This is a genomic window from Stutzerimonas urumqiensis (assembly GCF_003640395.1).
Taxonomy (GTDB): domain Bacteria; phylum Pseudomonadota; class Gammaproteobacteria; order Pseudomonadales; family Pseudomonadaceae; genus Stutzerimonas; species Stutzerimonas urumqiensis.
The window spans coordinates 496846-693943 of the sequence record NZ_RBZQ01000001.1; the positions used below are offsets into that span (position 1 = coordinate 496846).

Here is a 197098-nt window from a genome sequence, read left to right on the forward strand (position 1 = left end):
GCCGTGGCCGAACGCCTGGGCGACCACAACCTGCTTTACCTCACCATCGAGGGCGTGCCGGACATGATCACGCTCAGCAGCGACGGCAACCGCCGCGTCGCCGAGGGCGAGACCTACCGGGCCGGGCTTCTGGCCAACAAGTGCCACCTGTTCCGCGCCGACGGCGCGGCCTGCCCCCGTCATTACCGCGAGCCGGCGATCTACGGCTAGCACCGGGTTTCCCGCCGCGACCGCGGTCATCGTCAGAGCCGGCGTAGGGGCTGGGTTCAGGGCGGTGATCGCGGTCGTGGCGGGATCTTTATGGCGCCTTGTTCATTCCCGCTCCGCTCCGCTGCCTGCCATGGTGACGCGTAGGGTGGGCTTCAGCCCACCGGGTTTCGTCGCCCCGGCTGGAAATGGTGGGCTGAAGCCCCACCCTCCCGATTACATTTATGAGCGCTTCACAAGGGTCGGACTGTCGGTGGCTACCAACCGATCGCCAGCAAGCTGGCTCTTGCAGGCGACGGAGCGCGCTTCAGACGATGCGCCGAGCCACGAGGCTTTTTTGTAGGAGCCAGCTTGCTGGCGAAGCTTTTCAAGGCCACCGACCTCCGCCCGCAGGGTGCGTTCGCGAAGCCATGCACCGGTGTTTTCGCCGTGGGTCCGGGCTTCTTGCAAGGCCTCGAGCCCATCGAAGCGTTGCATGCCCCTGGCGGATTGTTCGCTGCGCTCCTGAATCCGCCCTACGTCGGGCAGCCGCCTGCACTGTGGACCCCTTCGGTTTCGAGCGGGCAAACAACCCTGGGCTGCACTACAGTTATCCGCCTGGTCATTTCTTCGGCTGCTGGATAGGGAGGCTGTCATGGCGGATTCGGCGTTTTGGGTCGTGTTCTTCTCGGCGGCGCTGGCGCTCAACCTGTCACCAGGTCCCGATATCTTTTATGTCCTGACCCGCACGCTCTCGGGCGGGCGGCGGATCGGTGTCATCGCCTCGCTGGGAGTATGCAGCGGTGCGCTGGTGCATGTGTTGGCGGCGGCGCTGGGCATTTCCGCGATCCTCGCAACCTCGGCGCTGGCCTTCACGGTGGTCAAGTACGTGGGGGCGGCCTACCTGCTGTATCTCGGCATTCAGGCGCTTCGCTCCGCGGGTGGCCATTCGGCGCTGGATGTGGAGCCCGCACGCGAGCCGGTCAGCGCCTGGCAGGCGTATCGGCAAGGTGTGCTGGTCGATCTGCTCAATCCCAAGGCGGCGATTTTCTTCATGGCCTTCCTGCCGCAGTTCGTGCGGCCTGATCACGGCGCGGTACCGCTTCAACTGATGATCCTCGGCGCGTTGGTGGTGCTGGTCGCGATCATCGTCGAGTGCGTGCTGGTGCTGCTGGCGGCCCGGACCCGGCAGGCCCTCAAGGGCAACCCGCGCATCGCGCAGTGGCTCGACCGAACCCTGGGCTCGCTGCTCATCGCGATGGGCATCCGGCTGGGGTTGAGCGAGCGACTCTGACCGCGCGAGCGATCATTCCGCCGTTCGGCCTGTCCCACGGTAGACGCGAACGGCCAACGAGGACCCGCCATGACCACGCTGAGCAAGCACACCCGCGCCAACCTGATTCCCTGCCTGCTGTACCGCGACCCGGAGGTGGCCATCGAGTGGCTGGCGCGCGCGTTCGGCTTCGAGGCGCAGCAGGTCGTGCGTGACCCGCAGCAGGGCGTCGTTCATGCACAGCTCGTCTTCGGTAGCGGCATGCTGATGCTCGGGCCGGTTCGGGATTCGGACTACGGCCGGCAGATGGTCCAGCCGGGCGATGTCGGCGGGCGCTCGACACAGAGCACCTACGTGGTGGTGAACAGCGCCGATGCGCTCTACACCCAGGCGAAAGCCGCCGGTGCCGATATCGTCATCGAGCTGAAGAACGAGGATTACGGCGGCCGTGGTTTCAGCTGTCGCGACCTCGAAGGGCACCTGTGGACGTTCGGCACCTACGACCCCTGGGACACGACCGCCGCGGAGGACGTCTGATGCGTACCCTGCGCTTGACCGACGGCACCGAGGTGCCTGCCATCGGGCAGGGCACCTGGCACATGGGCGAACGGCCCTCCGAAACGGCTCGCGAAGTGGCGGCGCTACAACTCGGTATCGAGCTGGGCATGACCCTGATCGACACCGCCGAGATGTACGCCGAAGGTGGCGCCGAAACGGTCGTCGGCAAGGCGCTGCCGGGGCGGCGCGAGCGTGTCTTCCTGGTCAGCAAGGTCTACCCGCACAACGCCAGCCGCAACGGGGTGGCGGCGGCGTGCGAGCGCAGCCTGCGCCGACTGGGCACCGACCGTCTCGACCTCTACCTGTTGCACTGGCGCGGGCAATATCCGCTCGAGGAGACGGTCGAGGCGTTCGAGCGGCTGAAGGCGCAGGGTAAGATCCTGCGCTGGGGCGTGTCGAACTTCGACGTCGATGATATGGAGGCACTGCCTCGGGTTGACGATTGCGCGACCAACCAGGTGCTGTACAACCCGTCCGAGCGCGGCATCGAGTTCGATCTGCTGCCCTGGTGTCAGGCGCGGGCCATGCCGGTGATGGCGTACTGTCCGGTGGGTGAGGGCGGTCGCCTGCTTCGGCATCCGGCCCTGCTGGACGTGGCGCGGCGCCTGGGAGCCTCGCCGGCGCAGGTAGCCCTGGCATGGGAGCTGCGCCAGCCGGGCGTCATCGCCATTCCCAAGGCGGTCGAACACGAGCACCTGCGAGCCAACGCCGCGGCGGCGGAGCTGTCGCTGAGCGAAGAAGAGCTGGCGATCATCGACACGGCCTTCGCGCCACCTGCCCGCAAGCAACCCTTGCACATGGTCTAGCCGTCGGTGGCCGTGGTCATCGCGTCGGGCTTGGCCGCAGGATCGCGAGCAAGCTCGCTCCTACGAAGAACACGGCGAAACGCCGACGCCGTAGGGCGGATTCCGGAGCGCAGCGAACAATCCGCCGGGCGTTGCGCCACGGCGCATTGCTTTGCGAATGCATCCCTACCGCCCCGATAACGTGCTGGCTTTACACATCTAGCGGTCGGTGGCCGTGGCCATTGTGTCGGGCTTGGCCGCAGGATCATCGCGAGCAAGCTCGCTCTTACGAAGAACACGGCGAAACGCCGAGGCCGTAGGGCGGATTCCGGAGCGCAGCGAACAATCCGCCGGGCGTTGCGCCACGGCGAAACCGGTGCATTGCTTCGCGGATGCATCCTACCGCCCGTCACCGGTGCGGGTGTTCCAGCCTGTAGGAGCCATGCTGGCGATCGGGAGGGGCGATAGCCAGGTTCACCATTCACGAAGAGCTTTGCCACCCGGTACGGGCGTTCACCGACCTGTAAGAGCCAGCTTGCTGGCGATGGGGGTGGGCACGACGAAGATCGGAGGGGACGGGCCGCCGGCGGAGGCCGACGGCCCGCAAGGGCTTAGTAGCCCTGGGTGACGGTTGCGAGGTTGCCGGTGCCGTCCTGCATGATCGAAGCCTGGTTGGCCATCATGTCGTTCTGGGTGACGGTCGCGAGGTTGTCGTAGCCCAGCTGTGTGACTTCGGCGTACTGATTGGCGCCTTGCTGGTCGAGCGCGATCTCGTTGTCCATGCCCAACTGGCCGACCAGCGCAGTATGGCCATCGCCCAACTGGGACAGCTCGGCGAGGTTATCGACGCCGATCGAGCCGCCGATGATCAGGTTGCCGTCGCCTTCCTGGCTGGCGGTCAGTTCGTTGCCGCTGACGCCCTGGCCGAACAGGGTGGTGTTGCCGTCGCCCTGTTGGGAAATGGTCGCCGTGTTGAGCTCGCCGCCCTGGATGAGCTGGACGTTCGAGTTGGTCGACTCGTACTGGGTGACTTCGGCCTGGTTGTCATAACCGAGCTGCGCGACGCCTACGTCGTTGCTGGCGTTGATGCCGCTCGGGGAGGTTTGCGCGACCGTGGCGGCGTTGTTGTCGCCGTATTGCGCGATCGAGGCGCTGCTGCCGTCTTCGCCGTACTGGTCGATGAGCGCGTAGTTGTTCGAACCGCTCTGGTACTGGCTGGCCGACACGCTGGTGGAGTGTTGCTGGCTGACTTCGCCGTAATTGCCCGAGCCTGCGGTCTGCTCCTGCTGCGAGAAGCTGCTGCCGGCCGTGGCGAACTGCTTGGCATACAGGGTGCTGTCGCTCGAGGAGTCGGTCTGGGTCTGGGTGGCTTCGGCGTAGGAGTCGGTTTCCTGGTAGATCTCGACGGTGCCGCCGAAGCCGGCCTGGTCCTGTTCGGCCAGGTTGTAGCCGGTGTTGTATAGGCCGTTGGACTGGGTGACGGTGGCGACGTTCTGGTCACCGGTCTGGGTCTGGATCGAGGTGTCGTTGTCGGCGAAGGCTTGGGCCGACAGGAGGGTCAGGATGGCGGCAGCGAGGGGTTTGAACGTGAACATGGTCACTCTCCGTGGATGGTTCATGCAGTCGTTTGCGTTTCTTCCTTACCGGTGCAGTCAATCGCACCGTCATGCTCTGGCCGGTCTCGGTCGCACGACTCGTTACGCTGCCGGGGCGCCAGCAGTCGGGCCGGTGCGGTACACCGGTGACTGTGGATGAGCGAGGAGAGGGCTCGCCCGCCAGGCGAGGGGAGGCGCCCGGCGGGTCGGGCGCGTTGCGCGTCCTTACGCTCGATCCATGCTGGCATCGTGCCCAAGGTCGGTTGGCCGCAAATCCATCGAAGGATTGAAACGGAGCGACTATTCGCGATTTTTCGCCAGGCCGTTTTGCAGTGCCTCAGTGCAGCGGCTCGGCAGTCAGAAACTTGCCCAGCGAGGTCTGCTCCAGCGCGATGCCTTCGGCCGGTTGCCAGAGGCGGCGCTCGATGCCCTGGGCGATGAGGTGGCCGACGGCCGACTCGATGGCGGCGAGCACGCAAAGCTGGGCGGGTTCGTTGGTGGTGTAGCCGGCCTCGGCCTCGAGCAACTCCTTGAACTCGATGAACTTGTAGACGTTGGCGCTGATGCCGTTGGAGTAGATGGTCTTGCTGGTCATCACGTTGGCCAGCACCTGGCCGCTGCGCACATCGACCGCGCGCAGGTTCACGGTGACCTGGTCGACGCGGTACTCCTGCGATGCGCCGATGCCGAGGTAGCGCGCCCCGAGCCCGCCGCTGCGGATGTTGGTGTCGTAGGCGACGATGGCGCCTTCCATGATCAGGTTGGCGGCCATCAGCGAGGGCAGGTCGCTGGCGATGTTCGGCGCCACGTCCGGCTTGGCCTGCGAAGCGCGGATGATCTTGCGCTCGGTCAGCACGTTCTGCAGGCCCTCGCGCTCGAGCACGATGAACCAGCCGCTGGCCTGCATGGCATCGACCAGCATGCTCGCCGCGCCCTGGGTCACGGCGGTGGAGAAGGAGCTGGCGGGGTTGGGCTTGTACTGCCCGGTCTGATCGCGAAAGCCGTAGACCGCCGCCACCAGCCGGCCTCTGGGCTCGGGCAGTTGCAGCAGATCGACATAGGTCGAGGTGCGTGGCGTGAGGGTGGGCTGCTGCTCGTCGGCCGGCATCGGTGCCTTGATGGCACAGCCCTGCAGGCCAGCCAGAAGCGCGGCGGCCAGGAAGATCCGTTTCATGTGCGTGTCCTTATTGAACGTCCAGACCGTTGACGATGATTTCCGAAACCTCGCCGGTGAGGCGGTCGGTGATCTGCACGGTGAGGTGCCCCGAGTCGTTGATGATGTTCACGATGAAATCGTCGGTGGTCAGCGTGCCGGTGTTCGGATCGGTCAACAGCTCGGACAGCAGGCGCGATTCGAGCTGGCTGGTGAAACGATCGAGCGCCGAGGTGCCGGTCAGCGAGGAGCGGTCCAGCGCGTCCGGGTCCTTGAAATCGTTCTGCGCCTGGGCGCTGCCGAGCAGCCAGGCGCCGTTGAGCGGGCTGCCGCCGAAGGACGGATTGACCGGCGTGTACACCAGTTCGGTCGCCGTGGCGCTGGTGCTCACGAGGAGCGCCAGCAGGGTTGTAGTTGTTCTCATAACTCATCCTTGGCGAGGTCGAGGTTGTCTTGGAAAAGCGCCTGGAGCTTTTGTTGTTCGATCTGCGCGACCACCGTCTCGGCGGCGGCTTCGGCGATCGGCTGCATGTCCGAGACGCTGGGTTGGAGAAAGCGGCGAAACAGCGGTCGGTCCTCGTACTCGACCCACACCAGCACGCCCCAGCGAGCGGAAGGCCGCTCCTTGACCGCGAGGTTGAAATCGATCGGGCCACGGGCGTTGAGCTGCTCGCAGAAGGTGCGATAGAAGGCCTGGCCGGCCTGGGTGATGGTGCCGTTTGTGATCAGCCCGTCGATCTCCGCCTCGTCGGCGTTGGCCGAACCGGCCAGAAGCAGCATCGCCAGGGCGAGGGGCGTGCGGGTCATGCCGGCGCTCCGGTGGCCGGCACACCGGCCCCGAGCACGATGGCCGCGCCCTGGGCACGGTTGGAGGCGCCGAGCTTGTGCAGGGCGTTGTGCACGTGGCTTTTGACGGTGTGGGTGCTCAGGTGCAGCTCGGCGGCGATGGCGGCGTTGGACAGGCCCTTGCCGGCGAGTTGCATGATCTCCAGTTCGCGTGCGGAGAGCTGCCCGAGCGCGCCGTGGCTCTGGCTGAGTTGCCGGTAGCGACGCACCAGTTTCTCCATCAATGAGCGCGGCAGCCAGTCGCCTCCGGCGAGGACTTCCTTCAGGCCCTTGGTGAAGTTGTGCGGCGCAGTCGAGGGGTAGAACACTCCCTTGATCGACGGGCGAGCCTCCACCAGCCGCCAGGCGCGCTCGGGTGCGGCGTTGATCAGCGCGACCGTTTGGTGGTGCAGGCTGCGCAGGTGCCCGAGGCATTCATCGAGGGCATAGCTGCCGGCATCGAGCAGCACCAGATCGACCGCGTCGGTCATCGCATGGCAGCTGCCCTGCAGGACGACCGAGCAGTGGGGAATCGATTGCAGGTGCTGGCGGACGGCCTTGCCGAGGATTTCACTCCTCGACAGCAGCACCAGCCGGGTGCTGGCAAACGGTAGAGCTGACGCGACGTCATTCATGGCGCAAGGTCCCTTTGCGGGTGAAGGAAGCGTTCAAAAAGTGTTTTGCAGGCTAGTTCACATTTTGTTACCTGCGACGCCGTGGCACGAACGGCGGCTGCTTTGGCCGATCAGGCCGTGATTTCGGCGCGCAGAGGTGAGTTCTTTGTTCAGGTGTTTCGTCACGCCTTGCCAAACGGACGATGGCGTACGGAGCCGGCGCCTATGCGATAGCTGGCAGTTCCGGGCACGCGGTGGAGCGAAAGGGCCGAGCGGCTCTGTTCGGGAACAGGCGCAAACGAGGGAGCGCACGAGGGACAGGTGTGCGCATTGGGCGTGAAGAAGGTGCCGGCGAGCGCCGGCACCCGGTGACGCTTAGTTCTGCGTGACGGTTGCCAGGTTGGCGGTGCCGCTCTGCATGATGACGGCGGTGTCGCCCATGCCCATCTGCGACACGACCGCCTCGTTGGACATGCCGGCCTGGGTCACGTCGGCCAGGTTGGAATCGCCCACTTGGCCGATGACCACCTCGTTGCCGGTGCCGGACAGCTGATCGACCAGGGCGACGTTGAGGTTGCCTTCCTGGACGATGTCGACCATCTGCTGGTCGCCGACCGAGGTGCCCTCGATGACGTTGTCGCTGCCGTTCTGGTAGGCGGTCAGCAGGTTGGCTGTGCCGTCCTGCAGGTAGGTCAGCTCGTTGGCGGTGCCGACCTGGGCGACATAGGCTTCGTTGTCGCTGCCGTACTGGACGACGGTGGCGGCATGCTCGGTGCCGTCCTGGTCGAGGCTGGCGTAGTTGAAGGTGCCGTCCTGCTCGACTTCACCGATGTGGCCTTCGCCCATCTGGAAGACGTCGGCGATGTTGTCGTCGCCCACCTGGTACACCGACGCATAGTGGTCGCTGCCCATCTGCTCGACGTAGCCTTCGTTGTCGTTGCCCTCGGCCGTGACGGTGGCGGTCATGTAGTTACCGTCGTGCTGGTCGATGGAGCCGACGTTACGGTCGCCGGTCTGGTTGATCTGGGCGGACGAGAACCCGGCGTATTCCTGGTAGACCTCGGCGCTGTTGTCGTTGCCGTTCTGGTCGACGCCGGCGGTGTTGGCGCTGCTGAAGCCCTGGCTGATCACCGAGTCGTTGTTGTCGCCGTTCTGCACGTGACGAGCGACGCTGGTGTCGCTCCAGACCTGCATGGTGGAGCTGTAGTTGCCGTTGCCGTTCTGGTCGCTGTAGGCGGCATCGCCGTTGGAGAGCGACTGCTGGACGTCGGAGACGTTCTCGGTGCCGGTCTGGTTCTGCTCGCTGGTGGACTGGTACGTGCTGACCTGGCGCGCGTTGGCGTCGTTGTTCGCGCCGCTCTGGTATTGGGTCACGCTGCTGGCTTCGGCGAAGCTCTGGTAGGCCGTGGCGGTGTTGAAGTTGGCCAGCTGGGTCTGGCTGATGGTGCTGCCGGTGGAGTCGTCCAGCTGGTCGGCACGTGCGTTGTTGGTGTTGCCGGCCTGGTTCTGCGTGACTTCGTTGAGGTCCCCGCCGGTCTGCACGACGGTGGCGATGTTCGATACGCCGAGCTGGTCCTGGGTCGAGGTGTTGTCAGCGAAGGCCTGGGTGGCCAACACACTGAGAATGGCTGCGGCGAGCGGTTTGCACTTGAACATGAAGCGTCTCCACTGGATGGGTTTCAGGTTTACTGCCGTTCACATCTGTCAGCGATATTGGCGAACCAGCACCGCCATGCCCTGGCCGTGCTGGGTCACGCTGCTGTCGAGGCCAGAGCCGAACTGTTCGATCAGCGCGACGTTGTCGGAGCCGGTCTGGGTGATCGTCGCCTCGTTGTAGGCGCCCTGCTGGACGATGCTCGCCAGGTTGTTGATGCCGTTCTGGTCGATGCTGGCCTGGTTGGCGTAGCCGCTCTGCAGGATGTACGCCTCGTTGGCGGAGCCGCTCTGGACGACGCCGGCGAGCAGGCCGTCGCCTTGCTGCCCGATCACGGCGAGGCTGCTCTGACCCGATGCCGTCAGGCCGTCGGCCAGGTGAGGGGCACTGCTGCCGAGGTCGAGCTCGCCCGGAGCGAGGTCGGGGGTACCGCCGGCGAAGGCTGCCGGGGCGAGCGCCAGCAGGCTGGCCAGCAGCAGGGCGGGAAGGGTCCGGTCCGTGGCATTCATTGATCGTGTCCCGGTGAATCGATGTGGCCCATCCTGCCCAATGCCCGCCCTCGAAAAATCCATCGAACGATTGAAAGTCGGATTCACGTGGCGTCCTCGTCAGCGGTCGGTGGGGGCAGCGGCTCGGCAGTCAGGAACTTGCCCAGCGAGGTCTGCTCCAGGGCGATGCCCTCGGCCGGTTGCCAGAGACGGCGCTCGATGCCCTGGGCGATGAGGTGGCCGACGGCCGATTCGATGGCGGCGAGCACGCAAAGCTGGGCGGGCTCGTTGGTGGTGTAGCCGGCCTCGGCTTCGAGCAGTTCCTTGAACTCGATGAACTTGTAGACGTTGGCGCTGATGCCGTTGGAGTAGATGGTCTTGCTGGTCATCACGTTGGCCAGCACCTGGCCGCTGCGCACATCGACCGCGCGCAGGTTCACGGTGACCTGGTCGACGCGGTACTCCTGCGATGCGCCGATGCCGAGGTAGCGCGCCCCGAGCCCGCCGCTGCGGATGTTGGTGTCGTAGGCGACGATGGCGCCTTCCATGATCAGGTTGGCGGCCATCAGCGAGGGCAGGTCGCTGGCGATGTTCGGCGCCACGTCCGGCTTGGCCTGCGAAGCGCGGATGATCTTGCGCTCGGTCAGCACGTTCTGCAGGCCCTCGCGCTCGAGCACGATGAACCAGCCGCTGGCCTGCATGGCATCGACCAGCATGCTCGCCGCGCCCTGGGTCACGGCGGTGGAGAAGGAGCTGGCGGGGTTGGGCTTGTACTGCCCGGTCTGATCGCGAAAGCCGTAGACCGCCGCCACCAGCCGGCCTCTGGGCTCGGGCAGTTGCAGCAGATCGACATAGGTCGAGGTGCGTGGCGTGAGGGTGGGCTGCTGCTCGTCGGCCGGCATCGGTGCCTTGATGGCACAGCCCTGCAGGCCAGCCAGAAGCGCGGCGGCCAGGAAGATCCGTTTCATGTGCGTGTCCTTATTGAACGTCCAGACCGTTGACGATGATTTCCGAAACCTCGCCGGTGAGGCGGTCGGTGATCTGCACGGTGAGGTGCCCCGAGTCGTTGATGATGTTCACGATGAAATCGTCGGTGGTCAGCGTGCCGGTGTTCGGATCGGTCAACAGCTCGGACAGCAGGCGCGATTCGAGCTGGCTGGTGAAACGATCGAGCGCCGAGGTGCCGGTCAGCGAGGAGCGGTCCAGCGCGTCCGGGTCCTTGAAATCGTTCTGCGCCTGGGCGCTGCCGAGCAGCCAGGCGCCGTTGAGCGGGCTGCCGCCGAAGGACGGATTGACCGGCGTGTACACCAGTTCGGTCGCCGTGGCGCTGGTGCTCACGAGGAGCGCCAGCAGGGTTGTAGTTGTTCTCATAACTCATCCTTGGCGAGGTCGAGGTTGTCTTGGAAAAGCGCCTGGAGCTTTTGTTGTTCGATCTGCGCGACCACCGTCTCGGCGGCGGCTTCGGCGATCGGCTGCATGTCCGAGACGCTGGGTTGGAGAAAGCGGCGAAACAGCGGTCGGTCGTCGTATTCGACCCAGACCAGCACGCCCCAGCGGGCGGAGGGCCGCTCCTTGACTGCGAGGTTGAAATCGATCGGCCCACGGGCGTTGAGCTGCTCGCAGAAGGTGCGATAGAAGGCCTGGCCGGCCTGGGTGATGGTGCCGTTGAGGATCAGCCCGTCGATCTCCGCCTCGTCGGCGCTGGCCGATCCGGCCAGGAGCAGCATCGCCAGGGCGAAGGGCGTGCGGGTCATGCCGACGCTCCGGCCCCGAGCACGATGGCCGCGCCCTGGGCACGGTTGGAGGCGCCGAGCTTGTGCAGCGCGTTGTGCACGTGGCTTTTGACGGTGTGGGTGCTCAGGTGCAACTCGGCGGCGATGGCGGCGTTGGACAGGCCCTTGCCGGCGAGTTGCATGATCTGCCGCTCGCGCAGGGTCAGCGCTTCGATGGCCTGGCTGGTGCGGGTCAGCTGGCGATAGCGATGGATGAGCTTCTCCATCAGCGGACGTGGCAGCCAGTCGCCGCCGGCGATCAAGGTCCGCACGCCGCGTACGAAGGTCGCGCGCGACGTCGCCGGCCGGAAGACACCGCGGATGGACGGCCGCAGCTCGAGCAACCGGCGCGCCTTGTCGTCGGAGGCATTGATCAAGCCGACCGGAACGTCCCCAAGCTGGCGAATCAGGTCGAGGCACTCGTCCTGTCCGTAACTGCCCGCGTCGACCAGCGCAAGGTCGACCTCGCCGACGTTGCCACGCAAGTGGCCGCTGCGGTGCATACGGTAGGCGGGTTGGTCACCCAGATGATGGCGCAAGGCGCTGTCGAGCAATTCGCTGCGCGACAGCAACATCACCTGGTGCGTGATGGCGGGTAAGGCGGAGGCGACATCGTTCATTGGCAAATCCCTGCGTGGACGAATACCGCAAACCCCCCGGGTCCGTGGGGCTTGCACTAGACTTTCGTCCGGCAGGGTAGTTCACTGGTGTGACTAAAAAACGACAGGCAGCGCCATCTGCGCCAGGAAACCGGCGCCGGGTTCAGTCGATCACGAACAGCCGGGCGCCGGTGTCGGTCGAGGAGCGATGCCCAAGCGTGTCATCCGCGACCTGGTAGCTCATGCCGGGCTGCAAGGTGACCCGGCCTCCATCGGCCAGCTCGGTGTGAAGCTCGCCGTCCAGGCACAGCAGGATGTGCCCTTTGAGGCACCAGTGGTCGGCCAGGTAGCCGGCGCTGTACTCGACCATCCGCACGCGGATATCGCCGAAATGACAGGTCCGCCATAGCGCGTGGCCTCGCTCGCCCTCGTGGCGGGAGGGCTCGATGGTCGCCCAGTCTGTGACGCCGAACGGAATATTGGAGAGCTTCATGCGCGGGCCTCGTCTTGTTCCGTCGCGTGGGGTCGATCGTGACGGTAGCGTTCCAGGATCCACTGCCCGGCCGGGCGCTCGCGGATGCGGTCGAGCACCTCGCGTGCCGGTGCGCTGAAGCCGCCGATGTTGGCCCAGGGCGTGTCGGGCGGCGATAGCAGCGGTGCGTATAGGGCGGCTGCGCTGATGTCGGCCAGGCTCAGGTGATCGCCAACCAGGTAGCGTGAGGGATCGTTGTGGATGCGCTTTTCCAGCGCATCCAACCCATCGAGCAGCTCCACCTCGGATTTTGCGACCCGCTCGGGCGTCACCCCGTACAGCGTTCGCAGGCCCTTGACCAGCATCGGCTTGGCGCGATCGCGCAGGCCGAACAAGGGCCGATGCACGCGCAACATCGCATCGGTCACCGACGCCCAGTCTTCGATCTGTCCGTAGAGCCAGCGCCGCACATGCACGCCGAGCCGATCGTGGCGATCCTCCAGGGCCAGGATTTCTTCGCGCAGCGGGCCGGCTGAGGGCAACAGCGGCGCCTGCGGATAGGTGGCTTCGAGGTAGAGGGCGATGTCGGTGGAGTCGGCAACCACCTGCGCGCCGTCACGCAGGATCGGCAGGCTGGTGGTGCCGGCCATGCGCCGCGTCTTGAGGCGATGAAGGCCGGGGAACAGGTGTTCGACCCGATAGGCCAGGCCCTTGTGATCCAGCTGCCAGCGGGTCTTTTCGCAATAGTGGGAGATCGAAAACTGGTACAGGGTGCGCATGCTCGGCTCCGTCCGCAAAGCTCGAGTGTACGGGGCGAGGGAGCCAATCCCCAGCGCGATCGCCAAGCCCGCTCGGCGGAGCGCGGGAATCGGCGGGGGACGGCGTGGTCAGGTGCTCAGGTAGCGCACTCACCCAGGAGATTCTCATGACCGAACGCAAACTCGACGGCGCGCTCGTCGTCATCACCGGTGCATCCAGTGGTATCGGCCGCGCGGCCGCGGAGGCTTTCGCGGGCCGCGGTGCCCGGCTGGTCCTGGCTGCGCGAGACGGCGCGGCCCTCGACGATGTGGTCGAGGCCTGCGGTCGGCTGGGCGCGGCGGCGCTCGCGGTGCCCACCGATGTGACGCATGGCGAGGCGCTGGAGCAGCTGGCCGCGAAGGCCGTCGAGTTCGGTGGCGGGCGGATCGACGTCTGGATCAACAACGCCGGCGTCGGGGCCATCGGCGCCTTCGACGAAACCCCGCTCGATGCGCACGAGCAGGTGGTCCAGACGAACCTGCTCGGTTATTTGCGTGGCGCTCATGCCGTGCTGCCGTATTTCAAGCAGCAGCACGCGGGCGTTCTGATCAACACGCTGTCGGTCGGCAGCTGGGTGGCGCAGCCTTACGCCGTGGCCTATTCGGCGAGCAAGTTCGGACTGCGCGGTTTCTCCGCTGCCTTGCGCGGCGAGCTGGGGCAATGGTCGGGCATCCATGTGTGCGATGTCTACCCGGCGGTGATGGACACGCCCGGCTTTCGCGATGCCGGCAATTACGCCGGGCGGTCGCTGCAACCGCCGCCGCCGGTCTACGATCCGCGCCGCGTGGCCGAGGCGATGGTCAGCCTCGCGCGGCATCCGCGGCATACCACCTCGGTCGGTGCGGTCGCGACGCTGCTGCGGCTGACCTACTTCCTGACGCCGGGATTCGATCGGCTCAACGGCCTGCTGGCAGGCATGGCGCTGGGGCGCGCCGAGCGCACGCCGGCCTCGTCCGGCAATCTATTTCATCCGCCCGGCGGTCAACGGCGCATCGACGGCGGCTGGCAACCGGTCTCGAACGAGCCGGCGATCCGTCTTGCCGTGGGGGCGGTCGCTGTGGGGGTGGCCGGCTGGTGCCTGGCTCGCCTGGTGGCCCGGCGCGACTAGCGCGTGCGGGCCGCGCTGACGCCTTCGAGCGTGGCGAAGGAGGTGTCCTTGGCGGTGAGCAGGAAGTCGCGCATGAATGGCGAGTCGAGCATGTCGGTGCGAATGGCCGCATGCAGCGTCGCGTACAGTCCCTTCTCGCCAAGTCGGCGTGCCGTTACGTAGCCGCGCGCGCTGTATTCATGCAGGGCCCAGTTAGGCAGCGAGCAAACGCCCCGACCGGAGGCGACCAGCTGCATCATCATCACGGTCAGTTCGGACGTCCGGACCTGCGCCGGCTCGACATCGGCCGGCTCCAGGAACTGATTGAAGATGTCCAGTCGATCCCGTTCGATCGGGTAGGTGATCAGCGTCTCGCTGGCCAGGTCCTCGGGCCGGACGAAGGGACGGCTGGCCAGCGGGTGCTGGTTCGCCACGGCCAGCAAAGCTTCGTAGGTGAACAGGGGCACGTAGGTGATGCCCGCCAGGTCGACCGGATCGGAGGTCACCACCAGATCCAGGTCGCCGCGGGCCAGCGCAGGCAACGGCGCGAAAGAAAAGCCAGAGGCCAGGTCCAGCTCGACCTCCGGCCAGGCATCGCGGAACTGGTCGATGGTCGGCATCAGCCACTGGAAGCAGCTGTGGCATTCGATCGCCATGTGCAGGCGCCCGGCCGTGCCGCCGGCCAGTCGCGCGAGGTCCCGTTCGGCGCTGCGCAATTGCGGCACCACGGCATCGGCCAACTGCAGCAGGCGCAGACCCGCGCTGGTGAAGCGCACCGGTTTGGTCTTGCGCACGAAGAGCTGCAAGCCGAGCCGCTCTTCCAGCTCCTTGAACTGGTGCGACAGCGCCGATTGCGTCAGGTGCAGGCGTTCGGCGGCCTCGACCAGGCTGTCGGTTTCGCGCAGGGCATGAAGCGTCTTGAGGTGGCGGATTTCCAGCATGGGCCTGATTCCCTCGGCGGTGGCGTCCCGGCGTTTCGTGGTTGGTACATGAGCGAAGCTCATGCGCGGCGCAGTTTCGCGCAGCCGCGCGGGGCTGTCGAGCGATGGCCGTCCAGTTCGCTTCATCCAGCCGTCAGAGAAAGCCGAGGAGGGGGCAGTCGCGTTCCATGAGTTCTTCTAATGTTTGTCGCGAGCAAAATGAGTTTTTCTGAATCACGGGCGATGGCCAGAATGCTCGCCACAACCTGCTGGAGACATTCATGGCCATTGCCCACTCACTCGGATTCCCCCGCATCGGGGCGCAACGTGAACTGAAGACCGCGCTCGAAGCGCACTGGAAAGGCGAGCTCGGCGAGACCGAGCTGCTGGACGTGGGGCGCCGGCTGCGCGCCGCTCACTGGCGCCTCCAGCATGACGCCGGGCTCGACCTGCTGCCGGTAGGCGACTTCGCCTGGTACGACCAGGTGCTGACCCATTCGCTGATGTTTGGCGTCGTGCCTGAGCGCTTCCGCACCCACGGCGACGCGCCGACCCTGACGACGCTGTTCGCCATGGCGCGCGGCGTGTCGACCTGCTGCGGTGCGCGTCATGGCGAGGCGCAGGTGGCGAGCGAGCTGACGAAATGGTTCGACACCAACTATCACTACCTCGTCCCCGAATTCGAACGTGACCAGACCTTCGCCCTGGGCTGGACACAGCTGTTCGATGAGTTGGCCGAAGCGCGCGAGCTGGGCTACTCGGCCAAGCCGGTGCTGATCGGCCCGCTGACCTACCTCTGGCTCGGCAAGGCGCAGGGCGAGGGCTTCGACAAGCTGGAACTGCTCGACCGCCTGCTGCCGGTCTACGGCGAAGTGCTCGACCGTCTGGCGGCGCTCGGCGCCGAGTGGGTGCAGATCGACGAGCCCATCCTGGCCCTGGACCTGCCGCAGGACTGGAAGAACGCCTTCGAGCGGGCTTACAACCTGCTGCACCGGGCACCGCTGAAAAAGCTGGTCGCGACCTACTTCGGCGGGCTGGAAGACAACCTCGGGCTGGCCGCCAACCTGCCGGTCGATGGGCTGCATATCGATCTGGTGCGGGCGCCGGATCAGTTCCCGACCATCCTTGACCGCATCCCGGCCTACAAGGTGCTGTCGCTGGGGCTGGTCAACGGCCGCAACGTATGGCGCTGCGATCTGGAAAAGGCCCTGGCGGTCGTGCGCGAAGCCGCGGCCCGACTGGGCGATCGGCTATGGATCGCGCCCTCCTGCTCGCTGCTGCACTGCCCGGTCGACCTCGCCGCGGAAACCGAGCTCGATGCCGAGACGCGCACTTGGCTGGCCTTCGCCGTGCAGAAGTGCGAGGAAGTCGCGCTGCTGGCCCGCGCGGCGACCGAGCCGGATGCGCCGGCCGTGATCGCGGGCCTGGCCGTCAGCCGTGCGGTACAGGCGAGCCGGGCGGCGTCCCCGCGCATCCACAAGCCGGCCGTGCGCGAGCGCCTGGCCGCAGTGGGCGATGACCAGCTGCGCCGCGCGACGCCGTTCGCCGAGCGGATCGAGGCCCAGCGGGCGCGTCTCGCCTTGCCGGCCTATCCGACCACGACCATAGGCTCGTTCCCGCAGACGCCCGCCATCCGACTCGCGCGGCAGGCCTTTCGCCAGGGCAAGCTGTCGGCCGCCGACTACACCGAAGCGATGCAGGCCGAGATTCGCCACGCCGTTCGGATCCAGGAGCAGCTGGGACTCGATGTCCTGGTGCACGGCGAGGCGGAGCGCAACGACATGGTCGAGTACTTCGCCGAACAGCTCGACGGCTACGCCTTCACGCGCAATGGCTGGGTCCAGAGCTACGGCTCACGCTGCGTGAAGCCGGCGGTGATCGTCGGCGACATCAGCCGCCCCGGGCCGATGACCGTGGACTGGATCCGCTACGCCCAGCAGCAGACCGACAAGCCCATGAAAGGCATGCTGACCGGACCGGTGACCATGCTGATGTGGTCGTTCGCCCGCGAGGATGTCGACCGCGCGACCCAGGCCTGGCAGCTGGCGCTGGCCATCCGCGATGAAGTGAGCGACCTGGAAGCGGCGGGGACCGGCATCATCCAGATCGACGAAGCCGCCTTCCGCGAGGGCCTGCCACTGCGCCGCTCCGGCTGGGCCGGCTACCTGAAATGGGCGGTCGAGGCCTTCCGTCTGTGCAGCTCGGGGGTCGACGACGCGACCCAGATTCACACCCACATGTGCTACAGCGAGTTCAATGAAGTGATCGACGCCATCGCCGCGATGGACGCCGATGTGATCACCATCGAGACGTCCCGCTCGCGCATGGAGCTGCTCGAGGCCTTCCGCGCGTTCGATTACCCGAACGACATCGGGCCGGGGGTCTACGACATCCACTCGCCGCGCATCCCGACGCCGGAGGAGATGATCCTGCTGCTCGAAAAGGCCGCCGTCCGCATCCCCGCCGAGCGGCTCTGGGTCAACCCCGATTGTGGCCTGAAGACCCGTGGCTGGCCGGAAACCGAAGCGGCGCTGGCCAACATGGTGGCGGCGGCGCGCCATCTGCGACGAGGCCGACAGGTCGCCGCCTGACGGCGGGCGAGGGCAGCGCCAGGCCCCTTCTGGCGCTGCCGGGCCGCTGCTAAGGTAGGCAGCCCGAACGACCTGACCGACCTGATCCGACCATGACCCCTGCCATCGATCTTCTGAGAAAAGCCAAGGCCGAGTTCCGTATCCATAGTTACGAGCACGATCCCAAGTCTGCTTCGTATGGTCTGGAGGCGGCGGACAAGCTCGGACTCGACCCGGCGCAGGTATTCAAGACGTTGCTGGCGTGCACCGAGAAGAACGAACTGCTGGTCGCCATCGTGCCGGTCACCGGCAGCCTCGACCTGAAAGCCCTGGCGCAGGCGGCTGGCGCGAAGAAGGCCGAGATGGCCGATCCGGCGGTGGCGCAGCGGGCGACCGGCTACCTGGTCGGCGGGATCAGCCCATTGGGGCAGAAGAAGCGCCTGCGGACCTTCATCGACGCGTCGGCCCAGGCGCTGCCGTCGATGTACGTCAGCGCCGGTCGGCGTGGTCTGGAGGTGGAGTTGGCGCCGGCCGTGTTGGCGACGCACACGAGTGGAATCTTCGCGCCGATCGGTCGCTGAGCAGGGCGCCCGGCCTCTGGGTCAGAGCGGCGGCAGGTTGTCGTCCAGATCCGCTTCGGTGATGCCCGGCAGGTGCAGGTCGCTGCGGGCCAGGCGGGTGCCTTCCATCTGCGGCTGGGTCACCCAGGTGAGGATGTCGTAGTAGCGACGGATGTTCGCCACGAAATGCACCGGCTCGCCGCCACGGGCGTAGCCATAGCGGGTCTTGCTGTACCACTGCTTTTGCGACAGCCGCGGCAGCATCTGCTTCACGTCGAGCCACTTGTTCGGGTTCAGCCCCTCGGCCTTGGCCAGGCGGCGTGCGTCTTCCAGATGGCCGGCGCCGACGTTGTACGCGGCCAGCGCGAACCAGGTGCGATCCGGCTCCTCGATGCTGTCCGGCAGGGCCTCATGCACCTTCACGAAATACTTGCCGCCGCCCTGGATGCTCTGCTTCGGGTCCAGCCGGTTGGTGACGCCCATCGCCTTGGCGGTGCGCTGCGTCAGCATCATCAGGCCGCGCACGCCGGTCTTGGACGTCGCCTCGGGTTGCCAGTGCGACTCCTGATAACCGATCGCGGCGAGCAGGCGCCAGTCGATGCCGTATTTCTTCGCCGTCTCGCGGAAGGTGCGCTCGTAGCGCGGCAGGCGCTCCTGGAGATGGCGGGCGAACGCATAGGCGCCCACATAGCCGAGGAAGTCCACATGGCCGTAGTAGCGCTCGCGCAGCCGCTGCAGGGTGCCGTTTTCCTGCGCCTTGGCGAGGAAGGCGTTGGCCGCCTGGAGCAGGCTGTCGTCCTCGCCCTGCGGCAAGGCCCAGGCGACGCTGTTGCTCCCTTCGAGATCGAACGCCGTGCGGATATTGGTGAAGTAGAGCTGGTTCATCGCCAGTTCGTTGGATTGCACCAGCGTCGCATCGATCTGGCCTTCGTCGACCATGCGCAGCAGATCGACGACCTCGACCGCATCGGAGCGCTGGAAATTCAAGCCCGGCAGTTCGGCTTGCAGTGCTTCGAGTTCGGCGACGTGGTGGCTGCCCTCGAGCACCATGATGCGTTTGCCGACCAGATCCTCCGGGCGGGTGGGGCGGCGTTGGCCCTTGCGGTAGACGACCTGGGTCGCCACGTCGAGGTAGGGCACGGTGAAGCGAACGCGCTGGCCACGCGCGTCGCTGGCAACGAGGCCCGCCGCGGCGAGATGCGGACCGCCCGGCCGACCGAGACGATCGAAGGCCTGCTCGATGGAGTCGGCCGTCTCGATCTTCAGCTTCACGCCCAGGTGGTCGGCGAAGCGCTTGGCCAGCTCGTATTCGAAACCGGCCGGACCGTTGCGGTCCTGGAAATAGGTGGAGGGGCTGTTGCGGGTGATCACGCGCAGTACGCCTTCCTCCTGAATTCGCTCGAGCTGGCTGGGCGGTTCCGCGCAGCTGCCGAGCATCAGGAAGAGTGCGGTCGCCAGAAGCCAGGCGGCATAGCGCAAACGCAACGGTGTGTGGGCAAACATGCGCGGCAGTATACGCAAAGGCGAACCGCCACCATATCTCGACAGCTCGACCCCGCTCTGTTAGGCGAGCCGGTCTGGAACGACGGTCGCAACGCCGCTAGGCTTTGCCGGCCTGACCGTCGAGTGACCCTGTGACCGCCCCCTCCAAGCCCTGGTACGTCTACCTGATCCGCGCCGCCAACGGTGCGCTCTACTGCGGGATCACCGATGACGTCGAACGCCGTTTCGCCGCGCATCGCACCGGGCGTGGCGCGCGTTTCTTTCGGTCCAGCCCGGCATTGGCGGTGGCCTATGTCGAATCCTGCGCCGATCGCCGTGAAGCGCTGCGCCGGGAATACGCGATCAAGCGCCTGTCCAAGGCCAGCAAGGAGGCCTTGGCCGCGACCCAGCTGCCGGCGTGAATGACGCATCAATCGCGCGAATGGCTGGCCGGTCAGCAGGGGCAGGGCTACGCTGCCCATTCCTTGTCCCTGGCGGAGCCCGACATGCACGAGCTGATCCTGCACCACTACCCAACCTCTCCCTTTGCCGAAAAAGCGCGGCTCATGCTTGGTTTCAAGCAGCTGTCCTGGCGGTCGGTGACCATTCCCCCGGTCATGCCCAAGCCGGACCTGACGGCCTTGACCGGCGGCTACCGACGCACGCCGGTGCTCCAGGTCGGGGCGGACATTTACTGCGATACCGCGCTGATCGGCCGCCGCCTGGAAGCCGAGAAGGCGATGCCGGCGCTGTTCCCGGAAGGCCGCGAATTCGCCGCGGCGACCTTGGCGCAATGGGCCGACTCGGTGCTGTTTCTGCATGCCGTGGCGCTCATGTTCCAGCCCGAGTCGCTGGCGGTACGTTTCGCCAAGGCGCCACCGGAGTTCGTTCAGGCCTTCAGCAAGGACCGTGCGGCCCTGTTCAGCGGTGGGTCGGTCTCGCGCATTCCGACCGAGCTGGCCAAGCACCAATGGCCGACCCTGATGGCGCGGCTGGAGCGTCAGCTGGCCCGCGAAGACGACGAATTCCTGCTCGGCGCGGTGCCCTGCATCGCCGATTTCGCGGTCGCGCATTGCCTGTGGTTCCTGCGCGCCACGGAAGTCACCTCGCCGCTGGTCGACGGCTACCCGCGCATCAAGGCTTGGCTCGACAAGGTGCTGGCGGTCGGCCACGGCTCGTTCACCGAGCTCGACGGGGCACAAGCGGTTGAAATCGCCCGTGCAGCCGAGCCGGCGGCGCTACCGGAGGCGGGGTTCGAAGACCCGAACGGTTTCCGGCTTGGCCAACCGGTTGCGATCGCGGCGGCTGACTATGGGGTCGAGCCGGTGGAGGGTGAGTTGGTGCATGCCGATGCCGAAACGCTCGTGCTGCGTCGCGAAGACCCGCGTGCCGGCCTCGTGCACGTGCATTTCCCGCGCTTCGGTTTCCGCATCGAGTCGCGCTGAGGCGCGACAGCCATCTCAGCGGACCGCTCCGGTGCGATCCGGCTCAAGACGACGTTTGGAGGCCAGATGTGCTGGCCTCCGCTCGTTGCGGATCAGTCCTTGTTGCGCTTGAGCTGATCCTTGAGCTGCGTCGGGAGCTGACGAATGATCAGCGTGTCCTGCGCTTCGTCGTATTCGATGCGCGAGCCCAGCAGGTGCGCTTCGAAGCTGATCGACAGGCCCTCGGCCCGGCCGGTGAAGCGGCGAAACTGATTCAGCGTGCGCTTGTCCGGCGGGATTTCCGGCGAGAGGCCGTAGTCCTTGTTGCGGATGTGGTCGTAGAAAGCCTTGGGGCGGTCCTCGTCGATCAGCCCGGACAACTCTTCGAGCGTGATGGCTTCGCCCAGGCGCGCCTGGCTGCTGGCGTAATCGACGAGGGCGCTGGTCTTGGTGCGGGTTTCGTCTTCGCTGAGGTCTTCGCTTTCGACGAAATCGCTGAAGGCCTTGAGCAGGGTGCGCGTCTCGCCGGGCGCGTCGACGCCCTCCTGGCAGCCGATGAAGTCGCGGAAGTAATCCGAGACCTTCTTGCCGTTCTTGCCCTTGATGAACGAGATGTACTGGCGCGACTGCTTGTTGTTGCGCCATTCGGACAGGTTGATGCGCGCGGCCAGGTGCAACTGGCCGAGGTCCAGGTGCTTGGCTGGCGTGACGTCCAGCGAGTCGGTCACCGCGACGCCTTCGCTGTGGTGCAGCAGTGCGATGGCGAGGTACTCGGTCATGCCCTGCTGGTAATGGGCGAAGAGCACGTGGCCGCCGGTCGAGAGATTCGACTCTTCCATCAGCTTCTGCAGGTGCTCGACCGCCTGCCGGCTGAACGCGGTGAAGTCCTGCGCCTCGTCAAGGTATTGCGTCAGCCAGCCACTGAAGGGAAAGGCCCCGGATTCGTCGTGAAAGTAGCCCCAGGCCTTGCCCTGCTTGGCGTTGTAGCTTTCGTTGAGGTCGGCCAGCAGGTTCTCGATGGCCTGCGATTCGGCGAGTTCGGTGTCCCGTGCATGGAGCACGGCGGGCGTGCCGTCGGGCTTTTTCTCGATGAGATGAACGATGCAGTGGCGAATAGGCATTCGGGACCCTTTGATGGCTGGGCGGCAGATCGAAAAGGGCGCCAGTCTAAAGCAGGGCACGCCATGGCGCAGCGTCGTGATTCATGCCGAAGCGACCAGCCGGTCATCCACCGGAGCAGGCGCCAGGTTGCTTGCTGGGGAATCATTCGGGTCTTGGCTGGCTCCAAGCTAGCGAAGCGGTCCAGTCAGGGAACGGAAGTGTCGTCGGTTCCTGTCGCAGAACCGTAACCAATCCTCTGTAAAAAGCTGCCGCACGCAGTTTTGGAGTTACCGACATGTCCACCCTTACCGAACTCGCCCAACAGATCGCTCAGCTGTATCCGCTCCGTGACAAGCAGGCCGGCAAGCGCTATCGAGTGGTCGGCGAACTGGCCGGAATGACGGAGCTGGAGGAGATCAACGGCGAGCCCCGGTACATCCGTACGCTGGCCCTGAAGGATCACCGTGTATGGGAATCGGGCACGGACTCGGCCGTCGCCTGAGCGCTTGCGTCACCGGCTATGCGCCTGGGCGCATCAGGCCTTCGCGTCGCCGCGGTAGGACCAGGCGACGAAACGGCTGCGCTTCTGCCCCTGCGCCATGTCGATCGTCCTGATCTGCCGGACGCCCATTCGCTTGAGCCGTGCCACCAGCCCTTCGACGTTGGCGCCCTTGGATACCAGGGTGCTGAACCAGACCACCTGTTCGGCGAACTCGGCGCTTTCCTGGGCCAGACGGGCGATGAAGCCTGCCTCGCCACCTTCGCACCAGAGCTCAGCCGCCTGCCCGCCGAAATTCAGGACCGGCAGCTTGCGCTTCGGATCGAGCCGTCCGAGGTTGCGCCACTTGCGCTGGCTGCCACGGGTCGCTTCCTCGGCCGAGGCGTGAAACGGCGGGTTGCAGAGCGTCAGATCGAAGCGGTCGTCGGGGCGAATCAGGCCATGAAAGATATGCCGAGGCTGCGCTTGGCGACGTAGTTCGATGTGATCGGTCAGCCGGTTGGCCTCGATCAGCGTGCGAGCGCAGGCGAGGGCGGTGCCATCGATGTCGCTGCCGACGAAGCGCCAGCCGTATTCACGCTGGCCGAGCAATGGATAGATGCAGTTGGCCCCCGTGCCGATGTCCAGCACGCGCACCTTGTTGCCGCGTGGAACTTCGTCGTCAGGGCCGGCCAGCAGGTCGGCGGCGCCATGCAGGTAGTCGGCGCGCCCGGGAATGGGCGGGCAGAGGTAGCCGGCCGGTATGTCCCAGTGCTCGATGCGGTAGTGATGCTTGAGCAGCGCCCGGTTGAAGACCTTGACGGCTTCGGGGTCGGCGAAGTCGATGCTGGGCTTGCCGTACGGGTTGGTGATGACGAACCGGCCGAGCGGCGGATGGCTTGCGATCAGTTCGGCGAAGTCATAACGGCCCTGATGGCGGTTGCGCGGATGCAGGGCCGGCGGCTGGGTGGCGTCGAGCGGTGGTTTCGATCGGGCTGGCATGGAAGCTGAGAGGGCGAAGAAGGGGCCGGCATTGTCCCACAGCGGCGCGCCGCCGCGCCGCTCGCTCATCCGTGCCGCGGCACCGCCAGCATCCAGGCCAGGCCCCAGGCGAGCGCACCGGCGCCAAACCAGAAGGCATCCTGCAGGCTGCCGCCTGCCGACATCCAGAGGCTGGTCAACCAGGGGCCGGCGAGCTGGGTCAACCCGTAAAGCGCGATGAGGGCGGCCGACAGACGCGGCCCCTGGTGCGGATGCAGCGTTCGCGCCAGGCGCTGGGTCAGCAGCACGGTGCCGAGAAAGGCCGAACCCACCAGCACCCCGCACGCCGGAAGACCAAGCATGGGCGGTAGCGTGAGCACCGCGAGCACGCCAGCCAGCTGCACCGCGTAACTGAGTTTGAGCGCCTGGTCGTCACCGATCCGCGCGCCCAGGCGGTTCCACAGCCAGGGGGAGGGCAGGGCGGCGAGGGCGACGATCAGCCAACTCGCGTCGACCAGCCAGCCGCCGCCCTGGCTCTGCAGGCTGGCCAGCATGGGCAGGAAGGTCATCGGCAGGATGTAGCCGAGCCCGGCCCCCGCATAGGCGAGAAACAGCGGTGTGCTGTTCCGATCGAACAGTCGCTGGCGATGCACCGGGCCGGTTCCGGCCGTCTGCACGGGGGCGATCTCGAGCCGCGCGAGCCGCTGCCAGCCCCAAATGGCGAGGGGAACCGAGAGTATCGCCGCCGGCCACCAGAGCGCGGCACCGGTCAGCCAGTCATCGGTGAGGCTGACCAGCAGGCTCGACATCAGCAGCCCGAGGCAGACGCCGAGATACACCAGGCCGCTGCGCGCTACCTGGCCCTGGCATGCCAGCCATTCCAGCACCAGCGCGGGCGCCTGGACGAACACCAGGCCGTTGGCGATGCCGTTGGCCAGCCGCAGGCCGGCCAGGACATCCGCCTGCTCGGCCTGGGTCTGCATGAAGGTGGTGAGGACATGGGCGCCAAGCGCCCAGGGGAGCGAGCGATGGATCTGTTCGACCCGGTGCCAGCGCAGCGCCAGCAGCGCGCCGAGCAGGTAGCCGAGGTAGTTCCAGGTGGCGATGTTGGCGCCCTGGGCCACGGTGATCACGCCATCCTCGACCAGCCCCGGCAACAGCGGCGTGTAGACGAAACGACCAAGGCCATGAACCACCAGCAGCAGGGTGCCGCCAGCGAGCAGGACGGGTACGAGGGACAGGGGCTTGGACATGGCATTGCACCTTGGCGTAGGCGTCGAGTGGACGTGCTCGTCAGCGATTCCAGGCGGGCGGTCAGGGATAGCCGAGCGTGTTCTTGATCGGGTCCAGGTGGCGCTCGACCCAGCTCCGGTCGATCGCGCCCCAGTCGAGGATTCGGTAGGCACCGGCGTTGTGCTGGTCTTCGGCGTCCTGCTCGAAGACGCAGACGATGTCCAGTTCGGCCAGCGCGGCGAGGGTGTCCTGCGCGGTCCGGCGCGGCATGCCGGTCGCGGTCATGAGCGCCGGAACGCTGGTGGCGGTGCCGCTGTCGATCAGCCAGGCGACATACAGCCGCCGGTAGAAGCTTGTCCGCGTTTTGCTTGGGACGTGTGGGCTGTTCATCTGATCTCCATCGCACTGACGGCTGTGGGCTGCCGATGGCAAAAAGAAGGCCGACTCGCTGGTCGGCCTTCCGCTTCACAGGGTGGCGATGCGCCCCCGCTGTTCTTGCAGCTTGGCGACCGCCTGCTCGGCTTCGGCGAGCTTGGTGCGTTCCTTCTCGATGACCTCCGGCGGGGCCTTGTCGACGAAGCCGGCATTGGCCAGCTTGCCGCCGACCCGCTTGACCTCGCCCTCGAGCCGCGCGATTTCCTTATCGAGCCGCGCCAGCTCGGCGTCCTTGTCGATCAGGCCCGCCATCGGCACCAGCACCTCCATGTCATGCACCAGGGCAACGGCGGCCAGCGGTGCCTCTTCGCCGGCATCGAGCAGGCGAACGCTCTCGAGCTTGGCGAGCTTCATCAGCAGCGGCTGGTTTTCCGCCAGGCGTCGGCGATCGGTATCGGACGCATGACGGAGCACCACGTCGATGCGCCGGGCCATGGAGATGTTCATCTCGCCGCGGATCTGGCGAATGCCGAGCATCAGCGCCTTGACCCACTCGATGTCGTCTTCCGCGGCGCTGTCGATGCGCGATTCATCGGCCACCGGCCAGGGCTGCAGCATCAGGGTCGGGCCTTGCTTGCCCGCCAGCGGCGCGACGCGCTGCCAGATCTCTTCGGTGATGAACGGCATGAAGGGGTGCGCGAGGCGCAGGGCTGTTTCCAGCACGCGGACCAGCGTCCGGCGGGTGCCGCGCTGGCGCTCGATGCTGGCGGTCTCGTCCCAGAGCACCGGCTTGACCAGCTCGAGGTACCAGGCGCAGTACTCGTCCCAGATGAACTCGTAGAGCGCCTGGGCCGCCAGGTCGAAGCGGAAGGCGTCGAGCTGGCGGGTCACTTCCATTTCGGTGCGCTGCAGGGCGGAGATGATCCAGCGATCGACCGATGACAGCTCGACCGGCTCGCCATTCACGCCGGTGTCCTTGCCCTCGGTGTTTTCGAAGACGAAGTTGGCGGCGTTCCAGATCTTGTTGCAGAAGTTGCGGAAGCCCTCGACACGGCCCATATCGAACTTGATGTCACGCCCGGTGGAGGCCAGCGAACAGAAGGTGAAGCGCAGTGCGTCGGTGCCGTAGCTGGCGATGCCTTCGGGGAACTCGGCGCGGGTCTGCTTGGCGATCTTCTCGGCCAGCTTGGGTTGCATCATGCCGCTGGTGCGCTTGGCCAGCAGGGTCTCGAGGTCGATGCCGTCGACGATGTCCAGCGGGTCGAGCACGTTGCCCTTGGACTTGGACATCTTCTGGCCCTGGCCATCGCGTACCAGGCCGTGGACGTAGACGGTCTTGAACGGAATCTGTCCGGTCAGATGGGTCGACAGCATGATCATCCGCGCGACCCAGAAGAAGATGATGTCGAACCCGGTGACCAGGACGTCGGTGGGGTGGAACGTCTTGAGGTAGTCGGTCTGTTCCGGCCAGCCCAGCGTGGAGAATGTCCAGAGGCCGGAGCTGAACCAGGTATCCAGCACGTCTTCATCCTGGCGCAGCTCGACGTCGTTGCACAGGTTGTACTTGGTGCGCACCTCGGTCTCATCGCGGCCGACATAGACGTTGCCGGCCTCGTCGTACCAGGCCGGAATGCGGTGGCCCCACCACAGCTGGCGGCTGATGCACCAGTCCTGGATGTCGCGCATCCAGCTGAAGTACATGTTTTCGTACTGCTTGGGGACGAATTCGATCTCGCCGCTTTCGACCGCGGCGATGGCCTTTTCCGCCAACGGCTTGGTGGAGACGTACCACTGGTCCGTCAGCCAGGGCTCGATGATGGTGCCGGAGCGGTCGCCGCGCGGGACCTTGAGGGCGTGGTCGTCGATCTTTTCCAGCAGGCTCATGGCCTCGAACTCGGCCACGATCGCCTTGCGCGCGTCGAAGCGATCCATGTGCGCGTAGCCGTCGGGGAGTGTCGGATCGACCTTGTCGTTCACCGAGCCGTCGAGGTTGAACACCTGGGCGCGGCCAAGGATCGCGGCGTTCTGGTCGAAGATGTTGATCAGCGGCAGGTTGTGCCGCTTGCCGACTTCGTAATCGTTGAAGTCGTGCGCCGGGGTGATCTTGACGCAGCCGGTACCGAATTCGCGGTCGACGTACTCGTCGGCGACGATGGGGATCAGGCGGTTCACCAGCGGCAGCATGATGTGACGACCGATCAGCGCCTTGTAGCGCTCGTCCTCCGGGTGCACCGCGACCGCGGCGTCGCCGAGCATGGTTTCCGGTCGGGTGGTGGCGACCACCAGGTAGGTCAGGCCATCGGCCGTGCGGGCGTCGTCGGCCAGCGGGTAACGCAGGTGCCAGAGGTGGCCCTTCTCGTCGTGGTTCTCCACTTCCAGGTCGGAAATGGCGGTGTGCAGCTTGGTGTCCCAGTTGACCAGGCGCTTGCCGCGGTAGATCAGGCCGTCCTCATGCAGGCGAACGAAGGCTTCCTTGACGGCGTTGGACAGCCCTTCGTCCATCGTGAAGCGCTCGCGGCTCCAGTCCACGGAGCTGCCCAGGCGGCGGATCTGCCGGGTGATGTTGCCGCCGGACTCGTGCTTCCATTCCCAGACCTTCTCCAGGAACCGCTCGCGTCCGACGTCATGCCGGCTGATGCCCTGTGCGGAAAGCTGGCGCTCGACCACCATCTGGGTGGCGATGCCGGCGTGGTCGGTGCCGGGCTGCCAGAGGGTGTTGCGGCCCTGCATGCGGCGAAAGCGGATCAAGGCATCCATGATCGCGTTGTTGAAGCCGTGCCCCATGTGCAGGCTGCCGGTCACGTTCGGCGGCGGGATCATGATGGTGTAGGGCTCGCCCGACCCTTGAGGCGCGAAGTAGTTGTTGGATTCCCAGGTCTGGTACCAGGAAGCCTCGATGGCATGCGGCTGATAGGTCTTGTCCATGCGGCGGGACCCTTAGAACGGCTTGACGGAAAGCCGGCGAGTATAGCGAGGATAGGCGCGAGGGGCGAAGGCTGGCGTGGGCACGCCAACTGACTCAGAACAGGTCGGGGCGCGACTGTTTGAGCAGGCGTTGCAGGCGACGTTTCAGTTCCGCCTCGATCTGCGGCACGAAATCGTCGATGACGTCCTGCAGGATCAATTCGGCGGCGGCACGGATTTCGCTGTCGAGCTGGCGGTCGGTGCGGCTGCGCGGCGATACGGCATCCGCGAGCGATTGCGACGGCAACTGCGACGGCGGCTGCGACGGCGGTTGAAGGGGACGGCCGGGTTCGACGATGTCTTCCAGCACGGGAATGGCATCCGGATCGATCGGCTCCGCGGTCGTTTCGCTGCCGAGGAGCGACCGGATGGCTTCGAGATCATCCAGCCACTGGTCTGGGCGGTTTGGCGTATTCGAGGACATTACGTGACCGGCTTCACAATTCGACCCGTTGCGGATCATAGCCGCGTTGGCGGTACTGGCGGAAGTTCTCCCGGCAGGCTGCGAGCAGGGCGGGGGACTGGTTGACGATCTCGATGACGCGGCTGTAGCGGTCGATGTCCATCGGCAGACGGGTGTTGAGGTTGATCAGCAGGCCGCTGCCGAATCCAGCTGGCGGTGTGTCGCTGCCGATCAGCACGGGCGCGGTGTCGTCATCGGTCAGGCGAGCGTGCGGAACGAAGCTTTCGGCCTTGAAGCGCCAGAGCAGCTCGTCGAGCTCGGCGCACTGGTCGTCGTGCTCGCCGCGCAGGAAGACGCCAAGCCCCTGGCGCCAGGCCTTGGCAGCCAGTTGGCAGGCCGCCCGCAGCCGGCCTTCGTCAGTGGAGGAGGGTAGGACGTAAAACTCGATGCGTGGCATGGATGACCGATTGGCGAGGCAATGCGGGGACAAGCCCCGCCAGAGAAAGGTCAGCGAACCTGATCGAGCAGGTACTGGGTGAGCAGCGGGACCGGGCGGCCGGTCGCGCCTTTCTCCTTGCCGCCGCTGATCCAGGCCGTGCCGGCGATGTCCAGGTGCGCCCAGCGATAGCTCTTGGTGAAGCGTGACAGGAAGCAGGCGGCGGTGATGGTGCCGGCCTTCGGCCCGCCGATGTTGGCGATGTCGGCGAAGGGGCTGTCGAGCTGTTCCTGGTATTCCTCGAACAGCGGCAACTGCCAGGCACGATCGTCCGCGCGCGTGCCAGCATCGAGCAGGGCATCAGCAAGCGCCTGGTCGTTGCCCATCAGGCCAGAGGTGTTGCTGCCAAGCGCGACGATGCAGGCGCCGGTCAGCGTCGCGATGTCGATCACCGACTCGGGTTTGAAGCGCTCGGCATAGGTCAGCGTGTCGCATAGCACGAGCCGGCCTTCGGCATCGGTATTGAGGATCTCGACGGTCTGCCCGCTCATGGTCGTGACGATGTCGCCAGGCCGTGTCGCATGGCCGCTCGGCATGTTCTCCGCGCAGGCCAGCAGGCCGACCAGGTTGATCGGCAGCTGCATGTCGAGCACGGCGCGGAAGGTGCCGAGCACGCTCGCCGCGCCGCACATGTCGTACTTCATTTCATCCATGTTTGCTGCCGGCTTGATGCTGATGCCGCCGGTGTCGAAGGTGATGCCCTTGCCGACCAGGACATGCGGCTTGGCGCCCTTCGGGCCGCCGTTGTATTGCAGCACGACCATGCGCGGTGGCTGGTCGCTACCCTGTGCGACCGCCAGGAAGGCGCCGGCGCCGAGCTCGCGCAGCTTGTTCTCGTCGAGTACCTCGACTTTCAGGCCCTTGTAGCCCTTGGCGAGCTGACGAGCCTGCTCGGCCATGTAGGTCGGCTGGCAGACATTGGGCGGCATGTTGCCCAGATCGCGGGTCAGTGCCATGCCGGAGGCGATCGCTGCGCCCTGGATGGCCGCGCGCTCGGCGTCGCCGCTCTGTGCCTTGTCGCAGACCAGAGTGATCTTCTTCAGCGCCCTGGGGTCGGCTTTCTTGCTCTTGAAGCGATCGAAGACGTAATGGCCGTCAGCCAGGGTTTCGACGAGCATCCGCGTGGTGGCGTAAAGGTCGCGTCCCTTGACCTGGACGTCCTGGAGGGCAACGGTCGCATCGCTGCCGCCGAGATTGCGCAGCGCGCCACCGATGGCTGAAGCGACCTTGCGCCACTGGCGGGGCTCGATCTCCTCATCCTTGCCAAGTCCCACCAGCAGCAGGCGCTCGGCCTTCAGGTTGGCCGGGTTGTGCAGAACGAGCACCTGGCCTGGCTTGCCGGTCAGGTCGCCACGCTTGAATGCCTGAGCGATGGCGCCGCCGGTTGCCAGGTCGATCGCCTGCGCCGCAGCGCCGAGTCGGCCCTCTTCGAAGACGGTTGCGATCAGGGTGGCGGTTTTCAGCGTGGCGGGTTTGGCACTTTTGACAACGAATTCCATTGGCAGGAGTCCCCAAGACAAAGAGTCGGGTTTGCAGGATAATGCCGGCCACTTTTTCCGGTGGCTCGTCTTCGCCGGGGTCGTCGAACAGGCGGTACTGCATCCGATGCGACAGCGTGCGAAGAAGGTTCATACCGCCGGGCCTTCCCGTTGCACCTGCTATCGATGCACCGCGCCATCCCGGCCTGTGGCTGGGTATCGACGACCCGTGGCGACGCGGGCCGGCTGCTTGGCGGCTAGTTTGAGCGCTGCCGCCAGAGCCTGACAACCCTGGAGTTCCGGTTTGATCGTCTTCCGCTATCTATCCCGTGAATTGCTGATCACGCTGAGCGCCGTGAGCGCCGTACTGCTGGTCATCATCATGAGCGGCCGTTTCATCAAGTACCTGGCTCAGGCCGCGCAGGGCGTGCTCGATCCGGGTGTCCTGTTCCTCATCATGGGGTTTCGTCTGCCAGGCTTTCTGCAGCTGATCCTGCCGCTGGGGCTCTTTCTCGGCATTCTCCTGGCATACGGCCGTTTGTACCTCGATAGCGAGATGACCGTGCTGTCGGCGACCGGCATGAGCCAGCGCCGGCTACTGGTCTATACGCTGGCACCCGCCGCGCTGGTGGCGCTGATCGTCGGGTGGTTGAGCCTAGGGCTTGCGCCGCAGGGCGTTTCGGCCGTCGCGCGCATCCTCAACGAGCAGGATTCGCTCACGGAACTCGATACCCTGGCGCCCGGCCGCTTCCAGACCCTGCGCGACGGCACGCGCGTCACCTATGCGCAGGAGCTGTCCGAGGATCGTACCGAGCTGGGCGGCGTGTTCATCTCCGAGACCACGGTGGCGGGCAAGGCTGCCAAGGGTGTTTCGGTACTTGTTGCCGAAACCGGCCGCCAGGAAATCCGTCCCGATGGCAGCCGCTATCTGATTCTGGAAGATGGATATCGGTACGACGGCAATCCGGGGCAGGCGGATTACCGGGAGATTCGGTTCGATACCTACGGCATCCTCTTGCCCAAGCCCGAAGTGAGCCTGGAAGTCAGCGAGCGGGAGGCCATCCCGACCGCCCAGCTTTGGGGGAGCGACAACTCCCGACTGCAATCGGAACTTCAGTGGCGCTTGTCGTTGCCGTTGCTGGTATTCGTCGTCACGGTGCTTGCGGTACCGCTCGCCAAGGTCAATCCCCGCCAGGGGCGCTTCCTCAAATTATTGCCGGCCATCCTGTTGTATATGACCTACCTCGCACTTCTGATCGCAACGCGCAGTGCCGTGGACAAGGGCGATATTCCGGGCGCACTCGGCATGTGGTGGGTGCACGCGGTGTTCCTCGCAATTGGCCTGCTGCTGATGGCATGGGAGCCGCTGTCGCTGCGTTGGTGGCGCCGTCGTGCTACGACCGGAGGGTCCGCCCATGCGTAAGCTGGACTGGTACATCGGCCGTTCCGTTTTCATTTCCATCGTCAGTGTTCTCGGCATCATCGTCGGGTTGGCACTGTTGTTTGCCTTCATCGATGAGTTGGGTGATGTCGAGGGGGGCTACGGAGCGCTCGATGCGCTGACGTTCGTTCTGCTCACCAGCCCCCGTCGTCTCTATGAAGTGTTGCCCATGAGCGCGCTGATCGGTTGCCTGATCGGCCTCGGTGCGCTTGCCAGCAACAGCGAACTGACGATCATTCGGGCCGCTGGCGTATCGCTGGGGCGCATCGTTTGGGCGGTCATGAAGCCATTGCTGGTGCTGCTGCTGATTGGCCTGGTGATCGGTGAGTACGTCGCGCCACGGTCGGAAGACGTCGCGCAGGCCAGGCGCTCCTTGGCGCAGGGCGGCGGCGAGGCGCAAAGCAGCAAGCATGGCGTCTGGCACCGGCAGGGCGATGAGTTCATTCACATCAACTCGGTCCAGCCCGGCGGCATGCTCCTCGGCGTCACGCGCTACCGATTCGGCGACGATCGCCAGCTGGATTCGGCGAGCTTCGCAAGGCGCGCGATCTACGAAAATGGCACTTGGCAATTGCTCGATGTCCAAACCACAGCGTTTCTCAGTGATCACACCGATGTTGAGCGAGCAGACCGTCAGCCTTGGGATGTCGAGCTGACCCCGCAGTTGCTGGGCACGGTCGCTCAGGAGCCCGAGGCCCTGTCCTTCACCGGGCTCTGGCGCTATATCGGCTACCTCGATGAGCAGGGGCTCAATAACAACCGTTACCGTCTGGCCTTCTGGACGAAGGTGCTTCAGCCGCTGGTCACTGTCTCGCTCGTGCTGCTGGCGATCTCGTTCGTCTTCGGCCCGCTGCGTTCAGTAACGTTGGGGCAGCGTATTTTTACGGGTGTGGTCGTCGGGTTCGTCTTCCGTATCGCGCAGGATCTGCTGGGCCCAGCCAGTCAGGTCTATGGCTTCTCACCGTTGCTGGCGGTCGCTTTGCCGGCGGCGCTTTGTGCGCTCCTAGGTGTTCTGCTGCTGCGGCGTGCCGGTTAGATCGCTACATGGCTACTTGCGATGGGCGCCCTTGGGCAGCTGCACGACCTGGCTCTCGGAGTAGATGTCCGACCAGGTCCGCCGTTGCTTGTCCTTGAGCATCCACAGAACGCCGATGCCGACGCAAAGCCAGGAAGGTATCGCGATGAGGAACCTGAGCAGCGCCTGCCAGAGATCGATTGCGCTGCCGTCTTTGTTTTGCACGCGGATTCCCCACACTTGCATGCCCAGCGTTTGGCCGTTGTGGGTCCAGAATTTCGCGAAGAAGGCGAAAAGGCTGATGAACAGGATGGTCGACAGCAAAGGGTCGATATCCAGGCCACCACTCTCGGCAAGCGCCTGCAGACCCTCGCTTCCATAGATCAATCGAAGTGCGACCTGCTGGTAGACCAACGTGACGACCATCATCAGGGCAATGGATAGCAGAAGGTCGTAGAAGAATGCGGCCAGGCGCTTGGCCAGGCCTGCAACCGGGAACTGGCCCTGAGGCTGTAGAAAGTGCGTCGGCATTGAAGCCTGCTCGTAGCAAAGGAGGCGCAATTCTACCGAAACGCAGGCAATAAAAAGCCCCTGATGTTGCCATCAGGGGCTTTCAGAGCGCAGGTAGCAGTAATGCTTAGCCCAGGATTTGTACCTGGTCAGCCTGCATGCCCTTTTGACCTTGCACAGCGACGAAGCTGACTTTCTGGCCTTCTTTCAGGCTCTTGAAGCCGTTGCCTTCGATCGCGCGGAAGTGCACGAACAGATCCGGACCGCTCTCAGGAGTGATGAAACCAAAACCTTTCTCGTCGTTAAACCACTTGACGGTGCCGTTCTGACGATTCGACATATCTTATTTCCTTGGAACTAAAGTTGATGACAGCCTCCCCGGTACGAGGATTGCTGAGAACTGTTGCAGAGAGTAAGAGAAGTCGAGCGGGATGTAGCGGATCGTAGGATCTACTGCACCAGGTCACGATTCAACAGCGACCCATGCAAACAGTGAGGCACACTCTACGCTAACTCTTGGAGATTTGCCAACCCTTCTTCGATCGAGAGAAGGTGAGAGACGCTTTCTCGTACGAGCCATTGCAGGAGTGGACCAGAATGATGCGCCAGCTGATCCTGCTGGGGAGCCTTCATGAATAGAAGGCTGAAGTGGTGCCTCGGGAGAGACTCGAACTCTCACTCTGTCGCCAGAAACGGATTTTGAATCCGCCGCGTCTACCGATTCCGCCACCGAGGCACGGTGGGCGCGAAGTATAGGGATGCGCTTGGTTGTGGTCAATGCACTGACGTGGCCGAAATGACATCTTTAGGCTAAGCTCGTCGACCCGCCGCTACAGCCTATGATCGATGCAAGTTTCCGATTTCTGGTTCGACCTTCCCGATTCGCTTATCGCTCGCCATCCGTTGGCGGAGCGAAGCGCGAGCCGCCTGTTGGTTCTGGATGGCCCGAGCGGTGAGCTGGCGCACCGTCAGTTCGCTGACTTGCCGAGCTTCCTTCGGCCGGGCGATCTCATGGTTTTCAACGATACCCGCGTCATCCCTGCTCGATTGCATGGCCACAAGGAGAGCGGGGGGCGAATTGAGATGCTGGTCGAGCGCCTGCTGGATGAGCGGCGCGTTCTGGCTCACGTTCGTAGCAGCAAATCTCCCAAAGTGGGTAGCCGGCTTCTTTTCGAGGAGGGATGCGAGGCGCGAATGATCGCCCGACAAGGCGCCCTCTTCGAACTCGAGTTCAGTGAGCCGGTGCTGCCTTTGCTGGAACGTGCCGGGCACATGCCCCTGCCTCCTTATATTGATAGGCCGGATGAATCATCCGATCGCGAGCGGTACCAGACCGTCTATGCACAGCGCGCAGGTGCCGTGGCCGCTCCGACTGCTGGCTTGCATTTCGACGAGAAGCTGCTTGAACAGCTTCGTCAGCAAGGGGTGGCGACCGCTTTCGTGACCCTGCATGTCGGTGCGGGCACGTTCCAGCCGGTGCGCGTCGATCGCATCGAGGATCACCACATGCACAGCGAATGGCTCGAGGTGGGCCAGGATGTCGTGGATGCGGTTGCCGCTTGCAGGGCGCGGGGTGGGCGGGTGATCGCGGTGGGTACGACCAGCGTCCGTTCGCTCGAGACCGCCGCCAGCAGCGGCACGCTTCGGGCATTCAGTGGGGATACCGACATCTTCATCTACCCGGGCCGGCCTTTTCATGTCGTGGATGCCTTGGTCACGAATTTTCATCTGCCCGAATCGACCTTGCTGATGCTGGTGTCGGCCTTTGCCGGCCATTGCGAAACCATGCGGGCATATCGCGCGGCTGTCGAACAGCAGTACCGCTTTTTCAGCTATGGCGACGCCATGTTCATTACGCGTAATCCCGCTGCATGCGGGCCAGAGGTTTCTTCATGAGTCGCAGTTGCCGCATGTCGTTCGAAGTCATCGCCTCCGAGGGCCGGGCTCGGCGCGGACGCCTGACCTTTCCGCGTGGAGTCGTCGATACGCCGGCCTTCATGCCGGTGGGCACGTACGGCACGGTAAAGGGGATGCTGCCGCGCGACATCGAGGCCATCGGCGCGCAAATCATCCTCGGCAACACCTTCCATTTGTGGCTAAGGCCCGGCACCGAGGTTATCCGGCAACATGGCGATCTGCATGACTTCATGCAATGGAAAGGGCCAATCCTCACGGACTCCGGTGGCTTCCAGGTATTCAGTCTCGGCGCCATGCGCAAGATCAAGGAAGAGGGCGTGTACTTCGCATCGCCAGTGGACGGGGCCAAGGTGTTCATGGGGCCGGAGGAGTCCATGCAGGTCCAGCGTGACCTGGGCTCCGATATCGTGATGATCTTCGATGAATGCACGCCCTATCCTGCCGACGAGGACGTCGCCCGACGCTCGATGGAGCTGTCCCTGCGATGGGCACTTCGCTCGAAGGTCGCGCATGACGAAAGCAGTGCGGCGCTATTCGGTATCGTTCAAGGGGGGATGCATGAATCGCTGCGTATGCGCTCGCTCGAGGGTTTGTGCGAGATCGGTTTCGACGGACTCGCCATCGGCGGGCTGTCGGTCGGCGAGCCGAAGTCGGAAATGCTCCGCGTGCTGGATTTCCTCCCGTCCCGGATGCCGGCCGACAAGCCGCGCTATCTGATGGGGGTAGGCAAGCCCGAGGACTTGGTCGAGGGCGTGCGGCGAGGTGTCGACATGTTCGACTGCGTCATGCCTACCCGTAACGGGCGTAACGGTCATCTATTCACCGAGACCGGCGTCGTGAAGATACGCAATGCATCGCACAAGCGCGACGAATCTCCCCTGGATCCAGCATGCGATTGCTACACCTGCAGGAACTTTTCACGCGCTTATCTGCATCATCTGGATAAATGCGGCGAAATGCTCGGAAGCATGCTCAATACGATACATAACTTGCGACATTATCAGCGTCTGATGGCTGGTTTGCGCGAGGCTATTCAACAGGGTAAATTGGCGGCCTTCGTCGATTCCTTCTATAGACGGCTGGGTCTGCCGACGCCGCCGTTGACCTAATAAATCTGATCTGCTGACAGGAGTGTTGCATGAGCTTTTTGATTCCCGCTGCCTATGCGCAAGAGGCTGCACCGGCGGCCGGACCGGCCGGAACCGGTTTCGAATGGGTTTTTCTGATCGGTTTTCTGGTCATTTTCTATCTGATGATCTGGCGTCCCCAGGCAAAGCGCGCCAAGGAACATAAGAACCTCATAGGCGGGCTGCAGAAGGGTGATGAAGTGGTGACCTCAGGCGGTATCGCCGGCAAGGTAGTCAAGGTTGCCGATGATTTCGTGGTCATCGAAGTGTCCGACACCGTCGAGTTGAAGATTCAGAAAGTCGCTATCGCCGCCACGCTCCCGAAGGGCACCTTGAAAGCGATTTGAGCCAACTCATCAAACCAGACGGGGCGCGCAAGGCGCCCCGCGTCTTAAGTGGGCCATCTGATGCTCAATAGATTTCCCGTTTGGAAGTACCTGCTGATCCTGGCGGTACTTGCGATCTCCTTCGTTTATTCGGTGCCGAACCTGTATCCGGACGATCCCGCGATCCAGATCACCGGCACCAGCACGGCGTTCGATGTCGAGCAGGCTGCGCTGGAAAAAGCGCGCACGGCGCTCGAAGAGGCCGGGATCGCGGTCAAGGCCGTTTCGCTCCAGGAGCAGGGCAGAGGGGGCTTGCTTCGTTTGGAGCGTGCAGGTGATCAGTTGCCGGCCAAGGATATCGTCCGTCGGACGCTGGGCGATGAGTACGTCGTCGCGCTCAACCTGGCGCCTACGACCCCTGAATGGCTACGCAGCATCGGTGCGACCCCGATGAAGCTCGGTCTCGATCTTTCCGGTGGCGTTCATTTCCTGCTTGAAGTCGATATGCAAAAGGCCGTGGAGACTCGGCTGAATGTCTATGAAGGCGAAATAAAGAGCCTGCTGCGCAAGGAACGTGTTCGCTATCGGTCCCTTCCGAAGCAGGAAACAGGCATCCAGCTGGGCTTCAATAGCGAGCAGGCGTTGGAGGAGGCTGCAGCGCTCGTTCGAGAGAATTTCAGCGATTTCCAGCTGACGACCCAAGAGCGCAATGGGCTGCAAGTCCTCCAGCTACAGCTGACGGAAGCGAAGCTGGCGGAGATTCGCGAGTATTCGATCAAGCAGAACCTCACCACGGTTCGTAATCGGGTGAACGAACTTGGTGTTGCCGAGCCGTTGGTGCAGCGCCAAGGGGCAAATCGCATCGTCGTGGAGCTTCCGGGCGTGCAGGACACCGCCGAAGCCAAGCGCATCCTCGGCAAGACTGCCAACCTCGAGTTTCGTCTGGCCGCCGAGCCAGGCGCGTCGCGTGCCACGACGGAGTTGTTCGAATTCCGCGAGCCCGGCCGGCCGCCGGTTCCGCTCGAGCGCAATCTGATCATCACCGGTGATCAGGTCACCGATGCCCAGGCGAGTTATGACGAGAATGGCCGTCCGCAGGTCAACATCCGCCTGGATGGTCACGGCGGCGACCTGATGAACCGTGCGACCCGTGACAATGTCGGGCGTAGCATGGCAGTGATCTTCATCGAGCAGCGCCCGACGACTCGCTATGTTCGGCAGGTGGTCGACGGGGTCGAAAAGGAAGTGCCGGTCCAGACCTTCGAGGAAGAGAAGAAGATCATCAGCCTGGCGACCATTCAGTCGCCGCTGGGCAGCCAGTTCCGGATCACCGGCCTCGATGGCCAAGGCGAGTCTTCCGAATTGGCGCTGCTTCTGCGTGCCGGTGGATTGGCGGCGCCGATGTACTTCGCCGAAGAGCGCACGATCGGGCCAAGCCTGGGGGCCGAGAATATCCAGCTCGGTGTCGAGGCGGCGCTGTGGGGCTTCCTGTTCGTGTCGATCTTCATGATCGCGATCTACAAGTTCTTCGGCGTGCTGGCGACTGTGGCGCTGTCGCTGAACCTGATCATGCTCGTCGCGCTCATGTCGGCGCTGGGTGCCACGCTGACCTTGCCAGGTATCGCTGGCATTGTCTTGACCATGGGTATGGCGGTCGATGCCAACGTGCTGATCTTTTCGCGTATACGGGAGGAAATCAGCAATGGTCTTTCCATCCAGCGATCAATCCATGAAGGCTTCGATCGTGCCTTCTCCGCCATTCTGGACGGCAACCTGACGACATTGCTGGTGGGGGGGATTCTGTTCGCGATGGGGACCGGGCCGATCAAAGGCTTCGCCGTAACCCTGTCGGTGGGGATTCTCACGTCGATGTTCACCGCGATATTCGTGACTCGCGCGATGGTCAATCTGCTGTTCGGCGGACGCGACCTCAAGAAGCTGTGGATTTGAGGTAACGACATGAAACGAGTCATCAACTTCATGGGTATCCGGAATATCGCGTTTGCGTGCACGGTTATCCTGACGGTCCTGTCGCTTGGCAGCCTCGCCATCAAGGGCTTGAACTTTGGCCTGGATTTCACGGGCGGTACGCTGATCGAGCTTAGCTACGAGTCGCCCGTCGAGCTCGAGGAAGTGCGGGAACGGCTGGCAGAGCAGGGTTATCCGGAGGCGGTCGTTCAGAGCTTTGGCGCGACGACCGACGTGCTCGTCCGTATGCCGAGCGACGATCCCCAGCTAGGGGTTCGTATAGCCGAGGCGCTGGATTCCGAAGACGCCGGCAATGCCGCGACGGTCAAACGTGTCGAATTCGTCGGCCCTGCGGTCGGTGAGGAGCTGCGCGACCAGGGTGGATTGGGCATGCTTCTTGCTTTGGGTGGCATCCTGGTCTACGTGGCGTTTCGCTTCCAGTGGAAGTTCGGGTTTGGCGCTGTGATCTCGCTGTTCCACGACGTGATCATCGCACTGGGCGTCTTTTCGTTTTTCCAGCTGACGTTCGATCTCACGGTGCTGGCGGCCGTCCTGGCCATCATTGGCTATTCGTTGAACGATACGATCGTGATCTTCGACCGAATTCGCGAAAACTTCCGCATGCTGCGCAAGGCCGATCTGATTGAGAACATCAATATATCGACGACTCAGACGCTGCTGCGGACCCTGGCCACCTCTATCTCGACGCTACTGGCGATCCTTGCGCTGATGGTATTCGGCGGGGAAAACCTCTGGGGCTTTTCGTTAGCGCTGTTCGTGGGTGTGCTGGCCGGCACCTATTCATCCGTTTATATCGCCAGCCCGATCCTGATTTGGCTGAAGCTGACCCGTGAAGACCTCATTCCACCGGTCACTGAAGAGGTGGATGAGCGTCCCTGAGGAAAACTCGCGACAACAAAAAACCCGCCAACCGGCGGGTTTTTTGTTGACTTGCCGTCACGCTTTGAATGACGGTCCAAGGTGTGGCTGGATCGCAGTGAGTACGGCTTTGAAGCATTTCGTGTTGCCGGCAACGATCTGGCCTTTTTCGAGGAATTCGTGGCCTCCGGTGAAGTCGCTGATCAATCCGCCGGCTTCCTGGATCAACAAGGCTCCGGCCGCCATGTCCCACTCGGAAAGGCCGAATTCCCAGAATGCGTCGTAGCGGCCAGCCGCGACGTAAGCCAGATCCAGGCTCGCGGCGCCAGCGCGGCGAATGCCGGCGGTCTGTCCGACGAGGCTACGGAACATGTTCAGGTAATTATCGAGATTGTTCAGTTGCCCATCGCGGAACGGGAAGCCGGTGCCGAGCAGGGCGCCCTCGAGGCTTTTACGGGCGCTGACGCGCATGCGGCGTCCGTTGAGTGCCGCACCGCGGCCTCGGCTGGCAGTGAATTCTTCCTGACGAATCGGGTCGACGACCACGGCGTGCTCAAGCCTTCCCTTGTATTTGCAGGCGATGCTCACTGCGTAATGGGGGACGCCTCGTAGAAAGTTGGTGGTCCCATCGAGCGGATCGATGATCCATACGTAGTCTGCGCCTTCACCGCTACCGGCAAGGCTGCCGCCTTCTTCTCCCAGGATTCCATGGTTGGGATAGGCCTTGCGCAAGACATTGATAATGGTCTGCTCCGCCGCACGATCCACTTCGGAAACGTAGTCCTTGGCTTCCTTCTCATTGACGGCGATGGCGTCAAGGCGCTCGGTTGAACGGATGATCAGCTCGCCTGCGCTACGGGCAGCGCGCAGCGCGATATTCAGCATAGGCTGCATTACGCAAATACCTGGTCGATACGAAAGCGCGAAATTCTAACAGGATTGAACCGCAGCACATATGCTCTCGACCGCTCGGCGATGGCATGTGCGAAAAGGGTTGGGTAAGCTTGCTAACCATTTTTTCGCGGTGGGCGTCAGATTTGCTAGACAAGATTCGGGTGGTCCTCGTCAACACCAGTCATCCGGGAAATATCGGTGGCGCCGCTCGAGCCATGAAGAACATGGGGCTCGGGCAGTTGGTGTTGGTGCAACCAGAGGATTTTCCAAGCTCCGAGGCGGTGGCCAGGGCGTCCGGCGCGCAGGACCTGCTCGACCAGGCGCGCGTCGTCGATTCACTCGAGGAGGCGATCGCCGGGTGTGCGCTGGTGTTGGGTACGAGTGCGCGGGACCGGCGAATTCCCTGGCCGTTGCTTGATCCGCGCGAATGCGCTGCGCATACGCTGCAGCAGGCCGAAGCGGGTGGCGAAGTCGCACTCGTCTTCGGTCGCGAATATGCAGGGCTGACTAATGAGGAACTTCAGCGCTGCCATTTCCATGTGCATATTCCGTCGGATCCCAGCTTTGGCTCGCTCAACCTGGCGGCGGCCGTCCAGGTGCTGGTCTACGAAGTGCGCATGGCGTGGCTCGCTGCCCAAGGGCAGCCGACCAAGCGGGAAAAGTTGGAGACCACGGCGATGCTCAATGCCCAGCTGGCAACCGCGGACGAGCTGGAGCGGTTTTACGAGCACCTCGAGCACACCCTGACCGACATCGGGTTTCTCAACCCGGAAAAGCCGAGGCACTTGATGGCAAGGCTTCGGCGCCTGTATGGGCGTGCGGCGCCGAGCAAGCTGGAAATGAACATACTCAGAGGCATCCTGACCGAGACCCAGAAGGCGGTCGGGCGTCCTTCGGACAAGCAGGGGAAGTCATAGATGCTCGCGCGTATACGTGAAGACATTCAGAGCGTATTTCACCGTGATCCCGCAGCACGGAACGCGTTCGAGGTTTTGACCTGCTACCCCGGGCTTCATGCGATCTGGCTGCACCGGATCGCTCACTGGCTCTGGTCGCGAGATCTCAAATGGCTGGCCAGGATGCTGTCGAATCTGGGGCGCTGGTTGACGGGTATCGAAATCCACCCTGGCGCCAGGATCGGGCGACGCTTTTTCATCGATCATGGCCTCGGAATCGTCATCGGCGAAACAGCCGAGATCGGTGACGACGTGACGCTTTACCAAGGTGTCACCTTGGGCGGGACCAGTTGGAATAAGGGTAAGCGCCACCCGACTTTGGAGGATGGCGTCGTTGTGGGCGCAGGCGCCAAGGTGCTGGGGCCGTTCACCGTGGGGGCGGGCGCCAAGATCGGCTCCAATGCGGTCGTTACCAAGGCGGTACCGGCCGAGGCCACAGCAGTCGGCATCCCGGGGCGAATAATCGTCAAGAGCGATGATGAGCAGGAAGCCCGAAGAAAAGCCATCGCGGAAAAGATCGGGTTCGATGCGTACGGCGTCAGCCATGACATGCCCGACCCGGTGGCGCGGGCGATAGGGCAGCTCCTGGATCATGTCCAGGCGGTCGAGGAGCGGCTCGAAGGGATGTGCGCGGCGCTCAAGGCGCTCGGCAGTGATTACTGCGCCAACGAGCTGCCTTCGCTGCGTGAGGAGGATTTCGCCGAGGTTAAAGGTGAGTCGTCGAGTGCTCGTCCTGAGGCGGTCGATCAGACGCGGGTGGGTGAGTAAAGCCTGACTGTTTTAATCGGGCTTATAGTTGATCTATTTACTCGGGAATAGCATAATCGCGCCATCTAAAAGCAGCTTTGGTGCGAACCGATGCGACTTACCACCAAGGGCCGTTACGCCGTCACTGCAATGCTGGATCTTGCGCTGCATGCTCAGCACGGTCCGGTGTCGCTGGCGGATATCTCCGAGCGGCAGGGCATATCGCTCTCTTATCTCGAGCAACTCTTCGCCAAGCTGCGCAGAGGCAGCCTTGTAACAAGCGTAAGGGGGCCCGGCGGCGGTTATCAGCTTTCGCGTGACATGAAAGGCATTCAGGTCGCGCAAGTGATCGATGCGGTCAACGAGTCTGTCGATGCGACGCGGTGCCAGGGGTTGGGCGACTGTCATTCCGGTGATACCTGCCTCACGCACCACTTATGGTGCGACCTGAGCGAGCAGATCCATGACTTCTTGAGCAGCATCAGCCTCGCTGATCTGGTCATGCGGCGGGAGGTCCAGGAGGTTGCCCTCCGCCAGGATCTACGGCGCGCCAAAGGGGCTTCCGTTCGCCCGCTTGAAAAAATCGAAGCGTCCGCCATCGAGTGAGCAGGACGCCGCCTGATAAAGGAGACAACCATGCAATTGCCGATTTACCTGGATTACTCCGCGACTACGCCCGTTGACCCGCGCGTGGCGCAGAAGATGATCGAATGCCTGACCATGGAGGGCAACTTCGGTAATGCCGCCTCGCGCTCGCACCTGTTTGGCTGGCGTGCCGAGGAAGCCGTCGAGAATGCCCGGCATCAGGTGGCCGATCTGGTCAATGCCGATCCGCGAGAGATCGTCTGGACCTCGGGGGCTACCGAGTCCGACAACCTGGCCCTCAAAGGCGTCGCGCATTTCTATGCCTCGAAGGGCAAGCACATCGTGACCACGAAGATCGAGCACAAGGCGGTTCTCGATACCGCTCGCCAGCTCGAACGCGAGGGCTTCGAGGTGACTTACCTGGAGCCGGGCGAAGACGGCCTCATCACACCGGCAATGGTCGAGGCGGCATTGCGTGACGACACGATCCTCGTGTCGGTCATGCATGTGAACAACGAGATCGGTACCATCAATGATATTGCGGGCATCGGTGAAATCACCCGGGCCCGCGGGATCCTGTTCCATGTCGATGCCGCGCAATCGGCTGGCAAGACCGAGATCGACCTCGAACGCATGAAGGTCGACCTGATGTCCTTCTCTGCGCACAAGGCTTACGGACCCAAGGGCGTGGGAGCGCTCTATGTACGTCGCAAGCCGCGTGTAAGGCTCGAGGCACAGATGCACGGCGGTGGACACGAGCGCGGCATGCGCTCAGGCACGCTGGCGACTCATCAGTTGGTCGGCATGGGTGAGGCGTTCCATCTCGCCAAGCAGGAAATGGCGAGCGAGAACGAGCGTATCAAGCGTCTGCGGGATCGTTTCTACAAGCAGGTCGAGCACCTGGAAGAGCTCTACGTCAATGGCAGCATGACGCAGCGCGTGCCGCACAACCTCAACCTGAGCTTCAACTACGTCGAGGGCGAGTCGCTGATCATGGCGCTGAAGGACCTCGCCGTCTCGTCCGGCTCGGCGTGCACGTCGGCATCGCTCGAGCCGTCCTATGTCCTGCGGGCCCTTGGGCGAAACGACGAGCTCGCGCACAGCTCCATCCGCTTCACGTTCGGTCGCTTCACGACCGAGGAAGAAGTCGATTATGCCGCGAGCAAGATCAGCGAGGCGGTGACCAAGCTGCGTGAGCTGTCGCCGCTCTGGGATATGTACAAGGACGGCGTCGATATTTCCAAGGTCGAGTGGCAGGCCCACTGACCGTTCGGTCGCCACGACTTCTGCCCGTTTCAAGAGGATTGCATCATGGCTTACAGCGACAAGGTCATTGACCACTACGAAAACCCGCGCAACGTCGGCAAGTTCGACGCGCAGGCCCCCGACATCGGCACCGGCATGGTGGGTGCGCCCGCGTGTGGCGACGTCATGCGCTTGCAGATCAAGGTCAACGAGCAGGGCATCATCGAAGACGCCAAGTTCAAGACCTACGGCTGCGGCTCGGCGATCGCCTCGAGCTCACTGGCGACCGAATGGATGAAGGGCAAGACGCTCGAAGAAGCCGAGACGATCAAGAACACCCAGCTCGCCGAAGAGCTGGCGCTGCCCCCGGTGAAGATCCATTGCTCGGTGTTGGCCGAGGATGCCATCAAGGCGGCGGTGCGCGACTATCGCGCCAAGAAAGGCCTGCTCTGAGGAGGAACCATGGCAATCAGCATGACGCCCGCGGCGGCCCAGCATGTCCGACGTTCGCTGGATGGTCGCGGCAAGGGTGAGGGCATTCGGCTCGGTGTGCGCACGACCGGCTGTTCCGGTCTGGCGTACGTGCTCGAGTTCGTCGATGAGGCGGCTAGCGAGGACATGGTTTTCGAAAGCCATGGCGTCAAGGTCATCATCGACCCGAAGAGCTTGGTGTACCTCGATGGCACTGAACTCGACTTCGTACGGGAAGGGCTGAACGAAGGTTTCAAGTTCAACAATCCGAACGTTCGCGGCGAGTGCGGTTGCGGCGAAAGCTTTAATATTTGAGGCCGCTCGTGGGTAAACCCTGCTATTTCGCGCTGTTCGATTTACAGCCGAGCTTTGAGCTCGACCGTGACCAGTTGGCGACGAAGTATCGCGAGCTTGCGCGCGAGACCCATCCTGACCGCTTCGCGGCTGAAAGCGACCAGCGCCAGCGTGAGGCCGTCGAGCGCTCCGCGGACCTGAACGAGGCGTACCAGACGCTGCGCAATCCAACCAGTCGAGCACGCTACCTGCTGAGCCTCGATGGTACGGAGTTGCCGCTCGAGGCGACTGTGCAGGACACCGAGTTCCTGTTTCAGCAGCTGCAATGGCGCGAGGAGCTCGAAGCACTGCAGGATGGCGCGGACATGGACGGCATCGCCTCGTTCAAGGCCCGCTTGACCCAGGCCCAGAACGAGTTGCACGACGCCTTCTCATCGGCGTGGGCCGACACGACCAGGCGCCCTGATACCGAGCGCCTGGTTCGACGCATGCAGTTTCTCGACAAGCTTGCGGCCCAGGTGCGGCAGCTCGAAGAGCGCCTCGACGACTAACCTAACGGCTGACGCGTATTCACATGGCATTACTTCAGATAGCCGAGCCCGGACAGAGCCCGAAACCGCATCAGCGCAGATTGGCTGTGGGCATCGACCTCGGAACAACCAACTCATTGGTCGCGGCCGTACGAAGCGGCGTGGCGGAAGCGCTGGCGGATGACTCCGGGGCGGTCATTCTACCCTCGGTGGTCCGCTATCTCGCCGAGCGCACGGAAGTGGGCGCGTCGGCCAAAGACGCCGCTTCGGCAGACCCGTTTAATACCATGACGTCGGTGAAGCGGCTGATGGGCCGGGGCATGGGCGACATTACCCGCATGGCTGGGCAGCTTCCGTATCGGTTCAGCGCGGGCGATTCCGGTATGCCCTTCATCGAGACGGCTCAAGGCCCCAAGAGCCCGGTCGAAGTCTCCGCCGATATCCTTAGAACCTTGCGCGAGCGGGCCGAGGCCACGCTTGGCGGAGAGCTCGTCGGTGCGGTCATCACCGTGCCGGCCTACTTCGACGATGCTCAGCGACAGGCCACCAAAGATGCGGCCCAGATCGCCGGGCTGAACGTTCTCCGGTTGCTCAACGAACCCACCGCCGCCGCCGTCGCCTATGGGCTGGATCGCGGCGCCGAGGGAATCGTGGCGATCTATGACTTGGGCGGTGGCACGTTCGATATTTCGATCCTGCGCCTCTCCAAGGGAGTCTTCGAGGTGCTGGCCACGGGTGGTGACACCGCGCTTGGCGGGGATGACTTCGACCACGCTGTAGCCGGCTGGATAGCCGCCCAGGCAGGCCTTGGTGAGCAGCTCGACGCCGGTCAGTGGCGCACGTTGATGCAGCAAGCCTGTGCCGCCAAGGAGCGGTTGAGTCGTGATGCCGAGGTCGTGATTCGCTTCGGGGACTGGCAAGGGTGCCTGACGCGACAGGTTCTCAACGAGCTGATCGGTCCGTTCGTCGCGCGCAGTCTCAAAGCCTGCCGGCGTGCGATGCGTGACGCCGAGGTGGACGCGCAAGAGATTTCGGCGGTCGTCATGGTGGGGGGCTCGACGCGCGTCCCGCATGTACGCGAGCAAGTGGCTTCGTTGTTCGGGCGCGAGCCGCTGACTGACATCGATCCGGATAAAGTGGTTGCCATCGGTGCGGCGATTCAGGCCGAGACGCTTGCGGGTAATAACCGCGACGGCGAGGAGCTGCTGCTGCTCGACGTCATCCCGCTCTCGCTCGGATTGGAGACGATGGGTGGTCTGATGGAAAAGGTCATTCCCCGCAATACCACCATTCCGGTCGCGCGCGCCCAGGAATTCACCACCTATAAAGATGGCCAGACGGCGATCATGATCCATGTCCTGCAGGGCGAACGAGAGCTGGTTGCCGATTGCCGATCCTTGGCGCGCTTCGAGCTGCGAGGTATCCCGCCGATGGTGGCCGGCGCGGCCAAGGTTCGGGTGACCTTTCAGGTCGACGCCGATGGACTGTTGCAGGTGTCGGCTCGGGAAGTCGCGTCGGGTGTCCAGGCCAGCGTTCAGGTCAAGCCATCCTATGGGCTGTCCGACGCGGAGATTGCCCGCATGCTCGAGGATTCCTTCCGCAGCGCCGACGTGGACAAGTCCGCCCGAGCCTTGCGTGAACAGCAAGTGGATGCTCGCCGTCTGATCGAGGCGGTCGAATCGGCGCTGGCTGCCGATGGGGATAGGCTCCTCGATCAGGAGGAGCGCGAAGCCATCGAAGATCAGCTCGATCGCCTGCGGGGGCTGCTCGATAGCTCGGATGCGATCGCGATCGAGCAGCAGGCCAAGACGGTCACCCAGATTACCGATGCGTTCGCCGCGCGACGCATGAACGCGACCGTCAGTGCCGCCTTGTCCGGGCGGCGGGTCAACGACATCGAGGATTGAACATGCCGCAACTTATTTTTCTCCCGCATGCCGAGCACTGCCCGGAAGGCGCTGTGCTGGAAGCCAACGAGGGGGAGACGGTACTCGATGCTGCGCTCCGTCATGGCATCGATATCGAGCATGCCTGCGAAAAGTCTTGCGCCTGCACGACCTGCCACGTCGTGATTCGGGAAGGCTTCGAGTCGCTCGAGTCCTCGGACGAGCTGGAAGACGACATGCTGGACAAGGCCTGGGGGCTGGAGCCGACGTCACGTCTATCGTGCCAGGCGGTCGTAAGCGATTCGGACCTCGTGATCGAAATACCGCGCTATACCATCAACCAGGTTTCGGAAGGGCACTGATGCAAGGGCTCAAATGGGGCGACGTCCAGGACATAGCGGTGGCGCTCGCCGACACTCATTCGACTGTCGATCCGCGGTATGTGAATTTCGTCGAGTTGCATCGGTGGATCATCGCGTTGCCGGAGTTCGCCGACGATCCGTCCCGCGGCGGCGAGAAGGTACTCGAGGCCATCCAGGCCGCCTGGATCGAAGAGATGGACTGATGTCTTGGGGCTTTTGCCCGATCGGAGTTTATGCAACCGCCAGGACCCGCGTATAATTCGCGGGTTTAATTTTTGCCAAATCCCAACTTTTGGAGTCGCTACATGGCTGTCGAACGTACCCTGTCCATCATCAAGCCCGATGCCGTTGCCAAGAATGTCGTCGGCGAAATCATCACCCGCTTCGAAAAGGCGGGCCTGCGGGTCGTTGCCGCCAAGATGGTTCAGCTGTCCGAGCGGGAAGCCGGTGGCTTTTACGCCGAGCACAAGGAGCGTCCGTTCTACAAGGATCTGGTTGCTTTCATGACCTCGGGCCCGGTGGTCGTGCAGGTTCTGGAAGGTGAGGATGCGATTGCCAAGAACCGCCAGCTGATGGGCGCAACCGATCCGAAGAAGGCCGACGCTGGCACGATTCGCGCCGATTTCGCGGTTTCCATCGACGAGAACGCCGTGCACGGTTCCGATTCCGAAGCGTCAGCTGCACGCGAGATCGCCTACTTCTTCGCCGCCACCGAAGTGTGCGCGCGCATTCGCTGATCAGCGAAGGTGAATCCATGAATGCATCGACCGGTAAGGTGAATCTGCTGGGGCTTACCCAGCCGCAGATGGAGAGTTTCTTCGAGCAGATCGGAGAGAAGCGCTTCCGTGCCGGGCAGGTCATGAAGTGGATTCACCATTTCGGCATCGATGATTTCGATGCCATGTCCAACATCGGCAAGGCGCTGCGCGAAAAGCTGAAGGCGAATGCCGAAGTTCGCGGTCCGGAAGTTGTCAGCGAGGACATCTCCGCCGATGGCACCCGCAAATGGGTGGTACGCGTCGCATCCGGCAGCTGTGTCGAGACCGTCTACATTCCCCAGGCGGGGCGCGGCACGCTCTGCGTGTCATCGCAGGCCGGCTGCGCGCTCGACTGCAGCTTCTGCTCGACCGGCAAGCAAGGTTTCAACAGCAACCTCACGGCCGCCGAGGTCATCGGGCAGGTGTGGATTGCCAATCGGTCGTTCGGCACCGTCCCGGCGAAGATCGACCGTGCCATCACCAACGTCGTGATGATGGGCATGGGCGAGCCGCTGCTGAACTTCGACAACGTCGTCTCGGCCATGCATATCATGATGGACGACCTGGGCTACGGTATTTCGAAGCGCAAGGTCACGCTGTCGACGTCTGGCGTCGTGCCGATGATCGAAGAGCTGGGCAAGGTAATCGACGTATCGCTGGCCCTTTCCCTGCATGCGCCCAATGATGCACTGCGCAATGAGCTGGTTCCGATCAACCGCAAGTACCCCTTGGCCATGCTGCTGGAAGCTTGCCAGCGCTACATCAGCGGCTTGGGTGAGAAGCGTGTGCTGACGATCGAATACACGCTGCTCAAAGGCGTGAACGATCAGCCGGAGCATGCCGAGCAGATGATCGAACTGCTGGCGAAGATTCCCTGCAAGATCAACCTGATTCCGTTCAACCCGTTTCCTCATTCGGGTTATGAACGTCCAAGCAACAATGCCATCCGACGTTTTCAGGACATGCTGCACAAGGCCGGACACAACGTTACGGTTCGTACGACTCGCGGTGACGATATCGATGCCGCCTGTGGACAGCTGGTCGGACAGGTGGCCGACCGGACCCGCAGAAGCGAACGGTACATTGCCGTTCGGCAACTACCGGCAGATGGTGCGCCAGCCGCCAGCCAGTCCTGATGATAGGAGTCTTCATGTCGTTGCGCGCTGCGCTTGCTCTTTCCGTTTTGGTGTCCTTGTCCGGCTGCGTTTCCAGCGGTCAGGTCGATCCGCTCAGTACCGAGTCCGGTCGCGAGGAGGCGCGTAGAGCCTACGTTCAGCTTGGCCTGGGCTACCTGAAGCAAGGCGATCCGGAACGGGCCAAGGCTCCATTGAGCAAGGCGCTCGAGCTGGATCCATCGAATGCCAATGCCCATGCGGCATTGGCACTCGTCTTCCAGACGCAAATGGAAGCGGAGCTGGCCGACAAGCACTATCGTGAAGCGCTCCAACGCAGCGATGACGCACGCATTCTGAACAATTACGGAAGCTTCCTGTTCGAACAGGGGCGCTACGAAGAAGCGCTCGCCCGGTTCGAGCAGGCCTCAAAGGATACGCTCTACGACGAGCGTTCCCACGTATTCGAAAACATGGGGCTCACGGCGCTGAAGCTCGGACGCAAGGAGCAGGCGCGCAAGTATTTCGCCCGTGCCGTGCGCCTCAACGCCAGGCAGCAGGGTGCATTGCTGGAACTTGCGTCCCTGGCTTACGAGAGCAAGGACTACGTGCCGGCCAAGGAGTATTACGACCGCTTCGTGCGGTTGGGGGAAGAGAATGCCAGAAGCCTGTTGCTCGGCATTCGCCTCGCAGACATCTTCCAAAAGCCGAGCGACGCCGCGAGCCTGGGGCTGCGGCTACAGCGCCTATACCCTTCCTCGGCTGAATATCGAACCTATCTGTCGGAGCAACGATGAAGCCATCGTTACCTGAAACTGCAACTGCGTCGGACACGGTCAACCCCGGCGATACGCTGCGCATGGCCCGGGAGGAAAAAGGCTGGTCGCTATCGGCGGTTTCGCTCCAGCTGAACCTGCCGGAACGTTCGCTGATCCAGATCGAAGCCGGTGATTTCTCCAAAATGCCCGGCCATACCTTTGCGCGTGGCTATGTCCGGGCCTATGCCAAATTGCTTGGATTGGATCAGAACCGCCTGGTCAACGAATTCGATCGCTATACCGGTACCGATGCCACCGGCAGCGACGTGCACAGTCTCGGGCGGATCGAAGAGCCGACGCGGCTGTCGCACAGCGTGCTGCGTTTCTTCAGCTTCGCCCTGCTGGTATTGCTGGCCGGGGCCGGGTTCCTGTGGTGGCAGGAACAGCCGAGCCGGGTGACGGACGATCCCGTGGCCATCGAGCATATCGAAGTGGACGGTGCGGACGGCACGACGCAGATCCATGCGCTCGATATGCCCGCCAGCACTGACTCTGCTCTGCCCGAAGGGCCCGTTGCAACCGCACCGCCGGCACCGAGCGAAGAAGCCTCGGCACCAGCGCCGGCGGTCGATCCGGCCACGAACGAGCCGGAGGAGGCTGCCGGTGAGGCAGCGGTCGAATCCGAACAAACGCCAGTGACCGACCGACCGGTTGAAGCCCAGGATGAGGCGGATGCAACAGCGAATACTGCTCCGACCGTTGACGAGCCGGAACCCGAGGCGGAGCTGGCCGAGGGCGAAGCGCGTCTTGCCCTGAACTTCACCGCCGATTGCTGGGTACGAATCGTCGACGCCCAGGGCGACGTACTGCTGAGTCAGCTCGTCAAGGCCGGTGCCGAGCGCATCGTGACCGGTGAGCCGCCCCTGAGCATTCGGCTCGGCTATGCGCGCGGAGTCGAGTTGGCTTACAACGGCGAAGCCGTCGACCTGGCCCCCTACATCCGTGGCGAAACCGCCAGCCTCAAGCTCGGACAGTGACCATGCATTCCGAATCTCCGATAAAACGACGCCACTCCCGGAAGATCTGGGTCGGCAAGGTGCCGGTTGGTGGCGATGCGCCCATCGCGGTGCAGAGCATGACCAATACCGAAACCTGTGACGTGGACGCGACCGTCGGCCAGATACGTCGGCTGGAAGCGGCCGGAGCGGACATCGTGCGGGTCTCGGTTCCATCGATGGAGGCGGCCGAGGCGTTCGGTCGCATCAAGCGGCAGGTCGAGGTGCCGCTGGTCGCTGACATCCACTTCGATTACCAGATCGCATTGCGCGTGGCCGAACTGGGTGTCGATTGCCTTCGCATCAACCCGGGCAACATCGGTCGCGAGGACCGGGTTCGCGCGGTGGTCGAGGCCGCGAGGGCGCGCGGGATTCCAATCCGCATTGGCGTCAACGCGGGTTCGCTCGAGAAGGACCTGCAGAAGAAATACGGCGAGCCGACGCCGCAGGCGCTGGTCGAGTCGGCGCTGCGGCATGTCGAGCACCTGGATCGCCTCGATTTCAAGGACTTCAAGGTCAGCGTCAAGGCCTCTGATGTGTTCATGGCGGTGGAGGCCTATCGGCTCCTGGCGCGCGAGATCGAGCAACCGCTGCACCTGGGTATTACCGAGGCCGGCGGCCTGCGGTCGGGCACGGTCAAATCCGCGGTAGGGCTGGGCATGCTGCTGGCCGACGGCATCGGCGACACCATCCGCATTTCGCTCGCGGCCGATCCGGTCGAGGAAATCAAGGTCGGCTTCGACATTCTCAAATCGCTGCGCCTGCGTTCGCGCGGCATCAATTTCATCGCCTGCCCAAGCTGTTCCCGGCAGAACTTCGATGTCGTCAAAACGATGAACGAGCTGGAGACCCGGCTCGATGATCTTCTGGTGCCGCTGGATGTTGCGGTCATCGGTTGCGTGGTCAACGGACCGGGAGAGGCCAAGGAGGCGCATATCGGCCTTACGGGCGGTACGCCGAACAATCTGGTTTTCATCGACGGCAAGCCGGCGCAGAAGCTGACCAACGAAAACCTCGTCAGCGAACTGGAACAGCTGATTCGTCGCAAGGCAGCCGAAAAGGCCGAGGCGGACGCGGCACTCATCGTCCGTAGCTGAGTTAAGGATTCCTCTTGAGCAAGACGCTGCAAGCCATCCGGGGCATGAACGACATCCTCCCGGGGCAAACGCCGATCTGGCGTTACCTGGAAAATACCTTTGCGCAATTGCTGAGCAGCTACGGTTATCAGGAGATCCGGCTGCCGATTCTCGAATTCACCGAGCTGTTCGCGCGCGGTATTGGCGAAGGCACCGATGTAGTCGACAAGGAGATGTACACCTTCCGCGACCGCAACGACGAGTCGCTTACCTTGCGTCCCGAAGGTACGGCTGGTTGCGTGCGTGCGGTGCTCGAGCATGGCCTTGCCGGCGGTGGGCAGGTGCAGAAGCTCTGGTACGCCGGTCCGATGTTTCGCTATGAGAAGCCTCAGAAGGGGCGGTATCGCCAGTTCCACCAGATCGGCGTCGAGGTGTTCAACCTGCCCGGGCCGGACATCGATGCCGAACTCATCGGGCTGACCGCTCGGCTATGGCGGCAGCTCGGTTTCGGCGAGTCGGTGCGCCTGGAGCTCAACAGCCTCGGCTCCCCAGAGGCGCGCGCCAATTATCGGGCGGCGCTGGTCGCTTATCTCGAACGGCACGTCGACCAACTGGATGAAGACAGCCAGCGGCGCCTGACGACCAACCCGCTGCGAATCCTCGACAGCAAGGTGGCCACGACACAGGCCGTGCTGGCGCAGGCACCGCTCCTGCAGGACTACCTGGACGATGAATCGCGTGCCCATTTCGATGGCTTGCGCGCGCGGCTCGATGCGATGGGCATCGCCTATGTGGTCAACCCCAAGCTGGTTCGTGGTCTGGATTACTACGGGCGTACGGTGTTCGAGTGGGTGACCGATCGCCTCGGTGCCCAGGGCACGGTCTGTGCCGGTGGGCGTTATGACGGGCTGGTCAGCCAGTTTGGCGGCAAGCCCACGCCCGGCGTCGGTTTCGCCATGGGTATCGAGCGCCTTGTCCTGCTGCTGGAAACGCTCCAGCAGGTGCCGGCCACGCTCGAAGCCTCGCCACATGCGTTCATCTGTGCCTTTGGCGACGCTGCCGAACTGGCCGCAGCCGGCCTGGCGGAGCGTCTGCGCGATGCGTTACCTGGCTTGCGCCTGTTGGTCAATGCCGGGGGCGGCAGCTTCAAGAGCCAGTTCAAGAAAGCGGACAAGAGCGGTGCCCGATTCGCGCTGATTCTGGGCGACGACGAACTGGGCGCGCGCGTGGTAGGTTGCAAACCGCTGCGGGACGACGGCGAGCAGCAATCGATCGCATGGGATGCCCTCGGGGATTACCTCGCCCCCTGGGTGGCCTCGGTCGACGACAAGAACGAAGGAAGACACGAATGAACATGACCGAAGACGAACAACTGGCCCAGATCAAGGATTGGTGGCAGCGCAACGGCAAGCCGCTGCTGATGGGCGTGGTGCTGGCGCTGGTGCTCGTGCTCGGCTGGCAGGCTTGGCGCAACCATCAGCAGCAGCAGGCACATGAGGCGTCCATGCTCTATCAGGAACTGCTCACCAAGGTACTGAGCGGAACCGATCTCGACCTAGCGGAAATAGCCCGCCTGGGTAACACCCTGAAGGAGCAGCACGGCGGGACGCACTATGCGCAGTTCGGCGCGCTGTTCCTGGCCAAGGTGGCGGTCGAATCGGGCGATCTCGACGAAGCGGCCTCCACGCTCGACGCACTGGTCAAGGAGCCCGCCGGCCCGACCATCGAAGAGCTGGCCAGGCAGCGCCTGGCCGCGGTGCTGGCGGCGCAAGGCAAGACCGAGGAAGGCCTGAAACTGCTCGATGGGCAGGCGCCAACGGCGTACCAGGCCAGCCGCGAGGAACTTAGGGGCGATCTGCTGGTTCAGCTCGGTCGTCTCGACGACGCGCATGCGGCCTATGTCAAGGCCAAGGCAGCCCTGTCCGAAGAAGCGGCGGTGGGCGGCTTGCAATTGAAACTCGACGATCTGGCTCGGGGAGAGGCATAACGTGAAGGGCTGGAAAGTAGCGGCACTGTTGTCCCTGGCTGCGATCGCCGCCGGCTGCAGCAGCAATAGCAGCAAGGAACCGGAGCCAAGCGAGCTGGTTGAGTTCGAGCACGAAGTTCAGCTCGATGAGCAGTGGAGCCGATCGATCGGTGAAGGACAGGGGGAAACCTACAACCGCCTGATGCCAGTGGTGTATGGCGACCAGCTGTACGTCACCGACGTGGAAGGGCTCGTCGTCTCGATCGACCGCGAGAGCGGCAAGGTCAACTGGAAAGTCGAACTGGATGAACCGGTGTCCGGCGGTGTCGGCGCCGGCTACGGCCTGGTGCTGGTCGGCACCATGAATGGGGACGTCATCGCGCTGGACGTCGCCGATGGCACGAAAAAGTGGCGGGCCTCGGTGGGCAGCGAGGTGCTGTCCGCACCGGCCATCAACGGCGACATCGTGCTGGTGCAGACCCAGGACGACACGCTGGTAGCGCTCGAGGCCGATAGCGGCGAGCGGCGCTGGAGCTATGAAAGCTCTCCCGCGGTTCTGACCCTGCGCGGTACCGGTGCGCCGCTGCTGACCAACCAGCTGGCCATCGCCGGGCTCTCGACGGGCAAGGTGATCGCACTCGATACCCGCCGCGGCCTGCCGGTCTGGGAGCAGCGCATCGCCATCCCGCAGGGCCGATCCGAACTCGAGCGCATCGTCGATATCGACGGGACCTTGCTGCAATCGGGTGGCAAGCTGTACGTCGTCACCTTCCAGGGGCGCGCCGCGGTTCTCGACCTAGAATCCGGTCGCATTCTGTGGCAGCGGGACGCATCCAGCGCGTCGGGCACGGCGCTTGGTTACGGCAGCGTGTATCTGAGCCTGGCCGACGGCACCGTACAGGGTATCGACGAGCGCTCGAACACCGTGCTGTGGTCCAACGATCAGCTGGCGCGGCGCCAGCTCTCCGGCCCGGAGGTTTTCTCCAGCTATGTGGTCGTGGGCGACAAGGAAGGTTACCTGCATCTGCTCAGCCAGGTGGATGGCCGTTTCGTCGGTCGGACGCGCGTCGACAGTTCGGGCATACGTGCCCGGGCGGTGGTGGAAGGTGACTGGCTCTACGTCTATGCCAATGACGGTTCGCTCGTCGCCTACACCCTTCGCTGACGCTCGGCTCGGGGCCGTGCGCCCGGAGCCTGTTGCAGTTGCTACCGGCCGCTGATCACAGCGGCCGTCTTCTTTTCGATTGCCTGATGTGGAGAGCCGTATGGTTCCCGTAATTGCCCTGGTCGGCCGCCCCAACGTGGGCAAGTCGACCCTGTTCAACCGCCTGACCAAAAGCCGTGACGCCATCGTGGCCGAATATGCCGGCCTCACGCGCGATCGCCAGTACGGTGAGGCCAAGTGGCAAGGGCGCACCTATATCGTCATCGACACGGGCGGTATCTCCGGCGACGAAGTGGGCATCGATGCGAAGATGGCCCAGCAGTCGTTGCAGGCGATCGAGGAAGCCGATGCCGTGCTGTTCATGGTGGATGCACGGGCGGGCATGACCGCGGCCGATCAGTCCATCGCCGAGCATCTGCGGCGGCGCAACAAGCGCTGCTTCCTGGTCGTCAACAAGGTCGATACGGTCGATCCCGAGCTTGCCCGCGCGGAGTTCAGCCCCCTCGGACTCGGAGATGCCTTGCCCATCGCGGCGGCCCACGGGCGTGGTATCAATCCGATGCTTCAGGAGGCGCTCGGTATATTCCCGAAGGACGCCGAGACGGTTCCGCAGGACGAGGTGCTCGACGGGGAGGTGCACGAAGGTGCAGAGGCGACGGAGCAAGGCGGGGCGCCCAGTCGTATTCCGGGGCCTAGCGAGCGTGACGGCATCAAGATCGCCATCATCGGTCGGCCGAACGTGGGCAAGTCGACCCTGGTGAACCGCATGCTGGGTGAAGAGCGCGTGATCGTCTTCGACCAGGCCGGCACTACGCGCGACAGCATCTACATTCCGTTCGAGCGTGACGAGGAGAAGTACACCCTCATCGATACCGCCGGTGTGCGTCGCCGGGGAAAGATATTCGAAGCGGTCGAGAAGTTCTCGGTGGTCAAGACGCTGCAGGCGATCCAGGACGCCAACGTCGTCGTGTTCGTCATGGATGCGCGCGAAGGCGTGGTCGAGCATGACCTCAATCTGCTCGGCTTCGTCCTCGAAACCGGCCGCGCGCTGGTCATCGCGCTGAACAAGTGGGACGGCATGGAGGCGTCCGAGCGTGACTACGTGAAGACCGAGCTGCAGCGGCGGCTGTTCTTCGTGGATTTCGCCGACATCCATTTCATTTCCGCGTTGCACGGTACCGGCGTCGGCCATCTGTACAAGTCGGTCCAGGATGCTTTCCGCTCGGCCGTGACCCGTTGGCCGACCAGCCGCCTGACGCAGATCCTCGAGGACGCCGTCCAGGATCACCAGCCGCCGATGGTCAACGGTCGCCGGATCAAGCTGCGCTACGCCCACCTGGGCGGTGCCAACCCGCCGCTGATCGTGATCCACGGCAACCAGGTCGATGCGGTGCCCAAGTCCTATACGCGCTACCTGGAAAACACCTTCCGCCGGGTGTTGAAGCTGGTCGGCACGCCGATCCGCATCGAATACAAGGGTGGCGAGAACCCGTACGAAGGCAAGAAGAACAAGCTCACCGAGCGGCAGGTCAACAAGAAGCGACGCCTGATGAGCCACCACAAGAAAGCGGAGAAGAAGCGCAAGGACAAACGCTAAGGCGGGTGATGCCCGTCGGTAGGCATTCAATCTTCGATCACTTTGCAGATGGCGACCGAGATGCTCGAGAGCAAGCTACCCACCGTCGGTACCACGATTTTCACCACCATGTCGCAATTGGCTGCCCAGGCCGGTGCGCTGAACCTGTCGCAGGGGTTCCCCGATTTCGATGGGCCAGAGGCCCTGCGCGAGGCGGTTTGCCGGCACCTGATGGCAGGCGGCAATCAGTACGCGCCGATGACCGGGCTGCCGGCGCTGCGCGAGCAGGTCGCGGTGAAGGTGGCGCGCTTCTATGGTCGCTCGGTGAGCGCGGACCAGGAAATCACCATCACGCCCGGAGCCACGCAGGCGATCTTCTGCGCCATCCAGGCGGTGCTGCGGCCGGGTGACGAAGCGATCGTCTTCGACCCGTGTTACGACAGCTACGAGCCTTCGATCCGTCTGGCCGGTGCCAGCTGCATCCACCAGGCGCTGACGCTTCCTGATTTCTCCATCGACTGGCAGCGCCTGGCCGATGCGATCAATCCGCGTACGCGGCTGATCGTGCTGAACACGCCGCACAACCCCAGCGGCGCCCTGTTGAGCACGGCAGACCTGGATCGCCTCGCCGATCTGGTGCGCGGGCGAGACCTGTACATCCTCAGCGACGAAGTCTACGAGCACCTGGTGTACGAGGGCGCCGAGCATGCCAGCGTGCTTCGCCACGCGGAGCTGTACGAGCGGGCCTTCGTGATCAGCTCGTTCGGCAAGACCTACCACGTCACCGGCTGGAAAACCGGTTATGTCGTGGCGCCGCCTGCGCTCACCGCCGAGTTGCGCAAGATTCACCAGTACGTGAGTTTCACCGCGGTCACGCCCTTGCAAGGCGGCCTGGCCGAGTTCATGGCCGCGCATCCCGAGCACCTGGACGAGCTGCCCGGTTTCTATCAGGCCAAGCGCGATCTGTTCTGCTCGTTGCTGGAGGGCTCACGCTTTTCGTTCCGACCGGCCGCCGGCACCTACTTTCAGCTCGCGGATTACTCGGCGATACGTCCCGACCTGGATGACGTCGCCATGGCCCGCTGGCTGACGCTGGAACATGGGGTGGCTTCGATCCCGATTTCAGTGTTCTACCAATCCCCTCCGGCCGAGGCCAGGCTGGTTCGCTTCTGTTTCGCCAAGCGCGAGGACACCTTGCGCGAAGCGGCTCGCAGGCTGTGTGCGATTTGAAGGAGAGCGTGGCATGAGCAAGCCGAATCTCGAGATTGCGCTGATCCAGACGACCCTGGCCTGGCATGACGCCGAGGCCAACCGTGAGCACTTCGCCGGGCTGCTGGATCACGCCACCGGTGCGGATCTGATCGTTCTGCCGGAAATGTTCAGCACCGGCTTCAGCATGGAGTCGAACGAGCTGGCCGAGGATGCGGGGGGACCGACCACCGGCTGGCTGCTCAAGCAGGCGGCACGGCTCGAAGCGGTAGTGACCGGAAGCATCATCGTCCGGGCGGCCGATGGGCGCTGTTTCAATCGCCTGTTGTGGGCGCGGCCGGACGGTAGCCTGGCTCACTACGACAAGCGCCATCTGTTCCGCATGGCGGGCGAGCACAAGCACTTCAGTGCCGGCGATCGGCAGGCACTGTTCGAGGTCAAGGGCTGGCGCGTGCGGCCGCTGGTTTGCTACGACTTGCGCTTCCCGGTCTGGAGTCGCGACCCGCACAACACCGATCTGCTGCTCTACACCGCGAACTGGCCGGCGGCGCGTCGCCAGCACTGGAATCGTCTGCTCCCGGCGCGCGCCATCGAAAACCTGTGCTACGTGGCGGCCGTCAACCGGGTGGGTACGGACGGCAACGGGCACGCCTATGCCGGCGACAGCCAGGTGCTCGATGCCGAAGGCGAATGCCTGCTACAGGCCGGCGCGGGCGATGGCGTGCACCGCGCGACCTTGTCGGCGCACGCGCTCGCGGACTACCGCGAACGCTTCCCGGCCTATCGCGACGCAGACGCCTTCAATCTGCTCTAGCGCGCCAATCGTCAGGCGTCGGCCTTCAGCGACGCCATGTCGATCACGAAGCGGTACTTCACGTCACTGCGCAGCATCCGCTCGTAGGCCTGGTTGATATCCCGGATGTCGATCATCTCGATATCCGCGACGATCCCGTGCTGGGCACAGAAATCCAGCATGTCCTGCGTCTCCTGAATGCCGCCGATCAGCGAGCCGGCAATGCGGCGCCGCTTGAAGATCAGGCCGAACACACTGGGCGAGGGATGCGGCGAGGCGGGGGCGCCGACCAGCGTCATGGTGCCGTCGCGCTTGAGCAGCGCGATGAAGGGGTCGAGGCTGTGCGGCGCCGCAACGGTGTTCAGGATGAAGTCCAGGCTGTTGGCGTGTGCCGCCATCTGCGCCTTGTCTTTCGACACCACGACCTCGGCGGCGCCGAGGCGCAGGGCATCTTCGGTCTTGTCCGGCGAGGTGGTGAACAGCACGACATGGGCGCCCATCGCCGCGGCGATCTTCACGGCCATGTGGCCCAGCCCGCCGAGGCCGACCACGCCGACCTTCTGGCCGGGGCCGACGTTCCACTGCCGCAGCGGCGAGTAGGTCGTGATGCCGGCACACAGCAGCGGCGCGACGGCTGCCAGGTTCTCCGTGTGGCTGACCCGCAGGACGTATTGCTCGTTGACGACGATATGGTCCGAATAACCGCCGAGGGTGTTCTCGCTGCCACCGAAGGCCGAGCCGTTGTAGGTCCCGATGAAGCCGTTCTCGCAGTATTGCTCGAGGCCTTCGCCGCAGGAGGCGCAGTGGCGGCAGCTGTCGACCAGACAGCCGACACCGGCGACATCGCCAACCTTGAACGCGCTGACGGCCGATCCCACCGCGCTGACGCGACCGACGATCTCGTGGCCCGGAACGGACGGGTAGAGCGTGTTGTTCCACTCGTTGCGGGCGGTGTGCAGGTCCGAATGGCAGACGCCGCAATAGAGGATCTGGATCTGCACGTCGTGCGGGCCGACATCGCGGCGCGAGAATGCGTAGGGGACGAGTGGCGAACTCGGGTCGTGGGCGGCGTAACCGATGGCGTTGCTCATGGCGGCTCCTTGATGGTCACTGGGAAAGACCGTCGATCATAGGAGCAGATTCGGCAGGACCGGTTGCACGATCCTGCCGACGCCTAGCGCGTTCCTGTCGGCGCGCGTCGACACGTGGCGAGGCCGCGCAAGGCCCCGCCGAGGGTTCAGGCGGCTTTCGCCTGCGCTTCGCGTACCGCGCGGTTCAGTGCGCTGAACAGGGCACGGATGCTGGCGGTGGTGATGTTTTCGTCGATTCCGATGCCGTGCAGCGGCCGCTCGCCCTCCAGGCGAATTTCGAGATAAGCCGCAGCCCGCGCCTGGGTACCCGAGCCGATCGAATGCTCGTGGTAATCCATGATTTCGACTTTCAGCGGCAAGCCGGCGACCAGCGCTTCCAGCGGACCTTTGCCGATGCCGCGCCAATGCTGGGGCTCGCCGTCGACGAGCACGTCCACTTCGACCGCCGAGGTCCCGTTCTCTTCCTGCAACCGGTGGCTCTTCAGGCCGTAGGGTGCGGTGGCGTGCAGGTACTCGCTTTCCAGCAAGCCGTAGATCTGCTGGGCGGTCATCTCCAGCCCGAGGCGATCGGTCTCCCGCTGCACGACCTGGCTGAATTCGATCTGCATGCGGCGCGGCAGGCTGATGCCGTATTCCTGCTCCAGCAGGTAGGTAATGCCGCCCTTGCCGGACTGGCTGTTGACGCGGATGACGGCCTCATAACTGCGGCCGATGTCCGCCGGGTCGATTGGCAGGTACGGCACTTCCCAGAGCGCATCGGCCTGCTGCTGGGCGAATCCCTTGCGAATCGCATCCTGGTGCGAACCGGAGAAGGCGGTGTGTACGAGGTCGCCGACATAGGGATGGCGCGGGTGCACCGGCAACTGGTTGCATTCCTCGACCACCTTGCGCACGGCATCGATGTCGGAGAAGTCCAGCTGCGGATCGATGCCCTGGGTGTAGAGGTTGAGCGCGACGGTCACCAGGTCGACGTTGCCGGTCCGCTCGCCATTGCCGAACAGGCAGCCTTCGACCCGGTCGGCGCCAGCCATCAGGCCCAGTTCCGTGGCGGCGACGCCAGTGCCGCGGTCGTTGTGGGTATGCAGGCTGATCAGCACCGAATCGCGCTTGTGGATGTGGCGGCCGAACCATTCGATCTGGTCGGCGTAGATGTTCGGCGTCGCGGCCTCGATGGTCGCCGGCAGGTTGAGAATCAGCTTTTGCGCTGGCGTCGGCTGGAAGACCTCGATCACCGCGTTGCAGACTTCGACGGCGAAGTCGGTCTCGGTGGAGCTGAACACTTCCGGCGAGTATTCGAACCGCCAGCTCGTTTCGGGGCGGGCGTCGGCCAGGCGCTTGATGACGCGGCCGGCTTCGACCGCGATCTGCTTCACGCCGGCCTTGTCCTGGTTGAACACGATCTTGCGGAAGCTCGGCGCGGTGGCGTTGTAGTAGTGAACGATCGCCTGACGTGCGCCCCTGAGCGATTCGAAGGTGCGTTCGATGAGATCCTCGCGGGCCTGCGTGAGCACCTGGATGGTGACGTCCTCGGGAATATGGCCGCCTTCGATCAGCTCGCGCACGAAATCGAAGTCGGTTTGCGAAGCCGAGGGGAAGCCGACTTCGATCTCCTTGAGGCCGACCTGCACCAGGGTCTTGAAGAAGCGCATCTTCTTCTCGGCATCCATCGGCTCGATCAACGACTGGTTGCCATCGCGCAGGTCCGAACTCAGCCAGATCGGTGCCTGGGTGATGGCCTTCGATGGCCAGGTGCGATCCGGGATAGCGATGGGAGCGAAGGCACGGTATTTGATCGAGGGGTCTTTGAGCATGGTCATGGCGATGTCCTGGGCTGGCGCTTAGGCTGCTTGCCGCATGAATCGCGGTGGAGCAAGCCGTGCAATGGGGTAAAGGTAGGGCGAGCCTCGGGTTGCTTGCAACACTGTGGATAAATTTGGAGGTTCGTTGCGCTGTTTGCTGGTTATCAGCAGAAAATTGCGGAATCGAGCTTTGCTTTAGCGTTGAATGCTCAGCCCGCATGGCGACCACGTGTCGCGTCGCGTTTGCCACCGTGCATGCCATCATGCGCCCACCTTATTGGACGTCTTCGTAGAAGGATCGCCGGTGACCCGCAGGCATCGTTCCGCTCTGAGCATCTGGCTTGGCCTGTTCGCCATGCTGATGATTCATGCCGGGCCGCTGATCTCTGCGTTCCAATTCCCGTCCGCTCGGCCTTCGTCGGTGACGGGCGAACATCACCACCACCCGATCGCGACGGGCGAGCGGGCCAGCGTTTCGATCGCGCACCATCCTGCCTCGGCATCCGTCGGCGGCCAGCCCGCTTGGCTGGAGGCCCTGGCGCTCTGCGGCTACTGCGAGTTGCTGACGCACAACCCGCCGCTGAGCCTCTCGCTCGATCTCACGGTGCCGCATTACCGGCCCGCATTTGCCCATTGGCTGCCGGTCGAGCCGTTGCCGCGCCTGCGCCTGTACATAGTCCGGCAGCCGCGCGCACCCCCTGCATTCCACGGTTGATAACCAGGGCCGCCTTCGCCGCGGCGATCGTCATCTTCGTGGAAACTACCCATGCACAGCCATTTCGCTTGCGGCATCACGCCGACTCGCCTTTTTGTTGCCCCTTTTATGCCCCATGCCAGCCGCTGCCGCTGGTCGTTCGCCCATCTCGCCTTCATCGGCTTGCTCGTCATCGGTCCGGTACTGGCCGACGAGGCGTCGCATCCGTCCCACCATTTGCCTGCGCCGGTGGTCCTTTCCCCGCTGGTGGTGACAGGCGTCGCGCCCGACTCCCCGCTCAAGGTGGTGACGGACCCCGGCTTGCCCCGTCAGCCGGTGCCGGCCAGCGATGGCGCCGATTACCTGAAGACCATTCCCGGCTTCTCGGCCGTGCGCAATGGCGGCGTGAACGGCGATCCCGTCTTTCGCGGCCTCTTCGGCTCGCGCCTCAAGCTCCTCAGCAACGGCAGCGAAATGCTCGGCGCCTGCCCCAACCGCATGGATTCGCCGGCGTCCTACATCAGTCCTGAAAATTTCGATCGGTTGGTCGTCATCAAAGGACCGCAAAGCGTGCTCTGGGGGCCGGGCGCATCCGCCGCGACGGTGCTGTTCGAACGCGAGCCGGAGCAGTTCGCCGAGCCCGACTGGCGCCTCGATGCGAGCCTGCTGACCGGTTCCAACGGGCGGCTCGACCGGATCATCGACGCCGCCGCCGGGAACGAGCAGGCCTATGCGCGCCTGATGGCCAACAGCTCGCAAGCGGACGATTACCAAGACGGCAATGGCGACACGGTGCCGTCACGTTTCGACAAATGGAACACGGACATCGCGCTTGGCTGGATGCCCGATGCCGACACGCTGATCGAGCTCACCGCCGGCCGGGGCGATGGCGAGGCGCGCTACGCCGGTCGCGGAATGGATGGTGCCCAGTTCACTCGGGAGAGCCTGGGGCTGCGCTTCGAAAAGACCGGCCTGGGCGACACCTTTCAGGGGCTGGAAGGGCAGCTGTACTACAACTACGCCGACCACATCATGGACAACTACAGTCTGCGCGACTTCGTCCCCAGCGCGATGATGCCGGTACCGGTGCTGTCGCGAGTCGATCGACGCACCCTCGGCGGGCGGTTGATCGGCACCTGGCAATGGTCCGACATCGAACTCAAGGGCGGGGTGGACGCCCAGCGCAGCGAGCACCGCAAGGCCATGAACCCGGCGCTCGCCGTCAACCAGATGACGCCCGCCGCCGGCAGCGACGCGCTGCCCTGGGTGCCCGATGCGGTACTGCACAGCTATGGGCTGTTCGGCGAGCTGGAGTGGACGCTCGACACCCATCGCTCGCTCATCGGCGGGCTGCGGCTGGACCTGGCCGAGGCGACCGACGAGCGCGATTTCTTCCGCAGCCAGCATCCGACGCTGAAAAACATGATGGGCATGCCGGTCAGCCAGGACTGGGCCAACCCCACCCATGGGCAGACTCGCCGTGAGCTGCTGCACAGCGGCTTCCTGCGCGTCGAAGAGCGGCTGGAGGATCTGCCGGCGAGCTGGTACCTGGGTGTCGGGCATGTCGAGCGCTTCCCTGACTACTGGGAGCTGTTCGTCTCCAACCCGGGGCCGGTCGGCACTGAGCAGCCGTTCGACTCGGTGCGCCCGGAAAAGACCACGCAGCTCGACGTCGGTCTGCAATACCGCCGCGGACTGCTGGATGCCTGGGTGTCGGCCTATGCCGGCGTGGTCGAGGATTACATCCTGTTCACCTATGTGCCCGGCGCGATGGCCAACAGCGTGCGTGCCGAGGTGAGCAACATCGACGCAACCATCGCCGGTGCCGAGATGGGCGCCAGCTATCGCTTCACCCGTCATTGGAAGGGCGATGCCAGCCTGGCCTACGCCTGGGGTGAAAACCGGAGCCAGGGCCGGGCATTGCCACAGATTCCGCCGCTGGAAGGGCGGCTCGGACTCGGTTACACGCGGGACGACTGGAGCGTCACCGGTCTCTGGCGTCTGGTGGCCGAGCAAGGGCGGATCGCCGAAGGCCAGGGCACCGTGGTCGGCAAGGATTTCGATGAAAGTGCCGGGTTCGGCGTGCTGTCGCTCAACGGCGCCTACCGTGCGAGCCAGACGGTCAAGCTCAGTGCCGGCGTCGACAACCTGCTGGACAAGACCTACAGCGAGCACCTCAACCTGGCCGGCAGCGCCGGGTTCGCCGATTACGGGCTGGACGTGACCCGGCGGATCAACGAGCCGGGCCGTACCTATTGGGCGCGGGTCGACCTGAGTTTTTGAAGGCAAGGGAGGGCGAGCCGCTGCGGCTCGCCCGTTCAGCGAATGAATTCGCGGCTGATGGTCCGGAACCGTTCGGTGCCGGCCCGCTCCAGCCATTCGAAGGCGACCATCTCGCGCGACACGATCACCGCACCCGCCTGCCGCATGCGGGCCAGCGCCAAGGCCTTGTCGGCGGGGCGGCGCGAGCCGACACCTTCCTCGACGACGAACACCTGGCGGCCTCGCCCGAGCAGGTCGAGGACGGTCTGCAACACGCAGACGTGCGCTTCGCAGCCGCAGACGATGAACTGCGCACGCTCGCCGCCTGGCCGCTCGAACAACGCATCGTCGCCTGCCGCGGAGAAGTCCAGCTTTTCCAGGATCGCCTGCTCGTCGACTCCGTCGCGCAGGGCCGGCACGGTCACACCCAGCCCCTTGCTGTATTGCTCGGTGAGCAGCACCGGGACATCCAGGTGCCGGGCGATCCGTTGCAGCCAATGGCTGTGTTCGATGACCGACTGCCCGTCCTCGATAACGGGCAGCAGGCGTGTCTGCAAATCGACGATCAGCAGGCTGGACTGTTCGGCTCGGATGCGCATGGTGCCTCGCGATCAGGGACGGTATTCGCCAATGAAAATGGACGGGTCGACGCGGGCGTCGTTCAGGCTGACGTTCCAGTGCAGGTGTGGGCCGGTCGCACGGCCGGTCGAGCCGACCTTGCCGATCACCTCGCCACGCTGCACGGCGTCACCTTCGGCGACGGCGATGCTGGACAGGTGGCAGAACATGCTGACCAGCCCCTGGCCATGATCGACGAACACCGTCTTGCCGTTGAAGAACAGGTTGTCGACGAGCGTGATCCGCCCATCCGCCGGCGCTTTCACCGGCGTGCCGGCCGGGACGGCGAAATCGAGCCCGGAGTGCGGGTTGCGTGGCTCGCCGTTGAAGAAGCGGCGCAGGCCAAAGGGCGACGACAAAGGCCCCTCGACCGGCTTGTCGAACAGCAGGTTGCTGGGCTGGTCCGGTCGAAAATTGCGATACGCCTCGGTCTGTTTCGCCAGTTCCCGCTCGATGCGCTCGAGGTCATCGGGGTTGGGATCGACCTGGCGCTGATTCTTCAGCGTGATGTGCTGGGCGCGGTACTCGCGCGGGCCGACCTCGAAACTGCGCGGCTCGCCGTCGACCTGTGCCAGCTCGCTGCCGGGCGTGACGTCGAGCGGTATGCCGATGATCGCGATCCAGCGCTTGCCGTCCTCGCGAACGACCAGCACCGGGCGGTCGTTGTAGGTCACCCGCGGCGCGTTCGCCCCTTCGCCGAGCTCCAGCACGGCCACGCCGCCGGGCACCGGCTTGTGCAACAGACGGGTGATGAAGCCCTCGGCGTGGAGCGGGGCGGCGATGACGAGCGTGACGAGCAGCAGGACAAGGGAACGGAGCATCGCAAGCATCCAGGCCGGGCTGCTCAGAGCAGCGGGAGGGTGATCGGGTCGGTGTGGTTGTCTTCGACCCGGACATGCAGGCGCCCGTCGCCCAGCCGCGCTTCCAGGCGTTGGCCGGGCTGGGTTTGCTCGGCGCGGCGGATCGCGTGGCCGCGCTCGTCGAGCAGGATGCTGTAGCCGCGGCCCAGCGTCGCCAGCGGGCTGACGATGTTCAAGGTCTGGCCGAGGCTTTGCAGGCGCTGGCGTTGTTGTCGCAGGTTGGCTTGCATGGCGCGTGGCAGGCGGGCATCGAGCGTGGCGAGGCGCTGGCGCAGCAGGTTCAGGCTGCGGCCCGGATGCTGCGCGGCGAGGCGGGTTTCGAGACGAGCGAGCCGTTCGTGACCCGCGCAGAGATGGCGGTCCAGGGCGCGTAGCAGCCGTTGCTCGAGGTCATCGATGCGCTGCGCCTGTTGCTGCAAGCGCTCACCGGGATGGCGCAGGCGACGCGCCAGGCCATCCAGCCTCAGGCCATCGCGCCGCAGCCGTTCCCGGGTGCAGTGCAGCAGGCGCCGGCGCAGCATTTCCAGTCGCTGCTCGAGATCGCCGGCATGGGGCGCCAGCAGTTCGGCGGCAGCACTCGGCGTGGGCGCACGGACATCGGCGACGAAATCGGCGATGGAAACGTCCGTCTCATGGCCGACGGCACTGACGAGCGGCGTGCGGCACCCGGCGACGGCGCGCGCCACCGCTTCCTCGTTGAAGCACCACAGGTCTTCGAGCGAGCCGCCGCCGCGCGCCAGGATGAGCGCATCGAAGCCTTGTGCGTCGGCAAGCGCGAGCGCCCGAACGATCTGCCTGGTCGCCTCGCGGCCCTGCACGGCGGTGGGGATCAGCGACAGCTCGACATGCGGCGCGCGCCGGCGGAACACGCTGATGATGTCGCGAATCACCGCGCCGGTCGGCGAGCTGATGATGCCGATCCGGCGCGGATGGGCGGGCAGGGCACGCTTGCGCTCGGTGGCGAACAGGCCTTCGGCGGCGAGCTTTTCCTTGAGGGCCTCGAAGGCCAGCCGCAAGGCGCCGTCTCCGGCGGGTTCGACGTTGTCGAGGATCAATTGATAGTCGCCGCGCCCTTCGAACAGCGAGACCTTGCCGCGCACGCGTACGGCGAGGCCATCGCGCAGCGCCTGGCGCACCCGCTGCGCGTTCTGGCGAAACAGGGCGCAACGCACCTGGGCGTTGCCGTCCTTCAGCGTGAAATAGACGTGGCCGGAGGCCGGTCGAGCGAGGTTGGACAGCTCGCCCTCGACCCACACCTGAGCGAACACGTCTTCCAGCAGCATGCGGGCGCGCCCGTTGAGCTGCGAGACGGTCAGGACTTCGCGATCGAGATTGAGGCGCTGGAAGGGGTCGGTAAGCATGCCGGCATCATAGCCGGGCCGGGCGGGTGGCCGAAACCGGCACACCCGCCTCTCGCGTCAGCGGTTGACCGTGCCCAGGCGCAGGAAGCGGGTTTCCCCGCTGGCATCCTCGACGCCGTCGTTATCGGTCACCACGTAGAGCTGGCCGCTCCGGTCGACCGCGGCGCCTTCGACTTTATCGACGACCCAGCCGCCCGTGTTCTTGAGCGCCGGCAGCAGGTCGCGCTCCAGGCGCTTGGTCACGACCGGAAAGGCGTGGCCCTCCGTGGCGGGCTGCAGGCCGCCCAGGTCGATGCGGTAAAGCCGCTTGACCTGCGCCTGCGGACCCTGACGGTTGTCTCGCTCGAGTACCAGGAATTCGCCATTGCCCAGCGCCGTCAACTCCGACAGGCCGACCCAGCCGCCGTCCGGCGCCGCCTCGAGCGGGTAATGGAAGAACGCCCAGTCGCCGGTGCGCGCGTCGAACACGCCGATGCGGGCCAAGCCGTCCGGGTCGTTCTTCCATTCGCGCTGGAAGGCGACATAAGCCCGTTCCTGCGACTCGTCGGGCGCGACGGCGACCCCTTCGAAGCCATTGCTGGTCTGTTGCGCGGCGACGGCGTCCGGCAACGGGTATTCCGCCAGCACCGTGCCGTCGCGACCGGTATGCACCAGCAGGTTGGGCCGATCCTTGCCGTTGCCTTCCGAGGCGAGCCAGAAGCTGCCGTCGCTGCGTTGGGCGATGCCCTCGAGATCGTAGTCGAGGGTCGCGCCGTTCTTGCGCAGTTCGATTTCGCCCTCGATCACCGCAGGCGTCGACTGGCTGTCGATGCGATAGATGCGCGAGGCGCGGTAGTAGCTATCCGGCACGGCATAGAGCTGACCGGCGGCGAGTGCGTCGGCCGTGAGACCGCTCAGCGCGCCCCACGGGATCAGTTGGTCCTCGCGCGAGCGGATCTCCGGATACGGCGCCCGCTCGGCGCTCAGCCGGTAGATCGACAGCGTGGAGCGATAGCCGTCGTCTGCCGAGTCTTCTTCGCTGCTGGCCACGAACAGGTTGCGGCCGGGGATGGGCAGCAAGCCCTCCGGCCCGACGCCGGCGGGCAACAGCTGATGCAGGCGGGGTGCCCAGGGGCGCGCGAGGTCGTAGACGGCCACGGCGTTGCCGCGCTCGCTGCCGACGAACAGATAGTGCTGGCGACCGTAACGTGCGCTGGCGACGCCCTCCGGTTCGATGCCCTTGTTCTCGGAGCGGCTCTCCGGGTAGTGGCCGGCCCGGATGAAGGCCTGCTCGAGCGACGAACCGGCCTCGTAGCGCAGGCCGCCCAGCGGATCGAACAGACTGAAGCTGCGACTGCCGCCTTCGATGCCGTCGGCATCCTCGTAGTCGCCTTCGTTGGCGGTCGCCAGCAGCGGGCCGGCCCAGGCGATGGCATCGGGCTCGCGACGCCGGTCCGACAGCACTTGCAGCGGCTGGATGCGATCGTCCTCCTCGGTGTCGACGCCGTTGAGCGAGACGGCACCGGCGCTGAAGTCGTTGATGAGCCGGCCGCGGCGCAGGTCGACCAGGGCGATGTGATTGTTTTCCTGCAGGGTGACCGCGGCGATGTCCAGGTCATTGATGCTGACGTACTCGGGCTCGGGATCGTTCGGCGCGATCTCGGACAGCCCGTCCAGCGAAACCTGGCGCGTTTTCCAGGTGCTCGGAGCGCCCTTGAGGTCGATCACGACGAGGTAGCCGCCGGGCAATTGCGGGATCAGGCCGTCGTTCAGGTCTTCGTCCCGCTCGTTTTCGATCGCCACCGCGGCGAACCGGCCGCTCGGTGCGACGGCGACCGAATCGGGCTGGCCGCCGAGGGGCAGGTCGGCGATGCGCTGCGGTGACGACGGATCGCGGATATCGAACACGGCCAGCACGCCGTCCGGCTGGCTGTGGCTCGTCGAGCGATTGATCGCGACCAGCGCGTAATGCCGGTGCACGGCGACCGAGGTCGGTTCGCCTTCGAGCGCGACGAAACCGAGCGGGCGAGGCGCCTCGGGGTGCGTGATATCGACCAAGCCGAGTCGCTCGGACGGGCTGTCGGTATAGAGAAGGGTTGTGCCGTCCTCGCTGGCCGCGGTGATTTCGGCCGCGGTCTGCCGACTCGGGTCTTCCTGGGCGGGCAGGTTGCGGTACACCGGAAAGGTCGCGATGCGTTCGAAGTAGCGCTCGACCGATGGTGCGGCGAGGGAAACGCCCCACGGCGTGGTCGAGAGTGCAAGCAGCAGTCCGAGAGCGATGGGGCGGCGGGCGAAGCGGGGAGCGGTCATACGAGCCTCTGTTCGGCGAAGGGAAGGGCTGGTGGCGTCAGGCTACCGACCGTCGCTTACAGGCAGATGACGCCCGCCGCGGTACCGCCGCCGAATCGGCCGTTATCCGCGAGTGGCTGCATTGAGCCGTCATCCTCCGGCCGGTATAATGCCGCGCTTCCTTTTTCCCGCCTGGGAGCCCCGCCATGCTGCGCATCAGCCAAGAAGCCCTGACCTTCGACGACGTCCTCCTAATACCGGGTTATTCCGAAGTCCTGCCCAAGGACGTGAGCCTCAAGACCCGCCTGACCCGCGGTATCGAGCTCAACATTCCGCTGGTCTCGGCCGCGATGGACACCGTCACCGAAGCGCGCCTGGCCATTGCGATGGCGCAGGAAGGCGGCATCGGCATCATCCACAAGAACATGGGCGTCGAGCAGCAGGCGGCCGAGGTGCGCAAGGTCAAGCGCCACGAAACGGCGATCGTGCACGACCCGGTGACCATTTCCCCGGATACCAAGATCAGCGAACTGCTGCGCAAGGCCAACGAGCTGGGCTTTTCGGGCTTCCCGGTGGTGGCCAATGGCGAGGTGGTCGGCATCGTGACCGGCCGCGACCTGCGCTTCACGCCGAATGCCGGCGATTCCGTGGCGGCGATCATGACCCCGCGGGACAAGCTGATCACCGTGCTCGAGGGCACCGGGCTCGAAGAGATCAAGGCCAAGCTGTACGAGCATCGGATCGAGAAGATGATCGTCGTGGACAAGAACTTCCACCTTCGCGGGCTGGTGACCTTCCGCGACATCGAAAAAGCCAAGACCTACCCGCTGGCCTCGAAGGATGGCCAGGGACGCCTGCGCGTCGGGGCGGCGGTCGGCACCGGCGCCGACACCAGTGAGCGCGTCGAGGCCCTGGCGGCGGCTGGCGTCGACGTGATCGTGGTCGACACCGCGCATGGTCATTCCCGCGGCGTGATCGAGCGGGTGCGCTGGGTGAAGGAGAACTTCCCGGACGTCCAGGTGATCGGCGGCAACATCGCTACCGCCGAAGCGGCGCTGGACCTGGTCAAGGCAGGCGCCGACGCCGTGAAGGTCGGCATCGGCCCGGGTTCGATCTGCACGACCCGCATCGTCGCCGGTGTCGGCGTGCCGCAGATTTCCGCGATCGCAAACGTTTCCGCCGCGCTGGAAGGTACGGGCGTGCCGATGATCGCCGATGGCGGCATCCGCTTCTCCGGCGACCTGTCCAAGGCCATCGTCGCGGGCGCCAACGCCGTGATGATGGGATCGATGTTCGCCGGTACCGAAGAAGCGCCGGGCGAGATCGAACTGTTCCAGGGCCGCTCCTACAAGGCTTACCGAGGAATGGGCTCGCTGGGCGCCATGTCCCAGGCCCAGGGCTCCTCGGATCGCTATTTCCAGGATTCGTCCGCCGGTGCGGAGAAGCTGGTGCCCGAGGGCATCGAGGGCCGTGTGCCGTACAAGGGCTCGCTGTCGGCGATCATCCATCAGCTGATGGGCGGCCTGCGCGCCTCGATGGGCTACACCGGCAGCGCGACCATCGACGAGATGCGCACCCGGCCGCAATTCGTGCGCATCACCGGCGCCGGCATGGCCGAGTCCCACGTGCATGACGTGCAGATCACCAAGGAAGCGCCGAACTACCGGGTCGGCTGATCCAACTCGATCGACAGGCGCTGGAAGCTGGAAGCTAGAAGCTTGAAGTCGCGACTTCGGGCCTCTGCTTCCAGCTTCTGGCTTTCAGCTTCAAGCTTTTTTCGAAGGAAAGCCCCATGTCTCACCCCGACATCCATGCCCACCGCATCCTGATTCTCGACTTCGGTTCGCAGTACACCCAGCTCATCGCCCGCCGCGTGCGGGAGCTGGGCGTCTACTGCGAGCTGCATCCGTTCGACATGGACGAAGAGGCGATTCGCGAATTCGCGCCGCGCGGCATCATCCTGGCCGGCGGGCCGGAGTCGGTGCACCAGGCGGGCAGCCCGCGCGCGCCGCAGGTGGTTTTCGATCTTGGCGTGCCGCTGTTCGGCATCTGCTACGGCATGCAGACCATGGCCGAGCAGATGGGGGGCAAGGTGGCCGGATCGGATGTTCGTGAGTTCGGCTATGCGCGCGTCGATCTGGTGGGTAAATCGAAGCTGTTCGACGGCATCGAAGACCATATGGACGACGATGGCGTGTTCGGTCTCGACGTCTGGATGAGCCACGGCGACAAGGTCAGCGCGCTGCCGGAAGGCTTCCACATCATCGCCAGCACGCCGAGCTGCGCGATCGCGGCGATGGGCGACGAGGCGCGCGCCTACTACGGCGTACAGTTCCACCCGGAAGTGACCCATACCAAGCAGGGCGGGCGCATCCTGTCGCGCTTCCTGCTCGAGATCTGTGGCTGCGAAGCGCTGTGGACGCCGTCGAACATCGTCGAGGACCTGGTCGCCCAGGTTCGCGCGCAGGTGGGCAATGCCAACGTGCTGCTCGGGTTGTCCGGCGGGGTCGACTCCTCGGTGGTCGCCGCGCTGCTGCACAAGGCGATCGGCGACCAGCTGACCTGCGTGTTCGTCGACAACGGCCTGCTGCGCCTGCACGAAGGCGACCAGGTGATGGCGATGTTCGCCGAGAACATGGGCGTGAAGGTGATTCGCGCCGATGCCGAGGCGCAGTTCCTGAACAACCTCGAAGGCGAGGCGGACCCGGAGAAGAAGCGCAAGATCATCGGCCGCACCTTCATCGACGTGTTCGATGCCGAGGCCAGCAAGCTGAACAACATCCAGTACCTCGCCCAGGGCACGATCTACCCGGACGTCATCGAATCGGCCGGCGCCAAGAGCGGCAAGGCGCACGTGATCAAGTCGCACCACAATGTCGGCGGCCTGCCCGAGGAGATGAACCTCAAGCTGGTCGAGCCGTTGCGCGAGCTGTTCAAGGACGAAGTGCGCAAGATCGGCCTCGAACTCGGCCTGCCATACGACATGGTCTACCGCCATCCCTTCCCGGGACCGGGGCTCGGTGTGCGCATCCTCGGCGAAGTGAAGAAGGAATACGCCGACCTGCTGCGCCGTGCCGACGACATCTTCATCAGCGAACTGCGCAAGGCCGACTGGTACCACAAGGTCAGCCAGGCGTTCGTCGTCTTCCAGCCGGTCAAGTCGGTCGGCGTGGTTGGCGATGGCCGCCGCTACGCCTGGGTCGTCGCGCTGCGCGCGGTGGAAACCATCGATTTCATGACGGCACGCTGGGCACACCTGCCTTACGAGCTGCTGGAAAAGGTCTCCAACCGCATCATCAACGAAATCGACGGCATTTCACGCGTGACCTACGACGTGTCGAGCAAGCCGCCGGCGACGATCGAGTGGGAATGATGATCGACCGCCGAGCGATACGAGCTTGTGTGCTCGTATCGCTCGTCAGCCTGCCGCCAGAGCAGGTGTTCACCAGAGCCTGATGGGCCGCCTTGCAGTTTCAGGAGACCCGAATGTCCATTACCCGTAGACAAGTACTCGCCGGCCTGGCCGGTCTGGGCGTGGTTGGCCTAGGTGCGACGGCCGGGGTGCGTTATTGGCTCGGTCGGCCGCTGTTCGCCGACACGCATGACTACGAGCTGATCGCCGCCCCGGCGGATCTTGAGCTGGTGCCGGGCCACCAGACGCCCGCCTGGACCTATGGCGGACAAGCGCCCGGACTGGAGTTGCGCTCGCGCCAGGGCGATTGGCTGCGGGTGCGCTTCATCAATCACCTGCCCGAGCCGACCACCATTCACTGGCACGGCATCCGCCTGCCGCTGGAGATGGACGGGGTGCCCTACGTCTCGCAGTTGCCCGTCCTGCCGGGCGAATACTTCGACTACCGTTTCCTCACGCAGGATGCCGGGACCTTCTGGTACCACCCGCATACCAGCAGTGCCGAGCAACTGGGGCGTGGGCTGGTGGGGCCGCTGATTGTCGAAGAGGCGCAACCGACCGGCTTCGAACATGAACGGACGCTTGGCCTGAAGACCTGGCACGTGGATGAGCAGGGCGCCTTCACCGATTTCAGCGTGCCGCGGCAGGCTGCCCGGGAGGGTACGCGCGGCCGCCTGACGACCATCAACGGCGAGCGTCTGCCGGTGTTGGAGCTGCCGGCCGGCCATGTGGTGCGCCTGCGGATCCTGAATCTGGACAACACGGTCACCTACCGACTGAACCTGTCCGAGGGCGACGCCCGGCTTTATGCCCTGGATGGCAACCCCATCGCGCCCCGTCCGCTGGGCAAGGAGTACTGGCTCGGTCCGGGGATGCGGATAGACCTGGCACTTCGCGCGCCGGACGACGGGCGGGAGATATCCCTGCGTAACGGCCCGCTGCGGCTGGCGACGCTTCGCGGCCTGGCAACGTCGCAACCTGCCGGCGACTGGCCCGCGCCGTTGCCGCCGAATCCGCTCTCCGAACCTGACCTGCAGACGGCCGAGACGCTGTCGTTCAATTTCGAGTGGGCCGGCGCGCTGTCCAGTCCGGTGAAGACAGGCGGATTCACCTTCTGGCAAATCAATGGGCAGGCCTGGGACATCAATGACAAAACCTGCGCCGATCGGCCGATCGCCCGCCTCAAGCTGGGCCAGAGTTACCTATTCGAGCTGCGCAACATGGCGCAGTACCAGCATCCGATTCACCTGCACGGCATGAGCTTCAAGGTGCTGGCTTCGAACCGGCGAAAGATCGAGCCCTATTTCACCGACACCTATCTGCTCGGCAAGAACGAGACGGCCAAGGTGGCGCTCGTGGCGGATAATCCAGGCGTGTGGATGTTCCATTGCCATGTCATCGATCACATGGAGACCGGCCTGATGGCCGCCATCGAAGTGGTCTGAATCGAGCCTTTCCGCAGGTACGCCAGCCCGCGGCAGGCGAAGGAATCGGATGAAAAAGCCCCTGATCATCGACCGATCGCGCGACGAGCATTTCATGCGACTTGCCTTGGAGCAGGCGCGCCTGGGTGCAGAGCAGGGCGAGGTGCCTGTGGGGGCCGTGCTGGTCGCCGAGGGGCAGGTCGTCGGGATTGGCTTCAACTGTCCGATCATGACGCGCGATGCCAGCGCTCATGCGGAAATGGTCGCCATTCGGCGAGCCTGCGCGGCCGTCGAGAACTACCGTCTACCCGGCAGTACGCTCTACGTGACGCTGGAACCGTGCAGCATGTGCGCCGGGTTGATCGTCCACGCGCGGGTGCAGCGTGTCGTGTTTGGGGCGGCCGAGCCTCGGGCCGGGATGGCGATCAGCCGCGGGCGATTCTTCGAGCAGGGCTTTCTCAATCACCGTGTTCTGGTGGAAGGCGGGTTGCTCGCCGAAGAGTGCGGACAGGTGCTGACGGAGTTCTTCCGCCGCCGCCGTTGAGTGCGCCGGCTCAGCCGGCGCTGTAACGACGCACGCCGCTTTGCGGGACGGCCTCGTGTGCGGCGATGCTGCCCTGGCTGTGGAAGCACACCAGGTGATCGGCCGCGACGCGGATGCCGACTTCCTCGCCGGGCACGCAGTCGGTGTGGCTCGGGAAGATCGCCTCCAGCTCGGTTCCGGTTGCCAGGCAAAGGCGGTAGAGCGTCGCTGCGCCGAGGAAGGTCTTGCCGATGATCCGCGCCTTCAGTGCGCTGTCGGGCGCGTAGACGATGTCGTCGGGACGCAGCAGGACGTCGACCGAACTACCGGTCGGCCAGCTATAGGCGCGGTTACCGCTGATCGGACCGAGTTCGGTACGGACGGTCTCGGGCGCGCAGAGCTCGCCGCGTATGAAATAACCCTGGCCGATGAAGCTGGCGACAAAGGGTGTCAGCGGCTCATGGTAGAGGTTGTAGGGCGTGTCCCACTGCTCGAGGCGACCATCCTTGAACACGCCGACGTGATCACTGACGGCAAAGGCTTCCTCCTGGTCGTGGGTGACCAGGATGGCGCTGGTGCCGCGTGCCTTGAGGATGTCGCGCACCTCATGGCTCAGCCGTCGACGCAGTTCGCCATCGAGGTTGGAGAAGGGCTCGTCCAACAACAGGAGTTGCGGCTCGGGTGCCAGCGCCCGCGCCAGCGCGACGCGCTGCTGTTGACCGCCGGAGAGTTCGTGTGGGTAACGGCTTGCCAGCGAGCCCAGGTGCACCAGGTCCAGCAATTCGCGGACCTTGGCGTCGCGTTCCGGGTGTCGTCGAATGCCGAAGCCGACGTTCTCGGCAACGGTGAGGTGCGGAAACAAGGCGTAATCCTGGAACACCATGCCTACGCGGCGCTTTTCGGGCGCAAGGGTGAACCCTTCCCGAGACAGCACCGTGCCCGCCAGTTCGATGCTTCCCTGATGCACGGGCTCGAAGCCGGCGATGGCTCGAAGCGTGGTCGTCTTGCCGCAGCCGGAGGGGCCGAGCAGGCAGCCGATATCGCCACGATTGAGGCGCAGGTTGAGGTTCGCCACGACGCGCTGAGCGCCGTAGCCACAAGCGACGTCGCGCAGGGTGAGGACCGTTTCGTGGGTCATGCGTGGTGATAGGCCGGTTCGATGAGCAATTCCAGCAGGGCCTTCTGCACATGGAGGCGGTTTTCGGCCTGCTCCCAGGCGATGGAGCGCGGGTCATCCAGCAGATCGCAGCTGACCTCTTCGCCACGGTGAGCCGGCAGGCAATGCATGAACAGCACCTCGGGCGACGCCAGGTCGAGTAGTGAGCAGTCGACTTGATACGGACGGAACCGCTCCAGCCGCGCCTCGGCCTCGCCTTCCTGCCCCATCGATGCCCAGACATCGGTGCAGACGAGGTGGGCGCCGGCCACGGCTTCACGAGGATCGCGCACGAGCCGCACACGGTCGCGCGCCTGCGCGAGGAAGCGAGCCTCGGGCTCGTAGCCCTCGGGGCAGGCAATCGACAGCTCGAAATCGAACTGCATGGCGGCTTCTATGTAGGTGTTGCACATGTTGTTGCCGTCTCCGACCCAGGCAACCTTCTTGCCGGCGATGTCGCCGCGGCTCTCATGGAAGGTCTGCATGTCGGCTAGCAACTGGCACGGGTGCAGATCGTCGGACAGGCCGTTGATCACAGGTACTTTCGAATGACGAGCGAACTCGACCAGCGTGTCGTGCGCGAAGGTGCGGATCATCACCGCATCGAGCATGCTGGACATCACGATGGCGGAGTCGGCCACCGGTTCGCCACGTCCGAGCTGGGTGTCGCGCGGGGACAGGAAGATCGCTTGTCCGCCGAGCTGGATCATGCCCGCTTCGAAGGACAGGCGCGTACGGGTCGAGGCTTTCTCGAAAATCATGCCGAGCACGCGGTTTTTCAGCGGCTCGAAGAGCACGCCTCGCTTGCGCAGGTCTTTCAGCTCGATGCCGCGACGAATCAGAGCTTTCAGCTCATCGGGCGTGCCATCCAGTAGAGAAAGAAAATGCCTTGCGCTCACGTCGACTACCTTCATTTCTGCGGTTCCCGGGCGGAAAGCCGACGGCGCTCACTGCCTGGGAGCGGTGGGCCGTGAAAACGGGAAAGGCGCGATCTTATCGACAAATCGCGAACAGGCGCAATGCAACCGGGCTGGGCACCCGGGGGATGCGATTTCTGCCCGTGCCGGGGCTAAAACCGAGCATTCCGCTCGGTTAAGCGACCGGGCATCGCTCGGTTTCGCGTGTGAGTTCCGCTACAATCGCCCCGGTCGTGAATAGCCGAGGTGCCCCATGGAAATCATCGAAACTATCAAAGAGCAGATCAGCAAGAATCCGGTGCTGCTTTATATGAAGGGCTCGCCGAACGCCCCGCAATGCGGATTTTCCGCCCGCGCCGCGCAGGTCGTCATGGGCTGCGGCGAGAAGTTCGCCTACGTCGATATCCTGCAAAACCCCGAAATCCGCGCGAACCTGCCGAAATATGCAAACTGGCCGACCTTCCCGCAATTGTGGGTGGATGGCGAGCTGGTCGGCGGTAGCGACATCATGCTGGAGCTTTATGAGAAGGGTGAGTTGCAACCCATGATCAAGAGCGCCGTCGAAAAGGCGAACGCCTGAACCAAAAAAGCCCCGTTTCCGGGGCTTTTTATTTTTCGATGGCTTATTCATCCATCTGCGATTGCAGGTAGTTCTCGAGGCCTACCTTGCCGATCAGGCCTAGCTGGGTTTCCAGCCAGTCGATGTGTTCTTCCTCGGATTCGAGAATGTCCTCGAGCAATTCGCGGCTGCCGTAGTCACCCACGCTCTCGCAATAGGCGATCGCCGCCTTGAGGTCCGGAATACCCTTTTGCTCGAGTCGCAGGTCGCATTCCAGCATCTCGCGCGTGTTCTCGCCGATCATGAGTTTGCCGAGTTCCTGAAGGTTGGGCAGGCCTTCGAGGAACAGGATGCGCTTGATGAGCTTGTCGGCGTGCTTCATCTCATCGATGGATTCTTCGTATTCATGCTTGCCCAGCCGGCCGAGGCCCCAGTCTTCATACATGCGTGCATGCAGGAAGTACTGGTTGATCGCTACCAGCTCATTGCCAAGAATCTTGTTGAGGTGCTGTATGACCAGCTTGTCGCCTTTCATGTCGGTATGCCTTGAAGCCGCGGACGTTGCCGAAAAGTCTGGCCACCGGCTCTGCGTCTGTCAAACCTAAGTCATTGAAAAGGCTGGCTTTAAAACCGAATAAGAATGTTTCGGTTCCGCACTTGGGCAGTAAAGCCTTGATAGCACTGGCGAAGTTTCGTTGCGAAGCTTCGCTTAGGCGTGGGTAAAACCCGGGTGTTGCGGAATCGCCGTTTGCGCGTTGTGCAGGTCGCTCAGCGTTTCCCGGACGATCTGCTTGGCCGTGCAGGCGCACTTGCCGCACTGAGTCGCTACGCCGAGCGTATCCCGGACTTCTCGGTAGCTGCAGCAACCTTCATAGATGGCTTCGCGAATCTGGCCATCGGTAACACCCTGGCAAAGACAGACGTACATCTACTACCACCCGAATGTGTGTGATGCGCTGATACTAATTAGAATGAGAATGAGTGTCAAAGATGCTTCGTCGGGCGCTGCGTTGTCGCCGGTTTTCCATGTGGTCGGGTTTCGGTGAGATGGTCGTGTTCGTTCTGCTAGACTGCCGGCCCTCTTTTGCAGGTCTATCCCCGTATGGCGCTACAAGCCACGCCCTACAAGGTCGAGTTGAACCTTACCGATCTTGACCGCGGCGTTTATGAAAACACGCGCTTCACCGTTGCCCGGCATCCGTCCGAAACCGAAGAGCGGCTGGCGGCGCGGCTGATTGCCCATGCGTTGTGGAGTGACGAACAACTGGCGTTCGGCCGAGGACTTTCGGACGTCGACGAGCCCGCGCTCTGGATCAGAAGCCTGGACGGTCGTGTGCTGCATTGGATCGAGGTCGGCCAGCCGGACGCGGATCGCTTGGTCTGGTGTTCGCGCCGGGCGGAGCGGGTCAGCCTGCTGGCCTATGGCAATACGCGCGTGTGGCAGAGCAAGGTGCTCGACTCCGTTCGGGCGGTGAAGAACCTGTCCGTCGCCGCGCTGGATCAGGACGCGCTCAGCGCGCTTTCCGACGGGCTGCCGCGCAGCGTCCAGTGGTCGGTGATGATCAGCGACGGAAGCCTGTTCGTCACTGACGAGCGCGGCCAGCACGAGATTCCACTTCAATGGCTCAAGGGCGAACGCTGATGCGGCGCCCCACGCTCAGGTAATCGAATGCGCATAGCGCCTCGTCCGTTACCGGAAACGCTGCCCGACCTCGGCGACCTGCCGCCGCTGCTGACCCGCGTCTATGCGGCGCGTGGTGTGCGTGTCTCATCCGAGCTCGACAAAGGCCTTGCCAGGCTGATTCCGTACGATCAGTTGAAGGGCATCGATCGGGCGGTCGAGCTGCTGGTGCAGGCGCTGGAAACCCGCCAGCGCATCCTGCTGGTAGGTGATTTCGATGCCGACGGCGCGACGGCCAGCACGGTCGGCGTCCTCGGATTGCGCCAGCTCGGTGCCGAGCACGTCGACTACCTGGTGCCCAACCGATTCACCTTCGGCTATGGGCTGACACCCGAGATCGTTGCGGTCGCCTGCGAGCGTCGGCCCGATCTTCTGATCACCGTCGACAACGGGATATCCAGCGTGGACGGCGTCCGTGCGGCGAAAGAGGCGGGGCTGACGGTGTTGGTCACCGACCATCATCTGCCGGGGCCGCAGCTGCCGCCCGCCGACGCCATCGTCAATCCGAATCAGCCCGAGTGCGCCTTTCCGAGCAAGTGCATTGCCGGGGTCGGGGTCATCTTCTACGTCTTGCTGGCCTTGCGAGCGCGGCTGCGGGCTCAGGGATGGTTCGCACGACGCGGCATCGCCGAGCCGAATCTTGGTGACCTGCTGGATCTGGTCGCCTTGGGCAGCGTCGCCGATGTCGTCCCGCTGGATGCCAATAACCGCATTCTCGTTCACCAGGGGCTGGCCAGGATCAGGGCGGGCCGCGCCCGGCCGGGGCTGAAGGCGATTCTCGAAGTGGCCGGGCGCGATCCGGCTCGCATCACCGCGACCGACCTTGGTTTCATTCTCGGGCCGCGTCTCAACGCCGCCGGCCGTCTGGACGATATGTCGCTCGGCATCGAGTGCCTGCTCTGCGAGGATGAGGCGAGCGCTCGGGACATGGCGGTACAGCTCGACCAGCTCAATCAGGATCGCAAGGCCATCGAACAATCGATGCAGCGCGAGGCGCTGGCGCAACTGAAGGAGCTGGCGGTCGACGACCTGCCGTTCGGGCTCTGCCTGTTCGACCCGGAATGGCATCAGGGCGTGATCGGTATCCTCGCCTCGAGGCTGAAGGAGCGCTACCACCGCCCGACCATCGCCTTTGCCGATGCCGGCGACGGGCTGCTCAAGGGGTCGGCCCGCTCGATTCCCGGCTTCCATATTCGCGATGCGATCGATGCGGTTGCAGCGCGCCATCCGGGCCTGATCAGCAAGTTCGGCGGCCATGCGATGGCGGCCGGTCTCTCCCTGGAACAGAAGAATCTCGGTGCCTTCGCCGCTGCGTTCGATGCCGAAGCGCGCCGCCAGCTCGGGGAGGGCGATCTCTCGGGTCAGCTGCTGACCGACGGCCAGCTTGGCCCTGAGGAGTTTCACCTCGAGCTTGCCCGCACCCTTCGCCAGGCCGGGCCGTGGGGCCAGCAGTTCCCCGAGCCGCTCTTTCACGGTGCGTTTCAACTGGTTCAGCAGCGGCTCGTTGGCGAGCGGCACCTGAAGCTGACGGTGAAAACCGAGTGCGGCACGCTGACGCTCGATGGGATCGCCTTCAACATCGATCGGGACGCCTGGCCCAATCCCAACGTGCGCTGGGTCGAGCTTGCCTACAAGCTGGACGTCAACGAATACCGCGGTCGCGAAAGCGTCCAGCTGCTCGTGAGCCATCTCGCGCCGCGCTGAGCGACCCTTCCGATCCATCATCTGAATGGTCGCCATTTACCGAGGGTCGGCCGATTGCGGCCCCTCATCTCACGGCCTAGATTGCTCCGGTCATAACAAGAACCGGGAGCGCCGCCATGAGCGAGACCACCCTGCATCACCGTGCCTGTCACCTGTGCGAAGCGATATGCGGCCTGAGTATCGTGACCGAGGGCGAGCGAATCGTTTCGATCAAGGGCGACCCTGACGACCCGTTCAGCCGTGGCCATATCTGCCCCAAGGCCGTCGCGCTGCAAGACATCCAGAACGACCCCGATCGCATCCGCCAGCCCCTGCGCCGGGTAGGCGAGACCTGGCAGCCGGTGGGTTGGGACGAGGCGTTCGCCGAGGTTGCAGAGCGTCTGGCCTCGGTGCGCGAGCGTCACGGTGCGAACGCCGTGGCGGTCTACCAGGGCAATCCCAGTGTTCATAACTACGGGCTGATGACCCACAGCAACTACTTCCTCGGGTTGCTGAAGACGCGCAACCGCTACTCGGCGACCTCGGTCGATCAGCTCCCGCATCACCTGGTTTCGCACCTGATGTACGGGCACGGGATGCTGCTGCCGGTACCGGACATCGATCAGACCCACTTCATGCTGGTACTCGGCGGCAACCCGCTGGCCTCCAACGGCAGCATCATGACCGTGCCGGACGTCGAGCGCAGGCTGAAGGCGCTGCAAGCGCGCGGCGGGCGTCTGGTGGTGGTCGACCCGCGGCGCACGGAGACGGCGGCGATCGCGGACGAGCATTTCTTCATCCGTCCGGGGCAGGATGCGGCCCTGTTGCTCGGGCTGCTCAACACACTCTTCGAGGAAGGGCTCGTCCGCCCCTCGCACCTTTCCGTGGCCGGCCTCGATGAGGTGCGTACCGCAATTGCCGCCTTCACGGCGGAGGCGATGAGCGTGCGGTGCGGCGTGCCGGCACCGGCCATCCGGCGCCTCGCGCGTGAGTTCGCTGCGGCCGAGCACGCCGTTTGCTACGGCCGGCTGGGCGTATCCACCCAGGCCTTTGGAACGCTCTGCCAGTGGCTGGTCCAGCTCATCAACCTGGTCACCGGCAACCTGGATCGACCCGGCGGCGCGCTCTGCACGGAGCCGGCGGTGGACCTGGTCGCGACGACCTCGCCCGGGCATTACGACCGCTGGCAGAGCCGCGTCTCCGGGTTGCCAGAATACGGCGGCGAGCTGCCGGTCGCGGCGCTGGCCGAAGAAATGCTCACGCCAGGCGAGGGGCAGGTGAGGGCGCTGGTCACGGTAGCGGGTAATCCGGTGCTGTCGACGCCGAACGGGTCGCGCCTGTCGGCGGCGCTCTCGGGCCTGGATTTCATGCTCAGCATCGACTTCTACCTCAACGAAACGACCCGTCATGCCGATCTGATTCTCCCGCCAACCGCGCCGCTGGAGCACGATCATTACGACGCCACCTTCAACTTGCTCGCCGTGCGTAACGTCACGCGCTTCAACGAGCCGGTGCTGGTGCCGCAGGAAGGTGCCCGGCATGACTGGGAGATATTCGTCGGCCTGGCCAGGGCCTACGCCGCACGAACGGGCGTGCCGCTCAAGCCGACGGTAGCGCCGCGCCAGCTGATCGATCTCGGCTTGCGCGCCGGTCCTCATGGCGATGGCTCGGCGCTCGGGCTCAGCGTCGATCGCCTGCGCGAGCACCCGCACGGACTGGATCTCGGCCCGTTGCGTCCCAACCTGGCGGCGCGGCTGAAGACCGCCGATGGCCGGGTGAATGCCGCGCCTGCGGTGCTCGTTGCCGACCTGGCCCGCTTCGCCAGCCAGCCGCTGCCGCGTGACGGCGAACTCCTGCTGATCGGGCGCCGCCATGTGCGCAGCAACAATTCCTGGATGCACAACTATCACCGGTTGGTGAAAGGCAAGCCGCGTCATCAGTTGCTGATGCACCCGGACGACCTGGCGCGCCGCGGATTGACCGACGGACAGCGCGTCCGGGTGCGCTCGCGGGTCGGTCTGATCGAGGTGGAGGTCGCGGCGAGCGACGACATGATGCCGGGTGTCGTCAGCCTCCCGCATGGCTGGGGCCATCGGCAGCCGGGTGTGCGCCTTTCGATCGCGAGCCTTCAGCCCGGCGCCAGCGCCAATGACCTGACCGACGAACAGCAACTCGATCGAGTGTCCGGTAACGCGGTGCTCAACGGCGTGCCGGTGGAAGTCGAGGCGGCGTAGCGGGCAGCTACGCGGCGGGGCCGGCTGCGTCTCTTCTCGCCGAGCGCGTCGGATCGGAAGAGATCCTGGCGGTCGAGCCGGAAACGGACAGCGTCTCGGAGGGTCCATACAGCATCGACCCGGCGATGAGGCGCTTATGAACCAGTTGTTCACACCGCTGACGTTGCGTCAGCTTCAGTTGCCGAATCGGATCGCCGTATCGCCGATGTGCCAGTACTCGGCCCGCGGCGGCATGGCGAACGATTGGCACCTCGTTCACCTTGGCAGCCGCGCCGTAGGCGGTGCCGGGCTCGTCATCATCGAAGCCACCGCCGTCACGCCGGAGGGCCGCATTTCGCCGGAGGACCTCGGCATCTGGTCGGACGAGCATGTCGAACCGTTGCGGCGGATCACGCGCTTCATCGAGGCCCAGGGTGCCTTCGCCGGCATCCAGCTCGCCCATGCCGGACGCAAGGCCAGCACCTGGCAGCCGTGGCTGGGCAAGCATGGCTCGGTGCCGGTCGCCGCGGGCGGTTGGACGCCGGTCGGCCCGTCGGCGATTGCCTTCGATCCTGAACATGCGGTGCCCACCGCGCTCGACGAGCCGGGCATCGAGGCGGTCATCGAGGCGTTCGTGGTGGCGGCCGAGCGGTCTCTCGCGGCCGGTTTCAAGGTCGCTGAAATCCATGCGGCACATGGCTATCTGCTTCATCAGTTCCTGTCGCCGCTCTCCAACCAGCGCCAGGACGCCTATGGCGGCTCGTTCGACAACCGCATCCGCCTGCTGCTGCGCGTTACCGAGGCGGTCCGTGCCGTCTGGCCTGACGAGTTGCCGCTGTTCGTGCGGCTTTCGGCGACTGATTGGGTACAGGATGGCTGGAACCCCGAAGATACGGTGGAGCTGGCGCGGCGATTGAAGGCCGTCGGCGTCGACCTCATCGATGTTTCATCGGGCGGGACCGCTGCCAACGCCGAGATTCCCGTCGGCCCGGGCTATCAGACAGGCTTCGCCGAGCAGGTCCGCCGGGGCGCGGACGTCGCGACCGGCACCGTCGGCATGATCACCGAGGCGGTGCAGGCCGAACACGTGCTCCGCACCGGGCAGGCGGATCTCATCCTGCTGGCCCGAGAGCTGCTGCGCGATCCCTACTGGCCGCTGCATGCTGCCGAGTACCTGAGAGACAAGTCGGTTCCGTGGCCGGCGCAGTACGTGCGCGCCGCATCGCGCGACACGCCGATCCGCAAGGTGCCCTGGCTGCCGGACTGATTTCACGTTCCCTCATTCCCCTTAAAGGAGACACCATGAAGACCCGTGGCCTGCTCGATCAGTTGCTCAAATCCGGCCAATCGGTCCTGCAACAACAAGCGCGTCCGGGATCGCATGGCGGCGGCCTGTCGGGCGGTTCCCTGTCCAGTCTGCTGTCCGGCAAGGGCGGCAATGCGCTCGCGGCGTCCGCGATGGGCATGCTGCTGGGCGGCCGCAAGACCAGCCGCCTCGGCGGCAAGGCCGCCAAGTATGGTGGGCTCGCGACGCTCGGGATGCTCGCCTACAAGGCCTATAGCGCCTGGCAGGCGCAGCAGGCCAGCGCACCTCAGGGAGCGCCGCAGACAGTGGATCGGGTATCGCCCGCCGACCAGGAGACGCACAGCCAGGCCGTACTCAAGGCGCTGGTGGCCGCGGCCAAGGCAGACGGGCATGTCGACGATCAGGAGCGGCAGCAGATCGAGGCGCAGATGGCAGGTCTGACGGACGAACCCGAGCTGCGCCGGTGGTTGCAGGCTGAGTTGAACAAACCGCTCGACCCGGCCGACGTCGCGGCCGCCGCGAAATCCCCCGAAATGGCGGCCGAAATGTACCTCGTCAGCCTCATGGCGACCGACGAGGATCAGTACATGGAGCGTGCCTATCTCGACGAACTGGCCCGCCAGCTCAGACTCGATCCGGCCCTCAAGCGCCAACTCGAGGATCAGGCCCGCAGCGCCTGATCGGCGACGCAACCCCAGCCGGCGGGCTGTCAGGCCCGGACGCCTGCGCTATACTCGCCGGCTTTTCGAACCGCCAGACCGAGAGTGCTGAAGCCATGGAAATCAACCCTATCCTCAACAGCATCAAGGACCTGTCCGACCGCACCCAGACCATTCGGGGGTATCTTTGACTACGATCAGAAGCGTGACCGCCTGACCGAGGTCGAGCGCGAACTCGAAGATCCGAACGTCTGGAACAAACCCGAATACGCCCAGAACCTGGGCCGCGAGCGCGCGCAGCTGGCGCAGATCGTCGATACGCTCGATGACCTGAGCGGTGGCCTGAGCGATTCGCGCGATCTGTTGGACATGGCCGTCGAGGAAAACGACAAAAGCGCCGTCGCTGACGTGGCTGCCGAGGTCGACCGGTTGCGCGGCATCCTCGAGAAACTCGAGTTCCGCCGCATGTTCAGCGGCGAGATGGACGCCAATAACTGCTACCTGGACATCCAGGCCGGCTCCGGCGGCACCGAGGCCCAGGACTGGGCCAACATGCTGCTCCGCATGTACCTGCGCTGGGCGGATCAGCGCGGCTTCGACGCCACCATCATGGAGCTGTCCGAAGGCGAGGTCGCCGGCATCAAGGGCGCCACCTTGCACATCAAGGGCGAATACGCCTTCGGCTGGCTGCGAACGGAAATCGGCGTGCACCGGCTGGTCCGCAAGAGCCCGTTCGACTCCGGCAACCGTCGGCATACCTCGTTCACCGCGGTGTTCGTCTCGCCGGAGATCGACGACAACATCGAGATCGAGATCAACCCGGCCGACCTGCGGATCGACACCTACCGGTCCTCGGGTGCCGGTGGCCAGCACGTCAACACGACCGATTCGGCGGTGCGGATTACCCACGTGCCGACCAATACCGTGGTCAGCTGCCAGAACGAGCGCTCCCAGCACGCCAACAAGGACACCGCCATGAAAATGCTGCGGGCCAAGTTGTACGAGCAGGAAATGCAGAAGCGTAACGCCGCTTCGCAGGCCCTCGAAGACAGCAAGTCGGATATCGGCTGGGGTCACCAGATCCGTTCCTATGTGCTCGACCAGTCGCGCATCAAGGATCTGCGTACCGGGGTCGAACGCAGCGACTGCGACAAGGTGCTCGATGGCGATATCGACGAGTATCTCGAGGCGAGCCTCAAACAGGGGCTTTGAACTGTCGGAGCCCGTAGGGTGGGCTTCAGCCCACCGAGAAGGCGCAGGCCCTGGTGGGCTGAAGCCCACCCTACGAGTCCAATCGCTCCCATGCTCCATTCATCCCATTTCGATTCATTCTTTTACGCGCCAGGCATTTGAAACCATGAGCGAACAACCGCTGAACCAGCACGCCCTGCAGGAAGAGGAAAACCAACTGATCGCGCTGCGCAAGGAAAAGCTTGCCGCAGAGCGCAGCAAGGGCGGCGCCTTCCCGAACGATTTCCGCCGCGACAGCTATGCAGATGACCTGCAGAAGCGGTACGCGGACAAGGGCAAGGACGAGCTGGAGGCGGCGGCGATTCCGGTCAAGGTGGCCGGACGCATCATGCTCAACCGCGGCGCCTTCATGGTCCTTCAGGACATGACCGGCCGCATCCAGGTGTATGTCGACCGCAAGGGCCTGCCGGCCGAGACGCTGGAGGCGATCAAGCACTGGGACCTGGGCGACATCATCGCCGCCGAGGGCACCCTGGCCCGCTCCGGCAAGGGCGACCTCTACGTGCACATGACCGGCGTGCGCCTGCTGACCAAGTCGCTGCGTCCGCTGCCGGACAAGCACCACGGCCTGACCGACACCGAACAGCGCTATCGCCAGCGCTACGTCGACCTGATCGTCAACGAGGAAACCCGTCACACCTTCCGCGTGCGCTCCCAGGTGATCGGGCACATCCGTCGCTTCCTCGCCGAGCGCGACTTCCTGGAAGTCGAGACGCCCATGCTGCAGACCATCCCCGGCGGCGCGGCGGCCAAGCCGTTCGAGACGCACCACAACGCGCTCGACCTGCCGATGTTCCTGCGCATTGCGCCCGAGCTGTACCTCAAGCGCCTGGTGGTCGGTGGCTTCGAGCGGGTGTTCGAGATCAACCGCAATTTCCGCAACGAAGGCGTCTCGACCCGGCACAACCCCGAGTTCACCATGCTCGAGTTCTACCAGGCCTACGCCGACTACGAAGACAACATGGACCTGACCGAGGAGCTGTTCCGCGAGCTGGCCATGGCGGTACTCGGCACCACCGACGTGCCCTATCAGGGCAAGGTCTTCCACTTCGGCGAGCCCTTCGCGCGGCTTTCGGTGTTCGATTCGATCCTCCAGTACAACCCCGACATCAGCGCCGATGACCTGAAGGACATCGACCGCGCGCGCGCCATCGCCAAGAAGGCCGGAGCGGATGTGAAAGGCTTCCAAGGGCTGGGCAAGCTGCAGACGATGATCTTCGAAGAGCTCGTCGAGCACCGGCTCGAGCAGCCGACCTTCATTACCCGTTATCCGTTCGAGGTGTCGCCCCTGGCGCGCCGCAGCGATGACGACCCGAGCGTGACCGACCGCTTCGAGCTGTTCATCGGTGGTCGCGAGATCGCCAACGCCTATTCCGAGCTCAACGACGCCGAAGACCAGGCCGAGCGCTTCATGCAGCAGGTCAAGGACAAGGACGCCGGCGATGACGAGGCCATGCACTTCGATGCCGATTTCGTCCGCGCGCTCGAATACGGCATGCCGCCGACCGCGGGTGAGGGCATCGGCATCGATCGCCTGGTGATGCTGCTGACCGACTCGCCATCCATCCGCGATGTGATTCTGTTCCCTCACATGCGTCCGCAGGCCTGAGACAGTCCGTTGAGCCCGTTGGCGGACGCGCCCCGGGCCTGAAGGCCGGGGCTGACTGGGGGAGGTAACGCGATGAACACCCGCAACAACCTGGACGAATACCAGAGCACGGTGCGTGCATTGTCCGACCGCATCGTCGAGGCACAGACGCCGGTGCGGGTGCTGGATGCGGTCAAGTGGGACGACACGGTTCGCCGTGGCTTCTTCGAAGCCGGCTGCAAGACGCTGCCGCCGGTCGATCGCGGCTATTACGAGAGCCGGCCGCTGTCGTTCGATTCGGCAGCCAAGAAGCAGGAATTCCAGGACATCGAGCGTGACATCACGCGGCAGCTTGGCCAGTTCAACCCGGTCGGGCAGATCATGCGGCGCATGTGCAAGGAATACCGCATGGTCATCCGCATGCTCGAGGCCCGTGGAACCGCGGACTTCGGCCTGATCTCCCAGGAGCTCTACGGCGCCGCCTCGGACGCCTTCCACGCCGGCGATCCGACCCTGGCCGACCTCGGCCTGATGCTGTCGGACTACCTGAACAACATTGCCGATCGCGGCGATCTGAAGGACGAGCCCAAGCAGCTCAATGCCAAGCAGGCGGTGGAGCTGCTGCAACGAAGGCTGGACCAGGTGTTCGGTGAAGGCGAGGGCGTCATCCGGGTTTTCGAGTCCGACGGGATTCTCGCCGATGCGGCGGCCGGCGCCGACTACATCAAGATCCGCAGCGACGCGCTGTTCAACGAGCGCGACGTGCGCGCGCTGGAAGTGCACGAAGGGCTGGTGCATGTCGGCACGACGTTGAACGGCCAGAACCAGCCGATCTGCACCTTCCTGGCCAAGGGGCCGCCGTCGTCCACCGTGACCCAGGAAGGCCTGGCGATCCTGATGGAAGTCATCGCGTTCGCATCCTACCCGACGCGCCTTCGCAAGCTGACCAACCGCACGCGGGCCATCCACATGGCCGAAGAGGGCGCCGATTTTCTGGATGTCTTTGCCTTCTTCCGCGAGCAGGGCTACGGCGACGACGAGTGCTACAGCAACGCCAGCCGGGTATTTCGCGGCTCGACACCCGCCGGCTTGCCCTTCACGAAGGACCTGTCGTATCTGAAGGGCTTCATCATGATCTACAACTACATCCAGCTCGCGGTGCGCAAGGGCAAGCTGGAGCAGATCCCGTTGCTGTTCTGCGGCAAGACCACCCTGGAAGACATGCGCGCGCTCCGTCAGTTGGTCGACGAAGGCATGGTGGTGCCGCCCAAATACCTGCCGCCGCAGTTCCAGGACCTCAACGCGCTATCGGCCTGGATGTGCTTTTCGAACTTCCTCAATCACTTGAGTCTCGACCGCATCGAAGCGGATTACGCCAACATCATCTGAGCGCGCCCGGAACGCGACGCGCTGCGACAGCGAAGGAGCTTTCCATGCCCAGTCATCAGCTCGACTACGACATCCTCGGTGGCGGCGCGCAAAGCGTCGAGATCATGCTCGACCCCGGCGAGACGGTGATCGCCGAGGCCGGCGCCATGAATTACATGACCGAAGGCGTACGCTTCGAGGCGCGCATGGGCGATGGCTCGTCCAGCGGCATGCTCGGCAAGCTGTGGGGCGTGGGCAAGCGGATGCTCACCGGCGAGTCGCTGTTCCTGACCCATTTCACCAACGAGGGTTCGGGGCGGGCGAGGGTGGCCTTCGCCGCGCCGTACCCCGGCATGGTGGTGCCGATCGATCTGGCCCAGGTTGGCGGCACGCTGACCTGCCAGAAGGACAGCTTCCTCTGTGCGGCCTACGGTACGCGCGTGGGCGTTGCCTTGAGCAAGCGCATCGGAGCGGGGTTCTTCGGCGGCGAGGGCTTCGTATTGCAGCGCCTGGAGGGTGATGGCCTGGCCTTCGTCCACGCCGGCGGCACGGTGATCCGCAAGGAGCTGAACAACGAAACGTTGCGGCTGGACACCGGCTGCCTGGTCGCCTTCACCCAGGGCATCGATTACGACATCCAGCTGGCGGGCGGCCTGCGCAGCATGCTGTTCGGTGGCGAAGGGCTGCTGCTGGCGACGCTCAAGGGCACCGGGAGCGTGTGGATTCAGAGTCTGCCGTTTTCCCGACTCGCCGAACGCGTCTACGAAGCGACCTATCAGGCCCGCGGCGAAACCCGCGCTGGCGGCCGCTGAGCGAACAGCCGGCCAACTGGCAGGCTCCCCGAACCGAGAGATCCCATGACCGAACGCAACCCGATTCCTCTGATCATCACCGCTGTGGCCAGCATCCTCGGCACGGTCGCGGTGCTTTCGTACTACGGCTACGTTCATTTCGCCAAGCCGCAGGACGCGCTGCTGCTCAACGACTACACCATGCTCAAGACCGTCCCTGGCGAGGACTACAAGGTCTCGCTGAAGCCCGCCACGCAAGTGGCGCAATGCATCGATGGCGTGCTGGTGCTGTTCGATACCGAGCAGAAGGGGCTGACCGGTGTGCTGGTCGACGATCGCAAGCGCGCCGTGCGCTGCATTGCCGAAGAACAGGGCCAAACGCCATGAACATCGAGGTCTGGCAGGGCGACATCACCCAACTGAGGGTCGATGCCATCGTCAACGCCGCCAACGAGTCGCTGCTCGGTGGCGGCGGCGTCGACGGCGCGATCCATCGGGCGGCCGGTCCCGAGTTGCTCGCCTACTGCCGTCGCCTTGGAGGGTGCCCGACGGGCGAGGCCAGGCTGACGCCCGGCTTCCGGTTGCCGGCACCCCATGTCATCCACACCGTCGGGCCGGTCTGGCGCGGCGGCGACCAAGGTGAGCCCGACCTGCTGGCGGCCTGTTATCGCAACAGCCTGGCGCTGGCCGAAGAGAACGGTCTGCGCAGCCTCGCGTTCCCGGCGATCAGTTGCGGCATCTACGGTTACCCGCCGGCGCAGGCGGCACGGGTCGCGGCGAGCCAGCTGCGTCATGCCGAAGCCGCTGGTTCGCCTCTCGAGCGCGTCGTGCTGGTGGCGTTTTCGGCCGACATGGCCGACCTGTATCGGGCTGCGCTGACGGCGGGCTGATACGTACGGAGAGCGGACAAAAAAAGGGGCGCCAAGCAGTCTGCTTGGCGCCCCTTTTTCTTTACCGCTTACATCGATGATCGCGGTGCGACCGGATTGTCGTCGTTGGAAATGGTGACTTCGACGCGGCGGTTCAGCGCGCGGTTGGTCGGCGTGTCGTTGCTGGCTACCGGGTACTGCTCGCCGTAGCCGCGCGAGACGATCCGCCGCGGGTCGACGCCCATGCGAACCAGCGCCGTGGTGACCGCATCGGCGCGGCGCTCGGACAGCCGCTGGTTGTAGGCCTCCGAACCCGTGCTGTCGGTGTAGCCCTCGACGATCACGTGACGCTCGGGATTTTCCTTCAGGAAGTCGGCCAGTGTCTGCACCGCGTGCATGCCGCTCGGCTTGAGCTCCGCGCGATCGAGCGCGAACAGCACGTCGCCGAAGGTCACCAGGGTGCCGCGTTCGGTCTGCTTGGTTTGCAGTTGCTCGCGCAGCTTGGCGATCTCGGCCTGTTGTTGCTGAAGCTGGATATTGCGCGCCGACAGCTTGGCCTCGGCCCGCATGGCTGCGGTTTTTTCCAGGTTCTGCTCGGCCAGGCGCAGGTCGATGGTTTCCTCGGCCAGATCGATCCGGCGCAACGTCAGGTAAGCGAGCTGGTTGACCTTTTCTTCGCTGGCGTCTTCGAGGAAGGCCTCGTTGGCCTTGTCGAGCATCTTGGAAGCGTCTTGCAGCTCCAGCGCGGCCAGTTGCTGGGCCTTCGGATTGCTCTGCAGTTCGCTGAACTCAGTGCGGGCCTGCTGCAGCTGATCGGTCGGTTGCGACGCGCATGCGGCCAGTCCGATGCTCAGCGCGAGGAGGGTTGGAAGCTTGACGAGTGTTCGCATGTCGAAGGGTCCTCGTATGAAATGGGCTGGATCGGCTTATTGCACGCTGCGCAGGCTTTCCTGGCGCAACTCTTCGATGGTTTCGCGAGCTTGCTCCACGGCTGCCTGGGCCTTCTCGGCCTGGGCCTTGCGCTCGGCGACGCGCGCGTCCCATTCGGCTTGCTCGGCCAGGCGGCGCGCTTTTTCGTAGTCTTCCTTCTGCATCGCCAGCTCGGCTTCGCGCCACTTTTCCTGCGCTGCACGCATTTCCACAGGCGCATACTCCGTGGCGCCTGCGCTGACCGCGCCGCGCACGGCCGATTCGGTCACGGCGAACTGCTCATTCGGTGGATTGCCCGCGCAGCCTGCCAGCAGCAGACCGCCGAATGCGAGGGCGGCCAGTTTGGGGGCGGCGGACAAAGAGCGCTCGGTTGTCAGTGTCTTGATCATTCTCGGTCTCCGGTAGAAAGCGTTGTGGACGTTCCTCTTCCGCGAGAGGCAAAGCCGACGAAAACCGGTACAACAAGGCCGGTCTATTGGCGTCAAGGCATATGGTTGTGAGGGTCGTGTCGCTGAATCGTTCCGTGCGTTCGGCGTCTGAGGGAACGGGCAACATGCCGCGTTAGACGGCTAGGCTTGTTAAACGGACGGCGATCGACCCTCGCTGTCCGGTCGACAGGAGAACGGAGCGATATGACCAAGATCGATGCGCACCTGCGAGAGAACGTGCATTTGCTCGGGGAATTGCTGGGCCAGACCATCCGGCAGGCACAGGGCGATGCCTTTCTCGACAAGGTCGAGCACATCCGCAAGAGCGCCAAGGCGGCGCGGCGCGGCTCGAACCCGGCGGCCGACGAGTTGCAGCGCACGCTAGATGGGCTCGCACCGGACGAGCTGCTGCCGATGGCACGCGCGTTCAATCAGTTTCTGAACCTGGCCAACATTGCCGAGCAGCAACACCGGGTGCGACGGCGCCGTGCCGAGGATGGGGAGCCGTTCGAGGACATCGCCTTCGACGATCTGCTGCAACGGCTGATCGAGGCCGGGCACGACGGCGCCGCGCTCGGCGAGCAGGTCGCGGGGCTGGACATCGAGCTGGTGCTGACGGCGCATCCGACGGAGGTTGCACGGCGGACCCTGATCCAGAAGTACGACGCCATCGCCGCCCAGCTGGCGGCGCGCGATCACGACGATCTCACGCCGCGTGAGCGAGAACGAACGGAACAGTCCCTGCACCGCCTGATCGCCGAGGCCTGGCATACCGAGGAAATCCGTCGTCAGCGCCCGACCCCGGTCGACGAGGCGAAGTGGGGTTTCGCCGTGATCGAGAATTCCCTCTGGCAGGCGCTGCCGAACCTGCTGCGGCGCGTCGACGACAGCCTGCGGCAACAGGCCGGTCAGCGGTTGCCGCTGGAGGCGGCGCCAATCCGCTTCGCTTCGTGGATGGGCGGCGACCGCGACGGCAACCCGAATGTGACGGCGCAGGTCACACGGCGTGTCCTGCTGCTGGCGCGCTGGATGGCGGCGGACCTTTACCTGCGCGAGCTGGAAGCGCTGATCGCGGCGCTGTCCATGCACCGCGCCACGCCCGAGCTGATCGAGCATGCCGGCAACGAGGGCGAACCCTATCGGGCAGTGCTCAAGCAGCTGCGGACTCGCCTGCGCGAGACGCGCGATTGGGCGCAGTCAGCGCTGGAGGAAGATGTCGCGCCGCCTGAAAACGCCGTGCTCGACCGGGCTGCGCTGCGCGAGCCCTTGGCGCTGTGCTACCGGTCGTTGCACGCCTGCGGCATGGGCACGATCGCCGACGGCGCCCTGCTGGATTGCCTGCGCCGTGTGGCCTGCTTCGGGACCAGCCTCGTGAGGCTGGATATCCGCCAGGACAGCGATCGTCATGCGAGCGCCCTGGCGGAGATCACCGGCTATCTGGGGCTGGGCGACTACCAGGCGTGGGACGAAGAGCGCCGGCTGTCCTTTCTCCAGGCCGAGCTGGCCAGCCCTCGGCCGCTCCTGCCGGGCGACTATCAGGCCGCCGCCGAGACGGCTGAGGTGCTGGCGACCTGCCGCGTCATCGCCCAGGCGCCTGCCGAGTCGCTCGGCTCCTACGTCATATCGATGGCGCACGGAGTATCGGACGTGTTGGCGGTCCTGTTGCTGCTCAAGGAGGCGGGCCTGCGCCGGCCGATGCGCGTGGTGCCGCTGTTCGAGACGCTCGATGACCTCGATCGCGCCGGGCCGGTCATCGAACGGTTGCTCGATCTGCCCGCGTACCGCGAGCGGCTGGGCGGAACGCAGGAGGTGATGATCGGCTATTCCGACTCGGCGAAAGATGCCGGCACCACCGCCGCCGCCTGGGCGCAGTACCGTGCGCAGGAACGGTTGGTCGAGGTGTGCCGCGCCCGCGATGTCGACCTGTTGCTCTTTCACGGTCGTGGCGGCACGGTCGGGCGGGGCGGCGGTCCGGCGCATGCGGCCATCCTGTCGCAGCCGCCGGGATCGGTCGGTGGACGTTTTCGCACCACCGAGCAGGGCGAGATGATCCGCTTCAAATTCGGTCTGCCCGATGTCGCCGAGCAGAACCTCAACCTTTATCTCGCGGCCGTGCTCGAGGCCACCCTGTTGCCGCCGCCCATGCCGGAGCCCGAGTGGCGCGCGCTCATGGACCGGTTGGCAGCCGATGGCGTCGAGGCCTACCGCGCCGTGGTGCGCGGCCATCCGCAGTTCGTCGACTACTTCCGCCAGGCCACGCCGGAGCGAGAGCTCGGTCGCCTGCCGCTCGGCAGCCGGCCCGCCCGCCGTCGCGAGGGAGGCATCGAGAGCTTGCGGGCGATTCCCTGGATCTTCGCCTGGACGCAGACCCGCCTCATGCTGCCGGCCTGGCTGGGCTGGGGCGAGGCCCTGGCCCGTGCGCTCGAGGCCGGTCACGGCGAGCTGCTGGCACGCATGCGCGCCGGCTGGCCGTTCTTTGCGACGCGCATCGACATGCTCGAGATGGTCCTGATCAAGGCTGACAATGGCATCGCTGAACGCTACGACCAGGCATTGGTCGAGCCGAGCCTGCAACCGCTGGGTGCGCAGCTGCGCGACCGATTGTCGCAGACGGTCGAGGTGGTGCTTCAGCTGACCGGCCAGCCACGGCTGTTGGCGAACAATCCGCAGACGCTGGAATCGTTCGGATTGCGCGACGCCTATCTCGATCCGCTGCACCTGTTGCAGATGGAGCTGCTGGCCCGTGCGCGCCAGGCCGACAGCCAGGCAGACAGCCCTCTGGAACAGGCACTTCTCGTCAGCGTGGCGGGTATCGCGGCGGGGTTGCGCAATACCGGCTGAGCCGCGAAAACGGTCCTGCCGATCGGTCACTCAGCGTCTGGAAATCTGTCTCGGCGAGGCGTCCAGACCGTCGTTCGAACCCCCCTTTGGTAGCGGGCGAGGGGCTACTTTGGATGGCTTGTCGGCATTCGGGGCGCTGTGTATGGTGATCAGCCTTTTGCCGAACAGTCGGCTACATAACAATTACCGAGATGCGCCGCAAAGTTTTGGCCATTCGGCAGGATTTCTTTCCAAACTGAAGGAGCGTATCGATGCGTGTGATTCTGCTGGGAGCGCCCGGTGCCGGGAAAGGTACCCAAGCCCGCTTCATTACCGAGAAATTCGGGATTCCGCAGATTTCCACCGGCGACATGTTGCGTGCGGCGGTCAAGGCTGGCAGTCCGCTGGGCCTGCAGGTCAAGAGCGTGATGGAGAGCGGCGGGCTGGTTTCCGACGACATCATCATTGCCCTGATCCAGGAACGCCTGACGCAGGCCGACTGCGCCAACGGCTTCCTGTTCGATGGGTTTCCGCGCACCATTCCTCAGGCCGAGGCGCTCAAGCAGGCCGGGGTCAAGCTGGATCACGTGCTCGAGATCGCGGTCGACGACGAGGAAATCGTCAGCCGGTTGTCCGGCCGTCGCGTGCACCCGGCATCCGGGCGCGTCTACCACACCGAGCACAACCCGCCGAAGGTTCCTGGCAAGGACGACGCCACCGGCGAAGACCTGGTCCAGCGTGAAGACGACAAGGAAGCGACCATTCGCCATCGCCTGTCCATCTACCACTCGCAGACCAAGCCGCTGGTGGCCTTCTACCAGAACCTCGCCGCCAGCGAAGGCACGCCGAAGTACAGCTGCGTCGAAGGGGTTGGCTCGGTCGACCAGATCACCGCCAAGGTACTCGCCGCACTCAGCTGAGCCGATTGGCCACGCTGCATGCCTGACGGCCCGCTTGCGGGCCGTTCTGCTTTCTGCAGGCGACGGGTTGCCCCTCAAGGTCCGCGGGCCTGCCGGCTGGGCTACAATCGCCGCCCCTCATCGATCGGACTCCATCATGCCCACGCTTCTGGCCCTGGATACCGCCACCGAAGCCTGCTCCGTCGCGCTGCTGCATGACGGCCAGGTCACCAGCCACTATGAGGTCATTCCACGCCTGCATGCCAAGCGCCTGCTGCCGATGGTTCAGGCCCTCCTGAGCGAGGCGGGCGTGACGACTGCCGCCCTGGATGGCATCGCGTTCGGTCGCGGGCCGGGGGCGTTCACCGGTGTGCGCATCGCCGTCGGCGTGGTGCAAGGGCTGGCCTTCGCGCTGGAGCGCCCGGTGCTGCCGATTTCCAACCTGGCGGCCCTCGCTCAGCGGGCCTGGCGGGAGCGGGGCGCCGAGCAGGTTGCCGCGGCCATCGACGCGCGGATGGATGAGGTCTACTGGGGGTGCTTCGTTCGTGATGGCGATGAAATGCGCCTGCACGGCACCGAGGCGGTGCTGCCGCCGGAGTACGCCGCGCTGCCGCCGGACGTGGCGGGCGACTGGTTCGGCGCCGGTACCGGCTGGGGCTATGCCGAGCGGATTCCGGTCGCGGTCCGGGGCACCGATGCCAGCCTGCTGCCCCATGCGCTCGACATCCTCGAACTCGGCCGGCACGCCTGGGCGCGCGGCGAGGCGGTCCCGGCGGATGAGGCCCAGCCGATCTACCTGCGCGACAACGTGGCAACGCCCAAGCGGGCCGTCTGAGCCGTTCGGCCGATGTCCCGCGCCGAACGTTGCCAAGGCATTGGCGTCACACTATTGTGTCGCCGGTTGACCAGTGGGTTGCATGATGCGCATCGACAGCCTTTCCAACAGCTATCCCCTCGAGCGTCCGGTTCGCCCCGGCAGCGCCGTTACGCCGTATCGCGAAAGCCAGCGCATCGTCGAGTCGCAGCGCCAGCCGGATACGGCGACGCCCTCGACCAGCCAGGGTCTCGAGCGTGAGCCGCAGGCGCGGCAGATCGAACCCACCGCCGCCGCCAGCGAGGCAGGTGGCGAGTTCTTCCCGGCCCGTTACGTGCAGCAGACCGCGACCGACCGTCCCCTGACCAGCCGTGCCGCCCAGGCGCTCGCCAGCTACACGACCACCGCCAGCCTCGTGGCCAGCTTCGATTCCACCGAGGTGCTGGGGCTCGATCTCTACGCCTGATGCCGGCGCGCAAGGCGTCGCATCCGCGCACAGGTCATGCCCGGTAACATTCGCTGGCCTGCAGCCAGGCAACCTCGTCGTGTTTCCGTTGCCTCACTGGCATGACGTTCGGTCGATTCCTCCTTCTCTGCCTACTGCTCGCTGGCGGGTTCGCCTACGCCGTCTGGCGTGGCATCGTCGACATACCCGATCGCTGGAACCCCTGGGCGCCGCTCGATGTGCGTCAGCCGCCGAACCTGCTCACGCCCTTCAAGCTGCGCGCGTTGCAGGATGACCGCGCGCTGTGCGAACAGGCGCTGGAAACCTCCGAACTCAACTACCGCCTCATGCCGGACAGCACGCCGGAGCCGAGTTGTCCGCTGCGCAATACGGTTCGCGTCGCAAATGCGGAGGTCGATTTCAGCAGCCCATTCCTGGCGACCTGTCCCGTGGTCGCGGCCTATGCGCTGTTCGAGCGGCATGGTCTGCAACCGGCTGCGCAGGAGGTCTTCGGCCAGCCGGTGACACGGGTCGATCATTTCGGCAGCTTCGCGTGCCGCAACATCGCTCGCAGCAACCGCCGCAGCCAGCACGCCAGCGCCAATGCGCTGGACCTGGCCGGCTTTCGGCTGGCGGACGGCACGCGCATCACGGTGGCACGGGACTGGGAAGGTGAGGGTGACAAGGCCCGCTTTCTGCGGCTGGTCCACCAGGCGGCGTGCAAGGCCTTCAACGTGACCCTCGGCCCCGAGTACAACGCGGCGCACCATGATCACTTCCATGTCGACATGGGAGGTTTCCAGACCTGCCGGTAGCGGGCCGCTCTGGCACAATGCCCGCCCGTTTTCCGCTTGGCCGGTCGCATGCTTACCATCGTCGAGTCCCTTGCCCCCGAATTCGAAACCGAGGCCCAGGCCTGGTCGACCCGGCTGGGTTTGCCGCGCGTGGGTGAAAAGCCAGCGTTCGCCTTGCAGGTCGGTCCGCAGGGGCTTCGATTGCTGGATCTTGGTGAAGAGGCCCCAGGCCCGATCCAGGCCGATTTCATCGGTGGCGCCGTGGCGCATCGTCGACAGTTCGGCGGTGGTGCGGGGCAGATGATCGCCAAGGCCGTGGGTGTGCAGCCAGGCATCCGGCCGATTGTGATGGATGCGACGGCCGGGCTCGGTCGCGATGCGTTCGTGCTGGCGACGCTGGGTTGCTCCGTCACCCTGATCGAGCGTAATCCGATCGTTGGCGCGCTGCTCGAGGACGGCCTTCGGCGCGCGTCGCTGGAACCGGCTGTGGCCCCGATCACGGCCCTGATGACGCTTCATCTCGGCGATGCCATCGACACCATGCGCAACTGGACGTCGGCACCGCCGGAAATCGTCTACCTCGATCCGATGTTTCCGCACCGCGACAAGAGCGCGCTGGTGAAGAAGGAAATGCGGCTGTTCCGGCCGTTCGTGGGGGATGACGATGACGCGCCGGAGCTACTGGCGGCAGCGCTCGCGTTGGCGACGCATCGGGTGGTGGTCAAGCGGCCGCGAAAGGCGCCGGTGATCGACGGCCCGACGCCAGGCTACAGCCTGGAGGGCAAATCGAGCCGCTACGACATCTATCCCAAGCGCAAACTGATGCCTCAGGGCCGATAGGCGCGAATGAACAGCGCCACCACGTCGGCGATGTGCTCGCGCAGCTGCGCTTCGTCCAGCGGGCCGGAGTGGCCGATCAGCTGGTGGAAGTGGTTGAGCCCCTTGACCAGCGAGCAGAAGTGCTCGGCGGCCTTCAGCGCATCGGTCACCTGCAACTGACCCCTTGAGGTCGCGACCTGCAGGAACTGCCGCGTGTCTTGCAGTACGCGCTGCGGGCCCGCTTCGTAGAACAGCCTGGACATGTCCGGATTCTGCGGCGCGACCGTGATCATCAGGCGATGCAGGCCGATCGATTCCGGGCTGCTGACCAGCGACCAGAAGGCCGTGGCCAATGCGCCGAGCGCCTGTTCGATCGGCAGCTCAGGGGCCGGATGAAACAGGCTCGACGGCAATCGCTGCTCGCAGGTCGCCTGGACCGCTGCGCAGAACAGCGCTTCCTTGTCCTTGAAATGGCTGTACAGCGTGAGCTTGGAAACCCCGGCTTCGGCCGCGATCGCCTCCATGCTGCTGCCCTCATAGCCATTGCCGAGAAACAATGTCTTGGCGGCGGCGAGGATGGCTTCCCGCTTGGCGGGATCCTTTGGGCGGCCGGGGCCTGCGGGCTGAGCGGTTTCTGACATATCGATGACGGTACTGGACTGCTGGAAGACGGCTTTTTACTATACCGGCCGGTATAAATATTCCAAACCATCTTTGCGCATGAGGAAGGCCGTCATGGTTCGTCGCCTGTTACCCGTTGTCGGTGTGATTGGAGGAGCGTTACTGCTGGCCGGTTGCGAGCCTTCGGAGGTTGCCGAGCCGCCGCCTCGTCCCGTGATGGTTGGACATCCACAGCCTGCGGGTGAAGCCTGGGCGACCTTTCCCGGCGAGGTCCGCGCGCGGCATGAGCCGGCGCTGGCGTTTCGCATCGGCGGCAAGGTCGTCGAGCGGCTGGTCGAGGCCGGCGAGCACGTGAGCGAAGGGCAGGTGCTGGCGCGCCTGGACGCCGCCGACGTTCGCTTCCAGCTCGAATCGGCCCGTGCCCAGCTGGCCGCCGCACAGGCCAACCTGCGTGTTGCCAAGGCGGAGCGGGAGCGCTACCGCACGCTCCTCGATCGCCAGCTGGTAAGCCGCTCGCAGTTCGACAATGCCGACAACCAGTTCCGTTCGGCCAGCGCCCGCGTCGAGCAGGCACAGGCCGACCTGAACACCGCGCGCAACCAGGTGGAGTACACCGAACTGCGCGCGCCGAGCGATGGCGTCATCGTCGAGCGCTCGGTCGAGGCGGGCCAGGTGGTGGGCGCGGGGCAAACCGTGATGGTCCTGGCGGTCGACGGGGAGCGTGAGGTAGCCATCGATCTGCCGGAGCAGCACCTGGGCGACTACCGCATCGGCCAGCCGGTCGAGCTCACGCTCTGGTCGCGGCCCGGCGAGCGCTTCAAGGGGCATGTCCGGGAGATATCGCCGGCGGCCGATCCGGTCACGCGAACCTACGCGGCGCGGGTGGCGTTCGATGACACCTCCGTTGGCGCAGAGCTCGGGCAGAGTGCGCAGGTCTTGGCGCCGCGCGACGAGCGCACTGCCACGCTTTCCGTCCCGCTGTCGGCGTTGACCGCGGAGGCCGAGCGGGCATTCGTCTGGCGCGTCTCGCCAGAGGGCGTGCTCGAGCGTGCCAGCGTGCGAGTCGGGGCCTATGGCGCCAAGCGCGTGCCGGTGTTCGAGGGGCTCGCCGCCGATGACTGGGTGGTGCTGGCCGGTGTGCACACGCTCCACGAAGGGCAGCAGGTCCGGGCGGTCGACCGGGACAACCGGCCCGTACTGACCGCGGCCGAGGGCGATCGCCCATGAACTTCAACCTTTCCGCCTGGGCGCTGCGCAATCGACAGATCGTGCTGTACGCCATGCTCCTGCTGGCGCTGGTCGGCGCGCGCTCCTACACCCAGCTCGGCCAGAGCGAAGATCCGCCATTCACCTTCAAGGCGATGGTCATCACGACCCAGTGGCCGGGCGCCTCGGCGGAAGAGGTGTCGCGCCAGGTCACCGAGCGCATCGAACAGACGCTGATGGAAACCGGGCAGTACGAGCGCATCGTGTCGTTTTCGCGGCCGGGCGAGTCGACCGTCACCTTCATGGCGGACGACGCGATGCACTCGGAGGAGATTCCCGAGCTGTGGTACCAGATTCGCAAGAAGGTCGGCGACATCCGCCATACGTTGCCGGCGGAAGTGCGGGGACCGTTCTTCAATGACGAGTTCGGGACGACGTTCGGCAATATCTACGCGTTGACGGGCGATGGCTTCGATTACGCGGTGCTCAAGGATTATGCCGACCGCATCCAGCTCCAGCTGCAACGGGTCGATAACGTCGGCAAGGTCGAACTGGTCGGCCTGCAGGACGAAAAGATCTGGATCGAACTCTCCAATGTGAAGCTCGCGACGCTCGGCATTCCGCTCGAGGCGGTGCGCCAGGCCCTGGTGGCGCAGAACGCGCTGGCACCGTCCGGGTTCGTGGAAACGCCGACCGACCGTGTGCAGCTACGGGTCACCGGCGAGTTCGAGTCGGTCGATGAAATCCGCGACTTCCCGATCCGGGCGGGCGAGGCGACCTTCCGTCTTGGCGATGTGGCGCGTGTCTACCGCGGCTTCGCCGACCCGCCGGCGCCGAGGATGCGCTTCATGGGCGAGCCGGCGATCGGCATCGCGGTGTCGATGAAGGAAGGCGGCGACATCCTCGCGCTCGGCTCGGCGCTGGAAGCCGAGTTCGCCCGCTTGCAGGCGGAATTGCCGGCCGGCATGTCGCTGGCCAAGGTGTCCGACCAGCCGGCCGCGGTGAAAACCAGCGTCGGCGAGTTCGTGCGAGTCCTGGTCGAGGCGCTGATCATCGTGCTGCTGGTCAGTTTCTTCTCGCTGGGCGTGCGGACCGGGCTGGTGGTGGCGCTGTCGATACCGCTGGTGCTGGCCATGACCTTCACGGCCATGAACTACCTCGATATCGGCCTGCACAAGATTTCGCTCGGCGCCCTCGTGCTGGCGCTGGGACTGCTTGTCGACGACGCGATCATCGCGGTGGAGATGATGGCGATCAAAATGGAACAGGGCTTCGATCGGTTGAAGGCGGCGAGCTACGCCTGGACCAGCACGGCGTTCCCGATGCTGACCGGAACGCTCATCACCGCGGCCGGCTTTCTGCCGATCGCCACGGCGCAGTCGAGCACCGGCGAGTACACGCGGTCGATCTTCCAGGTGGTCACCCTCGCGCTGCTGGCCTCGTGGATCGCTGCGGTGGTCTTCGTGCCGCTTCTCGGTGAGCGGCTGTTGCCCGACCTGGCCAAACGGCATGCCGCGCGCGGCAAGGAAACGCACGATCCCTATGACACGGCCTTTTACCGTCGGGTGCGGAGCCTGATCAGCTGGTGCGTGACGCGACGCAAGACCGTCATCCTGCTGACGATCGCCGCCTTCGTCGGCTCGATCCTGTTGTTCCGCTTCGTGCCGCAGCAGTTCTTTCCCGCCTCGGGACGGCTGGAGCTGATGGTCGACCTGAAGCTTGCCGAGGGCGCCTCGCTGAAGGCGACCGAAGACACGACGCTGCGCCTTGAAGCGTTGCTCAAGGGGCGCGAGGGCATCGATAACTACGTGGCCTACATCGGCTCGGGCTCGCCACGCTTCTACCTGCCGCTCGACCAGCAATTGCCGGCGACCAGCTTCGCGCAGTTCGTGGTGCTCGCCGAGAGCATCGAGGATCGCGAAGCGCTGCGAAGCTGGCTGATCGAGACGCTACGCGACGAATTCCCCGAAGTGCGGGGCCGGGTGACGCGCCTGGAGAACGGTCCTCCCGTCGGCTATCCGATCCAGTTCCGAGTGACCGGCGAGCACATCGACGTGGTGCGCGGGCTGGCGCGCCAGGTCGCCGACAAGGTGCGCGAGAACCCCTACGTCGCCAACGTCCACCTGGACTGGCAGGAGCCGAGCAAGGTCGTCTGGCTGGATGTCGACCAGGATCGGGCGCGGGCGCTGGGCATCAGCAGCGCCGAGCTGTCGAGCTTCCTGCAGCGCAGCTTCACCGGTGTCACGGTGAGCCAGTACCGCGAGGATGACGAACTGATCGAGGTGCTGCTACGCGGCCCGGAATCGGAGCGACTCGACCTCGCGGCGCTACCCAACCTGGCGGTCCCGGCGGAGGGTGGTCGCAGCGTGCCGTTGTCGCAGATCGCGACGCTCGAGTACGGTTTCGAGGAAGGCGTCATTTGGCACCGCAACCGGTTGCCGACCGTCACGGTGCGCGCCGACATCTATGGCGAGCAGCTGCCGGCGTCCCTGGTGGCGCAGATCCAGCCGACGCTCGAGCCGATCCGCGCGCAATTGCCCAGCGGCTACCTGCTGGAAGCCGGAGGCACCGTCGAGGATTCGGCGCGCGGCCAGGCCTCGGTCAATGCCGGCATTCCGCTGTTCGTGGTCGTGGTGCTGACGCTGCTGATGATCCAGCTGCGCAGCTTCTCGAGGACGCTGATGGTGTTCATCACCGCGCCGCTGGGGCTGATCGGCGTGACGCTGTTCCTGCTGATCCTGCGCCAGCCGTTCGGCTTCGTCGCCATGCTGGGCACCATCGCGCTGTCGGGCATGATCATGCGCAACTCGGTGATCCTGGTGGATCAGATCGAGCAGGACATCGGCGCGGGGCACGATCGTTTCAATGCCATCGTCGATGCGACCGTGCGGCGTTTCCGCCCGATCGTGCTCACGGCACTGGCCTCGGTACTGGCGATGATTCCGCTGTCGCGCAGCATCTTCTTCGGTCCGATGGCGGTTTCGATCATGGGCGGGCTGATCGTGGCGACCGCGCTGACGTTGTTGTTCCTCCCCGCACTGTATGCCGCCTGGTTCCGCGTCCGGGTCGAAGAGCGCGTCGATCAGCCGTGATGGACAAACGAACGGGCCCCGTTACACTCCGGGCCCGTTTTCATGCCCGGAGTTCCCCATGTCCGCCTTGCCTGACTGCCCCGAATGCGGTTCGTCCTACACCTACGAAGCGGCCGGCGTGCTGGCCTGTCCGGCGTGCGGTCACGAATGGCGGGTGGGTGATGAGGCTGCGCCAAGCGCCGCAGGCGAGGCGGGCGTACGTGATGCGGTCGGCAACCTGCTGGCCGACGGTGACACCGTCACGGTGATCAAGGACCTCAAGGTCAAGGGTTCGTCCCTGGTGGTCAAGGTCGGCACCAAGGTCCGGAACATCCGTCTGGTCGAAGGGGACCATGACATCGACTGCAAGATCGATGGCATCGGCGCGATGAAGCTGAAGTCGCAGTTCGTCCGCAAGGCCTGAGCCGCATCGAGCGACGCGGCGTGACACGGATCAGGCGGCGCTGGTGCGGCCCTTGGCATCGGCATTCGGGCCAAACGCCGCGAGCGCCGAGTGATCGTCGTGCATTTCGACGACTTCCGGCAGCTCATGCAGGTTGCTCGTGAAGGCGGCATCGGCGGCGGACTTGCTCATCCGCACGGCCCGCTCGAGGTCCTGCTCGGCAGCCAGGCCACCGATACGGCTGGCATGACGCGAGCGAATCTCATCGAGTTGGCGGATGCTGGCGCCCTGGTCGATCAGCCGCACCAGTTCCAGCGCAAAGGCCTCGGTATCACCGAGCTGGCCCAGCATTTCCAGCAACAGCAGGCGTAGCGTCATGCGCTCGGGCTCGGCCACCAGCGCCGATTCGAGAATGCGCTTGGCTTCGGCATAGCGGGCGGCGCTGATCAGCATGCTCGCCGCTTCCAGCGCGTTTAGCGCCAGGGGCGCGCTCTGGCGCCGCGCGCGGCTGCGGCTATTGGCGATGCGTGACGGCGTGAGCGGCGCCATCCGCGAGTCGCGGACGGCGGCCTCGTGCGGGTGTGCGGACGGCACGATCAGGTCGTCGATCGGGTCGCGCTGACGCCGCGGGCGATAGCTGGTCCACAGCGCAGCGCCTGCGGTGATGAATGCTAGGGCCGCGCCGATCAGCCAGAGATGGCTGGTCTGGTCGCTAGCGGCGACGACGCCTGACGGTGCGGGCGGCGCGACCTTGGCTACCGCCGGCTGCGCTGCCGGCGCCGTTTCGACGGCTCGGCTGGACAGCTGCGCTTCGAGCTCGGCCAGCTCGCCGCTGCGGCGTTCCAGGGCCAGCTGCATGTCGGTCACCCGCGCTTCAAGGGCGGCGATCTCGTCCACCAGCGGGTCGACGGTGGGCTCGGGCGCCGCCGGGGAGGCGGTGGTCGCGTCGGCAATCGCCTCCATGTCGGTCGCAGGTGTGTCGATTGCCGGCAGGCGGGTCGAGGCGTCAGCCGTGACGGTCTCTTGCGCGTCGACCGCAGCCGGATTGGCAAGGCGGCTGGCATCGATCGCGTCGGGCAACAGCAGCTCGGCACCGAGTTGCAGGCGGGATGCGTCGCCGCCGGCGAATGCCTCGGGGTTCAGGGCCATGATGTCGCGCATGAGCGTGCGGCCGCTCTGGTCGCCGTCGGCGAGGCGGCTCGCGATCAGCCACAGGCTGTCACCCGCGCGAACACGGTAGCGCTGCCCCGCGAGAGCGGCCGGGGCAGCCACCGGTTCGGGCACGTCCGTGGCAACGGTCGTCATCGCTTCGACTGCGGGAAGCGCTGCAACTGCCGGAACGATCGGCTGGCTCGGCAGCGGATCGAGCAACAGGGTGTACTCGCGTCGCAGCACGCCGTTGGGGCGCGCGAGGTCGACGATGAAGTCGAGGTAGGGCTCGCGAATGGGCGCGCTGGACGTCACTCGCACGCTGAGCTGGCCGTCGCGCATCTCCGGCAGGAAGCGGAGATCGGAAAGATGGGCGAAGCGCTCGATGCCCGCGCTCTGGAACGCGGCGTTCGTCGCCAGGGATACCTTGATGTCCTCCACCGACAGGCCGCTGGCGTCATGCAGTTCGATGCGCGCGTCCAGCGGCTGATTCAGAGCGGAGGCCAGCGTCATCTCGCCAAGGCCGAGGGCGGAAGCCATGCCGGTGTAGGAGAGCAGGGCGGTAGCGAGCGGAAGCACGTAGCGAGCCAAGGCGACGATCCTCTAAAACCCGCGCACTACGCTCTGCCGGAAACCCGGTGAGGAACCACGTGGCGGGAGAATGGGAATATTGGCGGGACGCCAATTGCCGTGCTGTATACGGCACTCGTCACACTTCTGCTAATTAGTTTTCTCGATTCGAGCCATGCGATCGCTTTTTTCCGACGCGAGGTTATTCCTCGCTAGCCGGGCGCTCGGTCGCCGGCTCCGTGTCGGCGTGCCGATCGAGCGCAACCTGGCGGATCGACAGGCGGATTTCGGCTGGCAGCACCCGCTTGGCGGCGCCTTCAGCCAGCTCGCCCAACAGCGGGTGATGGCTCAGGCGGCCGGTGTCGTCGCGTCGAAGTACACCCTGTTCGAGCAGCGTCGCGATGAAGTGACGGAACAGGCTCTTGTCGAAGAATTCCGGCGCGTTCAACCCGTGCAGGATCGACAGGCGCTGGGCCATGACCGTGCACAAGTCTTCGAGCGCCTCGGCGGTCAGGCTGTGCTGGCCGGCATTGAGCAACAGGGCGATCGCCATGTAGAACCGCTGCAGCGTCTGGACGATGGCGCGCGAAAGCAGTGTCAGCAGCACGAATTGCCGCGAACTGGGCGCCGGCCGCACGTAGACCTCGCCATCACGCTTGAGCAGCCCGTGCTCGACGAACGCCTCGAGCCAGCGATCGACGACGCCGTCGAGTTCGTCGATGTCCCAGCGAATGAACAGCTCGGCACGCAGGTACGGATACAGCGCCCTGGTGTAGCGCAGGATCTGCTCGCGGCTCATCCGCGCGCTGCTCTGGAAGAAACTCGCCAAGAGGCCGGGCAACGCGAGGATATGCAGCACGTTGTTGCGGTAGTAGGTCATCAGCACCGCGTTCTGCTCGTCGAGGTAGCAGATGTTGCCCAGGGCATCCTTCTGCTCGGCGACCAGTTCGAGCTCCTTGACGTAGGCGATGAGCTCGACCCCGTTGCCGTCGGGCAGCGTGGTGTGCGGCGAGTAAGGCACGCTGCGCAGCAGCGCGAGGTAAAGGTCGAGAATGCGCGCCAATGCCCGTTCATCCAGCGCCAGGCGACTGGTCGAGAGCAGGGCGAGCGCCACCAGGTTCACCGGGTTGACGGCGGTAGCGTCGTTCAGACGCTGCGCCACGCGCTGAGCCAGCCGGTTGGTGGTGTCGGTCAGCCAGGCGGGGCGGTAGTCAGGACCGAGACTCTGCTGACGCCAGCCGGGTTGCTCCTGGTCGAGAAAGCTGGCCAACGGCAGCGGCTCGCCGAAGTTGACCCAGACCTGGCCGAAGCGCTGCTTGAGTGCGCCGATCACCTTGAAGATGTCGAAGATCGACTCCTTTTTCTTCGCCGTGCCGCGCAGCTCCCCGAGGTAGGTGCGCCCTTCGAGCACCCGTTCGTAGCCGATGTACACCGGCACGAAGAGGATCGGCTGGCGCGAGGAGCGTAGAAAGCTGCGCACCGTGATCGCGAGCATGCCCGTCTTGGGTTGCAGCATGCGGCCGGTGCGCGAACGACCGCCTTCGACGAAGTACTCGACCGGAAAGCGGCGGCTGAACAGGGTGTGCAGGTACTCGTTGAAGACGGCCGTATAGAGCGGATTGCCCTTGAACGAACGGCGCATGAAGAAGGCGCCGCCGCGACGAAGCAGGCCGCCGACGATCGGCATGTTCAGGTTGATGCCGGCGGCGATATGGGGCGGCGTCAGGCCGCTGCGGAACAGCAGGTAGGACAGCAGCAGGTAATCGATATGGCTGCGGTGGCACGGCACGTAGATCACCTCGTGGCCGTGCACCGCTTCCTGGATACGGGGCAGGTGGTTGACGCGGATGCCGTCGTAGATCTTGTTCCAGAACCAGGAAAGCACCACTTCGAGAAAGCGGACCGCGGTATAGGTGTAGTCCGAGGCGATCTCGTTGCCATAGCGCAGGGCCTGCGCCTCGGCGCGCTGCACCGAAATGCCCTCGCGTTCGGCGGCGTCCTGGATGGCTTTGCGAACCGGCGCCGCATGGACGAGGCCCTTGACCAGGTTTCGCCGATGCGAAACGTCCGGGCCGATGACGGCGGTCTTCTGGTTGCGGAAGTGCACGCGCAGGATGCGGTGGATCATGCGCAGCGTACGCGCCGGCCCCTTGTCCATCGCCATCAGCTCGCGCAGATGGATCGGGCTGGAGAACTGTACGCGCGTCTTGCGGCCCAGAATGAGGATGCTGATCACCCGACGCAGCCGGCCGGTCACGGCCCAGCTATCGGCGAACAGAAGCTTCCACGGGCTGGTCTCGCGGGCGGGCGACTGGCCCCAGAACACACTGACCGGGACGATCTGGACATCCTGCGCCGGGTCGCGCTCCAGTGCCTGCAGCAACCTGACGAGCGCCGGGGCGGGCGTCAGCCGGGTCGGTCGCGCATTCCAGCTGGCCGCTGGCGAGAGAAAGAAGAAGGCGGCCGGTTCGAGGTCATCGCCAACCTGCACGGGCACGACGGGGCGGGGCAAGCCGGCCTTGCTGCACTCGGCATCGAGCACGGCCAGTTCGCTCAGCGACGGCTTCTGCATGACGTAGACGACCGGCTGGCTGCGATCGAGATTTACCGAGAAGGCCGACTGGTTGATCGATTCGGAGCGAACCCAGAGATACAGCACGCGACGAAGGATGCTGAACAACAGGCGGCGAACGGGTGAACGGCTCATGAGACTTCGTGCAGGCGCGATCATGCGGGGCGGCTAGTGTGCCCGATACACCTGGGTGCGGCAAAAGTGCCGAACGCAGTCACCGGCTGGTTTTTCGTCGCGTGCACAGCGTGCAGAGGTCTGTCGCCACCACGGCCTTGCCTGCCTCGCCCCGCTGTGCGATTGGTCCACCTGCAATGATGTGAAAGTGCCTGCAAGCCTTGCGGCACTAGGCGTCCAGCCCGAATAAAAAAGTGCTTTAAACGAAAAAGCGTTCATTTATACTCCGGGAGCGGTCGCTCTGAAACGCGGCTTTTTTCAAAGTCACTTCTGATCACTCGGCTTGCCGAATAACAAGAAGAACGTTTTTGCTGCGCCCGTCGACGATCCTCGTCAGAGGGCTAACAAAAAGCGAGTTGGAGATGTGGTAATGGCTGATCGCGAGATCGGAACCGTCAAATGGTTCAACGATGCCAAAGGCTATGGGTTCATTCAGCGCGATAGTGGTGCTGATGTGTTCGTTCACTATCGTGCCATCCGCGGCGAGGGTCATCGCTCACTGGTCGAAGGCCAGAAGGTCGAGTTTTCGGTGATTCAGGGCCAGAAAGGCCTGCAAGCCGAAGATGTAGCAGGCGCCTGAAACTAACAAGCCCGTCGAACAGGCTGTGTGAAAACTACTGCGCTCGATCATGCTGCGTTTCACACTGCCTGCTAAGACGGGCTTTTTAATGCTTGGCACCTCGGCATAGCAAATCAGCCTGTACGCCAAAGAATTTCCTTCTCGCCATGCTCGTCGACGCTTATCCAGCGATCGGCATCTTCCTCGCCCTGTGTTTCGTCCCAGCCACCTGGTGCGCAGCGTACCTGCACGCCCAGCGCGCGGTGTGCTGCGTGCGCGCATTGCAGATCGTCGGCCCAGGGTGTCGCGTCGCTCTCGAGCAGCAGGCAGTGCCATTTTCCGACCGCGTTCTCGAACCAGCTGACGGCGATATCTCCGGCTTCGCACTTGAATGTCTTGCCCTGGGTTCGCCAGGGCGTCGTCGCGCCGAAGACAGTCTCCAGCCAATGCCCGACGGCGTCCCGGTCCGCTTCCTTCAGGTAGATCTCGATATCAGGTTGGCGCATGGTGGCTCCCCTGGAGCAGCCTTGGTTAATGTCGTTCGATCCAGTCGAAGCGTACCGCGGCGCGAACCTTCAGCGGGCTGTCGATGACGGCCTTGCGTCGTTCGGCGTTGGCGCGCCAGCCATGTGGTGTCATGGCCAGCAGGTCGGCGCGGTCTTGCGGGTCTTCGAGATTCAGTTCGAATTCCAGCGTTTCGCTATGGCCCAGGCGCATGCCGTTCGGAATGAGCGTCAGGTGCTTGGTGTCATCGTAATCGCGGACTTCATCGTACAGCCGCTGGCGAAGCTCGAGCAGATGGTTGCGCGTGGGGCCCAGCCGCAGAACGCCGCCGCCGGAGGGCAGCAGACGAAGCGCCTCGGACCAGTCGAATGGGCTGAACACGCTGATCAACTGGGCCATGCTCGCCTCGGCGAGGGGAATGCGCGCCATGCTCGCCACCAGCCAGGTGACATGAGCGGTGCGGCGACAGGCGCGCTTGATCGCCTCGCGGGAGATGTCCAGGGCATAGCCTTCGCTGCCCGGTCGGGCGGTGGCGATCCGATCGGTGTAATAACCCTCGCCGCAACCGACGTCGAGCCAGCGTCCGGGTGTGCGCAGGCTGCTCAGCTCAGCCAGGCGGTCGGCAAGCGGTGCGTAATGCCCGGCTTCGAGGAAGCGTCGGCGTGCCTCGACCATCGCCTGGTTGTCTCCGGGGTCGCGACTTTTCTTGTGCTGCACGGGCAGCAGGTTGAAATAGCCCTGCCGGGCCCGGTCGAAGCGGTGCCGGTTCGCACAGGCGAGGCCCTGGTCGGCCGCGTCGAGCGGCAACTGGCAGATCGGGCAGATCAGCATGCCAGCAGACGTACGAGCGTCTGGTAGTAGACCTCGGTCAGCAGATCGAGATCGGAGGCGAGCACGCGCTCATCGACCTGGTGGATCGTCGCGTTGACGGGCCCGAGTTCCACGACCTGCGTGCCGAGCGTCGCGATGAAGCGGCCATCGGAGGTGCCGCCGCTGGTCGAGGGCGTGGTGTCGTGGCCTGTCACCTGGTGGATGCTGCGTGACACCGCATCGAGCAGCTCGCCCGGTTCGGTCAGGAAGGGGAGGCCCGAAAGCGCCCACTCGATCCGATACTCGAGCCCATGTGCCTGGAGGATGCGCTCGGTGCGTTCCTGCAGCGATTCGACGGTCGACTCGGTGGAGAAGCGGAAGTTGAACTGCGCGACGAGAGTGCCCGGAATGACGTTGGTGGCGCCCGTGCCGCTATTGAGGTTGGAAATCTGGAAGCTGGTCGGTGGGAAGAAGGCATTGCCATCGTCCCAGTGCTCGGCGGCCAGGCTGGCCAGCGCCGGGGCGGCAAGGTGGATCGGATTGCGGGCCAGGTGTGGATAGGCCACATGCCCCTGCTGCCCCATCACCGTCAGGGTCGCGCCGAGCGAGCCGCGGCGGCCATTCTTGACCACGTCGCCCAGTCGAGCCGTGCTGGAAGGCTCGCCGACGATGCACCAATCCAGACGTTGACCGCGTTCACGCAAGCGCTCGACCACCGCCTTGGTGCCATGTTCGGCCGGGCCTTCTTCGTCGCTCGTGATCAGGAAGGCGATCTGCCCGCGATGGTCCGGGTGATCGGTGACGAAACGCTCGACCGCGATCACCATCGCCGCCAGGCTGCCTTTCATGTCGGCCGCGCCGCGCCCGAGCAGCATGCCGTGCTCGTCGATGCGGGCCGCGAACGGTGGCTGCGCCCAGGCATCCTGCGGGCCGGTCGGCACCACGTCGGTATGGCCGGCGAAGCAGAGTACCGGGCCGCTCGAGCCACGCATCGCCCAGAAGTTGTCCACCTCGGCGATTCGCATCGGCTCGATGTCGAAGCCGCACGCGGACAGTCGCTCGATCATCAGCCCCTGGCAGCCTTCGTCCAGCGGCGTCACGGAGGGTCGCTCGATCAGCGCACAGGCCAGTTCGAGGGTAGGGGACAGGGTGATCATGCGCGCTCCACGGCTGGAAAAGGCGGCCATTCTAGCAGGCCGAGACGGGCGAGCAGATTGTCGTGGTGCCATCGGTCGATGCGCTCGGCCGGCGGGCGCTCGCTTATACTCGCCGATCGAAACGGAGGAGGCAGCATGGGGTTCGACGATCAACGGTTTGGCGGAATTGCCCGCCTGTACGGCACGCAGGGCGCCGAGCGGTTGGCCGCTGCGCATGTCGCGGTCGTCGGCATTGGCGGGGTCGGCTCCTGGGCGGCCGAGGCGTTGGCGCGCAGTGGCGTGGGTGAGCTGTCGCTGTTCGATCTCGACGATGTCTGCACCACCAACGTCAACCGTCAGGCCCACGCGCTCGACGGTACGGTCGGTCGTCCGAAGGTCGAAGTGATGGCCGAACGTATCCGGGCGATCAACCCGGCGTGCCGCGTGCATGCCACCGCCGACTTCGTGACCCGCGACACGATGGAGGCGTACATCACGCCGACGCTGGATTGCGTCATCGACTGCATCGACAGCGTGCCCGCCAAGGCCGCGCTGATCGCCTGGTGCAAGCGGCGCAAGATCCAGATCATCGCCACCGGCGGCGCTGGCGGGCAGGTCGATCCGACGCAGATCCAGGTCGCCGACCTCAACAAGACGTTCAACGATCCGCTGGCGGCCAAGGTGCGCTCGCTGCTGCGCCGGGACTACAACTTTTCCCGCACCGCGGGCCGGCATTACAGCGTGCCGTGCGTGTTTTCCACCGAGCAGCTGCGCTATCCGAAGCCCGATGGCGGCGTTTGCCAGCAGAAAAGCTTCGTCGGCGAAGGCGTCAAGCTGGACTGCGCCGGCGGGTTCGGCGCCGTGATGATGGTCACCGCCACGTTCGGGCTGGTGGCGGCTGCGCGCGCGGTGGACAAGCTCGTGGCCGGTGCGCGTCGGCCGTCGGAGCGAGGGTGACTCAGCGTGCAGCCAGCGCCTGCATGCGGCTCAGGACGGCATTGATGCCGTTGGCCCGGGACGGCGAAAGCTGACGACCGAGTCCGAGTCGGTTGAACCACTCGGCCACATCCACCGTTCGCAAGGCCTGTGCGTCGAGGCCGTCGACCCGCGCCAGCAGGACCGCGAGCAAACCGCGCAACAAGCGCGCCTCGCTGTCGGCGCGAAAGTGCCAGCGGCTGTCATGCTCGCTGGCGATCAGCCAGACCTGGCTTTCGCAGCCGCGCACCCGGTTTTCGTCGCTGCGCTCGCTGTCTGCCAGCGGCTCCAGCCGCTCGCCCCATTGCATCAATAGCCGCGCGCGCTGTTCCCAGCCGGCGGCGCCAGTGAAGGCATCGATCGCCTCCCGTGCGGCCGGCGGCAGAGTGGGTTCATTCATCGCAGCAACTCCAGGGCGCGATCGAGTGCGCAGAAAAACACCTCGAGGTCGGCGCCATCGTTGTAGAAGGCGAGCGATGCGCGAATCGCACCGCTGACACCGAGGCGTCCCATCAGCGGCATCGCGCAATGAGTGCCGCTGCGGACGGCGACGCCTTGCTCGGTGAGCAGATGCGACAGGTCGGCAGGGTGGACACCCTCGACCGTGAAGCTCGCCAGGGCGCAGTCCGGCCGTCCGAGCAGGCGAATGCCATCGCGCATGGCGAGTCCATCGACCAGCATGCGGTGCAGCCGGTGTTCATGCGCGGCGAGTGCGGCCTGATCCAGCCCGCCGAGGTAATCGAGCACCGCGCCGAGGCCGATGACGCCTGCAATGGGCGGCGTGCCGGCCTCGAACCCGAGGGGCGCGGGGCGGAATTGTGCGTGCTGGAACTCCGCGAGCTGCACCATCTCGCCGCCGAACTGCCAGTGGCGCAAGCGGGCTAGCGCCTCGCGCCGCCCGTACAGCACGCCGACGCCTTCCGGCCCGTAGAGCTTGTGGCTAGACAGTACATAGAAGTCACAGCCCAGCGAGCGCACGTCGGTCCGTTGGTGGACGATGCCCTGCGCGCCGTCGACGACGGTCAACGCGCCCTGGGCCTTGGCGAGTGGCAGCAATCGGTGCAGCGGCTGCTGCGTTCCGAGGACATTGGAAAGCTGGCTGGCAGCGAGCACACGGGTACGGGGACCGATGAGCTGCGTGGCTGCCTCCAGGTCGATGTGCCCCGCCTTGTCGAGCGGAAGCACCACCAGGTGCGCATTACGACGCTGTGCCAGCTGCTGCCAGGGGAGGAGGTTGGCGTGGTGTTCGAGCGCGGTGATGGCGATCTCGTCACCCGCGTCGATATGCGCTTCCATGCCGTAGGCCAGCAGGTTGAGCGCCTCGGTAGCGCCGCGGGTGAAGATGATTTCGGTCGGTTCTGCGGCGTTCAGCCAGCTGGCGAGCTTCGTCCGGGTGCCTTCGAAAGCGCGCGTGGCGCGCTCGGCGCTGGCGTGCTGGGCGCGGTGCACGTTCGCCGCGCCGCTGGTGTAGTAGCCGGTCAGCGCGCTGATAAGCGCCTGCGGTTTCTGAGCGGTCGCGGCACTGTCGAGGTAGACCTCGCCCTGCGCTTCCATGACGGCTAGCGCGGGAAAGTCGGAGCGCCAGGGAGACGAGAGCATGTGCGGTCTCGCGGTTTGCCGCCGGAGGAAGGTCGCTGTCAGCGACCGTCGCACCGGCGGGAGCACTCAGTTGTGCGCGTGAAGCGCTTCGTTCAGTTCGATTGCCGATTTGTGCGTCTTGCATTCGACCGCGCCCGTCAGCGAATTGCGGCGGAACAGCAGGTCCGCCTGGCCGGCCACCTCGCGCGCCTTCACCACCTTCACCAGCCGGTTCTGCTCGTCGAGCAGGTTCACCTTGGTGCCTGCGGTGATGTAGAGGCCGGCTTCGACGGTGCTGCGATCGCCCAGCGGGATGCCGATGCCGGCGTTGGCGCCGATCAGACAGCCCTCGCCAACCGAAATGACGATGTTGCCCCCGCCCGACAGGGTGCCCATCGTAGAACAGCCGCCGCCCAGGTCGGAGCCCTTGCCGACGAAGACGCCAGCCGAGACGCGGCCCTCGATCATTCCGGGGCCTTCGGTACCGGCGTTGAAGTTGACGAAGCCCTCGTGCATCACGGTGGTGCCTTCACCGATGTAGGCGCCGAGTCGGACGCGCGCGGCATCGGCGATGCGGACGCCGGCCGGCACGACGTAATCGGTCATCTTCGGGAACTTGTCGACCGAGAAGACTTCCAGCAGCTCGCCCTTGAGGCGTGCCTCGAGTTGCCGCTCGGCCAGTTCGGCCAGATCGACCGCACCCTGGTTGGTCCAGGCGACGTTCGGCAGCAATGGGAAGATGCCCGACAGGTTGACGCCATGCGGCTTGACCAGCCGATGCGACAGCAGGTGCAGCTTGAGATAGGCCTCCGGCGTGGAGGCCGGCGCTGCGTCGGTTTCCAGCAGGGTGACGACCAGCGGACGCTGGCTTTCGGCCAGGCGGGTAAGCAACGCGCATTGGCTGGGATCGAGCGGCTTCAGGGCGTCGGACAGGGTGGCCGCCTGCGCGGTGCTGATGGCGATCGCCTGGTTGCCGCCCTGATAGCCCAGCAGCGGCGAGATGGCGGCGATGATCTCGCCGGCCGGGTTGAGCAGGGGCTGCGCGTAGAAGACTTCCAGCCAGTTGCCCTGGCGATTCTGGGTGCCGACGCCAAAGGCGAGGCTGAAGAGGGAAGTAGGCATGTTCATGTTCCTTGTTCGGGTATCGGTGCTGCGCTTCAGCGCGCTTCGGTGAGCTCTCGCTCGTAGACCTCGGGCTTGAACCCGACCAGCGTGCGACCGCCGAGCTCGAGCACGGGGCGCTTGATCATCGAGGGCTGGGCCAGCATGAGGTCGATGGCACGGGCCTGGTTCAGGTCGGCTTTCTGTTCGTCCGCCAGTTTGCGAAAGGTCGTGCCGGCACGGTTGAGGATCGTCTGCCAGCCGTGCTCATCGCACCAGGCCTGCAGATGGGCGCGGTCGATGCCGGCGCTCTTGTAGTCATGAAAGTCATAGGCGATGCCATGATCGTCCAGCCAGGTGCGCGCCTTCTTCATCGTGTCGCACGCCTTGATGCCGAACAGCGCCAGGCGAGGAGGTCGCTCGGGCATGGTAGGTCTCCGCTTCGGGTCAGCGGGCGATTATGCCATGGGTGGGTGGCGACGACAGGCATGCCGCAGCCTGGAGTCGAGGGTCGCCGGGCTTTCTACCGCGAGGAGACGCATGGAAATCACCGAGCGGCAGGCGCGGCCCGTCGGGCGGGCCGATCGTTTGCGCGGCATGCGCTGTCCACAGAGAGACACCCAATCGAGGAGGACACCATGGCTCGCAAGCATTTCGAGCACTTCGAGGCGATCTCATCCGCGGTGCCGGACGGTGATGCCTTCGCCGCGGTCATCGCAGTGAAGCGGCGAGATACCGATGAGTCGGCCACGGTTCATCAGGTCGCCAACGGCAATCGATATGACCTTGCCTCGGAGGCGGACGTCGCGGCCGAAGCGGCGCTGACCAAGGTTACCGAAGTCACCGAAGAAGGGGATCTGATATGGGAACCGAACGCCGAATGACTCCGCAGGAGCCCTGCGCCCCAATCGACAAGCCCGATGAGGCCGACGCGCAGCCCGACATTCCCGAGCACATGAAGCCCGAAAATCTCGAGAAGCTGCGCGACTACGGCAAGGACATGATCCCGCCAGGCGTGGCCTGAACGAAGGTTACCCGCGCGACTGGACGAAGGTTCGTATGCGCTGCGCCGCCTCGACGCACTGCGCCAGGGGGGCGACCAGCGCCATGCGAACCCGATTTGCCCCCGGGTTATGTCCGTCGACGGCGCGGGACAGGTAGGAGCCTGGCACAACGGTCACGTGCTGTGTCGCGAACAGCTCACGGGTGAAGAGCGTGTCGTCGACCGGCGTCTTCGGCCAGAGGTAGAAGCCGCCATCGGGTCGCTGCACATCGAGCACATCGCCGAGGATGTCCAGCACGGCATCGAACTTTTCCCGGTACAACGACCTGTTGGTTTCCACGTGCCGCTCGTCTTCCCAGGCGGCGATGCTCGCCAATTGGGTCTGCACCGGCATCGCGCAGCCGTGGTACGTCCGGTAGTGCAGAAAGCCCTTGAGAATGTCTGCGTCTCCGGCGACGAAGCCGGAGCGAAGGCCGGGAAGGTTGGAGCGCTTCGACAGGCTGTGGAAAACAACGCAGCGCTTGAAATCCAGCCGTCCGAGCTGAGCGCAGGCTGTCAGCAGGCCGGGCGGCGGATTGCCTTCGTCGAAATACAGTTCGCTGTAGCACTCATCGGCGGCGATGACGAAGTCATGTTTATCGGCCAGTGCGATCAGGCGTTTCAGCGTCGGCAGCGGTACCAGGGCGCCGGTCGGGTTGCCCGGCGAGCACAGGAACAGCACGCTGCAACGCCGCCAGACCTCGTCCGGCACCGCCTCGAAATCCGGATTGAAGCCGTTTTCCGCGAGGCAGGGCAGGTAGTGCGGTGTCGCGCCGGCCAACAAGGCCGCGCCCTCATAGATTTGGTAGAAGGGATTGGGGCTCACGACAAGCGAATCGGCCGAGCGATCGACGACCGCCTGGGTGAAGGAAAACAGCGCCTCGCGCGTACCGTTCACCGGAATGACCTGGGTATCGGCGTCGACGCTGCCGGCGGGCACGGCGAATCGCCGCTCGCACCAGCGGGCGATCGCCTGGCGCAGTGCCGGCAGTCCCAAGGTGGTCGGATAGGTCGCAAGCTGGTGCAGGTTGTTCGCCAGTGCTTCGGCGACGAACGCCGGTGACGCATGCTTCGGCTCGCCAATCGACAGGGCGATCGGATCCTTGGCCGCTGGCGTCACGCCGTTCAGCAGGGCGCGCAATTTTTCGAAAGGGTATGGCTGGAGCAGCTCGAGGGCTTGGTTCATTGTCGTCGGCACGCAGGTCGATAAGGCCAGAGGCTCAAATGAGGATGCGGTCAGGGGACGGCGTCTGCTCGTTGCCCTGAGCCAGTTGTTTGATGAGGGCTTGTTGCAGGCGGCGGCACAGCTCCGGGTCCGAGAGCGGCTGGTTGTCTTCGCTCGTTACGAAGAAGACGTCTTCGACGCGCTCGCCGAGCGTGGCGATCTTGGCCTTTTGCACCGAGAGGTCGAAGTCCTGGAACAACTGTCCGATGCGCGCCAGAAGGCCGGGCCGGTCGGGCGCGATGACTTCGATGATGGTCTGCGGTCGCTGGGTGTCATTGAGGATGGTGACCTGCGGTGCAAAGGCGAAATGTTTCAGCTGGCGCGGCACCCGGCGCTGGATGATCGCGGGGTATTCGTCCGGGTTGCGCAGTGCATCGATCAGGCCTTCCTTGATTTCCCGTATGCGCTGCGGGTTGTCGCCGATCGGCGAACCGTCCGCATCGAGTACGACGTAGGTATCCAGTGTGAACTGGCTGGTCGAGGTGATGATGCGGGCATCGTGGATGCTGAGGTTCAGCTGATCCATCGCCGCCACGGTCACCGCGAAGAAGTCGTGCTGGTCGGGCGCATAGATGAATATCTGCGTCCCGCCTTCGAACTCCCGGTGGGTGGTTTCCTTGACCAGCACCAGGGGGCCGCCGTTGTCCGGGTGCTCGATGATCGCTTCGGTGTGCCATGCCACATCGCTTGCGGTATGCCGCAGGAAATAATCATCACCGAGCTGAGCCCAGAGCTGCTCGGCATCGTCCGGGTCGGTGCCGCTGCGCACCAGCTGGTCGAGTGCGGCTTGCTGGGTGCGGCGAATCTGTTCCTCGCGGTCGAGCGGGTTCTCCAGGCCGCGTTTGAGGGCGCGCTTGGTTTCGGTGTAGAGCTGGCGCAGCAGGCTGGCCCGCCACGAATTCCACAGGGTCGGGTTGGTCGCGTTGATGTCCGCGACGGTCAGTACGTACAGGTAGTCCAGGTGCGTTTCGTCACCGACCTGCTGCGCAAAGTCGTTGATCACCTGTGGATCGGAGAGGTCCTTGCGCTGGGCGGTCGTCGACATCACCAGGTGATTGGCGACCAGCCAGACGACGAGGCGGGTGTCCCAGGCGGGCAGTTGGTGGCGCACGCAGAAATGTTCGGCATCGACCGCCCCCAGTTCCGAGTGATCGCCGCCCCGGCCCTTGCCGATGTCGTGATACAGGCCGGCGAGGTAGATCAGTTCGGGCTTGGGAAGGCGATCCATGAGCTTGCTGGCCAGGGGGTACTTCTCCGCCAGCTCCGGACGCCTGAGTTTGCGCAGGTGTTTGATCAGGTTCAGCGTATGCGCGTCGACCGTGTAGATGTGAAAAAGATCGTGCTGCATCTGGCCGACGATATGGCCGAACTCGGGCAGATAACGGCCCAGAATCCCGTACCGGTTCATCCGCCGCAGATTGCGGTGTATGCCTTGCCGCGAGCGGAACAGCTCGATGAACAGGCTGGTGTTGCGGATATCGCTGCGGAAGTCGTCGTCGATCAGGTGGCGCTGGTCGCGCAGCAGGCGAATCGTGTCGGCCCGCACGCCCTGGATTTCAGGGTGCTGGGCCATCAGCACGAAGACCTCCATGATCGCGAACGGCGTGCGTTTGAACACGTTGGCGTGGGTGACTTCGATATAGCCATCGCGCAGCTGGAAGCGGCTGTTGATCGGCGTCGCAGGGCCCTGGCTGCCCTTGCGCAGAATCACTTCCTCGAAGTGCTGGACGATCAGGTCGCTGAGCTCGGCCACGCTCATGACGATCCGGTAGTACTTCTGCATGAACCGCTCGATGCCGAGCTTGCCGCCGCTGTCCTGATAGCCGAGCAGCTTGGCGAGCGAGCGCTGGTGATCGAACAGCAGGCGGTCTTCGGCTCTTCCGGCAAGCATGTGCAGGCCGTAGCGTACCCGCCAGAGAAACTCCTGGGCCGAGGCGAGAAGGGCGTTCTCGCTTTCAGTCAGAAAGCCGCCATTGACCATTGCGCGCAGGTTGAGCGTGCCGAATTCGCGACGCGCCACCCAGAGGATGGTCTGGATGTCCCGCAAGCCGCCCGGCGATCCCTTCACGTTGGGTTCGAGGTTGTATTCGGTGTCGTTGTACTTGGCGTGCCGGGCCAGCTGCTCCTTGCGCTTGGCGAGGAAGAAGTCCTTGCTGGGCCACATGTTGGTCGAACTGATCACGCCGGTCATCTGCTGGCGGAGGCGTTCGGGCCCGGCGATGGTGCGGCTTTCCATCAGGTTGGTGATGATGGTCAGGTCCGCTCGCGCCTCGTCGCCGCATTCCGCGATGGTGCGTACGCTCTGTCCGACTTCAAGGCCGATATCCCAGAGCAGGGTGAGGAAGCCTTCGATCGACGCGCGAAAGGGCGTCAGGTCGCTGTGCTCGAGCAGGATCAGCAGGTCGATGTCCGAATGGGGATGCAGCTCGCCGCGGCCGTAGCCGCCGACGGCGACGAGTGCGATCGACTGGTCATCGCTCCAGGCGAAACGCCCCCACGCGGCTCGAAGGATCTGGTCGACGAACCAGGCCCTGTCTTCGATGAGGCGGCGGACGTCCCGCCCGGAAACGAAGCGCTGATCGAGCACTTCGCCGGCTTGCCTGATTGCCTTCTTGAAGGCCTGGATAGGGCTGGCCTTGAGCGCCAGGTCAGCCTGGAACTGGCCGGGATCGAACAGTTCGGGATCCACCTGCGGCATGGTGCCTCCTGAACGCGAGCCGAGGGTCGCTTAAGGCGAGGTGCGCGCGATGCTCTCATCGCTGCGCAAGGTAAAGATCTCGTAGCCTTCGGCCGTGACCAGCACCGTGTGCTCCCATTGGGCGGAAAGCTTGCGGTCCTTGGTGATCGCGGTCCAGCCGTCGCCGAGCAGACGGGTCTCGGCACGTCCCTGATTGATCATCGGCTCGATGGTGAACGTCATGCCTTCCTTGAGCTCGAGGCCCGTGCCGGCCCGCCCGTAGTGGAGCACTTGCGGCTCTTCATGGAAGACCTTGCCGATGCCATGGCCACAGTATTCGCGAACCACCGAATAGCCGTTCTTCTCGGCGTGCTTCTGAATGACCTCGCCGATGTCGCCGAGCCGCGTGCCTGGACGGACCAGTTCGATGCCCTTGTACAGGCACTCCTGCGTCACGCGGCACAGCTTCGCGGCCCACTCGGGCACATCGCCGACGAGGAACATCATGCTGGTGTCGCCGTGATAGCCGTCCTTGATGACGGTGATATCGATGTTCAGGATGTCACCGCTCTTGAGCGGCTTGTCTGCCGGAATGCCATGGCAGACGACATGGTTGACCGATGTGCAGATGGACTTGGGAAAGCCCTTGTAGTTGAGCGGCGCCGGAATGGCGTCCTGCACGTTGACGATGTAGTCATGGCAAAGACGGTCGAGCGTATCGGTGGTTACGCCGGGCTTGACGTGTTCACCGATCATTTCCAGCACCTCGGCAGCCAGTCGGCCGGCGATGCGCATTTTTTCGATGTCTTCAGGGGTCTTGATGGTGACCGTCATGCGTTTCTCTCGGCACGGGCTTCAACGAAAGGGCCGGATTCTATCAGAAGACTCCGCCCGCCGCCGAATGTGCGGGGCGCCGTAACGAGAGAGGGGATGCCATGGCATCCCCTCTCTCGTTTACACAACAGCTCTTAGAGCTGCGGCTTGCGCGGCGGCTCGTCCACTTTCTCGCGGCCTTGCTCCTCCGGTGCGTCTGCGACTGACTGCTCCTGAAGCGGGGCTTGCTCCGGCTCCGGCTCAGCGGCGACCGGCTCGCTGGCGTCGCTGTCGCTTTTGGGCGCCGGCAGTTCGTTGGCCGGAGTCGGTTCGACCGTCTCTGCCTTCACCGGCTCCGATTCAGCGGCAGATGCCTGCTGGGCACCGCCTGCCACGATTTCGTTGCTGGCCAGCGGCTGCGCTTCTGCGATCTGTTCGACCGGTTGGGCCGGTTCGGCGATAACGGATTCCGTGACGGCGGGCGCTTCACTGGCCACCTTGCCTTCGCGCGCCAGGCGCTCGGCTTCACGCTGACGGCGACGAACTTCACGAGGATCGTTCGGCGCGCGACCGGCGGGGCGGGCCGGCTGGCTGGGTGCCGGCTGCTCGGGGGCGATGGTTGGCTCGCTCGCGGCAGGCTCGTTCACGACCTCGGCTGGTGCGGCAGCGGCGGGCTCGGAAGCAGAAACGACCTCAATGCTCGTCTCGGCAGCGGGGACCTCCATGGCAGGCTGTTCACGCTCAGCTTCGACAGGCTCGAGGATAGGCGTAGCCGGTTGCTCGGTTACATCGCTGTCGATCGAGGCGCCGACCGGTGCTGGCTCGGTATCTGCGGTATTGGCAGCGAGCGCGGCAGCCGTGGCGGCTATGGCCACGTCTTCCGACTTCACCGGTGCGTTGCTTTCATCGACCTCGGCGGTTTCGATCTCGTTACCGTTGGCATCGCGCTGGCGATCACGACGGTTGCTGCGGCGACGCTGACCGCGCGAGCGACGACGCGGACGCTCAAGCTCGTTGTCGTCTTCGCTGTCATCCTGAGCCTCCTGGCCGGTCGCTTCCTCGTCAACGACGACCGGTTGCTCGTCACGCGACTTGCGTTCTTCGCGGGGCGCACGGGGCGGGCGCTCACGCTCTACCCGTGGCTCCTCGGCGTTGACGGCTTCGTTATCTTCGAGAGCAGGCCGCAGTTCGCGCTTGCGCTCTTCACGCGGCGCGCGCTCCTCGCGAGCAGGACGCTCCTCCCGCTGCGGCCGCTCACGGCGCGTGGACGTGTTGCCGGCATCCGCCGTTTCGACCTGTTCACGTGGCTTGCGCTCTTCACGCGCTTCGCGTGGCGGACGCGGACGCTCTTCCCGTGCGGGACGCTCTTCGCGCGGCTTGCGTTCTTCGTCTCGCGCGCGGCCATCGCGCCGGCGGTTCTGCTGGCGGCCGTTGCGACGCTCGTCATTGCGGGGCTGGCGGCTGCGCTCCGGCTTGGTCTGCGCTTCGGCTGGCTTGGCTTCTTCCTTGCCGGCAAACAGGCTGACCAGTGACTTGACCAGTCCCTTGAACAGGCTGGGCTCGGGGGTCGAGACAGGCGCTTGTGGCGCTTCGGGCACCTGGGCCGGTGCGGTGCGCTGCGGCGCGGTCTTGACCGCGGCCTCCTGGCGAACCAGCGTGCGCGTTGCGCTTACCGGCTGAGCCTCTTCGACCTCGGCTGGCGCCATTTCGTAGCTTGCCTGGCCCGAAACCAACTCGGGGCTGTCGTCACGCAGACGCACGACTTCGAAGTGAGGCGTCTCGAGATGATCGTCAGGCAGGATGAAGATGCGCGCACGGGTGCGCAGTTCGATCTTGGTGATCGCGTTGCGCTTCTCATTGAGCAGGAAGGCGGCGACCTGGAAAGGCACGCGTGCACGCACTTCCGCGGTACGGTCCTTGAGAGCCTCTTCTTCGATCAGGCGAAGGATGGCCAGCGACAGAGACTCGACGTCCCGGATGATGCCTTGGCCGTTGCAGCGCGGGCATACGATGCCACTGGTTTCACCCAGCGAGGGACGCAGGCGCTGTCGAGACATTTCCAGAAGACCGAAGCGCGAGATGCGGCCGATCTGCACGCGCGCGCGGTCGGCTTCCAGCGCTTCGCGCATGCGGTCTTCGACGGCGCGCTGATTCTTCGCCGGGGTCATGTCGATGAAGTCGATGACGATCAGGCCGCCGATGTCGCGCAGGCGCAGCTGGCGAGCGATTTCCTCGGCCGCTTCGAGGTTGGTCTGGAGGGCAGTCTCTTCGATGTCCCCGCCTTTGGTGGCGCGGGCCGAGTTGATGTCGATCGAAACCAGTGCTTCGGTGGGGTCGATGACGATCGAGCCACCCGAGGGAAGCTTGACCTCGCGCTGGAAGGCCGTTTCGATCTGGCTTTCGATCTGGAACCGATTGAACAGCGGGACGCTGTCTTCGTAGAGCTTCACCTTGCTCGCATACTGCGGCATGACCTGGCGAATGAAGCTCAGTGCTTCTTCCTGGGCTTCGACGCTATCGATCAGGACCTCGCCGATGTCCTGGCGCAGATAGTCGCGGATGGCGCGAATGATGACGTTGGATTCCTGATAGATCAGGAAGGGGGCCGACCGGTCCTGCGAGGCTTCCTTGATGGCCGACCAGAGCTGCAGCAGGTAGTCCAGGTCCCACTGCAGTTCTTCGCTCGAACGACCGAGGCCGGCGGTCCGGACGATGAGTCCCATGTCGGTTGGGATGTTCAGTCCGTTGAGGGCCTCGCGCAGTTCGTTGCGCTCTTCGCCTTCGATACGACGGGAGATGCCGCCCGCACGCGGGTTGTTAGGCATCAGGACCAGGTATCGGCCTGCAAGGCTGATGAAGGTGGTCAGTGCGGCGCCTTTGTTGCCGCGCTCTTCTTTTTCGACCTGGACAATGACTTCCTGCCCTTCGGACAGGACATCCTTGATGTTGACTCGGCCCTCAGGGGCTTTCTTGAAGTATTCGCGAGAGATTTCCTTGAGAGGAAGAAAGCCGTGGCGTTCGGCTCCGAAATCGATGAAAGCCGCTTCGAGGCTGGGTTCGATTCGGGTGATGCGGCCCTTGTAGATGTTGGCTTTCTTCTGCTCACGGGCGCCGGACTCGATGTCCAGGTCGAACAGTCGCTGGCCATCCACCAGTGCGACGCGCAACTCTTCAGGCTGAGTTGCGTTTATTAGCATTCTTTTCATGTAGTACCGTCGGTTTCCGGGCTGCCGGAAACGGCGTTCGGCACACACGACTCTCTCGGTCGGTGTCAGGTGCGTCAGGAATGGTTGTCAGTCATCCCAGTGTCCAGCGATACGAGGCTTTTGCCGGTATCGCGACGACGTCTCCTGCTTGCTGTGTTAACAGGAAGCAATGGTTCGGGAGGAGGAATCGGTCAAGGATTGCGGACGGCATGGAGCGTCTTGAAGCTGTGCTACGCCAATCGTTAACCGTGCATCTCCACCCAACACGCATACTTTGATAATCGGGTGCCGCTCGCAGAATCCAGAGCGGTTGCATTGGGCGCGATTCCCCAGTTGGGGGCACGCAACGTGTCTTTCGAGGCTTGTTCCGATTTTCGCCATGGCGGAAATATCGTTGGATGGCCTCAGCATCCTTGAACAAATTGCGAGCCGGAACGGTTATATGGCAAACCTTCCTGGGCTGACCGCTTTTGGCGGCGTTCGCGACTATAGCAGCAATGACTAAGTGCTTCAATTGCATGAAGTTGCTATGATGCGCCGATGATTACGACCCCCTCCCAGACGTCCGGCGTTCAGTTGCTGGAGGTCTCGCCTGAGCTTGCGGGCCAGCGCATCGACAATTTTCTTCGCGCCCAGCTCAAGGGTGTGCCCAAGACGTTGATCTATCGCATCCTGCGCAAGGGCGAAGTCAGGGTCAACAAGGGGCGGATCAAGCCTGAATACAAACTGCAGGCCGGCGATGTCGTTCGCGTTCCGCCTTTGCGTCTGGCTGAGCGCGATGAGCCAGCACCGCTGTCGGCGTCGCTGCTCGAGCGACTCGAGGCCGCCATCGTCCATGAGGACAAGGGGCTGATCGTTCTCAACAAGCCTGCCGGCATCGCAGTGCATGGCGGTAGCGGCTTGAGTTTCGGGGTCATCGAGGCGCTTCGGCAGCTGCGCCCGGACGTCAAGGAACTCGAGCTGGTGCATCGGCTGGATCGTGATACGTCCGGGCTGCTCATGGTTGCGAAGAAGCGCAGCATGCTACGCCATCTTCATGAAGCGCTCCGCAGTGATGGCGTGGATAAGCGCTATCTGGCGCTCGTTCGCGGTCGCTGGGATGCCGGACGCAAGCAGGTGAGTGCGCCGCTGCAGAAGAACACGCTCCGATCAGGCGAGCGTATGGTCGAGGTCGACGAGGAGGGGAAGGAGGCGCTCACGCTGTTCCGTGTCCTGCGGCGATTTGGCGATTTCGCCACGCTCATCGAGGCCAAGCCTGTCACGGGTCGGACCCATCAAATTCGGGTGCATGCCCGACATGCGGGGCATGGCATCGCTGGCGACGCGAAGTACGGCGATGAGGCGTTCAGTCGGGAAATTCGCGAGCTGGGCGGTAAACGCCTGTTCCTGCATGCCTATGCGTTGCGGGTGCCGTTGCCGGATGGTGGGCTGCTCGAGCTCGAGGCGCCGGTCGATGAGATGTGGGAACTCACCCTAGGGCGCCTGGGTGCTTAAATACGACCTCCTGATCTTTGACTGGGACGGCACGCTGGTCGATTCGATCGAGCGGATCGTCGTCTGCATGCGCGAAGCGGCGCGAGGTTGCGGACTGCCGCAACGTGACGATTCGCAGATCAAGGGCATCATCGGGCTTGGCTTGCCTGACGCGATCGCTGTGCTTTATCCGGAAGTCGCCGGGACAGGCGTGGCTGACGATTTTCGTCGTCGATACAGCGATTGTTACCTGGGATACGAGGGGCAGCCGTCGCCGTTATTTCCAGGTGTCGCGCATTCATTGCAACGACTGCGCGCGGCTGGCTATCGCTTGGCGGTGGCGACCGGAAAGAGCCGGCGAGGTCTTGATCGGGCGCTGCGGGATCACGGGTGGGATGGTTATTTCGACATCACGCGCTGCGCGGACGAGACGGCGAGCAAGCCCGACCCGCTGATGTTGCGCGAGATACTTGCCTATTGCGATGTGTGCCCTGAGCGCGCCCTGATGATCGGTGATTCGTTGTTCGATCTGCAGATGGCGGCTCGTGCCGGCATGGACGCCGTCGCAGTTGCCTACGGTGCGCAATCAATGGCGTGTTTGCAGACGGCCGATCCGCTGCTGACGGTTGAATGTTTTGATGAGTTCGCTGCCTGGTTGGCAGCGTTTGAATCGTGTGGAGTCGATGAATATGTCGGATGAGTGGAAGGCGCCGTCGTCCTCGTCGGGTAACGACGATCAGAAGAGTTGGAAGTTGCTGGAGCGCACCTTGCAGGCCGGCATTCAAGAGCAGCGTCGTGCTCGGCGGTGGGGTATTTTCTTCAAGTTCCTCACCTTCACGTATCTGCTCGTTGTGCTGGCTGTTCTTTTTCCAGCGTTCGAGCTTGGCGACAGTGCCGTGGAGACCCGTCATACCGCGGTCATCGATGTGCGCGGTGTGATCGCCGATGAAGAAGCCGCGAGTGCGGACAATATCATCGGTGCGTTGCGTGAGGCGTTCGAGGACGAAGGGACGCGCGGCATCGTGTTGCGGATCAACAGTCCCGGCGGCAGTCCCGTTCAATCAGGCTATATATATGACGAAATCCGTCGCCTGCGCGGTGAATACCCGGACATCAAGGTGTATGCGGTCGTGACCGATCTTGGTGCCTCGGGCGCCTATTACATCGCTAGTGCTGCCGACGAGATTTACGCCAACAAATCGAGCCTCGTCGGTTCGATCGGTGTAACGGCAGCCACGTTCGGATTCGTCGAGGCGATGGATAAGCTGGGGGTCGAGCGCAGGGTCTACACCTCGGGCGAGCACAAGGCTTTCCTGGATCCTTTTCAACCTCAGAAGCCGGAGGAAACCCAGTTCTGGCAGAACGTCCTGGAGACGACTCATCGCCAATTCATCGAGGCGGTAAAGCAGGGTCGTGGCGAGCGCCTGCAATTCGAACAACATCCGGAACTGTTCTCGGGCCTTGTCTGGTCAGGCGAGCAGGCGCTCGAGTTGGGGTTGGTCGATGGTCTGGCGAGCACCGGGGAAGTCGCCCGGCGCATCATCGGAGCGCCCGAAACGGTCGATTTCACTATCAAGGGTTCGCCGCTCGAGCGCTTGAGCAAGGAGCTCGGGGCGAGCGTGGCTGATCGTCTCGCCATGTGGATGGGCTTGTCGGGGCCAACGCTCAAGTAAACCCTCAGGGAACTTCGACGCCTTCGTTTGCGAGCATGTCCACCAGGCGAATGAGCGGCAATCCGATCAGGCTGGTTACGTCTTCGCCTTCGGTTTTGCTGAACAGGCTGATGCCGAGTCCTTCCGCCTTGAAGCTGCCGGCGCAGTCGTAGGGGGTGTCACGGCGTAGATAACGCTCGATCTGGTTGTCGCTCAGGTCGCGAAAATGCACGGCGAATTGGGCGTGATCGACCTGCAGGCGCCCGCTGGCGGTATTGAGCAGCGCAATTCCTGTGAGGAAGTCGACTCGTCTGCCGCTGGCGGCCCGAAGTTGCTGGAATCCGTTGTCGAAGGTGTGGGGCTTGCCAAGTACCTCATTGCCGAGAACGGCGACCTGGTCCGAGCCTATGATCAGCCCCTGGTAACCGCAGGATAGTGCTTGTGCCTTTTGCATGGCGAGACGGCGGACCAGGTCGGTCGCTGGCTCGTGAGGGAGGCGTGTCTCGTCGATACTGGGCGACGCGTGGGTGAAGGCCAGGCCCAGGCGAGCCAGGAGTTGGCGACGGTAGGGAGAGCTGGATGCAAGTAGAAGCGGAAGCATGAGCGAGCCTGATGGTTGCCGAGGTGATGACGCTTATTGTGCAGCTGGACTGAATTCCTTTGACACCTGTAGAGGTCGTAAATAGAATGCCGCGCTTATGTTGAAAGGACCTATACCATCGCACGTTGAGCCACGCCAGTTGGCCGAGCGATCCGTCACCCTTGAGGGTGAGTTGCCGCTTGAAAGATTGGAAAGGCTCAGTGACTCCCTTGAGGATGATCAGGGTGCGGTGCGCACGAATCTTTCGTTCGAGCGGGACGAGCAGAGAACGGTTGTTATACGCAGTCGGCTCGATGTAGACGTCAAGATGATTTGCCAGCGTTGTCTGGAGCCGGTTGTTCTGCCGATCCATAGCGAATGCGTCTATGCGGTCGTGAATGAAGGCGCGAATACCCAGCATCTGCCCAAAGGGTATGACGTGCTGGAGGTGGGGGAGGATCCGCTGGATCTGCTGGCGCTCGTCGAAGACGAATTGCTGCTGGCGCTGCCTATTGTTCCACTCCACGACCCCGAAGTATGCCAGCCGCCGATGGCGCCAGATGAAGATGTGGCCGAATCGACGGAGAACGAGGTGAAGCGGTCCAACCCGTTCAGCGTGCTGGCTCAGTTGAAGCGTGACCCAAACGTTTAGGAGTTGATCCAAAATGGCTGTTCAGCAGAACAAAAAATCCCGTTCCGCGCGCGACATGCGTCGCTCGCATGACGCGCTCAAGGGCAATGCCCTGTCCATCGAGAAAAGCACCGGTGAAGTTCATCTGCGTCACCACGTGTCGCCGGATGGTTTCTACCGTGGTCGTAAAGTGATCGACAAGGGCGCTGACGAGTAAATCCTTGTCCGCCTCGGTCATTGCGATCGATGCAATGGGTGGGGATCACGGTCCCCACTGCATTGTTCCAGCAAGCTTGTCATGCCTTGCTGACACCCCCTCGCTTCACCTGATCCTGGTGGGTCAGCCCGCTGTATTGAATCCCTTGGTTTCTGCGTTTCCAGGCGTGGATCGTTCTCGCGTGAGCGTCGTTCAGGCGGACGAGTTCATCACCATGGACGAACGCCCCGCTCAGGCGCTTCGCGGCAAGCCGAATTCCTCCATGCGGCTCATGCTCGAGCTGGTGCGCGATGGAAAGGCCGACGCCGCGGTGAGTGCTGGTAATACCGGGGCGCTCATGGCGCTCTCCAAGTACATTCTCAAGACGTTGCCTGGTATCGATCGTCCGGCCATGTGCACGCTCGTTCCGACGCAGGCGGGTAGTTGCCTCTTGTTGGACATCGGGGCGAACGTCGACTGCGATGTCGAACATCTCCGCCAGTTCGCGGTGATGGGGTCGACCGTAATGCAGGCCCTTGGTAATGAGCGTCCCAGGGTGGCGTTGCTCAACGTCGGTGCGGAAGAGGTAAAGGGCAACCAGCAAGTCAAGCTTGCGGCCGATCTCTTGCGGCAGGCCCGCGATATTCATTTCACGGGATTCATCGAAGGGGATGGGCTCTATCGCGGCGAAGCGGACGTCGTCGTGTGCGATGGCTTCGTCGGCAATATCCTGCTCAAGTCCAGCGAAGGCCTTGCCGGGCTGATTTCCTCCCGGCTCGAGGCGAATTTTCGGCGATCGCCGCTCTCGCGGCTTGCCGGTATCGTTGCGCGACCCTTCCTGCGGCAGTTACAGGCTGAGTTGGCTCCTTCGACCTACAACGGTGCCAGTTTCCTTGGTCTGCAGGGCATCGTGGTCAAGAGTCATGGTGCGGCCGGCGAGGCTGGCTTCCAGGCGGCGATACGACATGCGCTGGCAGAGACCAGGCGCAACCTTCCCGGCAGATTGCGCGCTCGACTCGAGCGCCTATGTTGAAGGGTGTGACCGTACGGCACTGCCGATCATCCAAAAGCGATAGCGCGGGATTTGGTCGTTACGGCCTACCTTGAAAATCCTTATCAGAAAGCAAGAGATGCCCATGACAACTGCATTCGTCTTTCCCGGCCAAGGTTCCCAGTCCGTCGGGATGCTTGGTGAAATCGCAGCGCAACAGCGCTTGGTCGTCGATACCTTCGGCGAGGCTTCTGACGCGCTCGGGTACGATCTCTGGGCGTTGGTACAGCAGGGGCCTGAAGAACAACTGAATCGGACCGACAAGACGCAGCCCGCGATACTGACATCGTCGGTGGCCCTCTGGCGCCTGTGGCTGTCGGAGGGAGGCGCGCGTCCCGCTTACGTCGCGGGCCATAGCCTTGGCGAATATTCTGCACTCGTTGCGGCGGAAGCATTGACGCTGGTGCAAGCGGTGCGGTTGGTGGAATGCCGTGGCCAGCTCATGCAGCAGGCCGTGCCGGAGGGCGAGGGTGCTATGGCTGCGATCCTTGGACTCGACGATGCGGACGTCATTGGTGCCTGTGCTGAAGCGGCCGATGGCGATGTGGTGAGTGCGGTCAACTTCAATGCACCGGGGCAGGTGGTCATTGCCGGCTCGGCCGGAGCCGTGGCGCGGGCGATCGAGGTCTGCAAGGCGCGGGGTGCCAAGCGGGCCATGCCGCTGCCTGTGAGCGTGCCCTCGCATTGCGAATTGATGCGTCCGGCCGCGGAGCGCTTCGCCGATGCGGTGACGGAGATCGATTGGCGGATGCCGTCGATTCCGGTCGTCCAGAACGTCAGCGCGGCCGTGGCGCCGGAGCTTGAAACGCTCAAGCGCGATCTGCTTGCACAGCTCTATAACCCGGTGCGCTGGGTGGAATCGATGGAGTACCTCGCTCGGCAAGGTGCCACCGATCTCGTTGAATGCGGGCCGGGCAAGGTGCTGTCTGGCTTGAACAAGCGATGCGTCAAGGGTGTGGCGACCCACAATCTCGATACGACCGATTCTTTTGCGGCAGCACGTGCCGCTCTGGCTTGATAGGAGAAGCACGATGAATCTGCAAGGTAAGGTAGCGCTGGTTACCGGGGCGAGCCGTGGCATTGGTCAGGCGATTGCGTTGGAGCTGGGGCGTCAGGGAGCGATCGTCATCGGTACGGCGACATCCGAGGCGGGCGCGGAGCGGATTGGCGCCGTACTGCGCGAGGCAGGTCTGCAAGGTCAGGGCGAGGTGCTCGACGTCGGCAGCGACGAGTCGGTCGATGCGGTGCTCGAACGCATCCAGCAGGCGCATGGTCCGATCGCCATCCTGGTCAATAACGCCGGGATCACCCGTGACAACCTGATGTTGCGGATGAAAGACGACGAATGGCATGACGTCATCAATACCAACCTCACAAGCCTGTATCGGCTGACCAAAGGTGTCTTGCGTGGGATGACCAAGGCTCGCTGGGGACGGATCATCAACATCGGCTCGGTCGTTGGTGCGATGGGTAACGCCGGCCAGGTCAACTACGCAGCGGCCAAAGCCGGGCTGGAAGGTTTCGGGCGCGCCCTGGCGCGGGAAGTCGGATCGCGCGGCATCACCGTCAACTCGGTTGCGCCGGGCTTCATCGATACAGACATGACCCGTGAGCTTCCCGAGGCGCAGCGTGACGCCTTGCTGGGGCAGATTCCGCTGGGGCGGCTTGGACAGGCCGAAGAAATTGCCAAGGTCGTGGGTTTTCTCGCGTCCGAGGGCGCTGCCTATGTGACCGGTGCGACCGTGCCGGTGAACGGCGGGATGTACATGAGCTGACGAAAAGGGTGACCATTTGGTCATCCGATGTGTCGGCTGGACGACTAAGTGCTGCTTCCTTTATGGACATATGGTCGAAGCTGGCGGCATGCTGCCCCGCTTTTGGCTTGAAATGCTGAAAACCCTTTCTATAAACTACCGCGCAGGTTAGCTGCCTGGACTTTTCCATAGGAGTGAAAACAAGGTATGAGCACCATCGAAGAACGCGTCAAGAAAATCGTTGCCGAGCAACTTGGCGTCAAGGAAGAGGAAGTAACCAACAGCGCTTCCTTCGTCGAAGACTTGGGTGCCGACTCCCTTGACACTGTCGAGCTGGTGATGGCCCTGGAAGAAGAGTTCGAGACCGAGATTCCGGACGAGCAGGCTGAGAAGATCACCACCGTTCAGGAAGCGATCGACTACATCAACGCTCACGCTCAGTGACGCGTCGCACGTAGCTACTTGCTTCGAACTGGAAAGCCGCACTGCCTTGTTTAGGGCAGTGCGGCTTTTGTTTGTACATCGGAGTGGTAGCCGTCGCGCCTTGAATCGCTTCACGCCATCGCGCCGCGATGGTGCCTAGAGATACGTGTAAGGAGAATCGCAGTGTCGCGTAGACGCGTCGTAGTCACCGGGCTGGGCATGGTATCGCCACTGGGCAACGATGTGCCGAGCAGCTGGCAAGGCATTCTGGCCGGCCGTAGCGGTATAGGGCTGATCGAGCACATGGACCTTTCGGCGTATTCGACGCGCTTCGGAGGTTCGATCAAGGGCTTCGAAGTCGAGCAGTACTTGCCGGCGAAGGAGGCGCGCAAGCTGGATTTGTTCATCCAGTATGGCCTTGCAGCGAGCTTCCAGGCCTGGCGCGACTCGGGTCTCGAGGCGACCGATGAGAATCGCGACCGATTCGGCGTCGCCATCGGTTCCGGTATTGGCGGGCTCACCAATATCGAAAACAACTGCAAATCGCTCATCGAGCAGGGCCCGAGGCGCATTTCGCCCTTCTTCGTACCTGGCTCGATCATCAACATGGTGTCCGGGTTCCTGTCGATCCATCTCGGCCTGCAGGGGCCGAACTATTCGATCGCCACGGCCTGTACGACAGCTACCCATTGCATCGGGATGGCTGCGCGCAACATTGCGTACGGCGAGGCCGACGTCATGATCGCCGGCGGTGCGGAAATGGCCGCGAGCGGCCTGGGCATCGGTGGCTTCGCGGCCGCTCGGGCGCTTTCCACGCGCAATGACGATCCCGTCGCAGCCAGCCGTCCCTGGGACAAGGATCGCGATGGCTTCGTCCTGTCCGACGGAGCCGGTGCGCTCGTCCTGGAAGAGCTCGAGCACGCTCGTGCTCGCGGCGCGACGATCTATGCCGAGCTCATCGGATTCGGCATGAGCGGCGATGCCTTCCACATGACCTCGCCACCGGAAGATGGGGCGGGTGCGGCACGGTGCATGCGCAATGCGCTCAGGGACGCGGCCATCGGCGCCAGCGAGGTCCAGTACATCAATGCGCACGGCACATCGACGCCTGCCGGCGACAGGGCCGAAGCGGCTGCGATCAAGCAGGTCTTCGGTGAGCATGCCTATCGTCTCGCGGTGAGTTCGACCAAGTCGATGACCGGGCACCTGCTGGGTGCGGCGGGCGCGGTGGAGGCCATCTTCACGGTGCTTGCGCTTCGTGATCAGGTGGCGCCGCCGACGATCAACCTGGATGAGCCGGGCGAGGGCTGCGATCTGGATTTCGTGGCGCATCATGCACGGTCCGTGCCGATCGATGTGGCGCTGTCCAATTCCTTTGGCTTTGGTGGCACCAACGGCTCGCTGGTATTCCGTCGCTACGCCCAATGATTTGGGTGAACGGTTCGCCGGGCGACTCGGTCTCTCCGCTGGATCGCGGGCTGGCCTATGGCGATGGCCTGTTCGAGACCATCAGGGTCAAGGGTGGAATTGCTGTCCGGCTGTCACGTCATCTGGCCCGGTTGAGTGCGGGCTGCGAGCGGCTGGGCCTTGCCGTCGATCTCGACGAGGTACGCGACGAGATCGAGCGTTTCTCGGCTGGCCAGAATGGTGTGGTCAAGCTCATCGTGACCCGAGGGGTTGGGCAGCGGGGCTATCGTCCGTCGCCGATGGCTCGTGCCACTCGGGTGCTCGTGCAAGCGCCGGCACCGGATTACCCTGCAAGCCACGCGAGCGATGGCATCCGTCTGTATCCGTGCCAGACCCGGCTGGCCGAGCAGCCCCTGCTCGCAGGGCTCAAACATCTGAATCGCCTCGAGCAGGTGCTCGCCCGTGCGGAGTGGTCCAGCGAGGCCTTCGCGGAAGGGCTGATGCGAGATACGAGTGGGCGAGTCATCGAGGGCGTTTTCAGCAACCTCGTGATGATTCGAAAGGATCAGTTGATCACCGCTTCGCTCGTTCGCTGCGGCGTGGCGGGCATCATGCGCGCCGAGATCCTTTCGCTGGCACCATCCATGGGCCTATCGGTTGTCGAGGCCGACGTGACGATCGATGACTTCATTCGTTCGGATGAAATCTTCCTGTGCAACAGCCTGTACGGTATCTGGCCGGTTCGGGAATGGGCGGGCCATGACTGGCCGGTAGGCCCGGTGACTCGTAAACTGCAGGCCGTTCTGGCTGATGAGACGAGCGCTTCGTGATTCGTCGTTTATTCCGTGGGCTGATGGTCATCGTGCTGGCGAGCGTTTGTGCAGTCGCGTTCGTTGCCTGGAAGCAACACGCCGCCCTGGAGCAAGCGCTCGCTGTTCAGGAGCCGCAGCTGCTGCTCGTCCAGCCTGGCGATACGCCCAGCGGCTTGTTCCAGCGTCTCGAAGCGGACGGCATCATCGACGATGCGTTCTGGCTGAGGGTCTATTGGCGGCTGAAGCTGCAGGACGCGACGCTGCATAGCGGCGAGTACCAGCTGGTGCCTGGCACGACCGTGCGTGAGCTGCTCGGGGCATGGCAACGTGGCGATGTGGTGCGTTACAACCTGACCATCATCGAGGGTTGGACATTCAAGCAACTTCTCGCGGCCCTTGAAGCCGAGCCGAAGCTCGAGCACACCCTCAAGGGTCTGACTTCGGAACAGATAATGGAGCGTCTGGGCCATCCGTCGCTGCATCCCGAAGGCCGCTTCTATCCGGATACCTACAGCTTCACGCGGGGCACTGCCGACTTCGATATTCTTCGTCGCGCGTTCGAGCGACTCGAGTCGGTCCTTGCGGAGGAATGGGCACGGCGTGCCGAAGGCTTGCCTTATGACGACGCCTACCAGGCGCTGGTCATGGCCTCGATCATCGAAAAGGAGACGGGCGTTCCGCATGAGCGTTCGATGATCGCGGGGGTTTTCGTCCGGCGACTCGAGAAGGGGATGCTGCTGCAGACCGACCCCACGGTGATCTACGGGCTTGGTTCCAGCTATGACGGCACCCTCAACCGTGCGCAGCTCAGGCAGCCCACCCCCTACAACACCTACGTCAAACCGGGTTTGCCGCCGACACCGATTGCGCTGGTGGGGCGGGCTGCCATTCACGCCGCTTTGCACCCGGCCGATGGCGAGTCGCTTTATTTCGTCGCGCGCGGCGATGGTAGCCATGTGTTCAGCGCGACCTTGCGCGAGCACAACCGCGCCGTGCGCCAGTTTCAGTTGAATCGACGGGCGGACTACCGTTCAAGCCCGCCGCCCTCGCAGTCCAACGCAGGCAAACCCTAGTCATGGCTGGTCTTTTCATCACGCTTGAAGGGCCTGAAGGGGCCGGAAAGAGTACCAACCGGGATTTCCTCGCCACCCGTCTCCAGGCGCTGGGCCAGCGGGTCGTACTGACGCGCGAGCCAGGCGGCACACCGCTTGCCGAACGTATCAGGGAGGTATTGCTGGAGCCGACCGACGAGCCGATGTGCAGCGATACGGAGTTGCTGCTGATGTTCGCGGCCCGCGCCCAGCATCTGGATCGGGTGATAAGGCCCGCGCTCGCCGACAACGCGATCGTATTGTGCGACCGGTTTACCGACGCCACCTATGCGTACCAGGGCGGCGGCCGCGGGCTGGCCATGTCACGAATCGCCGAGCTGGAGGCGTTCGTGCAGGCCGAGCTTCGTCCTGATCTGACGCTGGTTTTCGATCTGCCGATCGAGATCGGGCTGGAGCGTGCCCGCGCCCGTGGCAGGCTGGACCGTTTCGAGCAGGAGGACGCCAGATTCTTTGATGCCGTGCGCACGACCTACCTGCAGCGTGCCAGCCGGGAACCTTCGCGCTATCACGTCATCGATGCGGCGCAATCGCTGGACGCGGTGCAGCAGACTCTGGAGGCGCTGCTTCCAGCGCTCATCGAGCGGCGCCATGCTTGACTATCCCTGGCACGCCGGCGTGTGGCAGCGCCTGGCCGGGCAGGATGCCTTCGCGCACGCCTATCTTTTTTCGGGCCCATCCGGCATCGGCAAGCGGGCGCTGGCCGAACGGTTGATGGCGTTTCTGCTGTGCCAGCGTCCCGCGGGCAGCGATGCCTGCGGTCAGTGCAAGGCCTGCCTGCTGCTGGCCGCCGGCACCCATCCGGATCGCTTTCTGTTGCAGCCCGAGGAAGCGGACAAGGCGATACGTGTCGATCAGGTCCGTGACCTGGTCGGCTTCGTGACGCAGACGGCGCAGCTGTCGGGACGCAAGGTGGTTTTGCTCGAACCTGCCGAGGCGATGAACATTAATGCATCGAATGCGTTGCTGAAAAGCCTCGAGGAGCCTTCCGGCAATACGGTTTTCCTCCTGGTTTCCCACAGGCCGAGCCAGTTGCTGCCAACCATTCGGAGCCGCTGCATCCAGCAGGCCTGCCCCTTGCCGACACCCGAACAGGCCCGTCAGTGGTTGGAGGCGCGGCTTTCGCCGGAGGATCGAGCCCTGGCAGGCGATCTTCTCGAGATCGCCGCCGGCTCGCCGATCGTTGCCTTGCGCCTGCATACCGAAGGGGTACTCGCGATGCGAGCCAAGGTGGTCGACTCGCTGAAGCAATTGCTCAAGCAGCAGCTGTCGCCCAGCCAGGCAGCCGAGAGCTGGAATGCCTATCCGTTGCTGTTGCTGTTCGATTGGTTTGCCGACTGGATACATCGCATTCTGCGGCAACAACTGGCGGGGAACGAATCCTCGACCGAGCCGGCAGACATGGCCAAGGTGATCGAGTACCTGGCGCAAAAGGCGCCGCAGGCCCGGGTACTCGACCTGCAGGATTGGATACTGGCGCATCGACAGAAGGTTCTGAACAAAGCCAACCTCAACCGTGGCTTGCTTCTCGAAGCGCTGCTGGTCCGATGGGCAAGCCTGCTAGGTCCGGGCTAGAATCCTGGCTCCGAACGCTGGACAAGACACATGAACCTCCCACCGCACCTGGGCCCACGCAACGGCATTTTGTCCCTGACCATCAAGGACAAGTCGGTTCTCTACGCCGCCTACATGCCGTTCATTCGCAACGGCGGCCTGTTCATTCCGACGAACAAGACCTACAAGCTTGGCGACGAGGTGTTCATGCTGCTCAACCTCATGGATGAGCCGGAGAAGATTCCGGTAGCCGGCAAGGTCGTCTGGATCACGCCAAAGGGCGCACAAGGCAACCGGGCGGCAGGGGTAGGCGTCCAGTTTCACGATGACGACACCATCGCCCGCAACAAGATCGAAACCTATCTCGCCGGTGCGCTGAAGTCCGACCGTCCCACGCACACGATGTGACGCCAGGTCGCACGCGCTGGCCCGCACCCGTCCGAAGGGCCTTTCCTCATGTTGGTAGACTCCCACTGTCATCTCGATCGGCTCGACCTGAGCCTCTACGGCGGCTCCCTCGACGCGGCGCTCGATGCCGCACGTGCGCGTGGCGTCGGGCACTTTCTGTGTATCGGTGTCAGTGCCGAAAACGCGGCAACCGTGAAGGCGCTTGCCGGGCGCTACCCGGACGTGGGTTGTTCGGTGGGCATCCATCCGCTCGACCTGAAGCCTGACGAGGGCACGGATCTCGAGTGGTTGATTCAGGAGGTTGCGCATCCGCAGGTCGTAGCGATCGGCGAGACCGGTCTGGACTACCACTACGAGCCGCAGGCAGCGGAACGTCAGCAAGCCTCGTTCCGGTTGCATCTGGAGGCGGCCCGCGAGACGGAAAAGCCGGTCGTGGTCCACACGCGAGAGGCGAGGGAGGACACGCTCCGGCTATTGCGCGAAGCTGCGTTGCCTCGTGCAGGTGTCTTGCACTGCTTCACCGAAGATTGGGCGATGGCCAAGGCTGCGCTCGATCTCGGCTTCTACATATCCCTTTCCGGGATCGTCACGTTTCGCAATGCCGAGGCGCTGCGCGAGGTCGCTCGGCAGATTCCGGCCGATCGCTTGCTGGTCGAGACGGATGCCCCTTACCTGGCCCCGATTCCCTACCGGGGCAAGCCGAATCTGCCGCAGTACGTTCGCGAGGTGGCCGAGTTCATCGCCGATCTGCGAGGCGTGGACTTCGACCGGTTTGCCCAGGACACGACCGACAACTTCTTCCGGTTGTTCTACCCCAACGGTCGACCGCCGCGCGGATAAAAAGAGCCCGGCATTGTGGTTGCCGGGCCAAGACCATTAGGAGTACGGGTTTGCGATCCTCGCGCCCCCACCGACCAGGCTCGGGGTGACCGGTCGGTACTGACAGTATTAGCGCCTTTATCCTCGGCTGCCCGGGAAATGCGGTCGCTGGTTAAACGGATTTGGAATTATCGCTGGCACATTGATGACTCAGCCGCGGGTGAGGCGAGCGATTTCGTCGATCGTCTCCTCGATCACCCGGGCGTCGGTATAGAAATGCGGCGAGAACCGGATGCCACCGCCACGTAACGCGCAGACCACTTGTGCGCGCGTCAATTGCTCGAACAGCGGGCGCTGGTCGCCGCTCCCGAATCGTGCGCAGACGATTCCCGAGCGGCGGCGTTCGTCGGTCGGGCTCAACAGCTGGCAACCGGAAAGACGTGCCAACCCGCTGGCCAGGGCCTGCGTTCGTTGACCGAGGGCGCTTTCGACTGCTGGCATACCCACCTCTTCGAGCAGTGACAGGCTCGACTCGAGCGCGACTGCGCCCAGCATGTTCGGACTGCCGCACTCGAAGCGACGCGCGCTCCGGGCCGGTTCCCAATCGGTGCGATCGTAATCGCCGGCGTGTTCCAGCATGTGCCAGCCGTACTCATGCAGGGTCAGCTGCTCACGCAAGTCGCGCCGGCAATAGAACACGCCGAGCCCCTCGGGACCCAGCAGCCATTTGTGGCCATCGGCCATGGCGAAGGCGCAACCGATCGCCTGGACGTCAAAGGCCAGCGCGCCGAGCTGTTGGATGGCGTCGACGCAAAGAAGGACGCCGCGCCGCTCGCAGCCCCGTCCCAGCTCGGCGAGATCGAGCCGAAGCCCGCTGGCGTATTGAACGGCGCTGATCGCCATCAGGCGCGTCGAGGCGTCGCAGGCGGCCAGCAGATCGGCTTCGGGGCACTCGCCCTTGAGGCTCACCTGGACGACCTCGACCCCAAGCGGCGCCAGCGCCTGCCAGACGACCCGATTGGAAGGGAATTCTTCATCGCTGATGACCACCTTGTCGCCAGGCTTCCAATCGAGTCCGAATGCGACGAACGACAAGGCTTCGGAGGTGTTCTTCACCAGTGCGATGTCGGCGGTGGATGGCGCGTTCAGCAGGGTGCGCAGGCGTTGGCGAAGGCGTCGCTCGATGTCGAGCCACTGGGGGTAGTCTCGGGCGCCGATGGTCGCGTTCTGTCGCGCGAACTCAGTCACGGCGGTCGCCGCTCGCTGCGGCCAGGGCGCGACTGCGGCATGGTTCAGATAGCGCAGGCCCGGCGCTTGGGGAAACTCGGCAGCAAAGGTAGTCATGGCTATGTTTCCGTGCATTTTGAGGCTGCTTAGGCATAATATCCCGCTTCGATCAGGGCATTACGCAATCACTTATGCAGAACGAACCTCGGAAAGTCCGCGAGTTTCGCCGACGCGAGCAGGAGATACTCGACACCGCCTTGCAACTCTTCCTGGATCAGGGAGAAGACAGCGTGACGGTCGAGATGATCGCCGACACCGTGGGCATCGGCAAAGGCACTATCTACAAGCACTTCAAATCCAAGGCCGAGATCTATCTGCGGCTGATGCTCGACTATGAGCGCGATCTCAACGCGCTGTTTCACTCGCCGGATGTCGACCGGGACAAGGAAGCGCTGTCGCGCAAGTATTTCGAGTTCCGCATGCGTGACCCGCAGCGGTATCGATTGTTCGACCGGCTCGAGGAAAAGGTCGTCAAGGGTCGTCAGGTGCCGGACATGGTCGAGCAGCTGCACAAGATCCGCGCCTCGAACTTCGAGCGGCTGACGCAGCTCATCGAAGGCCGCATCGCCGAAGGCAAGCTCGAGGACGTACCCCCGTACTTTCACTATTGCGCCGCCTGGGCCCTGGTACATGGTGCGGTCGCGCTCTACCACTCGCCGTTCTGGAGCAGCGTGCTCGAAGATCAGGAAGGGTTCTTCCAGTTCCTGATGGACATTGGCGTACGCATGGGCAACAAGCGCAAGCGGGACAGCTGAATTCCCGGCACTACCGTTGCGAATGGCCTGAAAGCTGCATCGCGCCCAGATCGCCGGAATTCCGACTCGGCATGGGAGAACAAGCATGCGTTTCCTGGGGTTGTTGCTGATGCTGTCGCTTGCCGGCTGCATGAACCTGAGCGACATGGCGCGCGGTGCCGGCTATCACCTCGGCGATGCCGGCATCCTCGATCACAGCCAAACGAGCCGCATGAGTCCCTGGCGCTTGCAGCCGGACTCCTTCATTTTCATCGCCCAGGGCCATTTCGCGCCGCCTGGCTACGGCTATCCGCGGCCGAACATCATTGCCGAGGAAGCATTCGAGGGATTTGTCGAGTATTTTCCGCTGGTCCGACGGGCCGAGCAGCCGCTGGGGCTGGACGAAGCATTGAACCGCGGGGCGGCGCTCGGTGCCCATTATGTGCTGTATACGCGTTTTGCCGCGGTGGACGATCGCATCGGCACGGTCGAAGAGTGGGATGACGAACGTGCGCTGGATCGCCTCGGTGTCGATAGCGGCGTCGTGCAGTTGATGTTGATCGAGACCGGAACCCGCTACATGGTCGACACCGCCACCATCCGTGCACGCGGCGGCTTGCTGACGCTTTACGACACCAAGCCCGAAGAGCTGCTGGGCGACCCGTTACGCGAATATGCCCGTAACCTGCTGGGTGTGTCGCGATAGAGGAGGATCTATGAGCGAATCCGAGCGCACTGGCGACCTGCTTGGACAGATTTCCGGCGCTGCCAAGAAGGGCCTGCCCCCGGTCCATCTGTGGAATCCACCTTTTTGCGGCGATATCGACATGCGCATCGCGCGAGACGGCACCTGGTTCTACCAGGGCACGCCGATCGGTCGCCCCGCGATGGTCAGGCTGTTTTCGACCGTTCTTCGCCGTGATGACGATCGCTTCTTTCTGGTCACTCCTGTCGAAAAAGTCGGCATCACCGTGGACGACGCTCCCTTCGTCGTGACACAAGTGACGGTCGAAGGCAGCGGCGAATCGCAACGGCTGCGCTGCATGACGAACGTCGAGGATGAGGTGATCATCAGCGCCGAGCACCCGCTGCGTGTCGAGACAGACGTGCAGAGCGAGGAGCCAAGACCGTACGTTCACATCCGGGCGAACCTCGAGGCGCTGGTATCGCGCAGTGTGTTCTATCAGCTGGTGGAACTGGCGGTTCCATATCCGCAGGACGGACAGCAGTGGCTGGGTGTGTGGAGCGCCGGGTCGTTCTTCCCCCTTGGGCGCGCCTGAAATTTCTGAACGTTGCGCATTAAGCGCAGCCAGGCGATGGTCGCGTTTTGACGATGAGGTGTCGCCTGGCGCCTCGCCCCGGTCCGCGTTCGATAGCTGAGTCGTCGCACCGGAACTGCTTGCATGGAGGCTGCAGATGCTTACCCGCAAACGCCTGCTCACGGTCGCGTTCCTGATGGGCTTTTTCAGTGGGACGGGGCGTGCCGAGTCACTTCATGTGTACGTGGGCGAGGGGCAGATGCCCTATGCCGATTTCCATGAGAAACCCAAGGGCCTGTTCGGCGAGCTGATGGTCGCGCTCTGCGATCGCCTGCAGCTCGATTGCCAGTTCCGCTCGGTGCCCTGGCTGCGGGTCCAACAACTGGTGGCGCAGGATGCGCGCGGCGTCCTGCTCAACCTGGGTCGCACCGAGGAGCGAGAGCGGCAATTCGCGTGGCTGTTGCCGGTCGTACGCCTGCCTTATGTCCTGCATGGTCTGACCAGACCCCTGGATAGCCTCGAGCAAGCGCTCGCCGCCGGACCGGTCGCCGTCATGGCTGGAACGCCACGCGCACGGCAACTCGCATCGGTCCGGCAGGGCGATCAGATGGTGGTCGAGGTCACCGATCCCGCGCTCGCCGCGCGAATGCTGCATAGCCATCGCGTCCTGGCCTGGTACGAGGTGGCCGGCCGGGGTGACTACCTCTGGAAGCAGCTGGGCTTTGCGGCGCCGGCGCTGCTCGCGGGGCCACCGCTGGGCCATGTCGATAGCTACATCGCGGCCAGCCCGCGCTTCGAAGAAGCCGACGTCCTGAGCCGGCGCATGCACCAGGCCTTCGAGGCCATGCAGCGCGACGGGACCTGGCAGACGCTGCTGGAGCGCCACCTCGGCCCGCACCACGCCGCGCTGGTCGCCATGCCGACGCCCTGAGGCGCGGCGCTCATTACCGACGAAACCAGTCCCAGATGCCGAAGGAGAAGTTCGGGAAGATATTGATCCCGAGCGCCGACTTGAGCAGATAGAGCGCCAGCAATCCCACCATCAGTGAAAAGGCCAGGAATGCCGTCGCGCCGATGGCCTTGGCGAGCAGTGTCAAATCCTGCTGGCGGCGTGTGCGTTCACGTCGATTTCGGCCTAGCAGCAGAACGAAGTAATAGCGCCACTGCCACAGGCTGATCGTGCCGCGCCAATCGATGGCGTGGGAGCCCCATTTGCGCGCTCCGAACGCGACGCGCAGCGCATCGAGCTGCTCGGTGGTGAATGAATCGCGAAGGTGCGTGGGCAAGCGCGCCTTGAGTCCTTCGACGAAGGCGTCGTCTCGCACGTCCGTCTGTTGCATGGGTTGCCTCATACTGCGGGGGCCACGTCGGCGGCGAGCCGATCCAGGCGGGCGCACAGGGTACGGAAATCGGGACGGTCGAGCACCTGCGGCGTCTCGCATTCATGTTGAAGGGCACGAAGCGCCTGGGGCAGTGCCGTATCCACCGTCTCGTCCAGGCGATCGATGAGCTCGCCCAGCAAAATGCCGAACGCCCGCGCCTCGATGCGCTGCAAGCGCATGCCGTCTTCGCTGGCGGCATCGAAGAACGAGGCGGCACCGAAGTCGCTCAGCAAGCAGTGCCCGCGATCTTCGACCAGCAGGTTGTGCGCATACAGATCGCCATGCAGCACCCCCTTGCCATGCAGATGTCCGGCGGCCGCGCTGACGCCGCGCGCGATGCGGAGCACCGTGCCGGCCGGGTAGCGCTGGCCGTGTGGATACACATCCCGCGTGCAGCTTTCCAACGATGGCGGACCGGCAAGCGCACGGAACGAGGGGGCGAGGCGCTCCATCAGCAGTGCCGGTCGCTCATCGCCGTGGGTTTCCAGCGCGCCGATCGTCGAGACCAGATGGGCATGGCGACCCGCCGTCAGGCTGGCGGCGATTTCGCAGCGCGGCAGGCCATCGCTGGTCATGCTGCCCTTGAAGCGCTTCAGTGCGACTGGCGTTTCCGAATCGCCATCCAGCCAATCGGCGGCGTATATGACACCGGAGGCGCCTTCGCCGAGGCGCTCGCCGAGACGAACCGACTCGGCAGGAATCCGTCCGAGCGGTCGCGCGGTGGCGCTGGCGTGCTCCCAGGCATCGCTGAACGGATTTCCCGCGAAGGCCAGCCAGGCCAGTCGAGGCAGCTGCAACAGCCACGGCGGCAGTGAGTCGAGTTGATTGGCGGCGATACGCAGCAGCTCCAGTTCGGCGCATTCGGCGAGGCTCTCGGGCAATCCGACCAGCCGGTTGCCCGAGAGCATCAGCTTGCGCAGGCGGGGACGGGCACCCAGCCCGCGGGGCAGCGAGGGCAGCGCGTTGTCCGTGAGGATCAGCCAGCGCAGCGCCGGCGGCAGGGCATTGTCCGGCAGGTCGCGGATGCGATTGGCCTTGAAGCCGACCATCTCCAGCGCCTCGCACTCGCCGAGTACCTCGGGGACGGCGGTGAAGGCGTTGTCCGAGCAGAACAGCACCCTGAGCTTTTTCAGGCGAGCGAGACCGTCCGGCAACTCGCTCAACCGATTCCCCGAAAGATTCAGCACTTCCAGGCTGTCGGCGAGGTCGAAAATTTCATCCGGTAGCTGCGTGAGTTCGGCCGACAAGTCGAGCCGGCGGATGCCTGCGAGGGCGCCGCTGCGGAGTTGTTTGAGCGTATGCATGAGATAGAGAAGCGTCCTTCGAGGCCAGTAAGGCCCGGATTCCATGAAAAAGTGCCGTGCCGGTACGGCGAAACGGGACTGCCCCGTGATAATTGGCGCCATTGAGAAAAACAACGAGCCGGCACCCCTCGCGGTGGTGGACCCTTGCGACAGTGACGCTCCGGGCAACCGGCCCTGGCGTGCGCACCATAAAGCAATTCGAATGACGGTGAAGCGACATATGAATTCGACGACACAGCAACAGTACGCCAGTCTCCGCTCGGCCTGGATCGCCCAGGCGCAGGCATCGCCAGGCACCGCGCTTGGCCTGGGCGTGGCGCTGCTTGCGGTGCTCTGGCTGCTGGTCGCCAGTGGCGCGAATGCGCTGGAAGGGGAGCGCGACGGGCTGCGTTATGCGCTTTACGGCGGCTTCGCCGGCTTCGCCGCGACCTCGGTCGGCGCCTTTCTGGCCGTGGCGCTGCGGCAGATTTCCACGCGCACCCAGGACACCATGCTGGGGTTCGCGGCCGGGATGATGCTGGCGGCGAGTGCCTTCTCGCTGCTGCTGCCCGGGCTCGATGCGGCCCAGTCGCTGACAGGCAACAACCTGATGGGCGCCGGGACCGTCGTGCTCGGCCTGGCGCTCGGGGTGTTGCTCATGCTCGGGCTGGATCGCTTCACGCCGCACGAACACGAGTCGATCGGCCCCTGCGGGCCGGACTCCGACCGCATCAATCGCGTCTGGCTGTTCGTTTTTGCCGTCACTCTGCACAACCTGCCCGAAGGCATGGCGATCGGCGTCGGCTTCGCGGGCGGCGACATGACGGTCGGTGTGCCGCTGGCCACGGCCATTTCCATTCAGGACATCCCGGAAGGGCTGGCCGTGGCGCTCGCCTTGCGGACGACCGGGCTCTCGGCACTTGCCTCGGCAATGGTCGCGGCGGCCTCCGGCGTGATGGAGCCGCTCGGCGCGCTGGTTGGCGCCGGCATGTCCACCGGCTATGCGCTGGCTTACCCGGTGAGCATGGGCCTGGCCGCCGGCGCGATGATCTTCGTCGTCTCGCACGAAATCATCCCCGAGACGCACCGCCACGGCCATCAGACTTCCGCGACCCTCGGGCTGATGGGCGGGTTCGCCGTGATGATGTTCCTCGACACGGCGCTCGGCTAGGACGCCTGCGCGTCCCGGCCGGAGCAGCCGTCAGTTGCGCGGCGGAATCTCCAGACCGCGCGTGACGGCCGGCCGTGCGAGGAAGGCGTTCAAGGCACGCTCCACGTTACGGAACGTCTCGAATCCGACCAGCTCGCCCGCATCGTAGAAGCCGACCAGATTGCGCACCCAGGGAAACACCGCGATATCGGCGATGCCATAGTCGTCGCCCATGATCCACGCGCGACCCTCCAGGCGCTTGTCCAGCACCCCCAGCAGACGCCGTGCTTCGGCCACGTAACGGTCACGCGGCCGCTTGTCTTCGTAATCCTTGCCGGCAAATTTGTTAAAGAAACCGACCTGTCCGAACATCGGTCCGACGCCGCCCATCTGCCACATCAGCCATTGCAACGTCTCGTAGCGGCGGGCCGGCTCGGATGACAGCAACTGGCCGGTCTTGTCGGCGAGGTAGATCAGAATGGCGCCAGATTCGAACAGAGGCAGCGGTTCGCCGCCCGGACCGTCGGGATCGATGATGGCGGGAATCTTGTTGTTCGGGTTGAGCGAGAGAAACTCGGGCGACAGTTGATCGTCGGTGGCGAAATCGACCCGGTGCACTTCGTAGGGCAGGCCGATTTCCTCGAGCATGATCGAGACCTTGACCCCGTTGGGCGTCGGCAGCGAATAGAGCTGCAGCCGTTCGGGATGGGCGGCCGGCCACTTGCGTGCGATCGGATGATTGAATGCGGTCATTTCATTCTCCTGTCGGTGAGTGACGTCCGGCGTGGCGGCGTGACCGGTCAGGTCGGCGCGTCGTACCGCTCGGACGCCGAGACGATGGCGAAGATCTCTTCGATGTTCGCCGGCTTGGTCAGGTGCCGGTCGAAGCCCGCCGCCAGCGCGCGCTCCTTGTCGACGCTCTGGCCCCAGCCGGTGAAGGCGACCAGCGTCACGCGCCCGCCGCCTGGGAGTGCCCGGATTGCGCGCGCGACCTCGTCACCGCGCAGGCCGGGCATGCCGATGTCGAGCAATGCCACGTCCGGCCGGAAGCGCTCGTATTCGGCGAGTGCCTGATGGCCGTCCAGCGCGATGCAGACCTCGTGCTGCTCGATGCGCAGCAGCTCGGCGAGGGTCTCGGCAATGTCCGGATTGTCGTCGGCGACCAGCACCCGCCGAATGCCCCCGGTAAAGGTGCCAGCCGCATCGACCGGAGCCGCGTCCTGCGGTCTGGCCGTTCGCGGCAGGCGGAGCGTGAAGCACGAACCCTGCCCGAGGCCGGGGCTGCTGACCTCGATCTCCCCGCCGTGCAGCCGCGCCAGCCCGCGGGCAAGCGCCAGGCCGATGCCGAGCCCGCTGGACGGCTGGCTGGTGGCGGTGGAAATCTGCGCGAACATCTGAAACACCGCATCGAGATTTTCAGCTGCGATGCCGATGCCGTTGTCGATGACGGTGATTTGAGCGTCGCGGTCATCGCCGCTCACCTGAAGCCGAATCTCACCATCCTGCCCGGTGTACTTGATCGCATTGGCCAGCAGGTTGGTGAGCATCTGCTCCACCCGAAGCGGGTCGGCATCGACCCACAGGTCCGTCTCGGCGGGCAGGACGATGCGTTGCCGCTTGGCCTCGAGTTGCGCGCGCACCGTCTGGACCGCGCCCTCGATGGCGGTCGCCAGCTTCACGGGCTCACGCCGCAGCACGATCTTGCCGAGCGTGATCCGCGAGATGTCCAGCAGGTCCTCGAGCAGCAGCGCCATGTGCCGGACCTGCCGTTCGATCACCTCCTGGCTATGGCGCTTCTGGCTGTCCGTGGCGCTTGGCGAGCCGACCAGTGCGGCGGCCTGGCGAATCGGGGCGAGCGGGTTACGCAGTTCATGGGCGAGGGTGGCGAGAAACTCGTCCTTGCGCCGGTCCGCCTCCTTGAGCTGGCGCTCCTGCTCCTTGCGCTGGGAAATGTTGGTGAACCACAGCGCGACACCCTGAGCGAACGGGTTGGCCGTGACATGGAACCAGCACTCGCAGCCCATCGACAGCGCCTGCCATTCGATTTCCTGGCTGTGCTGTTCGCCGACCACGCGGCGGCACATGTCGAACACGTCGCCGTCTCTCCAGGTCTGGGCGAAGCTGCTCACCGGTGTGCCGATCAGTTCGTACACCGGCCTGCCCAGCGCCTTGGCGCCGACCTGGTTGACGAAATCGAGGCGGAAATCGTGGATCGACCCGTCGTGGCTGCGCACCGGGGCGATGATGCAGAACGGCATGGTCGAAGAGTCCAGCGCCACGCGCAGGCGTTGCTCCGATTCACCGGCCTGCTGCCTGGCGCGGGCACGCTCGACGAACACGGCGGCGATTCCGGCGCACACATCGGCCATGTGAATCTCGCGTGGGCTCGGCTCGCGGCTCTCGGCCAGTTGCACGGTCAGGACGCCCATCACGCCGCCCGCGGAGCTGAGCAAGGGCGTGCTGTGGACGGCACGGAAGCGCTCTTCGCGCGACAGCCAGCGACAGTCAGCGAAGCGTGGGTCCGTCTCGGTATCGGTGATCACGACTCGGTTGCTCTGGCTCACCGAGCGCCCGCAGTCCCCTTCGCCAGGCGACGCCTCGCCCAGGCGCGTCAGTGTGGCTTCGGAGAAGCCGCGCGAGGCGAAGATGCGCAGCGGCTCGCGGCCATCGCTGAGCGAGACGAGTCCGTGGTCTGCTCCGTGGAACGCGCAGAGCACATCGAGAATGGCCTGCATCTGTTCGCCGAGCGTGGGCAGCTCCAGCAGTCGCTGGTTGAGCGAATGAAGCAACTCGAGGTCATTGACCCGCTCACGCAACGCTTGCTCGGCGTGCTCGAGGTTCACCAGCGCCACGTCGCGCTCGGCTTCGCTGGTATGTCGCGCACGAGCGGCATCGACCAGCGCCTGGCTGACGTCCTGGATCTCGCGAATGTCGCTGCGCGGGATTTGCGGCACCTGGCCGCGGCCCATCGCATGGGCGGCGCGGGTGAGTTGGCGCATGGGGCGGTTGATGCGTCGTGCCGCGACGACCGCGGCGGCCAACGCCAGCAGCAGCGACAGCGCCAGCCCGCTGCCGTACAGGCTGAATGCCTGCATCGCGCTTTGCCGTACTTCGGTGGTGGGGATGCCGGTCGCGACCACCCAACCGGTCTCCGCCATGCGCACGAAAGCCGTGTGCACCGGGTTGCCTTCGATGGTGTAGGACGTGCCGGTGCCCTCGGCGCGCGGCATCTCCAGCAATTCGGCAAGGGTGGGCGAAGCCGGCGCGCCCAGCGTTTCGACATGCTGCTCGGTCCGTGCGATGCGCCTGCCGGTCGTGTCGAGCACGGTCGTGACCCAGCCCGCGGGCAAATGGCGCTGGGTCACCACATCGCGGATCGATTCGGGAGCGATCAACGCGGTCAGCACATAGCGGAGCCGGCCATCCACGCGCACCGGGACACGCAGCGGAACGCCCCAGTTGCCGCGCGGGCCACGCGCCAGTTGGCCGATCACCGGCACCCCCGTCGCGACCAGCCGCGCGAAGCTGTCCCGTTCCGCGATATTGACCGGTCCGGTGATGACGTGCGGCGAGATCCGATCCACCACGCGACCATCCGGCTCGGCCAGCAGTACCGCATGCCAGCCCGGCGTGAGCGGCATGACGCGGCGGACCAGATCGGCGAAGGCCGAGAGATCGTTGTGTTCAAGCGTGGGCGATTGCGCCAGGGCTTCGAGCAGGCTGATGGAGCGGCGCAGCTCCACCTCGATGGCCGTCGCGGCCATCCGCGTGACTTCGAGGCTGCTCTGCTCGGCGCGCTCGGCCTGCTCGCGCACGATCTGGACCAGCCCGAGACCGGCGACCACGGCCAGCGGCAGGATGCCCGCCAAGGCGATCGCCAGCAGGCGTCCGCGCATACGGACCGTACGGAAGGGCAGGGTGCGTGCCACAGTGTTCTCCAGATCGTCCGTGACGCCGTACGGGGTGGCCGCGGTGGCGTAGTGTCGGGCGATCATAGCCGCGCCGGGATGACAAGGCACTAGCCGCGGTGGCCGGGGCGGCGGAGAGTGTGGCAGGGCGGCTCAGCGCTGTTCGAGTTCGGCGATGAGCGCTTTCATCCTCGCGATCTCCTCGCGCTGGCTGGTAATGATCTGCTCCGCCAGTTCGCGTACGCGCGGATCGGAAAGGTCGGCGCGCTCGCTCGTCAGGATGGCGATGGAGTGATGCGGAATCATCGCCTTCATCCAGGCCACATCCTCGACGGTGGCCTGGCTGCGCACCAGCCACAGGGAGGCGACGAACAACAGGCCCGCGCCTGTGAACAGCGCGATGTTCAGGCGCGTGTTGCGGTACATGTGCAGCATGAAAGCAAGCATCACGATCAACATGGCTGCGCCCATGTACAGGGCCATGTAGGCGCGGGTCTGGCTGAACAGCACGTGATCGAGGCTGTAGGCGCTGAGGTACATCAGGCCAAACATGACCAGCGTCGAGGTGGCGATCATGGCGGCGAAGCGGGCGTACATCTTCATGGGTCGTCTCCTTGTCCGGTGTGCAAGGGTGGACCACGAAACGGCGCCCGCCGTTTTATCGGCTGTCGGCGGCAGGCGTGGCCCGCCGCCGGGGGGCTGGATCAGACGGTGCGCGAGAAGCGCGTCTGTTGCTCGCCGTCGAGGTAGGCGTCGAAGGCCATGGCGATGTTGCGCATCATCAGCTGGCCTTGCGGCAGCAGCACCAGCGCATCGTCCTCGATCGTCACCAGACCGTCCTTGACCGGTTCGTCGAGCTTCGCGAGCGCGCCGGCGAAATAGTCGCGGAACACGATGCCGTGTCGCCGCTCGATATCGCGGAAGTCGATGCGGCCCAGGCACATCAGGTCGAGGATCACCTCGCGGCGCAGCCGGTCGTCGTCGTTCAGGCGGTAGCCGCGCTGGACCGGCAGCATGCCTTCGTCCAGCCGGCCGTAGTATTGCGACAGCTCCTTCACGCTCTGGCTGTAGCTGTCCCCGACCTTGCCGATCGAGGACACCCCAAGGCCGATCAGGTCGCAATCGGCGTGCGTCGAGTAGCCCTGGAAGTTGCGTTGCAGCGTGCCGTTGTTGCGGGCGAGAACCAGCTCATCGTCGGGCAGGGCGAAGTGATCCATGCCGATGTAGACGTAGCCGGCCTGCGTCAGGCGCTGGATGGTCAGCTCCAGCAGCTCCAGCTTGCGCTCCGGTGGCGGCATGTCCTCGCGGCGGATCAGGCGCTGGGCCCGCACGCGCTCGGGCAGGTGCGCATAGCTGTAGGCGGCGATGCGGTCGGGCCGCAGGGCGATGATCTTGTCCAGCGTCCTGTCGAAGCTGGCGACGGTTTGCAGCGGCAGGCCGTAGATCAGGTCGACGCTGACCGACTTGAACTGCGCGGCGCGCGCGGCACTGACCAGCGCCCGGACCTGCTCCTCGCTCTGCAACCGGTTCACGGCGCGCTGCACGTCTTCGTCGAAATCCTGGATGCCGAAGCTCAGCCGGTTGAAGCCCTGTTCGCGCAGCACCTGGATCCGCTCCGGGTCGATGGTGCGCGGGTCGACTTCGATGGAGAACTCGTGCGCGTCGCTATCGTCCATGTTGAAGGCTTGCCGCAGCGCCTCCATGACCTCGCCGAGCTGCTCGCTGGTCAGGTAGGTCGGCGTCCCGCCGCCGAAATGCAGCTGGGTCAGCTTGCGCGATTTATCGAACAGCGCGCCCTGCATCGCGATCTCGCGCTTGAGGTAATCGAGGTATTCGACGGCGCGGTGCGTCTTCTGCGTGATGATCTTGTTGCACGCGCAGTAGTAGCAGAGGCTCTTGCAGAACGGGATGTGGATGTACACCGACAAGGGCTTGGGGTCGCGCGCCTCGTTACTGGCGCGTGCCGCGGCGTGGTAGTCATCGATGGCGAACGCACTATGGAATTGCGGCGCGGTCGGATAGGACGTGTAGCGCGGTCCCGGCTGGTCGTACTTCTCCACCAGGGCGCGGTTGAAAGCCATCGTTTGGTCCACTGACCACCTCATCATCAAGCCTAATCGGGCGGCGAGGCGGCATAGGCACTCGCGCATGCGGCAAAGTATGGCGCCGATTGCAGGCAAGGCACAGTCGCGAGCGTCGGGCAAGGGCCGCCTGCGACGCGAAGCCGCATCCCGCGCGGCCCATCCCGGCCATCCACCCACGACAGGAAGCCATCCATGAGCCTGAACGCCGATATCCAGCGACTCGAGCGGTACGACGAAACCACCGACACCTACACCCTGGCGATCATCACCGACGAAGATCACGCCGCCCAGGTCGAACTCGAGGATGGCCAGATCGCCTGGCAATCGACGCTGCGCTATGACCTGCTGCATCGCGAGGTGGACGCCACCGGGCGCGTCCGTTACCGGCTCGAGGAAATCCCGCCGGAGCGGGGCGGCGAGCATCGGCTCGTCAGCCTGATCGCCGAGGGCGGGCGGGGTGCGGAATTCTCGGAGCTGGTGATGTTCGGCAAGCGGCTGGTGACCTTCGACGACCGCACGGGCCTCGTCTGCGAGATTCGCAACGAGAACCAGCTGGTGCCGCGCCAGATCCTCATGACCGGCAGCGGCGACGAGCGCTTCAAGGGCTTCAAGAGCGAGTGGGCGACGCTCTGGGGCGACCGGCTGATCGTCGGCAGCCACGGCAAGACGGCGCCGGAGGAGTGGGTCAAGATCCTCGACCGCAACTACGGGCTCGCAAGCGTCGACTGGCACGAGCGCTACCAGCTCATGCGCGAGGCGCTGGGCGTCGGCGAGCGGGGCTACGTCATCCACGAGGCGGCGGAATGGCATCCGTACCGGCGCGAGTGGCTGTTCTTTCCGCGCAAGGTGTCGAGCGAACCCTTCGACCTGGCGATCGACGAACGCGAGCGCGGCAACCATCGGCTGGTGATCGCCAACGAGGATTTCAGCCTGGTCCGCACCCTGCCGATCGGCGAGTGCGTGCCCGAGCGTGGCATTTCCTCGTTCAAGCTGGTGCCGGGCCACCCGGACGAATGCATTGGGTTGAAGAGCGTCGAGATCGGCGAACGCACCGAGAGCTACCTGTTCTGCTTCAACCTCGAGGGCGAGGTGTTGCAGGAGGACACCTTCATCGGCGACTACAAGTGCGAGGGCGTCGAGATCCTGTGACCGGGCCGGCACCCTCGACGGGTGCCGGTGCGTTTCAGCCGGCGATCAGCAGCGGGTTGTAGCCGTTGCGGGCGTAGGTGCCTTGTTCGTCGAGCATCAGGTCCAGCACCAGGCTGGCGAGGTCGTCAGCCAGCGGTTCGGCACTGGCGTTGAACTCGCGCGGTACGATCTTCAGATAGCTGTTGCAGTGGCCGCAGGCCTCCGCCTGTGCCGGCAGGGCGAGCTTGCCGTCGGCTTCGTCGAGGCCGAAGTAGTGCAGCTGGCCGCCCTTGTGGCAGGTGGTGCAGGTCACGCGCTCCAGGTGCCATTCGGTCTCGCAGAGGCTGCAATGCAGGTAGCGCACGCCCTGGCGGTCCTTCTCGATGTGAATCACGCTGGCCACCGGCCGCGAGCCGCAACAGGGGCAGAGGCTGCGCGCAGCGCCGGTGGGTCGCTCGGGCGTGCGGGGCAATGCGAGCGCCAGGCGCGCCCAGGCAACCTGCATCGCCGCGGCGACGAAAGGCAGCAGGCCGCGATCGGCATCGGTGCCAGGTTTGATCTCCAGAATCAGCTCGGCGAGCTCTTCCAGTTGGTCGTCGGTTTTCGCACGCAGTGCCTCCAGCAGGGGGCTTTGGCGCTCAGCGACGTGCAGCTCCAGTGCATCGAGCAGGGCGGCGAGGTCGGCGCGCCAGTCCAGTTCCCGTCGCAGCGAAGCCGCCGACAGCGGCGGCATGCCGTGTTCCAGCGCGACGTCGAAGGCGCCGGGCGTCGGCCGCCAGGCGGGCTCGCGACCATCCAGCACCTGCTGTTGCGCCTGCACCATGCGGGCCATGAACGACAGGAAATCCGCCAGCGGCGGCACCTGTTCGGCCAGCTCACGCATGCGCAGCGCGCGCCGGGCGAAGATGTCGGGTTGGGGCAGCAGCACCTCGGGCGGCTCCATGATGCCGCTCGGTGCGCTGCCAAAGCTGTGATTGACGCCTTTCATCGCGGGTTCCTTGTCGATTCACGCGCCGAGGGCGTCGAGGCGTGGTCGTCGCCCCGTGCCCGTCCGCGCATGATGTCCTCGTACCAGAGCTTGTGGTGGTGCCGTGCCCAGGCGGGGCTGACGCGCCCCTGGGTCATGGCGCGGATCGAGCCCTTGACCCAGATGGCCGAGTAGATGTGGATGATCAGCGTGACGATGGCGATGAACGCGGCATAGGCATGCACCATCGCCGCGTTGCGGTGCAGCCACAGCGGCACGTCTTCGGCGAACCAGGGGCGCCAGATGATCACGCCGCTGACCAGCAGCACCGGCACGGTCGCCAGGAAGATCCAATACACGAGTTTCTGGCCGGCGTTGTTCTTGCCCACCGGCGGCAGTCGGTCGTCGCGGTTGCTTAGGACATCGCGGATCTGCTTGAGCCACTGGACGTCATGCCGGCGGATCAGGTTGTCGCGGAAGAAACGCACCGCCTGGATGACGAACAGCAGGGTCATGAAGACCCCGATGTACGGGTGCAGGATGCGCGTTTCCTCCGGCCCGCCGAACAGGCCGGTGAAGCTGTAGAAGCCCGGATAGAACAGCGCCAGCCCGCTGAGCGTGAGCAGGGTGAAGCTGATCGCGACGATCCAGTGGTTGAGCCGCGTCCACCAGCCGTACCGCAAGATGCCGCTCTTGACGTTCGAATGGCTCATGGCCGGTCCTCCCCATCGTGCCGGTCGATCTCCCGCGCGCGCCCGGCGTTTTCGGGATCGGGGTCGTCCTCGGGCTCTTCCTTCGGGCCCTTGGTGACGTAGTGGAAGAAGCCGGCCAGCACCGAGGCGCCGAGCACCGCCGACATGATCGGTTTGGTGATGCCCTTCCAGGCCTCGACCGCCGGGCTGATCTGCGGGTCCTTCGCCAGGCCGCTGTAGATCTCGGGCTTGTCGGCATGCTGCAGCACGTAGACCACATGGGTGCCGCCGACCCCGGCGGGGTTGTAGATGCCGGCGTTCTCGTAGCCGCGTCCCTTGAGGTGTTCGACCCGGTGGGCGCCGTAGTCGAGCATGTCCTCGCGGGTGCCGAACATGATCGCCGAGGTCGGGCAGGTCTTGACGCACGCCGGCTCCAGCCCGTGGTAGACGCGGTCGGAGCACAGCGTGCACTTGTAGGCCTTGTTGTCCCGCTCGCTGTAGCGCGGGATGTCGAACGGGCAGCCGGCACGGCAATAGCCGCAGCCGATGCAGTGCTCGGAGTTGAAATCGACGATGCCGTTGGCGTACTGCACGATCGCGCCGGGGGCCGGGCACGCCTTGAGGCAGCCCGGTTCGGCGCAGTGCATGCAGTTGTCCTTGCGGATCAGCCACTCCAGGTCGCCTTCCTCGTTCTCGTATTCCGAGAAGCGCATGACTTCGAACGACTCGGCGGTGAGGTCGATGGGGTTGTCGTACACGCCGTGGCAGTGGCCCACCTCGTCGCGCGTGTTGTTCCACTCCATGCACGCCACCTGGCAGGCCTTGCAGCCGATGCACACGGACACGTCGATCAGCTTGGTGACCTGTTCGACGCCGCCCTGGCGGACCTGGGGGGAGGGGGTGATCGACGCGGAGCGCGCGACGATGTTCTGCAGGTTGATCTGGTCGCCTCGCATGGCCTTCTCCTAGAGCTTCTCGACATTCACCAGGAACGACTTGAATTCCGGTGTCTGCGTATTGCCGTCGCCCACGAAGGGGGTCAGCGAGTTGGTCAGGTGCGCCGGACGGGCCACGCCCTTGAAGCCGTAGTGCAGCGGGATGCCGATCTGATGGACCGTACGGCCGTCCACCTGCAGCGGCACCATCCGCTTGGTCACCACCGCCACCGCTTCGATCAGGCCGCGCTTGGACGTCACCCGCACCCGCTCGCCCTGGGCGATGCCGAGCTCGGCGGCCAGCACCTCGCCGATCTCGATGAACTTCTCCGGCTGGACGATGGCGTTGAGCAGCGCGTGCGTCGTCCAGAAGTGGAAATGCTCGGTGAGGCGGTAGGTCGTCGCCGCGTACGGGAACTCGTCATTGGTGCCGAAATGGTCGCGGTCCGATGGGAACACCCGCACGATCGGGTTATGGAATGCCAGCGGGTTGTCCGGGTGCAGCGGGTTGCGGTCGATCGGCGATTCCATCGGCTCGTAGTGCTCGGGGAACGGGCCATCGTTCAGCTGTTCGCTGGCGAAGAAGTGCCCGGTGCCGGTCTGCGTGACGATGAAGGGGCCGACCCCGGCCGACGGCGGCGTGAAGATCGGGTAGTCCGGTACGTCGGCACCGATCCAGCGCTCGCCGTTCCACCAGATATAGGCCTTGTTGGAGGCCCAGGGCGTGCCGTCCGGCCGCGCGGAGGCGCGGTTGTACATCAGCCGACGGTTCGCCGGCCATGCCCAGGCCCAGCCGAGCGTGGTGCCGACGCCGTACGGGTCGGCGTTGTCGCGCCGCGCCATCATGTTGCCGGCCTCGGTGAAGGAGCCCGTGTAGATCCAGCAACCGCAGGCGGTACTGCCATCGGCACGCAGCTGGGAGAAATCATCGAGCAGCTCACCGGCGCGCTTGATGACCTTGCCGGTCTCGTCGGTGATGTCCCGCAGCGCGCGCCCGTTGGCTTCCTTCGCCAGTGCCTCGGACTCCGGGTGCCAGGGGTTGGTGTAGTTCCAGGTCAGGTTGAGGATCGGGTCCGGGAAGGCGCCGCCTTCGTCCTGATACAGCTTCTTCAGCCGCATCATCAGCCCCGCGAGAATCGCCATGTCGGTCTGCGATTCACCCGGACCGGGCGCGGCCTTGACGTGCCATTGCAGCCAGCGCGAGCTGTTGGTGATCGAGCCGTCGTCCTCGGCGAAGCAGGTGGTCGGCAGCCGGAACACCTCGGTGCCGATGGTGGCCGGATCGACCGGGTTGTATTCGCCGTAGTTCTTCCAGAACTCGCCGGTCTCCACCTCCAGCGGATCCATGATGACGAAGTACTTGAGCTTCGACAGACCCTCCAGGACCTTATCCTTGTGCGGGAACGACGCCAGGATGTTGAAGCCCTGGCAGATGGTGCCGGTCATCTCGCCCTTGGCGGCCTGGTTGATGGCATAGAGCACGTCGTAGAGCGGTTGCGACAGCTTGGGCAGCCAGTCGTAGAGCCAGTCGTTCTCGGCGGTGGCGAGGTCGCCGTACCAGTCCTTCATCAGGCTGATGAAGAAACGGTCGTAGTGTTTCCAGTAGGACACTTCGCCCGGCAGCAGGGGCTGCTTGGTGCGGACCTTCATGTAGTCCTCGTAGCGCTGCAGCTCCGCCGCGGGCAGTCCCATGTAGCCGGTCAGCAGGTTGGACAGCAGGCCGATATCGGTCAGGCCCTGGATGTTGGAGTGGCCGCGCAGTGCATTCACTCCGCCGCCCGGCATGCCCATGTTGCCCAGCAGCAGCTGCACCATCGCGCCGGTACGAATGATCTGCGAGCCGATGGTGTGCTGCGTCCAGCCCAGCGCATAAAGGATGGTCATGGTCTTGTCGGGCGCAGAGGTCTGCGCGATCAGATCCCATATCTGCAAGACCTTCTTGCGCGGCATGCCGCACACCTGTTCGACCATGTCCACCGTGTAGCGGCTGTAGTGCTGGCGCATGAGCTGGAAGACGCAGCGGGGATGTTCCAGCGTCGGATCGGTGACGACGAAGCCCTGCTCATCCTTCTGGTAGTTCCAGTTGGTCTTGTCGTATGTGCGCGTTTCGGGGTCATAGCCGACGAACAGGCCATCGTCAAAGCCGAAGCCTTCTTCCACCAGGTGCGAGGCGTCGGTATAGGCGCGCACGTACTCATGATGGAATCGACCGGTTTCGATCAGGTAGTTGATCAGCCCGCCCAGCCAGACGATGTCCGTGCCGGTACGCAGCCAGGCATGAACGTCCGCCACTGCTGTGGTGCGGTTGTAGCGCGGATCCACCGAAATCAGGATCGCGTTGTTGCGCTCCTTGGCGTGCATGACCCAGCGGAAGCCCACCGGATGCGCCTCGGCGGAATTGCCACCCATCGAGAGGATGACGTTGGCGTTGCGGATGTCGACCCAGTGATTGGTCATGGCACCGCGACCGAATGAAGGGGCAAGACCTGCCACCGTCGGTCCGTGTCAGACGCGTGCCTGGTTGTCCACCACCAGCATGCCCAGCGCGCGGGCGATCTTCTGTGTCAGGTAGGCCGTCTCGTTGGTGCAGGCCGAGGCGGCGACCATCGAGGTCGTCAGCCAGCGGTTCACCAGCTGGCCCTTGTCGTCGTGCGTCTCGAAATTGCGGTCGCGGTCGTCCTTCATGTGACGGGCGATGCGATCTAAGGCCTCGTCCCAGCTGATGCGCTTCCACTCATTGGTGAACGGCTCGCGCACCTCGGGGTACTTGACGCGCGTCTCGCTGTTGATGAAGTCCAGCACGCCGGCGCCCCGCGGGCACAGCGAGCCGCGGCTAACCGGATGATCCGGGTCACCCTCGACGTGGTAGACTTGGTCGATGACATTGATCGCGCCATCGCCGCGCGTGTAGAGCAGCATCCCGCAGCCCACCGAACAGTAGGTGCAGATGTTGCGGGTCATGGTCGAGCCGGTGAGCTTGAAATGGCGGATCGAGGCGAGGGCCTGTTCCGGGGCGAACCCCATCATGGCCATGCTCGAAGCACCAAGTCCGGCCGCGCCCAGCTTGAGGAAACTGCGCCGGGATACGCGCACTGACATGGGTATCTCCTTGTAACTTTATTTTTCGGCTATCACGAAGGGGTCGACTGCCGCCTGGCTTGAGGGTTCATGCCGGTGGTCGATTGGTGACCCTTTTTCCCCAGCCTAGACCGCTCGCGGCATACTCGCCGAAGCCCTGATGGACGGTGTGTATATCGCGCGAAGCGAAGGTGGCGGAAGGCAGTGAGAGTCGAACTCACCCGGGAACGGCTGCCGTCCCCAACCGGGTTTGAAGCCCGGCCGCACCACCGGGTGCGATTGCCTTCCTCAGAGAGGCCTGTTCGAAACAAGCGAAAGAGTGGGCCTGTTTGTTAACAAGCGAAACGTTCGACCGCGGCTTGGCGAAATCGTGTCCGACAAATTGCCGCATCAGCCTCTTCGGACCTGTTGGCCTCGACATCCCTTCGTAGGAGCCCGCTTGCGGGCGATCCCGGCGGCTCCGCACCAACTTGCAGGGCGCTACAGATGTAGGGCGGATTCCGGAGCGCAGCGAACAATCCGCCTAAGGCCAGCCACCGCGGAACGACCGGTGCATTGCTTCACGAATGCACCTCCGAGTTCGCGAGCGAGCTCGCTCCTACGAAGGCCAAGACGGCGAGGCTGTCTGTAGGAGCGAGCTTGCTCGCGATGAATCATCGGGGCGGGAAACGCCAAGACTGCCGAGCCATAGGGCGGATTCAGGAGCGGAGCGAACAATCCGCCTAAGGCCAGCACTGCGGAACGACCGGTGCATTGCTTCGCGAATGCACCCTACGGGGCAACGGTCGCGCCGGTTCGCGAGCAAGCTCGCTCCTACGAAAGCGAAGACGGCGAGGCGTACGCACCCTACGAGCCTGGCGGCGTCGAAGCGGCATCGACAGCCAGCGCAGCGACCAGGGCGCTGTCGCGGCGGACCTTGCGGGCGTTGCCGAGGCGGCGGGTCAGGCCGATGCAGTCGAAGTGCTCGAGCAACTGGATGCTGCGTTTGCGCCCGAGGCCGATGGCGTCGCGAAAATCCGCCGCCTGGACCGTTCCCACTTCTTCTTCGAGCGCGAGCAGCCGACGGGCCAGCGCGCGGACCGTGGCCTCGGGGTAGAAAAGGTCGCGGACCACCTGCTGCAGCTCGCCCAGCCGCGCCAGTTTGCGCAGCAGGTGACGGACCTCGGCCTCGTCGCGATCGAGCGCGCGGGCCAGATCGCGCACCCACGGCGGGTCGTAACCGCCCGCGACGAGCAGTGGCCAGAGCCGGGCCTTGAGCGATTCCTCCGCCGTGGTGAGCAGCACGCGATGGCCCGGCAGGTGCAGCCAGGGGCCGCTGGCCTGGATCGCTTCGTCGGCCAGCAGGCTTTCCAGCAGTGCGATGAAGACCGGGCGTTCGAGCTGGGGCAGGGCGATGCGGCGCAGGCGATCGCGATCGGGGCCGAGCTCGTCAGGTTGGTCGGCATGGAAGCGCTCGAGGGCGGCGAGCAGGCGGCTGCGCAGGCCATTCCACACCTCGGGCGCGAACAGCCACGGGCCTTGGCGTGTCGTCAGTTCCAGCACACCGGCCGGCAATCGCCAGTGCGCGCGCGGGTGGTTGAATTGGCGTTCGAGCGTCCACGGCGCGATGCCGTTGTCCGCGTGCGCGAGCAGGGTCGGCAGCGCCGCCTCCAGTGTCTGGCCGCGCAGCGCCCGCAACTGCTCGATGCGCGCGGGCGTGCGCCGGTGGCGGGTCGGCGCGAAGGGGTCGAGCACGCGGCCGCCGCCCAGCGTGCGTTGGGCCGACTGGTCCCGCAGGACGAGCGCATCGCCATGCACGGCATGGGTCGGACCGTTGAGGACGAGCTGGGCCAGTGCCACCTCGCCCGGTCGAACCCGGTCGCCATCGAGCAGCGCCACGCGACCCGTCACGTCCTGCGCGCCGAGGTGCAGGTGCACCGGCGTCCAGTGGGTCAGGGCGTGAACTTCTGAGGGCAGCAGGCGCAGTTCGATGTCGAGCCGCGTCGCCGGGCCGTGCAAACCGGGATGGACGAGCCATTCGCCACGGCGGATGGACTCGACCGTAAGCCGGTCGCCAGCGATGTTGAGGGCGACTCGCTGGCCCGCGTGGGCTGCGTCCGCCGTGCGGTTCTGCGCATGCAGGCCGCGCACCCGCACGCGCCGGCCCGAGGGGCTGAGCATCAGCTCATCGCCGCTGGCGACCGCACCGGCAAAGGCGGTGCCGGTCACCACCACGCCTGCGCCTGCCACGCTGAAGGCGCGGTCGATCGGCAGGCGGAAGAGGCCGTTCGTGCCGCGCCGGGTGCGTTCGCCGGCCGCCTGGGCCAGCGCCCCGCGCACATCGGCCACGCCTTCGCCGGTCACGCTCGACAGCGGGAAGATCGGGGCGCCGGCAAAGGGGCCGGGCGCGAGCAGGGCGCCTATCTGTAGGCGCACCTCGTCCAGCCGCGCCGGTGCGACGCGGTCGATCTTGGTCAGCGCGACCATCGCCCGGCCGATGCCGAGCAGCTCGGCGATGGCCAGGTGCTCGCGGGTCTGCGGCATCACGCCGTCGTCGGCGGCGATCACCAGCAGCAGCAGGTCGATGCCCGAGGCACCGGCGAGCATGTTATGCACGAAGCGTTCGTGGCCCGGCACGTCGATGAAGCCGGTCGGCGCGCCATCGCCCAGGTCGGCGTAGCGATAGCCGAGGTCGATGGTGATGCCGCGCTCGCGTTCTTCGCGGCGATGATCGCCCTCGACCCCGGTCAGCGCCCGGAGCAAGGCGGTCTTGCCGTGATCGATATGGCCAGCGGTGCCGACGATCACGGCGCCTGCACCGCCAGCTGCGCGAGCTGTTCGGCAAAGCCCGTTTCGTCATCGAGCTGGCGCAGGTCCAGCCAGAGGGCGTCGTCATCGATCCGGCCGATGACCGGGATGGGCAACGCCCGCAGCGCCTCTTCGAGATGGCGCAACGCCCGCCCGCGCAGGCGCTTGGGTTGCCGCGGGCGCAGGCGGAGGCCGGCGCTGGGCAGCCGTGCGACCGGTTGGGCGCCGCTGCCGATCATGCCCAGCACATCGCTCGCCGCCACGTCCCAGCCCTCGCCAAGCCGGGCCGCGAGTCGAGGCGCGAGGCGTTCGGCCTGCTCGCGGATGTCATCCTGCGGGCGGCTGAGCAGGCGCAGGGTGGTGAGTCGCTCGGCCAGCCGGTCCGGGTCGCGATACAGGCCGAGCACCGCTTCGAGCGCGGCGAGGGTCAGCTTGTCGACGCGCAGCGCGCGCTTGAGCGGGTTCTTCTTGATGCGTTCGATCAGCTCGCGCTTGCCGACGATGATCCCGCACTGCGGGCCGCCGAGCAGCTTGTCGCCGCTGAAGGTGACGAGGTCGGCGCCGTCGCGCAGCGCCTGCTGCACGGTCGGCTCGGCCGGCAGGCCCCAGCGCGTCAGGTCGACCAGGGTGCCGCTGCCGAGGTCTTCGAGCAGCGGCAGGCCATGCTCGCGGGCGATGCCGGCAAGCTCGGCGGTGGACACGCTGGCGGTGAAGCCCTGCACGCTGTAGTTGCTCGTGTGCACGCGCATCAGCAGGCCGGTGCGCGGGCCGATGACGGCGCGGTAATCCTTGGCGTGGGTGCGGTTGGTGGTGCCGACCTCGACCAGCTTCACCCCGGCGCGCGCCATGATGTCGGGGATGCGGAAGGCGCCGCCGATCTCGATCAGCTCGCCCCGCGAAATGACCCCTTCCTTGCGCGCGCCCAGGCTGTTGAGCGCCAGCAGCACCGCCGCGGCGTTATTGTTCACCACCGTGACCGCTTCGGCGCCGGTCAGCTCGCGCACGAGCTCGGCGATCAGCGCGTCGCGGTCGCCGCGCTTGCCGGTGGCGAGGTCGAATTCCAGGTTCAGCGGATACCGCGCGGCGAGCGTCATCGCCTCGATCGCTTCGTCCGGCAGCAGAGCACGGCCAAGGTTGGTGTGCAGCACCGTGCCGGTGAGGTTGAAGACGCGCCGGACCCGGCTGCGATGCCGGCTGGCCAGCCGCTCGCCGGCGCGACCGGCCAGCGCGGCGTCGGTGACCTCGACCGCCTCGAGCTGGCCCTGCCGCACGGGTTCGCGCAGCTCATCGAGCAGGTTGCGCAGCTCGTCGAGCACGGCACTGCGACCGAAGCGGCGAGCCAGCGGTTCGCAAGATGCGCTGCGCAGCAGGCGGTCCAGCGAAGGCAGGCGGGTGGCGGGGCGTTGCCCGTCATGGGCGAGGGGGCTGACAGCGACGGCATGCAGATCGGCCATGCGCGGCTCGTTCCTTGTGCGGAGTTCGAATGACGCGGCAGGGCGGGCAAGCACCGTGCTAGACGGTCTGGCTTGCACAACCGGGTGCCGGTCGCCGTACCGCAGAGAGCGGTCGACCCTGATCGGCCGAGAACGTTCCGTCGGTCAGGCCCGGTTTAACCCTTTTGATCAAACGGTCAATTGAACCGGTTTGTGTGATGCAGGTCTCAAACAGGTCATTCAGGAACCTCCGCTACGGTGCAAGTCCATCCTCTGGCCTTAGGCTCACCCGCCGGTCATGCTGGCTCATTGATATTTCTGAAGAAATTCCCCTCGCCGGTCGCCTTCATCGTCTGCCGATCGAGACCGACGCCCGCCGCCGGACGCGGCCCCGCACTAAGGAGTGGTTCATGTCTTCATCCGTTCTTACCGACCTGCTGCAAAAGCACGAGGCTGCGATTCTGCAGGACTGGGTCGCCGCCCAGCGCCAGGCGGGCATCCGTGCCGATCTGATCGACGAGCAGACCGTACAGGCCAATTCTCGCGACCTGCTGCGCGTCTTCATCACCGCGGCTTCGCAAGGCACGGCCGACCTCGACGCCGAGTATTGGAAGCCGGTCAAAGCGCTGCTCCAGCGTCTGTCGCAGACCCAGAGCCGGCAGGGCTTTTCCCCGTCGGAAACGGCGACCTTCGTGTTCTCGCTCAAGGAAGTGCTGTTCAGCTACGCCCAGCGCCACACCGACCAGCCGCTCGTCTGCATCGGCGAAATCAGCCGCCTGATCGACAAGCTCGGCCTCTATAGCTTCGAATCCTTCGTCAGCACCCGCGAGACGGTCATCCGCGAGCAGCAGGAGAGCATGCTGGAGTTGTCCACGCCGGTCGTGGAGCTGTGGCAGGGCATCCTGGCGATTCCGTTGATCGGTTCGCTGGACAGCAATCGCACGCAGATCGTCATGGAGGCGTTGCTGCAGAAGATCGTCGAGACCGAGTCGGACATCGCCATCATCGACATCACCGGCGTGCCGACCGTCGACACCATGGTCGCCCAGCACCTGCTCAAGACCGTCACGGCGGCCAAGCTGATGGGCGCCAAGTGCATCATCAGTGGCATCCGCCCGCAGATCGCCGCGACCATCGTGCACCTCGGGGTGGAGCTCGGCGACGTGGTCACCAAGTCGTCGCTGGCCGACGCCTTCCGCCTTGCTCTCAGGGAGCAGGATGTGCGTCTGGTAGCCAACAAGCCGCGTTGAGGAGCCTGCGATGGTTGATCGGATTCCCATTCTGAAGATGGGGCGCTACCTGCTGCTGAGCATTCAGGTGGACATGCACGACCAGCTCGCGCTGGACCTGCAGGAGGACCTCACGCAGCAGATCGTCAAGCACCGGGCCAAGGGCGTGCTGATCGACATTTCCTCGCTGGAGATCGTCGACTCCTTCATTGGCCGGATGCTCGCGCACATCGCCAACGTGTCGCAGATTCTCGACGCCAAGGTCATCGTGGTCGGCATGCAGCCGGCCGTGGCCATCACCCTGGTAGAGCTGGGTCTTTCCCTGGAAGGCATCGCCACCGCACTGAATGTCGAAAAAGGCATGCGCTGGCTGGAACGCAACGTCGATGAAGACCTGAGCCTGGAGTGCGAGCGTGGGGACGACCCAGACCTTTCCGCTGAAGCAGGAGACTGACATCGTCGTCATCCGGCAACAGGTCCGCAAGGTCGCCGAACAGGCGCGCCTGGGCCTGGTCTCGCAGACCAAGATCGTCACGGCCGCCAGCGAGATCGCGCGTAACGCGCTGATCTATGGCGGTGGCGGCGAAGCGCGGTTGACCGGGACTCAACGTGACGGGCGATCGGCGGTTCACCTGGTGATCATCGATCACGGCGCCGGCATCGAGGACCTCGACAAGGCGATGGTCGATGGCTACACCTCAGGCAACGGCCTGGGGCTGGGCCTGAGCGGTGCGCGGCGGCTGGTCGATGACTTTTCCATCCGCAGCGCACCGGGCGAGGGGACGACCGTGGAGTTATGGAAGTGGCGCTGATGCCCGATCAGCATCAGCAAATGATCGAGGTGAGCGACCCGGCGCATGTCGATGCGGCGCGCCGGGCCGCGGTCCGCCTGGCCGAGCGGGTACGGGCCGACGAGCAGTGGCTCGGGCGTATCACGGTCGTCACCCAGGAGCTGGCGCGCAATCTGGTGCTCCATGCCGGTGGCGGCAGCGTGCTGCTGTCGCTGGACCGGCACGGTCTCGACCTGGTCGCCGTCGACAAGGGGCCGGGAATGGCCAACATCGCGCAGTGCCTGAGCGACAGCTATTCGACCGCCGGCACCATGGGCGCGGGGCTCGGTGCCATCCGGCGCATGTCCGATGCCTTCGATATCTACTCGCAGCCGGGCCAGGGCACGCTGGTCCATGCGCATTTCGACATCGAGCCGCCAAGCGCGGCGGGCCTGAAGGTGGGCGCCGTCTCGACGCCGTATCCCGGTGAAACGCTGTGCGGCGATGCCTGGGCGGTGCTCGGCAACCGCATCATGGTGTGCGACGGCCTCGGCCACGGGCATGCCGCGCATGAGGCGAGCCAGCGTGCGCGCAGCCTGTTTCTCGATCACGACAGCTCGATCCCCTTGCCGACGCTGATGGAGCGCCTGCACCGTGCCTTGGCCGACACGCGCGGCGGCGCCGTCGCCTTCGCCGAGATCCAGCCGGCGCGGGGGCAGGTCGAGTTCTGCGGCATCGGCAACATCGCCGGCGTGCTGCTCGCCGAGCGCTCGCGCAGCATGGTGTCGGCCAATGGCACGGTGGGCTACAAGATCGGCCGGGTGCAGACATTCACCTACCCGTGGGACCCGGCCACGGTGCTGGTGATGAGCTCCGACGGCATCGGCACCAAGTGGGACCTGAACGGCTATCCAGGTCTGTTTCGTCGCAGCCCGGCGATCATCGCCGCCCAGGTGCATCGCGATTTCCGGCGGCTGAACGACGACGCGACGGTCGTGGTGGTGAAGGGTGAATAGTCGACGTCCGCTAACCTCGGTGACGATCCGCGAGGAAGTCGATGTCGTCGCCTGCCGGCAGTGCGCCAAACGCATCGCCGAGTGGCTGGGCATGAGTCGCCTGGAACAGATTCGGGTGGCGACCTCGGTGTCCGAACTGGCGCGCAACATCTACCAGTACGCCGGAACCGGCAGCTTTCAGTTCCAGCTCGAGCTGGACGAGCGCGGCCAGTTGGTGGCGATGGGCTTCGAGGCCCGCGACAAGGGGCCGGGCATCGCGCAGATCGACGCCATTCTCGACGGCAGCTACGTCTCGGCGACCGGCATGGGTGTCGGCTTGCGCGGCGCGCATCGGCTAATGGACAGCTTCGAGATCGACACCGGCCCGGCGGGTACGCGTATCAGTGCCGCCAAGCGAGTGCATCCGCCGCGTCCAGCCCCGAGCGACGCCAGCGTGCGCGCCTTCCAGGATGCGCTGGCTCACGAGGGCACAGTCGATCCGTTCCGCGAAATCCAGGTGCAGGGCGAGGAGCTGATGCTCACCAACGCCGAGCTGGTGGCCAAGCAGCAGGAGCTGGAGGCGACCAACCTGGAGCTGGCCAGCACCAACAAAGGCGTGGTGGCGCTCTATTCGGAGCTCGAGAAGACCGCGCAGGACCTGCAGGAGGCGAGCGAGTCCAAGAGCCGGTTCTTCTCCAACATGACGCACGAGTTCCGCACGCCCATCAACATCATCGAGAACATGTCCAAGCTGCTCCAGAGCGGGGCGGACGGCACGCTCAATCCCGAGCAGCGCAAGCAGGTCGGGTTCATCAGCGATGCGGTGAGCGAGTTGTCGCAGCTGGTCAACGAACTGCTCGACCTGGCCGAAGCGCAGTCAGGGCGCATGGACGTGGTGCCCGGCGCGTTCGGACTGGTCGACTTCATGTTGCAGCTGCGCCAGTTCGGCTCGGCGCTCTCGACCCGCTACCCGAAGGTCGACTGCCAGGTTCACCTGCCGGACCGTGACCTGCCGATGAACACGGACCGCAACCGGCTGTTCCAGATTCTCCGCAACCTGATCAGCAATGCGATCAAGTACACGCCCCAGGGTGAGGTGAACGTGCGGGTGTTCCAGACCGACGAGCACTGCGTCGAGTTTCTCGTCGAGGACACCGGCATCGGCATTGCCGAGGAACATCAGGCACAGGTGTTCGAAGAGTTCTGCCGCATTCGTTCGCCGGGCCTGACGCATATCGAGGGCACCGGCCTCGGCTTGCCGCTGGCCAAGCGACTGGCCGGCCTGCTCAAGGGCGACCTGTCGCTCAGCAGCACGCTCGGCAAGGGCAGCCGGTTCTTCGTCCGGTTGCCGTGCGCGTTCGAGCATCAGGAAGTGCCGTCAGCCCGCGCCGGCCTGAAGGGCACCACCGTGCTGGTCATCGACGACAACGCGGCCGATCGCTATCTCGTCGGCCGGGCGCTTCAGCCGTTCGACGTGGTGCTGATCGAGGCGGACACTGCGCGCGCCAGCATCGACAAGCTGCATGCGGTGCGCCCGGACGTCATCCTGCTCGACCTCGACCTGCCGGACATCAGCGGCGAAGACCTGCTCGAAAGCATGGACTGGGCGATGCACCAGCGGGTGATCGTCAATACGGCCAAGGCGCTTGGCGAAAGCGACCGTGAGCGGCTGGCGCCGATGTGCCACGCCATCCTTGATAAGTCCCGCCCCGATTACAGCGAGGCGTTGATAGAGGCCATCGAGCGCCTCGTATGGAGTCATGCGCATGAAGGCTAAGCGGCGCATCGTCATCATCGACGACATGGATGCCAACCGGTACGTGCTGAGGAAGATCATCGCGGGCGAATCGCGCTACGACGTGCTCGAAGCCGGCTGCGGCGCCGACGGGCTGGCGTTGATCGACGAGACGGTCGACCTGGTGATCGTCGACATCAACCTGCCCGACATGAGCGGTTTCGAGCTGGTGCAGGCGATGCGCGACAAGCTGGCCGGCGAGCGCATGCCGGCGGTCATCAACATCTCGGCGACCTTCGTCTCGGGAAAGGACAAGGCCACCGGCCTGAACCAGGGCGCCCAGGCTTACCTGACGCACCCGATCAACCCGGACGAAGTGCTGGCGACCATTTCGCTGCTGCTCAAGGCCAACAACCGCATGGAGCGCATCGAGCAGCAGCGCAACGTCGCCATCGCGCGCAGCGAAACCTTGCGCACGGAAAAGATCATGCTCGAGCGCTTCATGCGTTCGCTGAACCATGACCTGCGCTCGCCGCTGTCGTCGGCGACGATGGTGGCCAACCTCATGCGGCGCAATCCCAGCCGGCGTACCGATGACCTGATCAAGGTGCTCGAAGGGAATTTGCAGCGCATCGAGCAGATGATCAGCAATGTGCTGGACATCTCGCACATGAGCCTCGGTGGTGGCCTCAAGCTGCGTGGCGAGTCGCTTTCGCTGCGCGCGCTGCTGGACCAGGCGCTGGACAACCTGCGTTATCAGGTCGGCAACCCGCTGCGGCTGGAAGCCGAGCCCGCCGATCGCCAGGTGTTCTGGGACAAGCAGAGCTTCCTGCGCATCTTCGACAACCTGGTCATCAATGCCGCCAAGCACGGCGCCCCAGGCGAGCCGATCGACATCCGCCAGTGGGTCGACGGCGACACCGTGGGCATCCAGGTCAGCAACGTTGGCCAGCTACCGGAGGAGGTGCTGGAGAACCTGGCCACCCCGTACTTCATCTCGACCCGCAGCGACACCAAGGGCTGGGGGCTGGGCCTGCCGATCGTCAAGGCGCTGAGCGAGAGCTTCGGCGGAAGCGTCAACTTCGCCAACCGGGAGGGGCGGGTGCTGGTGGACGTGCGCCTGCCCATCAACATGAACAACGATGGCACCGGCATCGAGCTGGCCGGACGCACGCTCGGTAGCCACTGATCGCCGGGCTTGGAGGTGGGTATGCGGACAATCGTCTTCAGCACTCAGCCGTATGACCGGCGGTTCCTCGACGAAGCCAACGCCGCGCGACCACCTGCCGAGCGCTTCCTGATCGATTACCAGGAAGCGGCCCTTGACGCCCGCACCGCTGCGCTCGCCGAGGGTTACGAGGCGGTCTGCGTGTTCGTCAACGATGTGGTCGACGAGACCGTCCTGCAGGCGCTGGTGAAGTCGGGTGTGCGCGCCGTGCTGCTGCGGTGCGCCGGCTTCAATAATGTCGATCCGGACGCGGCCCGCCGGCTCGGCATCGCCATTGCCCGCGTGCCGGCGTACTCACCCGAGGCGGTAGCCGAGCACACGCTGGCGCTGATCCTGACGCTCAACCGCAAGACGCACCGGGCCTTCAACCGGGTGCGAGAGGGCAACTTCCGACTCGAAGGGCTGCTGGGCAGTACCCTGCATGGCAAGACGGCCGGTGTCATCGGGCTCGGCAGAATAGGCCTCGCTACGGCGAGAATCCTGCGCGGCTTCGGCTGCCAGGTGCTCGGTCACGATCCCGTTGTGCCGCCCGGTTTCGTCGAGCTGGGACGCGAGGTGGCGCTGGATGAATTGCTGGCGACAGCCGACATCGTGTCGCTGCATTGCCCGCTCACCGAACAGACCCGTCACCTCATCGATGCGCGCAGCCTGGGCCTGATGAAAACCGGCGCCATGCTGGTCAATACGTCGCGCGGCGCACTGATCGATACCGGCGCCGTGATCGAGGCGCTGAAGACGCGCCAGCTGGGCGCTCTGGCGATCGATGTCTACGAGCAGGAGGCCGAGCTGTTCTTCCGCGATCGTTCCGGCGAAATCATCGATGACGATGTCTTCCAGCGGCTGATGACCTTCCCTAATGTGCTGGTGACCGGTCACCAGGGCTTCTTCACGGTGGAGGCGCTGCGCGAGATCAGCGAGACGACGCTGGATAACCTCGCCTGCCTGCGTAGCGGGCGTCCCTGTCCGAACGCGCTCTGAAGTCAGGCCGCCGTTGCCGCGCGCTGCGGTGCGGCACGGCGTTCCAGGCGCCATGACCAGGCGAACACCAGCAGCCCGCAGACGGCGGTCGCGGCGCCGATGTAGCCGGTCGAGGTCCAGCCCAGGCCGGCGCTGATCGCCAGCCCGCCCAGCCAGGGGCCGAGTGCGTTGGCGATGTTGAAGGCCGCATGGTTGGAAGCCGCCGCCAGGGTCTGTGCGCCCGTGGCAACGTCCATCAGCCGGGTTTGCAGGGCTGGCGACAGGGACACCATGGTGCCGACGGCGAACACCGACGGAATCACCGTCCAGATCGACCCGGCCGCCAGCGGAAACACCAGCAGCACCAGCGTGCTCCACATCAGCAGCCAGGCCACCGCACGGAATTGCAGCCGATCGAACAGCCAGCCGCCGGCCAGGTTGCCGACGATGCCGCCCAGGCCGAACGCTGCGAGGGCGAAGGGAATGTAGTGCGGCGCGACCTTCGTCACCTCCAGCAGGGTTGGCGCCAGGTAGGCGAAGACGCAGAACATGCCGGCGAAACCGATCGAGCCGATCAGCAATGACAGCCAGACCTGCGGCCGATTGAACGCGCGGATTTCATCCATCGGCGCCTGGCGTGGCTCGCTGCGGTCGAGCGGCAGGAACAGCGCGACCAATGCCACGGTCAGCAGCGCGATGGCGCCGACCAGCGCGAACGCCCAGCGCCAGCTCAGCCACTGTCCAAGCCAGGTCGCCAAGGGGTTGCCGATCAGCATGGCCACCGTCAACCCGGCGAGTACACGCGCCACGGCCTTGGCCCGCTGATCGGGCGCGACCATCGAGGCGGCCACCAGCATCGCCACGCCGAAGTAGGCGCCATGCGGCAGGCCGGCGATGAAGCGGAACAGCATCAGCGAGCCATAGCCCGGCGCCAGCGCGCTGGCGAAGTTGCCGAGGGCGAAAAAGCCCATCAGCCACAGCAACAGGTGGCGCCGGAACAGCCGAGCACCGAGGATCGCCAGCACCGGCGCGCCGACCACCACGCCCAGCGCATAGCTGCTGATCACATGCCCGACCTGTGGCTCACTGATGCCCAATCCACTGGCCACGTTCGGCATCAGCCCCATGATCGCGAACTCGCCAGTGCCGATGGCGAAGCCGCCCATCGCCAGGGCCAGTTCGATCAGGACGATGGCGCGGGGAGAGAGGCGCTGGGCGAGAGGTGAAGTCATCGGTAAGGCTGCCTCGATCTTGGGGCGTAAAAGGGCGGACGATTATTCATGGTTCGAATCGGGATGCCAGCGCCGAGGCGCCTGCCCGGCGAGCCCATGCGGGCGATAGCCGCGTCGGTGGCTGACAACCGTTTCGCCATGGATGCGGCGACCGGCTGCGGCGCAAGAGCGGGACGACCCGACCCCCGACGCAGCCGGATTCGCCGAAAGGGTACGGGCGAAACATGACGGGCCAATGGCCCGTCGGGGTCATGCGCCAAGTGCAGCCGCCAACTGGCCGGGCGTGTGCTGGGCGCCCATGGTTTGGGCCGCCGTCAACGGGGTGACGCCATTGGCGTCGGCACGGGCCGGGTCGGCGCCGTGGCGCAGCAACAGCTCGACGATCTCGGTGCGGTCGAACATGGCCGCCATCATCAGGGCCGTCTTGCCATCCGGCCCGCTGGCGTCGACATCCGCCCCGTGCTCGAGCAGCAGGGCGGCCATCGCCGTATTGCCTTTGAAGCCGGTGCCGGCGAGGGGCGTCTGCCCGGCGTCGTTGGCGATGTTCGGGTCGGCGCCGCGTTCGAGCAGCATGCGACAGGTGTCGAGGTGGCCGTGGTAGCTGGCGAGCATGAGCAGGGTGTCGCCCTTCTGGTTGCGCAGGTTCGGTGGCAGGCCCTGGCCGAGCAGGGCGGCGAGCATGTCGTCGTTGCCGTGCCGGGCGAGGTCGAATACCTGGGTGGCGAATTCCTGCAATTCCAGTTCTTCCTGCGGTGTCATCGGCGGGCGTTGGGTCTGAGTGGTCATGGCGGCTCCTGTCGGCAGCATCGAAATCAGGCACTCAATCTACGACCGCCACGGGCGGGTGGCGGTGCGTTTTCTTTCTATCGACGCCATAGCCGGCGCTTCGCTTGGCTTCAGGTCGTGCGCGCCGGCGGCGCCATGAATTCCGGACCGATCGGGTCGGTGACATGCTCGACCAGCAGCCGGTCGATGTCGGCGAGATCCTGCTCGCTGAGCCGCCAGCCGAAGGCGTCGTCGATCCCTTCGAGCTGCTCCGGCTTGCGCGCACCCCAGAGGGCGATGGTCGGGCCGCGATCCAGTACCCAGCGGATCGCCAGGGCCAGCATCGATTTGCCGTGCCGATCGCGCGCCAGCGCTGTCAGGGCGTCGACGGCCGAGAGGTACTGGCCGAAGCGCGGTTGCTGGAACTTCGGGTCCTTCTGGCGCAGGTCGTCTCCCTGGAACGCTCGCTCGGCGCTCATCCGCCCGGACAGCAGCCCGCGGCACAAGGCGCCATAGGCCAGGACGGTCAGGCCGTGCTCGCGGGCGTAGGGCAGCACGTCGGCGTCGATCGCCCGCTCGAACAGGTTGTACGGCGGCTGGACTGCCGCCAGCGGCGCGACGGCACGGAACGCATCCATCTGCTCGCACGAATGGTTGCTAACGCCGATCGCGAGAATCTTACCTTCCCGGCGCAGCGCCTCGAGTTCGCGGGCGGTTTCTTCGATGGGGGTGAGCGGGTCGGGCCAGTGGACCTGGTAGAGATCGATCCGATCGGTGCGCAGGCGACGCAGCGATGCTTCGATTTCCTCGCGGATGCGCGCGCGGCTGGCATTGCGGCGCGGGCGCTGTTCGGGCCATTCCAGCCCGACCTTGGTGGCGATGACGACCTGATCCCGGATGCCGGCTAGCGCCTTTCCGATGATCTCTTCGGAGTGGCCGTAGCCGTATACCGGCGCCGTGTCGATGAGGTTGATGCCCCGATCGATCGCCGAGCGAATGGTCGCTTCGGAGCTCGAATCGTCGCTGCCGCCCCAGAGACGGCCGCCAATCGCCCAGGTGCCCAGGCCGATGCGCGAAACCGGCGTGGATATGCCGCTGATGTGCAGATGCTCGATGGTCAAGGGATGCCTCCTGTGGTGGGGATGGCTGTATGACCGCGAATGTCCGGCGGCGTTGTCGGTCGTCCGATGTTTATCGGCCGGTGACCCGCGTGGCTGCACGAGGCGCGCCGTTCGCCGCGCTTGATTCTCAGGTTACGTCAGGTCCGGTTTTCCGCGGACCGAAGACAGGGAGCATGCCATGCCCATGCCAATGACCGTCGGGCAGTTGGCGAAGCGTTCGGTATTTGGCGTTCCTCGGGCAGGCCGTGAGCGCGCGCTGACCGGTATCGGCGTCGGCGCATGGCTATGGCACCATGCGCCGCTCGCCGTCCGGGAGCTGTCCCATGAACCCGCAAGACCTCGAACGCCTGGTCACCCTGGCGATGCCATACGGCAAGTACAAGGGCCGACTGCTGGCCGATCTGCCGGGCCATTACCTCGGCTGGTTCGCCCGCGAAGGCTTCCCCAAGGGGGAACTCGGGCGCCTGCTGGCGCTGATGCATGAAATCGACCACAACGGGCTCAACGCCTTGCTCGAGCCCCTGCGCCGACGTCATTCCTCCAGCGCGGCGCGCAGGCTTTCGTAGCTGGGCGCCGCATAGATACCGACCTCGACGGCCAACGCCAGCATCGCCTCCAGGTCGCAGCGATAGACCAGCACCGCCTGGAGTTCATCGTCCAGCGGCTCGCTGAGGTCGACCAGCACGTAGCCACCTTTTTCCGGGTACAGACTCGAGAGCTGGACCTGGATGCGGTTGAGCGCCTTCAGCGGTTCGGTGCGAGCGAGTTGCTTGGCCTTGAGCACGAAGGGCACGTCCGGTCCGAACGAGGCGACGACCTGCTCGAACAGCGTCTGGTAGTCGTCCGCCTGGAACAGCACGGTGTCCGGCAGGCTGCCGATCACCACCCACTCGCCGAGCGGGATGGGGAAGCTGTCGTCGTAGTTGATGTCCGGGTTGGCAGCGAGGAAGGCATCCGGGTCGGCATAGGCCTGGGCGGCCTCGTCGGCGATGCGTTCGATTTCCGGCTCCTGCAGGCAGCCGGAACTCAGCAGGCGAATGAAGGCGCTGAGCGAGTCTTTCATGGGCGAGTGTCCTGTGCGGGGCGCGCAGCATAGCCGATCCGGGCGCCTGCGCGGCGAGGCGGGCATCGGCGAAAAGCGACGATGGCTATCGGCCCGATAACGCCGCGGGGCTGGGGGCGATCGCGGTTTTTCGTGCACAATAGCCGGCAAACGGGCGCACGGCGGGCTTTCGGCGATTGTGCCCGTGGCGAGCCCCGCCCAGAGATCAGCCCCGACTTAAAAGAGGAACGACTGTGTACGACGTCGTCATTAGCGGCACCGGCCTTTTCACTCCGCCCAACAGCATCTCCAACGAAGAGCTGGTGGCCTCCTTCAATACCTACGTGCATCGCTTCAACGAACAGCACGCCGCCGCGATCGAGGCGGGCGATGTCCAGCCGCTGGCCGAATCCAGCGTGGCGTTCATCGAGAAGGCGTCGGGCATCAAGAGCCGCTACGTGATCGACAAGGACGGCATTCTTGATCCCGAGCGCATGGTTCCGCGCATCCCGGAACGCAGCAATGACGAGTGGGGCATCCTGTGCGAGATGTCGATCAAGGCCGCCAACGAGGCGCTGGCCCGCGCCGGTCGCACGCCGGCGGACATCGACGGCGTGATCGTGGCCTGCTCGAACCTGCAGCGGGCCTACCCGGCGGTGGCGATCGAAGTGCAGGCCGCGCTCGGCATCAAGGGCTTTGGCTTCGACATGAACGTGGCCTGTTCGTCAGCCACCTTCGGCATCCAGAACGCGGTCAACGCCGTACAGCTCGGCCAGGCGCGGGCGATCCTGATGGTCAACCCGGAAATCTGCTCGGGACACCTGAATTTCCGCGACCGCGACAGCCACTTCATCTTCGGCGATGCCTGCACCGCGGTGATTGTCGAGCGCGCCGATCAGGCCACCTCGGCACACCAGTGGCAGGTGGTCGGCACCAAGCTGCTGACCGAGTTCTCCAACAACATCCGCAACAACTTCGGTTTCCTCAACCGCGCTGCCGAAGAGCAGATGACCAAACCGGACAAGCTGTTCGTGCAGGAAGGCCGCAAAGTGTTCCGCGACGTCTGTCCGATGGTCGCCGAGCTGATCGGCGAACACCTGGCCGAGAACGACCTCGAGGTGGCGGAGGTAAAACGCTTCTGGCTGCACCAGGCCAACCTGAACATGAACCTGCTGATCGCTCGCAAGCTGCTCGGTCGCGAAGCCACGCCGGATGAAGCCCCGGTGATCCTCGACACCTACGCCAACACCAGCTCGGCCGGCTCGGTGATTGCCTTCCACAAGCATCAGGACGACCTGCCGGCGGGCAGCCTCGGCGTGCTGAGCTCGTTCGGCGCCGGTTACTCCATCGGCAGCGTGATCCTGCGCAAGCGCTGATCGCGAGTGCGATGAAGAAGCCCGGACACCTCTCCGGGCTTTTTTGTTGGCGCTCCGCTCGACCGACAAGGCCGTTTCGCGGTTCGGTGCCTACCGCTCTAGCTCGCGGCTTTCGGCGTGAGCAGATGAAGTTCCGTTGTCACAAAAGCTTTACGTGATGGCAACTCGCCTGAAATAACCCGCCGCCAAGATTCCCCCCAACACCCAGAGCCCATCTCGTGTGTTGACCAACGCTTTGACATTAAGGGGAATTTTCGATGATTCGTAAGCACTTCGCCGGTTTCGCCGCCAGCGCCCTGGCACTGGCCGTATCGGCCCAGGCTTTCGCCGGCACCGTCACCACCGACGGCGCTGACATCGTTATCAAGACCAAGGGTGGTCTGGAAGTGGCAACGGCGGACAAGGAGTTCGCATTCAAGATCGGCGGCCGTCTGCAGGCTGACTACAGCACCTTCGACGGCTTCTACACCGACAGCGGCGACGCTGCTGATGCCGCCTACTTCCGTCGCGCCTTCCTGGAAATCTCGGGCGTTGCGTACAGCGACTGGGAATACAAGTTCAGCTACGACTTCGCCCACAACGCCGGCAGCTCCGAAGACGGCTACTGGGACGAAGCCTCCATCACCTATACCGGCTTCGATCCGATCAACATCAAGATGGGCCGCTTCGACCCTGACTTCGGTCTGGAGAAGGCCACCAGCTCCAAGTGGGTGACCGCCCAGGAGCGTAACGCGGCCTATGACCTGATCGACTGGGCCAACGGCCACCAGAATGGCCTCGGCATCCAGGTCAACGGCACTGCCGGTGACTCCCTCTACGCATCGGCTGGCCTGCATGCCAAGGACCAGAACGACGAGGACGGCAACAGCGTCAAGCAGTTCAACCTGCGCGGTGTGTTCGCTCCGATGCATGAGTCGGGCAACGTGCTGCACCTGGGTCTGAACTTCGCCCAGCGTGATCTGGACGACACCGCCGTCGACACCCGTATCCGCAGCCGTCTGGGCATGCGTGGCGTGAGCACCGCGGGCGGTAACGATGCGGGTGATGAAGGCAACCGCCTGCTGCTCGCCGGCGACAGCGGCCTGCCGGCCGGTTCCTACGGCGAAGACAAGGCCTTCGGCGTGGAAGCTGCCTGGGCGATGGGCCCGCTGTCGGTACAGGGCGAGTACATCAAGCGTGACCTGCAGGCCGATGACGCTGCCTACGAAGACATCGAAGCCACCGGTTACTACGGCCAGGTCGCCTACACCCTCACCGGTGAAGCACGCACCTACAAGCTGGGCCGCTTCGATTCGATCAAGCCGCAGAACAAGCAGATCGGCGCGTGGGAAGTCTTCTACCGCTACGACCACATCGAAGCTGAAGATGACACCGTCGGCATCGTCGCCACCAACGACGTCGAGGGCAAGGTGCACAACCTGGGCCTGAACTGGTACGTCAACGAGGCGGTCAAGCTCAGCGGCGTGTACGTCAAGACTGCGGTCGACAACCAGGAAAACGCTGCCGGCGACGACGACGGCGACGGCATGGTCTTCCGCGCTCAGTACGTGTTCTAAGGTTTCGCTCCATCTGATGCTCCTTAAGCCCCGCCTTGCGGGGCTTTTTTTCGTCCATCGCACGGGCCACACTGGCGCGCATGCCGATCCTGACCCTCTCCCGTCTCGCCGACCTTGACGCCCATCGCTGGGACGCGCTGGTCGACGATCCGCAGCCGTTCCTGCGCCATGCCTTTCTCTGCGCCCTCGAAGACAGCGGCAGCGTCGGGCCGGGTACCGGCTGGCAGCCGGCCCATCGCCTGCTGACCGACGATCAGGGGCGCGAACGTGCGGCCTTGCCGCTCTACCGCAAGCAGCACTCCTATGGTGAGTACGTATTCGACTGGGCCTGGGCCGACGCCTGCGCGCGTGCCGGCATCGATTACTACCCCAAACTGCTCGGCGGCGTGCCCTTCACGCCGGTCACCGGGCCACGGCTGCTCGGCGACCGCACCGCGATCGGCGATCTGCTGGAGGCGGTGACGGCAGGGCTGGACGAGCGGGGCGAATCCGGCCTGCACCTCAATTTCACCGACCCGGCGGCGGATGCCCTGATGGCTGGGCGTGACGGCTGGCTGGAGCGGATCGGCTGCCAGTTTCATTGGCGCAACCGGGGTTATCGCGACTTCCAGGATTTTCTCGACGCGCTCACCTCGCGCAAGCGCAAGCAGATGCGCAAGGAGCGTGAGCAGGTGGCGGGGCAGGGCATCGACTTCCGTTGGCATCGCGGGGACGAACTGGACGAAGCCGGCTGGGACTTCGTCCACGCCTGCTACGCCACGACCTATGCCGTGCGCGGGCAGTCGCCCTATCTCGCGCGCGGCTTCTTCAGCCTGCTGGCCGAACGCATGCCCGAGGCGATCCGCGTGGTGATCGCATGTCAGCACGGGCGACCGGTGGCGATGGCTTTCAGCCTGGTCGGCGGCGGGACGCTATACGGCCGCTACTGGGGCTGCCTGGCCGAGTTCGACCGGTTGCACTTCGAGACCTGCTTCTACCAGGGCCTCGAGTACGCCATTGGCGAAGGGCTGGAGGCGTTCGATGCGGGCGCGCAGGGCGAGCACAAGCTGATCCGCGGCTTCGAGCCGGAGATCACCCGCTCCTGGCATTACCTGGCGCATCCGGGCCTGCGTCAGGCAGTGGCCGAATTCCTCGCGCACGAACGCCGTGGCGTGCTGGCCTACGCCGAGCAGGCGCGCCAGGCGTTGCCCTATCGCCAGGCGGCGGATTCCGGCGCCTGAATCCGTGCCGGCGGGTAACCGTCGTGACTCATTCCCCTGTCCCGGCGCCAGCGCTCGAAGGCCGCGATGACCTGCTCGGCCAGCGCTTCGGCCGGCTCGCTGCGACCCTCGCCGCGCACCAGCTTGACCTGGTGGTAGCCGAGCGATGGCAAGCCATGATCGAGCCGGGCCAGCGGTGGCCGGACCAGGCTCAGCGGGAAGGGCGCGATGGCGAGGTCGGCCACCATCGCTGCCTCCTGACCGGCGTACTGCTCGCTGGAATAGGCGATGCGGTACGTCAGCCCGGCGCGATCGAGCGCGTCGAGGGCCTGGCGTCGCCAGCAACAGGTCTGGCTCGCCAATGCCAGCGGCAGCGGATTTCGCTCGACCGCCAGCCCGCCGCTGCGCCCGGCCCACACCAGCGGTTCGCTGTGGATGGTTTCGCCGCGCGGGTCGTCTTCCCCGGCGCTGCCGACGCTGATCAGGCAAAGGTCCAGTTCGCCGGTATCGATCCGGTGCAGCATCTCCAGGCTCGGTCCGACCTGGACATCCACCTCGATGGCCGGATGGCTACGGGCGAAGGCCGCCAGCAACTCCGGCAGGATCTGCGCGCCGATGTCGCCCGGCGTGCCGAAGCGCACCCGGCCGGACAGCCGCGGCGCGATGAAGTGGCCGACGGCCTCCTGGTTCAGCTTGAGCAGCCGCCGCGCGTAACCGAGCAGGGTTTCGCCGGCGGGCGTCAGGCTGACGGCGCGCGCCTGGCGCAGGAACAGCGGCTGGCCGAGGGTCTCTTCGAGCCGCTTGATCTGCATGCTGACGGCGGACGTGGTGCGAAAGATGCGCTCGGCCGCGCGCGTGAAGCTGCCGGTCTCGGCGATGACCACGAAGGTGCGCAGCACATCGCTCTCAAGCAGCGGGGGTGAAGCGGGGACCGGGCTGGTGGGCGGGGTGGATGGCTTCATGGGGCGATCCTTCAGTTTTGCTGAACGGAGGGTTCGATCTTAGTCGTTTGTCTGAAGGACTGATGGCCGCTCATCGTGAGCTTGTCGCGGGACGCTGCTCCCGCCCAGACGAGCGGAGGCACACGATGAGCGAGCGAAACGAAAGCGCGAGAGAACAGCACGAGCCACGGTTTCCCGACGTGTACATGCCGGCCATGTGGCCGCTCGATTTGCAGTACTACCTGATCGACTGGCTCAGGGCCTGGCGCCAGCGCCGGCTCTATCGTCGCCTGCTGCAATTGGAGGATTGCGAGCTGGCCGTGCGTGACCTCGACCGTTCCCGGTTACGCGCGCTCGCCGAGCGTCCGCTACGGCAGGCCGTTGCCCAGATGCGGCGCAGCAGTGGCAAGCCACGCTGAGGCGGCGGGGCGGGTCAGGGTTTGCGGGCAAGCATCACGGCGCGACGCGGCGCCGGCAGGCCTTCGATCGTTCGGGTGTGATCGTTCGGATCGAGGAAATCCGGCAGCGACTGGTAGCGCATCCAGTCGGTGCTGCGCTGCTCATCGATACCGGTCACCGAGACATCGACGCAGCGCACGTCGGTGAAGCCGGCACGCCGCAGCCACAGGGCCAGCGCCTCGACCGAGGGCAGGAACCAGACGTTGCGCATCTGGGCGTAGCGATCTTCCGGGACCAGCGCGGTGTGCTCGTCGCCCTCGACCACCAGCGTCTCGAGCACCAGCTCGCCGCCGCGGACGAGGCAGTCCTTGAGGTCCAGCAGATGATCGACCGGAGATCGGCGGTGGTAGAGCACGCCCATCGAAAACACCGTGTCGAAGCCTTCGAGTCGCGGCGGCAGCTCTTCGAGGGCGAACGGCAGGTGCCAGGCGGGCAGTTGCGGCAGGTAGCGCTTGATCGCATGGAACTGGCAGAAGAACAGCCAGTTCGGATCGACCCCGATGACGCTGTCGGCGCCGGCACCGAGCATGCGCCACATGTAATAGCCGTTGCCGCAACCGACATCGAGGACCCGCTTGCCACCGAGATCGAGGTGCGGCGCCACGCGCGTCCACTTCCAGTCCGACCGCCATTCGGTGTCGACATGCACGCCGAACACCTCGAACGGTCCCTTGCGCCACGGGCTCAGCCCCATCAGCGCCTCGCGCGTGGCGGCCGGATCGGCGTCGCCGAGCAGGCGCACGGCGTTGCGAATGTCATAGTCAGCGGGGGCAAGGTCCGGCAGCGCGGCGACGGCCCGCTGCCAACGCGGCAGGTCGCCGTGACCGATGGCGAACTTGGCCTCGAACTGGGCTTGCAGGCCGTTGGCCCAGGCGGCCAGCGGCGTACCGGCGGCTTTCCACGCCAGGGCGGTGAGGTCGAGATTCATGGCAGGGCGATCAGCGAGGCGAAATTCAGGCACTGGAACCAGGGCACCACGCGGCTGAAGCCGGCGTCGAGCAGGCGCTGGCGGTGCGTTTCCAGGCTGTCGGGCTTCATCACGTTCTCGATGGCGCTGCGCTTCTGCGCAATTTCCAGCTCCGAGTAGCCATTGGCGCGCTTGAACGCGATGTGCAGGTCGGTCAGCAGGGCCTGTTCGTCGTCGTCATCGAAGCGCAGCTTCTCGGACAGGATCAACGCGCCGCCGGGGCACAGCGACTGGCGAATCCGCGCCAGCAGCGTCGGCCGCTCCTGCGGCGGGACGAATTGCAGCGTGAAATTGAGCGCCACCACCGAGGCCGGTTGCAGGGGCAGGGCGAGAATATCGGCCTCGACCACCTCGACCGGCAGCAGCTCCTGGAACATCGCGTCCTGCGCATGCAGGTATTCACGGCAGCGCTCGACCATTGCCGTCGAGTTGTCGGCCGCGATCACCCGGCAGCCATCGGTCTTTACGTGGCGACGCAGCGCCTGGGTGACGGCGCCGAGCGAGGCGCCCAGGTCGTACAGGCAGGTGTTGGGCTGCGCGAAGCGGGCGGCGAGCACGCCGATGTTCTCGACGATCGTCGGGTAGCCCGGCACGGAGCGCTTGATCATGTCCGGGAAGACCCGGACGACGTCCTCGTTGAAGACGAAGTCGGGCACCTGCGCGAGCGGCGCGGCAAAAAGGCGGTCTGGATCGGTCACGGCGGCGGGCTGCGGCTGGAAAGGCGCGCATTGTAGCGAACCCTTCCGGTCAGCCAAGCCCGCGTCACTGCACCCTGATGCGGCAATCGAAGGCGTCGGTCGGCGTGGGTTCCGCCTCCCACGGGCGCTGGTAGGCAAGGTGCAGGTGCGCCTCGCCGAGCTGGGTGGCGTCGAAGCGCCAGGTCGAGATGCCGTCACCGGCGATCAGCGCCTCCTCATCCGGCGTGGTGAATACCTCCGGGCCGAGCGGCACCAGGACCTCGGGCGCCGCGTCGAGCACGACCCAGCGGAAGCCGCTGGCCGGGTTGCTCGGCAGGCTGACGATCAGCGTCTGGCCGATCGTCAGATCGAGCGGACAGCGACTGTCGTCGCTCAACGCAACGCTGGACGGCGGGTTGGAGCTGCAGGCCGTCAGCAGGGCGAGCAGGGCGGCGGGGGCGAGGCGAGGAAGAGGCGACATGGTTGGGTTCCGATCCGGCGATGCCCTTCAGGATAGCCGCCAGGCGCGTCGACCCCAACCACGCGTCGGTACGGTCCCGCCGATGCAGGTCGGGCAGGTCTGGGCCACAATGGCGCTCCATTCATGCAAGGGCAGCCAGATGACGGAGAAAGCGGTGCGGCGCAGCAAGGGGTCGTCGATCTCGCGGGTGCTGGAGATCGTCGAGGCAGTGGCTTCCGCCGAGCGGTCGCCATCCGCGGCCGAGCTGGCGTTCCTGCTCGACATTCCCAAGCCGAGTCTGCACCGCCTGCTGCAACAGTTGCAGGCCGACGGCTACCTGCAGGTCAACATGCGCGGAGGGCTGGTGCCCGGCGAGCGGCTGCACCGCATGGCGATGGGCGTGCTCTACACCGGCCGCCACAAGGCGGTACGCCAGGCCATCCTGCGCCGGTTGGCGGCCGAGATCGACGAAACCTGCGGCATCGCCATTCCCGATGGGCTGGACATGGTCTATTACGACCGCGTGCAGAGCAGCTGGCCGTTGCAGATCCACCTGCCGGTCGGCGCCCATGTGCCGATCTGGTGCACCGCCAGCGGCAAGCTGTACCTGAGCAGCTTCCCCAAGGCGCGCCGCGAGCAGATTCTCGCCAACCTGCCGATGCAGAAACTCTCCCGCCGGACCCTCACCGAGCCCGAGGCGCTGGAGCGCTCGCTGGCACGCATCCGCGAGACGGAGCTGGGCATCGACGACGAGGAGTTCGTCGATGGCATGGTCGCCTGCTCGGTGCCGGTGAAGGACCAGGACGGCCGCCTGTTCGCCTGCCTGTTCACCCACGCGCCCACGGTGCGCAAGAGCCTGGATGAACTCTGTCGCTTCGAACCGCTGCTGCGCGAGGCCGCGCGGGAGCTGGGCGAGCTGATCGGCGAGTTGCCGGCGTCGGGCGACGACGCCGTCTGATCCAGGCGAACGCCGAGCCTGAGCCGCGAACAGCCGCTCCGGCTCGGCGACGCGCGAGGCCGTGCGCCGTCAGCCCTCGCTGGCCTTTTTCTTCACGCGCGGGCGGCCGTCCTTGCGAGCCCTCGGCGTTCGCGGTCGCTTGGCCGGTTCTTGCTCGACCAGCACCGGCGCGTCCGACGGCGCGCCACCGGGGCCGGCGGCCTTTTCCAGATCGCGCAGCATGCGTGCGATCCGGTCGGCGAGTTTTTCGGAGCTCAGGCTTTCGCGGAAGCGTTCGACCAACAGGGGGAAGGCCAATGGCGTCGGTCGCGCGACCGCTTGCAGATCGAGCCGGCGCGCCTGCAAGCGCTGCAGGGTTCGCGCGAGGCGATCGACGTCGAGCTCCTGACGCAGGACTTCCTCCTGCGCCTGGGTGAGCAGCAGGTTGTCCGGGTCGTACTGGCGGAACACGTCGAAGAACAGCCCACTCGACGCCTGCAACTGGCGGGCGCTCTTTTGCGCACCGGGATAGCCCGAAAATACCAGCCCGGCGATCCGCGCGATCTCGCGAAAGCGGCGCCGCGCCAGCTCGCCCGCGTTCAGACTGCCGAGCACGTCGTGCAGCAGGTCGTCGGGGCTGAACAGCGTCGGACCGAGCGCCGCTGACCAGTCCACCTCGGTGGCGCTCAGCAGTTCTAGGCCATAGTCGTTCACCGCGATCGAGAAGGTGACCGGTGCGCGCCTGGCCATGCGCCAGGCCAGCAGGCTGGCGAGCCCGAGGTGCACATGACGGCCGGCGAAGGGATAGAGGAACAGGTGCCAGCCTTCCCGCGACTTGTGCGTCTCGGCCAGCAAGGTGGTCTCGGTGGGCAGCGCCGACCAGCGCATCTGCACCTCCAGCAGCGGGCGCGCGAGCTGCATTTCCGGCGTGTCGAAATGCCCGCGCGACGCCTCGCCCAGTTGCTCGACCACGGCATCGGCCAGCTCGCTGGACAGCGGCATGCGGCCGCCGTTCCAGCGTGGCACGGCGGCCTTGCGGCCGGTTGCCCGTCGCACGTAGGTGGTCATGTTCTCGACGCGCACCAGCTCCAGCAGGCGACCGGCGAACAGGAAGCAGTCGCCCGGTCGCAGCCGTGCGATGAAGCCTTCCTCGACCGAGCCGAGCGAGCCGCCGGCGCCGCCCTTGGTCCAGTACCGCACATGCAGCGCGGCATCGCTGACGATGGTGCCGATGCTCATCCGGTGGCGCTGCGCGATGCGCCGGCTGGGTACGCGCCACAGGCCTTGTTCGTCCGGCTCGACGCGCTGGTAGTCGGGGTAGGCGGTCAGCGAATGGCCGCCATGACGGACGAACGCCAGCGCCCAGGCCCATTCATCGTCATGCAGATCCCGGTAAGACCAGCACTGGCGAACCTCCTCGAGCAGGTCATCAGGCTTGAAGCCGCCACCGAGCGCCATGCTGACCAGATGCTGGACAAGGACATCGAGCGGTTTGTCCGGCGCGCTGCGCGCCTCGATGCGTTGCTCGGCAACGGCACGCTGTGCGGCGGCCGCTTCGACCAGTTCGAGGCTGTGCGTCGGTACCAGCGTCACCCGCGACGGGCGGCCGGGCGCGTGGCCGGAGCGACCGGCGCGCTGCATCAGGCGTGCGACACCCTTGGGCGAGCCGACCTGCAGCACGCGCTCGACCGGCAGGAAGTCCACGCCGAGATCGAGGCTGGACGTGCAGACCACGGCCTTGAGCTGGCCCTTCTTTAGCCCAAGTTCGACCCAGTCGCGCACCTCGCGCGCCAGCGATCCGTGGTGCAGCGCAATGAGCCCGGCCCAATCCGGCCGCGCCTCCAGGATGGCCTGGTACCACAGCTCCGACTGGGATCGCGTGTTGGTGAACACCAGCGACGTCGCCGCCGAATCGATCTCGGCGACAACCTGCGGCAGCATTTTCAGCCCGAGATGCCCGGCCCACGGAAACCGATCGATCGCCGCGGGCAGCAGCGTGTCGATGCGCAGATCCTTCGGCACCTTGCCCTGCACCAGCCGGCCGTGGCCCGGATAGACCAGTACCTCGAGCGCGTGCGGCTGATTGCCGAGCGTTGCCGACAGGCCCCAGGCGACCAGCCCCGGGTGCCAGCGACGCAGGCGGGCCAGGGCCAGTTGCAGCTGGGCGCCGCGCTTGTTGCCGAGCAGCTCGTGCCATTCATCGACCACCAGCATGCGCAGCCCGGCGAAGGCTTCGCGCGCATCGGCACGGGTCAGCAGCAGGGTCAGGCTCTCTGGCGTCGTGACCAGCACGCTCGGCAGCCGGCGGCTCTGGCGCGCGCGCTCGGCGCTGTCGGTGTCGCCGGTTCGCAGGCCGAGGCTCCAGTGGATGCCGAGTTCGTCCAGCGGCGCTTGCAACGCGCGCGCCGTGTCCGCGGCGAGCGCCCGCATCGGCGTGATCCACAACACCGTGAGCGGCGCCGGCTTGCTGGCCGTGCCACCGTCGGCGAAGCGGGCCAGCGCGCCGAGCCAGACGGCGTACGTCTTGCCGGCGCCGGTGGTGGCGTGCAACAGGCCGGACTCACCGGTCGCAATCGCCTGCCAGACCTCGCGCTGAAAGGGAAAGGGCTGCCACGCCTTGTCGGCGAACCAGCGCTCTCCGAGCCCGGCCGGCTCGGGCGTTTGTCTAGCGGTTCGGCTCGGCGGGTTCATCGTGGCTTCGAATCCAGGGAAGAGGGTTGGCGACCTGACACCGCACCCGCCGGCCGCTTGGCGCTCCGCGTCCGCCGGCGGGCGGACCGACGACGCTCTTGAACGACGGGCTGACAACTCGTTTGGTCGACGGGCTCATGACGCTTTTGGCCGACGGGCTGGCACCGCTGCTGGTCGGTAGGCTGACGCCGCTGTTGGTCCGCGGACTGGCACCGCTGTTGGTCCGCGGGTTGACGCCGCTTTTGTAGGAGCCAGCTTGCTGGCGAAGGGCTTCCGGCGGGGGTGGGTTTTTCGCCAGCAAGCTGGCTCCTACAGGAGCAGGAGAAATCGGGGCTGGGGATACGATGCACAGACAACAGCACGCAGCGCCGCCTATGGGGCCTCGCTTTGTCACGGGCTGGCGGGATGGCGTCATCCCAATAGGTCCTGCAACGTGGCCAGCGTGTCGGCTTCTTCGATCGGTTTGTCGTGTCGCCAGCGCAGCATGCGCGGGAAGCGCACGGCGATGCCGCTTTTATGGCGGCTACTGGCGGCGATGCCTTCGAAGCCGAGCTCGAACACCAGCGTTGGCGTCACGCTGCGCACGGGGCCGAATTTCTCGACTGTGGTGCGGCGGACGATGGCGTCGACCCGGCGCATTTCTTCGTCGGTGAGCCCCGAATAGGCCTTGGCGAAGGGCACCAGGCTGCGGTTCGGCTCACCCGGCTCGCCGTCCCAGACGGCGAAGGTGAAGTCGGTGTACAGGCTCGCCCGGCGGCCATGCCCACGCTGGGCATAGATGAGCACGGCGTCGATTGAGTACGGATCAATCTTCCACTTCCACCAGACGCCCACGTCCTTGGTGCGCCCGACGCCGTACTGGGCCTCGCGGGCCTTGATCATCATGCCTTCCACGCCACGTGCGCGAGACGCTTCGCGCTCCCGCGCGAGCGAGGCCCAGTCCAGCCCCTCGATCGTGGGTGAAACCATCAGCCGCGGATTGGGGCAGTCGTGCACCACCTGTTCCAGCCGTGCCCGGCGCGCATGAAGCGGCTGCTGGCGCCAGTCCTCGCCTTGCCACTCGAGCAGGTCATAGGCGAGCACGGCGACCGGCGCCTGTTCCAGGACCTTGGCCGTGAGGTTCTTGCGGCCGATGCGCTGCTGTAGCAGGGCGAACGGCTGCACGCCACTGCGCTGCGGCGCGGCTTCGCCGGACTGCTCGAACGCCTCGCCTTGCGCGGGTGACTCGTCGAACCGCCAGACCACGATCTCGCCATCGATCACCGTGCCGTCGGGTAAACAGCCGGCCAATTCGCAGAGTTCGGGAAAGCGTTCGCTGACCAGTTCCTCGCCGCGCGACCAGACCCAGATCTGCCCGTCGCGCTTGACCAGCTGGGCGCGAATGCCGTCCCACTTCCATTCCACCAGCCAGTTCTCGGGCGGGCCGAGGAGCGTATTGAACTCCTCGACCGGCGCTTGCAGCGCATGGGCAAGGAAGAAGGGGTAGGGCTGGCCGCCGCGCTGCGCATGTTCGTCGGCCGACTCCTCGGCGATCAGCGCCCGATAGCCGTCGGCGCTTGGCCGGTGCGACAGGTCGGTGTAGCCGACCAGCCGCTGGGCAACTCGCTTGGGGTCGATCTCGGCCAGTGCTGCGAGCGCACGGGTCACCAGCAACTTGGACACACCGACCCGGAAGGCGCCGGTGATCAGCTTGATGCACACCATCTGGCTGCGCCGATCCAGTTGCGCCCAGAGCCGCGGCAGGCGCTCGGCCAGTTCCTCGGGTGGCAGGCCGCGCAGGGGCAGCAGCTTGTCTTCCATCCAGACGGCGAGGCCGTCCTGGTCCTGATGTTCCGCCTCGGGCAGCAGCAGCGAGATGGTTTCGGCCAGGTCGCCGACCGCCTGGTAGCTCTCTTCGAACAGCCAGTCCGGCAGGCCCGAGGCGCGCACCGCGGTCTCGCGCAGCAGGCGCGCCGGCACCAGCTGGCGCGGCCGGCCGCCGGCCAGGAAGTACACCGCCCAGGCGGCGTCTTCGGCCGGCGTATCGCGGAAATAGTCGCGCATGGCCGCGAGCTTGGCGTTGCTCGAGGTGGTCGCATCGAGGCGGGCATAGAGCTCGGCGAAAGCCTTCATGCGGGCCTCCCGAGTGCCGGGGCGGTGGCGAGGGACGGCGCGTTCATCCAGCCTCCTGGGCGGGGGTGTCGTCCTCCTCGCCGTACTCGGTCTCGAACGCCTGGGCATCCAGTCCCCGTTCACGCAGGTAGCGCACCAGCACCGCAACCGAGCCGTGCGTCACCATCACCCGCTCGGCGCCGGTCTGTTCGATGGCCCAGAGCAGACCGGGCCAATCGGCGTGATCGGACAGCACGAAGCCGCGGTCGACGCCACGCCGGCGGCGGGTGCCGCGCAGCATCATCCAGCCGCTGGCGAAGCCGTCGGAAAAGTCACCGAAGCGGCGTACCCAGGTGCTGCCACCGGCCGAGGGCGGCGCTAGGACGATCGCCTGCTTCAGGCGCGGATCGCCTTTCTTGATGTCGCCGGCGTAGAGCGTTTCCGGTAGCGCGATGCCGGCCTCGCGGTAGACGCGGTTGAGCGGCTCGACCGCGCCGTGGACGAGGATCGGGCCGATCGCGGCGTCGAGCCCGTGGAGAATCCGTTGCGCCTTGCCGAAGGCATAGCAGAACAGCACGCTGGTGCGGCCGGCGGCGGCGTTGGCGCGCCACCAGTCGTTGATCTCGGTAAAGACCTGGCGCTGGGCCGGCCAGCGGTAGATCGGCAGGCCGAAGGTCGATTCGGTGATGAAGGTGTGACAATGCACCGGCTCGAAAGGCGTGCAGGTGGCGTCCGGCTCGACCTTGTAATCGCCCGACGCGACCCAGACCTCGCCCTGGTGCTCGATGCGCAACTGCGCCGAACCGAGCACGTGTCCGGCCGGGTGAAAGCTCAGGCGCACGCCGTTGTGCTCCAGCGTCTCGCCGTAGGTGAGGGTTTGCAGCGGCATGTCCTGTGCGATGCGGGTACGCAGGATGCCTTCGCTGTCGGCCGCGGCGAGGTAGTGGTTCATGCCCCAGCGGGCGTGGTCGCCGTGGGCATGGGTGATGACGGCACGGTCGACGGGCTTCCACGGATCGATGTAGAAGTCGCCAGGCGGGCAGTAGAGGCCTTCGGGGCGGGCGATGACGAGGTCCATGAGGCACAGGCGTGTGGGCTTGTGATTTTGGAACCCGCCCCAGGCAGGGAGTTCGCCGGACGGTCAGTCCGCCAGGCGCAGGTGGGAGGTGTCTGGCGCGGGTGCGGCGTCTGCCTGTTTTTGCGGGCCGAGGTCGCTGCCCACCGGGGCGACGCTGAGGTGGGTCAGGTCGAGTGCTGGCGCGTGCGGAGCGGGGCGCGCGTCCTGCAGATCGGCACCGACCGGAGCGATGCCGAAGTCCGGTGCGTCCACGTCGATGAAGGCGGCCATGTATTCGTCGCGCGGCGCGACACGCAGTCGCCCGACGGCAGCGACCGACGTCGCCGGGGCGACTGGCTCGGCGGGCGGCGGCGCCAGCTCGATTTCTTCGATGGCGTCCATGTCGCACACCTCGACGCGCGCGCCCGCACGCTCCAGCGTCACGCGGTACTTTTCGGCGGCGGCTTCATCGAGGTTCTGCTTGATCACGATCCGACGTCCCGAGAAGAGCAACGCAATGCGCTGGGCGTCGGCCTGGAACAGACGCGCAAGGTTCGCCCGGACCTGCTCGGGCTGCGCGCCGGGCATCAGGTCCCCGGAAAAGGCGATTTCGTAGCGGCTCATCGACGGAACTCCTGCAAGGGAACGGATGCTCATCGGATCGTCATGCTGGGTGCGCAGTATGACCGAGTGGTTTTAGCCATGACACCCCGTTGCGGCACGCTGGCCGCTTGCTACACTGGGCCGTCTTTAGGAGTACCGGATGTCTTCTCGGGTGCGCACGATAACAATAGCCAAAACAGTGTTGTTCCTGGGTCTGCTGACCAGCCTGGCTGGCTGCTCGACCTGGTTCTCTGGTGACTTCAAGAATCCGCAGGTCCAACTGACACACGTCGAACTGATCAAGGCACGGCTGCTCAAGCAGGAGTTCGTGCTGCACTTCCGCATTCGCAACCCGAACGAACACAGCCTGCCGGTCCGTGGCCTCGATTACCGTGTGCGCCTGAACGACATCGAGCTGGCGTCCGGGGAGACGCGCCTCTGGCTGACCGTGCCGGCCCACGGCACCGAACGCCTCGAGGTGCCGGTCGATACCAACCTCTGGCGGCACATGAAATACGTCGTGCGCCTGCTGGAGAAGCCGGACCGTCCCATTCGCTACAGCCTGCAGGGCGAGCTGAAGACCGGCCTGATGGTCGGCCGGGACGTGCATATCGCCACCGAGGGCGAGATAATTCCCGGCGATTTCATCCCGGAGTAGTAACCACCCATGAACCAGCAACCCCACGTCCACGGCCCCGATTGCGACCACGATCATGACCATGACCATAACCACGGCCATGTGCACGGCCCGCACTGCAATCATCACCACGAGCCGGTGCGCAACCCGCTGAAGGACGTCGGCCGTAACGATCCCTGTCCTTGCGGCAGCCAGAAGAAGTTCAAGAAGTGCCACGGCGCTTGATCGGCCCATGAGTACGTTCGTCCTCGTTTCGCTCGTGCTGGCCCTGGGGGCGGTCGTCCTGCTCGGCGGCTATGCGCTGTACCTGTGGCGCCGGGTCTGGCGCAACGAGCGCGAACGGGTCGAGGCGAGGGCGGAGCGTCAGGCGGCGCTGGCCGAGGATCTGCGCATCCTCGCCAGCAGCCTGCTCGACGAGCAGCTGCCGCTGATCGAAGGCGCGATCCGCATCAAGGTGCTGATCGACAACTACGACACCGGGCTCAGCCAGGACCCGCATTGCCAGGTCTTCCAGCAGCTCTACGAAGCCACCGAAAGCGTACCGACGCATGCCGCCTGGAAGGCGCTCGATCGCACCGAGCGGCGTCGTCACGAGGCCCGCTTCAGCGCGCTGGAATTGCAACACAAGGCGCAGGCGCGGCGTTCCGCCCGCTGGCTGCTGGACGAGGCGCTGCCACCCGCGTCACGGGCCGCCTGAACCCTACCGACTACGCTTCACCCTTCAATCGCTCGATCCCGCCGAGGAACCGTCGATGTCATTGCGTGTGCCTTCTCCACTGCTAGCGCTGGCGCTCGGCGCCATGCTCGGCCTGACGGGCTGTCAGGCGTTCCTCGACAGTCGCTACCGTGACAGCCTGCCGCCCGAGCACGGCATCCAGCCGGTCACCGGCCTGGCCAGCAGCGTGAGCGTGCGGCGCAACACGCTCGGCATGCCGCTGATCGAGACCACCAGCCTGCACGACGCCATCTTTGCGCTGGGCTGGGTGCATGCCACCGATCGGCTGAGCCAGATGGTGAGCATGCGGCTGATGGCCGAGGGGCGACTTGCCGAAATGGTCGGTCCGGGGGTGCTGGAGATCGATCGCTTCATGCGCGCGGTCGATCTGCGGCGCAGTGCGGAGGTCCTTTACCGCAACGCATCGCCGCGGACCAAGGAAATCTTCGAGGTCTATGCCCGTGGGGTGAACGCCTACCTGTTCCGCCACCGTGATGCTTTGCCGATGGACCTCGCCGAGGCTGGTTACCGTCCCGAATACTGGACGCCCGAAGACTCGGTGCTGATCTTCGCCCTGTTGAATTTCGGGCTCGCCGTCAACCTGCAGGAAGAGATCGCCTCCCTGGCGATGGCCCAGAAGGTCGGCGCCGACAAGCTCGGCTGGCTGCTGCCCATCTACCCGGACGAGGCGTTGCCGTTTGACGAGGCGGCCAAGCTCGATGGCTTGAAGCTCGACGGCCGCATGCCCGGGCTCGCCGCGCTGCACGACACGGCGGGGCAGGTCGCCTCGCTGGGCCTGCTCGGCGTGGCGGCCTCGAACAACTGGGCATTCGCCGGCAGCCGTACCCGCAGCGGGAAACCCCTGCTGGCCAACGACACGCACCTGCCGCTGTCGATGCCGTCCTACTGGAACTACGTGCACCTCCGTGCGCCGCGCTTCCAGGCGGCAGGCGTGTCGATCGCTGGCGTGCCGGCGGTGGTGGCCGGGTTCAACGGCAAGCTCGGTTGGGGCATGACGATGGTCATGGGCGACAATCAGGACCTGTTTCTCGAGCGGGTTCGCCGCGAAGGCAATCGGCTGATGTACCTGGCCGATGGCAAGTGGCTGCCGGCGCGGGAGCGACAGGAGACCTTCTTCGTCAAAGGCGAGCGACCCATTCGCGAAACGCTCTACGAGACGCGCAACGGGCCGTTGCTCAATACCGTTCTCGGCGAACGCAAGTATCCGTTGCAACCCTTGCAGGTCGGCAGTGGCTACGGGCTCGCCCTCAGGACCGCCCAGTTCGAGACGGACCAATCGCTGGATGCCTTCTTCCGTCTGTCGCAGGCGCAGTCGGTGGATGAGGCGTTCGAGGCGACTCGTGACATCCGCGCGGTGGGCCTCAACATCCTCTTCGCGGACGCCAACGGCATCGGCTGGCAGGTCACCGGCCGCTACCCCAACCGTAAGGAAGGGCTCGGCCTGGTGCCGTCGCCCGGCTGGGACGCGCGCTACGACTGGGATGGCTTCGCCGACCCGATGCTGCATCCCTACGACCAGGACCCGGCCCAGGGCTGGCTCGGCACCGCCAATCACCGCACGGTCCCGCGCGGCTACGGGATGCAGCTGTCCAGCTCATGGTTCTACCCCGAGCGCTATGAGCGCCTGGGCGAGCTGGCCGCGCGCGGCGGGCACGACACGCGCAGTGTCATCGCGATGCAGTACGACCAGACCACCCCCTTCGCCGCCAAGCTGAAGACCATGTTCGAAGGACCGGGAATGGCGCAACCGCTCGCCGCCGCCATCGCCGCGCTACCGACGGCCGAGCGTGCCCGTGCCCAGCGGGCGCTGGATCGGCTCATGGCGTTCGATGGGCATTTGGCTGCGACCTCGGCCGATGCCGCGCTGTACGGGATGTTCCTCCAGCAGAGCGCGCGGGAAATCTTCCTCGACGAGTTGGGGCCGGTCGACTCGCCGGCCTGGCGCGGGCTGGTGCAGACCGCCGACAACTCGTACTCCGCCCAGGCCGACCACTTGCTTGGCCGCGACGACAGCCCGTTCTGGGATGACCTCCGTACCCCGGCGAAGGAAGACAAACCGGCGATCCTCGCGCGTACGCTCGCGGCCAGCATGAGCGAACTCGAGGCCCGCCTTGGGGCCGATCCTGCCGGGTGGCAATGGGGCAAGCTGCACCATTACCGCTGGACGAGCGGCACCACCCAGCTCGCCCCGTACATGAGCGCCGGGCAGCGTGCCGGCATCCAGGCGCTCGGCGGCTACCTGGATCGCGGCCCGTACGCGGCTGGCGGCGACCACAGCACGCTGAATGTGTCGGCTTACCACTGGGGCATGGATTTCGACACCTGGCTGATTCCCGCCATGCGGCTGATCGTCGACTTCGGTCGCGAGGAGCCGATGCTGGCGCTCAACAGCTCCGGCCAGTCCGGCAATCCGGCGAGCCCGCATTACGCCGACGGCATCGACGCCTGGCTGAAGGGGCAGTACATGAGCTTCCCGTTCAAGCCGGAAAACCTCGACGCCGTCTACGGAACCCGCCGGCTGCTGCTCACGCCGACCAAGCCCTGAGGCTGTTGCAGCGCACCGCGACAGCGCTACACCTGTAGCGGTGCGCTGCAACACCGCCCCGCGACACTTCGCTCGCCAGAACCGCTTTGCCGCGCCTGAAACCCAGGCGTGACGCGGCTTTGCGCGGTTCGCTCGACGCTGGCACAGGCGTTGCTCTCCCTGTTCGTACCGGCTAGCCCGGCCACCGAATAAGAACAGGGAGAATCCCCATGCCTACCGAAACGCCTGCGCCTCTGCTTCCCCGCCGTTTACCGCGCCTGCTGCTGCCCGCTTTGCTCGGGGCTTGCGTGAACCTGCCGGCTATCGCCGCCGACATGCCCGCCGAAGTCGACGGCCAGCGCATCGCCAATGCCGACGCCGAACCCGGCAACTGGATGAGCCACGGTCGCGACTATGGCGAACAGCGCTACAGCCCGTTGAACAAGATCACCGACGACAACGTCGACGATCTCGGCCTGGCCTGGAGCTACAAGCTCGACATCGACCGCGGCGTCGAAGCCACGCCGATCGTGGTCGACGGCGTGATGTACACCACCGGCCCGTTCTCCATCGTCTATGCGCTCGACGCGCGCACCGGCAAGGAAATCTGGACGTACGACCCCAAGTCCGACCGCGCCCGCGCGGGCGAGGCCTGCTGCGATGCGATCAACCGTGGCGTCGCGGTATGGAAGGGCAAGGTCTACGTCGGCGTGCTCGATGGCCGCCTGGAAGCCATCGACGCCAAGACCGGCGAGCGCGTCTGGTCGGTCGATACGCGCTACGACAAGGCGCGCAGCTACTCGATCACCGGCGCGCCACGCGTGGTCAACGGCAAGGTGGTGATCGGCAACGGCGGCGCCGAATTCGGCGTGCGCGGCTACGTCACCGCCTACGACGCCGAGACCGGCGAGCAGGCCTGGCGCTTCTTCACCGTGCCCGGCGACCCGGACAAGCCCGCCGAAGGCAAGGGCATGGAGATCGCCAAGAAAACCTGGCACGGCCGCGCGTTCGTCGAGCAGGGTGGCGGCGGCACCGCCTGGGATTCCTTCGCCTACGACCCCGAGCTGAACCTGCTCTACATCGGCGTCGGCAACGGCTCGCTGTGGGACCCGGTCTGGCGCAGCGAGGGCAAGGGCGACAACCTGTTCCTGTCCTCCATCGTCGCGGTCAACGCTGACACCGGCGAGTACGTCTGGCATTACCAGACCACGCCGGGCGACGCCTGGGACTACACCGCCACCCAGCACATGATCCTCGCCGACCTGGAGATCGAGGGCAAACCGCGCAAGGTGCTGATGCAGGCGCCGAAGAACGGCTTCTTCTATGTCATCGATCGCGCCACCGGCGAGCTGCTCTCGGCCGAGAACATCGTGCCGATCAACTGGGCCAAGGGCGTCGATATGAAGACCGGTCGGCCCATCGTCGACGACGAAGCGGCGGCCTACTGGAAGGGCGAGAAGAAGGCCAAGCTGGTCCAGCCCGGCTTCTGGGGCGCACACGACTGGCACCCCATGTCCTACAACCCGAACACCGGGCTGGTCTACATCCCGGCGCACATCATGTCCGCCTGGTACGAGCACGTGCCGGATGCGCCCGCCCGCAACAAATTCAAGAGCATGTACCAGCTGGGCCTGAAGACCGGGATGATGCCCGAGGACCCGGAAGGCCTGGCCAAGTACGCCGACACCTGGTCCGGCAAGCTGATCGCCTGGGACCCGGTGAAGCAGGAGCAAGCCTGGGAAGTCCCCTACGTCACCATCTTCAACGGCGGCACCCTGACCACTGCCGGCAATCTGGTGTTCGAGGGCAGCGCCGACGGCCGCGTGATCGCCTATGCCGCCGACACCGGCAAGAAGCTCTGGGAGCAACCGGCCGCCAGCGGCGTGATGGCCGCGCCCATCACCTACAGCGTCGACGGCGAGCAGTACGTGACCTTCATGGCCGGCTGGGGCGGCGCCTTCGCCACCTTCGCCGGTGCCCTGTCGCTGCGCGCCGGGGTGCAACCCTATGCCCAGGTGCTGACCTACAAGCTCGGCGGCACCGCCGAACTGCAGGAGCCGGCACCGCGCCCGGACGCCCCGCAACCGCCACCGCTGACCGCCGATGCCGCCACGGTGGAAGCCGGCGCCAAGCTCTACGACGGCTACTGCTCGCAGTGCCACGGCATCCACGCGGTCAGCGGCGGCGTGCTGCCGGACCTGCGCATGCTCTCGCCGCAAACGCACGAGCAGTTCCTCGGCATCCTCCACGGCGCGCGCATCCCTGATGGCATGCCGTCCTTCGCCGAGGCGTTCACGATGGATCAGATGAAGCAGATCCATCAGTACCTGATCAAGCGTGCCCACGACCGTCTGGAGAACGGGCCGACGGATCTGCCCGTGCTCACCCAGAAAACCGCCAGCCACTGACCGTATCCAGGAGCGCCACATGACTGACGTAACCACTTACCAGAACTACATCGACGGCAGCTTCGTCGCCTGCGACAACCTCATCGAGGTACGCAACCCGGCCACTGGAGCGGTGCTTTCCCGCGTGCCGGAATCCGACGCGGCGACCGCCGAACGCGCCATCGCCGCCGCCCGCGCCGCGCAGAAGGGCTGGGCGCAAAAGCCGGCCATCGAACGCGCCGGCTACCTGCGGGCGATCGCCGCGAAGATTCGCCAGCACGCCGAGCGGCTGGCGCGCGTCATCACCGAGGAAGGCGGCAAGATCCAGAGCCTGGCGCTGGTCGAAGTCAACTTCACCGCCGACTACCTCGACTACATGGCCGAATGGGCGCGGCGCATCGAGGGCGAGATCATCACAAGCGACCGCCCGGGCGAAAACATCTTCCTGTTTCGCAAGCCGCTGGGCGTAGTGGCGGGCATCCTGCCGTGGAACTTCCCGTTCTTCCTGATCGCCCGGAAGATGGCGCCGGCGCTGGTGACCGGCAACACCATCGTCATCAAGCCCAGCGAGGAGACGCCGAACAACTGCTTCGAATTCGCCAGGCTGGTGGCCGAGACCGACCTGCCCAAGGGCGTGTTCAACGTGGTCTGCGGCAGCGGCGCGGGCGTCGGCAGCGCGCTGACCGGCAGCGACAGGATCGACATGATCAGCTTCACCGGCAGCGTCGGCACCGGCCAGCGGATCATGGCCGCCGCGGCGCAGAACGTCACCAAGCTCAACCTGGAGCTGGGCGGCAAGGCACCGGCCATCGTGATGAACGATGCCGACCTGGACCTCGCCGTCACGGCGATCCGCGCGTCGCGCATCATCAACACCGGGCAGGTCTGCAACTGTGCCGAGCGCGTCTACGTGCAGCGCAGCGTGGCCGACCGGTTCATCGAGCGCATCGCCGGCGCTATGGCCGAAACGCGCTATGGCGACCCCGTCGCCCAGGCCGACGTGGAAATGGGCCCGCTGATCAACGAAGCCGGGCTGCGTAAGGTCGAACAGATGGTCCGCACCGCGCAAAGCCAGGGTGCGCAGCTCGTCACCGGCGGCGCGGTGGCGGATCTGGGCAAGGGCTTCCACTACCAGCCGACGCTGCTCGCCAACTGCTCGCACGACATGGAGATCATGCGCAAGGAAGTCTTCGGCCCGGTGCTGCCGGTGCAGATCATCGACGACCTGGACGAAGCCATCGTCCTGGCCAACGACTGTGAATACGGCCTGACGTCTTCGATCTACACCCGCGACCTCTCCACCGCCATGAAGGCCGCTGCCGGGCTGGATTTCGGCGAGACCTACATCAACCGAGAAAACTTCGAGGCGATGCAGGGCTTCCACGCCGGGGTGCGCAAATCCGGCATCGGCGGTGCGGATGGCAAGCATGGGTTGTACGAGTACACCCATACCCATGCGGTGTATGTGCAGAGCTAAAAGCATTCCGCCAGCAGAACGGGAAGGCCTGGAGCGGCATCGCCAGGCCGGGCGGCTCGGTTCGCTGCCCTCTCCGTGGGTTGGAGAGGGCGGCGGGCAGAGCGGGTTACGCTTGTGTCGGAACGCTGCTACGCGTGTCTGATGCGGACGTCGCGCTTTCGCGGCCCGACCGACAGATTGCGCCTTGCACGGTGTTTGGACGCTGAATTTGGCTGCCTTTTGTAGGAGCCCGCTTGCGGGCGATGCTTTTGCTTTTTGGCTTCACGATCTGGAGTTTCGGACGCCGCACTTTCTTCGGCCAGGCCTACAGGTTGCGCCTTTCACGGCGCCTCACTTTTCTTTGCCGCGCGGCAAAGAAAAGTAAGCAAAAGAAAGCGCGCCCCGTCATCCGGGTCTTCGCTGCGCGAAGACTGCCCTCACTCCGGCGCCGCTCCGGGGGCACGTCACGACGGGACATCCCTGTCCCGCCGTGCCTCGCTCGGCGTCCTGCCTCGCGTCCCCCTTGTAGTGGTCAACAAAATCTGGACACTGGTTTAGGTTTATCCGGCCAGCGATTCGGCTTGCGCTGGCGTTCTGTATCCGTTGTAACTGTGTGGTCGCTGATGGTTGTAGTAGTTCGTCAGGTAGCGCAGCA

At 65.0% G+C, this 197098-nt stretch carries 188 protein-coding genes, 2 tRNA genes and 1 pseudogene (1 of these 191 cut by a window edge); 110 read left to right on the forward strand and 81 right to left on the reverse strand.

The window, feature by feature from the left end; translation table 11 throughout:
* On the forward strand, positions 1-210 hold the 3' end of the coding sequence (malK, locus tag D7325_RS02530) for a maltose/maltodextrin ABC transporter ATP-binding protein MalK (protein ID WP_120993752.1). Its footprint begins 906 nt before the window's first position; the window shows 210 of its 1116 coding nt (coding positions 907-1116); the start codon falls outside the window, past its left edge; its stop codon occupies positions 208-210.
* Between the two features lie 219 nt (positions 211-429).
* On the opposite strand, the gene D7325_RS02535 is transcribed toward malK, so the two are convergent.
* Positions 430-684 carry a hypothetical protein gene (locus D7325_RS02535; RefSeq protein ID WP_120993754.1) on the reverse strand — a complete coding sequence of 85 codons (255 nt, stop codon included), beginning with the start codon at positions 682-684 and terminating at the stop codon, positions 430-432.
* 157 nt (positions 685-841) lie between these two features.
* Between D7325_RS02535 and D7325_RS02540 the strand changes: the two genes are divergently transcribed.
* The 3 genes from D7325_RS02540 to D7325_RS02550 all read left to right on the forward strand — a co-directional run bounded on the left by D7325_RS02540 (position 842) and on the right by D7325_RS02550 (position 2823).
* Complete coding sequence (locus D7325_RS02540) at positions 842-1480, forward strand: LysE family translocator (protein ID WP_120993756.1); 639 nt, start codon at positions 842-844, stop codon at positions 1478-1480.
* A 69-nt stretch (positions 1481-1549) separates the two neighbouring features.
* Positions 1550-1996, forward strand: coding sequence for a VOC family protein (locus D7325_RS02545; RefSeq protein ID WP_120993758.1), 447 nt, complete (start codon positions 1550-1552; stop codon positions 1994-1996).
* Positions 1996-2823: an aldo/keto reductase gene (locus D7325_RS02550; RefSeq protein ID WP_120993761.1), complete on the forward strand. Its 828-nt coding sequence runs from the start codon at positions 1996-1998 to the stop codon at positions 2821-2823. The genes D7325_RS02545 and D7325_RS02550 overlap by 1 nt, the downstream gene beginning before the upstream one ends.
* Before the next feature lie 590 nt (positions 2824-3413).
* Here the strand turns inward: D7325_RS02550 and D7325_RS02555 are convergent.
* The 13 genes from D7325_RS02555 to D7325_RS02615 form a co-directional block, all read right to left on the reverse strand.
* Positions 3414-4397, reverse strand: a complete 984-nt coding sequence (locus D7325_RS02555) for a hypothetical protein (RefSeq protein WP_162987989.1) — start codon at positions 4395-4397, stop codon at positions 3414-3416.
* 337 nt (positions 4398-4734) lie between these two features.
* Entirely contained in the window at positions 4735-5571 is an 837-nt protein-coding gene (locus D7325_RS02560) for a CsgG/HfaB family protein (RefSeq protein WP_120993764.1), read from the reverse strand.
* A gap of 10 nt (positions 5572-5581) precedes the next feature.
* Positions 5582-5974 (reverse strand): curli assembly protein CsgF, encoded by a 393-nt coding sequence (locus D7325_RS02565; RefSeq protein WP_120993766.1) that lies wholly within the window; start codon positions 5972-5974, stop codon positions 5582-5584.
* Positions 5971-6357 (reverse strand): CsgE family curli-type amyloid fiber assembly protein, encoded by a 387-nt coding sequence (locus tag D7325_RS02570; RefSeq protein WP_120993768.1) that lies wholly within the window; start codon positions 6355-6357, stop codon positions 5971-5973. Before D7325_RS02570 ends, D7325_RS02565 begins: the two co-directional genes overlap by 4 nt.
* Entirely contained in the window at positions 6354-7010 is a 657-nt protein-coding gene (locus tag D7325_RS02575; protein WP_120993770.1) for a helix-turn-helix transcriptional regulator, read from the reverse strand. Before D7325_RS02575 ends, D7325_RS02570 begins: the two co-directional genes overlap by 4 nt.
* Before the next feature lie 354 nt (positions 7011-7364).
* Positions 7365-8645, reverse strand: a complete 1281-nt coding sequence (locus D7325_RS02580; RefSeq protein ID WP_120993772.1) for a hypothetical protein — start codon at positions 8643-8645, stop codon at positions 7365-7367.
* A gap of 48 nt (positions 8646-8693) precedes the next feature.
* Positions 8694-9152 (reverse strand): curli production assembly protein CsgB, encoded by a 459-nt coding sequence (locus D7325_RS02585; RefSeq protein WP_120993774.1) that lies wholly within the window; start codon positions 9150-9152, stop codon positions 8694-8696.
* Between the two features lie 83 nt (positions 9153-9235).
* Positions 9236-10099 carry a CsgG/HfaB family protein gene (locus tag D7325_RS02590; RefSeq protein WP_120993776.1) on the reverse strand — a complete coding sequence of 288 codons (864 nt, stop codon included), beginning with the start codon at positions 10097-10099 and terminating at the stop codon, positions 9236-9238.
* A gap of 10 nt (positions 10100-10109) precedes the next feature.
* On the reverse strand, positions 10110-10502 hold the full coding sequence (locus tag D7325_RS02595; protein ID WP_120993766.1) for a curli assembly protein CsgF: 393 nt from the start codon (positions 10500-10502) through the stop codon (positions 10110-10112).
* Positions 10499-10885 carry a CsgE family curli-type amyloid fiber assembly protein gene (locus tag D7325_RS02600; protein WP_120993778.1) on the reverse strand — a complete coding sequence of 129 codons (387 nt, stop codon included), beginning with the start codon at positions 10883-10885 and terminating at the stop codon, positions 10499-10501. The genes D7325_RS02595 and D7325_RS02600 overlap by 4 nt, the downstream gene beginning before the upstream one ends.
* Positions 10882-11523 carry a helix-turn-helix transcriptional regulator gene (locus D7325_RS02605; RefSeq protein WP_120993780.1) on the reverse strand — a complete coding sequence of 214 codons (642 nt, stop codon included), beginning with the start codon at positions 11521-11523 and terminating at the stop codon, positions 10882-10884. The genes D7325_RS02600 and D7325_RS02605 overlap by 4 nt, the downstream gene beginning before the upstream one ends.
* A 142-nt stretch (positions 11524-11665) precedes the next feature.
* Complete coding sequence (locus D7325_RS02610; protein ID WP_120993782.1) at positions 11666-11995, reverse strand: DHCW motif cupin fold protein; 330 nt, start codon at positions 11993-11995, stop codon at positions 11666-11668.
* On the reverse strand, positions 11992-12753 hold the full coding sequence (locus D7325_RS02615; RefSeq protein WP_120993784.1) for a glutathione S-transferase family protein: 762 nt from the start codon (positions 12751-12753) through the stop codon (positions 11992-11994). The genes D7325_RS02610 and D7325_RS02615 overlap by 4 nt, the downstream gene beginning before the upstream one ends.
* Before the next feature lie 146 nt (positions 12754-12899).
* Here D7325_RS02615 and D7325_RS02620 point away from each other — a divergent pair, with 146 nt between their 5' ends.
* Positions 12900-13880, forward strand: a complete 981-nt coding sequence (locus tag D7325_RS02620; protein WP_120993786.1) for an SDR family oxidoreductase — start codon at positions 12900-12902, stop codon at positions 13878-13880.
* Here the strand turns inward: D7325_RS02620 and metR are convergent.
* Complete coding sequence (gene metR / locus D7325_RS02625) at positions 13877-14800, reverse strand: transcriptional regulator MetR (protein ID WP_120993788.1); 924 nt, start codon at positions 14798-14800, stop codon at positions 13877-13879. The two genes, D7325_RS02620 and metR, sit on opposite strands and share 4 nt — an antisense overlap.
* A 260-nt stretch (positions 14801-15060) precedes the next feature.
* Between metR and metE the strand changes: the two genes are divergently transcribed.
* Together metE and ybaK are read left to right on the forward strand one after the other, a co-directional pair.
* Positions 15061-17370, forward strand: coding sequence for a 5-methyltetrahydropteroyltriglutamate--homocysteine S-methyltransferase (gene metE, locus D7325_RS02630; RefSeq protein ID WP_120993790.1), 2310 nt, complete (start codon positions 15061-15063; stop codon positions 17368-17370).
* Between the two features lie 92 nt (positions 17371-17462).
* Complete coding sequence (gene ybaK, locus D7325_RS02635) at positions 17463-17930, forward strand: Cys-tRNA(Pro) deacylase (protein ID WP_120993792.1); 468 nt, start codon at positions 17463-17465, stop codon at positions 17928-17930.
* A gap of 21 nt (positions 17931-17951) precedes the next feature.
* On the opposite strand, the gene mltF is transcribed toward ybaK, so the two are convergent.
* Positions 17952-19412 (reverse strand): membrane-bound lytic murein transglycosylase MltF, encoded by a 1461-nt coding sequence (gene mltF / locus D7325_RS02640; RefSeq protein ID WP_120993793.1) that lies wholly within the window; start codon positions 19410-19412, stop codon positions 17952-17954.
* A 131-nt stretch (positions 19413-19543) separates the two neighbouring features.
* Between mltF and D7325_RS02645 the strand changes: the two genes are divergently transcribed.
* Both D7325_RS02645 and D7325_RS02650 read left to right on the forward strand, forming a co-directional pair.
* Positions 19544-19813 carry a GIY-YIG nuclease family protein gene (locus D7325_RS02645; protein ID WP_120993795.1) on the forward strand — a complete coding sequence of 90 codons (270 nt, stop codon included), beginning with the start codon at positions 19544-19546 and terminating at the stop codon, positions 19811-19813.
* Positions 19814-19897: 84 nt separating this feature from the next.
* Positions 19898-20836, forward strand: a complete 939-nt coding sequence (locus D7325_RS02650) for a glutathione S-transferase family protein (RefSeq protein WP_120994119.1) — start codon at positions 19898-19900, stop codon at positions 20834-20836.
* A 92-nt stretch (positions 20837-20928) separates the two neighbouring features.
* Here the strand turns inward: D7325_RS02650 and yejK are convergent, their stop codons facing one another.
* Positions 20929-21936 carry a nucleoid-associated protein YejK gene (gene yejK / locus D7325_RS02655; protein ID WP_120993797.1) on the reverse strand — a complete coding sequence of 336 codons (1008 nt, stop codon included), beginning with the start codon at positions 21934-21936 and terminating at the stop codon, positions 20929-20931.
* A gap of 275 nt (positions 21937-22211) precedes the next feature.
* Here yejK and D7325_RS02660 point away from each other — a divergent pair, with 275 nt between their 5' ends.
* Positions 22212-22418 carry a hypothetical protein gene (locus D7325_RS02660; protein WP_120993798.1) on the forward strand — a complete coding sequence of 69 codons (207 nt, stop codon included), beginning with the start codon at positions 22212-22214 and terminating at the stop codon, positions 22416-22418.
* Between the two features lie 33 nt (positions 22419-22451).
* Here the strand turns inward: D7325_RS02660 and rlmF are convergent, their stop codons facing one another.
* From rlmF to D7325_RS02695, 7 genes are all read right to left on the reverse strand, one after another.
* Entirely contained in the window at positions 22452-23396 is a 945-nt protein-coding gene (gene rlmF, locus D7325_RS02665; protein ID WP_120994121.1) for a 23S rRNA (adenine(1618)-N(6))-methyltransferase RlmF, read from the reverse strand.
* A gap of 65 nt (positions 23397-23461) precedes the next feature.
* A complete protein-coding gene (locus D7325_RS02670) occupies positions 23462-24628 on the reverse strand; it encodes a YbfB/YjiJ family MFS transporter (protein ID WP_120993800.1) in 1167 nt (388 codons plus the stop codon).
* Between the two features lie 61 nt (positions 24629-24689).
* On the reverse strand, positions 24690-24998 hold the full coding sequence (locus D7325_RS02675; protein WP_120993802.1) for a winged helix-turn-helix domain-containing protein: 309 nt from the start codon (positions 24996-24998) through the stop codon (positions 24690-24692).
* Positions 24999-25073: 75 nt separating this feature from the next.
* On the reverse strand, positions 25074-27908 hold the full coding sequence (locus D7325_RS02680; RefSeq protein WP_120993804.1) for a valine--tRNA ligase: 2835 nt from the start codon (positions 27906-27908) through the stop codon (positions 25074-25076).
* 94 nt (positions 27909-28002) lie between these two features.
* Complete coding sequence (locus D7325_RS02685) at positions 28003-28371, reverse strand: DNA polymerase III subunit chi (protein ID WP_120993806.1); 369 nt, start codon at positions 28369-28371, stop codon at positions 28003-28005.
* 13 nt (positions 28372-28384) lie between these two features.
* Positions 28385-28807, reverse strand: a complete 423-nt coding sequence (locus D7325_RS02690) for a DNA polymerase III subunit chi (protein ID WP_120993808.1) — start codon at positions 28805-28807, stop codon at positions 28385-28387.
* Positions 28808-28857: 50 nt separating this feature from the next.
* Positions 28858-30345 (reverse strand): leucyl aminopeptidase, encoded by a 1488-nt coding sequence (locus tag D7325_RS02695; RefSeq protein WP_120993811.1) that lies wholly within the window; start codon positions 30343-30345, stop codon positions 28858-28860.
* A gap of 283 nt (positions 30346-30628) precedes the next feature.
* On the opposite strand from D7325_RS02695, the gene lptF (D7325_RS02700) reads away from it, so the two are divergent.
* Complete coding sequence (gene lptF, locus D7325_RS02700) at positions 30629-31747, forward strand: LPS export ABC transporter permease LptF (RefSeq protein ID WP_120993813.1); 1119 nt, start codon at positions 30629-30631, stop codon at positions 31745-31747.
* A complete protein-coding gene (lptG, locus tag D7325_RS02705; protein WP_120993815.1) occupies positions 31740-32801 on the forward strand; it encodes an LPS export ABC transporter permease LptG in 1062 nt (353 codons plus the stop codon). Before lptF (D7325_RS02700) ends, lptG begins: the two co-directional genes overlap by 8 nt.
* A 12-nt stretch (positions 32802-32813) precedes the next feature.
* On the opposite strand, the gene D7325_RS02710 is transcribed toward lptG, so the two are convergent.
* The 3 genes from D7325_RS02710 to D7325_RS02720 form a co-directional block, all read right to left on the reverse strand.
* Positions 32814-33311 carry an RDD family protein gene (locus D7325_RS02710; RefSeq protein ID WP_120993817.1) on the reverse strand — a complete coding sequence of 166 codons (498 nt, stop codon included), beginning with the start codon at positions 33309-33311 and terminating at the stop codon, positions 32814-32816.
* A gap of 106 nt (positions 33312-33417) precedes the next feature.
* A complete protein-coding gene (locus D7325_RS02715; protein WP_003298189.1) occupies positions 33418-33630 on the reverse strand; it encodes a cold-shock protein in 213 nt (70 codons plus the stop codon).
* Between the two features lie 309 nt (positions 33631-33939).
* Positions 33940-34026, reverse strand: a tRNA-Leu gene (locus D7325_RS02720).
* A gap of 110 nt (positions 34027-34136) precedes the next feature.
* Between D7325_RS02720 and queA the strand changes: the two genes are divergently transcribed.
* From queA to secF, 5 genes are read left to right on the forward strand one after another with little or no spacing between them, the layout of a single operon-like run.
* Positions 34137-35186 carry a tRNA preQ1(34) S-adenosylmethionine ribosyltransferase-isomerase QueA gene (gene queA, locus D7325_RS02725; protein ID WP_120993819.1) on the forward strand — a complete coding sequence of 350 codons (1050 nt, stop codon included), beginning with the start codon at positions 34137-34139 and terminating at the stop codon, positions 35184-35186.
* A 14-nt stretch (positions 35187-35200) separates the two neighbouring features.
* A complete protein-coding gene (gene tgt, locus D7325_RS02730; protein ID WP_162987990.1) occupies positions 35201-36316 on the forward strand; it encodes a tRNA guanosine(34) transglycosylase Tgt in 1116 nt (371 codons plus the stop codon).
* A 29-nt stretch (positions 36317-36345) separates the two neighbouring features.
* Complete coding sequence (yajC, locus tag D7325_RS02735) at positions 36346-36681, forward strand: preprotein translocase subunit YajC (protein WP_120993822.1); 336 nt, start codon at positions 36346-36348, stop codon at positions 36679-36681.
* A gap of 60 nt (positions 36682-36741) precedes the next feature.
* Positions 36742-38610 carry a protein translocase subunit SecD gene (gene secD / locus D7325_RS02740; RefSeq protein WP_120993824.1) on the forward strand — a complete coding sequence of 623 codons (1869 nt, stop codon included), beginning with the start codon at positions 36742-36744 and terminating at the stop codon, positions 38608-38610.
* 9 nt (positions 38611-38619) lie between these two features.
* Complete coding sequence (gene secF / locus D7325_RS02745; protein WP_120993826.1) at positions 38620-39528, forward strand: protein translocase subunit SecF; 909 nt, start codon at positions 38620-38622, stop codon at positions 39526-39528.
* Between the two features lie 57 nt (positions 39529-39585).
* Here secF and suhB read toward each other — a convergent pair whose 3' ends face one another.
* Entirely contained in the window at positions 39586-40401 is an 816-nt protein-coding gene (gene suhB, locus D7325_RS02750) for a type III secretion system regulator SuhB (RefSeq protein ID WP_120993828.1), read from the reverse strand.
* A 143-nt stretch (positions 40402-40544) separates the two neighbouring features.
* On the opposite strand from suhB, the gene trmJ reads away from it, so the two are divergent.
* From trmJ to D7325_RS02855, 21 genes are all read left to right on the forward strand, one after another.
* Positions 40545-41318 (forward strand): tRNA (cytosine(32)/uridine(32)-2'-O)-methyltransferase TrmJ, encoded by a 774-nt coding sequence (gene trmJ, locus D7325_RS02755; RefSeq protein WP_120994123.1) that lies wholly within the window; start codon positions 40545-40547, stop codon positions 41316-41318.
* The gene (gene cysE / locus D7325_RS02760; RefSeq protein ID WP_120993830.1) at positions 41319-42125 is read left to right on the forward strand and encodes a serine O-acetyltransferase; all 807 of its coding nucleotides are present in this window, start codon (positions 41319-41321) and stop codon (positions 42123-42125) included.
* A gap of 90 nt (positions 42126-42215) precedes the next feature.
* Positions 42216-42710 (forward strand): Fe-S cluster assembly transcriptional regulator IscR, encoded by a 495-nt coding sequence (iscR, locus tag D7325_RS02765; RefSeq protein WP_120993832.1) that lies wholly within the window; start codon positions 42216-42218, stop codon positions 42708-42710.
* A 30-nt stretch (positions 42711-42740) separates the two neighbouring features.
* On the forward strand, positions 42741-43955 hold the full coding sequence (locus tag D7325_RS02770) for an IscS subfamily cysteine desulfurase (protein WP_120993834.1): 1215 nt from the start codon (positions 42741-42743) through the stop codon (positions 43953-43955).
* 45 nt (positions 43956-44000) lie between these two features.
* Positions 44001-44387, forward strand: coding sequence for a Fe-S cluster assembly scaffold IscU (iscU, locus tag D7325_RS02775; RefSeq protein ID WP_120993836.1), 387 nt, complete (start codon positions 44001-44003; stop codon positions 44385-44387).
* A 9-nt stretch (positions 44388-44396) separates the two neighbouring features.
* Positions 44397-44720: an iron-sulfur cluster assembly protein IscA gene (gene iscA / locus D7325_RS02780; protein ID WP_120993838.1), complete on the forward strand. Its 324-nt coding sequence runs from the start codon at positions 44397-44399 to the stop codon at positions 44718-44720.
* Positions 44721-44728: 8 nt separating this feature from the next.
* Positions 44729-45250: a co-chaperone HscB gene (hscB, locus tag D7325_RS02785; RefSeq protein ID WP_120993840.1), complete on the forward strand. Its 522-nt coding sequence runs from the start codon at positions 44729-44731 to the stop codon at positions 45248-45250.
* Positions 45251-45273: 23 nt separating this feature from the next.
* Complete coding sequence (gene hscA, locus D7325_RS02790) at positions 45274-47136, forward strand: Fe-S protein assembly chaperone HscA (RefSeq protein ID WP_120993841.1); 1863 nt, start codon at positions 45274-45276, stop codon at positions 47134-47136.
* Between the two features lie 2 nt (positions 47137-47138).
* Complete coding sequence (fdx, locus tag D7325_RS02795; protein ID WP_120993843.1) at positions 47139-47477, forward strand: ISC system 2Fe-2S type ferredoxin; 339 nt, start codon at positions 47139-47141, stop codon at positions 47475-47477.
* Positions 47477-47680, forward strand: a complete 204-nt coding sequence (gene iscX, locus D7325_RS02800) for a Fe-S cluster assembly protein IscX (protein WP_120993845.1) — start codon at positions 47477-47479, stop codon at positions 47678-47680. The genes fdx and iscX overlap by 1 nt, the downstream gene beginning before the upstream one ends.
* A gap of 102 nt (positions 47681-47782) precedes the next feature.
* Entirely contained in the window at positions 47783-48214 is a 432-nt protein-coding gene (gene ndk / locus D7325_RS02805; protein ID WP_120993847.1) for a nucleoside-diphosphate kinase, read from the forward strand.
* Positions 48215-48231: 17 nt separating this feature from the next.
* On the forward strand, positions 48232-49371 hold the full coding sequence (gene rlmN, locus D7325_RS02810) for a dual-specificity RNA methyltransferase RlmN (protein WP_120994125.1): 1140 nt from the start codon (positions 48232-48234) through the stop codon (positions 49369-49371).
* A gap of 14 nt (positions 49372-49385) precedes the next feature.
* Entirely contained in the window at positions 49386-50144 is a 759-nt protein-coding gene (pilW, locus tag D7325_RS02815; RefSeq protein ID WP_120993849.1) for a type IV pilus biogenesis/stability protein PilW, read from the forward strand.
* On the forward strand, positions 50141-51142 hold the full coding sequence (locus D7325_RS02820) for a RodZ domain-containing protein (protein ID WP_120993851.1): 1002 nt from the start codon (positions 50141-50143) through the stop codon (positions 51140-51142). Before pilW ends, D7325_RS02820 begins: the two co-directional genes overlap by 4 nt.
* Positions 51139-52257 (forward strand): flavodoxin-dependent (E)-4-hydroxy-3-methylbut-2-enyl-diphosphate synthase, encoded by a 1119-nt coding sequence (ispG, locus tag D7325_RS02825; protein ID WP_177431770.1) that lies wholly within the window; start codon positions 51139-51141, stop codon positions 52255-52257. Before D7325_RS02820 ends, ispG begins: the two co-directional genes overlap by 4 nt.
* Positions 52258-52271: 14 nt before the next feature.
* On the forward strand, positions 52272-53588 hold the full coding sequence (hisS, locus tag D7325_RS02830; RefSeq protein WP_120993855.1) for a histidine--tRNA ligase: 1317 nt from the start codon (positions 52272-52274) through the stop codon (positions 53586-53588).
* On the forward strand, positions 53585-54223 hold the full coding sequence (locus tag D7325_RS02835) for a tetratricopeptide repeat protein (protein ID WP_120993857.1): 639 nt from the start codon (positions 53585-53587) through the stop codon (positions 54221-54223). Before hisS ends, D7325_RS02835 begins: the two co-directional genes overlap by 4 nt.
* Position 54224: 1 nt before the next feature.
* Positions 54225-55367: an outer membrane protein assembly factor BamB gene (gene bamB / locus D7325_RS02840; protein ID WP_120993859.1), complete on the forward strand. Its 1143-nt coding sequence runs from the start codon at positions 54225-54227 to the stop codon at positions 55365-55367.
* 100 nt (positions 55368-55467) lie between these two features.
* Entirely contained in the window at positions 55468-56964 is a 1497-nt protein-coding gene (der, locus tag D7325_RS02845) for a ribosome biogenesis GTPase Der (RefSeq protein WP_120993861.1), read from the forward strand.
* 60 nt (positions 56965-57024) lie between these two features.
* A complete protein-coding gene (locus tag D7325_RS02850; RefSeq protein WP_120994126.1) occupies positions 57025-58173 on the forward strand; it encodes a pyridoxal phosphate-dependent aminotransferase in 1149 nt (382 codons plus the stop codon).
* Between the two features lie 13 nt (positions 58174-58186).
* Positions 58187-58966, forward strand: a complete 780-nt coding sequence (locus tag D7325_RS02855) for an amidohydrolase (protein ID WP_120993864.1) — start codon at positions 58187-58189, stop codon at positions 58964-58966.
* Positions 58967-58977: 11 nt separating this feature from the next.
* Here the strand turns inward: D7325_RS02855 and D7325_RS02860 are convergent, their stop codons facing one another.
* Together D7325_RS02860 and leuA are read right to left on the reverse strand one after the other, a co-directional pair.
* Positions 58978-60036: an NAD(P)-dependent alcohol dehydrogenase gene (locus D7325_RS02860; protein WP_120993866.1), complete on the reverse strand. Its 1059-nt coding sequence runs from the start codon at positions 60034-60036 to the stop codon at positions 58978-58980.
* Between the two features lie 146 nt (positions 60037-60182).
* Positions 60183-61853, reverse strand: a complete 1671-nt coding sequence (gene leuA / locus D7325_RS02865; protein WP_120993868.1) for a 2-isopropylmalate synthase — start codon at positions 61851-61853, stop codon at positions 60183-60185.
* Between the two features lie 286 nt (positions 61854-62139).
* On the opposite strand from leuA, the gene D7325_RS02870 reads away from it, so the two are divergent.
* Positions 62140-62550 (forward strand): DUF2946 domain-containing protein, encoded by a 411-nt coding sequence (locus tag D7325_RS02870; protein ID WP_162987991.1) that lies wholly within the window; start codon positions 62140-62142, stop codon positions 62548-62550.
* Between the two features lie 108 nt (positions 62551-62658).
* Positions 62659-64812 (forward strand): TonB-dependent copper receptor, encoded by a 2154-nt coding sequence (locus D7325_RS02875; protein ID WP_120993870.1) that lies wholly within the window; start codon positions 62659-62661, stop codon positions 64810-64812.
* Positions 64813-64847: 35 nt separating this feature from the next.
* Here D7325_RS02875 and D7325_RS02880 read toward each other — a convergent pair whose 3' ends face one another.
* The 4 genes from D7325_RS02880 to D7325_RS02895 are packed head-to-tail and all read right to left on the reverse strand — an operon-like array spanning position 64848 to position 69919.
* Complete coding sequence (locus tag D7325_RS02880) at positions 64848-65390, reverse strand: hydrolase (RefSeq protein ID WP_120993872.1); 543 nt, start codon at positions 65388-65390, stop codon at positions 64848-64850.
* A gap of 12 nt (positions 65391-65402) precedes the next feature.
* Positions 65403-66230 (reverse strand): M23 family metallopeptidase, encoded by an 828-nt coding sequence (locus tag D7325_RS02885; protein WP_120993874.1) that lies wholly within the window; start codon positions 66228-66230, stop codon positions 65403-65405.
* A 23-nt stretch (positions 66231-66253) separates the two neighbouring features.
* The gene (xseA, locus tag D7325_RS02890) at positions 66254-67630 is read right to left on the reverse strand and encodes an exodeoxyribonuclease VII large subunit (protein ID WP_120993876.1); all 1377 of its coding nucleotides are present in this window, start codon (positions 67628-67630) and stop codon (positions 66254-66256) included.
* Positions 67631-67687: 57 nt separating this feature from the next.
* On the reverse strand, positions 67688-69919 hold the full coding sequence (locus D7325_RS02895) for an esterase-like activity of phytase family protein (RefSeq protein ID WP_120993878.1): 2232 nt from the start codon (positions 69917-69919) through the stop codon (positions 67688-67690).
* Between the two features lie 185 nt (positions 69920-70104).
* On the opposite strand from D7325_RS02895, the gene guaB reads away from it, so the two are divergent.
* From guaB to tadA, 4 genes are all read left to right on the forward strand, one after another.
* A complete protein-coding gene (gene guaB / locus D7325_RS02900) occupies positions 70105-71574 on the forward strand; it encodes an IMP dehydrogenase (protein ID WP_120993879.1) in 1470 nt (489 codons plus the stop codon).
* A 116-nt stretch (positions 71575-71690) separates the two neighbouring features.
* Positions 71691-73271, forward strand: a complete 1581-nt coding sequence (gene guaA / locus D7325_RS02905) for a glutamine-hydrolyzing GMP synthase (protein WP_120993881.1) — start codon at positions 71691-71693, stop codon at positions 73269-73271.
* 113 nt (positions 73272-73384) lie between these two features.
* Complete coding sequence (locus tag D7325_RS02910; protein ID WP_120993884.1) at positions 73385-74755, forward strand: multicopper oxidase family protein; 1371 nt, start codon at positions 73385-73387, stop codon at positions 74753-74755.
* Positions 74756-74804: 49 nt separating this feature from the next.
* Positions 74805-75278 (forward strand): tRNA adenosine(34) deaminase TadA, encoded by a 474-nt coding sequence (tadA, locus tag D7325_RS02915; protein WP_120993886.1) that lies wholly within the window; start codon positions 74805-74807, stop codon positions 75276-75278.
* Between the two features lie 10 nt (positions 75279-75288).
* On the opposite strand, the gene D7325_RS02920 is transcribed toward tadA, so the two are convergent.
* Together D7325_RS02920 and argF are read right to left on the reverse strand one after the other, a co-directional pair.
* A complete protein-coding gene (locus tag D7325_RS02920; RefSeq protein WP_120993888.1) occupies positions 75289-76395 on the reverse strand; it encodes an ABC transporter ATP-binding protein in 1107 nt (368 codons plus the stop codon).
* Positions 76392-77312 (reverse strand): ornithine carbamoyltransferase, encoded by a 921-nt coding sequence (argF, locus tag D7325_RS02925; protein ID WP_120994129.1) that lies wholly within the window; start codon positions 77310-77312, stop codon positions 76392-76394. The genes D7325_RS02920 and argF overlap by 4 nt, the downstream gene beginning before the upstream one ends.
* 271 nt (positions 77313-77583) lie before the next feature.
* Between argF and grxD the strand changes: the two genes are divergently transcribed.
* Positions 77584-77910: a Grx4 family monothiol glutaredoxin gene (gene grxD / locus D7325_RS02930; protein ID WP_120993890.1), complete on the forward strand. Its 327-nt coding sequence runs from the start codon at positions 77584-77586 to the stop codon at positions 77908-77910.
* Between the two features lie 43 nt (positions 77911-77953).
* On the opposite strand, the gene bfr is transcribed toward grxD, so the two are convergent.
* Both bfr and D7325_RS02940 read right to left on the reverse strand, forming a co-directional pair.
* Entirely contained in the window at positions 77954-78424 is a 471-nt protein-coding gene (gene bfr, locus D7325_RS02935) for a bacterioferritin (RefSeq protein ID WP_120993892.1), read from the reverse strand.
* A gap of 174 nt (positions 78425-78598) precedes the next feature.
* On the reverse strand, positions 78599-78817 hold the full coding sequence (locus D7325_RS02940) for a bacterioferritin-associated ferredoxin (protein WP_120993894.1): 219 nt from the start codon (positions 78815-78817) through the stop codon (positions 78599-78601).
* A 174-nt stretch (positions 78818-78991) separates the two neighbouring features.
* On the opposite strand from D7325_RS02940, the gene D7325_RS02945 reads away from it, so the two are divergent.
* The 11 genes from D7325_RS02945 (at position 78992) to D7325_RS02995 (ending at position 91319) form a co-directional block, all read left to right on the forward strand.
* Positions 78992-79531: a YaeQ family protein gene (locus D7325_RS02945; protein ID WP_120993896.1), complete on the forward strand. Its 540-nt coding sequence runs from the start codon at positions 78992-78994 to the stop codon at positions 79529-79531.
* 27 nt (positions 79532-79558) lie between these two features.
* Complete coding sequence (recJ, locus tag D7325_RS02950) at positions 79559-81274, forward strand: single-stranded-DNA-specific exonuclease RecJ (RefSeq protein ID WP_120993897.1); 1716 nt, start codon at positions 79559-79561, stop codon at positions 81272-81274.
* A 116-nt stretch (positions 81275-81390) separates the two neighbouring features.
* Positions 81391-83487, forward strand: coding sequence for a molybdopterin oxidoreductase family protein (locus D7325_RS02955; protein WP_120993899.1), 2097 nt, complete (start codon positions 81391-81393; stop codon positions 83485-83487).
* A gap of 136 nt (positions 83488-83623) precedes the next feature.
* Complete coding sequence (locus D7325_RS02960) at positions 83624-84733, forward strand: NADH:flavin oxidoreductase/NADH oxidase (RefSeq protein WP_120993901.1); 1110 nt, start codon at positions 83624-83626, stop codon at positions 84731-84733.
* 35 nt (positions 84734-84768) lie between these two features.
* The gene (locus D7325_RS02965; RefSeq protein WP_120993903.1) at positions 84769-85452 is read left to right on the forward strand and encodes a tellurite resistance TerB family protein; all 684 of its coding nucleotides are present in this window, start codon (positions 84769-84771) and stop codon (positions 85450-85452) included.
* Positions 85453-85547: 95 nt separating this feature from the next.
* Positions 85548-86643, forward strand: a protein-coding gene (prfB, locus tag D7325_RS02970) for a peptide chain release factor 2 (RefSeq protein ID WP_120993905.1) whose coding sequence is annotated in 2 segments (ribosomal slippage) — positions 85548-85619 and positions 85621-86643 — 1095 coding nt in all. Because the reading frame shifts where the segments join, the coding sequence is not laid out codon by codon here.
* Between the two features lie 145 nt (positions 86644-86788).
* Positions 86789-88291 (forward strand): lysine--tRNA ligase, encoded by a 1503-nt coding sequence (lysS, locus tag D7325_RS02975; RefSeq protein WP_120993907.1) that lies wholly within the window; start codon positions 86789-86791, stop codon positions 88289-88291.
* Positions 88292-88363: 72 nt separating this feature from the next.
* Positions 88364-89659 carry a flavohemoglobin expression-modulating QEGLA motif protein gene (locus D7325_RS02980; protein WP_120993909.1) on the forward strand — a complete coding sequence of 432 codons (1296 nt, stop codon included), beginning with the start codon at positions 88364-88366 and terminating at the stop codon, positions 89657-89659.
* A gap of 44 nt (positions 89660-89703) precedes the next feature.
* Positions 89704-90450 (forward strand): TIGR00266 family protein, encoded by a 747-nt coding sequence (locus D7325_RS02985; RefSeq protein WP_120993911.1) that lies wholly within the window; start codon positions 89704-89706, stop codon positions 90448-90450.
* Positions 90451-90495: 45 nt separating this feature from the next.
* Positions 90496-90816 (forward strand): PA3694 family proteiin, encoded by a 321-nt coding sequence (locus D7325_RS02990; RefSeq protein WP_120993913.1) that lies wholly within the window; start codon positions 90496-90498, stop codon positions 90814-90816.
* Positions 90813-91319, forward strand: coding sequence for an O-acetyl-ADP-ribose deacetylase (locus D7325_RS02995; protein ID WP_120993915.1), 507 nt, complete (start codon positions 90813-90815; stop codon positions 91317-91319). Before D7325_RS02990 ends, D7325_RS02995 begins: the two co-directional genes overlap by 4 nt.
* Positions 91320-91387: 68 nt before the next feature.
* Here the strand turns inward: D7325_RS02995 and lptF (D7325_RS03000) are convergent, their stop codons facing one another.
* Complete coding sequence (gene lptF, locus D7325_RS03000; protein ID WP_120993916.1) at positions 91388-92188, reverse strand: lipotoxin F family OmpA-related lipoprotein LptF; 801 nt, start codon at positions 92186-92188, stop codon at positions 91388-91390.
* Between the two features lie 36 nt (positions 92189-92224).
* Positions 92225-92617: a DUF4398 domain-containing protein gene (locus D7325_RS03005; protein WP_120993918.1), complete on the reverse strand. Its 393-nt coding sequence runs from the start codon at positions 92615-92617 to the stop codon at positions 92225-92227.
* Between the two features lie 243 nt (positions 92618-92860).
* Between D7325_RS03005 and ppc the strand changes: the two genes are divergently transcribed.
* The 6 genes from ppc (at position 92861) to D7325_RS03035 (ending at position 99268) form a co-directional block, all read left to right on the forward strand.
* The gene (gene ppc / locus D7325_RS03010) at positions 92861-95497 is read left to right on the forward strand and encodes a phosphoenolpyruvate carboxylase (RefSeq protein ID WP_120993920.1); all 2637 of its coding nucleotides are present in this window, start codon (positions 92861-92863) and stop codon (positions 95495-95497) included.
* 251 nt (positions 95498-95748) lie between these two features.
* Positions 95749-96396 carry an adenylate kinase gene (adk, locus tag D7325_RS03015; RefSeq protein ID WP_120993922.1) on the forward strand — a complete coding sequence of 216 codons (648 nt, stop codon included), beginning with the start codon at positions 95749-95751 and terminating at the stop codon, positions 96394-96396.
* Positions 96397-96532: 136 nt separating this feature from the next.
* A complete protein-coding gene (gene tsaB, locus D7325_RS03020; RefSeq protein ID WP_120993924.1) occupies positions 96533-97210 on the forward strand; it encodes a tRNA (adenosine(37)-N6)-threonylcarbamoyltransferase complex dimerization subunit type 1 TsaB in 678 nt (225 codons plus the stop codon).
* An 85-nt stretch (positions 97211-97295) separates the two neighbouring features.
* Positions 97296-97655, forward strand: coding sequence for a hypothetical protein (locus D7325_RS03025; protein WP_120994131.1), 360 nt, complete (start codon positions 97296-97298; stop codon positions 97653-97655).
* 101 nt (positions 97656-97756) lie between these two features.
* A complete protein-coding gene (locus tag D7325_RS03030) occupies positions 97757-98449 on the forward strand; it encodes an extensin-like domain-containing protein (RefSeq protein ID WP_120993926.1) in 693 nt (230 codons plus the stop codon).
* Between the two features lie 48 nt (positions 98450-98497).
* Complete coding sequence (locus tag D7325_RS03035; RefSeq protein ID WP_120993928.1) at positions 98498-99268, forward strand: class I SAM-dependent methyltransferase; 771 nt, start codon at positions 98498-98500, stop codon at positions 99266-99268.
* On the opposite strand, the gene D7325_RS03040 is transcribed toward D7325_RS03035, so the two are convergent.
* On the reverse strand, positions 99256-99888 hold the full coding sequence (locus tag D7325_RS03040; RefSeq protein ID WP_120993930.1) for a TetR/AcrR family transcriptional regulator: 633 nt from the start codon (positions 99886-99888) through the stop codon (positions 99256-99258). The genes D7325_RS03035 and D7325_RS03040 overlap by 13 nt on opposite strands.
* A 94-nt stretch (positions 99889-99982) precedes the next feature.
* On the opposite strand from D7325_RS03040, the gene D7325_RS03045 reads away from it, so the two are divergent.
* Genes D7325_RS03045 through D7325_RS03055 form a run of 3 tightly spaced genes read left to right on the forward strand, consistent with a single transcriptional unit; the run spans position 99983 to position 104569 of the window.
* Positions 99983-101095: an efflux RND transporter periplasmic adaptor subunit gene (locus tag D7325_RS03045; protein ID WP_120993932.1), complete on the forward strand. Its 1113-nt coding sequence runs from the start codon at positions 99983-99985 to the stop codon at positions 101093-101095.
* Positions 101092-104166, forward strand: coding sequence for an efflux RND transporter permease subunit (locus D7325_RS03050; protein WP_120993934.1), 3075 nt, complete (start codon positions 101092-101094; stop codon positions 104164-104166). The genes D7325_RS03045 and D7325_RS03050 overlap by 4 nt, the downstream gene beginning before the upstream one ends.
* A gap of 58 nt (positions 104167-104224) precedes the next feature.
* A complete protein-coding gene (locus D7325_RS03055) occupies positions 104225-104569 on the forward strand; it encodes a zinc ribbon domain-containing protein YjdM (RefSeq protein ID WP_120993936.1) in 345 nt (114 codons plus the stop codon).
* 30 nt (positions 104570-104599) lie between these two features.
* Here D7325_RS03055 and D7325_RS03060 read toward each other — a convergent pair whose 3' ends face one another.
* Positions 104600-106288: a type IV pilus assembly protein FimV gene (locus D7325_RS03060; protein WP_120993938.1), complete on the reverse strand. Its 1689-nt coding sequence runs from the start codon at positions 106286-106288 to the stop codon at positions 104600-104602.
* Positions 106289-106469: 181 nt separating this feature from the next.
* Positions 106470-108974: a glycerol-3-phosphate 1-O-acyltransferase PlsB gene (plsB, locus tag D7325_RS03065; RefSeq protein WP_120993940.1), complete on the reverse strand. Its 2505-nt coding sequence runs from the start codon at positions 108972-108974 to the stop codon at positions 106470-106472.
* Positions 108975-109383: 409 nt separating this feature from the next.
* On the opposite strand from plsB, the gene D7325_RS03070 reads away from it, so the two are divergent.
* Entirely contained in the window at positions 109384-109593 is a 210-nt protein-coding gene (locus tag D7325_RS03070) for a cold-shock protein (protein WP_120993942.1), read from the forward strand.
* 113 nt (positions 109594-109706) lie between these two features.
* On the opposite strand, the gene D7325_RS03075 is transcribed toward D7325_RS03070, so the two are convergent.
* Genes D7325_RS03075 through dapE form a run of 3 tightly spaced genes read right to left on the reverse strand, consistent with a single transcriptional unit; the run spans position 109707 to position 112043 of the window.
* A complete protein-coding gene (locus tag D7325_RS03075) occupies positions 109707-110078 on the reverse strand; it encodes a hypothetical protein (protein WP_120993944.1) in 372 nt (123 codons plus the stop codon).
* A gap of 25 nt (positions 110079-110103) precedes the next feature.
* A complete protein-coding gene (locus D7325_RS03080) occupies positions 110104-110907 on the reverse strand; it encodes a putative RNA methyltransferase (protein ID WP_120993946.1) in 804 nt (267 codons plus the stop codon).
* A complete protein-coding gene (gene dapE / locus D7325_RS03085) occupies positions 110901-112043 on the reverse strand; it encodes a succinyl-diaminopimelate desuccinylase (protein WP_120993948.1) in 1143 nt (380 codons plus the stop codon). The genes D7325_RS03080 and dapE overlap by 7 nt, the downstream gene beginning before the upstream one ends.
* A gap of 135 nt (positions 112044-112178) precedes the next feature.
* On the opposite strand from dapE, the gene tcdA reads away from it, so the two are divergent.
* The gene (gene tcdA, locus D7325_RS03090; protein WP_120993950.1) at positions 112179-112979 is read left to right on the forward strand and encodes a tRNA cyclic N6-threonylcarbamoyladenosine(37) synthase TcdA; all 801 of its coding nucleotides are present in this window, start codon (positions 112179-112181) and stop codon (positions 112977-112979) included.
* 1 nt (position 112980) lies between these two features.
* On the opposite strand, the gene D7325_RS03095 is transcribed toward tcdA, so the two are convergent.
* The 4 genes from D7325_RS03095 to D7325_RS03110 all read right to left on the reverse strand — a co-directional run bounded on the left by D7325_RS03095 (position 112981) and on the right by D7325_RS03110 (position 116104).
* On the reverse strand, positions 112981-113397 hold the full coding sequence (locus tag D7325_RS03095) for a SufE family protein (protein ID WP_120993952.1): 417 nt from the start codon (positions 113395-113397) through the stop codon (positions 112981-112983).
* Positions 113394-114596 carry an aminotransferase class V-fold PLP-dependent enzyme gene (locus tag D7325_RS03100; protein ID WP_120993953.1) on the reverse strand — a complete coding sequence of 401 codons (1203 nt, stop codon included), beginning with the start codon at positions 114594-114596 and terminating at the stop codon, positions 113394-113396. Before D7325_RS03100 ends, D7325_RS03095 begins: the two co-directional genes overlap by 4 nt.
* Before the next feature lie 66 nt (positions 114597-114662).
* Positions 114663-115697 carry a 2,3,4,5-tetrahydropyridine-2,6-dicarboxylate N-succinyltransferase gene (gene dapD / locus D7325_RS03105; protein WP_120993955.1) on the reverse strand — a complete coding sequence of 345 codons (1035 nt, stop codon included), beginning with the start codon at positions 115695-115697 and terminating at the stop codon, positions 114663-114665.
* A 35-nt stretch (positions 115698-115732) separates the two neighbouring features.
* Complete coding sequence (locus D7325_RS03110; RefSeq protein WP_120993957.1) at positions 115733-116104, reverse strand: ArsC family reductase; 372 nt, start codon at positions 116102-116104, stop codon at positions 115733-115735.
* Positions 116105-116314: 210 nt separating this feature from the next.
* Here D7325_RS03110 and D7325_RS03115 point away from each other — a divergent pair, with 210 nt between their 5' ends.
* Positions 116315-116560, forward strand: coding sequence for a hypothetical protein (locus tag D7325_RS03115; protein ID WP_120993958.1), 246 nt, complete (start codon positions 116315-116317; stop codon positions 116558-116560).
* On the forward strand, positions 116557-116700 hold the full coding sequence (locus D7325_RS19025) for a hypothetical protein (protein ID WP_162987992.1): 144 nt from the start codon (positions 116557-116559) through the stop codon (positions 116698-116700). Before D7325_RS03115 ends, D7325_RS19025 begins: the two co-directional genes overlap by 4 nt.
* A 7-nt stretch (positions 116701-116707) precedes the next feature.
* Here the strand turns inward: D7325_RS19025 and dapC are convergent, their stop codons facing one another.
* The 4 genes from dapC to rne form a co-directional block, all read right to left on the reverse strand.
* Positions 116708-117904, reverse strand: coding sequence for a succinyldiaminopimelate transaminase (dapC, locus tag D7325_RS03120; RefSeq protein WP_120993959.1), 1197 nt, complete (start codon positions 117902-117904; stop codon positions 116708-116710).
* A 34-nt stretch (positions 117905-117938) separates the two neighbouring features.
* Entirely contained in the window at positions 117939-120641 is a 2703-nt protein-coding gene (locus tag D7325_RS03125) for a [protein-PII] uridylyltransferase (RefSeq protein WP_120993960.1), read from the reverse strand.
* 30 nt (positions 120642-120671) lie between these two features.
* Positions 120672-121454 (reverse strand): type I methionyl aminopeptidase, encoded by a 783-nt coding sequence (gene map / locus D7325_RS03130; protein WP_120993961.1) that lies wholly within the window; start codon positions 121452-121454, stop codon positions 120672-120674.
* A gap of 134 nt (positions 121455-121588) precedes the next feature.
* A complete protein-coding gene (rne, locus tag D7325_RS03135) occupies positions 121589-124639 on the reverse strand; it encodes a ribonuclease E (protein ID WP_218565168.1) in 3051 nt (1016 codons plus the stop codon).
* Between the two features lie 540 nt (positions 124640-125179).
* Between rne and rluC the strand changes: the two genes are divergently transcribed.
* From rluC to sppA, 3 genes are read left to right on the forward strand one after another with little or no spacing between them, the layout of a single operon-like run.
* Positions 125180-126133, forward strand: a complete 954-nt coding sequence (gene rluC / locus D7325_RS03140; RefSeq protein WP_120993963.1) for a 23S rRNA pseudouridine(955/2504/2580) synthase RluC — start codon at positions 125180-125182, stop codon at positions 126131-126133.
* Positions 126126-126812, forward strand: coding sequence for an HAD-IA family hydrolase (locus D7325_RS03145; protein ID WP_120993964.1), 687 nt, complete (start codon positions 126126-126128; stop codon positions 126810-126812). Before rluC ends, D7325_RS03145 begins: the two co-directional genes overlap by 8 nt.
* Complete coding sequence (sppA, locus tag D7325_RS03150) at positions 126802-127785, forward strand: signal peptide peptidase SppA (RefSeq protein ID WP_120993965.1); 984 nt, start codon at positions 126802-126804, stop codon at positions 127783-127785. Before D7325_RS03145 ends, sppA begins: the two co-directional genes overlap by 11 nt.
* Positions 127786-127789: 4 nt before the next feature.
* Here sppA and D7325_RS03155 read toward each other — a convergent pair whose 3' ends face one another.
* Positions 127790-128365: a Maf family protein gene (locus tag D7325_RS03155; protein WP_120993966.1), complete on the reverse strand. Its 576-nt coding sequence runs from the start codon at positions 128363-128365 to the stop codon at positions 127790-127792.
* Positions 128366-128462: 97 nt separating this feature from the next.
* On the opposite strand from D7325_RS03155, the gene D7325_RS03160 reads away from it, so the two are divergent.
* From D7325_RS03160 to D7325_RS03220, 13 genes are all read left to right on the forward strand, one after another.
* A complete protein-coding gene (locus D7325_RS03160; RefSeq protein ID WP_120993967.1) occupies positions 128463-128996 on the forward strand; it encodes a YceD family protein in 534 nt (177 codons plus the stop codon).
* 13 nt (positions 128997-129009) lie between these two features.
* Positions 129010-129192 carry a 50S ribosomal protein L32 gene (rpmF, locus tag D7325_RS03165; RefSeq protein WP_120993968.1) on the forward strand — a complete coding sequence of 61 codons (183 nt, stop codon included), beginning with the start codon at positions 129010-129012 and terminating at the stop codon, positions 129190-129192.
* A 4-nt stretch (positions 129193-129196) separates the two neighbouring features.
* A complete protein-coding gene (plsX, locus tag D7325_RS03170) occupies positions 129197-130204 on the forward strand; it encodes a phosphate acyltransferase PlsX (RefSeq protein WP_120993969.1) in 1008 nt (335 codons plus the stop codon).
* A gap of 97 nt (positions 130205-130301) precedes the next feature.
* Entirely contained in the window at positions 130302-131240 is a 939-nt protein-coding gene (fabD, locus tag D7325_RS03175; protein ID WP_120993970.1) for an ACP S-malonyltransferase, read from the forward strand.
* Positions 131241-131253: 13 nt separating this feature from the next.
* On the forward strand, positions 131254-131997 hold the full coding sequence (gene fabG / locus D7325_RS03180) for a 3-oxoacyl-ACP reductase FabG (protein ID WP_120993971.1): 744 nt from the start codon (positions 131254-131256) through the stop codon (positions 131995-131997).
* Between the two features lie 186 nt (positions 131998-132183).
* Positions 132184-132420 carry an acyl carrier protein gene (gene acpP / locus D7325_RS03185; protein WP_003283670.1) on the forward strand — a complete coding sequence of 79 codons (237 nt, stop codon included), beginning with the start codon at positions 132184-132186 and terminating at the stop codon, positions 132418-132420.
* 162 nt (positions 132421-132582) lie between these two features.
* On the forward strand, positions 132583-133827 hold the full coding sequence (gene fabF / locus D7325_RS03190; protein ID WP_120993973.1) for a beta-ketoacyl-ACP synthase II: 1245 nt from the start codon (positions 132583-132585) through the stop codon (positions 133825-133827).
* Positions 133824-134636 (forward strand): aminodeoxychorismate lyase, encoded by an 813-nt coding sequence (gene pabC, locus D7325_RS03195; RefSeq protein WP_120993975.1) that lies wholly within the window; start codon positions 133824-133826, stop codon positions 134634-134636. The genes fabF and pabC overlap by 4 nt, the downstream gene beginning before the upstream one ends.
* On the forward strand, positions 134633-135691 hold the full coding sequence (mltG, locus tag D7325_RS03200; protein ID WP_120993977.1) for an endolytic transglycosylase MltG: 1059 nt from the start codon (positions 134633-134635) through the stop codon (positions 135689-135691). Before pabC ends, mltG begins: the two co-directional genes overlap by 4 nt.
* A 2-nt stretch (positions 135692-135693) precedes the next feature.
* A complete protein-coding gene (gene tmk, locus D7325_RS03205) occupies positions 135694-136326 on the forward strand; it encodes a dTMP kinase (protein WP_120993979.1) in 633 nt (210 codons plus the stop codon).
* Positions 136319-137302, forward strand: a complete 984-nt coding sequence (locus D7325_RS03210; RefSeq protein WP_120993981.1) for a DNA polymerase III subunit delta' — start codon at positions 136319-136321, stop codon at positions 137300-137302. Before tmk ends, D7325_RS03210 begins: the two co-directional genes overlap by 8 nt.
* 30 nt (positions 137303-137332) lie before the next feature.
* Positions 137333-137689, forward strand: a complete 357-nt coding sequence (locus tag D7325_RS03215) for a PilZ domain-containing protein (RefSeq protein WP_120993982.1) — start codon at positions 137333-137335, stop codon at positions 137687-137689.
* Positions 137690-137737: 48 nt separating this feature from the next.
* Positions 137738-138529, forward strand: a complete 792-nt coding sequence (locus tag D7325_RS03220; protein ID WP_120993984.1) for a TatD family hydrolase — start codon at positions 137738-137740, stop codon at positions 138527-138529.
* Positions 138530-138718: 189 nt separating this feature from the next.
* On the opposite strand, the gene D7325_RS03225 is transcribed toward D7325_RS03220, so the two are convergent.
* Positions 138719-139852: an aminotransferase class V-fold PLP-dependent enzyme gene (locus D7325_RS03225; protein ID WP_120993987.1), complete on the reverse strand. Its 1134-nt coding sequence runs from the start codon at positions 139850-139852 to the stop codon at positions 138719-138721.
* 74 nt (positions 139853-139926) lie between these two features.
* Between D7325_RS03225 and D7325_RS03230 the strand changes: the two genes are divergently transcribed.
* The 4 genes from D7325_RS03230 (at position 139927) to D7325_RS03245 (ending at position 142719) form a co-directional block, all read left to right on the forward strand.
* Positions 139927-140550: a TetR/AcrR family transcriptional regulator gene (locus D7325_RS03230; protein ID WP_120993989.1), complete on the forward strand. Its 624-nt coding sequence runs from the start codon at positions 139927-139929 to the stop codon at positions 140548-140550.
* Positions 140551-140635: 85 nt separating this feature from the next.
* Complete coding sequence (locus D7325_RS03235; protein WP_120993991.1) at positions 140636-141235, forward strand: DUF4823 domain-containing protein; 600 nt, start codon at positions 140636-140638, stop codon at positions 141233-141235.
* A 10-nt stretch (positions 141236-141245) separates the two neighbouring features.
* A complete protein-coding gene (locus tag D7325_RS03240) occupies positions 141246-141809 on the forward strand; it encodes a DUF1285 domain-containing protein (protein WP_120993993.1) in 564 nt (187 codons plus the stop codon).
* Between the two features lie 136 nt (positions 141810-141945).
* On the forward strand, positions 141946-142719 hold the full coding sequence (locus tag D7325_RS03245; protein WP_120993994.1) for a substrate-binding periplasmic protein: 774 nt from the start codon (positions 141946-141948) through the stop codon (positions 142717-142719).
* Between the two features lie 13 nt (positions 142720-142732).
* Here the strand turns inward: D7325_RS03245 and D7325_RS03250 are convergent, their stop codons facing one another.
* Both D7325_RS03250 and D7325_RS03255 read right to left on the reverse strand, forming a co-directional pair.
* Positions 142733-143128, reverse strand: coding sequence for a 3-phosphoshikimate 1-carboxyvinyltransferase (locus D7325_RS03250; RefSeq protein WP_120993996.1), 396 nt, complete (start codon positions 143126-143128; stop codon positions 142733-142735).
* Positions 143129-143136: 8 nt separating this feature from the next.
* Positions 143137-144474 (reverse strand): leucine-rich repeat-containing protein kinase family protein, encoded by a 1338-nt coding sequence (locus D7325_RS03255; protein ID WP_120993998.1) that lies wholly within the window; start codon positions 144472-144474, stop codon positions 143137-143139.
* Positions 144475-144694: 220 nt separating this feature from the next.
* Between D7325_RS03255 and D7325_RS03260 the strand changes: the two genes are divergently transcribed.
* Entirely contained in the window at positions 144695-145624 is a 930-nt protein-coding gene (locus tag D7325_RS03260; RefSeq protein WP_120994000.1) for a ZIP family metal transporter, read from the forward strand.
* 30 nt (positions 145625-145654) lie between these two features.
* Here D7325_RS03260 and D7325_RS03265 read toward each other — a convergent pair whose 3' ends face one another.
* The 4 genes from D7325_RS03265 to hemN form a co-directional block, all read right to left on the reverse strand.
* Entirely contained in the window at positions 145655-146356 is a 702-nt protein-coding gene (locus tag D7325_RS03265) for a glutathione S-transferase N-terminal domain-containing protein (protein WP_120994002.1), read from the reverse strand.
* A 47-nt stretch (positions 146357-146403) separates the two neighbouring features.
* Positions 146404-149598, reverse strand: coding sequence for a hybrid sensor histidine kinase/response regulator (locus tag D7325_RS03270; protein WP_120994004.1), 3195 nt, complete (start codon positions 149596-149598; stop codon positions 146404-146406).
* Between the two features lie 66 nt (positions 149599-149664).
* Positions 149665-150114, reverse strand: coding sequence for a DUF305 domain-containing protein (locus D7325_RS03275; RefSeq protein ID WP_120994006.1), 450 nt, complete (start codon positions 150112-150114; stop codon positions 149665-149667).
* Between the two features lie 101 nt (positions 150115-150215).
* Positions 150216-151604 (reverse strand): oxygen-independent coproporphyrinogen III oxidase, encoded by a 1389-nt coding sequence (hemN, locus tag D7325_RS03280; RefSeq protein WP_120994008.1) that lies wholly within the window; start codon positions 151602-151604, stop codon positions 150216-150218.
* 183 nt (positions 151605-151787) lie between these two features.
* On the opposite strand from hemN, the gene D7325_RS03285 reads away from it, so the two are divergent.
* Positions 151788-152744 carry a hypothetical protein gene (locus D7325_RS03285; RefSeq protein WP_120994010.1) on the forward strand — a complete coding sequence of 319 codons (957 nt, stop codon included), beginning with the start codon at positions 151788-151790 and terminating at the stop codon, positions 152742-152744.
* A 34-nt stretch (positions 152745-152778) separates the two neighbouring features.
* Here D7325_RS03285 and fdhE read toward each other — a convergent pair whose 3' ends face one another.
* The 7 genes from fdhE to selA form a co-directional block, all read right to left on the reverse strand.
* Positions 152779-153711 (reverse strand): formate dehydrogenase accessory protein FdhE, encoded by a 933-nt coding sequence (fdhE, locus tag D7325_RS03290; RefSeq protein ID WP_120994012.1) that lies wholly within the window; start codon positions 153709-153711, stop codon positions 152779-152781.
* A complete protein-coding gene (locus D7325_RS03295; RefSeq protein ID WP_120994013.1) occupies positions 153708-154403 on the reverse strand; it encodes a formate dehydrogenase subunit gamma in 696 nt (231 codons plus the stop codon). The genes fdhE and D7325_RS03295 overlap by 4 nt, the downstream gene beginning before the upstream one ends.
* Complete coding sequence (gene fdxH / locus D7325_RS03300; RefSeq protein WP_120994015.1) at positions 154400-155338, reverse strand: formate dehydrogenase subunit beta; 939 nt, start codon at positions 155336-155338, stop codon at positions 154400-154402. Before fdxH ends, D7325_RS03295 begins: the two co-directional genes overlap by 4 nt.
* A 9-nt stretch (positions 155339-155347) precedes the next feature.
* Positions 155348-158410, reverse strand: coding sequence for a formate dehydrogenase-N subunit alpha (fdnG, locus tag D7325_RS03305; protein ID WP_162987994.1), 3063 nt, complete (start codon positions 158408-158410; stop codon positions 155348-155350).
* A 177-nt stretch (positions 158411-158587) separates the two neighbouring features.
* A tRNA-Sec gene (locus tag D7325_RS03315) sits at positions 158588-158683 on the reverse strand.
* Positions 158684-159241: 558 nt separating this feature from the next.
* On the reverse strand, positions 159242-161182 hold the full coding sequence (gene selB, locus D7325_RS03320) for a selenocysteine-specific translation elongation factor (protein WP_120994021.1): 1941 nt from the start codon (positions 161180-161182) through the stop codon (positions 159242-159244).
* A complete protein-coding gene (gene selA / locus D7325_RS03325; RefSeq protein ID WP_120994023.1) occupies positions 161179-162636 on the reverse strand; it encodes an L-seryl-tRNA(Sec) selenium transferase in 1458 nt (485 codons plus the stop codon). The genes selB and selA overlap by 4 nt, the downstream gene beginning before the upstream one ends.
* Positions 162637-163025: 389 nt before the next feature.
* Here selA and D7325_RS03330 point away from each other — a divergent pair, with 389 nt between their 5' ends.
* The 7 genes and pseudogenes from D7325_RS03330 (at position 163026) to D7325_RS03360 (ending at position 169550) form a co-directional block, all read left to right on the forward strand.
* Complete coding sequence (locus tag D7325_RS03330) at positions 163026-163865, forward strand: STAS domain-containing protein (RefSeq protein ID WP_120994025.1); 840 nt, start codon at positions 163026-163028, stop codon at positions 163863-163865.
* A gap of 10 nt (positions 163866-163875) precedes the next feature.
* Positions 163876-164232 (forward strand): annotated as a pseudogene (locus D7325_RS03335) (STAS domain-containing protein); the annotation flags it as partial.
* A 25-nt stretch (positions 164233-164257) separates the two neighbouring features.
* The gene (locus tag D7325_RS03340) at positions 164258-164656 is read left to right on the forward strand and encodes an ATP-binding protein (protein ID WP_177431771.1); all 399 of its coding nucleotides are present in this window, start codon (positions 164258-164260) and stop codon (positions 164654-164656) included.
* Entirely contained in the window at positions 164656-165630 is a 975-nt protein-coding gene (locus tag D7325_RS03345; RefSeq protein WP_120994135.1) for a SpoIIE family protein phosphatase, read from the forward strand. Before D7325_RS03340 ends, D7325_RS03345 begins: the two co-directional genes overlap by 1 nt.
* Complete coding sequence (locus D7325_RS03350; protein ID WP_120994029.1) at positions 165623-167386, forward strand: ATP-binding response regulator; 1764 nt, start codon at positions 165623-165625, stop codon at positions 167384-167386. The genes D7325_RS03345 and D7325_RS03350 overlap by 8 nt, the downstream gene beginning before the upstream one ends.
* Positions 167376-168533: a hybrid sensor histidine kinase/response regulator gene (locus D7325_RS03355; protein WP_120994031.1), complete on the forward strand. Its 1158-nt coding sequence runs from the start codon at positions 167376-167378 to the stop codon at positions 168531-168533. The genes D7325_RS03350 and D7325_RS03355 overlap by 11 nt, the downstream gene beginning before the upstream one ends.
* Positions 168534-168554: 21 nt before the next feature.
* A complete protein-coding gene (locus D7325_RS03360) occupies positions 168555-169550 on the forward strand; it encodes a 2-hydroxyacid dehydrogenase (protein ID WP_120994033.1) in 996 nt (331 codons plus the stop codon).
* 2 nt (positions 169551-169552) lie between these two features.
* Here D7325_RS03360 and D7325_RS03365 read toward each other — a convergent pair whose 3' ends face one another.
* From D7325_RS03365 to D7325_RS03375, 3 genes are all read right to left on the reverse strand, one after another.
* On the reverse strand, positions 169553-170761 hold the full coding sequence (locus D7325_RS03365) for an MFS transporter (protein WP_120994034.1): 1209 nt from the start codon (positions 170759-170761) through the stop codon (positions 169553-169555).
* 249 nt (positions 170762-171010) lie between these two features.
* Positions 171011-171547 carry an ankyrin repeat domain-containing protein gene (locus D7325_RS03370; protein WP_120994036.1) on the reverse strand — a complete coding sequence of 179 codons (537 nt, stop codon included), beginning with the start codon at positions 171545-171547 and terminating at the stop codon, positions 171011-171013.
* Positions 171548-171657: 110 nt separating this feature from the next.
* Complete coding sequence (locus D7325_RS03375) at positions 171658-172647, reverse strand: aldo/keto reductase (protein ID WP_120994038.1); 990 nt, start codon at positions 172645-172647, stop codon at positions 171658-171660.
* 323 nt (positions 172648-172970) lie between these two features.
* Between D7325_RS03375 and D7325_RS03380 the strand changes: the two genes are divergently transcribed.
* Positions 172971-173213, forward strand: a complete 243-nt coding sequence (locus D7325_RS03380) for a DUF3820 family protein (RefSeq protein ID WP_120994039.1) — start codon at positions 172971-172973, stop codon at positions 173211-173213.
* Here the strand turns inward: D7325_RS03380 and D7325_RS03385 are convergent.
* Positions 173180-173710 (reverse strand): hypothetical protein, encoded by a 531-nt coding sequence (locus D7325_RS03385; protein WP_120994041.1) that lies wholly within the window; start codon positions 173708-173710, stop codon positions 173180-173182. The genes D7325_RS03380 and D7325_RS03385 overlap by 34 nt on opposite strands.
* 233 nt (positions 173711-173943) lie before the next feature.
* On the opposite strand from D7325_RS03385, the gene D7325_RS03390 reads away from it, so the two are divergent.
* The 3 genes from D7325_RS03390 to D7325_RS03400 all read left to right on the forward strand — a co-directional run bounded on the left by D7325_RS03390 (position 173944) and on the right by D7325_RS03400 (position 177841).
* The gene (locus D7325_RS03390) at positions 173944-175065 is read left to right on the forward strand and encodes a beta-ketoacyl-ACP synthase III (protein ID WP_120994043.1); all 1122 of its coding nucleotides are present in this window, start codon (positions 173944-173946) and stop codon (positions 175063-175065) included.
* Between the two features lie 257 nt (positions 175066-175322).
* Positions 175323-176621 (forward strand): OprO/OprP family phosphate-selective porin, encoded by a 1299-nt coding sequence (locus D7325_RS03395; protein WP_120994045.1) that lies wholly within the window; start codon positions 175323-175325, stop codon positions 176619-176621.
* A gap of 80 nt (positions 176622-176701) precedes the next feature.
* Positions 176702-177841 (forward strand): GNAT family N-acetyltransferase, encoded by a 1140-nt coding sequence (locus D7325_RS03400; protein ID WP_120994047.1) that lies wholly within the window; start codon positions 176702-176704, stop codon positions 177839-177841.
* Here the strand turns inward: D7325_RS03400 and D7325_RS03405 are convergent.
* Positions 177811-178782, reverse strand: a complete 972-nt coding sequence (locus tag D7325_RS03405) for a LysR substrate-binding domain-containing protein (RefSeq protein WP_120994049.1) — start codon at positions 178780-178782, stop codon at positions 177811-177813. The two genes, D7325_RS03400 and D7325_RS03405, sit on opposite strands and share 31 nt — an antisense overlap.
* A 125-nt stretch (positions 178783-178907) precedes the next feature.
* Here D7325_RS03405 and D7325_RS03410 point away from each other — a divergent pair, with 125 nt between their 5' ends.
* Positions 178908-179180 (forward strand): hypothetical protein, encoded by a 273-nt coding sequence (locus D7325_RS03410; RefSeq protein WP_245961994.1) that lies wholly within the window; start codon positions 178908-178910, stop codon positions 179178-179180.
* Positions 179181-179194: 14 nt separating this feature from the next.
* On the opposite strand, the gene cmoB is transcribed toward D7325_RS03410, so the two are convergent.
* From cmoB to D7325_RS03425, 3 genes are all read right to left on the reverse strand, one after another.
* Positions 179195-180148 (reverse strand): tRNA 5-methoxyuridine(34)/uridine 5-oxyacetic acid(34) synthase CmoB, encoded by a 954-nt coding sequence (gene cmoB / locus D7325_RS03415; protein WP_120994051.1) that lies wholly within the window; start codon positions 180146-180148, stop codon positions 179195-179197.
* On the reverse strand, positions 180145-180885 hold the full coding sequence (gene cmoA / locus D7325_RS03420; protein WP_120994053.1) for a carboxy-S-adenosyl-L-methionine synthase CmoA: 741 nt from the start codon (positions 180883-180885) through the stop codon (positions 180145-180147). Before cmoA ends, cmoB begins: the two co-directional genes overlap by 4 nt.
* Before the next feature lie 64 nt (positions 180886-180949).
* Positions 180950-181345, reverse strand: a complete 396-nt coding sequence (locus tag D7325_RS03425) for a protease inhibitor I42 family protein (protein ID WP_120994054.1) — start codon at positions 181343-181345, stop codon at positions 180950-180952.
* 139 nt (positions 181346-181484) lie between these two features.
* Between D7325_RS03425 and D7325_RS03430 the strand changes: the two genes are divergently transcribed.
* Complete coding sequence (locus D7325_RS03430; protein ID WP_120994138.1) at positions 181485-182282, forward strand: IclR family transcriptional regulator; 798 nt, start codon at positions 181485-181487, stop codon at positions 182280-182282.
* 69 nt (positions 182283-182351) lie between these two features.
* Here the strand turns inward: D7325_RS03430 and D7325_RS03435 are convergent, their stop codons facing one another.
* The 4 genes from D7325_RS03435 to D7325_RS03450 all read right to left on the reverse strand — a co-directional run bounded on the left by D7325_RS03435 (position 182352) and on the right by D7325_RS03450 (position 188724).
* A complete protein-coding gene (locus D7325_RS03435) occupies positions 182352-184952 on the reverse strand; it encodes a ligase-associated DNA damage response DEXH box helicase (protein ID WP_120994056.1) in 2601 nt (866 codons plus the stop codon).
* A gap of 411 nt (positions 184953-185363) precedes the next feature.
* Positions 185364-187064, reverse strand: coding sequence for an ATP-dependent DNA ligase (locus D7325_RS03440; protein ID WP_120994058.1), 1701 nt, complete (start codon positions 187062-187064; stop codon positions 185364-185366).
* A gap of 43 nt (positions 187065-187107) precedes the next feature.
* Entirely contained in the window at positions 187108-188121 is a 1014-nt protein-coding gene (locus D7325_RS03445; RefSeq protein WP_120994060.1) for a ligase-associated DNA damage response exonuclease, read from the reverse strand.
* A gap of 63 nt (positions 188122-188184) precedes the next feature.
* Positions 188185-188724 carry a hypothetical protein gene (locus D7325_RS03450; RefSeq protein ID WP_120994062.1) on the reverse strand — a complete coding sequence of 180 codons (540 nt, stop codon included), beginning with the start codon at positions 188722-188724 and terminating at the stop codon, positions 188185-188187.
* A gap of 139 nt (positions 188725-188863) precedes the next feature.
* Between D7325_RS03450 and D7325_RS03455 the strand changes: the two genes are divergently transcribed.
* From D7325_RS03455 to aldA, 6 genes are all read left to right on the forward strand, one after another.
* Positions 188864-189361, forward strand: coding sequence for an LEA/WHy family protein (locus D7325_RS03455; RefSeq protein ID WP_162987993.1), 498 nt, complete (start codon positions 188864-188866; stop codon positions 189359-189361).
* Between the two features lie 9 nt (positions 189362-189370).
* A complete protein-coding gene (locus tag D7325_RS03460) occupies positions 189371-189565 on the forward strand; it encodes an SEC-C metal-binding domain-containing protein (RefSeq protein WP_120994065.1) in 195 nt (64 codons plus the stop codon).
* A 7-nt stretch (positions 189566-189572) separates the two neighbouring features.
* Entirely contained in the window at positions 189573-190037 is a 465-nt protein-coding gene (locus tag D7325_RS03465; RefSeq protein WP_120994067.1) for a DUF2489 domain-containing protein, read from the forward strand.
* A 55-nt stretch (positions 190038-190092) separates the two neighbouring features.
* Positions 190093-192621 carry a penicillin acylase family protein gene (locus tag D7325_RS03470; protein ID WP_120994069.1) on the forward strand — a complete coding sequence of 843 codons (2529 nt, stop codon included), beginning with the start codon at positions 190093-190095 and terminating at the stop codon, positions 192619-192621.
* A gap of 209 nt (positions 192622-192830) precedes the next feature.
* Positions 192831-195008 carry a PQQ-dependent dehydrogenase, methanol/ethanol family gene (locus D7325_RS03475; RefSeq protein WP_120994071.1) on the forward strand — a complete coding sequence of 726 codons (2178 nt, stop codon included), beginning with the start codon at positions 192831-192833 and terminating at the stop codon, positions 195006-195008.
* 19 nt (positions 195009-195027) lie between these two features.
* Positions 195028-196464, forward strand: coding sequence for an aldehyde dehydrogenase (gene aldA / locus D7325_RS03480; protein WP_120994074.1), 1437 nt, complete (start codon positions 195028-195030; stop codon positions 196462-196464).
* Positions 196465-197098: the final 634 nt, after the last annotated feature.

What these genes read in the sequence shown, in the direction of transcription:
- D7325_RS03440 (WP_120994058.1), bottom strand. Translation starts at nt 187,064, where the DNA reads ATGAAGGCTTTCGCCGAGCTCTATGCCCGCCTCGATGCGACCACCTCG.
- D7325_RS03475 (WP_120994071.1), top strand. Translation starts at nt 192,831, where the DNA reads ATGCCTACCGAAACGCCTGCGCCTCTGCTTCCCCGCCGTTTACCGCGC.
- D7325_RS03080 (WP_120993946.1), bottom strand. Translation starts at nt 110,907, where the DNA reads ATGCTGATCTGCCCGATCTGCCAGTTGCCGCTCGACGCGGCCGACCAG.
- D7325_RS02920 (WP_120993888.1), bottom strand. Translation starts at nt 76,395, where the DNA reads ATGACCCACGAAACGGTCCTCACCCTGCGCGACGTCGCTTGTGGCTAC.
- D7325_RS02605 (WP_120993780.1), bottom strand. Translation starts at nt 11,523, where the DNA reads ATGAACGATGTCGCCTCCGCCTTACCCGCCATCACGCACCAGGTGATG.
- D7325_RS02535 (WP_120993754.1), bottom strand. Translation starts at nt 684, where the DNA reads ATGCAACGCTTCGATGGGCTCGAGGCCTTGCAAGAAGCCCGGACCCAC.
- iscR (WP_120993832.1), top strand. Translation starts at nt 42,216, where the DNA reads ATGCGACTTACCACCAAGGGCCGTTACGCCGTCACTGCAATGCTGGAT.
- suhB (WP_120993828.1), bottom strand. Translation starts at nt 40,401, where the DNA reads ATGCAGCCTATGCTGAATATCGCGCTGCGCGCTGCCCGTAGCGCAGGC.
- fabG (WP_120993971.1), top strand. Translation starts at nt 131,254, where the DNA reads ATGAATCTGCAAGGTAAGGTAGCGCTGGTTACCGGGGCGAGCCGTGGC.
- D7325_RS03465 (WP_120994067.1), top strand. Translation starts at nt 189,573, where the DNA reads ATGAGTACGTTCGTCCTCGTTTCGCTCGTGCTGGCCCTGGGGGCGGTC.
- D7325_RS03245 (WP_120993994.1), top strand. Translation starts at nt 141,946, where the DNA reads ATGCTTACCCGCAAACGCCTGCTCACGGTCGCGTTCCTGATGGGCTTT.
- D7325_RS03045 (WP_120993932.1), top strand. Translation starts at nt 99,983, where the DNA reads ATGGTTCGTCGCCTGTTACCCGTTGTCGGTGTGATTGGAGGAGCGTTA.
- D7325_RS03395 (WP_120994045.1), top strand. Translation starts at nt 175,323, where the DNA reads ATGATTCGTAAGCACTTCGCCGGTTTCGCCGCCAGCGCCCTGGCACTG.
- cysE (WP_120993830.1), top strand. Translation starts at nt 41,319, where the DNA reads ATGCTCGCGCGTATACGTGAAGACATTCAGAGCGTATTTCACCGTGAT.
- ppc (WP_120993920.1), top strand. Translation starts at nt 92,861, where the DNA reads ATGACCAAGATCGATGCGCACCTGCGAGAGAACGTGCATTTGCTCGGG.
- iscX (WP_120993845.1), top strand. Translation starts at nt 47,477, where the DNA reads ATGCAAGGGCTCAAATGGGGCGACGTCCAGGACATAGCGGTGGCGCTC.
- D7325_RS03095 (WP_120993952.1), bottom strand. Translation starts at nt 113,397, where the DNA reads ATGAATGAACCCACTCTGCCGCCGGCCGCACGGGAGGCGATCGATGCC.
- D7325_RS02820 (WP_120993851.1), top strand. Translation starts at nt 50,141, where the DNA reads ATGAAGCCATCGTTACCTGAAACTGCAACTGCGTCGGACACGGTCAAC.
- D7325_RS03445 (WP_120994060.1), bottom strand. Translation starts at nt 188,121, where the DNA reads ATGGACCTCGTCATCGCCCGCCCCGAAGGCCTCTACTGCCCGCCTGGC.
- queA (WP_120993819.1), top strand. Translation starts at nt 34,137, where the DNA reads ATGCAAGTTTCCGATTTCTGGTTCGACCTTCCCGATTCGCTTATCGCT.
- D7325_RS03225 (WP_120993987.1), bottom strand. Translation starts at nt 139,852, where the DNA reads ATGACTACCTTTGCTGCCGAGTTTCCCCAAGCGCCGGGCCTGCGCTAT.
- dapC (WP_120993959.1), bottom strand. Translation starts at nt 117,904, where the DNA reads ATGAACCAAGCCCTCGAGCTGCTCCAGCCATACCCTTTCGAAAAATTG.
- der (WP_120993861.1), top strand. Translation starts at nt 55,468, where the DNA reads ATGGTTCCCGTAATTGCCCTGGTCGGCCGCCCCAACGTGGGCAAGTCG.
- D7325_RS02595 (WP_120993766.1), bottom strand. Translation starts at nt 10,502, where the DNA reads ATGAGAACAACTACAACCCTGCTGGCGCTCCTCGTGAGCACCAGCGCC.
- ybaK (WP_120993792.1), top strand. Translation starts at nt 17,463, where the DNA reads ATGACCCCTGCCATCGATCTTCTGAGAAAAGCCAAGGCCGAGTTCCGT.
- fabD (WP_120993970.1), top strand. Translation starts at nt 130,302, where the DNA reads ATGCCCATGACAACTGCATTCGTCTTTCCCGGCCAAGGTTCCCAGTCC.
- ndk (WP_120993847.1), top strand. Translation starts at nt 47,783, where the DNA reads ATGGCTGTCGAACGTACCCTGTCCATCATCAAGCCCGATGCCGTTGCC.
- D7325_RS03125 (WP_120993960.1), bottom strand. Translation starts at nt 120,641, where the DNA reads ATGCCGCAGGTGGATCCCGAACTGTTCGATCCCGGCCAGTTCCAGGCT.
- D7325_RS03370 (WP_120994036.1), bottom strand. Translation starts at nt 171,547, where the DNA reads ATGACCACTCAGACCCAACGCCCGCCGATGACACCGCAGGAAGAACTG.
- rlmN (WP_120994125.1), top strand. Translation starts at nt 48,232, where the DNA reads ATGAATGCATCGACCGGTAAGGTGAATCTGCTGGGGCTTACCCAGCCG.
- D7325_RS03155 (WP_120993966.1), bottom strand. Translation starts at nt 128,365, where the DNA reads ATGCTTCCGCTTCTACTTGCATCCAGCTCTCCCTACCGTCGCCAACTC.
- D7325_RS02550 (WP_120993761.1), top strand. Translation starts at nt 1,996, where the DNA reads ATGCGTACCCTGCGCTTGACCGACGGCACCGAGGTGCCTGCCATCGGG.
- rpmF (WP_120993968.1), top strand. Translation starts at nt 129,010, where the DNA reads ATGGCTGTTCAGCAGAACAAAAAATCCCGTTCCGCGCGCGACATGCGT.
- D7325_RS02575 (WP_120993770.1), bottom strand. Translation starts at nt 7,010, where the DNA reads ATGAATGACGTCGCGTCAGCTCTACCGTTTGCCAGCACCCGGCTGGTG.
- cmoB (WP_120994051.1), bottom strand. Translation starts at nt 180,148, where the DNA reads ATGAATCTCGACCTCACCGCCCTGGCGTGGAAAGCCGCCGGTACGCCG.
- D7325_RS03040 (WP_120993930.1), bottom strand. Translation starts at nt 99,888, where the DNA reads ATGTCAGAAACCGCTCAGCCCGCAGGCCCCGGCCGCCCAAAGGATCCC.
- D7325_RS02560 (WP_120993764.1), bottom strand. Translation starts at nt 5,571, where the DNA reads ATGAAACGGATCTTCCTGGCCGCCGCGCTTCTGGCTGGCCTGCAGGGC.
- D7325_RS03330 (WP_120994025.1), top strand. Translation starts at nt 163,026, where the DNA reads ATGTCTTCATCCGTTCTTACCGACCTGCTGCAAAAGCACGAGGCTGCG.
- adk (WP_120993922.1), top strand. Translation starts at nt 95,749, where the DNA reads ATGCGTGTGATTCTGCTGGGAGCGCCCGGTGCCGGGAAAGGTACCCAA.
- D7325_RS03450 (WP_120994062.1), bottom strand. Translation starts at nt 188,724, where the DNA reads ATGAGCCGCTACGAAATCGCCTTTTCCGGGGACCTGATGCCCGGCGCG.
- D7325_RS03285 (WP_120994010.1), top strand. Translation starts at nt 151,788, where the DNA reads ATGAGCCTGAACGCCGATATCCAGCGACTCGAGCGGTACGACGAAACC.
- D7325_RS03255 (WP_120993998.1), bottom strand. Translation starts at nt 144,474, where the DNA reads ATGCATACGCTCAAACAACTCCGCAGCGGCGCCCTCGCAGGCATCCGC.
- D7325_RS02555 (WP_162987989.1), bottom strand. Translation starts at nt 4,397, where the DNA reads ATGTTCACGTTCAAACCCCTCGCTGCCGCCATCCTGACCCTCCTGTCG.
- D7325_RS03025 (WP_120994131.1), top strand. Translation starts at nt 97,296, where the DNA reads ATGCGCATCGACAGCCTTTCCAACAGCTATCCCCTCGAGCGTCCGGTT.
- D7325_RS03035 (WP_120993928.1), top strand. Translation starts at nt 98,498, where the DNA reads ATGCTTACCATCGTCGAGTCCCTTGCCCCCGAATTCGAAACCGAGGCC.
- plsB (WP_120993940.1), bottom strand. Translation starts at nt 108,974, where the DNA reads ATGAGCCGTTCACCCGTTCGCCGCCTGTTGTTCAGCATCCTTCGTCGC.
- D7325_RS03400 (WP_120994047.1), top strand. Translation starts at nt 176,702, where the DNA reads ATGCCGATCCTGACCCTCTCCCGTCTCGCCGACCTTGACGCCCATCGC.
- aldA (WP_120994074.1), top strand. Translation starts at nt 195,028, where the DNA reads ATGACTGACGTAACCACTTACCAGAACTACATCGACGGCAGCTTCGTC.
- D7325_RS03160 (WP_120993967.1), top strand. Translation starts at nt 128,463, where the DNA reads ATGTTGAAAGGACCTATACCATCGCACGTTGAGCCACGCCAGTTGGCC.
- D7325_RS03385 (WP_120994041.1), bottom strand. Translation starts at nt 173,710, where the DNA reads ATGAAAGACTCGCTCAGCGCCTTCATTCGCCTGCTGAGTTCCGGCTGC.
- D7325_RS02690 (WP_120993808.1), bottom strand. Translation starts at nt 28,807, where the DNA reads ATGCCACGCATCGAGTTTTACGTCCTACCCTCCTCCACTGACGAAGGC.
- D7325_RS02675 (WP_120993802.1), bottom strand. Translation starts at nt 24,998, where the DNA reads ATGAACAGCCCACACGTCCCAAGCAAAACGCGGACAAGCTTCTACCGG.
- mltF (WP_120993793.1), bottom strand. Translation starts at nt 19,412, where the DNA reads ATGTTTGCCCACACACCGTTGCGTTTGCGCTATGCCGCCTGGCTTCTG.
- D7325_RS03115 (WP_120993958.1), top strand. Translation starts at nt 116,315, where the DNA reads ATGGCTCGCAAGCATTTCGAGCACTTCGAGGCGATCTCATCCGCGGTG.
- D7325_RS02685 (WP_120993806.1), bottom strand. Translation starts at nt 28,371, where the DNA reads ATGTCCTCGAATACGCCAAACCGCCCAGACCAGTGGCTGGATGATCTC.
- guaB (WP_120993879.1), top strand. Translation starts at nt 70,105, where the DNA reads ATGCTGCGCATCAGCCAAGAAGCCCTGACCTTCGACGACGTCCTCCTA.
- D7325_RS03235 (WP_120993991.1), top strand. Translation starts at nt 140,636, where the DNA reads ATGCGTTTCCTGGGGTTGTTGCTGATGCTGTCGCTTGCCGGCTGCATG.
- D7325_RS03030 (WP_120993926.1), top strand. Translation starts at nt 97,757, where the DNA reads ATGACGTTCGGTCGATTCCTCCTTCTCTGCCTACTGCTCGCTGGCGGG.
- D7325_RS03430 (WP_120994138.1), top strand. Translation starts at nt 181,485, where the DNA reads ATGACGGAGAAAGCGGTGCGGCGCAGCAAGGGGTCGTCGATCTCGCGG.
- D7325_RS02860 (WP_120993866.1), bottom strand. Translation starts at nt 60,036, where the DNA reads ATGAGCAACGCCATCGGTTACGCCGCCCACGACCCGAGTTCGCCACTC.
- secD (WP_120993824.1), top strand. Translation starts at nt 36,742, where the DNA reads ATGCTCAATAGATTTCCCGTTTGGAAGTACCTGCTGATCCTGGCGGTA.
- D7325_RS02835 (WP_120993857.1), top strand. Translation starts at nt 53,585, where the DNA reads ATGAACATGACCGAAGACGAACAACTGGCCCAGATCAAGGATTGGTGG.
- D7325_RS02955 (WP_120993899.1), top strand. Translation starts at nt 81,391, where the DNA reads ATGAGCGAGACCACCCTGCATCACCGTGCCTGTCACCTGTGCGAAGCG.
- D7325_RS02620 (WP_120993786.1), top strand. Translation starts at nt 12,900, where the DNA reads ATGACCGAACGCAAACTCGACGGCGCGCTCGTCGTCATCACCGGTGCA.
- D7325_RS03435 (WP_120994056.1), bottom strand. Translation starts at nt 184,952, where the DNA reads ATGAACCCGCCGAGCCGAACCGCTAGACAAACGCCCGAGCCGGCCGGG.
- yejK (WP_120993797.1), bottom strand. Translation starts at nt 21,936, where the DNA reads ATGCCTATTCGCCACTGCATCGTTCATCTCATCGAGAAAAAGCCCGAC.
- D7325_RS02600 (WP_120993778.1), bottom strand. Translation starts at nt 10,885, where the DNA reads ATGACCCGCACGCCCTTCGCCCTGGCGATGCTGCTCCTGGCCGGATCG.
- D7325_RS02980 (WP_120993909.1), top strand. Translation starts at nt 88,364, where the DNA reads ATGAACACCCGCAACAACCTGGACGAATACCAGAGCACGGTGCGTGCA.
- D7325_RS19025 (WP_162987992.1), top strand. Translation starts at nt 116,557, where the DNA reads ATGACTCCGCAGGAGCCCTGCGCCCCAATCGACAAGCCCGATGAGGCC.
- map (WP_120993961.1), bottom strand. Translation starts at nt 121,454, where the DNA reads ATGACGGTCACCATCAAGACCCCTGAAGACATCGAAAAAATGCGCATC.
- pabC (WP_120993975.1), top strand. Translation starts at nt 133,824, where the DNA reads ATGATTTGGGTGAACGGTTCGCCGGGCGACTCGGTCTCTCCGCTGGAT.
- D7325_RS03215 (WP_120993982.1), top strand. Translation starts at nt 137,333, where the DNA reads ATGAACCTCCCACCGCACCTGGGCCCACGCAACGGCATTTTGTCCCTG.
- fdhE (WP_120994012.1), bottom strand. Translation starts at nt 153,711, where the DNA reads ATGAAAGGCGTCAATCACAGCTTTGGCAGCGCACCGAGCGGCATCATG.
- D7325_RS03410 (WP_245961994.1), top strand. Translation starts at nt 178,908, where the DNA reads ATGAGCGAGCGAAACGAAAGCGCGAGAGAACAGCACGAGCCACGGTTT.
- hscA (WP_120993841.1), top strand. Translation starts at nt 45,274, where the DNA reads ATGGCATTACTTCAGATAGCCGAGCCCGGACAGAGCCCGAAACCGCAT.
- D7325_RS03005 (WP_120993918.1), bottom strand. Translation starts at nt 92,617, where the DNA reads ATGATCAAGACACTGACAACCGAGCGCTCTTTGTCCGCCGCCCCCAAA.
- D7325_RS02545 (WP_120993758.1), top strand. Translation starts at nt 1,550, where the DNA reads ATGACCACGCTGAGCAAGCACACCCGCGCCAACCTGATTCCCTGCCTG.
- D7325_RS02570 (WP_120993768.1), bottom strand. Translation starts at nt 6,357, where the DNA reads ATGACCCGCACGCCCCTCGCCCTGGCGATGCTGCTTCTGGCCGGTTCG.
- bfr (WP_120993892.1), bottom strand. Translation starts at nt 78,424, where the DNA reads ATGAAAGGCGACAAGCTGGTCATACAGCACCTCAACAAGATTCTTGGC.
- lptF (WP_120993916.1), bottom strand. Translation starts at nt 92,188, where the DNA reads ATGCGAACACTCGTCAAGCTTCCAACCCTCCTCGCGCTGAGCATCGGA.
- D7325_RS02695 (WP_120993811.1), bottom strand. Translation starts at nt 30,345, where the DNA reads ATGGAATTCGTTGTCAAAAGTGCCAAACCCGCCACGCTGAAAACCGCC.
- secF (WP_120993826.1), top strand. Translation starts at nt 38,620, where the DNA reads ATGAAACGAGTCATCAACTTCATGGGTATCCGGAATATCGCGTTTGCG.
- sppA (WP_120993965.1), top strand. Translation starts at nt 126,802, where the DNA reads ATGTCGGATGAGTGGAAGGCGCCGTCGTCCTCGTCGGGTAACGACGAT.
- D7325_RS02985 (WP_120993911.1), top strand. Translation starts at nt 89,704, where the DNA reads ATGCCCAGTCATCAGCTCGACTACGACATCCTCGGTGGCGGCGCGCAA.
- D7325_RS03210 (WP_120993981.1), top strand. Translation starts at nt 136,319, where the DNA reads ATGCTTGACTATCCCTGGCACGCCGGCGTGTGGCAGCGCCTGGCCGGG.
- pilW (WP_120993849.1), top strand. Translation starts at nt 49,386, where the DNA reads ATGTCGTTGCGCGCTGCGCTTGCTCTTTCCGTTTTGGTGTCCTTGTCC.
- dapD (WP_120993955.1), bottom strand. Translation starts at nt 115,697, where the DNA reads ATGCCTACTTCCCTCTTCAGCCTCGCCTTTGGCGTCGGCACCCAGAAT.
- D7325_RS02715 (WP_003298189.1), bottom strand. Translation starts at nt 33,630, where the DNA reads ATGTCGAATCGTCAGAACGGCACCGTCAAGTGGTTTAACGACGAGAAA.
- D7325_RS03055 (WP_120993936.1), top strand. Translation starts at nt 104,225, where the DNA reads ATGTCCGCCTTGCCTGACTGCCCCGAATGCGGTTCGTCCTACACCTAC.
- D7325_RS03405 (WP_120994049.1), bottom strand. Translation starts at nt 178,782, where the DNA reads ATGAAGCCATCCACCCCGCCCACCAGCCCGGTCCCCGCTTCACCCCCG.
- fdx (WP_120993843.1), top strand. Translation starts at nt 47,139, where the DNA reads ATGCCGCAACTTATTTTTCTCCCGCATGCCGAGCACTGCCCGGAAGGC.
- D7325_RS02670 (WP_120993800.1), bottom strand. Translation starts at nt 24,628, where the DNA reads ATGTCCAAGCCCCTGTCCCTCGTACCCGTCCTGCTCGCTGGCGGCACC.
- yajC (WP_120993822.1), top strand. Translation starts at nt 36,346, where the DNA reads ATGAGCTTTTTGATTCCCGCTGCCTATGCGCAAGAGGCTGCACCGGCG.
- iscA (WP_120993838.1), top strand. Translation starts at nt 44,397, where the DNA reads ATGGCAATCAGCATGACGCCCGCGGCGGCCCAGCATGTCCGACGTTCG.
- lptG (WP_120993815.1), top strand. Translation starts at nt 31,740, where the DNA reads ATGCGTAAGCTGGACTGGTACATCGGCCGTTCCGTTTTCATTTCCATC.
- D7325_RS02990 (WP_120993913.1), top strand. Translation starts at nt 90,496, where the DNA reads ATGACCGAACGCAACCCGATTCCTCTGATCATCACCGCTGTGGCCAGC.
- D7325_RS02895 (WP_120993878.1), bottom strand. Translation starts at nt 69,919, where the DNA reads ATGACCGCTCCCCGCTTCGCCCGCCGCCCCATCGCTCTCGGACTGCTG.
- D7325_RS02615 (WP_120993784.1), bottom strand. Translation starts at nt 12,753, where the DNA reads ATGCGCACCCTGTACCAGTTTTCGATCTCCCACTATTGCGAAAAGACC.
- D7325_RS02945 (WP_120993896.1), top strand. Translation starts at nt 78,992, where the DNA reads ATGGCGCTACAAGCCACGCCCTACAAGGTCGAGTTGAACCTTACCGAT.
- metR (WP_120993788.1), bottom strand. Translation starts at nt 14,800, where the DNA reads ATGCTGGAAATCCGCCACCTCAAGACGCTTCATGCCCTGCGCGAAACC.
- D7325_RS02585 (WP_120993774.1), bottom strand. Translation starts at nt 9,152, where the DNA reads ATGAATGCCACGGACCGGACCCTTCCCGCCCTGCTGCTGGCCAGCCTG.
- D7325_RS03265 (WP_120994002.1), bottom strand. Translation starts at nt 146,356, where the DNA reads ATGACCGCATTCAATCATCCGATCGCACGCAAGTGGCCGGCCGCCCAT.
- rlmF (WP_120994121.1), bottom strand. Translation starts at nt 23,396, where the DNA reads ATGCCAGCCCGATCGAAACCACCGCTCGACGCCACCCAGCCGCCGGCC.
- D7325_RS03360 (WP_120994033.1), top strand. Translation starts at nt 168,555, where the DNA reads ATGCGGACAATCGTCTTCAGCACTCAGCCGTATGACCGGCGGTTCCTC.
- D7325_RS03365 (WP_120994034.1), bottom strand. Translation starts at nt 170,761, where the DNA reads ATGACTTCACCTCTCGCCCAGCGCCTCTCTCCCCGCGCCATCGTCCTG.
- metE (WP_120993790.1), top strand. Translation starts at nt 15,061, where the DNA reads ATGGCCATTGCCCACTCACTCGGATTCCCCCGCATCGGGGCGCAACGT.
- D7325_RS03425 (WP_120994054.1), bottom strand. Translation starts at nt 181,345, where the DNA reads ATGTCGCCTCTTCCTCGCCTCGCCCCCGCCGCCCTGCTCGCCCTGCTG.
- D7325_RS03295 (WP_120994013.1), bottom strand. Translation starts at nt 154,403, where the DNA reads ATGAGCCATTCGAACGTCAAGAGCGGCATCTTGCGGTACGGCTGGTGG.
- D7325_RS03275 (WP_120994006.1), bottom strand. Translation starts at nt 150,114, where the DNA reads ATGAAGATGTACGCCCGCTTCGCCGCCATGATCGCCACCTCGACGCTG.
- tadA (WP_120993886.1), top strand. Translation starts at nt 74,805, where the DNA reads ATGAAAAAGCCCCTGATCATCGACCGATCGCGCGACGAGCATTTCATG.
- D7325_RS02770 (WP_120993834.1), top strand. Translation starts at nt 42,741, where the DNA reads ATGCAATTGCCGATTTACCTGGATTACTCCGCGACTACGCCCGTTGAC.
- D7325_RS02850 (WP_120994126.1), top strand. Translation starts at nt 57,025, where the DNA reads ATGCTCGAGAGCAAGCTACCCACCGTCGGTACCACGATTTTCACCACC.
- D7325_RS02710 (WP_120993817.1), bottom strand. Translation starts at nt 33,311, where the DNA reads ATGCCGACGCACTTTCTACAGCCTCAGGGCCAGTTCCCGGTTGCAGGC.
- D7325_RS03270 (WP_120994004.1), bottom strand. Translation starts at nt 149,598, where the DNA reads ATGATCGCCCGACACTACGCCACCGCGGCCACCCCGTACGGCGTCACG.
- D7325_RS03230 (WP_120993989.1), top strand. Translation starts at nt 139,927, where the DNA reads ATGCAGAACGAACCTCGGAAAGTCCGCGAGTTTCGCCGACGCGAGCAG.
- D7325_RS02650 (WP_120994119.1), top strand. Translation starts at nt 19,898, where the DNA reads ATGCACGAGCTGATCCTGCACCACTACCCAACCTCTCCCTTTGCCGAA.
- D7325_RS03250 (WP_120993996.1), bottom strand. Translation starts at nt 143,128, where the DNA reads ATGCAACAGACGGACGTGCGAGACGACGCCTTCGTCGAAGGACTCAAG.
- D7325_RS02875 (WP_120993870.1), top strand. Translation starts at nt 62,659, where the DNA reads ATGCCCCATGCCAGCCGCTGCCGCTGGTCGTTCGCCCATCTCGCCTTC.
- D7325_RS02940 (WP_120993894.1), bottom strand. Translation starts at nt 78,817, where the DNA reads ATGTACGTCTGTCTTTGCCAGGGTGTTACCGATGGCCAGATTCGCGAA.
- fdxH (WP_120994015.1), bottom strand. Translation starts at nt 155,338, where the DNA reads ATGCGAGGCGACCAGATCAACCTGCAGAACATCGTCGCGCGCTCCGCG.
- D7325_RS02910 (WP_120993884.1), top strand. Translation starts at nt 73,385, where the DNA reads ATGTCCATTACCCGTAGACAAGTACTCGCCGGCCTGGCCGGTCTGGGC.
- tgt (WP_162987990.1), top strand. Translation starts at nt 35,201, where the DNA reads ATGTCGTTCGAAGTCATCGCCTCCGAGGGCCGGGCTCGGCGCGGACGC.
- xseA (WP_120993876.1), bottom strand. Translation starts at nt 67,630, where the DNA reads ATGCTTACCGACCCCTTCCAGCGCCTCAATCTCGATCGCGAAGTCCTG.
- acpP (WP_003283670.1), top strand. Translation starts at nt 132,184, where the DNA reads ATGAGCACCATCGAAGAACGCGTCAAGAAAATCGTTGCCGAGCAACTT.
- D7325_RS02855 (WP_120993864.1), top strand. Translation starts at nt 58,187, where the DNA reads ATGAGCAAGCCGAATCTCGAGATTGCGCTGATCCAGACGACCCTGGCC.
- D7325_RS02960 (WP_120993901.1), top strand. Translation starts at nt 83,624, where the DNA reads ATGAACCAGTTGTTCACACCGCTGACGTTGCGTCAGCTTCAGTTGCCG.
- tmk (WP_120993979.1), top strand. Translation starts at nt 135,694, where the DNA reads ATGGCTGGTCTTTTCATCACGCTTGAAGGGCCTGAAGGGGCCGGAAAG.
- D7325_RS03220 (WP_120993984.1), top strand. Translation starts at nt 137,738, where the DNA reads ATGTTGGTAGACTCCCACTGTCATCTCGATCGGCTCGACCTGAGCCTC.
- selA (WP_120994023.1), bottom strand. Translation starts at nt 162,636, where the DNA reads ATGGCCGATCTGCATGCCGTCGCTGTCAGCCCCCTCGCCCATGACGGG.
- D7325_RS03050 (WP_120993934.1), top strand. Translation starts at nt 101,092, where the DNA reads ATGAACTTCAACCTTTCCGCCTGGGCGCTGCGCAATCGACAGATCGTG.
- D7325_RS02610 (WP_120993782.1), bottom strand. Translation starts at nt 11,995, where the DNA reads ATGAAGCTCTCCAATATTCCGTTCGGCGTCACAGACTGGGCGACCATC.
- rluC (WP_120993963.1), top strand. Translation starts at nt 125,180, where the DNA reads ATGATTACGACCCCCTCCCAGACGTCCGGCGTTCAGTTGCTGGAGGTC.
- rne (WP_218565168.1), bottom strand. Translation starts at nt 124,639, where the DNA reads ATGAAAAGAATGCTAATAAACGCAACTCAGCCTGAAGAGTTGCGCGTC.
- D7325_RS02965 (WP_120993903.1), top strand. Translation starts at nt 84,769, where the DNA reads ATGAAGACCCGTGGCCTGCTCGATCAGTTGCTCAAATCCGGCCAATCG.
- tcdA (WP_120993950.1), top strand. Translation starts at nt 112,179, where the DNA reads ATGGGGTTCGACGATCAACGGTTTGGCGGAATTGCCCGCCTGTACGGC.
- D7325_RS02885 (WP_120993874.1), bottom strand. Translation starts at nt 66,230, where the DNA reads ATGCTCCGTTCCCTTGTCCTGCTGCTCGTCACGCTCGTCATCGCCGCC.
- D7325_RS03380 (WP_120994039.1), top strand. Translation starts at nt 172,971, where the DNA reads ATGAACCCGCAAGACCTCGAACGCCTGGTCACCCTGGCGATGCCATAC.
- D7325_RS03455 (WP_162987993.1), top strand. Translation starts at nt 188,864, where the DNA reads ATGTCTTCTCGGGTGCGCACGATAACAATAGCCAAAACAGTGTTGTTC.
- D7325_RS02540 (WP_120993756.1), top strand. Translation starts at nt 842, where the DNA reads ATGGCGGATTCGGCGTTTTGGGTCGTGTTCTTCTCGGCGGCGCTGGCG.
- lysS (WP_120993907.1), top strand. Translation starts at nt 86,789, where the DNA reads ATGAGCGAACAACCGCTGAACCAGCACGCCCTGCAGGAAGAGGAAAAC.
- D7325_RS03075 (WP_120993944.1), bottom strand. Translation starts at nt 110,078, where the DNA reads ATGCGCCAACCTGATATCGAGATCTACCTGAAGGAAGCGGACCGGGAC.
- recJ (WP_120993897.1), top strand. Translation starts at nt 79,559, where the DNA reads ATGCGCATAGCGCCTCGTCCGTTACCGGAAACGCTGCCCGACCTCGGC.
- iscU (WP_120993836.1), top strand. Translation starts at nt 44,001, where the DNA reads ATGGCTTACAGCGACAAGGTCATTGACCACTACGAAAACCCGCGCAAC.
- D7325_RS03100 (WP_120993953.1), bottom strand. Translation starts at nt 114,596, where the DNA reads ATGCTCTCGTCTCCCTGGCGCTCCGACTTTCCCGCGCTAGCCGTCATG.
- D7325_RS02580 (WP_120993772.1), bottom strand. Translation starts at nt 8,645, where the DNA reads ATGTTCAAGTGCAAACCGCTCGCCGCAGCCATTCTCAGTGTGTTGGCC.
- D7325_RS03470 (WP_120994069.1), top strand. Translation starts at nt 190,093, where the DNA reads ATGTCATTGCGTGTGCCTTCTCCACTGCTAGCGCTGGCGCTCGGCGCC.
- D7325_RS03240 (WP_120993993.1), top strand. Translation starts at nt 141,246, where the DNA reads ATGAGCGAATCCGAGCGCACTGGCGACCTGCTTGGACAGATTTCCGGC.
- D7325_RS02880 (WP_120993872.1), bottom strand. Translation starts at nt 65,390, where the DNA reads ATGCGCATCCGAGCCGAACAGTCCAGCCTGCTGATCGTCGATTTGCAG.
- tsaB (WP_120993924.1), top strand. Translation starts at nt 96,533, where the DNA reads ATGCCCACGCTTCTGGCCCTGGATACCGCCACCGAAGCCTGCTCCGTC.
- D7325_RS02590 (WP_120993776.1), bottom strand. Translation starts at nt 10,099, where the DNA reads ATGAAACGGATCTTCCTGGCCGCCGCGCTTCTGGCTGGCCTGCAGGGC.
- D7325_RS03260 (WP_120994000.1), top strand. Translation starts at nt 144,695, where the DNA reads ATGAATTCGACGACACAGCAACAGTACGCCAGTCTCCGCTCGGCCTGG.
- D7325_RS03070 (WP_120993942.1), top strand. Translation starts at nt 109,384, where the DNA reads ATGGCTGATCGCGAGATCGGAACCGTCAAATGGTTCAACGATGCCAAA.
- D7325_RS03345 (WP_120994135.1), top strand. Translation starts at nt 164,656, where the DNA reads ATGCCCGATCAGCATCAGCAAATGATCGAGGTGAGCGACCCGGCGCAT.
- guaA (WP_120993881.1), top strand. Translation starts at nt 71,691, where the DNA reads ATGTCTCACCCCGACATCCATGCCCACCGCATCCTGATTCTCGACTTC.
- D7325_RS03460 (WP_120994065.1), top strand. Translation starts at nt 189,371, where the DNA reads ATGAACCAGCAACCCCACGTCCACGGCCCCGATTGCGACCACGATCAT.
- grxD (WP_120993890.1), top strand. Translation starts at nt 77,584, where the DNA reads ATGGAAATCATCGAAACTATCAAAGAGCAGATCAGCAAGAATCCGGTG.
- D7325_RS02995 (WP_120993915.1), top strand. Translation starts at nt 90,813, where the DNA reads ATGAACATCGAGGTCTGGCAGGGCGACATCACCCAACTGAGGGTCGAT.
- D7325_RS03355 (WP_120994031.1), top strand. Translation starts at nt 167,376, where the DNA reads ATGAAGGCTAAGCGGCGCATCGTCATCATCGACGACATGGATGCCAAC.
- D7325_RS03110 (WP_120993957.1), bottom strand. Translation starts at nt 116,104, where the DNA reads ATGCCCGAGCGACCTCCTCGCCTGGCGCTGTTCGGCATCAAGGCGTGC.
- D7325_RS02680 (WP_120993804.1), bottom strand. Translation starts at nt 27,908, where the DNA reads ATGGACAAGACCTATCAGCCGCATGCCATCGAGGCTTCCTGGTACCAG.
- dapE (WP_120993948.1), bottom strand. Translation starts at nt 112,043, where the DNA reads ATGATCACCCTGTCCCCTACCCTCGAACTGGCCTGTGCGCTGATCGAG.
- D7325_RS02660 (WP_120993798.1), top strand. Translation starts at nt 22,212, where the DNA reads ATGTCCACCCTTACCGAACTCGCCCAACAGATCGCTCAGCTGTATCCG.
- D7325_RS02565 (WP_120993766.1), bottom strand. Translation starts at nt 5,974, where the DNA reads ATGAGAACAACTACAACCCTGCTGGCGCTCCTCGTGAGCACCAGCGCC.
- leuA (WP_120993868.1), bottom strand. Translation starts at nt 61,853, where the DNA reads ATGACCATGCTCAAAGACCCCTCGATCAAATACCGTGCCTTCGCTCCC.